Origin of the sequence: Salmonella sp. SAL04213 (assembly GCF_046550535.1) — a bacterium.
In the GTDB taxonomy this organism is placed as follows: domain Bacteria; phylum Pseudomonadota; class Gammaproteobacteria; order Enterobacterales; family Enterobacteriaceae; genus Salmonella; species Salmonella enterica.
Genome location: NZ_JBGDXS010000001.1, coordinates 383614 through 614299 on the forward strand (window position 1 = coordinate 383614; position 230686 = coordinate 614299).

A 230686-nucleotide genomic window follows, 5' to 3' on the forward strand; every position below is an offset into this window, starting at 1 on the left:
GAGCAAAGCGAGTCAATCCCCCCCTCACCGCCATATTTAAGAAAGAGCTCGTACGAATGTACGGGCTTTTTTTTCGCATTAAACCCCCGTCGATTACCGGATGATGGCGCAACTTACAAGCGCCTTATCCGCCTACCGCGAGCACAACACCATCAGGCTAACTATTAGCCGGCATAAAAAAACCGGGCGCTAAGGCCCGGTTTGTACGGCAGTGAAACGAAGATTAATGCGCGGCTTCCGGCTTGTGCTTTTGCGCACTCTGGAAGCCATACGTCAACGCATTTTTCTCTTTATCCAGCGCGACGGTGACCTGTCCGCCGTCAACCAGCGATCCAAACAGCAACTCATTGGCCAGCGGTTTTTTCAGGTTATCCTGAATCACACGTGCCATTGGTCGTGCGCCCATCGCCCGGTCATAGCCCTTTTCCGCCAGCCAGTCGCGCGCTTCCTGACTGACTTCCAGGGAGACGCCTTTCTGATCCAACTGAGCCTGCAACTCGACGATAAACTTATCGACAACCTGATGAATCACCTCGCCAGACAGATGATCGAACCAAATAATGTTGTCGAGACGGTTACGGAACTCCGGCGTAAACACTTTCTTGATCTCGCCCATCGCATCGGTACTGTTGTCCTGATGAATAAGACCAATAGATTTACGTTCGGTTTCTCGCACGCCGGCGTTAGTGGTCATCACCAGCACCACGTTGCGGAAATCCGCCTTACGGCCATTGTTATCGGTCAGCGTACCGTTATCCATCACCTGCAGCAGCAGGTTAAAGACATCCGGGTGCGCTTTTTCGATCTCATCCAGCAACAGCACCGCATGAGGATGCTTAATCACCGCATCCGTCAGCAGCCCGCCCTGGTCGAAACCGACGTATCCCGGAGGCGCGCCGATCAAACGGCTCACCGTATGGCGCTCCATATATTCGGACATATCGAAGCGCAACAGCTCAATACCCAGCGCTTTTGAAAGCTGTACCGTAACTTCAGTTTTCCCTACGCCAGTTGGCCCGGCGAACAAGAATGAGCCGACAGGTTTATGCTCATGGCCCAACCCCGCACGACTCATCTTAATAGCTTCGGTCAGCGCCTCAATCGCGTTATCCTGGCCGAAGACCAGCATTTTCAGACGATCGCCCAGGTTCTTCAGCGTATCGCGATCGCTCTGCGAGACGCTCTTTTCAGGAATTCGCGCAATTCGCGCCACTACGGACTCAATATCCGCCACATTGACCGTTTTCTTACGTTTGCTCACCGGCATCAGACGCGCCCGAGCGCCCGCTTCGTCAATCACGTCAATGGCTTTATCCGGCAGATGGCGGTCATTGATATATTTTACCGCCAGCTCGACCGCCGCACGCACCGCTTTCGCGGTATAACGCACGTCGTGGTGCGCTTCGTACTTAGGTTTCAAGCCGTTGATAATTTGCACCGTCTCTTCCACCGAAGGCTCGGTAATATCAATTTTCTGGAAACGGCGCGCTAATGCGCGGTCTTTCTCAAAAATATTGCTGAATTCCTGATAGGTCGTTGAGCCGATCACCCGGATCTTACCGCTGGAAAGCAGCGGTTTAATCAGATTTGCCGCATCCACCTGTCCGCCCGACGCCGCGCCAGCGCCGATAATGGTATGGATTTCATCGATAAACAGGATGCTGTTGGTATCCTGCTCAAGCTGTTTCAGCAACGCCTTAAACCGTTTTTCAAAATCGCCGCGGTATTTGGTGCCCGCCAGCAGCGAACCGATATCCAGCGAGTAAATGGTGCAATCGGCCATCACTTCCGGCACATCGCCCTGCACGATACGCCAGGCCAGCCCTTCGGCAATCGCCGTTTTGCCGACGCCGGATTCTCCTACCAGCAACGGGTTATTTTTACGGCGACGACACAAGACCTGGATCGCGCGTTCCAGTTCTTTTTCACGACCAATCAGCGGATCGATGCCGCCCACGCGAGCAAGTTGGTTAAGATTCGTCGTGAAGTTTTCCATACGTTCCTCCCCGCCAGCTTGTTCGTCGCCAGTTGGCTGATTGCCGAGATCGGAAGATTGGCTCGGTTCGTCTTTTCGCGTCCCGTGAGAAATAAAGTTCACGATATCCAGACGGCTCACTTCATGCTTGCGCAGCAGATAAGCCGCCTGTGATTCCTGTTCGCTAAAGATAGCCACCAGCACATTCGCGCCAGTCACTTCACTACGCCCGGAAGACTGAACATGGAAGACGGCACGTTGCAGGACACGCTGGAAACTTAACGTCGGCTGCGTATCACGCTCTTCTTCACTGGCAGGCAGTACGGGTGTGGTTTGTTCAATGAAGGCTTCGAGTTCCTGACGGAGCGCCACCAGATCCACGGAGCATGCTTCCAGCGCTTCGCGAGCCGATGGGTTGCTGAGCAGCGCCAGCAACAGATGCTCGACGGTCATAAACTCATGACGGTGCTCGCGCGCTCTGGCGAAAGCCATGTTTAAACTGAGTTCCAGTTCTTGATTGAGCATAGGCACCTCCCCCAATTTTTATACCTGCATTCAGGCTTTTTCCAGCGTACACAGCAACGGATGCTCGTTCTCCCTTGCATACTTGTTCACCATCGCCACTTTGGTTTCCGCCACCTCGGCGGTGAACACGCCGCAGATAGCTTTGCCTTGATAGTGAACTGCAAGCATCAATTGCGTTGCACGTTCTACATCATAAGAAAAGAATTTTTGTAACACGTCAATAACAAACTCCATCGGAGTGTAGTCATCATTGACTAATATCACTTTATACATAGATGGCGGTTTTAGCGCGTCGCGCACGCTATCTTCCACCAACTGGTCAAAATCCAGCCAATCGTTCGTCTTACCCATTGTCAGTCGTCATTATCGGTTACGGTTGTCGGCAGGAAAATCTGCCGCTGACCAGAGTCTATGCACACAATCAATCTACCTCAATTGATAGATAACTAACATCTATCAGTACCATCCGCGACATCTGTCACATTCCCGGCAATAGCGTTAACTGCTTCAAATTTTTGATTCATTTTTACCCGATCCCCCCTGCCTGATGCTTGACGCCTCGCCTGATTTCTCTAAATTGTAATGTCGAGAGTTGGTGAGGTTTTGAACAGCCCCCACTCCGTCACCGGTTCATTCCATCTTACTTATATAAGATTTACGAAGGATGTCGAAGCATGGAAACGGGTACTGTAAAGTGGTTCAACAATGCCAAAGGGTTTGGTTTCATCTGCCCTGAAGGCGGCGGCGAGGATATTTTCGCCCATTATTCCACCATTCAAATGGATGGTTACAGAACGCTTAAAGCCGGACAGTCTGTCCGGTTTGATGTCCACCAGGGGCCAAAAGGCAATCACGCCAGCGTCATCGTGCCCATCGAAGCAGAGGCCGTTGCATAGCTCCTCTGTCTCATTGTGTACATCCAGGAGGCAAAATGCCAGCCCGATCGGCTGGCATTTTTATTTAACGCCAGTTCCTGATAGCAACACCGTTGCATCTTATCAGGCCGACAAATGACGTCAGCAAGATTACTCCCTTGCCAGCGCCTCCACCGGGTCCAGTCGCGCCGCGTTTCTCGCCGGTAGCCAGCCAAACAGTATCCCGGTAAACGTCGAACATAAAAACGCGCTCGCCAGCGCAGTCAGTGAAAAACCGATCTCCCAGCCGGGCAGGAAAAGCTGTAGCATAAATGCGATGAACATCGACAAGCTAATCCCCAGCGCTCCACCAACCAGGCAAACCAGCACCGCTTCAATAAGAAACTGCTGTAGCACATCGCTGGCGCGCGCGCCTACCGCCATACGGATGCCGATTTCACGCGTTCGCTCGGTGACGGAAACCAGCATAATATTCATAACGCCGATGCCGCCGACAACCAGCGAAATGACAGCCACCAGCGTCAGAAATAACTGAAGAGTATAGGTGGTTTTTTCAGCCGTTTTCAGGACGCTGTCCATATTCCAGGTGAAGAAGTCTTTTTTACCGTGGCGTAAGGTGAGCAGGCGAGTAAGCTGCTGTTCAGCCTGATCGCTATCAACGCCATCTTTCACACGAACGGTGATCGAGTTAAGCCATGACTGACCCATTATGCGATCTGACATCGTGCTATAGGGCAACCAAACTTGCAACAGATTGCTATTGCCGTACATGGACGGTTTCTCTTCCGCCACGCCAATAACAATAACCGGCATATTACCCACCAGCACCACTTCCCCTACGACATTCGCTTTATTTGGAAATAGCTGGCGTCGCGTGTTGGCATCCAGCACCACCACCTGCGCGCGATCCTGTTGCTGTACAGCATTGAAGGTGTTCCCCTCCCTAAAGGACATGCCGTAAACGTTAAAATAATCGCCACTGACGCCATTAGCATTTACGGCAATATCAATATTGCCATAGCGAAGACGTAAGCTCTTTGAAACGCTGGGCGTCGCAGAGTTAACCCACGGCTGTTTCTGAATAGAAACCAGATCGTCATATTTCAGCGCCTGTCGATACTGCGGGTTGTCGTCGCCGAAATCTTTGCCTGGATGAATATCAATCGTATTAGTGCCCATAGCGCGGATATCCGCCAGTACCATCTGTTTTGCGGCGTCGCCGACCACCACAATCGACACCACCGACGCAATACCGATAATAATTCCCAGCATGGTCAGTAAAGTACGCATTTTGTTAGCGGCCATCGCTAACCACGCCATCGACAGCGCTTCGCGAAAGCTGCTGGCAAATTGCCGCCAGCCGGGAGCCGTATTAACTACGGCAGCGTCAACGCCCTGTTCGCGTTTCTTTTCCTGCGCGGGCGGATTATGGACAATCTTGCCATCGTGAATTTCAATAATCCGCTCCGCCTGGGCGGCAATCAGCGGATCGTGCGTCACAATGATCACCGTATGTCCGCGATCGCGCAGTTGGCGCAAAATCGCCATCACCTCTTCGCCGGAATGGCTATCCAGCGCGCCGGTTGGCTCATCCGCCAGAATCACCTGTCCGCCGTTCATCAGCGCGCGGGCAATACTGACACGCTGCTGCTGTCCGCCAGAAAGCTGTGAAGGTGGGTAATCGACGCGATCGCTTAATCCCAGCCGCAAAAGCAACTCTCTGGCGCGCGCCTGGCGTTTTTTGCGTTCAATGCCGGCGTAGACGGCGGGGATTTCAACATTTTGCGCTGCCGTTAAATGCGACAATAGATGGTAGCGCTGAAAGATAAAGCCAAAATGCTCACGCCGCAGCTGTGCCAGCGCGTCCGGGTCCAGCGTCGAGACGTCCCGCCCCGCCACCCGATAAGTGCCGCTGGTCGGTTTATCCAGGCACCCGAGGATATTCATCAGCGTTGATTTTCCAGAACCGGAAACGCCGACGATCGCCACCATCTCCCCGGCGTGGATTTGCAGGGAGATATCTTTCAACACCGCCACCTGCTCTTCTCCGGAGGGGTAGCTGCGACTCACATTGCGCAGTTCAAGCAATGCCGTCATGGCGTCGCTCCTGGCCTGCTCTCGCCGATGATCACCTCATCGCCCGCTTCCAGACCTTTAACCACTTCCACGTCTGTATCGTTACGCTCGCCAATGATCACTTCGCGCTCACGTTTTTCGCCGTTACGCAACAGCGCCACTTTATAACGATTGCCGCCCACCGGTTCGCCAAGCGCGGCGAGAGGAATAATCAGCACATTTTTGACATCCATGAGTTGAATATAAACCTGTGCGGTCATATCAAGACGCAAGATTCTTTTGGGATTCGGCACTTCAAACCGGGCGTAATAAAAAATAGCGTCGTTGATCTTTTCCGGCGTCGGCAGAATATCTTTTAAAACGCCTTCATAGCGCGTTTGCGGATCGCCTGCAATGGTGAACCATGCTTTCTGCCCCGCCCGAAGATGGATCACGTCCGCTTCCGAGACCTGCGCTTTTACCAGCATGGTGCTCATATCCGCCAGCGTCAGAATATTGGGCGCCTGCTGAGCTGCAATCACCGTTTGTCCTTGCAGGGTAGTGATTTGCGTCACTTCCCCCGCCATGGGGGCGACAATACGGGTATATTCCAGGTTGGTTTTCGCGGTGTCCAACGAGGCCCGATTACGTTTGATCTGGGCATCTATGGTGCCAATACGCGCCTGTTTAACCGCCATCTCCGTCGCCGCGGTATCCAGATCCTGTTGCGATACCGCCTGAGTCTTAGCTAACTGCTGCTGGCGCGCCAGCGTAACCCGCGCCAGCTTTAACTCAGCGGCTGCCTGCTGACGCTCCGCGTTCAGCTCCATCAGGGTGGCCTCGACCTCTTTTATCTGGTTCTCCGCCTGATCTGGGTCAATCACGCCGAGTAGCTGATCTTTTTTAACGTTATCGCCAATGGAGACCAGCAGCGTTTTCAACTGGCCGCTCACCTGCGCGCCGACATCCACTTTACGCAACGCGTCCAGTTTTCCAGTCGCCAGTACACTCTGTTCAAGATCGCCTGGCCGCACGATTAATGTCTGATAAGTTGGCAGCGGGGCATTTATCATTCGCCAGCCAGCCATCCCCCCCACTAAAAGAATTAAAATAATGACCAGATAACGCTTTTTAAATTTCTTTCCCTTAGCACGCATAGAAACCCTGACGGCAAAATTTTAACCAGAAAGTAAACCGTATCTAAACAAACCTGACGCAATAAAGATAGCGCCGGCTGTATTGACGATTGGTTAATGTTTCCTGTGGTTCAATCTCGACAATCTTATGTCGCGGATTACGATCATGACACAGCTTACAGATAATACCTGGTACACTTCAGATTACATCTCTCCTTTACAATTATTTATTCGTCTGACACGCGGGCAATTACAGCCAGGAAAATTCTGGCGTAAAGCCAGCTTTCGTCGCAAGTTTTTAATCCGCTCATTAGTCATGCCGCGTGCGACCAGCCAATTACTGACCAATCTCACCCAATGGCCGGAGTTAAATACGTTACTTGCTCGTCAGCCGCGTTTGCCTATTCGGCTACATCGTCCTTATATGGCTGTAAATATTAAACGCGATTTCGCCTTAGATGCGCTGTGTTTTCATTATCAACAGATGCGCCAACTTTTATCGCGAGAACAACAAGTTAGCTATTTAAGTCAGTATGGCCTGAATCTTGCTAAATTTGAAACTAAAACCGGCGAGTTGTTTCAACTTGATTTAGTCAGTCTGGTCTCACTGGATAAAGAAGGTGAAAGCACTATTGTTGTTCGCGACGCACAGTTACGTATTCTGGCAGAGATCACATTTACTCTGTGTCGCTTTAACCAACAACGCACACTATTTATCGGCGGATTACAGGGCGCGGCAAACGACGTCCCTCACGAAATTATCCAGCAGGCGACCAAAGCCTGCCATGGTCTTTTTCCCAAACGCATCGTGATGGAGGCTCTCTGTCAGTTTGCGCAAGTCTTTCAGGCAGAAAAGATTATAGCTGTGAGTAACGATGCGCACGTTTACCGTAGCTGGCGATACATGGATAAAAAGACGCAAATGCATGCCGACTATGACGCGTTTTGGGAATCGTTAGGCGGTGAAAGAATTAAAGGGAATTACTATACGCTACCGCTGGCGATCGCCCGAAAAAGCGAAGCGGAGATCGCCAGTAAAAAACGGGCCGAGTATCGCCGCCGCTATGCGTTACTCGATAGCGTCGTCGAACAGGTTCCGGCCACATTCAAACGTTAATCCGCCCGGCCCCGCGCCAGCCAAACCACGCGCGAGAACATCTTTCTGAACAGCGGCGGCACGGCGTCAATTCCCCGCCGCCCGGCTTCCATCGCGACTTCAATCGCCAAATCCGGCTTTGACGAGCGGTGGATAGCTTTAGTGATAATTTTCCGGGTATTCATCGGCACATTAGGCGGAAGCTGCGCAACCCGGTGAAAAACATCGGCAAAGCCCTGACGATACATAAAATGTTCCATATCCAGCGCAGGCAGCGTCGTGAGATGTTCGCGTTCTTCTTCCCGATCGTTATTAAGCAGACTGCGGACCGTCGCGGCATATTTTTTCCCCGCTTCGTCGCCATCCACCAGGACATGCCACTCGATTCCCATACGGCGGGCGAACTTCACCAGCGGTTTCAGGCCAGACTGAGCAAACTCAATGACTTTAATGCCCTCCGCATCAAAATGATGTCCACACTGACGCGCCAGCTCATTAATAACCCAGGTTTCCGTCTCGCCTTCCACCAGTAGCCAGCAACGCGCAAACAGCGACGACGCGCGATTAAAGCGGATATGAAAGGCGATGCGCCGTCCATCTTCCGCGCTTAACCCGCCCGGGCCCAGACGCCAGGCGGCGACGCGGGAAGATTCGCGCACCAGCCGTACGACATGCTCCACCGGCGTTAGCGAGAGCAATTCGCCTGAGTTGGTTGTCGCTATCCGCTGTAGCGGTAACAGATTGAGCAATTGCCAGGCGACTGAAAGCATAATGGGATGTAAACGGGTTTCCGGATCTTCCACCAGCAGTAATGGTCGCGCGTCTTTATGTAACCGCAGCGTCCCTTTCGCCTGTAACAGCGTGGAGAAAAGCCCCAGCAGGATCACCCGATGCGACCGGCTGCCCGGTTTGTCGATCATCCGATTAATAATATCCAGATAGCGCCAGCTACGCTGCTCATTTTGCGAACGCCGTCGCATGAGTCGGTGACGCGCCTGTCCTGCGCCCTGCTCTGAGAAATAGTGTTCAAGCAGTTGCACCATCGCGGACAGTCCCTGGCGAATCTGCCCGTCGGTTAAATTTTGCGGCCTAGTCGCCAGCTCACGCGCCAGAAAATCCAGCTGTCGGGCCGTGACTTCAACATCCGGCACATTGGGCACCGTACCGTTGCGAATACGTCGCATAAAGCGCGCATCGCGCAAACGTAGCACTGGCATCAGACGAACCAGGTGGCGCACCTGATCGTTAATATTTTCCACCGGTAATGGCTGCCCATCGCTATTGAGAAAACTGCGCAGCGTCATCACGCTGCCATCGGCGCCGCATTCGCCCTCTAGCCGATAAAAAATACGGTGAAAATCATCCTCGCAAGGCGACCAGCATGCTTCCAGCGCTCGATAACGACGTACCCGATGCCGCCCTGGCTGCGTTTCGCGAAAAGTCAGAATAATATGCAGGTGATGCTCGCGTCCTTTTATGTCGCCAGGCGGAAACCAGAAATCCTCACGGACAAAATGGTAGAGATCGAGTTCCGGCGACAATAACAGAGTCAGCGCATCCAGCAGGCTGGATTTGCCCCAGGCGTTTTCCCCAATCAGCACGTTGTTTTGCTCCAGCATCAACGACAGTCGGTTGATACCGCGAAATCCTACTATTTCAACGCGTTCGAGAATCATGCTTCCTCCAGAAAAACGTCATCACTCCATAAAATTCACCGCAGTATAACGGCAAATGCGTCCGCCTGGCGTGATATTCCCCCCCTTTGCCTGGGGCAAATGTCTGATAAATGTACGGCTGACGGTGTCACTTTACTGATAGTCTGGAATTCGGTAGTGTCATGTACGCTATTCAAACAATAAAAAAGGGCCCGGCTGTTCATGTTTTCAGGACTTTTAATCATTCTGGTTCCACTGATTGTGGGCTATCTCATTCCACTGCGACATAAAGCCGCATTACAACTTATTAACCGGCTACTGAGCTGGATCGTGTACCTTATTCTCTTTTTTATGGGAATAAGCCTGGCGTTTTTGGATAACCTCGCCAGTAATCTGGTGGCGATTTTTCATTATTCCGCCGTCAGTATTACGATTATTTTATTGTGTAATATCGCTGCCTTATTGTGGCTGGAACGTATCCTCCCGTGGCGTCACCATCATCAGCAGGAAAAACTGCCTTCGCGTATTGCCATGGCGCTGGAGTCGCTGCAACTGTGCGGCGTAGTGGTATTGGGGTTTGTTATCGGCCTGAGCGGACTCTCTGTTTTACAGCACGCCACCGAAGCCAGTGAATATACGCTGATCTTTTTATTGTTCCTGGTGGGGATTCAGCTACGAAATAGCGGCATGACCTTAAAGCAAATTGTGCTTAACCGCCGGGGAATGATGGTCGCGGTCGTTGTCGTGGCAAGCTCATTACTGGGCGGCGTGATTAATGCGTTTATCCTGGACTTACCGCTAAAAACCGCCCTGGCGATGGCGTCAGGTTTCGGCTGGTACTCTCTTTCCGGTATTTTGCTGACGGAGTCGTTTGGACCGGTTATCGGCAGCGCGGCATTTTTTAACGATCTGGCCCGCGAGCTCTTAGCCATTATGCTTATTCCCGGCCTGGTTCGCCGCAGCCGTTCAACAGCGTTGGGCCTGTGCGGAGCGACCTCAATGGACTTTACGTTGCCGGTATTACAGCGCTCCGGCGGCGTAGAGATTGTTCCGGCGGCTATCGTACATGGCTTTATCCTCAGCCTGCTGGTCCCCCTCTTAATGGCGTTCTTCTCGGCCTGATACCTCTTTGGCGGTAGGCATCTGCCGCCAAAATTGCGCTAAATCAATCTCCTTGCACATTATGGCAGAAATCCCTTTTATCCCTTTGTTCACAGGCATAACCTTAAACATGTATATTAAATATAACTTTAAAAGGTGTGACCATGTTTTGTGTGCAATGTGAACAAACCATCCGTACACCAGCCGGAAACGGCTGCTCCTACGCGCAGGGAATGTGCGGTAAAACGGCTGAAACGTCCGATCTGCAGGATCTGCTGATTGCGGCTTTGCAAGGTTTGTCTGCCTGGGCGGTGAAGGCCCGTGAATATGGCATCATTAATCACGACGTTGATAACTTTGCGCCGCGCGCGTTTTTCTCCACGCTGACCAATGTTAACTTCGACTCTCCGCGTATCGTCGGCTACGCCCGTGAAGCGATTGCCTTGCGTGAAGCGTTGAAAGCCCAGTGCCTGAGCGTGGATGCTAATGCGCATTGCGACAATCCGATGGCCGATCTGCAACTGGTCAGCGACGATCTGGGCGAACTGCAACGTCAGGCGGCGGAATTTACCCCGAACAAAGACAAAGCCGCCATTGGCGAGAACATCCTCGGCCTGCGTCTGCTGTGCCTGTACGGTCTGAAAGGCGCGGCGGCGTACATGGAACACGCGCACGTTCTCGGTCAATACGACAACGACATTTATGCGCAGTACCACAAAATCATGGCCTGGCTCGGCACCTGGCCTGCTGATATGAACGCGCTGCTGGAGTGCGCAATGGAAATCGGCCAGATGAACTTTAAAGTGATGAGCATTCTGGATGCCGGTGAAACCACCAAATACGGTCACCCAACGCCGACTCAGGTCAACGTCAAAGCGACTGAAGGCAAGTGCATTCTGATCTCCGGTCACGATCTGAAAGATCTCTACAACCTGCTGGAGCAGACCGAAGGCACCGGCGTTAACGTCTACACTCACGGTGAAATGCTGCCCGCACATGGCTATCCGGAACTGCGTAAATTCAAGCATCTGGTCGGTAACTACGGCAGCGGCTGGCAGAATCAGCAGGTCGAATTCGCCCGCTTCCCTGGCCCAATCGTGATGACCTCTAACTGCATTATCGACCCGACCGTGGGCAGCTATGACGACCGTATCTGGACCCGTAGCATCGTCGGCTGGCCGGGCGTTAGCCATCTTGAAGGCGATGACTTCGGGCCGGTCATTGCCCAGGCGCAGCAAATGGCGGGCTTCCCGTATAGCGAAATTCCGCATCTCATCACCGTCGGTTTTGGCCGTCAGACCCTGCTCGGCGCTGCCGATACGCTCATCGATCTGGTCAGCCGTGAAAAACTGCGCCACATCTTCCTGGTCGGCGGCTGTGACGGCGCGCGCGGCGAGCGTAACTACTTTACCGATTTCGCCACCAGCGTACCGGATGACTGCCTGATCCTGACTCTGGCGTGCGGTAAATACCGTTTCAACAAACTGGAGTTCGGCGACATCGAAGGGCTGCCGCGTCTGGTCGATGCCGGTCAGTGTAACGATGCTTACTCCGCAATTATCCTGGCGGTGACGCTGGCGGAAAAACTGGGCTGCGGCGTCAACGATCTGCCGCTATCGCTGGTGCTCTCCTGGTTTGAGCAGAAAGCGATCGTGATTCTGCTGACGCTGCTGTCATTAGGCGTGAAAAATATTGTCACCGGGCCGACCGCGCCGGGCTTCTTCACGCCGGATCTGCTGGCTATCCTCAACGAGAAGTTCGGTCTGCGCTCCGTGACCACCGTTGAAGAAGACATGAAGCAATTGCTGAGCGCGTAAGGAGGTCAATGATGACGATGCCAACCTCACAATGTCCCTGGCGAATGCAGGTGCATCACATCCGTCAGGAGACGCCGGATGTATGGACAATTGCGCTATTATGCCATGATTACTACCCTTACCGCGCCGGGCAGTATGCGCTGGTGAGCGTGCGTAATTCAGCGGAAACGCTGCGCGCCTACACCCTTTCGTCTACGCCGGGCGTCAGTGAATATATTACGCTGACCGTTCGTCGGATTGATGATGGCACGGGTTCACAGTGGTTGACCCATGACATCAAGCGCGGCGATTACATCTGGCTGTCTGATGCAATGGGCGATTTTACCTGTGACGATAAAACAGAAGATAAGTTTCTGCTGCTCGCCGCCGGTTGTGGCGTAACGCCAATCATGTCGATGCGTCGCTGGCTGGCGAAATACCGCCCGCAGGCCGATGTGCAGGTCATCTTTAACGTCCGTTCGCCGGATGATGTGATTTTTGCCGACGAGTGGCGACAGTATCCGGTCACGCTAGTGGCGGAAAATCATGCCACGGAAGGTTTTGTCGCGGGCCGTCTGACCACGGAATTATTACAGCGCGTACCGGATTTGGCATCGCGCACCATCATGACCTGCGGCCCGGCGCCCTATATGGATTTCGTCGAACAGGGAGTGAAAGCGCTTGGCGTAACGCGCTTCTTTAAAGAGAAGTTCTTCACGCCGGTGGCGGAAACGGCAACCAGCGGCCTGAAATTCACCAAGCTACAGCCAGCGCAGGAATTTTATGCCCCGATCGGTACGACGCTGTTGGAGGCGCTGGAGAGTAATAAAGTACCGGTTGCCGCTGCCTGTCGGGCAGGTGTTTGCGGCTGCTGTAAAACCAAAGTCGTTTCCGGCGACTATACGGTGAGTAGCACCATGACGCTGAGCGAGGCGGAGATTGCCGAAGGTTACGTACTGGCCTGCTCCTGCCATCCGCAGGGCGATCTTGTTCTCGCATAATCGGTAAACGTTCCATCATAGGCCCGGTAAGCGTCAGCGCTACCGGGCGATTTGCCGCTCGCTTCATCCTTTCGCCCCTCTCTTCGCCAAAGAAAAACGTCATCGTCATCTTCAACTAAACTTGTAACCGTTATCACATTTAAGGAGATGGAGAACCATGAAACAAACCGTTGCTGCTTTTATCGCCAAAACGCTGGAACAGGCTGGCGTAAAACAAATCTGGGGCGTCACTGGCGATTCCCTGAACGGCCTGAGCGATAGTCTTAATCGTATGGGAACCATTGAATGGATGCCAACCCGCCACGAAGAGGTCGCCGCTTTCGCCGCCGGCGCACAAGCGCAGCTTACCGGCGAGCTGGCAGTGTGCGCCGGTTCATGCGGACCGGGCAACCTGCACCTAATCAATGGCCTGTTTGATTGCCACCGTAACCACGTCCCTGTTCTGGCGATCGCCGCCCATATTCCGTCCAGTGAAATCGGCAGCGGTTATTTCCAGGAGACCCACCCGCAGGAGTTGTTCCGTGAATGCAGCCACTATTGCGAGTTGGTTTCCAGCCCGGAGCAGATCCCGCAGGTACTCGCCATCGCCATGCGCAAAGCGGTGCTAAACCGCGGCGTCTCCGTGGTCGTACTTCCGGGTGACGTGGCGCTGAAACCTGCGCCTGAAAACGCCGTCACTCATTGGTACCATGCCCCGCACCCCGTCGTCACGCCGGCGGAGGAAGAGCTGAAAAAACTGGCGCAACTGCTGCGCTACTCCAGCAATATCGCATTGATGTGCGGTAGCGGCTGCGCGGGCGCGCATGAGGAGTTGGTCGCGTTGGCGGCAAAACTAAAAGCGCCAATCGTTCATGCCCTGCGCGGCAAAGAGCACGTTGAGTACGATAACCCTTATGATGTGGGAATGACCGGCCTGATTGGCTTCTCTTCTGGCTTCCACACCATGATGAACGCCGATACGCTGATCCTGCTCGGCACCCAGTTCCCCTACCGCGCCTTTTATCCGAGCGATGCCAAAATCATTCAGATTGACATCAACCCGGGCAGTATTGGCGCGCACAGCAAAGTCGACATGGCGCTGGTGGGCGATATTAAAGCCACGCTTCGCGCCCTGCTGCCGCTGGTGGAAGAAAAAAGCAATCGTAAATTCCTCGATAAAGCTCTGGAGCACTATCGGGACGCCCGTAAGGGACTTGATGACTTAGCCAAACTCAGCGACAAAGCCATCCATCCACAATATCTGGCGCAACAAATTAGCCATTTCGCCGCTGACGACGCTATTTTTACCTGCGATGTCGGCACGCCGACCGTCTGGGCGGCCCGCTATCTAAAAATGAACGGCAAGCGCCGCCTGCTGGGTTCGTTTAACCACGGGTCAATGGCCAATGCCATGCCGCAGGCGCTCGGCGCTCAGGCCACCGCGCCGGGTCGGCAGGTTATCGCGATGTGCGGTGATGGCGGCTTCAGTATGCTGATGGGCGATTTTCTCTCGGTGGTACAGATGAAGCTGCCGATAAAAATCGTCGTCTTTAATAACAGCGTGCTGGGCTTTGTGGCGATGGAAATGAAAGCCGGCGGCTACCTTACCGACGGTACCGAACTGCACGACACCAATTTCGCGCGTATCGCCGAAGCCTGCGGCATTACCGGTATTCGCGTGGAAAAAGCCGCAGACGTGGACGGAGCGCTACAGCGCGCGTTTTCCATCGATGGCCCGGTACTGGTTGACGTGGTCGTGGCAAAAGAAGAGCTGGCGATCCCGCCGCAGATCAAACTGGAACAAGCGAAAGGCTTTAGCCTGTACATGCTGCGCGCCATTATTAGCGGCCGCGGCGATGAAGTGATCGAACTGGCGAAAACGAACTGGCTAAGGTAAAACAGTGCACATCACCTTTTAAAATCCAGGGATGTGCCATGATTGATTTACGCAGTGATACCGTTACCCGACCGGGCCGCGCCATGCTCGAGGCGATGATGACCGCCCCGGTCGGGGACGACGTATACGGCGATGACCCTACCGTTAACGCCCTTCAGCGCTACGCCGCCGACCTTTCCGGTAAAGAAGCGGCGCTTTTTTTACCCACCGGCACCCAGGCCAATCTGGTCGCGCTGCTTAGCCATTGTGAACGCGGCGAAGAGTATATCGTCGGTCAGGGCGCGCATAATTATCTCTATGAAGCTGGCGGCGCGGCGGTGCTCGGCAGCATTCAGCCGCAGCCCATCGACGCCGCCGCGGACGGTACGCTGCCGCTGGAGAACGTGGCGGCGAAGATTAAAGCGGATGACATCCACTTCGCGCGCACGCGCTTGCTCAGTCTGGAAAATACGCATAACGGGAAAGTGCTGCCGCGCGCGTATCTGAAAGACGCCTGGACATTTACCCGCGAACGTGGACTGGCGCTGCACGTTGACGGCGCCCGAATTTTTAACGCGGTGGTTGCCTACGGCTGTGAGTTAAAAGAGATTACGCAGTATTGCGACTCTTTTACCATCTGCCTGTCAAAAGGTCTCGGAACGCCGGTCGGTTCGCTGCTGGTCGGCAACCGCGACTACATTAAACGCGCGACGCGCTGGCGTAAAATGGTCGGCGGCGGAATGCGTCAGGCCGGGATTCTGGCAGCGGCCGGACTGTATGCGCTGAAGCATAACGTGGCGCGTCTGCAAGAGGACCATGATAACGCCGCCTGGCTGGCGCAGCAGCTTCGCGAAGCGGGCGCGGAGGTCATGCGCCACGAAACGAATATGCTGTTTGTTCGCGTTGGCGAAGCACAGGCCGCCGCGCTTGGCGACTATTTACGGGAACGGAATATCCTGATTAACGCCGCGCCGATTGTGCGTCTGGTGACGCATCTGGATGTCTCTCGCGAACAGCTTGCCGACGTCGTCGCCCACTGGCGCGCCTTTTTAGCCCGCTAAGGAGAGCAACGTGGCGCAACGCATTCTGGTTCTCGGCGCCAGCGGCTATATCGGCCAGCACCTGGTCTTTGCGCTAAGTCAGCAAGGGCATCAGGTGCGGGCGGCGGCGCGGCGCGTGGAACGTCTGGAAAAACAGCGCCTCGCCAACGTCAGTTGTCATAAGGTCGATCTGCACTGGCCGGAAAATTTACCTGCGCTGCTTCGCGACGTTGATACCGTTTACTATCTGGTACACGGCATGGGCGAAGGCGGCGATTTTATCGCCCATGAGCGTCAGGCGGCGCTCAACGTGCGCGACGCGCTGCGCCAGACGCCGGTTAAGCAACTTATTTTCCTCAGTTCATTGCAGGCGCCGGCGCATGAGCAATCCGATCACCTGCGCGCCCGCCAGCTTACGGCTGACACGCTGCGCGACGCAGGCGTGCCGGTGACGGAATTACGCGCCGGGATCATCGTCGGCGCAGGCTCCGCCGCCTTCGAAGTCATGCGTGACATGGTTTACAACCTGCCAATACTCACGCCGCCGCGCTGGGTGCGTTCGCGCACCACGCCCATCGCTCTGGAAAATTTACTCTACTACCTGGTCGGCTTGCTGGACCACCCTGCGCACGAACATCGTATTCTGGAAGCCGCCGGGCCGCAGGTATTAAGCTATCAGCAGCAGTTTGAACGTTTTATGGCCGTCAGCGGTAAACGGCGTCCGCTGATCCCGGTGCCTTTTCCGACCCGCTGGATTTCGGTCTGGTTTTTAAACGTCATTACCTCCGTGCCGCCGACTACCGCAAAAGCCTTAATCCAGGGGTTGAGGCACGATTTGCTGGCCGATGACGCCGCGTTAAAAAAGTTGATCCCCCAAACGCTTATCACCTTTGATGACGCCGTTCGCCGCACGCTGAAAGAAGAAGAAAAACTGGTGAACTCCAGCGACTGGGGCTACGACGCGCTGGCCTTCGCCCGCTGGCGTCCCGAATACGGCTATTTTCCAAAGCAGGCGGGCTTTACCGCGCAGACCCAGGCCAGCCTATCGGCGCTCTGGCAGGTCGTAAATCGGCTGGGTGGCAAAGAGGGCTATTTTTTCGGCAATATTTTGTGGCAGACGCGCGCCGCGATGGACCGTCTGGTGGGGCATAAACTGGCGAAAGGCCGCCCGTCGCATACTTTGCTCAAGCCTGGCGATACGGTAGATAGCTGGAAAGTGATCATTGTCGAACCAGAAAAACAGCTCACGCTCTTGTTTGGCATGAAAGCTCCGGGTCTGGGGCGGCTTAGCTTCACGCTGCACGATAAAGGTCGCTACCGCGAAATTGACGTGCGCGCCTGGTGGCATCCACACGGAATGCCGGGCCTGATTTACTGGCTACTGATGATCCCGGCGCACCTGTTTATTTTCCGGGGAATGGCAAGGCGTATTGCCCGACTTGCAGAACAAATCACAGAAAAATGAGAAAAAGTTGCTGTATTCTTTCGTGTTTCCCATTGCATACCGACGTAATTCACGGAAGAATGCGCACGACGGTTTATTAAACAATGCAATGGGTACAGACCTGATTTTAAACAATTAAATCAAAGTTGATTTTACATTTTAGGTACGAAAAAAGCAAATTTAGGTACTGGAATTATTTTACACTCCAGCTATTCATTGCTTTATTTGTGCCGCCTTGCCTGTTTGATTGAACGTTTTGCTGTTTAATCCAGTTTTGAGCGGCGCGTTGAAGGGCTTTACCTAAATCCTGACCCTGTTTTGTACTTGATTGTACATTACCATTTGTATTCCCTCCCTGATTATACACGTAAACCTGAATGCCAGAAGCAGAAGAAGAACCGACACCTGATGTTTTCGTGGCGCTTAGATTTGGAACGCTTGGTACTGGGAGTGAATTATAATCCATTGCTGATTCAGCAGCGGAAGCGTTTCCAGAACTACCAACACCAAGCAAGTCCCCCATCCAATTACTAAATGGTGCAACAATAACATCTCTTACCATTACTTTTTCGATCATGGTTAAAATATCCTTTAAATAATTTTTCCATCCAGCTTCCCCAGTTGTGAAAAAATCAGTTAATGAATCGGTCATATAATCTAAGGATTTATCCCATACTTGCGCAACTTGCAAAGCAACTTTATCAGATGTTTCCTGGTAACTTTTCATTCCTTTTTTAGCGCCAGCTAATACGGAATGAAGGTTATCCTCATAATCATTATATCCTTTTAGGTCATCCTCTAAAGCATCGCCGCGCATTTTATTAATATCAGAAATTTGTTTTACAAATTCAGGGGACGAAACTGATTTATGTTGATGTTCTGCCAGTATCTTGACATTATCAATCATTTTATCAAATTGCTCGTTGATTTGTTCTTGGGTCTGCTCAAAATCATAAGCATCAGAAGATAAATCGCTAAAAGGTTGATTTTTATTCGCCCACCTTTTATTTATTGATAAATCCATTGATTTAAATTGCTCATTAACTCTAGTGCTATAATCACTTAATTGTTGAGCATATCTTGCGGCATCTGCGGCGGCTTTATTTGCGGCCCTTTGAGCAGCAGTTAAACCGTGATGACTAAAGGATGCATGATAGAAAGCGTTAAAATCATGGTATTCTTTTGTATCGCTTAAATCTTTTGATTTCGATGAATTTATTGAATTAGCAATATCCTTATGGTATTCATCAGTTTTTTTAATAATAAAATCTTTTCGTTGCCTCATCCCATTTAATATATTCTGTTGAACCTGAACCCCAGCAGATGAATAGCCCATAGCACCCATACCCATATAAGATAAAGCATCATCCCACCATGTTGATTGTTTTAGCTCACCCTGTTTCCCCTGTGATTCGGTTACTTCATTTTGCATCCCCTGCAATAACCCAGCCATAATATCAGAACCAGCGGTTTTATAATTTCCAGATTCAATATCTTTATTTACCTTATCAAGAAGACCGTCACCCATTTTATATAGTGCGGCATATCCTTTGGTTGCATCAGTTTGTGTTTCTGCAAGTATTTTCTCCATCGCTTCAGTTTGCTTATCACCGAATTCCTGTTGATATTGAAGAAGAAGAGAACCATTCTTTTTCAAAAAATCAGGTGTTAGCCCAGCATTAAGCGCATTGGAAATAAACTCTTCTTTAGCTTCCCTTGAAGCATATTTAATAGTTTGTAGACCGTTAACAATATCATCAACTTTCCCTGAAAATAATGCATTAGCATTACCGGATAATATTGATGATTGTTGTAAATCCCTTTGTGCTTGCGCGGCTTCCTGCATTGATTCTGTTAATTCTTCAATCCCTTCAATTAATCCGGTTACACCCATAATGATTCCAGTGCCAGCAAGACCGCCCAATCCGGCAGCGCCCATAAATATACTCGCAGAACCACGCAAATTAGCCCATCGTCCCGACATAGCCTCATGAGACATTACGCCAAGCTCTCTTAATGCGCCGTGGTTTTCTTTAATTCCACTAATAAAATTAGTGAACCAGTTACCTCCAGTCTTTTTAGCACTTTCTGCAATTTCAGCCTCCGCTCTCTCTAATTGCTCTTTTGTTTTAGATATTAGACCAGAATAATAACCGCCAGCGTGCATATTAATAGGCTTGCTCATTTGGTCTGCTAGTTTACTTGCGGCGTCAGTAGCACCTTTAGCTGATTTAGCTAAATCATCTAAACTACTAGAAGCGGCGGTTATTTGTGATGTATCTACAGAAAAGCCTAATTCAGCATCTGTTCCAGACATTTTATTTTACCTCTTTAATGTATATTGGTTCGCTTCGCTCACGCCCCTGCGGGGCTGGTGGGTAAAGAAAAGGGAGTTTTTAAACCTTGTGTTAGAGTGATTTAATATGATGGGTTAAATTCTATTAACCCATACACTATTTGATTCTAAAGATAATTATGTATTTATACGTCCTGATATTTAATGCCCCTGCCTAATTAACATTTCCCGTCTTTTCCTTTGCTGACTCTTTTTTAATTCTTCCAAGTCCGCCTTTTCAGCATCATAGTCATAAAATTTTTGCGTGGAATATTTTGAATCTCCTTTTAGTTTACTGTTTCTTTCCGCACAAACATAAGCGGCCTCCCTTCGGGTTGAGTATTTAAAAACAGGCTTGTTCTTCTTGTTGTAAAAAGAATTAGGGTCTAAAGGTTCGGACTTCTTATGGTACACGACTGTCCAAAAAACATAATCTGGGTTCATCTTAATTAACCTTTTTACTTGGAGTTATTCTTAATCATCAATTTCTTAAGAATTTCATAACGGTTATCCTTTTCCGCTTCCACTTCATCGTTTTTACTGGCGATTTGCTCTTGTTTATAAATTTCAACATCAACCAAATCAAGCATTGTTCTAACTACGACTTTTCGTTTGTCATTTGATTTATTTAAAATGTTAATAAGCGAGCGGCGCTTGTCATTTGCCAGTGCCGTTGATGGAAATATCGATAAAGGCTTTAAATACGCATTACAGTACATAGTATCAGGGTCATCGCTATCCGTTTCAGGGTTGATAACAAATACTCCATAGCGCCTTTTATCAGTGCTCATTTTTAAACTCCGCTCTTAATACATGGCAGGCAACTGCCATGATAACAATAAGTGCAATAATCATTTAGCATATCCCCTATAACGCACAGCCTAAACTAGCGAGATAGTTACTTTCCTTTTTAATCATTCCTAAATAAATTGCGATAGCATAATCCTTGCTGTACATTCCGGCCTCATTTAGTTCGGCCTCGATTAATTTTAAATTTTCAACTTCGTCCTTTATTGGAAAGTTGTATGACATAGTGCTAAAAATTCTCTCACAATTATTATTCATTTAATCACCTCGTTAATTTCTTTATCTAAACGACAAACCAACATTCTGATAATCGCATTTCTACTAAGATTTACCCCGTATTTATTCTTATAATAAAGCTTATATTTTTCAATAATATTAAGCTCCTGCTCATCAATCGAGCATATAACACGCCGCATGGACATACATTCTTCCTCTTGTTCATTGAATGAAGCTATCATAATATAATCACCACACCATCAACAAGCGTTTGATGATATATTTTTGATGAAACTAACCTAAAGGATCAAATAATGATCAATACTGACGATACGTTACCTATAAGTAAAGAAGAAGCACTCTCACTAGTTAACAAAGCCGAAGCTAACCTATTGAAAGCAAAGGAAAGACTAGATTACCTCACCAGGAAAACATATTTAATTCAATTAACCATAAATAATAAAATCTACTTTTTATGTAATGATGATTCTTTAACTGAAAAATTCGGGGGCGCAATTAAATTTAAAAGAAAATGCGATGCACAACAAGAATTGATGTTTTATCTTGAAAGAATTGAAGCTGTAGGTAACCCAAAGATAAAAAGTGAAATCGTAATTGAAAAAGATCTGCTTAGAAATTTTATCTCACACACTGAGAAAAAAATTAACAATTAATCCCATTCTAATTATCGGTTCCAGTAATTACTATGCTATCAGGGTGGTTTAATCTAAATCACCCTATTTTTATGGATACACACAATGATTAGTCTGAAAAATATCTTAGTTGGTTTGATAGCGTTTTTGTCTTTACTTTTATCTGGGTGCGCCCAGTTTAACAGGCCAAGTGACATTAAAATTCAAAATGGTGATTATGGATTGGCACCTACAGATGAAGATAAAGCTGAAATTAAAGATTTTATACGTAGCAACTTAATTGACCCAAATTCAGCCATATTTAAAATTGACACCCCCAAAAAATACTGGCTAACTGATTATAAAGGAATCACACATTTTGGTTATTTTATTGGTGTACTGGTTAACGCTAAAAATAGTTTTGGAGGATATACGGGATGGCAACCTGAAGGTATTTTCTATAAAAATGGTTCAATGACTGATGTGACAGGAATTGAAATGTGCGACAACTGGGCATGTCAAGCTCACGGTTACGTGCAATAACAATCCAGCCATCAGTAAGGGGCGCTCCGTGCGCCTCTATACGGCCTCATCCTGACAGGTCACCCAATCATACCTTCTCACCTCTTGCGCTTGTTGGCGGTATAGTTCCGGCGCAAATCTGAGGCATCCAGCATCATGCCTATATCCACCCAATGACGAACACCAGTCACGCCATATATGTACAATTATCAACCAATGAATTCACAGGAAGCATCAGGAGGCGATGGCGCACTAAGCCGTACAATCACCTTGCCTGACAGACGTTGGGCCCGCTGTGATGGGCTGACACCGAGCGATAGGAGCTATCGACCTGAAGCAACATTTTCGTCCGCTTCCATTTAAAAATTACTCTTTCGACAATTTACATGTTGACGAAACAATATACCCACCAATAAATAATAAAGCGCCGACAACGATAAATTCAAACTGATTAAATAAAAGCCCAATATTCAGCGTTTCAGAAAACCCACTAGTGGTTTTCATTGTTGCCCCGTACATTACAAGAATTCCACCAGCAATAATAAACATATATGCGAAAAACACTTTCATTAAAATATCTCAAATAATTTTAAAACTAAATTGTGTAGAATGTCACTAAAAATGCAATATGCCAAATGGCATAAACTATCAAGCCTTTTGGCTGTGATAAATTATGAATTAAAAAGCTGAAACACAATGATAATTTTAGAAATTAATTTATAGCCGTTAATGGTGATAACATCCATTCCCTTTTACTGGAGTAACGAAAATGACCAAAGCAGAAACCAAGCGCCATTTACATGGGGTTTACCTTGAATGGATTCAGGGAAATATGGATACCAGAGAAAAAGAATTATCTTTTCATGGATATATTTGCCATCTCCCAGATTTTTCAACTTTTAGATTTGGTGCTGCCCGCGACTATCAACAAACAGCTATGTGGGTTAGAGAATGGAATGAGCAATTAGGAATTAACAGCTAATCATATTGAGCTCATTGTTCGCTTCGCTCACGCCCCTGCGGGGCTGGTGGGGTAAAAAGAAAGTTGGTTTTGAACCCGCCTTTTCTCTACCTCACCACGCCGTAGGCGGTGGAGCGAAGCGGAACAATGCTAATTAAGTTGGCCTGTGAAATTCGTATTTGCTAACTAGTACATAAATACAAATTAATTAATATCCATTACGCACACGCGCGCGGCATACCCCACTACACAAGAAGTCAGTAAAACAAAATGCGCCCCTTAAATTAGAGACGCATTGATTTATTTAAATAGGCTTTCGAATTACACGATTTTTCGGAGAGCCATCTTTTTCATAATATCTAGAAGGCCAAATTTCTTGAGGTGAAACGCCGATTGCATTTGCAATAATTAATTCACCTCTAGGCCAGTCTCGATTTAATGCATTTAATAATGTCCCATCAGATAAACCATGTTCGCGAGATAATCCAGCCATACTTATTTTCTTTTTCTTTAATGCGGCAAGAATATCCGCCTTGTGCCAGTCTGTTTCCTGCATACTTGCATCCCCGTGGTGACGATCACGACGAGGTTTGCAGTACCAGCAAACAAACAAAACTGGCGAGCCTTTCGACTCCCTCGCCGTGACCGCCATAACTGACGTGCGCACGCGCATCGGCAATTGCTTGCCAATGGTTTTGTTTGTTTGGGGCTGCAAATCCCCACCAGCGCCTTTTTCACGCTGGCACACTGAATTTACCACAATCCACATGTAGCGGGAAGCACACCACCACACCACCAAAATCGGCAATTTCCATCTTCCCTTATCATTCTCTCCACCAAGGAGAAGAATGAATAAGGGGGAATAGTGGTGGAAATCCACGGCTTCCACTGGTGTAAGATTACTGGTGTAAAAACTGGTGGAGGCCAACGCCGCTGGGGATTGTTACTGGTGGAGGTGGTGTGAATATCCCTTCAACACTGGTGGAACATTTTTTGCTCACTGGTGGAGCTGGTGGCGGAGTAACCAGTTTTTTCCACCAGCCTTTTCCACTGGTGTAGGTGTCATATAGTTGACGAAAAATCAAAATTTAACCAATTCAAATTCATTATTTTTAATTGAAAAAATAAAACAGTAGTAATTAATTATCGCTCTTTTAATTTATATTTATCGAAATTGAATTTACATACAGTAGTTTGCTGTATGCTTTATGATCGACATGAACCATTAATGCTATTCATCATGATACAACAAAAACAAAAAAACACTTATTAATCAATCTGATAGCTTATCTTAACAAAGGTCTCACTATCACCGTAATCCACGCGCGACAAGGCTTACAGGCTTATTGTTGACATATTTTAAGGCGTTAAGTGCCATCAAAATATGCATTGCATTCATACCCTGTTCTTATATCATTACGGCATTCGAACCAAACTACAAAATAAATATCATGGATAACTTAATCACTTCCCGTGAAGCACAAAAATTAGCAAAAATTGGGTCAACTGCTTTTTACATGGCAAAACGTTTTAACCCTAAAGAATTTCCAAGGGAGCATATTGTTTTTTGCGGGAAAAATCACAATCCAAAGCATTTATATAATAAAGAGGATGTGATTGAATTTTTCTTAGTTAAGTACCCGAATTTTGGGGGGTAGTATGAATACTCCTATACGTATGGCTGTAGACTGGAATGCGAAGCCAGGAAACGGCTATCATTTTTATGATGAAAATGGTAATGAAGTTGGGCCGCTTTACCAATTTATTAAAGATGACCGCATTAGAATGGTTATAGACTGGGATGCGAAGCCTTCCAATACAGAAGCAACTCTTGATGAAAATGGAGATGTAATAGAATGGACAGATGAAAATGGCATTAGGTATGATGCATTCGGTAATGCTATCCCCACCAAGATTTTATGCGCAATTGAAAAAGAAGAAATAAAACTTCAATCCGAAAAGCGGTTACGCCCTATAATTGAGCATTTATTTAATCGAAAACAAGTGGGATTCCTTTATGGTGAATCAAATACAGGTAAATCATTTGCGGCACTATCCTTATTAAACCGTGTTGCACAAGGTAGGCCGTGGTCAGGCTTGCGCGTTGCTAAAGAATGCCACGCCTTTTATTTTGACGGTGAAACAGGCGTGGAAGTTAAAGACAGGAATACCGCATGGAGTAAAAAATTTAACGGCGGAATTAAAAATGAAAGGATGCATATTCTATCACCGCAAATAAATCTTTTTGATGTGGGTGTTCAAAACATAATTATTAGCGACATAAATAGCATCACCAATAACAAAGGGGGCATCATTTGCTTTGATACACTTTCTTCTTTTCTGGCGTATTACAGCAAACAATGTATTGATGGAAAAACCACTTTAGACATGGATAATCCAGATGAAAATGATGCTATTGCAATGCGCAAACTGGTTTCAATATTAAAAAGGATTGCGGTTGAAACCAATTCCTTTGTGCTTATGGTTCACCACGGCGGCAAAGATGCAGCTAAAGGCATGAAAGGCGCAATTACATTAAAAAATGACTGTGATACGGTAATTAAATTGGCGGCTAGTGATAGACAAGCTGGAGATGATGATATTGCGTTTTCAGTGTCATTAACCGTGGAAAAAAACCGCAGCGCCGCAAAGCTTCCGGTAATGGAATTCAATTTATGCTTAGAGGATAACGGTATTACACAACAAGAGTTACATGAAATCGACAATGAATTATGTGACTATCCCGATGAAGGCGAAACAGGCTATGAGGTAAAAAACAGCACTAAAACATTAGTGTTTATTGATAAGCCTAATAAGATTAATAATGATGAAAAAACTAATAAAGAGGGTGCATTACCAGGTCGAAAACAAGCTGATGATGAATCACTTGACGCGAAACTTTCACGGAGAAATAAATATGCTCAGGCACATACGCATCATCATCCCCCAATGACACAACAACAGCAACAAGAAACAATAGAAACTAATCGAAGTAATGGAGAAACGCGGGTGGTTGCTAGTGGCTTCACAGGAGAAGCGAGAGTTAAAAATAATGATAGTTATATTATGTACATGAATACGCTTAAAAAATTAAAGGATGCACCATTACAAAAAGAGTTATACGAAAAGATTTATGGTGAAATTAGTGATAACAAGTATATCAGTGCTATCAATTTAGATATCTTTATTAACAAGGAAGAAAAAACAATAGGCAAAAGGAAAGATGTGATAAAAAAAGCATTAATCGAAATGGTGAAAAAAAACGCAATCGTGATTGATAACAAAACAATATCACTACCAAAACCGCCAACACCAATAATGACAGATATTTAATTTTAGGAAAAATAAAATGACCGACACAAATTACTTTGAAGAAAAATTGCGTTCAATGGCAATTGAAAAATACACCAATGAAAATAAGAAATTAATCGCCGCACAAATCAATGAGCAATCTCAGAAAGTACAACTTACAGGGCTTGTATGTGGTAAGGATGCTATTGCCCTTTCAGGCGTAACTTCCCCTATGTTCTATGCTGCAAAGCGTTTTAACCCGAAGGAATTTCCACAAGAAATTTACCATGAGACAGAGGGCTATATCTGGTATCGAAAGCAAGACATTGTAGACTTTTTTGCAAAACATCCAGCAAGACGATATGGGAGTAAATATAATGGCTAATTTCTTTGCTGATTTAAATAACTATATTAAACAAAATCCTATTGAATACATGCGTGATTTTGGTATTGAAATTCTGGAGAATAAGAGTCAACCATGCCCTATTTGTGGTGGGATAGATAGATTTAACTGGCGTAAAGCTGGTGACTATCCGCAGACAGGATATTGCCGAAAGGGATGTGGAATAAATGGCAGTAAGATATTACAGCCCCTTTATATAATAACTCAAAAGACCAGCTTACCATATAAGGACATAGGCGCACGTATTGGATTTAATAAATCAGAAAAATGGACTAACCCGAATCATTTTTATATGCGCCCTACGCCAAAACAGAAGAAGCAGGAATTTAAACTTGCCGATTTAGATGATAAGAAACTTGAATTATTTACGCAAAGCATAAGCGAACACACGAAAAACTCCACATGGAAAGAATCACCTTACCTGCTAGCCAAAGGGATTAGAAAAATGATGTGGATTGGCGGTCACGGTCAAACATTATTAGATTACTATCGCGCCGACAATACATTTTGCGCATTGCAACGACTGCCAGTAAGTGCCGATAAAGCATTTATTAAAGATAGTCAATTGTCAGGAGCTTTTCACTGTGAGCGTAATCAGGATGGGAATATTGAAACAATATTTATTGGTGAAGGTTTTGGAACGGTTACGGCTTTTCAATACTCAATAAGTGAATTATATCCGGCATCATTATTTTTAACTGCCGGAAATAACAATAACTTACTGAACGTTGCCAAAGAAGCAAGAAGATATTACTCCAATGCTGATATATGCATTTTGACTGATAATGATAGTCATAAAGATAATACAGGCTTAAAAGCCACCATAAAAACAATGTCGCAAGTAAATAAATGTTGGTGGGCTATGCCCGTAACTACTGGTGAGGATTGGTGTGATGTTTTTCAGCGCGGAAAAATTGCAGTGCGTGATGAGTTTCGAAGGGTTCTTACAGACCGCAAACCAACAATACAGTAATAAATACAGATATTATAATTTTACTGATTTATTTTCTAAATTACACATTTATTGCTCGTTGCATGGGACTTATAAACGAATTGGTATATATCATATTTATGGTGATGAATGTCCGATTTGCCAGAACAACAGGAAAAAAACTTATTTTAATTACATTATTCTTTGCGGAGGGATTATAAAGATCGGAAGGACAGCTAATGTTAATGCAAGATTAAGTGAACTGTCTTTCAGGCTAGGAATAGGATGTACGCTGTATTCACTATTTTCCTACCCTTCCAGACAAATAGCCTGCATTGCCGAAAAGAAAGCACATGAAATTTTAAAGCCTTATCAAACATTACCTTTTAATTTAAAATTTGGCGGTTCATCAGAATTTTTTAATGTAGAACCATCAATAGCATTAAGCGCATTAGCATTTACAGGAGGGGATATTATATATCAATATTATTAGATTAATGCCCCTTACGGGGCTGCGCTTCGCGCTGGTGAGGTAGAGAAAAGGCGGGTTCAAAACCAATTTTCTTTTTACCCCACCAGCCCCGCAGGGGCGTGAGCGAAGCGAACAATACTAACTCAACAATGCCAAGTTAATTTTATTAATAACTGAAAATAGATGTTCTATATCGCCTAAGTTTTTATTTTTAGCCAGATAAATTTTACGCCCCGTATCTTTAAAGGCGTGACCTGTTATCTGGTCAATATGTGTTGTATTTATATTTTCATATTTGCTTGCGCGTGTTTCGAATGAATGGCGGAAAGAGTGAAACGTTAAATTATCTTCTAACGCTTCTGGGATAATCTTTTTTATTGTTTTATTTACTTCTTTACCAAGTGTATCCTTAGTGAAATACTTGTAATCTTCATTCCTGCAAGTACGAAACAACGATAAATCTAACTTAAACCACTTAGGGAAATCACCAAGCGGAATAAGGCGTTCACTTGCTGAATTTTTTACCGCGCCATGAATATAAATACCTTTGGGTGCGCCATTTGCATCACATAAAAAATCTTCCTTAGCTAAATCTTGTAATTCAGCTATACGCGCTCCTGTAAACATACCTAATACAATTAGTTGTTGAACCAGACTTTCACCATCATCACCATAAGTCCTTCTCTTACTGTTGTTGCAACTAAATCCAGCATGAATTAAATCAAGAATTCTATGACACTGCTCATTCGTGAAAGTCCCTCTCTTGTCATTATCTGAACGTTTATCTTTAAATTTAATATCTATTGCTCTATTCTCATTTATTATCCCTTTTACTTGCAGCCATTTAAAAAACGCAATTATTTTACTAAGTCTAAGATTTACCGTTGCTTTTAATGTATCTTCACTTTTACTTTTCCCTGCTTTTAATTTATCCTTGAAATATGTTTCTCGCATTTCAATAAAATCACCATGCGTCATTGAAGCTAAGTTTTTATCTATTAAATAAAATGATAATTCATTATAAGTTGTTTGATTTGTTTCTTCCGTACCTTTTGTCCATTCACCAGAGCTAATTTTTTCTTTTTGATATTTAGGAAACCAGTCCTTAAAAAATATCGCGTTATCTGTTTTCGCTTGATTAATAACGATAGTTTGCAATAAATCCCGCATGGTTATTTCTTCAGATTTTTCACAATCAATAAGACTGAATATTAATTGTTTAATCTTGAATCGATATTCAGATATACTTTCTGCTTTTAGTTGTCGTTGCAAATTAAAACCAATTTTTACCATTTTTAACATTTTTTGAGCGGTCATTAAATCTGTACATCTTTTCAACGAAACTATCACATCACTGTATTTTTTAGAGTGAATTTTCAGAATTTGCGAAGGAAGTTGTACCCTGACGCTGTAAGTGTTGCCACGGCGTTTAAGTGATGGATTTGGAAGGGGAAATTTAGGTACAATTTTAGGTACATCGTTTTTCCGCATCTTTTCGCAGCCCTTTGATTTTTAATCTTTTTGACTGCACCCATTGCATACCGACGTAATTCACGGAAGAATGCGCACGACGGTTTATTAAACACAGTGGATTGATATGAAGGTACTGGTTACCGGCGCCACCAGCGGCTTAGGTCGAAACGCGGTTGAATTTTTGCGCAATAAAGGCATCAGCGTCAGAGCGACGGGTCGCAATGAAGCGATGGGCAAGCTGCTTGAAAAAATGGGCGCGGAATTCGTCCATGCGGATTTAACCGAACTGGTCTCCTCGCAGGCTAAAGTGATGCTTGCCGGGATCGACACGTTGTGGCACTGCTCCAGCTTTACCTCGCCCTGGGGAACCCAACAGGCTTTCGATCTGGCGAATGTTCGCGCCACCCGCCGTCTGGGAGAATGGGCGGTCGCCTGGGGCGTGCGCAATTTTATTCATATCTCCTCTCCCTCGCTCTATTTTGATTACCACCATCACCGTGATATCAAAGAAGATTTCCGCCCGCATCGGTTTGCCAATGAGTTCGCCCGCAGTAAAGCCGCCGGCGAAGAGGTGATTAATCTGTTGGCGCAGGCCAATCCGCAAACACGTTTTACGGTATTGCGTCCACAAAGCCTGTTTGGCCCGCACGATAAAGTATTTATCCCACGTCTGGCGCATATGATGCACCATTACGGTAGCGTCTTATTACCGCACGGGGGCAGCGCGCTGGTCGATATGACCTACTATGAAAATGCGATCCACGCCATGTGGCTGGCCAGCCAGCCGGGCTGCGATCATCTGCCTTCTGGCCGCGCTTATAACATCACTAACGGCGAAAACCGCACCTTACGCAGCATCGTACAAAAGTTAATTGATGAACTGACTATCGACTGCCGCATTCGCTCTGTGCCTTACCCGATGCTGGATATGATCGCCCGCAGTATGGAGCGCTTCGGCAAAAAATCCGCCAAAGAGCCCCCCCTAACGCATTACGGCGTGTCAAAACTGAATTTTGATTTTACGCTCGATACGACTCGCGCGCAGGACGAGTTGGGCTACCAGCCCATCGTCACGCTGGACGAAGGCATTGAGCGCACCGCCGCCTGGCTGCGCGATCACGGAAATTTACCGCGTTAATCCTGGCCGTACTTCTCCAGTAATGCTTCGGCAATCGCCTGCGTTTCGGCATCTGCGATACCGTTCCATTGCGCCGGACGGAAGTGCATCTGGAACGCCATAATCACCCGCTGCTGCTCGCGCGCCGTCATATCGGCTTTGACTTCATAGCCATAGCGCGAGAGTAACGCAAGCACCGTTGCGGTATCGACTGGCGTATACGGCGCGCGTCCAGCCAGATAAAACGCCACACGCTGGGCGTCAGGCCAGGCGCCAATCCCCTGCGCCGCCAGCTCGCGCCACGGGAAGCGCGGGCCGGGATCGTCTTTACGCTGCGGCGCGATATCCGCATGGGCCACCACATTCTGCGGTTTGATGTTATAGCGCGCGATAATGTCCTTCGCTAACGGAATCAATGCCTGAATTTGCGCGGATTCAAACGGCGCGAAAGATTTCACCCCGCCGGACATTCGCCAGCCGCGATTTTCCAGCTCAATGCCAATAGACGTATCATTGAGACGCGTGGCGCCTCGCCAGAAACTGACGCCCGCATGCCAGGCCTGATCCTGTTCCGGCACCAGTTGCCAGATGCGCGGTTTACCGCCATATAATGGCGGGGTTGCGGGAATCAGGTAATGCGAACTGACGTTGCGACCCGTTAACGTCGCCAGCGAAACGTCAAAGTTTTCCGCCGTATAGTGAATCACCAGGACTTTAATGCGCGGATAGGCCGCCTGCGCCCGATGTCGGGTATCAAGCTGATATCCCTCTTTATCGATAATTCCTTTTTCGCTCGCGCAGCCTGTTAACAGCAACGCAAGACCAACCAGCCACAGTAGCGCTCTCATCGGCGCGTTTTCACCGCCGTTCCGCTGACGCTGACCATCAGCATACTGCCATCCTTGCCGACAGTTTCGTAATCAATATCGATGCCTACCACCGCATCGGCGCCCAACGCTTTAGCCTGCTCGCCAAGTTCCTGGAAAGCGATTTCACGCGCTTTACGCAGCTCTTTCTCATACGCGCCGGAACGTCCGCCGACGATATCCCGAATGCCGGCGAAAAAATCGCGGAAAATATTGGCGCCTAAAATGGCTTCGCCCGTCACCACACCGCAATACTCCACGATGCTTTGTCCTTCCAGCGTTGGGGTTGTTGAAAACTGCATAGTGAATCTCCCGGGTTAGCTAAGCACACGATCTCAAACGCATTATCAAGCTGATACGCTATCATTGAAAGGATATAATTGATTATCGTAGATCGGTTTTTGCTCGATCGCCTATAAGGAAATCATCATGCGCTATTCTAAACTCTCTTTGCTCATCCCGTGCGCGCTTCTGCTTAGCGCCTGTACGACCGTCACTCCCGCCTACAAAGATAATGGCCCGCGTATCGGCGCGTGTGTGGAAGGCGGCCCGGACAGCGTGGCTCAACAATTTTACGACTACCGTATTCAACACCACAGCAATGATATCGCCGCGCTTCGCCCCTACTTGAGTGATAACCTGGCGAAATTGTTGATCGACGCCAGCCGCGATACGGAGCACCGCCAGTTGATGAGCGGCGATCTGTTCTCCAGCCGCGCTACGCTGCCGGATAGCGCCAACGTCGCCAGCGCATCAACCATTCCGAACCGAGATGCGCGCAACATTCCTCTGCGGGTAGCGTTAAAACAGGGCGATCAAAGCTGGCAGGATGAAGTGCTTATGATTCACGAAGGCTCATGCTGGGTGATTGACGACGTTCGCTATCTGGGCGGAGATGTCCATGCCCCTGCCGGTACGCTGCGCCAGTCGATAGAAAACCGTTAACAGACAGTATTCCCCCGCTTTTGCACCCATAACCCCGTAAATTGTCTGGCATTCTGCCCGGGATGCCGACAATTCTTCTTACCTACTATTCCTCCTGCTATTTTGTGCTATGTTTAGGGAAGAATGTGGGATATATTTAACTTTTAACGCATAAATATTGCATAACTATTCTGCGAAAGGTACTATCTGCGGCTTCAATAGCTATCAGACTGCCTGTATACGAGTGTCAATGAGTATTCAATTAAACGGCATTAATTGCTTTTACGGCGCGCATCAGGCGCTGTTCGATATCACGCTGGATTGCCCCGAAGGCGAAACGCTGGTGTTGCTTGGCCCAAGCGGGGCGGGTAAAAGTTCGCTGCTGCGTGTACTCAATCTGCTTGAGATGCCGCGCTCCGGCACTCTGACTATCGCCGGGAACCATTTTGACTTTACGAAAACGCCGTCCGATAAGGCGATTCGTGAGCTACGTCAAAATGTCGGAATGGTCTTTCAGCAATATAATCTTTGGCCGCATCTCACCGTTGTGCAGAATCTGATTGAAGCGCCCTGCCGCGTACTGGGTCTGACAAAAGATCAGGCGCTGGCGCGCGCAGAAAAGCTGCTGGAGCGTCTACGTCTGAAGCCCTATAGCGATCGTTATCCGTTGCACCTTTCCGGCGGTCAGCAGCAGCGCGTCGCGATTGCCCGCGCGCTGATGATGGAGCCGCAGGTGCTGCTGTTTGATGAACCGACCGCCGCGCTGGACCCGGAAATTACCGCCCAAATCGTCAGCATTATTCATGAGCTGGCGGAAACGAACATTACTCAGGTGATCGTTACGCATGAAGTCGAAGTGGCGCGTAAGACCGCCAGTCGTGTGATTTATATGGAAAATGGTCACATCGTCGAGCACGGTGATGCGGGTTGCTTTGCCCACCCTCAGACCGAAGCGTTCAAAAACTATCTCTCTCACTAAGATTCGGGACAATGACAATGAAAAAAGTTCTGATTGCCGCGCTAATTGCAGGCTTTAGCCTTTCCGCTACAGCAGCCCAGACCATTCGTTTTGCGACCGAAGCGTCCTATCCGCCGTTCGAATCGATGGATGCTAATAACAAGATTGTCGGCTTTGACGTCGACCTGGCCAACGCGCTATGTAAAGAGATCGACGCCTCCTGTACCTTTACCAATCAGGCGTTCGACAGCCTGATCCCCAGCCTGAAATTCCGCCGCTTCGACGCTGTAATGGCGGGAATGGATATCACGCCGGAACGTGAAAAGCAGGTGCTGTTTACCACGCCATATTACGACAACTCCGCGCTGTTTGTGGGTCAGCAGGGCAAATATACCAGCGTTGATCAACTGAAAGGTAAGAAAGTCGGCGTACAGAACGGTACGACGCACCAGAAATTCATCATGGATAAGCATCCGGAAATCACCACCGTACCGTATGACAGCTATCAGAACGCGAAGCTGGATCTACAAAATGGCCGTATCGACGCTGTTTTCGGCGACACGGCGGTCGTGACCGAATGGCTGAAAGCCAATCCTAAGCTGGCGCCGGTCGGCGATAAAGTCACCGATAAAGATTATTTCGGCACCGGCCTGGGTATCGCGGTACGCCAGGGCAACACCGAGCTGCAGCAGAAATTCAATACTGCGCTGGAAAAAGTGAAGAAAGATGGGACTTACGAGACCATCTATAACAAATGGTTCCAGAAGTAATCTTTGATGAACGAATTTTTTCCTTTAGCAGGCGCCGCCGGGATGACCGTCGGCCTTGCCGTCTGTGCGCTGATCATTGGCCTCGCGTTAGCCATGTTCTTTGCCGTCTGGGAGTCCGTAAAATGGCGCCCGATTGCCTGGATAGGCTCCGCGCTGGTCACTATTTTGCGCGGCCTGCCGGAAATTCTGGTGGTGCTGTTTATCTATTTCGGCTCCTCGCAACTCCTGCTTACGCTGTCTGACGGGTTTACCCTCCATCTCGGCTTTACGCAGATCCCGGTGCAAATGGAGATTGAGAACTTTGACGTCAGTCCGTTCCTGTGCGGCGTGATTGCGTTGTCCCTGCTGTATGCGGCCTATGCGTCGCAGACGCTACGCGGCGCGCTGAAAGCCGTTCCGTCTGGTCAGTGGGAGTCGGGTCAGGCACTGGGATTATCAAAGACGGCGATTTTTTTCCGTCTGGTGATGCCGCAGATGTGGCGTCACGCTCTGCCAGGGCTGGGTAATCAGTGGCTGGTGTTGCTAAAAGATACGGCTCTGGTCAGCCTTATCAGCGTTAACGATCTGATGTTGCAGACCAAAAGTATTGCCACACGCACCCAGGAACCGTTTAACTGGTACATTATTGCGGCGGCTATTTACCTGGTCATTACGCTGATCAGTCAGTACATTCTCAAACGCATAGACCTGCGCGCGACACGTTTTGAGCGGAGGCCGGACTAATGCTTGAGTACTTACCTGAACTGCTAAAAGGGCTACACACCAGCCTGACGCTGACCGTGGCTTCTATTGCCGTCGCTTTGGTGCTGGCGTTAGTTTTTACCATTATCCTGACACTAAAAACGCCGTTCGTGGTGTGGCTGGTGCGCGGCTATATCACGTTGTTTACCGGTACGCCGTTGTTGGTGCAAATTTTCCTGATCTACTACGGACCCGGTCAATTCCCGACGCTGCAAGAGTATCCGCTACTCTGGCATCTACTGTCTGAACCGTGGCTGTGCGCACTGATCGCGTTGTCGCTAAACAGCGCCGCTTACACCACGCAGCTATTTTATGGTGCGATTCGCGCGATTCCGGAAGGTCAGTGGCAGTCCTGTAGCGCGCTGGGGATGAGTAAGAAAGATACGCTGGCGATTTTGTTGCCCTATGCGTTTAAACGCGCCCTCTCCTCCTATTCTAATGAGGTGGTACTGGTCTTCAAAAGTACCTCGCTGGCCTATACCATCACCTTGATGGAAGTCATGGGGTACAGTCAGTTGCTCTATGGTCGTACCTACGATGTGGTGGTATTTGGCGCGGCAGGCGTAATTTACCTGGTCGTCAACGGTCTATTGACGCTGATGATGCGGTTGATTGAGCGTAAAGCCCTGGCGTTTGAGCGGCGCAATTAACCAGGCAGGATAAGGCATTCTCGCCGCCGTTCGACAATGGTCAGATGGCGCTGCGCTTATCAGGTCTACGATGCATAATATTGAATAAACCCGACGGACAAGTGGTTAACCTGTCCGTCTTTTTTTATCCATTTAAAAATATTTAATCATTTTTATTGCATACAAATTCAATTGATGGCATTGTAAATCTATGCCGCAGACACGGCGCATAATCATAAGATTACGGGAGTGACATCATGAAAAAGTTAGTTCTGGCTGCATTACTCGCCTCTTTCGCCACTGGCAGCATCGCCGCTGAAAAAATCAATTTCGGGGTTTCCGCCACCTATCCCCCGTTTGAATCCCTGGATGCGAGTAATAAAATTGTGGGCTTCGATATCGATCTGGCAACCGCATTATGCAAGCAAATGCAGGCAGAATGTACTTTTACCAATCATGCTTTCGATAGTCTTATCCCGGCGCTGAAATTCAGAAAATATGATGCCGTCATTTCCGGAATGGACATTACCCCGGAGCGCAGTAAGCAGGTCGCCTTTAGCAATCCCTATTATGCGAACTCCGCGCTGGTGATTGCTAAAAAAGACACCTATAAAACCTTTACCGATCTAAAAGGTAAGCGTATCGGTATGGAAAATGGCACCACGCATCAAAAATATCTCCAGGATAAACATCCGGAGGTCAAAACCGTGGCCTACGACAGCTACCAGAATGCGATTATCGACCTGAAAAATGGCCGTATTGACGGCGTCTTTGGCGATACCGCAGTGGTCAATGAGTGGCTGAAAACGAATCCGCAACTGGGTCCGGCAACAGAGAAAGTGACCGATCCGCAATACTTCGGTACCGGACTTGGCATCGCGGTGCGCCCGGACAATAAGGCGTTGCTGGAAAAACTGAATAATGCGCTGGCCGCCATTAAAGCGGACGGCACTTATCAGAAAATCAGCGATCAGTGGTTCCCGCAGTAAGACGTATGTGATTAGCCCACCGTGTTGCGAAATGGCAGTATAAATACCTTATTCAGCCCACGGGCCGCCATCGGAAACTATCCTGGCCTGATAAGCGCAGCGCCATTGAGCATTCTACAGTTTGTCATCAGTCTCAAACGCCTGCATCAACAGGCGATTCGGACTAATACTTGCCGGGTGACGCTAACGCGCACCCGGCTTACAACATTGTTACGTTTTTAGACAACATCCAGACCCAGACGGCGATACTGCTCCGCCGGAGCATCATTTTCTTTCATCAAACGGATAAGTAAGTTGATCATCCTTGCTTCGATGGCCTCATCATGAAGGGGATGTTGCTGCTGCGGATCGTCTCTGAGATCAAACAAGAGATGACCAAAGCTATTCACACCTTTATATTTTTCCCTGGCCGGAATACGTAATACCTGAAGCCCTTTAGTAAAGTTAAACGGAGGTGCCAGAGATAATTTTCCCAGTTCATTCACGTCATAACGCGCATTCATCTTGATCGGCATTAACGTGTAGTTCGCAATGTCATGCTCACGCCCCGGCTGCGCGGCCCGCATATAAACATAGCGTCCGTCGGTAACATTAACATGTCCGCTAAACACGCCAAACAGCGCGCCTTCCCTGACGGGTTCATCACTGGCAATGACTTTCGCCAGCGGTTGGCCCTGCATATCTGCGGGAATAGGTTGCTGAAAATAATCCAGTAGCGTTGGTGCCCAGTCAATCATCTGCACCAGCGACTGCCGTCGCGCTCCGCATACCGCGCTGCGCGGGTCCCAGATAAACAGCGGGTTATTCGCCACCTCGTTATAATAGGGCATTTGATTTTTAGCCCACCAACCGTGCTCCCCCAGCAAGAAGCCGTGATCGGTACCGACAATCAGCATCGTATCGCGCCAGAGATCGTGTTCATCCATCAGATCAAGGATACGTCCCAGATTGCGGTCGCACATGGAAACCAGGGCCCGATAACGACAGCGAATATGCGCTATCGCCTCCTCACTTTCACTGACTTTGCCGCGCGGCCAGTCATAATGCGGGCCTTGCCACTCATCGTCATAGAGCGATAAATATTCCTCGGTGGTATAAAACGGCTCATGCGGATCGAACGTCTCAACCTGCAATAACCAGTTATCTTCGGCATGATTTTTATGGATAAAATCGCACCCTGCGTCAAAAACTTTCGTCTGGGGAAAATCGGCTTCCTGCTGGATGTATTCGCGGTTCGCCCAGTCATGACGCCATAGCCCGGAAACGCCGCCTCCGGTTTGTTTTTGTGGAACGCGCAGTACTTCCGGAATGGGCGGCTCGCCAACACTTGCCTTCCAGTGATCGCCCTCCTGACCGCGTACTACGTCCCAGGAGCTATAGCGGTTATGGTAGTTACCGCCGCCGTCTTCCCAGTAATGCAGATGATCGCTGATAAGATGGGTGTAGATCCCCGCTTTTTTCAATAATTCCGGCATGGAATCATCAAAGGGTTCCAGCGGCCCCCACTCACGATGCAGGAAATTATAGCGCCCGGTGTGCAGTTCCCGACGGGCTGGCATACAGGGCATACTGCCGACATAACTATTGTCAAAGGTGGCGGCATGTGCCGCCAGGCGTTGAAAGTTAGGCGCTTTCGTTAGCAAATCACCATAGGGCGGCAAATAGTTTTTATTCAGACTGTCAAACAGCAGAATAATCGCTTTCATGACTCACCCTCATTTGTTGAGCAGGTGCGGAAAATTTTTCTCTACCACATCGTAAATCTGTTTACCTATTGATTCGCCATCCATGATATTTTCAATGGGAATGAGATATTGTCCGTGTTTAGGATCGAGGCTAACAACATCAAGCAATTTTTTCGAAATCGCATAAATATCTGCCCAGTCGGTAAATCCACCGACCTCTCCCGCTGCCGTATGCTCCATATCAAAAGAGAAGTCATATTTTGCTAACGCTTTTTTAACAACAGTCTGTAACATTACGCTACTGCCTACACCATAACCGCATACGAATAAAATATTTACAGAATCTTTCATAATAAAATCCTTTATATAAACCGAATCAATTAAATGGAATAAGGACCAAGATGGAACGTTGAAGCAATAAATTTCAGTAATTCACAAATTGCAGGCCACAAAGTCGCCCAGTCAAATATTCCCGTCCAGCCCACACCTTCTTTTGCCAGCCCGGTTAAAGGAATGGCCCATACCGTACCGAAAGTCTGAATAATCCCTAACAGGAAAGTACAAATAATAACGGAACGATATCCCCCCATTCGGTTGGCTAATACGCCGATGGGACCGCCGGAAAAGAAGAGCGGAACAAAACCAGGCAATACCATAATAGGGCTATGGATGAGCAGCAGGATGCCCATGGAAAAAATCGTGCCGAAAGTACAAAAGACGAATCCCAGCGTGGCCGCGTTAGGCGAAAAAGGTAATAAAGCAGCAACATCCACAGCCGGTATGGCGTTAGGAATAAAGCGATCCTGCCATCCTTTAAACGAACCGTTAATTTCACCAACCATCATCCGCACGCCCTGCAGCAAGATGACCATATACATAGAGAATTGCAGGCCCAGATTGATGATATAGATATACCAGGGTTTGCCTTTCGCCATTAACTGTACGTTATCGATCCCTGTCGCCAATAGAAAACCGCCAACGAAGAGCGTCATCACAATGGCGATTGCCGTCACGTTGTGGTTAAAAATGGCTAACCAACCGGGAAGTTTCAGGTTTTCGGCGTCATGCTTTTCCGGATCGCCGAATTTATGCGCGAATTTCGAGAAAAACCACAGTCCCAGCATCTGGTTATGCGCAATGGTAAAACCGGCGTTATTGGTCACTTTGGCGATGGGTTTAACAATAAGCGTAGTTGAAAACGCCCAAAAGACCCCGGTCAATACCCCGGCAATTACAATGGATTGTACCCAACCGAACCCCAGCCAGAAGACGATTAACCACAGTACTGCCTGTGAATGAGAGACCCCGGTATTACCGGTAAGAAATATACCTTTTGCGCCGGTATAACGGCCAAATAAAACTAATAACAGGTTAGTAAAAAACGCCAGTACAAAAACGTATCCTACATAGCCGAAATTATCGCCCAGCGCTATTTGCGTCGCGGCTTTCATGGCGTATGAATCCATTAAGTATCCATGCACGCCATAAGCCTTGCTGACTGCCTCTGCAACCGGTTTAAAAGTGGCTGAAAATTGAAAGCCGCCAAATAACACCATCATCAAACCGACCATCGCGCTGATCATACCGGTGATAATTTTTATAGGCGTCTTTTTATCCAGCGCATAGCCAACACCGACTAATATCCCAATTAATATTGCCGGTTCAGTTAAAAACGTTTGAATAACATCTATAAATTTGGCAAACATCGTCTGAACGCCCTCCATAAGCGTGCCTATTCGTTGTCATGATTGACCCCTTTACTGACGTTACGTATTGCTTCGCTGATGCTATTGAAAGTTACCCGATAAACCACCTTGTCTGATTTTGCCTTACACGCACTGTAATAATCAAAAGTAGTCATTAAAAGATTTAAAGTGATTATTTGTGATTTGATTTGCAAAAATAGGATAATATATAAATACAACCAATTGAATTAAATAATCAATTGATTGTATTTATTATTTTTATGAAATAGTTAAGGGATAAAAATAAATATTGTGAATAGATTATATTGACCTGCGCAGTAACGTTAAAACCTCATAATGCGCGGTATGCGGGAACATATCGAAAAGCTGAACACGTTGAATACGGTAGTTCGGCAGATGACGAATATCCTGCGCCATCGTCTGCGCGTTACAGCTCGAATAAATGATAAAACGCGGCGCCATTTGTGCAAGGTAATCGCACAACGGCTTGCCAATGCCGCGGCGGGGAGGATTCACCAACACCAGGTCGGGCGTTTCGCCTTGTGCGGTGGCGAATTGAGTGGAATCCAGCGCCTGGAAATGAAGGCGGGTCAATCCCAGCTCGGCAGCGGATTGCTTCGCGCAGGCAATCGCCTCCGGCGCGATCTCAATACCGGTTAATTGCATCTGCGGCGTCGCGCAGTGCAGGCCGAATCCGCCCACTCCGCAAAAAAGATCCCACATATGGCGTACCGGCAGTTGCCCTACCCAGTCGCGCGCCGTCGCATATAATCGGCTGGCGACCGTAGGGTTGGTCTGAAAGAAACTTTGCGGACGAATCCACAGCGGCACATCGTTAAAACGTTCCGCCAGCGCCTGCTGATCCGTCAGGTAGATTTCCGTCTCCCCTTCCATAATCGCCATATGTACCGGCTGAATATTTGCGGTGATCACCCTGAGCTGCGGCAGTTGCGCGCGCAGCCACGGTAACGCCGCGCGCAGTTGCGTAAGTTTGGTTTCTGAACGCAACACGAAGCGTAGCATCATGCCGCCATCGAACTGACTTTCCGTCAGCAACAGGTATTTCAGTTCGCCACGTTTTCGCGCCACGTTATAAGGCGTGAGTCCGGCACGGGCAATAAAAGGTTTTAGCGCGCTGAATACGGGGGCAAAGGAGGCGGGATACAGCGGGCAGCCGCAAAGATCGACCGGCGTACCGTCGCGATGCAGCATCCCGAAGAGCGGTTTTTCTACACTACCGCTCACAACCATTTTCGCTTTGTTGCGGAAATGCTGTTCCGGGCCGCCAATCGGCGCGCACCACTGTTCAACAGGCAGCCCGGCGAGCAAACGATGTAAATCGGCTGTTTTTGCGGAAAGTTGTTCGTTAACCGACTGCGTAATCCATTGACAGGAACGGCAGCGACCCGCGTCATAGAGTGCGCACTGCATACCAAAAAACCTTCATATTATCCGGGGCGACGATTATACACATTATTGCAGCCGGAAGAACCGACGGCTGGGAGCGGGAATAAACAGCAGAAACAGAATTAAAAGATCGGGGAGTTTTTGCATGACCAGGGAATGCAGGATATCACGCTTCGATTCTCCCGCGATGCTAAACAACTCCGGATACCCGTAGCCTAACGACGCCGCCCACAGATACCCACTCACAATAATTTGTGTCGCCAGGTACACCCAGCGCGCCCAGCTACGGCCTTTCACCAGCGAAAACGCACAATAAATTTCAACAAAGACCAGCACTAAGCTTGCCAGAAAGACAAGGGTTAAGCTCCACGTCTGCACGCTGCGATGAATAAACTCGCCCATCCCGCGTATGCCGAGGGTATTCATAATCATCAGCACATCGAGACCGCGAATCAAAATAATCGCCATAGCCGCAACCTGCACCAGCGTAGGCACATTTAAACGGGCATGTGATGAGGTTGATTGCTTTATAAATCCCAATGAATGTCTTCCCTGAAAATGATGCCGCGACCCGCGCGGCAACGCATTGCCATAGTGGAAGATTTTAGTGGCTTCAGCCGCGTCTTGCACGCTGGATATCGCGAATCCGCTGTTTTTCCGCTCGCGCCATCAGGTACCAGGCAATAAATCCGACGATTCCTACCACGCCGAGGATTAACGTCGCCAGCGCGTTGATTTCCGGGTTCACGCCCATGCGCACGCTGGAGAAAACCAGCATCGGTAGCGTGGTGGCGCCGGGACCGGAAACGAAGCTGGCAATCACCAGATCGTCAAGGGAAAGCGTAAAGGCCAACAGCCAGCCCGAGATCACCGCGGGCATGATCATCGGTAACGTAATGACAAAAAAGACCTTCAACGGCGCCGCGCCAAGATCCATCGCCGCCTCTTCAATCGAACGATCCAGTTCGCGTAATCGCGAAGCGATCACCACTGCCACGTAGGCGGTACAGAACGTGACGTGCGCCAACCAGATGGTCAGCATCCCGCGATCGGAGGGCCAGCCGATAGCATGACCGAGCGCGACAAACAGCAGCAGCAGCGACAGCCCGGTAATCACATCCGGCATCACCAGCGGCGCGGTGATCATAAACGCAAAGCCGTTTGCGCCGCGAAATCGTCCAAATCGCACCATCACCACCGCGGCGATAGTACCGAGCACCACCGCCATCGTCGCCGCGCAGGCGGCAATTGTCAGGCTTAGTCCCACTGCGCTCATCATGGCGGTATCCCGAAAGAGCTCGCCATACCAGCGCGTCGACCATCCCGCCCACACCGTCACCAGCTTCGAACTGTTAAACGAGTAAATCACCAACATTAACATCGGCGCATAGAGAAAAGTAAACCCCAGCACCAGAATCAGAATGCGCCAGGGCGAGCGAACGACCGGTAAGTTATTCATCCATGCTCCCCCACACTTTTTTGCTGATGTTTATGGAACCACATGATCGGGACTATCAGCAGCAGCAACATAATAATGGCGACCGCAGAAGCCACCGGCCAGTCGCGGTTATTGAAAAACTCCTGCCACAGGACGCGACCAATCATGATACTGTCCGGCCCGCCAAGCAGTTCCGGGATCACGAACTCGCCCACTGCCGGGATAAAAACCAGCATCGAGCCGGCGATGATTCCGCCTTTGGTGAGTGGAACAATGATGCTAAAAAATGTTTTCAGCGGTCGGGCGCCGAGATCCAGCGACGCTTCCACCAGCGAATAATCAATGCGCGTCAATGCGGTATAAATGGGCAGAACCATAAACGGCAGATAAGCATAAACAATGCCGATATAGACGGCCAGGTTAGTGTGCAGGATCGTCAGCGGCTGATCGATAACCCCTAGCCACAGCAACACATTGTTCAGCACGCCGTTGTTTTTCAAGATGCCCATCCAGGCATAGACGCGTATTAAAAAAGACGTCCACGAGGGCAGGATCACCAACAGCAGCAGGATATTGCGCGTGGAGGGCTTGCTGTGCGCCACCGCCCACGCCAGCGGGTAGCCCAGCAGCAGGCAGCAGATTGTGGAAATACCGGCAATTTGTAACGATTGCAGATAGGCTTCGAAATAAAGCGGATCGTCGGTCAGTTGCAAAAAATTACCGAGATTGAGCGTAATCGACAACTGACCGTCAGCCCATTCCAGCAGATCGGTATACGGCGGGATCGCCCGCGCCATTTCCGCCAGGCTTATCTTAAAGACGATAAGAAACGGCAATAAAAACAGCAGAATGAGCCAGATATAAGGCAAAGCAATAACCAGCTTACGCCCATGTTTCATTTGCATTCGCGCCAACCATAGCGCCGCGCCGCCAGGTTTACTGATGCGTGCCGGAGGTTCAAGTGTGCTCATGTTTCCCCCTTATACCGTCAGGACCACGCAGCTATCCGCTTCCCAGCACAAACGCACTTCATCGCCCCAGGTCGGTAACCCTTTCCGGTAACGGTGCGCATTCTGCAGTTGAGCGCTGATCATCTGCCCGCTTTTTAGCCGCACATGATAAATAGACAGATCGCCGAGATACGCAATATGCGCCACTTCGCCGACGGCGAAATTATAGCCATCGGCAGGCGGCGACTCACACAGCATGATTTTTTCCGGACGTAGCGCCACATATACCGGCACATTATCAACGACAGAGGCATCTGCATCGACTTTTAACGGATGAACCAAACCGGGCGCGTCAATGACCAGACCGTCCTCTTCACGCGCTTTCAGTAAGCCCTCAAAAACATTTACCGATCCGATAAATTCGGCGCTGTAGCGGGTTGTCGGATGCTCGTAAATCTCCTCCGGTTCGCCAATTTGCACAAATTTTCCACGGTTCATGATGGCAATGCGCCCCGCCATCGTCATCGCTTCTTCCTGATCGTGCGTCACCATGACGCAGGTCACGCCGACGCGCTCAAGGATATCCACCACTTCAAGCTGCATCCGGTCGCGTAATTTTTTATCCAGCGCGCCCATCGGTTCATCCAACAAGAGCAGCTTAGGACGTTTCGCCAGGCTGCGCGCCAGGGCCACGCGCTGACGCTGACCGCCGGAAAGCTGATGCGGCTTACGTTTCGCAAACTCCTGCATGTGCACCAGACCCAGCATCTCATTGACGCGGCTGGTAATCTCCGCCTTTGGCAGTTTGTCCTGCTTCAGACCAAAAGCGATGTTCTGCTCTACCGTCATATGCGGAAACAACGCATAGGACTGAAACATCATATTAATCGGACGCTGATACGGCGGAACATGCGCCAGATCGACGCCGTCGAGCATAATTTGCCCGCTGCTCGGCGGTTCAAAACCTGCCAGCATCCGTAGCAGAGTCGATTTTCCACAACCTGACGCGCCCAGCAGGGCAAAAATCTCGCCTTTATAGATAGTCAGACTGACATCATCGACAGCATGTTGCCCGTCGAATGACTTCGTCAGGTTGCGAATTTCCAGAAGCGGCGTCAGCGCTTTACGGGTTTTCACCTGCGGGCGGTGGGGGACATCATTCACAAGGCGCTCTCCGGCATAACACAATCAAACGATACAAACGGTGGAATGCCCGATAGCGCACGCTTATCAGGCCATACCGTTAATAAATTACTTACCGCTTTTCACCTTCGTCCATGCGCGGGTGCGGACGCGATCAATCTTCGGCTCCTGCACTTTCAGGGTAAACAACTTGGCCCGCACATCCGCCGGCGGATAAATTCCCGGGTTATCGCGCACCTGCTGGCTGACCAGCGCCGTCGCCTCTTTATTCGCATTGGCGTAGAAAACGTGATCGGAAATATGAGCAATCACATCAGGGCGCAGCAGATAATTAAGGAACTGGTAGGCCTCGTCTTTATTTTTGGCGTCAGCCGGCATGGCAAACACATCAAAAAACGCCATTGCCCCCTCTTTGGGGATCGAGAAAGAGATATTGACGCCATTTTTCGCCTCTTTCGCCCGGTTAGCGGCCTGCCAGACATCGCCCGCCCAGCCGATGGCCACACAGGTATCGCCATTAGCCAGATCGTTAATGTATTGCGAGGAGTGGAAATAGCGAATGTTTGGCCGTAGCTTCAACAACAGATCGGTTGCCGGGCCGGTGTAGTCATCCGCTTTGCTGCTATTCGGATCTTTACCCAGATAGTTCAGCACGGTGGCAAAAATTTCTTCAGGCGCATCAAGGAAAGAGACGCCGCAGCTTTTTAGCTTCTCCAGATTTTCCGGCTTGAGGACTAAATCCCAGCTATTCACTGGCGCATCATCCCCCAGCACCGCTTTCACTTTATCAACGTTATAGCCAATGCCCGTCGTGGCCCACATATAGGGCATGGCGTATTTGTTGTCAGGATCGTGCTTCGCTACCAGTTTCAGCAGTTCAGGATCGAGGTTTTTCCAGCCGGGAAGTTTGCTTTTATCCAGCGGCTGAAAAACGCCCGCGGTGAGCTGGCGCTCAAGAAAACTGGCCGATGGCACCACCAGATCGAACCCGGTGCTGCCTGCCATTAACTTGCCTTCCAGCACTTCGTTAGAGTCAAAGACATCATAGATAACGTTAATCCCGGTCTCTTTTTCAAAGTTCGCCACCGTGTCCGGCGCGATATAATCTGACCAGTTATAAATGTGCAGCGTTTTTTGTTCGGCAGCGAGCGTGCCGACAGAGACGACCATCAGAGCACCCGCAACCAGACCCGATAGCCATTTTTTCTTTAAGGCGGTCATCATCGCTTTCCTTCTGAAATCCGTTAACAAATGAACCCATTAGGCGTGGTTTAAAACATGCCTGAAATGTGCATACCTTTTCATTTGATACAAATGAAGAAGAGAGGTCACCCTCCCTGCCATCAAGCTCGCTATAGAAGCTTCGCAAGAATAACTTTAGCTAAGGTTTGAGGCTATAGCCCAGATTAAAAAACGCCTTTTATCAATTTTTTATGCAGGTTTTGTCTATGTGATAAAGCGAAATGGTCAGAAAGGAGGTGAATAATTCTTTAAATAAAGGTTAACGGCAGCATAAAAAAACGTAAACAGCAGCCGCGCTGGCAGCGACTGCCTGATTATCGGGAGGGATCAGTGAAGAAAATGGTCAACCGCGCTGTTTTTTTGCGCGTCTTCTTCCGCGTTAAACAGAAGCTGATGCGCCCCGGCCTCAAGGATCACCATAGAAATCTGCTCTTCACTTTGGCGAACAAACCATTCGAACTGTTCGTAGGTGACGCCTTGCATAACGGATAAAGACTGGCACACAACCAGTTTTGGCAGATTATCATCCTGCATATCGAGAAAGGCTTTTACCGTCAACGAACTGGCGTTGATAGCAGAGAGATCGGCCGCCAGCGGCAGCAACGCGGAAGGCCTGACCTCCGCCATCGCGGAAAAAAGAACGGTGTTGTCCACCAAATCGATTTTAGCATCGTAGACGCCGTCAAAATTCTGCATATGCGGCAAATGCAGCGCCTGGCAGGTATCACATTCGAAGAAATTCATGCCCAGGTCGTCGAGCCATTGACGCAACGTATCCAGAGTGGGAACGACCAGTGATATCATAATAATGTGCTACCTCTTACGATGACGATGAAAAAATTACCGGCACAGCTTACGCAAAAAGCGTGCTTCGTACTACGGCGGAATCCATGATTGCGATTAGCCGCCGATTTTAAGGCAAAATTCAGGCGTAGCGTGACGTTCTATCCACTGAATCATTCGCCCCGCGATATCCACGCCCGTAGTCTTTTCGATACCTTCCAGTCCCGGCGAGGCATTCACCTCCATCACCAGCGGCCCGCGCGCGGCGCGTAAAATATCGACGCCCGCCACATCCAGCCCCAGCGTTTGTGCGGCTTTGATGGCGATATCCCGTTCACGGGGCGTGATCGTCGCGATGCTAGCCACCCCGCCGCGATGAAGATTGGAGCGAAAATCACCGGCTTTCGCGCACCGCTCAATCGCCGCCACAACCTCATTGCCGACGACCAGACAACGAATATCGCATCCTTTAGCTTCGGCAATGTATTCCTGAACCAGGATATGGGCATTGAGCCCCCGAAACGCATCAATAACGCTTTCAGCAGCCTGACGCGTCTCCGCCAATACCACGCCGATCCCTTGCGTGCCTTCTACCAGCTTCACGACCAGCGGCGCCCCGCCAACCATCTTAATAAGATCGCTGGTATCATCCGGCGAATGGGCGATCCCGGTAATGGGAAGATCGATCCCCTGGCGCGCCAGAAGTTGTAGCGATCGCAGCTTATCGCGCGCGCGGGTAATAGCGACGGATTCATTCAGCGGATAGCTACCCAGTAGCTCAAACTGACGTAGCGCAGCGGTACCATAAAAGGTAATGGCCGAACCAATACGGGGAATAACGGCGTCAAAATGGGGCAGACGACGCCCCTTGTAATGGATCGACGACGCAGCCGGATTAATATTCATATAGCAGGAAAGAGGATCGAGTATCTCGACCAGATGGCCGCGCCGCATCGCCGCTTCGCGCAGACGTTTGCAAGAATAGAGCGTTCCATCCCTGGACAATATGGCAATTTTCACCCTGCACCTCGCTGAAAACCCTGAAAAGCCCGCGTATCATACACTGGCCCGCAGGTTTTAGCGCGTCGCCCAGCCCTGTTTATGCAAATATTCAAGGATAAATGGGCGATTTTCTTTAATCAGGGTGCGACGGATATGATCGCTCCAGGTATCGCGTCGCGTATTACTGCCGCGGGTCAGATAATACTCAGCCAACTGCTCGTCATAGCGCGCCAGCAGCTTTTCATCAAGCGGTTGATACTGGTTCTCATGAACCACAAGCTCGGCAGGCAGGCGCGGTTTCAGATCCGGATTATCCGCAGGCCATCCCAAACACAGGCCAAAGAGCGGCAATACATGCTTCGGCAATTTTAATAGTTCGGTAACAGACTCAATATTGTTACGGATGCCGCCGATATATACGCCGCCTAACCCCAGTGATTCCGCCGCCGTCAGCGCATTTTGCCCCATCATCGCCGTATCGACGACACCGAGCAGCAGTTGTTCGGCAAGCCCCAACTGCGCGTCAGGACAGATCTGCAAATGACGATTAAAATCGGCGCAAAATACCCAGAACTCAGCGGCCTGCGCCACATGCTTTTGCCCGCCCGTCAGGGGCACTAACGCCTCACGCAGCGCCCGATCGGTAATACGGATAATAGAGCTGCACTGTAAAAAACTGGAACTGGACGTACTGCGCGCGGCGGCAATAATGGCCTCTCGCTGCGCGTCAGTCACGGGTTCATCGGTGAAATGGCGAATAGAACGATGGCCACAAAGAAGTTCAATGGTCGGACTCATTATGCTTTTCTCTATCTGAACGGGAAGAAATGTCGGGTGGACGTTTCATCAACTGCGGCGCCAGTAACTGCGCAATACGCCACATCATCGCCACCGCGGCGGGGAGGATCAACACGACGCCGAGGAAAACCATCAATACGCCAGCCAGCGGCGTATTGAACGGCGCGGGCAGCGTAAGGTAATGATTAAGCGATAGCAGAGCAAGCGCCAGCAAAATCATACCGAGGCATTCCAGTATCAGTATGCTTTTGGGTAACACGCCAATCGTGCGCATATCAAGCCTCCCGGTTAACTGACGCACAGTGTAGAACGTTCTGGTCCGGCGTGCTTAACAGATATAGCCCTGGGTTATCAAAGGAACAGGCGTAACCTGCTTTTCATCTGCCGTAAATCGCGGCATGATAATACCTGTTCGCCGTCTGGCTTTATGTTCGAGGAGAGATATGTTTACTGTTATTTTTGGCCGCCCAGGGTGCCCTTATTGCGTGCGTGCAAAAGAGTTGGCGGAAAAACTGAGCAAAGAACGCGACGATTTTAACTACCGCTATATTGATATCCATGCTGAAGGCATTACTAAAGCGGATTTGGAAAAAACCGTAGGTAAACCTGTAGAAACCGTACCGCAGATTTTTGTCGATCAAAAACATATCGGCGGCTGTACGGATTTTGAAGCATGGGCAAAAGAAAATCTGAATCTTTTCGCCTGATTGCTCTGGCAACGCCCTCTACCGGAGGGCGCTATCGGCGTTTTTTTCGCCGGTGGCTAAACAGGCTGCTAATAAACAAATAGCAGAGCGCGCCTAACGCACACCAGAATACGGCGCTAAATAACCACGCCAGTTCTTGCCAAAACGATCGGGTAGGCATAAATACCACGCGCATTAACACCAGGCAAAACGGCGCCGCCAGCATCGCCCCGATCAGCGGTCGGATCACCTCGCGTCGGTGAGAACAAAAACTGGCCACCGCACCAGGCAACGTAAAAAATAACAGTCCAATCTCAGGATGCCCTGCCGCGCGAAAAGCGCCTTGTACATGCATAGTTAATGAAAGACACACCACAATAAAGAGTACAAAGCAGCAGACAACGCTTGCCCACCCGTGTTTATGTTTCAATCGTTCCTCCTGACACTCTCTATCGAACACGCTTTCCGCCGTGAGGCATCCAGTCAGATAAAGTCATGTGGCATTCCATGCCAAAAACACACCTGCACGATTCTTATAGCCGTTAGTACGCAATAAGATTAAACTAGCAGGATATATTGTTGTGTTGTTTTTATTTGGATGCTGTATGCAATACGATTGCACCCTTAATTCATGATAAAAACAGTAGCGTAAATTACCATTTCTTTCAACAGCTTACTCGTAAACAAGAAGTTAGTCTCCGTGAATATAAACGTCGCAGATTTGTTAAATGGGAATTACATCCTGTTATTATTTGTGGTCCTGGCTCTTGGCCTGTGTCTTGGCAAGTTACGTCTGGGTTCAGTCCAACTTGGTAATTCCATTGGCGTTTTAGTGGTCTCTCTATTATTAGGGCAGCAACACTTCAGTATTAACACCGACGCGCTAAATCTGGGATTTATGCTGTTTATTTTTTGTGTCGGCGTCGAGGCTGGCCCCAACTTTTTTTCGATTTTTTTTCGCGACGGTAAAAACTATCTGATGCTTGCCCTGGTCATGGTCGGTAGCGCTCTGCTAATCGCCTTAGGCCTTGGTAAGCTATTCGGCTGGGATATAGGCCTGACGGCCGGTATGCTGGCCGGCTCAATGACATCCACGCCCGTGCTGGTTGGCGCAGGCGATACCCTGCGACATTCCGGCATCGCCAGCACCCAACTCTCCTCCGCTCTTGATAATCTGAGCCTGGGCTATGCCCTGACCTATCTGATTGGGTTGGTCAGTCTGATCGTGGGCGCGCGCTACTTGCCTAAACTGCAGCATCAGGATTTGCAAACCAGCGCCCAGCAAATTGCTCGCGAGCGCGGTCTGGATACCGATGCTAATCGCAAAGTTTATTTGCCGGTTATCCGCGCCTATCGGGTTGGTCCGGAACTGGTGGCCTGGACTGACGGCAAAAACCTGCGCGAGCTGGGTATTTACCGCCAGACAGGTTGCTATATCGAACGTATTCGTCGTAACGGTATTCTGGCGAACCCGGATGGCGATGCGGTGCTGCAAATGGGCGATGAGATTGCGCTGGTCGGCTATCCGGACGCGCACGCCAGGCTCGATCCCAGCTTCCGTAATGGTAAGGAAGTGTTTGATCGCGATCTGCTTGATATGCGCATCGTAACGGAAGAAATTGTGGTGAAAAACCACAATGCGGTCGGTCGCCGCCTCGCTCAGCTCAAGCTGACCGATCATGGCTGCTTCCTTAACCGCGTCATCCGCAGCCAGATCGAAATGCCTATCGACGATAACGTCGTGCTGAATAAAGGCGACGTGTTACAGGTGAGCGGCGACGCCAGACGCGTAAAAACCATCGCCGATCGCATTGGTTTTATTTCGATCCATAGCCAGGTGACGGACCTGCTCGCCTTCTGCGCTTTTTTTATCATCGGGTTAATGATCGGGATGATTACCTTCCAGTTCAGCAATTTTAGTTTCGGCATCGGCAACGCGGCCGGATTGCTGTTCGCCGGGATCATGCTCGGTTTCCTGCGCGCTAACCATCCTACCTTTGGTTATATTCCGCAGGGCGCGCTTAACATGGTGAAAGAATTCGGCTTGATGGTATTTATGGCAGGCGTTGGTTTAAGCGCCGGCAGCGGTATCAACAACGGTCTGGGCGCGGTCGGCGGACAAATGCTGATCGCCGGGCTTGTCGTCAGCCTGGTACCGGTGGTGATCTGCTTCTTGTTTGGCGCTTATGTGCTGCGCATGAACCGGGCGCTGCTGTTCGGCGCCATGATGGGCGCGCGTACCTGCGCCCCGGCGATGGAAATCATTAGCGATACGGCGCGCAGCAATATTCCAGCGCTGGGTTATGCGGGGACTTACGCCATCGCCAACGTCCTGCTAACGCTGGCGGGGACGCTTATTGTCATCATCTGGCCGGGGTTAGGATAAAACTGAAGTTTGCCTTTAAGTGAAAAAATTTTGCCAATAGGTCGAACTTTTCGTTAAAGCATCAGTCATACCTATTGCCACTGCTTTTCTTTGATGTCCCCATTTTGTGGAGCCCATCAACCCCGCCATTTCGGTTCAAGGTTGGTGGGTTTTTTGTTGCCTGACGCAGAGTGACACGACATTGACTCTCCGGCGATTCGCTTTACCATCTGTAAAATCGCTTCACGCGCCAGCGGCGTTCGATCCGTTACAAAATGCAGCGTCATCCCCTCGATAAACGCATCCAGCGCGCGGGCGGTCTGCGCGTCAAACCACTGCGCCAGCGTATTCTGGCTACGCTGCATCCAGTTTTGCATGACTATTTTTAACGCTGGCTTATCGCTGGCATAGGCATATAACTGATACATTAACGCCATATTATCCGGCGTCGTAACCTGCGAGCCGTAAATCATTTCCGTTATCGCCTGGCACGCCCCCTCCGCATCCGTCACCTGCGCAAAAAAGTCCTGGTATTGACGCGACATGTTCTCGGTGAAAAGCGTAAAAGCTTCACTCAATAACGCATCCATACCGGCAAAATAGTAGGTCATCGAGCCAAGCGGCACCTGAGCGATAGCGGCGATTTTCCGGTGCGTCACGGCATGAACGCCATAGGTCTTTACCGCTTCCAGTGTGGCCTGAATTATTTTTTCCCGTCGCTTAGGATCATTGGCGCGTCTTACGGCATTTTCTTTCATGATGAGTTCCACATCTCATTCAGGATGCAGGCGATAGTAGCCTGCCGCTTACGCTGAAAAAACAGACAGTAAAAACTGTCTGCACAACGAAGTATGACGACGATATGTACAAATGTACACAAGCTTGCTAATGTTTACCTCTCGCTTCTATTTTCTGGCCTGACGCTATGACCGTCCTCTCCTCACGTAACACCTTAAAACGCCGTACCTGGGCGCTGTTTATGTTCTTCTTTTTACCCGGACTGCTGATGGCCTCCTGGGCAACCCGAACGCCTGCTATTCGGGATATTCTTTCCGTCTCTACCGCGGAAATGGGGGCGGTCTTATTCGGGCTTTCTATCGGTTCAATGAGCGGTATTCTTTGTTCCGCCTGGCTGGTGAAACGATTTGGCACCCGGAAGGTTATTCGCACGACGATGACCTGCGCAGTAACCGGGATGGTTATTCTTAGCGTCGCGCTGTGGTGCGCCTCGCCGCTGATTTTTGCCCTTGGATTAGCCGTTTTCGGCGCCAGTTTTGGCGCCGCCGAAGTGGCGATTAATGTCGAAGGCGCGGCGGTCGAACGCGAGCTGAATAAAACCGTTCTGCCGATGATGCATGGTTTCTACAGTTTCGGCACGCTGGCGGGCGCTGGTGTCGGCATGGCGTTAACCGCATTAAGCGTCCCGGCTAACATCCATATCATCCTCGCGGCTGCCGTGGCGATCGCGCCCATTTTTATCGCCATTCGGGCGATCCCTGACGGTACGGGTAAAAACGCATCGGAAGATGCTCACCTTCAGGAAAAAGGATTACCTTTTTATCGGGACATCCAGCTTTTGCTTATTGGCGTGGTGGTGCTGGCAATGGCATTCGCCGAAGGCTCTGCGAATGACTGGCTGCCGCTACTGATGGTAGACGGACACGGTTTTAGCCCAACCTCCGGCTCTCTGATCTACGCCGGTTTCACGCTTGGTATGACCGTTGGCCGCTTTACCGGCGGCTGGTTTATTGACCGCTATAGCCGGGTGACGGTTGTTCGCGCCAGCGCGTTGATGGGAGCGCTGGGCATTGGCCTGATTATTTTTGTCGATAGCGACTGGGTCGCCGGCGTCTCGGTCATTCTTTGGGGCTTAGGCGCTTCGCTCGGCTTCCCGCTGACCATTTCCGCCGCCAGCGATACCGGTCCCGACGCGCCGACGCGCGTGAGCGTTGTCGCCACGACCGGCTATCTGGCGTTTTTGGTCGGGCCGCCGCTGTTGGGCTATCTGGGAGAGCATTATGGATTACGCAGCGCCATGATGGTTGTGCTGGCGCTGGTTATTCTGGCGGCGCTGGTGGCGAAGGCCGTCGCCAAACCTGTATCGACTCCGCAACCGGTGATGGAGCATAACGCATGAGTATCAAATTAATCGCCGTCGACATGGACGGCACTTTTCTGAGCGATCAAAAAACCTATAACCGTGACCGGTTTATGGCGCAGTACCAACAAATGAAGCGGCAAGGCATTCGCTTTGTCGTGGCCAGCGGCAACCAGTATTACCAGTTAATCTCCTTCTTTCCGGAAATTGCGCACGAAATCGCTTTTGTCGCGGAAAACGGCGGTTGGGTGGTCAGCGAAGGAGAGGATATTTTTAACGGCGAGCTGACAAAAGCCGACTTCCAGACGGTTGTCGAACACCTGCTCACACGCGCCGATGTGGAGATTATCGCCTGTGGAAAAAACAGCGCCTACACGCTGAAACGGTACAACGATGCGTTAAAAGCCGTTGCGGCAATGTATTATCATCGTCTGGAGTTTGTGGATAATTTTAATAATATCAACGATGTCTTTTTCAAATTCGGCCTTAATATTACCGATGAACGGATACCGGAAGTACAGGCGGCGCTGCACGACGCCATTGGCGATATCATGGTCCCTGTTCATACCGGCTATGGCAGTATTGATTTAATTATTCCCGGCGTGCATAAAGCCAACGGCCTGTGTCTGTTACAGCAGCGCTGGGGCATTCATGATAGTGAAGTGGTGGTATTCGGCGACGGCGGCAACGATATTGAGATGCTGCGTCAGGCCGGGTTTAGTTTTGCCATGTCGCACGCCAGCGAAGCGGTCGCGGCGGCGGCGAAATACCGCGCCGGATCGAACAACCAGGAAGGCGTGCTGGATATTATCGACAGCGTATTAAACAACGAGCCGCCGTTCAACGTCTAGCGGATGCCTCTCTATGCCTGATAACAGAAAGCTTATCAGGCGTAGCCGCTCTCTCAGACTGTTTGCAAATTCCCCGTCCGCTTATCTTTTAAGAAGACCAGCATCAGCAGTAGCCAAAGAATACCGTTTGCCAGATTAAACAGGCTAAATAGCCCATTGCCGCCGCTTAACCAGGCGTGTTTACTGACTTCAATGCCAACGGTAAAAATCAGCATTTGTAGCATTCCCATCGCCGCCGAGACCGTTCCTTTACTCATATCGCTGGAAAAGAGCGTCAGACGCACCAGTCCGGCATTCGCCAGCCCAATGCCAAAAGCGTATACGCTTAATCCCGCCGTCATCCATAAATAAGCATGGGATGAAACCACCGTCGCCGCCGCGGCGATGATCAGCCCCGCGACGATAGGCCAGCCGCCCATCACGATCAGCGAGCGAACCGTACGTCGGGAGGTTAAACGCGCCAACACCAGATTACCGGCAATGAGCGCGCCAAAAACGGGCACCTGCAGCAGACCATATTCATAGCTGCTGAGCTGTTCGCCGCTAATGATGATAATCGGCGACTGCGCAATCCAGGCCAACAGCGGCAGGCTGACAAATCCCAGCGCTAACGCCCCTGCGACGAACCGCCGGTTTTTTATCACCAGTCGATAATCCCGGCCCAGCGCCTTAAATGACAGCGTTTCGCCCCGCCGCGTGGCGGTCTCCGGCATTGCGCGCTGTAGCCCGAAAAAGGCGATAGCGGCCAGTGCGGCAAATAAAATAAACATCCCCTCCCACGGCAGAACATGCACCCATGCCGCCCCAACCAGTGGTCCCAGTAGCGGCGCGATTAACGCCACGTTCGCCATCAGCGCGGTAATTTTTATACACACCGCTTCCTCAAAGGATTCCTGAATCGCGGCATACCCTACAGCGCCGATAAAACACAGGCTAATCCCTTGCAAAAAACGCAGGAATGTAAATTGTTCGATGTTTTTCGCCAGTAACGTCGCCAGGCAGGTGACAATAAACCACACGACGCCCGCCAGCATCACGGGACGACGGCCAATCCGGTCAGACAACGGGCCAAGCAGCCATTGTAAGAACATACCGCCCGCCAGATAAGCAGTCATGGATGTCGGAACCCAGTCCAGGCCCGCCTGATACTGCTCAACCACCGCCAGCATACCCGGCTGGATCATGTCGTTGCCAATATAAGTAGAAAATTCGTACAGCACCAGACAGAGAGGAAAAAGTAGCGCCTGACGTCCCAGCCTGCCGCCTGATTGTAAACGATTCTGCATACCATCTCTTCGCCAATAAAAACCGCGCAGAGTGTAATGAAAGTCGGGGAACTGAGATAGCGAATTATGAGGCTGCAAGGGAAATAGCGCACATTTTTACAGAAAGCCACTTAGCGCTTGCATACTTTAAGGTTAATTTAAGTTTGCGCCGTTATCATCAACTTTATTTTATGCCATTGTCTTAAATCTCTTCATGTTGCCGCCAAATAAGACAATACTGCTTTTCCTCTCTGTTACGCTGCATTTATGCTCAGTTTGCACGGGGATGAGCTGGCTATCCCTTTTGATTTCATTGCTCCGAGCCTGGATGTTATGCTGGAAAACCTTAACAACTCGCTGTTTTATTTTATTAACGCCACGCCTGATTCCGCGCAGTGGACGATTTCGCTCGCTATCTTTATCGCCAAAGATGTCATCAACATCGTCCCGCTCTTAGCCGTGGTACTCTGGCTGTGGGGTCCCCGCGATCGGGTCTGCGCCCAGCGCCAGCTGATCGTTAAAATCGGCATCGCGCTGATTATCAGTCTGGCGGTCTCCTGGACAATGGGACACCTTTTCCCGCACGACCGTCCGTTTGTCGATCATATCGGCTATAACTTCCTGCATCATGCCGCCGATGACTCGTTCCCCAGCGATCACGGTACGGTGATTTTTACCTTTGCGCTGGCGTTTTTGTTCTGGCACCGCCTCTGGTCAGGCATCGTGATGATGGCGATAGCCATGACCATCGCCTGGTCGCGCGTCTATCTCGGCGTACACTGGCCGTTAGATATGATTGGCGCGCTGCTGGTAGCGATGCTTGGCTGCCTGAGCGCACAGCTGATCTGGCAATGGTACGGCGCGCCGCTCTACCAGGCGCTGCAACGTTGTTACCGTTTCTGTTTCGCATTGCCCATTCGAAAAGGCTGGGTACGTGACTAAATAGCGAAAAAAAGAGTAATATTAAGCGCTCTGTATGGTGCGGAGCGCTTATTTAACTCTCCAGGGGAACTATGGAAACGCGACGCGACGAGCGTATTGGTCAATTGCTGCAGGCCTTAAAACGCAGCGATAAACTTCATCTAAAAGAAGCCGCGACCCTGTTGGGCGTCTCTGAAATGACCATTCGTCGCGACCTGAACCATAAAAGCGCGCCTGTCGTGTTGCTGGGCGGCTATATCGTACTGGAGCCCCGCAGCGCCAGTCATTATCTGTTAAGCGATCAAAAATCTCGTCTGGTGGAAGAAAAACGCCGAGCCGCTCAGTTGGCTGCGGGCCTGGTACAAGCGCATCAGACAGTATTTATTGACTGCGGCACCACCACGCCGTGGATCATTGAAGCCATTGATAATGACCTTCCCTTTACGGCGGTGTGCTATTCACTTAATACCTTTCTGGCGCTGCAGGACAAACCCCATTGCCGCGCCATCCTGAGCGGCGGGGAGTTTCACGCCAGCAACGCCATTTTCAAGCCGCTTGATTTCCATGAAACGTTAAACAATATTTGTCCGGATATCGCGTTTTATTCCGCCGCCGGCGTTCATACCAGTAAAGGCGCTACCTGCTTTAATCTGGAAGAGCTGCCGGTAAAACATTGGGCAATGACAATGGCACAGAGCCATGTACTGGTGGTGGATCACAGTAAATTCGGCAAGGTACGTCCGGCGCGGATGGGGGAATTATCACGCTTTGATACGATTATCAGCGACCGCCGTCCCGATGAGGCCTTTGTGGCCTACGCTAAAGCGCAACAAATTACTCTGATGTATTAACCGCCCGTTGCCGGATGCGACGCGCACCCGGCAATGGGGTTATTTTACGAGAACCAACTGCCAAACCACTGATGGAGTTTCATCAGCACAAAATCCCACATCCGGCTGAAAAATCCCCCCTCCTCGACGTTTTCCATCACCATTAACGGGCGTTGCTCAATGGATTTTCCGTTAAGCTGGAAATCGATGGTGCCGACAACCTGCCCTTTCTTCAACGGCGCCGTGAGCTGTGGTTCGTTCAACGTAAAGCTGGCCTTCAGGTTTTTAAGCTGCCCACGCGGAATCGTCACAGACCCCGCATCGCCCGCCCCCAAATTGACCTCACGCTTATCGCCAAACCAGACCCGTTGCGTCACGAATGTCGCGTCAGGTTTAATCGGCGTGACCGTTTCAAAGAAGCGGAAACCCCAGGTCAGCAGTTTTTCTGACTCATTAAAACGAATACGGTCCGTTTTCGCCCCCAGCACGACAGAGATCAGGCGCATATCGCCCTGGGTGGCGGAGGCGACAAGGTTATATCCAGCCCCTGCCGTTGTCCCCGTTTTCATGCCGTCGACATGCAGATTGGTGCTCCACAACAGGCGGTTGCGGTTCGGTTGACGAATATTATTAAAAGTAAATTCTTTCTCTTTATGAATGGCGTATTCGTCAGGCACATCGTGAATCAAGGCCTTGCCGAGCAGCGCCATATCGCGAGCGGTACTGAACTGCCCTGGCGCATCAAGACCGTGTACCGTCTGGAAGGTTGTATTCGTTAATCCCAGTCGTTTCGCATAAGCGTTCATCAGGCCGATAAAGGACTCCTGGCTTCCGGCGACGTAGTCGGCAAGCGCGATACAGGCATCATTACCTGACTGAATGATGATGCCTTTATTAAGATCCGCAACCGACACCTGATCGCCTGGCTTCAGAAACATCACCGACGACCCACGTAGCGCCGGGTTCCCCGTCGCCCAGGCATCTTTGCCCACCGTTACCATATCGGTTAGCTTGATTTTCCCTGCCTTCAGCGCCTGGCCCACCACGTAGCTGGTCATAATTTTTGTCAAACTGGCAGGGTCGAGTTTCTCATCGGCGTTGCCTTCCGCCAGTACTTTACCGCTGGCGTAATCCATTAAGATCCAGGCTCGCGCATCAACGCCCGGCGGCGCGATCGTTTGTTCCTCTGCCTTTACAGGCGAAGCGAAAAGGAATAAGAGAACCGAACCTGCCGCGAGGCTACGAAGGGAAGAAGCGTATTGCGTCATAGTACCACCCGAGTATCCATTCCAAAAACACACGTCACACCACCGTGTAATAAGTGCGGTGAGTAATAACGCACTCACGACGTTAAAGAAACCGTAACTTGGTAAAGTTTTTAAAGTTTATGCAATAACATCCCGTTACGCTTCCTTCATAACGATTTTTTTACAGACCATTGTGTAAATGTTAGGTTTATCTCACGGTAGGCCGATTACTGTCATCATCCTGATAAAACGGAAGGGGTTAATATGATTACGCTGTGGGGCCGGAACAACTCGACTAATGTTAAAAAAGTGTTGTGGACGCTTGAAGAGCTGGAACTGCCATACGATCAAATTCTGGCAGGCGGAAAATTCGGCGTTAACCAAGATGCCGACTATCTGGCGATGAATCCTAATGGGCTGGTGCCGCTGCTTAAAGATGATGAAACCGACCTGTTATTGTGGGAATCCAATGCCATTGTCCGCTATCTGGCGGCGCAATACGGCCAGAACCGGCTATGGGTTGATAATCCGGCGCGGCGTGCGGAGGGCGAAAAATGGATGGACTGGGCGAATCAGACGTTAAGCCCGGCGCACCGCGTGATCCTGATGGGACTGGTCAGAACCCCGCCGGAAAAACGCGACCAGGCGGCAATTGAAGCCGGTATCGAAAAGTGTGACAGCCTGTTTGCGCTTCTTGATGATGCTCTGGCCCACCAGCCGTGGTTCTCCGGGGATAACTTTGGCACCGGCGATATCGCTATTGCGCCTTTCGTCTATAACCTGCTGAACGTAGGTCTGAAATGGACGCCGCGCCCGAATCTGCAACGCTGGTATCAGCAGCTTACCGAGCGCCCTGCTTTTCGCAAAGTGGTGATGATCCCGGTGACCTAACGCGTGGCTGCAGGACTTACCTTGAGTAACTGCCCGTCGGACTCATCGGTTAACACATATAAGTAGCCGTCAGGTCCGACACGCACATCCCGAATACGCTGCTTTCTGTCACCCAGAATACGGCCTTCTTCCGTCACCGTATTGCCATCGACGCGCATCACAATGACCTCTTTATCTTTTAGCGCGCCGATAAACAGTTTGTGCCGCCACGGCGCAAAAACGTCGCTGGCATAAAAAGCCATCCCGCTGATCGCCGGAGAATCCTTCCAGTAGTAAACCGGTTGCTCCGTTCCCTCGACAATTTCACCTTTGGCTTCCGGCACTTTCAGACCACTATAGTTGACGCCCCATGTGGCCAGCGGCCAGCCATAATTTTTGCCTTTTTCCGGGATGTTAATTTCATCGCCGCCGCGCGGACCGTGTTCATGCAGCCATAGCGCGCCGCTCCAGGGATTGATGGCCAGCCCCTGCGGATTACGAATACCGTAAGACCAGATTTCCGAACGCGCGCCCGCCTGATGCACAAACGGATTATCCGGCGGAATTTCGCCCTGTCCGGTCAGGCGCACCAGCTTACCCTGTAATTTATCCAAATCCTGCGCGGTAGCGCGCTGGTTATTTTCACCCAGGGCAATAAAAAGAAACCCTTGCGCATCGAATACCATACGTCCGCCGAAATGGTTGCCGGTAGACAGCTTAGGCATCTGGCGAAACACGGTACGAAAATGCTCCAGACGCTGAAGATCGTCGCTCAGCCGTCCAAAACCGACTGCCGTACCGGCGTTTCCTTCGCGGTCAGCTTCAGCATAGCTCAGCCAGACGCGGCGCGACTGGGCAAAGTCAGGCGCCAGCACGACGTCCAGCAAACCTCCCTGCCCGTTTGCCCACACTTTCGGTACGCCAGCCAGCGGATCGGAAAGTCCCTTCCCCGTCTGCCAGTGGCGCAGTTGTCCCCCTTTCAGGGTAATGAGCATCCCACGGTTATCCGGCAAAAAAGCCAGCGACCACGGGTGATCGAGTCGGGTTTGCAGCACCTCAACGTTCACCGACGCAAGATTGGCGTTCGCCCATGAAGAGAAAAGAGAGAATGAAACTATCGCGAGAAGTATTCGACGCATACCGCCTCCTTCAGGGCTCTGCGTTAAAGCGTAGTCAGCATCGCAAGAGGTCGGGTTTATTTTTACAAAACATTAAGCGGCGCGGTCCGGTAAAAAGGGGGAGTCGCCTCCCCCTTATTCAGACCTGTGTAAGCGGTGAATGTGCTTTCAGACTCTGAATACTCAGCGTCAAAGTTGTCAGACAGTTTTCAAGTTTATCTGCGTTGACGGCAATAAAGGTCGGACAATCATGGTGTCCGCTCATTAAACAAACGGCGGCTGCTGCAAGCGCGCCTTCGGCACGGCGCAGCGCGTTCCACTCTTCCTGATCGAGATGCAGTCCCTGCCGTAAAGCGTGATCGTGGAGCTCGCGATTCAGTTCAAAAAAATTGTCACGCAGAGTGTTACTTTCGCTGACTGACATATACCCCTTCGCTTTTCGCAATTGCAGATAAGCGGCAAGATCGATACGCGCGTTTATCAGCTTGTTGAGAAGATCGGTTCTCAGTCTGTCAACGACCATACCTTTTTTCCTCCTCTTTTCTACCAGGGTTCAACTTAATAGTATGGTCGTTTTTTAGACAAAGGGGTGTCAGAGATCAAGAATTTTCTTAGAATTGCCCTTTTTCACCTTTTGCTGATAACCACAACGGTTGATGCCGCCGCTCCCGATGAGATTGCGATACAATTTTTGTTCGGATATCTGTAGAATCCCTGCCCTGACCATTCCAATAAATGAACACTTTTTAAGCTATGAGTAATGTAACCCACCAGCCAAAGATCGGCTTCGTTTCCCTGGGCTGTCCGAAAAACCTCGTTGATTCGGAACGAATCCTGACTGAGCTGCGTACCGAAGGCTATGACGTTGTGCCACGCTATGACGATGCGGATATGGTTATCGTTAATACCTGTGGCTTTATTGACAGCGCTGTACAAGAGTCACTGGAAGCCATTGGCGAAGCGCTGAACGAAAACGGTAAGGTAATCGTCACCGGCTGCCTGGGCGCAAAAGAAGATCAGATCCGCGAAGTGCATCCGAAAGTACTGGAAATCACCGGGCCGCATAGCTATGAGCAAGTTCTGCAGCACGTACATCATTACGTACCGAAGCCGAAACACAATCCATTTTTAAGCCTCGTACCGGAACAGGGTGTAAAACTGACGCCGCGCCATTATGCGTATCTGAAAATTTCTGAAGGCTGTAATCACCGCTGCACGTTCTGCATCATCCCGTCGATGCGCGGGGATCTGGTCAGCCGTCCGATTGGCGACGTATTAAGCGAAGCGAAACGTCTGGTTGATGCCGGGGTCAAAGAGATTCTGGTGATTTCGCAAGATACCTCCGCCTACGGCGTAGATGTGAAGCACCGCACCGGATTCCATAATGGCGAACCGGTGAAAACCAGTATGGTGAGCCTGTGCGAGCAGTTATCAAAACTGGGCGTCTGGACACGTCTGCACTACGTCTACCCCTACCCACACGTTGATGATGTGATTCCGCTAATGGCGGAAGGCAAAATCCTGCCTTATCTGGACATTCCGCTGCAACATGCCAGCCCGCGGATTCTTAAACTGATGAAACGTCCCGGTTCCGTTGACCGCCAGCTGGCGCGCATTAAGCAGTGGCGCGAAATCTGCCCGGAACTGACCCTACGCTCCACCTTTATTGTCGGCTTCCCCGGCGAAACGGAAGAAGACTTCCAGATGCTGCTCGACTTCCTGAAAGAGGCGCGCCTCGATCGTGTAGGCTGCTTCAAGTACAGCCCGGTGGAAGGCGCAGGCGCGAATGACCTGCCGGATCAGGTGCCGGAAGAGGTGAAAGAAGAGCGCTGGAACCGCTTTATGCAACTGCAACAGCAAATCTCCGCTGAGCGCTTGCAGGAAAAAGTGGGCCGCGAAATTCTGGTGATCGTTGATGAGGTTGACGAAGAAGGCGCTATCGGGCGTAGCATGGCGGATGCGCCGGAAATTGACGGCGCGGTCTATTTGAACGGCGAAACCAACGTCAAGCCGGGCGATATCGTGCGCGTGAAAGTGGAAAACGCCGACGAATATGATTTGTGGGGCAGTCGGGTTTAACGCCACCTCCCCCGGCGCGGGTGCCGGATGTGTTATCCCGCCTGACGAGCCCGTTCCAGGCCCGCCAGGCGTCAACGCCACCGGGCTGGCTTACCCCTTAATCTTCGGGTCCAGCGCATCGCGCAACCCGTCGCCTAACAGGTTAAACGCCAGCACAGTCAGGAAAATCGCCACCGCCGGGAAGAGCGCTACGTGCGGCGCGATGACCATATCCGCCCGCGCTTCATTGAGCATCGCTCCCCACTCCGGCGTTGGCGGCTGCGCGCCTAATCCGAGAAATGACAGGCTTGCCGCGGAAATAATTGACGTACCGATACGCATCGTAAAGAAAACCACAATTGACGAGACCGTTCCCGGCAATATATGGCTAAACAAAATCGTCGTATCGCTGGCGCCGATACTGCGGGCAGACTCAATAAACGTCTGCTGTTTTAAGACCAGGGTATTTCCGCGCACCAGACGTGCAAACGCCGGAATAGAGAAAATCGCCACCGCAACGATCACATTAGCAATACCGCTGCCTAACACCGCCACAACGGCAATCGCCAGCAAAATGCCGGGGAAGGCGAACAGCACATCGCAAATGCGCATAATGAAACGATCCCACCAGCCTTCATAATATCCCGCCAGCAATCCCAACACCGTGCCGATTATCGCGCCGATAAATACCGCGAACACGCCCGCCGCCAGTGAGATCTGCGCCCCAACGAGAACCCGGCTAAAGATGTCTCTTCCCAGCGAGTCAACGCCAAACCAGTGCTGCAAAGAGGGGCCATTGTTCAGGCTATCGTAGTCAAAATAGTTTTCCGCATCGTAGGGCGTCAGCCAACGGGCAAAAATCGCCACCAGAATTAACGCCAGTACGAATCCCCCGGCGACCAACGCGACATGCTGGCGGCGAAAACGACGCCAGAACTCCCGCCACGGCGTGCGTATCTGGTCGGGTTTTACCACCGGCATAGCATGTAAAATCGCCTGACGGCGCCAGTTAAATAATCGCATCCTTACTTATACCTGATAGCCGGATTAATGGCGGCATAGAGGACATCCACCACTAAGTTGATAAGAATAAATTCCAGAGAAAACAGCAGCACTTCCGCCTGAATCACGGGGTAGTCGCGCATGTCGACCGAGTCGACCAGTAATCGCCCAAGCCCCGGCCAGTTAAACACTTTTTCGACGACGATCGATCCGCCAAGCAGAAAGCCAAATTGCAGTCCCATCATGGTGACGACCGGGATCATCGCATTGCGCAGGCCATGTTTTAACACCACCCACGTTTCACTGACGCCTTTCGCCCGCGCGGTCCTCATGTAATCCTCGCTCAGGACATCGACAAACGAGGAGCGCGTAAAACGCGCCATGACGGATGCCACCGCCGCGCCAAGCGTCAGGGAGGGTAAAATATAATGTTGCCAGCTATCCGCCCCCACGGTCGGTAGCCAGCCCAGATCCACGGAAAAAATCTGCATTAACAACATTCCCAGCGCAAAAGCCGGGAAAGAAATGCCGGTCACGGCAAGCGTCATTCCTACCCGGTCAGGCCAGCGATTACGCCACACGGCGGCGGCGATGCCGATCGCCATGCCAAACAGCACCGCCCATATCATACTGGTTATCGTCAGCCACAGCGTCGGCAAAAAGCGGCTGGCGATCTCCTCAGAAACCGGGCGGCGGGAAACCATTGACGTCCCGAAATCGCCTTGTAAAACATGGGTGATGTAACGCCAAAACTGGACATGAAGCGGCTGATCAAGCCCCAGCTGCTGACGAACCAGTGCGATCACCTGCGCGTCGGCTTCCGGTCCGGCTATCAGCCGCGCCGGGTCGCCGGGCAACAAATGAACAAATAAAAACACCAGCACTGCCACAATCAACAGCGTAGGAATTAATCCCAGCAGGCGCTTGAGAACATAGTTAAGCATCACACGAACCTTTTACCGGATGGCGGACAACGCGCGCGCCATCCAGCCCCATCGCATTACTTACTTCAAATCCGCATCGTCAAAGCTGAAACCGGTATCCGGCATAATCCAGAAACCGGTCAAATTTTTACTGTGCGCAGAAACCAATTTCTCCACCACCAACGGTATCCAGGGCGACTCTTTCCAGATAATATCCTGCGCCTCTTTGTACAATCGTGTTTTCTCCTGCGGATCGTTGGTTTTTAAGGCCGCCGCCAAATCGCTGTCGACCTGCTTGTTGCTGTAAAAAGCGGTATTAAACTGCGTCGGCGGCCAGTTTTGTGATGCGAAGAGCGGCGATAACGCCCAGTCAGCTTCGCCCGTCGACGCCGACCAGCCGGTATAGAACATTCGCACGCCGCTCTCTTTTTGCCCTTTGCCCTCAACTTCCGCGGCGCGCTGGCCGGCGTCCATCGCGGTTATCCGGGCTTTAATGCCAATCTGCGCCAGTTGCTGTTGGGTAAACTGCAACACTTTTTGCGCGGTGCTATGGTTATGCGATGACCACAGCGTGGTACTGAAACCGTCTGGATACCCCGCCTCTTTCAACAGTTCGCGCGCTTTAGCCGGATCATAGGGCCACGGCTGATAGCTTTGCGCATAGGCTATCGACGGCGGCACCACGCCCGTCGCCGGCGTGGCGTATCCGGCAAACGCCACTTTAACCAGCGCCTGACGATTGATAGCGTAATTCAACGCCTCACGCACCTTAGGATTATCAAACGGCTTCTGCGTCACATTCATACTGATATAACGCTGCATAATGGACGGGCTGGCGACCAGTTCGAGGTTTTTATTTTTCGCCAGTAACGCGGCCTGCTCATAAGGGATAGGAAAAGCAAATTGCGCTTCGCCGGTTTGCAGCATCGCCGCGCGGGTATTGTTGTCAGTAACCGGACGCCAGGTAATAGAATCCAGCTTGGGTAAGCCCTGCTGCCAGTAACCGGCGAACTTTTTCACTTTGACAAAGTCGGTCTGATTCCAGGTTTCAAGCTGGTATGGACCGGTACCGACCGGATGAAAACCAATATCCTTGCCATATTTTTCCAGCGCTTGCGGCGAGATCATCGCCGTCGCCGGGTGCGCCAGAATATTAATGAAAGCGGAGAACGGCTGTTTCAGGGTAATTTTTACCGTTGCCGGATCGACAACCTCCGTTTTTGCGATATTTTTATACAGGTTATAACGCTTGAGGTGGTTATCCGGATTGCTGGCGCGATCGAGATTCGCTTTCACCGCCGCCGCATCAAAATCCGCGCCGTCCTGAAATTTCACCCCCTGTCGTAGGGTAATGGTGTAGGTCAGACCGTCATCAGAAACGGTGTAGCCCTCCGCCAGGACGTTTTTTACCTTCATGTCTTTATCCAGGCCAAACAGACCTTGATAAAATGACTTCGCCACCGCCTGCGAGAGCGTATCGTTGGCGTCATACGGATCGAGCGTGGTGAAATTAGACCCTACCGCCACCACCACATCTTTGGCCGCCAGGGCCGGAAAAGCCGCAATGGATGAGGCCAGTCCCAGCGCCGCCAGCCATTTATGCGTAATAAATTGCGTCATGTTATTCTCCTGAAACCCTGCCTGTCTGAATGTTATAAGCGCGAGAGCGCATTATCCTGCAGCGGCCGCGCAACATAATGTCCCGGCCCGACCAACTGTAATGAAACGGCGGGCGTCTCTTCGCCACGTTTATGAATATTGCTGGGTATATCATCTGATAGCAGAACGCGCCGCGGCCGGTGTCTGGAAGGATCGGCAACCGGCACCGCCGCCATCAATTTACGCGTATAAGGATGCTGCGGGTTTTCAAAAACGGCGCGCCGCGGCCCCATCTCAACAATTTGACCAAGATACATCACCGCCACGCGATGGCTAATTCGCTCCACGACCGCCATATCATGCGAAATAAACAGGTAGGCGATCCCCATTTCCCGTTGTAAATCGAGCAGTAAATTAATGATCTGTCCGCGAACGGAAACATCCAGCGCGGAGACCGCCTCATCGGCAATAATCACTTTAGGATTCAATGCCAGCACGCGAGCAATGCAGATGCGCTGACGTTGACCGCCGGAAAACTCATGCGGATAACGCCAGGCATGTTCAGGACGTAATCCGACACGCTCAAGCAACCAGGCCACGCGCTTTGCCGCAGCGTCCCCCTGCCCCAGGCCATGAATCCGTAAAGGTTCCATAATGGAATACCCCACGGTCTGGCGCGGGTCGAGCGAGGCGTAAGGGTCCTGGAAAATACACTGAATATCGCGGCGCAACGGCTGGAGTTTGCCCGCAGACAGCGAGTCAATGCGCTGGCCGTTAAAGATAATCTCCCCCTGCCGGGATTCAACCAACCGCAGCAACGCGCGTCCGGTCGTCGATTTTCCGCTACCGGACTCGCCCACCAGCGATAACGTTTCGCCGGGCCAGAGATCGAAACTGATATTCTCAACGGCATGAACTTCACGCGTAACGCGGTTAAAGAGACCGCTACGCAGCGGGAATCGCGTCACCAGCCCCCGAACCTGGAGAATAGGTTCGCCTTCCACCACCGTGTCTTGCTCAATCTGCGATTCATAAAGGGCCGGTTCGTCAGCGGAAATCAACGGGAAACGGCGTGGCAGCGAGTGGCCTCGCATCGCGCCAAGCTGAGGGACGGCGGCCAGTAACGTTTGGGTATAAGGATGCGTCGGCGCATGGAAAATCTGCTCTACGCTGCCGGTTTCCACGGCCTCGCCCTGATACATCACCAGCACGCGATCGGCAATATCCGCCACGACGCCCATGTCGTGGGTGATAAAAATCACACCCATCGACATCTCTTGCTGCAACACTTTGATAAGTTGCAGAATTTGCGCCTGGATAGTGACATCCAGCGCCGTGGTGGGTTCATCGGCAATCAATACCGCCGGACGGCAGGATAGCGCCATCGCGATCATGACTCGCTGGCGCATCCCGCCGGAAAGCTGATGCGGATAACGCGATAAAATCGCCTGCGACTCCGGGATCCGTACCTGATCGAGCATACGTTTCGCTTCCGCCAGCGCCTCTTCGTGGCTGGCCCCCTGATGCAAACGAATAGATTCGGCAATTTGCTCGCCAACGGTAAATACCGGGTTGAGCGAGGTCATTGGCTCCTGGAAAATCATGGCGATATCCGCGCCGCGCACACGCCGCATCTGCGCGTCACTCTGCTCAGACAGCTCAATCACCTGGCGATTACGCCGACGCAACAGCATTTCGCCGCAGCGCACGTTCGCGCCCGACTGCTCAATCAGCCGCATTAACGCCAGCGCCGTCACCGATTTTCCCGATCCCGACTCGCCGACAATCGCCAGAGTCTCTCCACGCTTCAGGCGTAATGACACATTACGCACGGCGTCTACCTGTTGCCCTTCGTGGTGAAACGCGATATTCAGGCCACTGACGGACAGAACATCGCGGCTATCCAGTTCATCGCTGTGCGGCACCTGCGGCTCCTTATTCCCGGTAAATTCCTGTGGTAGGCGTATCCCCGGCATATCCCCAGGCGCGATACATCCCTTCGCTGTTAAACGGCAACGCGACATTACCTTCGTGATCAACGGCGATTAATCCACCGCTGCCGCCCAGCGCCGGTAATTTTTCCATCACCACGCGCTCACAGGCGTCGGCAAGGCTGAGTCCGCCATATTCCATCAATGCGGCGATATCGTAAGCCGCGAGCGTGCGAATAAAGACCTCTCCCGTTCCGGTACAGGAAACGGCGACGCTGGCGTTGTTGGCATAACACCCGGCGCCGACCAGCGGGCTGTCGCCGACGCGCCCGGGCAATTTATTGGTCATCCCGCCGGTAGACGTTGCCGCCGCCAGATTGCCGAATTTATCCCGCGCCACCGCGCCGACTGTACCCATTTTTTTCGTTTCGTCCAGCGGCGCGCCGCTGTGATCGAGCGCCATTTCGCCCGCCGCACGCGCCGCCAGCAATTGCTCGTAACGCGCCGGGGTGGAAAAGATATCCGGCGAAACGCGCGCCATCCCCTGTGAAAAGGCAAAGTTTTCCGCCCCTTCCCCCACCATGAGTACATGCGGGCTGCGCTCCATCACCAGTCTGGCGGCGAGCACAGGATGGCGAACATGACTCACGCCCGCGACGGCTCCGGCTTTCAGGGTATTGCCGTCCATCACGCAGGCATCCAGTTCATGAGTCCCGTCTCGGGTATAGACCGCGCCGATACCCGCATTGAAGAGCGGACACGCTTCCAGCAGGCGCACCGCTTCCGTCACTACATCAAGCGCGCTGTCACCTGCTTCCAGCATCTTTTGCCCGCTTTCGACAATCTCTGACAGCGCCTGGATATAGCGTAGCTCCTGCTCATGGCTCATTTGCGCGCGAGCAATCGCGCCTGCGCCGCCGTGAATCGCAATCACTGCTTTATTCATTTTTAGGGTCCATTAACGGTGGCACACAACTTTTACTATAACTATCAGAATTGTTGTGAGTTATTCATTCGATTTTTGAATATAGAAAGATGCGTAAGGTATGTAAAGGCGCAAGGCCGTCTCTAAGACCGAGGTAGCATACTGCCCGCCACTGTTTTCTGACATAATAGCCGGATTCGATTTTGCCTCGCAGGAGTATGTTCATGGAATTTTCCGCCGGATTGATGCCGCTTGAAACGGCGCTGACCCAGATGCTTTCACGTATTACCCCGCTCACCGCCGTAGAAACGTTGCCGCTGGTGAACTGCTTTGGCCGCATCCTGGCGACCGATATCGTTTCTCCCCTCGATGTTCCCGGCTTTGATAATTCAGCTATGGATGGTTATGCGGTACGCGTGGCGGATTTGTCCGCCGATAAGCCGCTGCCCGTCGCCGGCAAAGCATTTGCCGGTCAGCCTTACCAGGGAGAGTGGCCTGCGGGAACCTGCATTCGCATTATGACCGGCGCCCCGGTACCGGCAGGTTGCGAGGCGGTAGTCATGCAAGAGCAGACGGAACAAACCGATGACGGCGTGCGTTTTACCGCCGATGTTCGTTGCGGACAAAACATCCGCCGCCGCGGCGAGGATATTCGCCAGGATGCGGTGGTCTTTCCGGCCGGTACGCGCCTGACTACTGCCGAACTGCCGGTGCTGGCGTCGCTGGGAATTGCCGATGCGCAGGTTGTACGTAAAGTGCGCGTAGCGCTGTTCTCAACCGGCGACGAGCTCCAGCTTCCGGGCCAGCCGCTGGAGGCGGGACAAATTTATGACACTAACCGTCTAACTATACATTTGATGCTGCAACAGCTTGGCTGCGAAGTGATCAATTTAGGCATTATTCCTGACGATCCCGGTAAGCTTCGCGCCGCATTTATCGACGCCGACAGCCAGGCCGATGTAGTGATAAGCTCCGGCGGCGTCTCGGTTGGTGAAGCGGACTATACCAAAACCATCCTTGAGGAGCTGGGCGAAATCGCCTTCTGGAAGCTGGCTATCAAACCAGGCAAACCGTTTGCCTTCGGCAAACTCAGTAATAGCTGGTTCTGTGGCCTGCCGGGGAATCCAGTCTCTGCGGCGCTCACGTTTTATCAACTGGTTCAGCCTTTACTGGCGAAGCTTGGCGGCAACACGGCAAGCGCTGTACCGCCGCGCCAGCGTGTACGCACAACATCTCGCCTGAAGAAAACGCCGGGGCGTCTCGATTTCCAGCGCGGCATCCTGCAACGTAGCGCCAACGGCGAACTGGAGGTCACGACTACCGGACACCAGGGCTCACATATTTTTAGCTCGTTTAGTCTGGGCAACTGCTTTATTGTGCTGGAGCGTGAACGCGGCAATGTTGAGCCGGGAGAATGGGTGGAAGTCGAGCCGTTTAATGCTCTGTTCGGAGGCCTGTAATGGCGGAACTTAGCGACCAGGAAATGCTGCGCTATAACCGACAAATTATTCTGCGCGGCTTCGATTTTGAAGGGCAGGAAGCGTTAAAAGAGGCGCGGGTATTAGTGGTCGGGCTGGGCGGACTCGGCTGCGCGGCAACGCAGTATCTGGCCGGCGCTGGCGTCGGGCAACTGACGCTACTCGATTTTGATACCGTTTCCGTTTCCAATCTCCAGCGTCAAACCTTGCACAGCGACGCCACGGTCGGGCAGCCAAAGGTAGAGTCCGCCCGCGACGCGCTGGCGCGAATCAACCCGCATATTACCATTACGCCCGTTAACGCGCGGCTGGACGACGACGCTATGACCAGCCTGATTGGCGGGCATTCGCTGGTACTGGACTGTACCGATAACGTTAGCGTACGTAATCAACTTAACGCCGGGTGCTATACCGCGAAAGTGCCGCTAATCTCCGGCGCGGCCATTCGTATGGAAGGACAAGTTACCGTCTTTACGTATCGGGAAAACGAACCCTGTTACCGCTGCCTGAGCCGTCTGTTTGGCGAAAACGCTCTGACCTGCGTAGAGGCAGGGGTGATGGCGCCGCTGATTGGCGTGATCGGTTCGCTACAGGCAATGGAGGCCATTAAGCTGCTGGCGCATTACGGTCAGCCCGCTAGCGGAAAAATCGTCATGTACGATGCGATGACCTGTCAGTTCCGCGAAATGAAGTTAATGCGCAACCCCGGCTGTGAAGTCTGCGGACAGTAGCCACTTTACGGATAAACATACCAAAGCACGGTTTATGGCCGTGCTGTATCAACAGATAATTACTGTCATCAGACGCAAAGCCAGCTTACCCAAGCTCCGACTGACGATCGGCTCAAGCAGCGCGGCATCATCTTAAACGCCATATCACAGCCTCAAACCGTAATGTTGTACCTCATTTAACGCCTCTTTGTCAGAACCTCTCCATTCGTTGACGCACATCAAGATAACTTTCATTCGAAAGTAATTTAATCTTTATATGAAATAAGAGAGGCCGTTTATGATCTTCAATATTCAGCGCTATTCTACCCACGATGGCCCCGGTATCCGTACCGTAGTATTTCTCAAAGGCTGTTCGTTGGGCTGTCGCTGGTGCCAGAACCCGGAAAGCCGCGCCCGCGCTCAGGATCTGTTATACGACGCGCGGCTGTGTCTCGAAGGATGCGACCTGTGCGCGCAAGCCGCGCCGGACGTCATTGAGCGCGCGCTAAACGGCCTGCTCATCCATCGCGAGAAACTGACCGACGCCCATTTTTCCATCCTGGCGCATTGCTGCCCCACACAAGCGTTAACCGTGTGCGGCGAAATAAAAAGCGTGGATGAGATCATGGCGACGGTACTGCGCGATAAACCTTTTTACGATCGCAGCGGCGGCGGTCTTACGCTTTCCGGCGGCGAACCGTTTATGCAGCCGGAACTGGCGGCAGAGCTGTTTAAAGCCAGCCATGACGCCGGTATTCATACAGCGGTTGAGACCTGTCTGCATGTCCCATGGAAATACATTGCGCCCTCACTGCCTTATATCGATCTGTTTCTGGCTGATTTGAAGCATGTCGCCGACGGGCCGTTTAAGCAGTGGACCGATGGCAGCGCCTCGCGGGTGCTGGAAAATCTCAGGAAACTCGCCGCCGCGGGCAAAAAAATGGTGATTCGCGTCCCGCTGATTCAGGGATTTAATGCCGATGAGGAGGCCATTAAAGCCATTACCGACTTTGCCGCCGACGAACTGCACGTCGGGGAAATTCATTTTCTGCCCTACCACACGCTGGGCATCAATAAATACCACTTACTCAGTCAACCCTATCATGCCCCGGATAAACCACTGGATGCGCCGGCGTTACTTGATTTTGCCCAGAAGTACGCCTGCCAAAAAGGTTTAACCGCGACCCTACGAGGATAATTATCATGACCCAACTGAAACTGGACACGCTCAGTGACCGCATTAAGGCGCACAAAACCGCGCTGGTACATATCGTGAAACCGCCGGTCTGTACCGAGCGCGCGCAGCATTATACCGAAATGTACCAGCAGCATCTGGATAAACCGATTCCGGTACGCCGTGCGCTGGCGCTGGCCCATCACCTGGCGGAACGCACTATCTGGATAAAACACGATGAACTGATCGTCGGCAACCAGGCAAGTGAAGTCCGCGCCGCGCCGATTTTCCCGGAATATACCGTCTCGTGGATTGAAAAAGAGATCGACGACCTGGCGGACCGGCCCGGCGCAGGTTTTTCCGTAAGTGAAGAAAACAAGCGTATTCTGCACGACGTCTGTCCGTGGTGGCGCGGTCAAACCGTCCAGGATCGCTGCTACGGCATGTTTACCGATGAACAAAAAGGGCTTCTGGCGACTGGCATTATCAAAGCCGAAGGCAATATGACCTCCGGTGACGCGCACCTGGCGGTGAACTTCCCGCTGCTGCTAGAAAAAGGGCTTGATGGCCTGCGCGATAAAGTCGCCGAGCGCCGCTCACGCATCAACCTGACCGTGCTGGAAGATCTGCATGGCGAGCAGTTCCTGAAGGCGATTGATATTGTGCTCGACGCGGTAAGCCAGCACATCACGCGCTTTGCCGCGCTGGCGCGCCAGATGGCGGGCGAAGAGTCCCGTGAAAGCCGTCGTAAAGAGCTACTTACCATCGCCGAAAACTGCGAGGTGATCGCCCACCAACCGCCGCAGACCTTCTGGCAAGCACTGCAATTGTGCTACTTCATCCAGCTGATTCTACAAATTGAGTCTAACGGTCACTCGGTGTCATTTGGTCGTATGGACCAGTATCTTTACCCCTATTATCGTCGCGATGTAGAACTAAACCAGACGCTGGATCGTGAGCACGCCATTGAACTGCTGCACAGCTGCTGGCTGAAACTGCTGGAAGTAAACAAGATCCGCTCCGGTTCGCACTCTAAAGCTTCCGCAGGCAGCCCGCTGTATCAAAACGTCACCATTGGCGGTCAGAATCTCATCAACGGTCAGCCAATGGACGCAGTGAATCCGCTGTCTTACGCCATTCTGGAGTCCTGTGGACGTCTGCGTTCTACCCAGCCCAACCTCAGTGTGCGTTATCACGCCGGAATGAGTAACGATTTCCTTGACGCCTGCGTCCAGGTCATCCGCTGCGGCTTTGGGATGCCGGCGTTTAACAATGATGAAATCGTCATCCCGGAATTTATCAAGTTGGGGATCGAACCACAGGACGCTTACGATTACGCGGCGATCGGCTGTATCGAAACCGCCGTCGGCGGGAAATGGGGTTATCGCTGCACCGGCATGAGCTTTATTAACTTCGCCCGCGTCATGCTGGCGGCGCTGGAAGGCGGTCGCGACGCCACCAGCGGCAAGGTATTTCTGCCGCAGGAAAAGGCGCTCTCCGCAGGCAACTTTAACAATTTTGACGAAGTGATGGCCGCCTGGGATACCCAAATTCGCTACTACACGCGCAAATCGATCGAAATTGAGTATGTGGTCGACACCATGCTGGAAGAGAACGTCCACGATATTCTCTGCTCAGCGCTGGTAGATGACTGTATTGAACGCGCGAAGAGTATCAAGCAAGGCGGCGCGAAATATGACTGGGTATCCGGTCTGCAGGTCGGTATTGCCAACCTGGGCAACAGCCTCGCCGCCGTGAAAAAACTGGTCTTCGAACAGGGCGTTATCGGTCAACAGCAGCTTGCCGCCGCGCTGGCCGATGACTTCGACGGTCTGACTCACGAGCAGCTGCGCCAGCGTCTGATTAACGGCGCGCCGAAGTACGGTAACGACGATGACAGTGTCGATACCCTGCTGGCGCGCGCTTATCAGACCTATATTGATGAGCTGAAGCAATATCATAACCCGCGCTATGGTCGTGGCCCTGTCGGCGGCAACTATTACGCCGGTACGTCCTCTATCTCAGCAAACGTGCCATTTGGCGCCGCGACCATGGCTACCCCGGACGGTCGCAAAGCGCATACACCGCTGGCGGAAGGCGCAAGCCCTGCATCAGGTACGGATCATCTCGGCCCGACGGCGGTGATTGGTTCCGTAGGCAAATTACCTACCGGTTCCATTCTCGGCGGCGTGCTGCTCAACCAGAAACTGAACCCAACGACGCTGGAAAACGAATCCGACAAACAGAAACTGATGGTTCTGCTACGGACGTTCTTTGAGGTGCATAAAGGCTGGCATATTCAGTACAACATCGTGTCACGCGAAACGCTGCTGGATGCGAAAAAACATCCGGACCAGTACCGCGATCTGGTCGTGCGTGTGGCAGGCTACTCCGCCTTCTTCACCGCGCTGTCGCCGGATGCGCAGGACGATATCATCGCCCGTACCGAACATATGCTGTAATTTACCCTGGCGCCATCGGCAATATGTCCGAACCGCCTGATGGCGCTACGTTTAACAGGCCTACGCAGGCCTGTTAATCAGAAGGGATCGGTGCCGTCAAGCACGGCCTGAATGACGTTGAGCGCGCCTTGATGGTTATTATCATCAGTGTGATAACGTGAAAGCGCTTTGATATTGTCTGCGGCATTGCCCATGGCAAAAGAGTAATGCGCCATTTTCAACATTTCCGCATCATTACCGCTGTCGCCAATGGCGACGACATTCTGTGGCGACCTGTTCCAGCGCTTTAACAGACGACTGATGCCATTCGCTTTATGCAGTCCCGGGATAATCAGGTCGATAAAACCGAAGCCGCTGGTGACGGGCTTCATGATGCCATCCAGAGATACATGCAGTTTGTCGATAACCAGCGGAATTTGTTCATCGGGCAAATTCAGGGAGAACTTAAACAGGATATCGTCAATGTCGTGATAATCGTTTACCGGCTGCAGGCGGTGATAATGTTTGGCCATCAGCGCCACGAAAGTCTCGGGAGCGTTTTTGCTGACATAAGCGCTTTTCAGACCGCAGGCGACGAAGTTAAGCTGCTTATCCTTCAGCAGTTCGCCAATCACAATCCGCGATTCATGCCGGGTTAGTTCCCCGTGAAACAACTGCTTGCCATGTTCATACACCAGCGCGCCATTTTCTGCGACAAAGGAAATTTCGTCTTTCAGCTCGGGGAAGAAGGAGATCAACTGGTAGTACTGATTACCGCTGGCGACCACAAATTCGATATTACGTTTTTTCAGTTCCTGGTATTGCGCCATGAAGCGTACACGATCGTACTGCTTGGCATCGTCGAGAAAAGTGCCGTCCATATCTGTAACGACAACGTTAACGGTCATACTTAAGCTCCTGGCTGTAACTGCGACCAGAAACATTTTAATAACAATGTGAGCAGAACCACAAATTTATTTCGAATGAAAAGTGGCTGAACGAAAGGAATAGCCGCATAAGACATTAAGGCGTCCTGGCCACCTTACGTTTTCCTCTCGCTTCTCTCCTTGTGCGCTCCTGCAATATTTTAAACTTGCATTAACCTTATTTTAACTTAAAGTATCAGATGTAACTAACTTTACTTTCGAACGAAAGATGATGAGGTTGATATGACGACTCCTTTTACCCACGAAACGCTGCCCGCCGACCCAAAAGCGGCCATTCGTCAGATGAAGCAGGCGCTACGCGCGCAAATCGGCGACGTACAGGCGGTGTTCGACCGTTTGAGCGCCACCATAGCAGCCCGGGTGGCGGAAATTAACGATCTGAAGGCGCAGGGGCAGCCGGTATGGCCAATTATCCCTTTTAGCGAACTGGCGATGGGCAACATTAGCGATGCCACCCGCGCCGAGGTTAAGCGCCGCGGGTGCGCGGTGATTAAAGGTCATTTTCCACGCGAACAGGCGCTGGCATGGGACCAGTCGATGCTCGACTATCTGGACAAGAACCATTTTGACGAGGTGTATAAAGGACCGGGGGATAATTTTTTCGGTACGCTGAGCGCCTCCCGGCCTGAAATCTATCCTGTCTACTGGTCGCAGGCGCAAATGCAGGCCCGCCAAAGTGAAGAGATGGCGCTGGCGCAGTCGTTCCTCAACCGTCTATGGCAGGTAGAGCACGACGGCAAGCGATGGTTTAATCCGGATATCAGCATCATTTACCCGGATCGCATCCGCCGCCGCCCGCCGGGCACCACATCCAAAGGACTGGGGGCGCATACCGACTCCGGTGCGCTGGAGCGCTGGCTGCTGCCAGCCTATCAGCGGGTATTCGTCAGCGTGTTTAACGGCAACGTCGAGCAGTACGATCCGTGGAATGCGGCACACCGTACCGAAGTTGAAGAGTATACGGTGGATAACACCACCAAATGCTCGGTATTTCGCACCTTCCAGGGCTGGACCGCGCTCTCCGATATGCTGCCCGGTCAGGGGTTGCTTCATGTCGTCCCTATCCCGGAGGCGATGGCGTATATTCTGCTGCGCCCGCTGCTGGATGATGTCCCGGAAGATGAATTATGCGGCGTCGCGCCGGGCCGGGTGCTGCCGATTTCTGAACAGTGGCATCCTTTACTGATGGCGGCGTTAACCAGCATTCCGCCGCTGGAAGCCGGGGATTCCGTGTGGTGGCATTGCGATGTCATCCACTCCGTCGCCTCCGTCGAAAATCAGCAGGGCTGGGGCAATGTGATGTACATTCCTGCCGCGCCAATGTGTGAGAAAAACCTGGCCTATGCGCGTAAGGTGAAAGCGGCGCTGGAGACAGGCGCATCACCGGGCGATTTCCCGCGCGAGGACTATGAAACCACCTGGGAAGGGCGTTTCACGCTGCGCGATCTGAATATTCACGGTAAACGGGCATTAGGTATGGACGTTTGACGGTCGTACCGCCCTGCCCGCTCACCTGCGGTGTGCCCTTTGCCTGGGCGCACCCGTCTTACCGAACCTACGCGCCAGGATACGTAGGCCCGGTAAGCACTGCGCCACCGGGCGTCAGTGTTTAGCTTTCAATCCCTTTACTACGCAAATAATCGTCGTAGTTGCCGCTGAAGTCCACCACGCGCTCCGGCGTAATTTCAGGAGCTGAAAAAGCGCGGCATTGAGTTCGTTGTCGCCAGCGGTAATCAGTATTACCAGCTTATTTCGTTCTTTCCTGAGCTAAAGGATGAAATCTCTTTTGTCGCGGAAAACGGCGCACTGGTTTACGAACATGGCAAGCAACTGTTCCACGGCGAACTGACCCGACATGAATCGCGGATTGTTATTGGCGAGTTGCTGAAATATAAGCAACTTAATTTTGTCGCCTGCGGTCTGCAAAGTGCATATGTCAGCGAAAATGCGCCAGAAGCACTCGTTACCCTGATGGCAAAACACTACCATCGCCTGAAACCCGTAAAAGATTATCAGGAGATTGATGACGTACTGTTCAAGTTTTCGCTCAACCTACCGGATGAACAAATCCCGTTAGTGATCGACAAACTACACGTTACGCTCGATGGCATTATGAAGCCCGTCACAAGTGGTTTTGACTTTATCGATCTGATTATTCCCGGCCTGCATAAAGCAAACGGTATTTCGCGGTTACTGAAACGCTGGGATCTGTCGCCACAAAATGTGGTAGCGATTGGCGACAGCGGCAATGGCGCAGAGATGCTTAAAATGGCGCGTTATTCCTTTGCGATGGACAATGCCGCAGAAAACATTAAACAAATCGCCCGTTACGCTACCGATGATAATAAGCATGAAGGCGCACTGAATGTGATTCAGGCGGTGCTGGAAAATAAGGTGCCGTTTACACTTTAACGAGAGTCGGGGCAATTGCCCCGATTTCTCAATGAGCATTACACTCATCTTCTTCAATCAGTTCAACCACTAATGTGGTTCCAGGCCCCTGTAAGTAATATTCATCGTCAAGGGGATCGCGCAGTTTCATAAATGTCGTTTTACCGACTTGCATGGTATGACCGGCAGCCATTTCTGCTCCACTTTCAAGCAGGTAACGCAGAACATTATTGAAAATATCAGAATATTTTTGCCCTTCGTGATGGCCTTGTGCGTGTGCTGCGAAATCTGGTAGCCCAAAGCAATCAGCACCATAGGTACGCATCCATACGCCTTCGATATCCTCAACTTCATATTTCACAAATCCACAAAATAGAGAGGTCAGCGGGAAACCTTCACGCAACATCTCCAGACTATGCTTACCCAACTCCTGAGATTTAAATACCCCCGCAGGTAATGAAGTGTGAGCCGATTCATTTAATACAGCGACAGCCCCCATGTTACTTAATGCACCTGCAACCACAGCCAACGCAACATATTGCTCTAAAGGTGAAGTATCATACCCCTTATAATATAAAATAATATTTGCACTGGTTGCCCGTACTTGCTCTTTTACTTCCTGGGGATAATGAGCTGGCGCGACGCATTGTTCGATTGATTCCTGAGGGTAAGGCGTTTTAAATCCAACCATCGATATTACATGCTTACCCCATCCTGCTAAACCAAAAAAATCCAGTTCAGGGACAAGTTCACACGTTGCCTGTTTCATACTGGAATGATAATTACGCAACAAGCGGGTGAGTTCTTTTGAATTATTTTCCGGGAGAGTATCAAATACAACAACTAAACTTAGTGGGTTATCAATTTCAGCATTCGCTACTAAAACACCTTGTATATTAGATGAGTTTTTTTCTTTACGGCCAAAAAAGCGTTCCAAAATGCTCATATTCATTCCTTTTGTTGAACAATAAAGGAATATAAAATAGCACTTGAATTCTTATAAAGAAAATAACATTACAATATGTTTACCACAAAATATATTCGCAATTTTTATGATAGATCCTCTTCTTTCATTTAATTTTAAAATCGAATATTAAGAGTATATATAATTTTTACATTGCATTCGGAAAAAATAAAAATTACCTTGTTAACATTCTGTAACCCCGACGCTATCGGGGTTACAGACAATAACTTACTCGATCCCTTTACTACGCAAATAATCGTCGTAGTTGCCGCTGAAGTCCACCACGCGCTCCGGCGTAATTTCAATGACGCGGGTTGCCAGCGAGCTGACGAACTCACGGTCGTGCGAAACAAAGATCAGCGTGCCCTGATACAGCTCCAGCGCCATATTCAGCGATTCGATCGACTCCATATCCAGGTGGTTAGTCGGTTCGTCCATGATCAGGATATTCGGCTTTTGCATCATCAGTTTGCCGAACAGCATACGGCCCTTCTCGCCACCGGAAAGGACTTTCGCAGGCTTTTTGATATCATCCTGGCTAAATAACAGGCGGCCCAGAATACTGCGCACTGCCTGCTCGTCGTCGCCTTCCTGCTTCCACTGACTCATCCATTCAAACACCGTCAGGTCATTTTCGAATTCATATTCGTGGTCCTGCGCGTAGTAACCAATACGCGCGTTTTCCGACCATTTAACGGTGCCGTGATCGGCGTCCAGATCGCCAACCAGCGTCTTCAGCAGCGTAGATTTACCCACGCCATTGGTGCCGAGTACCGCCAGCTTCTCGCCGACTTCGAGCAGCAAATTGACATTTTTAAACAGCGGACCGTTATCAAAACCTTTCGTCAGCGCCTCCACTTCCAGAGCGTTACGGAACAGTTTTTTATCCTGCTCAAAACGGATGAACGGGTTCTGACGGCTGGAGGCTTTCACCTCTTCCAGCTTGATTTTATCGATCTGCCGCGCGCGCGACGTTGCCTGACGCGATTTAGAGGCATTGGCGCTAAAACGGCTAACAAAAGATTGCAGCTCGGCAATTTGCGCTTTTTTCTTCGCATTATCGGCCAACAGACGTTCACGCGCCTGGGTCGCCGCCGTCATATACTCATCATAGTTACCCGGATAGACGCGCAAGTCGCCGTAATCCAGATCCGCCATATGCGTACAAACCATGTTCAGGAAGTGACGGTCGTGCGAAATGATGATCATCGTGCTATCGCGCTCGTTCAGCACCTGCTCCAGCCAACGGATAGTATCAATATCCAGGTTGTTGGTCGGTTCGTCGAGCAACAGGATGTCCGGATTAGAGAATAACGCCTGCGCCAGCAGCACACGCAATTTCCAGCCTGGCGCGACTTCACTCATCAGACCGTAATGCTGCTCCAGCGGGATGCCCACCCCCAACAGCAGTTCGCCCGCGCGCGCCTCAGCGGAATAACCGTCCATCTCGCCGTATTTTACTTCCAGATCGGCGACTTTATAGCCGTCTTCTTCGCTCATTTCCGGCAAAGCGTAGATACGGTCGCGCTCCTGCTTGACTTCCCACAGTTCTCCATGCCCCATAATGACAGTATCAAGTACGGTGAATGTTTCAAAAGCGAACTGGTCCTGACGCAGCTTACCGATGCGCTCATTCGGATCGAGGGAAACATTGCCCAGCGTCGGCTCCAGGTCGCCGCCGAGGATTTTCATAAAAGTGGACTTTCCGCTACCGTTGGCGCCGATCAGGCCGTAACGGTTGCCGCCGCCAAATTTGACGGAAATGTTTTCGAACAGCGGCTTACTGCCGAACTGCATGGTAACGTTGCTGGAAACTAACACAGGCTTATCCTGAAAAAAGATGTGACAAACCGCTTATTATGCCACAAGTCTGAAATAAGATCGCGCCCTGTACAAAGGGCTACACTGAACCGTAAGGGAAAAAAACGTGATTTCGTACACATCTGAATTCCCTGTTTACTGGAATGCACCTATAATGCGCTCCCAACATGACAGAATTCTCAACCTACTAGCCTGCTTGGCACAGAATCTCGCATAACATGAATATGAAATTAACAACGCTTTTCGCGGCGGCTTTCGCTGTAGTTGGTTTTTGTAAAACAGCCTCAGCAGTCACTTACCCGCTGCCTACCGATGGTAGCCGTTTAATTGGGCAAAATCAGGTCATCACCGTTCCGGAGGGCAATACCCAGCCGCTGGAGTATTTTGCCGCGGAGTATCAGATGGGGCTCTCCAACATGCTGGAAGCCAACCCGGGCGTGGATACCTTCCTGCCGAAGGGCGGTACCGTGCTGAATATTCCGCAGCAGCTGATCCTGCCGGATACCGTACACGAAGGCATTATCATCAATAGCGCGGAAATGCGCCTCTATTACTACCCGAAAGGCACAAACACCGTTATCGTCCTGCCGATTGGGATCGGTCAGTTAGGTAAAGACACGCCTATCAACTGGACGACCAAAGTTGAACGTAAAAAAGCCGGTCCGACCTGGACGCCTACGGCAAAAATGCACGCTGAATATCGCGCCGCCGGCGAGCCGTTGCCTGCGGTCGTACCTGCGGGCCCGGATAACCCGATGGGCCTGTACGCGCTGTACATTGGTCGCCTGTATGCTATTCACGGCACCAACGCCAACTTCGGCATCGGGCTTCGCGTGAGCCACGGCTGCGTACGTCTGCGCAACGACGATATCAAATTCCTGTTTGAAAATGTGCCGGTCGGTACCCGCGTGCAGTTTATCGATGAACCGGTAAAAGCCACCACCGAGCCGGACGGTAGCCGTTACATTGAGGTGCATAACCCGCTGTCAACGACGGAAGCGCAGTTTGAAGGTAAGGAAGCGGTGCCGATCACGCTTAATAAGAGTATCCTGGCCGTCACCAACGAGCCTGACGTTGATCAGACCGTCGTACAACAGGCGGTTCAGGATCGTTCCGGGATGCCGGTTCGTCTGAACTGACAGACTCTGCCTGCGAAGCCCGATAGACACTATCGGGCTTCTCTTACAGCATCAGTTGCAATAATCCATATCCCACCAGCGCCGCCCATGCCAGCATCGGCAGCGAATAGAAATGAAATCGCCACCAGATTCGGCGATCGTTCGCCATCCGTAAAGCAATAAGATTTGCCAGCGACCCCGGCAGCAGACCAAACCCGCCGATATTCACCGCCCACGCCAGCAGCGTCGAGGCCGGTACATAGTTCAGCAGGAGAATGGTACTGGGCACATTACTGATAACCTGCGACAGGCCGATAGCGGTTAGCCAAAGTCCCAGGTGAGACAGTGCGCCAACCTGGTTGAAAACGCCCTGCAACGCCGGCAATTGCGTTAGCAGATGGACATCAATAAACATCGCCATAAATACCAGCAGCAGCGTCCAGTCCACGCTGACTATCACCCTGCGCGCCAGCACAATAAACCCAGCCGCCACCAACACCAGTCCCCATAACTCTTGCCTGAGCTCCAGCGCGGTAAGAAAAACGACATATAATGCCAGGCAACTCCACACCAGACGGGGCTGCCACTGCGGCGAACGCGTACCGGTATGATACTGTAACGCCCTACCCGGAAAACAAAACCAGCACAGGAGCAGTAACGTCAGCATCATCATGACGGCAAGCGGCGCCATTTGCCCGCTAAATTCAGCAAAGGTTAAGCCGGAGCGTCCCCACAACAGAATATTTTGCGGATTACCGACAGGCGTCAGCAGCGAACCGGCGTTAACCGCCAACGCTTCAAAAATAATCAATCGGTTGACCGGAATCGCGCACAGTTTTTTTAATGTTATCGTCAGCGGCACAACGATAAACAGCGCGACATCGTTTGTCAGAAAGGTCGACAGCGCCGCCGCAGCCAGCACCAGGAACATCGCCAGTTGCCGCTCGGTATGAAATCGGCGCGTCATCTTGCGTCCCAGCACATCAAAATAGCCGCTCAGCTCAACGCCTTTAGTGAGCAACATTAACCCACTGAGGGTAATAATGGTGTGCCAGTCAATCGCGCCAGGCCAGGCGCGGGGCGCAAAAGGAACAAACAGGCTTAGCGCCATCCCCACAATGATCAACAACTGAAAAAAACGGTCACGCCGCAGCGCCCGTAAAAAGGCCAGATTCATTCTGCAGATGTTCCATGCTGTTGCGTGAAGGCCAAAAAGGCATCCAATGTCTCCTGGCTGACATGGTGTTCCATCCCTTCCGCATCACGACGCGCGATTTCCGGGCTTACGCCTAATACCAGTAAAAAATTTTCGACAATTTGATGCCGCTCGCGGCTTTCCTGCGCCAGCTTCTCCCCTTCCGGCGTCAGAAAAACGCCGCGCCAGGGGATCATTTGAATAAATCCTAACGATGCCAGGCGCTTAAGCATTTTGGCCACAGTCGGCTGGGAGACGCCGAGCCGCGCCGCCATATCCACCTGACGCGCTTCCCCTACCTCAATAATTAAATCGGAAATCAGCTCAACGTAGTCGTCTATCAACTCACGGCGATGCGCCTCTCTGACCTGACGAAATCCTTCAACGTGTTCTTCTACGTTCACCAATTGCGTCACTTTTTTTGTTGTTGGCGTACCTGCGCGACGACCCATTTTGCTTCCTCGTTTCTGTGACGCGTTAACGCGTCAGCTGACAGAGCGCTCATTGTAAACCAGAGTTGTCCGGGCACAAAAAATTAACGTTTTAGCAATAGCTATAAAACATAGCCTGTGCTATATCTGTATGTAATGCAGACATCCCTCACGGATCGATGGGATAGAAACATCAGGAGGTTTATATGAACGAATTTAAGAGGTGTATACGCGTGTTCAGTCACTCTCCCTTTAAAGTCCGGTTAATGCTGCTCTCTATGTTGTGCGATATGATCAACGGCAAACCGGAGCAGGATAACCCTTCCACGAAATAACGCGGCGGTGCGGTACGCCGCTTTATTTTGCATCCTCAACGGAAATGGCGCCCATTTCCCCTGTTTTTTTGTGGTTTTGCTATTCTCTTCGCAAAACATTTTCTTTCCGGCGGTTGACCTTCTTACCCGCACGCTCTATCTTCTGGCAGCCCTGAATATTTTGCGACTCGCCGTTGCGAACCCAATACCTTTTTTACGCATAATCAGGCAGGTAATGACCCTTCGCGCCAGGGTTAGCACATGGCGTTTTTGCAATAGTGGCATATGAATTCAACCCTTATCGATTCACTTCTGGCCCGTCGTCGGGCTGTAAGCCCGTGGGCGGGCCTCTACTTTTTACAGTCGCTGCTGATTAACCTCGCGCTCGGCTACCCCTTTAGCCTGCTTTATACCGCGGCGTTTACCTGCCTGTTGCTGCTGCTCTGGCGCTACCTGCCTCGCGGACAAAAAGCGCTGCTCGGCATCTGTTCGCTGGTAGCTGCTTGCTATTTTCCCTTTGGCCAGGCTTACGGCGCGCCGAACTTTAATACGCTGCTGGCGCTGCACTCCACCAATATGGAAGAGTCGAGTGAAATCCTGACCATCTTCCCGTGGTATAGCTACCTGACCGGACTTTTTATTTTTGCGCTGGGTATTATTGCGCTTCGCCGCCGAAAAGAAGAGGTCAGGCCGCGCTGGAATAGCCTCGACAGCCTGTGCCTGCTGATTAGCGTCGCGGCATTTTTCGTCGCGCCGGTACAAAATCTGGCGTGGGGCGGCGTTTTTAAGGTTATTGATACCGGCTATCCGGTTTTTCGCTTCGCTAAAGACGTTATCGTCAATAACAACGAAGTCATTGAAGAGCAGCACCGTATGGCGCAGCTATCCGGCATAAAAGATAGCTGGACGGTTACTGCGGTGAAACCCAGATATCACATCTATGTCGTGGTGATTGGTGAAAGCGCGCGACGGGATGCCATGGGCGCTTTCGGCGGCCACTGGGATAATACCCCCTTCGCCAGCCATGTGAATGGCGACTTCTTTATGGATTACATCGCCGCCAGCGGCTCAACGCAAAAATCGCTCGGTTTAACGCTCAATCGCGTGGTGGATAACAAACCGCAGTATCAGGATAACTTCGTCACGCTGGCTAACCGCGCCGGTTTTCAGACATGGTGGTTTTCCAATCAGGGGCAAATTGGCGAATACGACACGGCCATCGCCAGTATCGCCAAACGCGCCGATGAAGCGCATTTCCTGAAAAACGGCGATTTTGAAGCGGATAAAAATACTCGCGACGACGCGCTGTTAACCATGACGGCGCAGGTATTGGCGACAGAACGCACGCAACCACAGTTGATTGTGTTGCATTTAATGGGATCGCATCCCCAGGCCTGCGACCGTACTCAGGGAAAATACGCGACGTTTGTCCAGTCGAAAGAGACGTCTTGTTATTTATACACCATGACGCAAACCGACGATTTGCTCCGTCAGCTCTATACTCAGCTTCGTCATAGCGGCGACAGTTTTTCGCTCGTCTATTTCTCCGATCACGGACTGGCGTTTAAAGAGCGCGGCAAAGCGGTACAGTACCTGGCGCATGACGACAAATTCCAGCAAAACTTCCAGGTGCCGTTTATGGTGCTATCCAGCGACAGTAAAGCGCATCGGATCATTAAAGCTCGCCGTTCTGCGAACGATTTCCTGAGTTTTTTCTCGCAATGGACAGGAATTAGCGCTAAAGAGATCAAAAATCGCTATCGATTTATTTCGGAGCAGAAAGCCGGGCCCGTTTATATCACCAATTTCAAATTACAGAAAGTGGACTATAACCATCTGGGCAGCGATATTTTTTCACTAAAATAATGCATGTTTCAGGCAAAAAAAATCCGCCCCGAAAGGCGGATTTTTCATTTTCACCGACGTGATTAGAAGCGGTAACCCACACCAGCAATCCAGGTGCCAACGTCAACGCTACGAATACGGCTCTGCTCGTAAGAGAAGTCCAGAGCAACATTTTCCATCGGGTTGAATTGCAGACCAGCGCCATAGGAGAAGCCATAATCGCTGGTGTCATGCTTGTAGGTTGGGTAATCGGTCGTCTGGAATTTACCGTAACCCACACCGACTACACCGTAGATGCTCGCCCAATCGTTCAGACGGTAAGCCGGGCCGGCAGTGATGCCGTAGTACTGACCTTTGTTGTAATCGCCCGCACCGTTAGTACGATCTTTTTCGGTGTAGGTGAAGGAACCGATTACGCCCAGCGGGTTGTCGTCCTGCTCGTAACGATACTTCAGGTTGAAACCGCTCATTTTATTCGCTACGCCCTGCGCGTCGCTCTGAGCGTAACCACCAGTAACGGTAGAAGTAGCAGCTACTGCAGTACCTGCGGAAAAAGCCAGAACAGCGGCCAGTGCTGAAAGACATGCAATTTTTTTCATAACCACCTCAAATGTGCTTCAAGTAAGTCCTAAGTTTTAAATATATCAAAAATTAATGGGAAACTCTTTGCGATTCACGGTGTCTAAGGGCGCCTTTCATGTAACAGAACGTTTCCATATCGCGCTATCTTATTCAATTAACATCACTTTTCCGGCTGATTGCACCAATAATGCGCGTGCGACGCGATACATTCATCCAGATTATTCCTAAACTAACAGTCTATTTATCCATCAATTTAAGTTCATTTTATGGAATCCTGGAAATTTTTTTTCAACGAATCCTCAACCGCCACGGGGAATTTCCATTACACTGCCACCTTTACTCGTACTGACATTTTTTGACAGGAGAAAGGATGCCGGGGTCAACACGTAAACTACCAGTCTGGTTGCCCATTTTGGTTTTGCTCATTGCCATGTCCTCTATTCAGAGTGGCGCTTCACTGGCGAAATCGTTATTTCCTCTTGTCGGCGCGCCGGGCGTAACGGCGCTTCGTCTGGCGTTGGGAACGCTTATCCTTATCGCCTTTTTCAAACCCTGGCGTTTGCGTTTTGCCAAAGAGCAGCGGCTGCCTTTACTGTTTTATGGTCTGTCGCTGGGCGGGATGAACTATCTATTCTATCTGTCGATTCAGACGGTGCCGTTGGGTATTGCGGTCGCGCTGGAATTTACCGGTCCTCTGGCGGTCGCGCTGTTTTCATCCCGGCGGCCGGTAGATTTTATTTGGGTCGTACTGGCTGTGCTTGGGCTCTGGTTCCTGCTGCCATTAGGGCAAGATATGTCTCACGTCGATCTTACCGGGGCCGCGTTGGCGCTCGGCGCTGGCGCCTGTTGGGCTGTCTATATTCTTACCGGCCAGCGAGCAGGCGCGGAACATGGTCCGGCCACGGTGGCGGTAGGCTCGCTGATTGCCGCCATCATTTTCGTGCCGATTGGCGCAGTTCAGGCTGGCGACGCGCTATGGCACTGGTCGATTCTTCCCTTAGGGTTAGCGGTCGCTGTGCTTTCTACGGCGCTGCCTTATTCACTGGAAATGATTGCGCTGACGCGCCTGCCAACCCGCACCTTCGGTACGCTGATGAGCATGGAACCCGCGCTGGCCGCCGTTTCCGGGATGATTTTTCTGGGCGAAACGCTTACGGGCATACAAATCATGGCCCTGTGCGCCATCATTGCCGCTTCAATGGGATCTACCCTAACGATTCGCCGCGAACCGCAAATTAAACAAGTTGACGTAAAATAGTTTCTTATTCTGCATGATGTGCATAATCATGCAGAATATCACCTCGTTATTCACCTTTTATTATCGCGCTATTACTTCGTCATTTTTTGTCATATTTTTTCTCATTTTTTACATTAAAATGAGAATTATTACCCACCAAACAACAAACTCGTATAAGTAATTGATTTACAATCAAAATAAATATTAAATCTTGTCTATGCTATTAAAGTGATAGGTAAATTCAAAAAAGCAAAGTTAAAAACCGGTGCTATACTTATTTTCGTTAATTACCTGGGACACAAACATCAAGAGGATATGAGATTATGAGTACCGCTAAACTGGTAAAAACAAAAGCGTCTAATCTGCTTTATACCCGTAACGATGTATCAGAGAGCGATAAAAAAGCGACGGTTGAGTTGCTTAATCGTCAGGTGATCCAGTTCATTGACCTGTCGCTGATCACGAAACAGGCCCACTGGAACATGCGCGGTGCTAACTTTATTGCCGTTCATGAGATGCTGGATGGCTTCCGTACCGCACTGACCGATCATCTGGATACTATGGCCGAGCGCGCCGTACAGCTTGGCGGTGTGGCGTTAGGCACCACGCAAGTTATCAACAGCAAAACTCCACTGAAAAGCTATCCGCTGGATATCCATAACGTGCAGGATCACTTAAAAGAACTGGCCGATCGCTACGCTGTTGTCGCTAATGATGTTCGCAAAGCTATCGGTGAAGCCAAAGATGAAGACACTGCCGATATCTTTACCGCCGCATCACGCGACCTCGATAAATTCCTGTGGTTTATCGAATCCAACATCGAATAAATCTATCTCTACCCTGAATACTTCGAGTTGCAGGAGGGTACAAACGCAGCGAATCCGCAGAAGCCTGACTTCCGTCGGTAACTGAAGCGAACGCACCTGCAACTTGATGTACACAGGTATATAAGTCATCCCTATACCCCTGCCTGGCACAGGGGTTTTGCACTTAAATAGTGCACACGTCTTGTACTCCCCTCCGATAAAAGTGAATTATTTGTAATAATTACATCACACAATCGTTAATTAAAGATTGTTTTAACAACAATTTTTACGCTAAATAGACCCTGTATCTCTACGTTGTTATTCATGCACTAAATCAGTGCCCCAAAACGGTGCGGCATACTGGTTTTGCCCGACTTATTGTGCACAGGAATGGTTCACGCTTCTGTTAAAACAATGAGTTACATAATTGGCATGATTTTTTCATTACGCTACATGTTCTCGCAGGGGATCGCCCCGTGGATAGAAAAGGAAATGCTATGAAGTCTCTATTAAAAGTTTCACTGGCTGCACTTACCCTGGCTTTTGCGGTGTCTTCGCACGCTGCGGATAAGAAACTCGTGGTGGCAACCGATACGGCGTTCGTTCCGTTTGAATTTAAACAGGGCGACAAATACGTCGGTTTTGATGTTGATCTGTGGGACGCTATCGCGAAAGAACTGAAGCTGGACTACACCCTGAAACCGATGGATTTCAGCGGCATTATTCCGGCATTACAAACCAAAAATATCGATCTGGCGCTGGCGGGTATTACGATTACGGACGAGCGTAAAAAAGCGATCGACTTTTCCGATGGCTATTACAAAAGCGGTCTGCTCGTGATGGTGAAAGCCAACAATAACGATATTAAAAGCGTTAAAGACCTCGATGGCAAAGTCGTTGCCGTGAAGAGCGGAACCGGGTCGGTGGATTACGCGAAAGCGAATATCAAAACCAAAGACCTGCGTCAGTTCCCGAACATTGATAACGCGTACATGGAATTAGGCACCAACCGCGCAGACGCCGTTCTGCACGATACGCCGAACATCCTGTACTTTATCAAAACCGCAGGCAACGGCCAGTTCAAGGCGGTAGGCGAATCGCTGGAAGCACAGCAATACGGAGTTGCCTTCCCGAAAGGCAGCGATGAACTGCGCGAGAAAGTCAACGGCGCGCTAAAAACGCTGCGTGAGAATGGCACCTATAACGAAATCTACAAAAAATGGTTCGGTACAGAACCTAAATAAAACGACCTGATGTTGGCTTGTGGCCCGGTAGTGAGGACGCTCACCGGGCCTACAGCTCTTTTCCGTGACGGATAAGACACTTTCACGCCATTTCCGCGCCGGATAGAGCATTTGACTATTTACACCACGGTAACAGGAACGACATATGCAGTTTGACTGGAGCGCCATCTGGCCCGCCATTCCGCTTTTGCTTGAGGGCGCTAAAATGACCCTGTGGATCTCGGTCCTCGGTCTGGCTGGCGGCCTGGTTATTGGACTGGCGGCAGGTTTTGCCCGTACGTTTGGCGGCTGGTTCGCCAACCACATCGCCCTGGTTTTCATTGAAATTATTCGCGGCACGCCCATCGTTGTCCAGGTCATGTTTATCTACTTTGCCCTGCCGATGGCATTTAATGATTTGCGTATTGATCCGTTCAGCGCAGCGGTCGTGACAATTATGATTAACTCCGGCGCTTATATCGCGGAAATTACTCGCGGCGCAGTACTATCCATTCACAAAGGTTTTCGCGAAGCAGGTCTGGCACTGGGCCTTTCTCGCCGGGAAACCATCCGCCATGTTATTTTACCGCTTGCTCTGCGCCGTATGCTGCCGCCGCTGGGCAATCAGTGGATCATTAGCATCAAAGACACCTCGTTGTTTATTGTTATCGGCGTAGCCGAGCTGACCCGTCAGGGCCAGGAAATTATTGCCGGTAACTTTCGCGCCCTGGAAATCTGGAGCGCCGTGGCCGTCTTCTATTTGATCATTACGCTGGTGCTGAGCTTTATTTTGCGTCGTCTTGAAAGAAGGATGAAAATCCTGTGATTGAATTTAAAAACGTCTCCAAGCACTTTGGCCCCACCCAGGTGCTACATAACATTGATTTAAACATCCGTCAGGGCGAAGTGGTTGTGATTATCGGCCCTTCCGGTTCGGGTAAATCCACATTATTACGCTGTATCAATAAACTGGAAGAGATCACCTCCGGCGATCTGATTGTCGATGGTCTGAAAGTCAACGATCCTAAAGTAGACGAACGGCTGATTCGCCAGGAAGCCGGCATGGTGTTTCAACAGTTTTATCTGTTCCCGCATCTGACCGCGCTCGAAAACGTGATGTTCGGTCCTCTGCGCGTGCGCGGCGTAAAGAAAGAAGAAGCGGAAAAACAGGCGAAAGCTCTGTTAGCGAAAGTTGGACTGGCGGAACGAGCGCACCACTACCCCTCCGAGCTTTCCGGCGGTCAACAACAGCGCGTCGCCATTGCCCGAGCGCTGGCAGTGAAGCCGAAAATGATGCTCTTTGACGAGCCAACCTCCGCTCTGGACCCTGAACTGCGCCATGAAGTGCTGAAAGTCATGCAGGATCTGGCGGAAGAAGGCATGACCATGGTCATTGTCACTCACGAAATCGGCTTTGCCGAAAAAGTCGCCTCACGGCTGATTTTTATCGATAAAGGCCGTATTGCCGAAGATGGCAGTCCGCAGGCGTTGATCGAAAACCCGCCAAGCCCACGTTTACAGGAATTTTTACAGCACGTCTCCTGAGATATCGCCCTTCCTGCCCTGCGGCAGGAAGGGCATCATGGAATAGTCCCATTTCATTTTCCCTCCCCTGCGCCATCTATACTTAGTGTTTTGCGTCTCTTTTCTCACTGGAGGAGTCATGCGGTGGACCCTGTTCATCCTTTTTTGTCTACTGGGCGCGCCTGCCCATGCGGTCGCCATACCCGGCGTGACCACGGGGACATCAACCAGCCAGCAAGCAGCGCCAGAGCCCAGTCCTGAACAAAAAAAAGCGGCCTATGCGGCCCTGGCTGACGTACTGGAGAACGAGGCTTCACGTAACGAATTGATAGCGCAACTCCGCGAAGCCTCAACCACGCCGCCGACCGAGCCGGCGCCAGCGCTTGCGCCGCCTGCGGCCAAAGATGAGAAAACGGTACTGGAGAACGTCACCACCGTTACCCGTCAGTACGGCGATGCTTTCGCTACCCGTTTCGCCCAGCTTTATCGCAACATCACCGATGCGCCGCACAAGCCATTTAACTCGCAAACCTTCACCAACGCGTTAACCCACTTTTTATTTCTGGCCGCCGCGGTATTTGGTTTTTATAGCGTGATACGGCTTTGCGCCCTGCCGTTATATCGAAAAATGGGCCTGTGGGCGCGCAAGAAAAACCGTGAACGCAGCAACTGGTTACAGCTCCCGGCGATGATCGTCGGCGCGTTTATTATCGACCTGCTGCTACTGGCGCTCACCTTATTTATCGGTCAGATGCTCAGTGATAATTTCCATGCCGGAAGTCGAACTATCGCTTTTCAGCAAAGCCTGTTCCTGAATGCCTTCGCGCTGATAGAATTCTTTAAAGCGATTCTGCGGCTTATTTTTTGCCCTAATGTACCGGAATTACGCCCATTCGCGATTCAGGATGCGACAGCGCGTTACTGGAATCGCCGTATGAGTTCCCTTAGCAGTTTGATTGGCTACGGGCTGATTGTTGCCGTTCCGATTATTTCCAACCAGGTGAATGTTCAGGTTGGCGCGATGGCGAATGTGGCGATCATGCTCTGCATCACCATCTGGGCGCTGTACCTGATCTTTAAAAACAAAGCGGAGATTACGCAACATTTATTAAGTCTGGCGGAACGATCATTAGCCTTTTTTAGCCTGTTTATCCGCGCCTTTGCGCTGGTGTGGCACTGGCTGGCCAGCGCCTACTTTATCGTGCTGTTTTTCTTCTCGTTATTCGACCCAGGCAATAGTCTGAAGTTTATGATGGGCGCGACCGTGCGCAGTCTGGCGATTATTGGCATCGCGGCGTTTATCTCCGGTATGTTTACCCGCTGGATAGCGAAAACCATCACCCTGTCGCCCCATACGCAGCGCAACTACCCGGAATTACAAAAGCGGCTTAACGGCTGGCTCTCCTCAGCGCTAAAAGTCGCACGCTTTTTGACCGTCTGCGTCGCCGTTATGCTGTTGCTCAACGCCTGGGGATTATTCGATTTCTGGCACTGGCTACATTATGGCGCGGGGGAAAAGATGGTCGATATCCTCATCCGTATCGCGTTAATCTTATTCTTCTCCGCCGTGGGATGGACGATTCTCGCCAGTCTGATTGAGAATCGCCTGGCCTCCGATATTCATGGCCGCCCGCTACCCAGCGCCCGCACGCGCACGCTGCTGACGCTGTTCCGCAATGCGCTGGCAGTGATTATCAGTACCATAACCATCATGATCGTGTTATCGGAAATCGGCGTCAATATCGCGCCATTGCTGGCTGGCGCGGGGGCGTTAGGTCTGGCTATCTCTTTCGGTTCGCAAACCCTGGTGAAAGATATTATTACCGGCGTCTTTATTCAGTTTGAAAACGGGATGAATACCGGCGACTTAGTCACCATAGGCCCGCTGACGGGGACGGTCGAAAGAATGTCGATTCGTTCCGTCGGCGTGCGGCAGGATACCGGGGCATACCATATTATCCCGTGGTCCTCGATCACCACTTTCGCCAACTTTGTGCGCGGTATCGGCTCTGTTGTCGCCAACTATGACGTGGATCGCCATGAGGATGCGGATAAAGCGAATCAGGCGCTGAAAGACGCGGTAACGGCGCTGATGGAGACGGAGGATATTCGCGGGCTGATTATCGGCGAACCCACGTTCGCCGGTATTGTCGGTTTAACGAACACGGCGTTTACTTTACGCGTGTCGTTCACCACGCTACCGCTCAAGCAGTGGACGGTGCGTTTTGCCCTTGATAGCCAGGTGAAAAAGCATTTTGATCTGGCCAATGTGCGCGCGCCGGTGCAAACGTATCAGGTTCTACCCGCCCCCGCCGGCGGCCCGTCGCCTGATTCACTGCCGCCGCGCGAACCGACGATTTAGCGTTTACGGGTGATAAAACGGCGACGCTGGTCGTCATCCATAAAGGTCCAGGCAATAAAGCGGCTTTGCTTTTGCCCCTGGGCCATCTCTTTTTTCACCACTTTCACCGCGCCAGCCTCCGTCAACGCCCGGTAAAGCGGCGGTAAATTTTCGCCGCGCGACACCAACGTCGTAAACCACAACACCTGACGGCGGAAAGTTTGGCTTTCAGCAATCATTTTTTTAATAAAGGCGACTTCGCCGCCTTCGCACCATAGCTCCTGCTGTTGACCGCCAAAGTTCAGCGCATCATCTTTATTCTGCCCCAAATTGCGGCGCTTACGCTCGCTGCCCGCGCGGGCTGCGGCGGCGGAGTCGTGAAAAGGCGGGTTACAAAGCGTTGCGTCATAAAATTCATTTTTATGAATGATACCTGTAAAAATGGCCGCCGGATCTTTTTGCCGACGCAGACGAATGGCGCGGCTTAACCCCGTATTAGCCTGAATGATAGCCTGCGCGCTGGACATCGCTGCGTCGCTGACTTCACTACCGGTAAATCGCCAGCCATATTCATGGACGCCGATAAGCGGATAAATACAATTGGCGCCCACCCCCACGTCCAGAATAGTTGCCTGCGCCGGAATACTCCCTGTCGTTTCGCCAAGCAGATCCGCCAGATGATGGATATAATCCGCACGACCAGGCACCGGCGGACATAAAAACCCTGGCGGAATGTCCCAGTGTGTAACGGCATAAAAATGCGCCAGCAACGCCTTATTGAGCGCTTTTACCGCTTGCGGATTAGCAAAATCAACGCTCTGTTCACCGGCGGGCGTGCGGATAAGAAAGGACGTCAATTCCGGCGTGGTCTGACACAGTGCGGCGAGATCATAACGGTGTTGGTGGCGGTTGCGCGGGTGTAACCCCGGTTTCTGGGCGGACATGGCATTCTCCTTTTAGCAGCGGCGTAAGATACCCGTATAACGCCACGGGGTAAATATACCACCGCGAATTCCCTGCCTCGCTCGTTTTATCGGATATCTGAATGACATTGGCTCTGCTCATGGTCTGAAAAGATCGCGCGATGCGATTTTTTCACCTGACGGCGCTACACTTAACCTCAGGTACCCTAAAATCAGGAGAGCGTGATGGCATCCGGCTGGGCAAATGACGACGCAGTGAATGAACAAATCAACAATACCATTGAAGATGCCGTTGCCCGCGCTCGCGGCGAACTTCCCCACGGCGAAAGTCGCGATGAATGCGAATCGTGCGGCGACCCTATCCCTGAAGCGCGGCGTAAAGCCGTACCGGGCGTTCGGTTATGTATATCCTGCCAGCAGGAGAAAGATTTACATAACGCAACATTTTCAGGATATAATCGCAGAGGTTCAAAAGACAGCCAGTTACGCTGACTTTTCTTTACCGAAACCGCCAGTATCATCCATTCCTTTACGCTCATGCTTTTTAGCGTTCTGCGTCGCAGAATGTGCTGTTAACCTCGACTCTGTAAAGCCAGATGACAAGAACGGTAAATTCCACCGTTGAATTAATTAATAATCAATAGGTTATTTGTCATTCAAAAATTTTGAGCAAGGCCGTCAATTCTATTCGATTTTATCTTTCGCAAAAAACCGTGATACTCATCACATCGACGGAACATCGTCCCATAAACAGAATAACCTGCGAGAGATTAATCATGAAAACCATTAAATATGCTGTTGCAGCCATCGCGCTTTCCACCCTTTCTTTTGGCGCTTTTGCCGCAGAACCGGTTAGCGCGTCTCAGACGCAAAACCTGCATAAAATCGGCGTAGTGTCTGCCGATGGCGCCACCACGCTGGATGGCCTGGAAGCTAAACTGGCTGAAAAAGCCGCCGCTGCTGGCGCAAGCGCTTATAACATCACCTCCGCCGTAGGTAATGACAAAATGAGCGGCACTGCGGTGATTTATAAATAATTTACCTGCCCGCCAGATTTCAGGCTGTAACATCGCTGTTGTTTGAATTCTGACGGGTATTACCCTCGTCTGTTTGCCAACAGACCCACTGCTCCAACCCTCATTAACCCTGTTTGTTACCCTTATTTGCCCGTCCGTCACTGGACGGGCTTTTTTTATTCGCTAAAAGCCTGTTCGACGCACGCAATCCCGTCTTCTAACGTCGCCGCCTCTCCCGTCGCAACCAGACAACAGGCCATTTGCGTTTTTAATGATTGCGGCACCGGCTCGCGGCCGGCAAGGCAGCGCTCAATCCAGCGTGCGGTGATTTCAGGATCTTTAGTCGCAGGCAGTGAAAGCGGCTCGTCGTGCGTGTCGCTCTGACGCTCATGCAGTACCTGCACGCCGCGGCTATCAATCAGGCTAATTTGCGGACAGCGTTGCGGGTTGGCATAGACTTCGCCTTCGGTACCATGCATCAGCAAAGCCCGCCCGCCAATGCGGCTAAAAAAGGTCGCCACACGCGGAACATATTCAGGATGAGAAACGCTTGATAAACGCAGCGCGGCATCCTCAGCAAATGGCGTCGCCAGCTTGGCCAGTGAATGCGCGCTGTTGCGCACGCCCATCCGCCAGCGCATCGCCAGCTGTTTTTCCAGCGGCGGGCAGAGCGCGCTCACCGGGATAAACACCGGCTGGCGCCCGTCCAGTTTGGCCTGCGCTTGTCCGCCGTGTAGGGTGGGCACAATCCCCATCAGCTCAAATATTGTTTCCGTCAGTACGCGGGTCGGATCTTCACTGACGCCGTGTACTACAACTGGAAAGCCCAATTTATGCAGCAGGATAGCCAGCAACGGCGTTAAATTCGCCTGTTTACGCGCGCCGTTATAGCTGGGAATAACGACCGGCAACGGCCTATCTGCGGGCGGTGTCAGTTTGATGGTATGATTCTGCATGGCTTCATAAAAGCCCAGCATTTCGGCTTCGCCTTCGCCTTTAATACGCAGCGCCATCAATATACTGCCCATCTCCAGGTCGGGGACGTCGCCATTCAGCATTCGGGTATACAAACCGCGCGCGGTATCCAGATCCAGATCGCGGGCGTGATTTTTACCTCGCCCGATCTCTTTGATGATCTTGCGATAATCCATTGAAAGCTCCTTGAAGTGTGCTCACAGCATTAACGCCGTCGGCGGCGTGCAGGTTTTGCTTTTGGTTTTACTATAACGTCTGGCACGGCAGGCTGCTCTATCGGAAAAACAGGTAAGGCATTCAGTAAACGCTGTCCGTAGTTTTTGGTCAACAAACGCTTATCATAAATGACCACTTCTCCCCGACAGGCGTGGCTACGGATCAATCGCCCTACCTGCTGAATTAAATTAAAAGACGCGCTTGGTAAACTTTGTACCTCAAACGGATAACGATTCAGACTTTTTAGCCATTCGCCTTCGGTGATCACGACCGGGCTGTCGATCGGCGGGAAGGCAATTTTATGGATATGGACCTGCGTCAGCAGCTCGCCTTTAAGATCCAGCCCTTCGGCAAAAGACTGAAGCCCAACCAGCACGCTGCGTTCGCCGCTCTCCACCCGTTTACGGTGCAGCTCCACCAGCCGGTAACGCGGCTGGTCGCCCTGGACCAGGAGGAGTAAGCGCACATCAGCGACATGCTCCAGAAAACGCTGCATCGCCCGCCCGCTGGCGAACAGTACCAGCATACCATGATGTTTTTTGCTCTCCAGTTGCTCACGAAAATAGGCCGCCATTTCGGCAATATGCTGCTCTTCGTTATCAATGGTGGGTTCGTAGCGCATTTGAGGAATCACCAGTTTCCCCTGTTCCACATGATTAAACGGCGAATCCAGCGCCACAAAGCGGTCGCCGGCTTTTTCTTTTAAGCCGCTCATTTCCTGCAGACGCGAAAAGCTATTGAGCGAGCGCAGTGTCGCCGAGGTGACAATAATGTGCGGTACGCTGCGCCATAACAATCTTTCCAGCTGATCGCTGACGCGGATACCGACACAATGGAACCAGACGTGGAGTTGCCCTTCGCGTATTTCACGCGTCGCCCATTTGGATACCGGCGCGCCTGAAGACTGCGCCATCGAAGCCAGCCGCCATAATTTACTTTGCGCCTCGAACATTCCCAGCGCCCGGTTCATCTGTAAAATCACCCGATGCAAACGCACAATATCGTGCGACCCGGTTTTTTCGCTGAGATCGTTGAGAAAGGATTCCGCCAGCCCACGCAACGTCTCGGTCAGCTTCGCCAGTCGCTGGCAGATTTCCATGATCTCATCAGGCAACTCGCCCATTGCAAAACGGTGCTCCGCCTCCTGCGCTGCGGGCATATACAGATTAAGAATGGCATTGAGCGAGGCGATCAGTTCGTACACCTCCTCGCAATGGGCGTTAAGTCGCTCAGGATTCGCTAACGGCGGCGTGGTTTTAGGGCGAAATTGCTCCATGCAGGTCGCCACCAGTTTGCTGAACAGATCCAGTTGCAAGCGATACCAGGAGGCGGTAATTTCCGCGCTCATCTCCAGCGCATCGCGAGCGACATCGGGCAGATGATGACCTTCATCCAGTACCAACAGCAGATGCTTTGGTTCCGGCAGTACGGCTTCACTTTCCATCGCCGCCATTACCAGCGCGTGATTCGCCACCACGACTTCCGCTTCCTGTATTTCACGTCGGGCGACAAAGAATGGACATTCGCGGTAATAGTGACAGTTGCGGTTCAGACAACTGGCTTTATCGGTACTTAATCGCCGCCACAGATCGTCGTCAATAGCAATGTCGGTATGATCCCGCAGACCATCCCATTTGTAACCGTCAAGATCCCCTTTCAGCCTGGCGCAGCGCTTTTGCTCTTCCTGATTGTTAGGCGTCAGTTCGTCATCAAGAAAGGCGAGCAGATCCTGCTGCGTAGGCTCGCTACTGGCGAGCGCCGCCAGGTTTCGCGGACACACGTAACGCCCGCGGCCAAAGGCGGCGGTAAAGCGCAGATCGGGGATGATTTTTCGTAGCAGCGGCAAATCTTTGCTAAAGATCTGATCCTGTAACGCCACGTTAGCGGTACTGACCACCAGTGTTTTTTGCTCTTCCCGGGCAATGGCGATACCGGGAATAAGATAGGAGAGGGTTTTCCCGACGCCGGTCGGCGCTTCAATAGCCAGATGTCTCCCTTCTTCCCCGGCCAGCGTTCTGGCGACGTCAGCAATCATCTGCCGCTGCGGCGCACGGGGAATAAAGTCGGGGATCTGGTCCTGAAGCGCCTTATACCAGGCGGCGATTTGCGCTTTCAGCGCAGCGGTCAATGCCATGAGAAAACCTGAAGTACTGTATAAACAGCCACTATTGTGTCACATTTCAGGGGCGGGAAGTACCTTTTTTACCGGTTCTGGAAGGCGGCTCGCAACGCGATGTGTATTTTGCCGGATGGCGGTGCAAGCACCTTATCCGGCCTACGTATTTGCATAGTCCGTAGGCCCGGTAAGCGTCGCGCTACCGGGCATGTTGCCGGATAAAATTTACTGAGCAGGCGTGATTCTGCGCGGGCGACGCGGCGGACGTGCTTTGTCGCCAGCGGGTTTCCCCTCGCCTGTGCGCGGTTTTGGTTTCGCCTTCGCTGCCCCACTATCCTGACGTCGCGGCTGCTGACTGCGCCCCGCTCCCCCCTGATTTTTTCCGCGTCCACGACCGCCGCCGCCGCCGCGCTGCTGACGGCCATTCTGAATCGGCTCCGCTTTAATCGACGGATCCGGCTCATAGCCCGGCGTCGTAATGCGTGGGATCTCTTTTTTCAGCAACTTTTCGATATCACGCAACAATTTATGTTCGTCAACACAGACTAGCGACAGCGCCTCGCCAGTTGCCGCCGCGCGACCGGTACGGCCAATACGGTGTACATAATCTTCCGGCACGTTCGGCAGCTCATAGTTGACCACGTGCGGCAGCTCTTCAATATCCAGACCACGCGCCGCAATATCCGTCGCCACCAGCACGCGAATATCGCCGGATTTAAAATCGGCCAGCGCGCGGGTACGTGCGCCCTGCGATTTATTACCGTGGATCGCCGCGCTGCGAATACCGTCTTTATTAAGCTGTTCCGCCAGATGGTTCGCACCATGCTTGGTGCGGGTGAAGACCAACACCTGCTGCCAGTTGCCCTGGCCAATCATCTGCGACAGCAGTTCGCGCTTACGTTTTTTATCGACAAAGTGCACGTGCTGCGTTACCTGCTCTGAGGCCGTGTTGCGGCGCGCCACTTCGATTTCCAGCGGGTTGCGCAACAGCTTTTCGGCAAGCGCTTTGATGTCGTCGGAGAACGTGGCGGAGAACAGCAGATTCTGACGCTTCGCCGGCAGTTTCGCCAGCACGCGACGAATGTCGTGAATGAAGCCCATATCCAGCATACGGTCGGCTTCATCCAGTACCAGAATCTCAATCTGATCCAGCTTCACGGCATTTTGATGTTCCAGGTCGAGCAGACGTCCCGGCGTCGCCACCAGCACATCCACGCCGCCGCGCAGTTTCATCATCTGCGGATTGATGCTTACGCCGCCAAACACCACCAGCGAGCGAATGTTGAGGTATTTACTGTAATCTCTGACGTTTTCGCCAATTTGCGCCGCCAGCTCGCGGGTTGGCGTGAGGATCAACGCGCGCACCGGGCGACGACCTTTAGCGTGCGGCTGATGGGTAATCAGATGCTGCAACAATGGCAGGGTAAAACCCGCCGTTTTACCGGTTCCGGTCTGGGCGCTGGCCATCAGATCGCGGCCTTCCAGCACGGCGGGAATCGCCTGTTGCTGAATAGGGGTAGGTTCACGGTAACCCTGCTCGGCAATGGCGCGCAGGATATCAGGGTTTAATCCCAGGGAATCAAAAGACATAACTACTCCGGACCGCCCCGACCGTTGCCGGTGTAGTTTTCAGGGAGATGCTCAAATTTGGAATGACAAAAACCACAATGTCATGAAGGGGCGGAGTGTAGCAGTTTTTGTGATGCGGCGCATAAATTATCCTTACGGTGAGCCGCGGGGAAAATGACGCCCCGCGGCGGGGATCCATGCGTTATTGTTCAGCAAACGCCTCGCCGTAGAAACTTGCCAGCAGCAGTTGGCGCAGTTCCGATACCAGCGGATAACGCGGGTTAGCGCCGGTGCACTGGTCATCGAAGGCATCTTCAGACAGTTTGTCAACGTGTGCCAGGAAGTCAGCTTCCTGCACGCCTGCTTCACGGATAGACTTAGGAATGCCCAGCTCAGCTTTAATGCTTTCCAGCCATGCCAGCAGTTTTTCAATCTTAGCGGCGGTACGGTCGCCCGGCGCGCTCAGGCCCAGGTGGTCAGCAATTTCAGCGTAACGACGGCGTGCCTGCGGACGATCGTACTGGCTGAAAGCGGTCTGCTTGGTCGGGTTGTCATTCGCGTTGTAGCGGATAACGTTACAAATCAGCAGGGCGTTCGCCAGACCGTGCGGAATGTGGAACTGAGAGCCCAGTTTGTGCGCCATAGAGTGACATACACCGAGGAAGGCGTTGGCAAACGCGATACCGGCGATAGTCGCTGCACTGTGAACACGTTCACGCGCAACCGGGTTTTTAGACCCTTCGTGGTAAGACGCCGGCAGGTTTTCTTTCAGCAGTTTCAGAGCCTGCAGAGCCTGACCGTCAGAGAACTCAGAAGCCAGTACGGAAACGTAAGCTTCCAGGGCGTGAGTTACCGCATCCAGACCACCGAACGCACACAGGGACTTCGGCATATCCATCACCAGGTTGGCATCGACAATCGCCATATCCGGGGTCAGGGCATAGTCAGCCAGCGGATATTTCTGACCGGTTGCATCGTCGGTCACAACCGCAAACGGTGTGACTTCAGAACCGGTACCGGAAGTGGTGGTGACGGCGATCATTTTCGCTTTCACGCCCATTTTCGGGAACTTGTAGATACGTTTACGGATGTCCATAAAGCGCAGCGCCAGTTCTTCGAAGTGAGTTTCCGGATGTTCGTACATGACCCACATGATTTTCGCCGCGTCCATCGGGGAACCGCCGCCCAGCGCGATGATCACGTCCGGTTTGAAGGAGTTAGCCAGCTCAGCGCCTTTGCGAACAACGGAAAGCGTCGGGTCGGCTTCAACTTCGAAGAAGACTTCGGTTTCAACGCCAGCCGCTTTCAGCACAGAGGTGATCTGGTCTGCGTAGCCGTTGTTGAACAGGAAGCGGTCAGTCACGATGAGCGCACGTTTGTGGCCATCAGTAATCACTTCATCCAGCGCGATGGGCAAAGAGCCACGGCGGAAGTAGATAGATTTCGGAAGTTTGTGCCACAACATGTTTTCAGCTCGCTTAGCAACGGTTTTCTTGTTGATCAGGTGTTTCGGACCAACGTTTTCAGAGATGGAGTTACCACCCCAGGAACCACAACCCAACGTCAGGGAAGGTGCGAGTTTGAAGTTGTACAGGTCACCGATACCACCCTGAGAGGCCGGGGTGTTGATCAGGATACGCGCGGTTTTCATCATCTGACCGAAGTAAGCAACGCGTTCTGGCTGGTTATCCTGGTCAGTGTACAGGCAGGAGGTGTGACCGATACCGCCCATAGCGACCAGTTTTTCTGCTTTTTCTACCGCTTCTTCGAAATCTTTCGCACGATACATCGCCAGAGTCGGAGACAGTTTTTCGTGTGCGAACGGTTCGCTTTCATCAACGACCGTAACTTCACCGATCAGAATCTTGGTGGTTTCTGGTACGGAGAAGCCTGCCAGTTCAGCGATTTTGTAGGCTGGCTGGCCGACGATAGCGGCGTTCAGAGCGCCATTTTTGAGCAATACTCCGCCTACAGCTTTCCTCTCTTTTTTATTCAGAATCACCGCGCCGCATTTCGCAAAACGCTCGCGAACGGCATCATAGACGGAGTCAACAACGACAACAGACTGTTCAGAAGCACAGATTACGCCGTTATCGAAGGTTTTCGACATCAGGATTGACGCCACAGCGCGTTTAATGTCAGCAGTTTCATCAATCACTACCGGAGTGTTACCTGCGCCTACGCCGATAGCCGGTTTGCCGGAGCTGTATGCTGCTTTAACCATGCCTGGACCACCCGTCGCAAGGATCAGGTTAATATCCGGGTGGTGCATCAGCGCGTTAGACAGTTCTACGGAAGGTTGATCGATCCAGCCAATCAGATCTTTCGGCGCGCCGGCAGCGATAGCCGCTTGCAGAACGATATCTGCCGCTTTGTTGGTTGCCTCTTTAGCGCGCGGATGCGGAGAAAAGATGATGGCGTTACGCGTTTTCAGGCTAATTAGCGACTTGAAAATCGCGGTAGAGGTCGGGTTAGTGGTTGGAACGATACCGCAAATAATACCGACAGGCTCAGCAATCGTAATGGTCCCGAAAGTGTCGTCTTCTGACAGCACACCGCAGGTCTTTTCATCTTTATAGGCGTTATAGATATATTCGGAAGCGAAGTGGTTTTTAATCACTTTGTCTTCTACGATGCCCATACCAGATTCGGCGACCGCCATTTTGGCCAGCGGAATGCGGGCATCAGCGGCGGCCAGAGCGGCGGCGCGGAAGATTTTGTCTACCTGTTGTTGCGTGAAACTCGCGTACTGACGCTGGGCTTTTTTGACGCGCGCAACCAGCGCGTTTAATTCTTCAATGGAATTAATCGACATGGAAACCTCAAACGGAAACAGAGAAGCGCCGCCGCAGGACGCGGCGGCGAAAGTCATTAACGCAGACGATGCTTAATTTTTTCTACCATCATCGCGGTGGAGATGCCGTAGCGATCGTGCAGCGTCGGCAGCGCGCCGGCCAGCAGGAATTCGTCAGGCAAACCAACGGTATCCAGCTCACAGCGTACGCCTTTGCGCATCAGCAGCGCGGCAACCGCCTCCCCTAACCCGCCGACCGAGGTATGATTTTCCGCGGTCATCACCAGGCGACCGGGCTTCGACGCTTGCTCAATAATCGCTTTTTCATCAAGCGGCTTGATTGTCGGCACGTGCAATACGGCCACACTGATATTATCGGCGCGTAGCTTTTCAACCGCCTCCAGAGCACGCATGGTCATCAGCCCGGAAGAGATAATCAGCACATCATTGCCGTCCTCCAGCAGTTTCGCCTTGCCCAGCTCAAACTGATAGTCGTACTTATCCAGCACCAGCGGCACCTTACCGCGCAGCAGGCGCATATACACCGGGCCGTTATGGTCAGCAATTGCCGGTACCGCCTGCTCTATCTCCAGCGCATCGCAAGGATCGACGATAACCATGCCGGGAATGCCGCGCATAATCGCCAGATCTTCGGTTGCCTGGTGGCTTGGGCCATAACCCGTCGTCAGGCCCGGCAGCGCTGCACAGATCTTCACGTTCAGATGCTCTTCGGCGATCACCTGATGGATAAAATCATAGGCGCGACGGGTGGCAAACGCAGCGTAGGTGGTAGCGAAGGGAATAAATCCCTCTTTCGCCATGCCCCCCGCCGCTCCCATCAGCAGCTGTTCCGCCATTCCCATCTGGAAAAAGCGATCCGGGAAAGCCTGGGCGAAAATATGTAGATCGGTATATTTTGACAGGTCCGCGGTCATACCGACGATTTCAGGGCGCTGCGCCGCCAGTTTTGACAGCGCGACGCCAAACGGCGCAGGGATCGTCGCCTGGCCTTCATCGGCGATAGAAGCAATCATCGCGGACGTTTTTAAACGTGGTTTACTCTGGCTCATTACAGCACTCCTTCCGGTTTGTTAGCGTCCAGCACCGCAATCGCTTTTTGCCACTCGTCAGCATCGACGCGAATAAAATGGTTCTTATCGCGGGTTTCGAGGAACGGCACCCCTTTGCCCATCAGCGTGTCGCAGAGAATGACCCGCGGCTGGTTGCTGGCATGACTTTTCGCGTTGTCAAAGGCCGCAATCACCGCAGCCAGATCGTTACCGTCCACGCGCTGTACGTACCAGCCGAAAGCGGCCCATTTTTCATGCAGCGGCTCAAAGCCGAGGATTTTGCGCGAATCGCCGTCCGCCTGCTGTTTGTTAACATCAACGATGTTAATCAAGTTAGTCAGGCCATAGTGGGCTGCCGACATCGCCGCTTCCCAGGTTGAACCTTCGTCCAGTTCCCCATCCGACATAGAGTTATAAACCCAGGAGGTACTACTTTTTTGCTTCAGCCCGAGCGCCATTCCTACGGCAATGGACAGCCCCTGCCCCAGCGAACCACCGGACATCTCCATTCCTGGCGTGTAGGTCGCCATCCCCGACATCGGTAGTCGGCTGTCGTCGGAGCCGTAGGTTTCCAGCTCCTCTTCCGGGATAATTCCCGCTTCCAGCAGCGCCGCATAATAGGCGATGGCGTAATGGCCGTGAGAGAGCAGGAAGCGGTCGCGCCCTTCCCACTCAGGGTCTTCCGGACGGTAGGTCATCGCGTGGCTGAACGCGGTTGCCAGCACATCGGCATAGCCCAGAGCCTGGCCGATATAGCCCTGTCCCTGAACTTCCCCCATTTGCAGGGCGTAGCGGCGGATGCGCCACGCCGCCGCGGCGACTTTTTGTGATTCGGTCATCTTCATCTCATTGCCTCGCTTAGTGAATTAACATGCCGCCGTTAACATCCAGGGTGATACCGGTGGAGTAGGACGCGAGATCGCTTCCCAGGAACAGCGCGGCGCGCGCGATGTCTACCGCATCGCCCAGGCGGTTCATCGGGATCCCGGCAAGGATGTTGGCCGTCATTTCATCGGTCAGCTTACCGGCGGTGATGTCAGTCTGAATCAGCCCCGGAGTGATGCAGTTTACGCGGACGTTATCGGGGCCAAGCTCACGCGCCATCGCCCGCGCCAGACCGAGCACGCCGGCTTTTGCCGCGCTGTAGTGCGGGCCGCCGAAGATACCGCCGCCGCGCTGGGCGGAAACGGAGGAGATGCAGACAATGCTGCCGGATTTTTGCGCTCTCATGACCGGGATAACCGCCTGTGACATCAACAGCGTGCCGCGCAGGCTGACGTCAAGCACCGCGTCATAATTAGCGCGCTTAATGTCCATTAGCTTCAGCGGCTGAGTAATACCGGCGTTATTCACCAGTACATCGACCCGACCATATTTAGCCATGATCTGTTCAATTGCCGCCTGAACCTGAACTTCGTCAGCGACGTTTGCCGCCAGCCCGAGATGACCTTCGCCTAATGCCGCAGCCGCGGCTTCACTGGCTTCGCCAGTGAGGTCGATAATGACCACTTTAGCGCCGTTTTCAGCAAATAATTTCGCGGTAGCAAAACCCAAACCGCGTGCGGAGGCCGCGCCAGTAATAATGGCGACTTTATCTTTTAATAACATATTTTCACTCCATGACATTACGTCATATTAATTAACAGGATATATTTCCGTTATTGTGGCTCATCGAGGAAGAGAATAACCACCAGACCAATTGCTGCGCAGATACCGAAATAGGTAAATACAGAATTAAAGCTGCCGGTCTTATCAAGTAAAAAACCCGCAGCCATCGGAGCGACAAACCCGCCGAGGTTGCCGCCGCTATTGATAATAGAAGAGGCAATGGGATAAGTTTTCGTATCCGAAACCGCCATACCGTATGCTGTGAATGCGGGCCAGCCAATATTCAGGCATAAACCGACGAAGAATAACCCAACACATACCGCCCAGGTGCTTGCCGGAATATTCAGCATAATTAACATCATGACCACGGTGGAAATAGCGGTAAACATCATCGTTGGCTTACGACGACGGCCTAATACTTTATCCGAAATCCATCCGCCGCCAATCGCGCCAATAAACCCGCCGATGCACGGCATACTGGCTACAAACCCCATACTCATGACATCAAAACCGCGCTCTTTCACTAAATAGAGCGGAATCCAGGTTAATAAGCCGTACAGCACGCTAACCATCATAAAATAGGCCAGGCAGTCACCGAGGATATTTTTGGAGGTGAATAATCCTTTTGCCGTATCGATAGGCGCCATTTTTTTCACCCGAATAATTTTATCCAGCAAAGTGAAACGATCGGCAATTAATATATTTTCCCGCACGGTGTTTTTATGGATATCACGCCCGGCATTAATCTCTTCCAGTTCACTTTGCGAAACAAATCCGCTCTCTGAAGGTTTGGACTTAACCAGTAAATACCAGGCAATCGCCGCCACGATCCCCGGGATCGCAAAGGAGAAAAAGACCCACCGCCAGCCCCAGGTGACCGCAATCCACACCGCCAACGGCGGCACGATAATCGGCGCAAACATGGTGGCCGCGATATAAACGCCGGTTGCCGTGGCTTTCTCTTTCGGCGGAAACCAGTTATTAATCGTTGAAGCCAGACCCACCGGGCATGGTCCTTCGCTAAGCCCCAGTCCCAGTCGCACCATCTTCAGGCTAAACACCGAACTTACCGTGCCCATCAGCCAGGTGAAAGCGGAAAAGCCGAAAATTGATAGTGAAACTAACCCCCGCGTGCCGCGTTTGGCGATAAAAAAACCTGCCGGGATCTGGCTTACCGCGTAGCCAAGGAAAAACATACTGGCGATGGCCCCGGCTTCAAAGTTGTTGATATGAAACTCATCAATGATAAACGGCAGCACCGCGCCGATATTGGTTCTGTCGGCGTAATTTATTGCATACACCAGGAAAATCATCGTCAAAACCACCAAACGATATTTTGTCTTCCTGGCGTCAGTACAGACTACAGTATCTATACGTGACATAGGGTATCCTCATTATTGTTTATACCCTTCATACTTCAAGTTGCTTATGTGTTGGCTACGGATACTCGGCCCATCCATGGGCCTCGCCCTGACGGGCCGTCGCACGCGACGTTCAAATCTGCTCCCGGCAGATTTGTCGCTCACCCCAGTCACATAGTTATCTATGCTCCTGGGGACTCACTCCCTTGCCGCCTTTAAGCAACTCGAATTATTTTGGGTATATGTTTTTTTCGCGAACCTTACCGCATCGCGCCTTGTTATCAGGCCTGTGGTTGCAATATAACAATCCCCAAAAGAAACGGTATTCAAAAAACCTCAATTATGAATGAGGAAAATTTGCTTCGTGACTGAATTCAAATTATTGTCGAATCAGCTTGACCGACAGAAATGGCAGATAAAACTGTTAACTTCATCACGAATTACCCCATAACTTATTTTTCTCCTATGTTAAGCTGACCAGGTATTAGGGGAGTAACCGCTGAATTTACTTCCTGGGGTAATAAAATTGGGCGATCATCATTCCATTCACCGGAGATAATCATGAACCAGCCACTACAGAATAAAAGCTTGCCTGTGCCATCTTTACGCAATATCCAGGCATTCATTGAAGTGGCTGATACCAACAGCCTGAATCTGGCAGCTGAAAATCTCAATGTTACGGCCTCCGCGGTAAGCCATCAGATAGCCAGTCTGGAACAGTATCTGGGAAAGAAACTTTTTTCGCGCAGCAGTAAAGGCGTCGTATTGACCGCTATTGGTGAAAAATATTTAAAAGAGGTTTCGGGGGCGTTAAACATTATTGGACAGGCTACCAACCAGGTCATAAATGATATTCACCAGGATTATTTACGCATACATTCAGCACCGAGTTTTGGATTGCTATGGTTGATGCCCCGTCTGAATAAATTTCGCCAGGCCTGGCCTGAACTTAAAATTAGCCTGACCTGTTCTTACGAAAGTATTCAGTTCTCCCGTGATAATATCGATATCGATATCCGCCACGGCCTTTCACAATGGCCGACGCTGGTCGTCAAAACCATAAAAAATGAACGTATGCTCCCCTATACATCATCGACTTATTTAGCGAGTCATAGCATTCAAAACATTGAAGATTTACTGGGTTGCGATCTTATTCATTCAGATAGCACGCTGATCAACTGGAGCAACTGGCTGTCCTGGCATAAGGTTCGCGGCTGGAATAAAAACTTTATTTTTAATTTTGACCGTTCCTATATGAGCATTGAGGCTGCACGTATGGGCATGGGGATTATTCTTGAAAGCAATTTACTGGCCGGACAAAGCGTTAGCCAACGCCACCTGGCGCCCGTTTTTACGACTGACGTGAGTATGCCGGTTAACGCTCACCACTTCGTTTTGCCACATCACAACGAACAAAAAGAGAAAGTGAGGATATTCTTTAATTGGGTTTCCAAAGAGCTAAGCCGCGAAGGATTTCAGATCTAATAGCTGGCGGTAGACAAACCTGAAATGTGCGCCTAAAGTTAATCAATCGATTGATTAAGACTTAGGGCGTGTGATGAATATTCCCACTACGACCACCAAGGGCGAGCAGGCGAAAAGTCAGCTCATTGCCGCCGCGCTGGCGCAGTTTGGCGAGTATGGCCTCCATGCCACCACGCGCGATATCGCCGCGCTGGCGGGGCAAAATATTGCCGCCATTACTTACTATTTCGGCTCAAAAGAGGATTTATACCTCGCCTGCGCCCAGTGGATTGCCGATTTTCTTGGCGAAAAATTTCGCCCCCATGCTGAAAAAGCGGAACGTCTGTTTCGCCAGCCTGCCCCTGACCGGGACGCCATACGCGAGCTCATTCTGCTCGCCTGCAAGAACATGATTATGCTGCTGACGCAGGAAGACACCGTTAACCTGAGCAAATTTATTTCACGCGAGCAGCTCTCTCCCACGTCGGCCTATCAATTGGTCCATGAACAGGTTATCGATCCGTTGCATACCCATCTGACAAGATTGGTTGCCGCTTATACCGGCTGCGACGCCAATGATACGCGCATGATTTTGCATACCCATGCCTTACTGGGCGAAGTGCTGGCGTTTCGTCTCGGCAAAGAAACTATTCTGTTACGTACCGGCTGGCCGCAGTTTGATGAAGAAAAAGCGGAGCTGATTTACCAGACGGTAACCTGCCACATCGATCTTATTCTGCACGGTTTAACGCAAAGGAGTCTGGACTGATGAAAAAACCTGTCGTTATCGGACTGGCAATCGCAGCGATCGTCGCTGTGATTGCCGGTGGAACCTGGTGGTATCAAAGTCGGCAGGACGATGGGCTGACGCTATACGGTAATGTCGATATCCGTACCGTCAATATCAGCTTTCGCGTCGGCGGCAGGCTGGCGTCGCTGAATGTTGATGAAGGCGATGCCATCAAAGCCGGACAGGTGCTCGGCGAACTGGATCACGCGCCATACGAAAACGCGCTGATGCAGGCGAAAGCTGGCGTGTCGGTCGCGCAGGCGCAATATGATTTGATGCTGGCAGGCTATCGCGATGAAGAGATAGCCCAGGCCGCCGCCGCCGTCAGACAGGCGCAAGCCGCTTATGACTACGCGCAAAACTTTTATAACCGTCAGCAAGGATTGTGGAAAAGCCGCACCATTTCCGCTAACGATCTGGAAAACGCCCGCTCATCGCGCGATCAGGCGCAGGCGACGCTGAAGTCCGCGCAGGATAAACTGAGCCAGTACCGTACCGGTAATCGTGAACAGGATATCGCCCAGGCGAAAGCCAGCCTGGAACAGGCAAAGGCCCAACTGGCGCAGGCGCAGCTTGATTTACAGGACACCACGCTTATCGCGCCTGCCAATGGAACCTTGCTCACCCGCGCGGTCGAGCCTGGCAGTATGCTGAACGCCGGCAGCACGGTATTAACGCTCTCGCTGACCCGCCCCGTCTGGGTGCGCGCCTATGTCGATGAACGCAACCTCAGTCAGACGCAACCGGGGCGCGACATTCTGTTGTATACCGACGGTCGTCCTGACAAACCTTACCACGGCAAGATTGGTTTCGTTTCGCCCACCGCGGAATTTACGCCGAAAACCGTCGAAACGCCGGATCTGCGTACCGATCTCGTCTATCGCCTGCGCATTATCGTCACCGATGCGGACGATGCGTTACGCCAGGGGATGCCAGTCACGGTGAAATTTAATGACGAGGCACGGCATGAGTGAGGCCGTTATTACGCTGCACGGTCTGACGAAGCGCTTTGCGGGAATGGATAAACCCGCCGTCGCGCCGCTCGACTGTACCATTCATTCCGGTTATGTCACCGGGCTGGTAGGGCCGGACGGCGCAGGAAAAACCACGCTGATGCGTATGCTGGCGGGCCTGCTCAAAGCCGATGGCGGCAGCGCGTCCGTATTGGGCTTCGACCCGATACAAAACGACAGCGAGCTGCACGCGGTTCTGGGCTATATGCCGCAGAAATTCGGTCTGTATGAAGATCTTACCGTCATGGAGAACCTTAATCTCTATGCCGATTTACGCAGCGTTACCGGCGAGATACGGGAAAAGACCTTTGCCCGTTTGTTGGAGTTTACCGCCCTCGGCCCTTTCACTGGCCGTCTGGCGGGGAAATTGTCCGGCGGGATGAAGCAAAAACTGGGGCTGGCCTGTACGCTGGTCGGCGAACCGAAAGTGCTGCTGTTGGATGAACCGGGCGTTGGCGTTGACCCGATTTCACGGCGCGAGTTGTGGCAAATGGTCCACGAACTGGCGGGCGACGGGATGCTGATTTTATGGAGCACCTCCTATCTGGATGAAGCCGAACAGTGTCGCGATGTACTGCTGATGAATGAAGGCGAGCTGCTCTATCAGGGCGAACCTAAAGCGCTGACGCAAACGATGGCCGGTCGTAGCTTTCTGATGAGCAGTCCACAGGAAAACAACCGTAAGTTACTACAGAGAGCGCTCAGACTGCCGCAGGTGAGCGACGGCATGATTCAGGGGCGTTCGGTACGCCTGATCCTGAAAAAAGAGGCGACCGCAGCAGATATTCGTCAGGCCGAAGGAATGCCGGAAATCACCCTCAATGAGACCGCGCCGCGCTTCGAAGATGCGTTTATCGATCTGCTTGGCGGGGCGGGAACCTCGGAGTCTCCGCTGGGTTCAATCCTGCATACGGTTGAAGGCACTGCCGGCGAAACGGTGATTGAAGCGCAGGAACTGACGAAAAAATTTGGCGATTTCGCGGCCACGGACCATGTTAATTTCGTCGTACAGCGCGGCGAGATTTTTGGCCTGCTCGGCCCGAACGGCGCGGGTAAATCAACCACCTTTAAAATGATGTGCGGCCTGCTGGTGCCGACATCCGGCAAGGCGCTGGTGCTGGATATGGATCTGAAAGTCAGCTCCGGCAAAGCCCGTCAGCATCTGGGCTATATGGCGCAAAAATTTTCGCTTTACGGCAACCTGACGGTTGAGCAGAACCTGCGTTTTTTCTCCGGCGTCTACGGTTTGCGGGGCCGCGCGCAAAATGAAAAAATTCAGCGCATGAGTGAAGCGTTTGGTCTGAAAAGCATCGCGTCGCATCCCACCGATGCGCTGCCGCTGGGCTTTAAACAGCGACTGGCGCTGGCCTGCTCGCTGATGCACGAACCGGATATTTTATTCCTTGATGAACCAACGTCCGGGGTTGATCCCCTCACCCGCCGTGAATTTTGGCTGCACATTAATAGCATGGTGGAAAAAGGGGTCACGGTAATGGTGACGACCCACTTTATGGATGAGGCGGAATATTGCGATCGCATCGGACTGGTTTATCGCGGGAAGCTTATCGCCAGCGGTACGCCGGACGATCTCAAAGCGCAGGCCGCCGATGAGCAACAGGCCGATCCGACGATGGAGCAGGCCTTTATCACTCTCATCAATGACTGGGATAAGGAGCATACGCATGAGTAAGTCTCTCTCCTGGCGCCGCGTGCGTGCGTTGTGCGTCAAAGAGACGCGCCAGATCGTGCGCGATCCCAGTAGCTGGCTGATTGCGGTGGTGATCCCGCTGCTGTTGCTGTTTATTTTTGGTTACGGCATTAACCTCGACTCCAGCAAGCTGCGGGTGGGGATTCTGCTTGAACAACAAAGCCAGGAGGCGCTGGATTTCACTCATGCGATGACCGGTTCACCCTATATCGACGCGACCATTAGCGATAATCGCCATGAATTAATTGAAAAAATGCAGGCCGGACGCATTCGCGGACTGGTGGTGATTCCGGTGGATTTCGCGCAGCAAATGGCGCGCGCCGGTGACAGCGCGCCGATTCAGGTGATTACCGACGGCAGCGAGCCAAACACCGCCAACTTCGTTCAGGGTTATGTGGAAGGCATCTGGCAAATCTGGCAACAGCAGCGGGCGGAAGATCGCGGCGACACCTTTGAACCGCTCATCGACGTCCAGACGCGCTACTGGTTTAACCCGGCGGCGATCAGTCAGCATTTTATCATTCCCGGGGCGGTGACCATTATCATGACGGTAATTGGCGCAATCCTCACCTCGCTGGTCGTTGCCCGCGAATGGGAGCGCGGCACGATGGAGGCGCTGCTCTCAACCGAAGTGACGCGTGTTGAACTGCTGCTGTGTAAGCTTATTCCCTATTACTTTCTCGGTATGCTGGCGATGCTGCTCTGTATGCTGGTATCGGTGTTTATTCTCGGCGTGCCGTATCGCGGTTCGCTGGTGATTCTGTTTATCATCACCAGTCTGTTTTTACTGAGTACGCTGGGGATGGGGCTGTTGATTTCCACCATCACTCGCAACCAGTTTAACGCCGCGCAGGTGGCGCTGAACGCCGCCTTTTTGCCCTCGATTATGCTATCCGGATTTATCTTCCAGATAGACAGTATGCCTGCGGTGATCCGCGCGGTGACCTATATTATTCCGGCGCGCTATTTTGTTAGCACCCTGCAAAGTCTGTTTCTGGCCGGCAATATTCCGGTCGTGTTAGGCGTTAACGTACTGTTTTTAATCGCCTCGGCGGTGATGTTTATTGGCCTGACGTGGCTAAAAACCAAACGACGGCTGGATTAAATATGTGTATGGATAATTGTCGTCGTAGGCCGGATAAGGCGTTCACGCCGCCATCCGGCATTATGCCTGATGCGCTTTGCTTATCAGGCCTACAAACTGGACTGAGAGGACGGACATGTTTCATCGTTTATGGACGTTAATTCGCAAAGAACTGCAATCGCTTTTACGCGAACCGCAAACGCGCGCGATCCTGATTCTGCCGGTGCTGATTCAGGTCATCCTGTTTCCGTTCGCCGCGACGCTTGAAGTCACTAACGCGACTATCGCCATCTATAACGAAGATAACGGCAAACATTCGGTAGAACTTACCCAGCGCTTTGCTCGCGCGAAAGCGTTTACCCATGTGCTATTGCTGAACAGTCCGCAGGAGATCCAGCCGACTATCGATACGCAAAAAGCGCTGCTGCTGGTGCGCTTCCCGGCGGATTTCTCGCGGAATCTGGATACCTTCCAGCCTGCGCCGATGCAACTCATTCTTGATGGACGTAACTCCAACAGCGCGCAAATCGCCGCCAATTATCTGCAACAGATCGTCAAGGAGTATCAGCAGACATTGATGGACGGCAAGCCAAAGCCCAACAATAGCGAACTGGTGGTACGCAACTGGTATAACCCAAATCTGGACTACAAGTGGTTTGTGGTGCCCTCGCTGATCGCCATGATCACCACTATTGGCGTGATGATCGTCACTTCGCTGTCCGTCGCCCGCGAGCGTGAACAAGGCACTCTGGATCAGCTGCTGGTCTCTCCGCTCACCACCTGGCAGATTTTCGTTGGTAAAGCGGTGCCGGCGCTGATTGTCGCGACCTTCCAGGCCACGATCGTGCTGGCTATCGGCATTTGGGCATACCAAATTCCCTTCGCCGGTTCGTTAGCGCTGTTTTATTTCACGATGGTGATTTACGGGCTGTCGCTGGTAGGCTTTGGCTTGCTGATATCATCGCTTTGCGCCACGCAACAGCAGGCGTTTATCGGCGTCTTTGTCTTTATGATGCCGGCGATTCTGCTCTCGGGTTATGTCTCGCCGGTGGAAAACATGCCGGTCTGGCTGCAAAACCTGACGTGGATAAACCCTATCCGCCACTTTACTGATATTACCAAGCAAATTTATCTTAAGGACGCGAGTCTGGGGATTGTCTGGGGAAGTTTGTGGCCGCTATTGGTGATAGCGGCCACCACGGGTTCAGCGGCGTATGCGATGTTTAGACGCAAAGTGATGTAGCTTTTTATCTTTCGCCAGTAGCGAGACCACGGCGGGCCCGGCCAGGATAGCCAGCCCCGCCAGCGCCAGTAAGACATTGTTTTGCAATACGCGGGATAGCAGCCAGAGGACAATCAGCGCGGTGCCGAAGTACCAGGTGGTAGTCAGCTCTTCCAGCACATCCGCCACATCGCGCCAGCGTTGCTCATGATGGCGCTGCAACGCCAGCATCAGCAGTACCGTCACGCCATAAAGCACGCATAATCCCAGGCCGACGCGCACTAATGTGCCGCTCATCCAGCCTATTACCAGCATCGCCACTACCAGTAAATGCAACATAATCTGCCAACAACCGAGGCCGGTTGCGACACGAACGCGTTGTTGCCACTTCATGGCTTTTCTCCTGAAGCATTTTTCTCTCATTATTCAGAGTACCGAACTTTACGGAAAATTCCGTAAGACCGCATCTTTTTGTGACGACGACTACACTATTTCAATCAGGATAGTGACGCGGACAGGAAGAAAATGACTCAACACACGCGAAATTTTTCATTCAAAGTGCTCACAATTAATACGCACAAAGGTTTTACCGCCTTTAATAAACGCTTCATCCTGCCGGAGCTGCGCGACGCCGTCAGAACGGTCGGCGCCGATATCGTCTGTCTGCAAGAAGTGATGGGCGCGCATGAAGTACATCCGCTGCATATCGAAAACTGGCCGGACACTACCCACTATGAATTTTTGGCCGACACCATGTGGAGCGATTTCGCCTATGGCCGCAATGCGGTCTATCCGGAAGGCCATCACGGTAACGCGGTTCTTTCTCGCTATCCCATTGAACATTATGAAAATCGCGACGTCTCGGTCGGCGGTAGCGAAAAACGCGGCGTGCTCTATTGCCGCATTACGCCGCCCATGCTCAACCGCCCTATCCACGTCATGTGCGTACATCTCGGCCTGCGGGAGAGCCACCGCCAGGCACAGTTAACCATGCTGGCGGGATGGGTGAATGCCTTGCCGGAATCAGAACCGGTGCTGGTGGCCGGAGACTTTAATGACTGGCGGCAAAAGGCCGGCCCGCCGTTAAACGCGGCCGGGCTGGAGGAGATATTCACCCGTGCCCATGGCCGACCGGCGCGCACATTCCCGGTGAGTATGCCGCTGCTGCGACTCGATCGTATTTACGTCAAGAATGCGAACGCCAGTTCTCCTACGGCGCTGCCGCTGCGGAACTGGCGACATTTATCAGACCATGCCCCCCTTAGCGCGGAGATCCATCTATGAAATGCGGCTGGCGTGAAGGTAATCAAATTCAGCTACTGGAAAACGGCGACCAGTTCTATCCTGCCGTGTTTGAGGCTATCGCTCAGGCACAGCAAAAAATCATTCTGGAAACCTTTATCTTGTTTGAAGATGAGGTGGGTAAAAAACTCCATGCCGCTCTGCTAAAAGCCGCACAGCGCGGCGTAAAAGCCGAAGTATTACTCGACGGCTACGGCTCTCCCGATCTCAGCGACGCGTTTGTCGGCGAATTAACCTCGGCGGGCGTTATTTTTCGCTATTACGACCCCCGCCCGCGTCTACTGGGGTTGCGAACCAATATCTTCCGCCGAATGCACCGCAAAATTGTGGTGATTGATGATCGTATTGCCTTTGTCGGCGGCATTAACTACTCCGCCGAACATATGTCGGATTACGGCCCGCAGGCGAAACAAGACTACGCGGTACGGGTCGAAGGGCCTGTAGTGGCCGATATCCTGCAATTCGAAGTCGAGAATCTGCCGGGGCAAAGCCCCGCGCGCCGCTGGTGGAAGCGCCATCACCAGGCTGAAGAAAATCGCCACCCCGGCGAAGCGCAGGCGCTGTTTGTCTGGCGGGATAATGAAGAGCACCGCGACGATATCGAACGTCATTATCTGAAAATGCTGACCCAGGCAAAGCGTGAAGTGATTATCGCTAACGCCTATTTTTTCCCCGGCTATCGCTTGCTCCACGCAATGCGTAAAGCCGCCCGCCGTGGCGTGAGCGTAAAACTGATTGTCCAGGGGGAACCAGACATGCCGATAGTCAAAGTCGGCGCGCGGTTGCTCTATAACTATCTGGTGAAGGGCGGCGTGCAGGTTTATGAATACCGACGCCGTCCGCTGCATGGCAAAGTGGCGCTGATGGACGATCACTGGGCCACGGTAGGGTCGAGTAATCTCGATCCGCTCAGCCTGTCGCTTAACCTTGAAGCTAACCTGATCATTCACGATCGTACTTTTAACCAGACCCTGCGCGATAACTTACAAGGCATCATCGTGAACGATTGTAAGCAGGTCGATGAGTCTATGCTGCCGAAACGCACCTGGTGGAACCTGACCAAAAGCGTGCTGGCGTTCCACTTTTTACGTCATTTCCCGGCGCTGGTCGGCTGGCTACCTGCGCATACCCCGCATCTGGCGCAGGTTCCCCCGCCTGCCCAGCCGGAAATGGAAACCCAGGATCGCGTTGATCCAGAAAATACAGGAGTGAAGCCCTAATGGCTAAATCGCATCCGCGCTGGCGGCTGGCTAAAAAAGTGCTGACCTGGCTGTTTTTTATTGCGGTCGTCGTTCTGCTGGTGGTTTATGCTAAAAAGGTCGACTGGGGCGATGTCTGGACCGTCATCCGCGACTATAACCGCACGGCGCTTTTAAGCGCTGTGGGACTGGTGATCGTTAGCTATCTTCTGTACGGCTGCTACGACCTGCTTGGACGGCTTTATTGCGGCCATAAGCTGGCGAAGCGACAGGTGATGTTGGTATCGTTCGTCTGCTATGCCTTTAACCTGACGCTCAGCACCTGGGTCGGCGGGATCGGGATGCGTTACCGACTATACTCTCGCCTCGGGTTGCCCGGCAGTACTATCACGCGTATTTTCTCACTCAGCATTACCACTAACTGGCTGGGCTATATTCTGCTTGGCGGCATCATTTTTACCTTCGGCATTGTCCAGCTTCCCGACCACTGGTATATCGATGAAGGCACGCTACGTATTCTCGGTATCGTTTTATTGTTGGTTATCGCGGTCTATCTGTGGTTTTGCGCCTTTGCGAAGCGGCGGCATATGACGATTAAAGGGCAGAAACTGGTGCTGCCGTCATGGAAATTCGCGCTGGCGCAGATGGCGATCTCCAGCGCGAACTGGATGGCGATGGGCGCCATTATCTGGCTGCTGATGGGTCAGGATGTGAACTATTTCTTTGTGCTGGGCGTACTGCTGGTGAGCAGTATCGCGGGCGTCATCGTGCATATTCCGGCAGGCATCGGCGTGCTGGAGGCCGTATTCCTTGCGTTGCTGGCGGGCGAACATACGTCGCAAGGCACGATTATCGCCGCCCTGCTCGCGTACCGTGTGCTTTACTATTTTATTCCCCTGTTGCTGGCGCTGGTGTGCTACCTGATCCTGGAGAGCCGGGCGAAGAAGTTGCGGGCGAAAAACGAGCGGGCGATGGCGAAATAAATTTAAGCAGACGCGTTTTCGCTTTCCAGCACAACGCGTTTTATCCGGTAAAAATAAACATATGCTGAGAAAAAAGACGTATTCATCTGTAAGCGGGAAAAAAGCAGCAATGACCAGCTAAACAGCAGCAGGAGCACTTCGTGAAACTCGCCCATGAATACTGATGACAGGGTACAGAACGTTGCCAACGTAACGGAAATAATGGCCAACAATAGCGCATAGCGGTAAATAATGACCCCGCTCATTCTTCCTTTAAGCAGGAGCTGATTTGACGGGGTAAGAAAAGCGATATAGCCCACGGCCAGGAAGAAGACCAGCTCCAGATGCTTTTTATTGTGCAGCTCAAACTGCGCAATAACCATGTTTATACTGACGATCCATGTCATGGTCATCATGATCGCCGTAAGCCCAATAACGCCTCCGTGAGGAATACCTTGTTCATACCAGTTTTTTTTGTAGTGGCTGGCCGGATACACAGGTAACTTAATTTCTGGCGGGATCAACTGCCCTTTTTTCACCAGCTCCGCCAGTGTTTTTCCTGTTAGCCACGTCATCAGATTCATGGGCTTATCATTTCCTTGTCTGTGAGGTGAGATATTTTTGTAATGCGACTCGCACTAATCGACGCCCCAGGCAGAAACGAATCATCATCGTAAACGTTTCGCCATTCATCACCCAGCGGCAAAGCACAACCATAATAATCGCGATAACCAGATCACTCTTTAGTTCGCTATTTTGATTGCACAACACGTCAAATAATCCAGTACCGCAGAGCATAATATTTAATAAAAACAGTAAAACGCAGAGGCGCAACCCCAGGATATAACCCTTGGCAATAAGCCATACCTCAGCCATAACACATAGCATCATACCTATAGCACTGCCCAAATAAATGATTATATTTAGTGGCCAATATAGAATAAACTTATCAAAAACAAAATGCGCACTGCACACACCTCCCACAAGAAGCATAAAACTAAACGCGCAAACAGGCGCAGGATTGGGTAATGAATGTTCCCATGACAATCCGGTAATGAAATGAGAAATCAGCGCTGGCGGGCATTTCTGATTAAAATCCTCGCCGCCATTTTTAATGGCGCGAGTGACGTCTTTAGCTTCACAAAACGCTAACCAAAATTGTTTGCCACATAATTTACTCATTATACCCATCATCACCAACCTGAATAAAAAACCTGCAACGCCTACGGCCTGAAAGATAATAGTATTTCCAGAATCATCAAAATGATATAACGACACAGCGTAACCACAGCATTAATAATGCCAAGGTAAAGCGTCAGCGCGCCAAATAAAGCGCAACGAGGCAGGGATGAAAACTCGCTGTGGTATAACATGCGGGCATAACCATGAAGTGTCGATTTTTCTAGTGCTGTAATCAATGTCCATACTAATACCGTCAGCACACTGACTATCCAGACCAGAGTGCTACTGGCCACCAGGCTATTGACAACTATCGCAGCGATGATCCCGCTTACCTCCATAAAAATTAACGGCCTGAATAGACCAGAACTGATATTCAGGTAGAAAATAAATAAGGCATTAAGACTAAACATGATTCCAACAATCACGAAAATGGTCGCGCCACCTGAGAAAAGGTAAGCTAATGACACGCCGGTAAGCGTAATGATGGCAATATATATCAACGTTGCGACAACAGTGCCAAAGCGGGAAAGACAGGTAATGGCCCCATACCCCAGGCCAAGCAAAAGTGCTGATATCCACAAAACAACAACAGGTTGAACGTGAGTTATCAAAAAATGAGTATACAACGTTAACCATATAATGCCGGCGGTACACCATAGTCCCAACGCAGTATACCAATAGGTAAGGGATAACATTGTCGCGGGAATAAATGCTATTTGCCGTATACGTATTGCAGCCAGAGGTCCCACTTGTCATTTATCACTCTTCACATGATCACGGTGATAAGAATGGCAAGCGCAGGAAAACATTTCTAAGATATTTATGCTGTTTCGCCCTAAATATAGTCCTAAAAAAATCCTGGCGCAGGGCCAGGATTTTAAGAGATCGCTATAATTAGCGGCGATTGCCAAAAATACGCAGTAACATCAGGAACAGGTTGATAAAGTCCAGGTACAGCGTTAACGCGCCGAGAATCGAATATTTGCGCAGATTAGCGCTATCGCGGGTATCTATTTGCTCGCCGATATTTTTCAGTTTCTGCGTGTCATAGGCGGTCAGACCGACAAACACCACCACCCCGATATAGGTTACCGCCCACATCAGCGCTTCACTCTTCAGCCAGAAATTGACCAGCGACGCCAGAACGATACCAATAAGCGCCATAAACAGCATATTGCCGAAACCGCTAAGATCGCGTTTAGTGGTGTACCCGTACAGGCTCATGGCGCCAAACATTCCCCCCGTCACCACAAACGTGCTGGCGATAGAGGAGTAGGTGTAAACGATAAAAATACTGGATAACGTCAATCCGGTTAGCGCCGAATAGAGCATAAACAGCGTGGTCGCCATTCCGGCGCTAAGTTTATGCACCAGTCCCGACAGAACAAACACCAGCGCAAGCTGGGCAATAATTAAGCCAAAGAAAGTGATCTTACTGGAAAAGACAAACATCATGACGGCTGGCGTATTAGCCGCATACCACGCGATAAACGCGGTCAGTAACAGTCCGACCGTCATCCAGCCATACACTTGCGCCATATAGGTCTGCAGGCCGGACCGTGCCTGCACTATTGAATCAGATCGTGGAAATCTGTCCATGATGAACTCCTGTGTGGAAATGATACCCTAAAGCGTATCACATTCTGCTACCAACGTTTCGCCAACTGCTGGTCGCTGTCGCGCGCTTCGACCCAGCGATCGCCTTCCGGCGTGGCTTCACGCTTCCAGAACGGCGCACGGGTTTTCAGATAATCCATAATGAACTGGCCGGCGTCGAACGCTCTACTGCGGTGCGCGCTGGTGACGCCGACAAACACAATCTCATCGCCCGGCCATAATTCGCCAACGCGATGAATCACCGTGACCCGACCCAGCGGCCAGCGGGAACGTGCCTCAACGACGATCTCCGCCAGAGCTTTCTCAGTCATGCCGGGATAATGCTCCAGCGTCAGCGCCTTAACGCTATCGCCCAGGTTATGATTGCGCACTTTTCCGGTAAAGGTGACGACCGCGCCGTCTTCGTCACGCGCCGCCAGCCAGGAATATTCCTCCCCGACGCTAAACGGCGCGGGGCCGACTACAATTCGCGTTTCACGCATGTTAGCCCCCCGTGACTGGCGGGAAAAACGCCACTTCATCGCCCGCCGTCAGCGGATGGTCAAAACTTACCAGCGTCTGGTTGACCGCCGCCAACAGCTTGCCGTCTTCCAGCGCCAGCGCCCAACGATCGCTCTTTGTCGCCAGATGCTGTCGCAGCGACTCAACGGTGGAAAAATCTGCTGGAAGATCCAGCGCATCAGTTCCTGTAAGCTCGCGAACCTGGGCGAAGAAAAGCACCTTAATCATGCGCATCCACCTTAAAATCCCCCGATTTGCCGCCGCTTTTCGCCAGCAGGCGCACCGGACCAATTACCATATCTTTTTGTACCGCTTTGCACATGTCGTAGATGGTTAACGCTGCGACGGACGCCGCGGTTAACGCTTCCATTTCGACACCGGTTTTACCGGTCAGACGGCACAGAGACTCAATACGTACACGGTTATGCTCCGGCTCGGCCTGAAGCTGAATCTCCACTTTACTTAGCAGTAGCGGGTGGCACAGCGGGATCAGCTCCCAGGTGCGTTTGGCGGCCTGAATACCGGCAATTCGGGCGGTCGCGAAAACATCGCCCTTGTGGTGTTTGCCATCAACAATCATCGCCAGCGTTTCACTACGCATGGTAACGAATGCTTCCGCACGCGCTTCACGAACGGTTTCCGCTTTCGCGGAAACGTCCACCATGTGCGCTTCGCCTGCGGCGTTTATATGGGTTAATTGCGACATCGTTATTTCTTTAAATGAGGGTGAAAATTACATGGGCGTGTACGGGCATCCAGCTGCGGCGCAATGATATTCTCCCATGCGGTTCTGCACGCTTTTGTAGAGCCCGGCATGGCGAAAATCAAGGTGTTATTCGCCACGCCAGCTACCGCGCGCGACTGCAGAGTTGCGGTGCCGATCTCTTCAAACGAGAGCATGCGAAACACTTCGCCAAATCCTTCCACTTCACGATCGAACAGCGGCAACAGCGCTTCCGGCGCCTGATCGCCTTCGGTCAAACCGGTCCCACCAGTTATCAATACGACCTGCACCTCATCACTGGCGATCCAGGCGGAAACCTGGGCGCGAATCGCGTAACGGTTCTCTTTAACGATGGCTTTCGCCACCACTTCATGCCCGGCCTCCTGCGCCGAATCACGCAGATAATGACCGGAGGTGTCGTCTTCTTCGCCGCGTCGGCTGGAAACAGTAAGAATAGCGATGCGGGTCGGGATAAATTCAGCGCTGACCTGACTCATCTGAAATCTCCTTATTAAGGATTAACCGCCAATGTAAGATAAATTTTGCGTAATACCAGTATTGCTCTGGTGAAGGAAATGGGTCTGCTTTTTCTCCCGCAACGCGTCGGAAATACGTTCCTCAAGCGCGTATTGCTGCGCATCATCCTGTAACAGGTCGCGTAAACTCACGCCGCCGTCGCCAAACAGACATAAATGCAGCTTCCCGACGGACGAAACACGCAGGCGATTACAGGTGGCGCAGAAATCTTTTTCATACGGCATAATGAGACCGATCTCACCGGCGTAATCGGGATGACAAAAAACCTGCGCCGGGCCATCGCTGCGCTGGCGGAGCTGGTGGATCCAACCGCGCTTAATCAGCTCGTCGCGTAATACCTGACCCGAAATATGATGTTTGCGGAAGAGATCGCTCCCCTCGCCCGTCTCCATAAGTTCAATGAAGCGTAGCTGAATGGGGCGAGGCTGAATCCAGGCAAGGAAGGTATCCAACTGATGGTGATTCACGTCGCGCATCAGCACGGTGTTGACTTTCACCTTTTCGAAACCGGCGTCAAAGGCGGCATCGATGCCCGCCATCACCTGGCGGAATTTGTCCTGACCGGTAATCGCATGGAACTGACGCGCATCCAGACTATCCACGCTAACATTGACGCCCGTCAGCCCCGCTTCGCGCCAGTTCGCGGCATCGCGCGCCAGTCGATAACCGTTAGTGGTCACCGCGATCTGGCGAATAGCATCATTTTCACCCACGGCGGCAATGATGTCGGTAAAATCGCGGCGTAATGAAGGCTCGCCGCCGGTAAGACGCACCTTCTCCGTGCCAAGACTGGCAAAAGCGCGCGTAACGCGACGAATTTCATCAACGGTAAGGAAACCGTTGTTAGTGACGCCGCCAGGTTTGTAGCCATCCGGCAGGCAGTAGGTGCAACGAAAGTTACACACATCGGTAATCGACAAACGCAAGTAGTAAAACTTACGCGCGAAAGCATCGGTAAGTTGTGAAGCCATGTACACCTTTCCAAATACGGGAGGCGGAGTCATTTCTTCCTGCGCCCTGGTGGCAAACGTTAAACGTTGTCACGGCCAAAGCACCGTATCAAAAATGACCCAGGTGCAGAGGCTAGAGTGTTTACTGTGGTTACGCCGATACTAGCGTGTAAATGACAATTTCGCCATCACGCTTTCGCTATATAAACATATACATAGCGATATGATCGTGCTATTTAGCGACAGAATACGTGAAAATCACACTTTTACATTGATATATATCATTTAGCCGTGGTAACGCCCTCGCTATAAAGGGGTAGTCGGGAATAATTAATTGTCTTTTAGCCGGTCGGCTAATTGCTGAAAACCCGCGACTTGCGCTACTGTAGCGCTGCTTATTTGACTTCAGGAATTTTTATGCGCAATCGTACGCTGGCTGACCTTGATCGTGTCGTTGCCCTCGGCGGAGGGCATGGATTAGGACGCGTCCTCTCCTCGCTTTCTTCATTAGGTTCGCGCCTGACCGGCATTGTGACTACCACAGATAACGGGGGGTCAACTGGCCGTATTCGCCGCTCGGAAGGCGGGATCGCCTGGGGCGATATGCGCAACTGTCTGAATCAGTTAATTACCGAACCCAGCGTCGCATCCGCTATGTTTGAGTACCGTTTTGGCGGTAATGGCGAACTTTCTGGTCATAACCTCGGAAATTTGATGTTAAAGGCGTTAGATCACCTGAGCGTGCGGCCTCTGGAAGCGATTAATTTAATTCGTAATCTGCTTAAAGTGGACGCGCAGCTGATCCCGATGTCGGAGCTACCGGTAGATCTGATGGCGATTGACGATCAGGGGCATGAGATTTATGGCGAGGTGAATATCGATCAGTTAGCGACGCCGCCGCAGGAGATCATGTTAACGCCAAACGTTCCGGCGACGCGGGAAGCGGTACAGGCCATTAATGACGCGGATCTGATTCTGATTGGCCCTGGCAGTTTTTATACCAGCCTGATGCCTTGCCTGCTGCTGGATGAACTGGCGCAGGCGCTGCGGCGCACCCCAGCGCCAATGGTGTATATCGGCAATCTGGGTCGCGAACTGAGTCTGCCCGCCGCCAGTTTAACGCTGGTCGATAAGCTGGCGATGATGGAGCAATATATTGGCAAAAAAGTCATTGACGCAGTAGTGGTTGGGCCGCGAGTTGACGTCAGTGCGGTGAACGATCGGCTGGTGATTCAGGAAGTGCTGGAGGCCAGCGATATCCCCTATCGCCACGATCGTCAGTTATTACATAATGCGCTGGAAAAAGCGCTACAGGCGTTGGGTTAAGCCCGTTTACCGACGACGCTGCGCTTATCAGAAGCCTGTTTACACCGAAGGGTAAACAGGCTCTCTCCCCCTTCTGATAAACTGCGTTCAGCTACCGCCAGTAGGCGCTCATGAGCGAGCTCACCTCTTTTTTCAGCAATATATTCTCCATGAGCTCAGTACAGAGTGACTGATTAATTTCTTCCATTATTTTTTTCCCAATAGCACGCTCTGCGTCAGAGTCGTCTGCTATTCTTAACGCTTCCAGTTCAGCATTGACCCGGCTCTGATACTCATCCGTTTCAATACACTCAGCCCTTTTGGCCATCATTTCACGCCACTCTTCTGGCGCTATACGCTCCAGCACTTTATGCCACGGCCCCCACAGCGCAAACCATTTGTGAAAATCCCTATTTTCAGCAATTTTTATCCTTATTTCCGCCTCGTCCAGGTCAGACTCAGTGATACCCGAAACGTTATAAAATCGCATATCCTGGGTCATTGTTGTCAGCGACAACGACTCTCGTAACTGATTCTGAAAACCCAGATATACTTCGATTTCGTCAATAAAAAACAGCCGTTTTACCTTTTCTCTGGCGAGCGATTCTATTTGCTCCAGCCGAAAGATTTCACGCCCCGCCATAATCAGTTCCGCTAAGTGGCTATCAAAGGCGCCTCTTTCAGCATCATGAACCAACGTCGCTTCCTGCATTTGGTGGTATGTCAGTGTGACCCGATCTTCACAGCTTATCGTTGCATCCATCGCTATAATAAATGCGGTTTCTCTTAGTGCGCTATCATCAGCCAGGCGCATTAGCCAGGCGGAGACTTGTTCCTTAAAATCCGGGTGTCGGGTATTCTGCGTATCACCAAGATAGTCCAGGAATCCGCTGAAAGCCGCCGCGTTTGCCTCTGCCTCAAACGCCCGCCATTGGTTGACGTCTTCCTCCTCGAGATTGGTTAGCCACCCCTGGACAGCTTGATGCAGTGGTCGAGTTACCCGAACAATTGAAAAGTCGCCCATGGCAAAAAATACCTCGGGTCCCTGATAACCCGCAGAGGACATTAGCTGCTGCATATTCTGTATTGTTCGTTCTGAAAAAGGATTATGTTCTACGATTATTCTTGTAGGTTGAGGTCCTTCACCACGAAAACGGGGTAACGACTCCGGGAGACGGACCAGGCGATTGCGAGAGGCCTGCATTATTTGTAATGCCGCCGGGAGGTTTTCCGGTAGATTACTCAATGCGTTACGGGAAACGTCCAGCGTTGTTATCGTGGGAGGTAGTGTTTCAGGCAGAACAGTAATCTGATTTTTACTTACATCCAGGAACTGTAATTCTGGTGGTAACGATGCGGGCAGACTGGTTAAAGCATTTTCGCCGGCCTCCAGATTCTTCAGGCCCGGCGGCAATGTTTCAGGCAGAGCGGTTAACGAATTACTCTGCACATTCAAACGGATAATCCCTGACGGAAGATGTTCTGGCAGTGTCCTTATGCGGTTATCATAAACGCTCAGGTACCGAAGTTCCTCAGGTAGATTTTCAGGTAAGCAACTAATTTTATTATGGAAAAGATCCAGCGATTGAAGCGCTGAAGGCAAACGTTCCGGTAATTCAGTAATACGGTTAATGCTCAGCTCCATTTTCTGTATGGTATCTGGTAACGAGGCAGGGATACTGGTTAGCTGATTACTTCTGGCATACAGGATCTGTATATTTCCCTGTAAATTTTCCGGCAAACTTTTCAGTTCATTGTTATCGAGTATCAAAGTAGTTATCTGCTCAGGAATACAGGCGGGTATAGTGGTAAGTCCTAATATTTTCAGACGGAGTTCCGTCTTATTATTTTTCAGGCAGTCACGCATCCGTTGTACGGCTTTTTCACGATTTGCTGCCTCTTCCGCTGGCGCCGCTTTTACCCACTCAGACCAGTTTAACTCATAATTCACAGCATCTTTGGAGCCAGAAGCGCTACTCGCCTGCTCGCTTTCTGTCACACGGGTATAGGTGACTGACTTTCCCCCTCCCTCAACGGTATAGCCATCTGTATTAAAAATTATAGACAGAATTTCCTGACTATTTTCATTCAAAATACAGTATTGGTCTGCCCCCCCTCTACTATACTGAATATTATCCGCATACGCCGGGAAAGCTAAAATCCTTAAACATTCAAACTTACTTTTGATCTCTTCTGGTGAGGCGGTTTCAGGTGGATGACAAAGATAAGCGATGCAGTTTTGTGCTTCAACCTGATGTTCTGAAGAGAAAAAGGCACTTATTTTATTCCATATCTCTTCTTTTAAAGGCACCTCTGTTGAGGCCTCATTGCTAATACTTTGATGCCTTGCCGTAGATTGTATATTAGTAATATTAAACATATTTTCCCTACCTGATCTGAACGTAACCTAAAGTAACAGATAAGGATATTCTCAACTTTAAATAAGAGGTCACAGTCGTCATTATTTCGGACAAATCATTCAGTATTTGCAGCGCTTGACTTATAAATGCTCACGCTTCTATCACCTCTTTTTTTTACGTAGGATGATGTTATCTGTTGCCATGACACGATTTCAACGAACTCACATAAGATTAAAATGACGATCATGAGGATAGCTATACCGATAATACGGGGCGTTTTTTTCATAGCCGAGGAGAGAGGGAAAATTAGCGTTGGGTTCAGCCTCAACGCTAATTTTCTTCAGTTGTGATTAAACTAGCTACCCCATTGATGTTTTGACTTTTTCGACAATCTCGTTAGTCAAAGCCTGTCACTGTTTTTCATTCCTGACTTAGCCCTTACTATTGCACTGAAATTCTCAAAAGCGAGCCATGGTACGATGACTCGCTGGCGATCGACACATTGTCAGGACGCCGCGATAAACAACTCGCGTAACTGGTGCAACTGGTCGCGAATTTGCGCGGCTTCTTCAAACTCCAGATTTTGCGCGTGCTGCATCATTTGCCCTTCCAGTTCATGAATTTTCTGCTGCAACGCTTTCGGCGTCATATCCAGTTCGACAATTCCGGCTTTTGCCGTAGAACGGCCCTTGCCTTTCCCCTTCGCTTTGGTTTTCGCAATGTTCTGCCCCAGCGCCAGGATGTCGACCACTTTTTTGTTCAGCCCCTGCGGAGTGATACCGTGCTCTTCGTTGTACTTCTGCTGCTTCTCGCGACGTCGCTCGGTTTCGCCAATCGCCTTCGCCATCGACGGCGTGATTTTATCGCCATACAGAATCGCTTTACCGTTAACGTTACGCGCCGCGCGCCCTATGGTCTGAATCAGGGAGCGCTCGGAGCGCAGGAAGCCCTCTTTATCGGCGTCCAGAATCGCCACCAGCGAGACTTCCGGCATATCCAGCCCTTCGCGCAGCAGGTTAATCCCCACCAGAACGTCAAACTCGCCCAGACGCAAATCGCGGATGATTTCCATGCGCTCCACGGTATCAATATCTGAGTGCAGGTAACGCACGCGCTCGCCGTGCTCTTCCAGATATTCGGTCAAATCTTCCGCCATCCGTTTGGTGAGCGTAGTGACAAGGACACGCTCATTAATGGCCGCACGCTGACGAATTTCGGACAGCAGATCGTCCACCTGGGTCGCCACCGGACGCACTTCAATAATCGGGTCCAGCAGCCCGGTCGGTCGCACGACCTGATCCACCACCTCATCACCAGATTTTTCCAGCTCATAGTTGCCGGGCGTGGCGGAAACATAGATAGTTTGCGGCGCTAAGGCTTCAAACTCCTCAAACTTCAGCGGACGGTTATCCAGCGCCGAAGGCAGACGGAAGCCATACTCGACCAGCGTCTCTTTGCGCGCCCGGTCGCCGCGATACATGCCGCCTATCTGCGGGATGGTGACATGAGACTCATCCACCACCAGCAGTCCGTCGGCGGGCAGATAATCGAACAAGGTTGGCGGCGGTTCGCCCGGCCCGCGGCCCGACAGAAAGCGGGAATAGTTTTCAATGCCTGAGCAGTAGCCCAGCTCGTTCATCATCTCTAAATCGAACTGCGTGCGCTGGCTTAATCGCTGCTCTTCAAGCAGCTTATTATTCGCCAGCAAGACCTTACGCCTGTCCGCCAGCTCATCTTTTATCTCTTCCATCGCCTGCAGAATACGCTCGCGCGGCGTCACGTAGTGCGTTTTGGGATAGATAGTATAACGTGGCACCGTTGACTCTACCTGCCCGGTTAACGGGTCGAACAGCGACAGGCGTTCCACTTCTTCATCAAACAGCTCAACGCGTAGCGCGATGTCGTCAGATTCAGCCGGGAAGATGTCGATCACTTCGCCGCGCACGCGAAAGGTACCACGCTGAAAAGCTTGATCGTTACGGGTGTATTGCAATTCCGCCAGCCGACGCAAAATCGCGCGCTGGTCAATCAGCATTCCCACCGTCAGATGCAGCATCATTTTCAGGTAGAGATCCGGATCGCCCAGACCGTAAATCGCGGACACGGAAGCCACCACCACGACATCGCGTCGCTCAAGCAACGCTTTCGTTGCCGACAACCGCATTTGCTCAATATGTTCGTTTACCGAAGCGTCTTTTTCGATAAACGTATCCGAACTTGGCACATACGCTTCCGGCTGATAGTAGTCATAGTAGGAGACGAAATACTCCACCGCGTTTTCCGGGAAAAACTCTTTCATTTCGCCGTAGAGCTGCGCCGCCAGGGTTTTATTGGGCGCAAGCACCATCGTTGGCCGCTGCAAGTCCGCAATGACGTTGGCGATGGTGAATGTCTTCCCGGAGCCGGTCACGCCCAATAACGTCTGATGCGCCAGCCCGTCCTCCAGCCCCTCTTCCAGACGACGTATAGCGTCCGGCTGATCGCCAGAAGGTTTAAAAGCGGAATTCAGTTTGAACGGTTTACTCATGAGCGGCTACCTGAAGGAGTGAGCGGGCAGGGGTGTAATTTTACTCTCGACGGTGAATATTGCCAATAAAAAATACTGGATGAAAAAACAGTAACACTTCAGTGTATAATGGCTATCGGCAGATACCCCACGCTATTTAGAGGTAAAACATAGACAGTCGCGGGGTAAAATTCCAGCAGTGTGCTGGTTATCCCCAGACCAGAGTCTTTTTTAACATTTGTCAAGTCGGATGATGAAAGTTTTATGTCAACGTATCCCCCTTCCTTTACAACCATTGATTTTATATAACTTGCTGTCTGAAAAGGGATATTTTCTCAAGCCGTCTTTCGCGCCAATTTAGTCGCAGGCCGCGTCGCCTCTCGCTTACGTTGTGTTTTCTAACTCTAATACACAAGGTTATCCACAGGAATAGTGGATAACTGCTTCCAGCCCGTATCCCCTGCCGCCTGGCAAAATCAGCCCTTGACGTTTTCGCCGGGCGATAAAAAAAATTATCGCTATTTTTGGCAGATTATTGGCTAACGAGAAGGGAAAAATTGAGGCGTAGACGCTCACATTTTGCACATTTTTAGCATGGAGACGTCAGGAGGGTCTGGCGAAAGAACAGCAGGATCGTCAGATCCTGCAAGAAGGCGGTTTTTAAGCGCGGTCAGGCGCGTTCCAGGGGGCTGAGGTCCAGATACTGTCCTGTCGCCGCCTGCGATGGAGAAATGCCCAGCCACGGGATTTCCCCTAACAGCGGGGCCGGTATGACGCGGCGAAGCGTCGCGAGATATTCACCATGACGCGCGCCCGGCGGCTGTATGTCGTTGGCTATCCATCCGACAAGTGGTAATCCGGCCTGTTCTACCGCCAGCGCCGTCAGCATGGCGTGATTAATACAGCCCAGCTTGACGCCAACAACCAGAATCACCGGCAGCTGCTCCGTCTGTACCCAGTCGGCAAACGTCAGCGTGGCAGAGAGCGGTGTAAACCAGCCGCCCGCCCCTTCTGTCAACACCCAGTCTGCCTGCGCCTCCAGCGTTCGCAATCCGCGTGATAACACCGCCGCGTCTATCGCCCGGCCTTCGTCGGCGCTAACGATGTGGGGAGAGGTAGGCTCGGCAAAAGTATAAGGATTGATAGCGGAATAAGGTTGCGGCAGGCTGCTGTGACGCTGCAAGGCCAGGGCATCGCTATTGCGTAGCCCGTCGGTTGTCATTTCGCTGCCGGAAGCGACGGGCTTATAGCCTACGGTTTGATAACCTAACTGCGTTGCGGCCTGCAATAAGGCGCAACTGGCGACCGTTTTACCGACTTCAGTATCAGTACCGGTCACAAAATAGCGTTTAGTCACGTTCAATCACTCCCATAAAAAGATGGTACGTCAGCGGATATTTCCCCTGCCGCTGCGGCCATGCCAACTGAATCTGTCTAAGCCGGGCGCGGGTTAATACATCCGACTTCCGCCCTTCATGAAGATGGGTGGCGCCAATGCCTTTAAGCGAGCGCATTGCGCTCAGGGCATCCTCAAACCACAATGTCATCGCCTGAGTATGACGAGACGCCCGCCAGCCGCGCAGCGCGTGGTCAATGGCCTCTTCCGGCAAAAAGCTATTCGCGTGAGCGCGATTATCGACGGCCTGCCATGCCTGACGCAGCTCCGGCAACGACCTCTGGCACAAGGTGGTAAACGCCACCACGCCGCCGGGCCGTACAACCCGATACAACTCGCTCAACGCATCACGTAAATCGCCACACCACTGGACCGCCAGGTTGCTCCAGGCCAGGTCAAAAACTTCGGCGTCATGGGGAATCGCTTCGATATCCGCCAGCAAATAGTGATGCGCCGCCTGACGATCGCGCGCCTGTTGCAGCATCGGCAGCGAAAGATCCAGGGCGGTCACTTCGCTCCCCCGCTCTCGCCAGTAACGACTCATACGTCCGGGGCCGCAGCCTGCGTCCAACACACTGGCAAACTGGCGGCCTGTCAACAGCGTCAGCAGCGCATCCGCGCTGTGTTGCTGCAAAGAGGCGTGCTGTTCATATTGCGATGCGGCCCGGCCAAACGCCGCCGCAATAGCCTGCTTATTCACCTGCGCCATGCAGCACCTCCAGCAGACGGTCGATATCACACGCTTCATGCGCCTGCGTTAACGTTAAGCGCAGGCGCGCCGTGCCGACAGGCACCGTCGGCGGGCGAATCGCCGTCGCCCAGCATCCTTGTTGACGCAGCGCCTCCGCCAGGCGCAATGCACGGCTGTTATCGCCCACGATTAACGGCTGGATGGCGCTATGGGCATTCAGTAGCGTAAATCGGGACGCGTTAACGCCGGCCCGAAAGCGCTGAACCAGAGCGGCGAGTTTTTCGCGCCGTTCACGACCTTCATCGCTACGGATCACCGCCAGCGAGGCGCTTAACGCCTGCGCCTGGGCGGGCGGCATACTGGTGCTGTAAACCAGATGACGGGCAAATTGCAGCAGATAATCCGCGACGCTTTCCGAGCAGAGCACCGCTGCGCCGCTGACGCCAAACCCCTTACCGAAAGTCACCACCAGCAACTCAGGCTTCACCCCCCGTTGCCAGCAGGTGCCCCGCCCCTCATCGCCAGTCACGCCGATGCCGTGCGCATCATCAACCAACAGCCAGGCATGATGCCTGCGGGCAATGTGCTGGATTTCCGCCAGCGGCGCGCTGTCGCCGTCCATGCTGTATACACCTTCTGTCACCACCAGTTGCTGGCCCACGCAGGGCGATTGCAGTAAACGCGACAGATGCAGCGTATCGTTATGGATAAAGCGGCGAAGCTGCGCCGGACTCAGATTGGCGGCTTCCAGCAGGGAAGCATGACTCAACCTGTCGGCCACAATCCGGTCATTTTTTTTCATTAAGGCGGTAATGACCGCCTGATTCGCCGCAAAGCCAGAGATAAACAGCAGCGCGCGTGGATATCCTAACCATTGCGCCAGTTCCTCCTCTAACGCCTGGTGCGCCACGGAATAACCGCTGATATGACCCGACCCGCCGCTGCCGACGCCAAAACGCGTCGCTGCCTGTTGCCAGGCGCGAATAATCTGCGGGTGTTGACTTAAGCCGAGGTAATCATTGCTGGAGAAGTTAAGATACTGTCGACCGTTCGCTACCAGCCAGCGTCCGGCGCCCTGCGACACCACATAGCGGCGGCGCAACGTATCCGTCGCCCGACGCGCCGTCAGCGCATCGTCGACGCGTTGTTGCCAACTCATAAGGCTGCCGCGTTGTAATAATCATCGGTGTCAGGCGTCATCAGCGTCTGCTCCAGACGTTGCTGCTGCTCGTTATCGCCCGCCAGCACCCTGGTCTGCTGCGGATTCAGCCCCAGCTTACGGAATAACTGCAGATCCTTGTCCTCTGCCGGATTTGGCGTAGTTAACAATTTGCAGCCATAGAAAATCGAGTTCGCCCCGGCCATAAAGCACATCGCCTGGGTCTGCTCGTTCATCTGTTCACGTCCTGCGGAAAGACGCACGTATGAGGTCGGCATCATGATGCGCGCTACGGCGATAGTACGAATAAAATCAAATGCATCCACGTCATCGTTATCCGCAAGCGGCGTGCCTTTTACCTTCACCAGCATGTTAATTGGCACGCTTTCCGGCGGCGTCGGCAGGTTCGCCAACTGCAACAACAGTCCGGCGCGATCGGTAACCGTTTCGCCCAGACCCACAATGCCGCCGGAGCACACTTTAATCCCTGCTTCACGGACTTTTTCCAGCGTGTCGAGGCGCTCCTGATAGGTACGGGTAGTGATGATATTGCCGTAAAACTCCGGCGAGGTATCGAGGTTGTGGTTGTAGTAATCCAGCCCGGCGTTAGCCAGACGCTGCGCCTGGCTCTCGTTCAACATGCCTAGCGTCATACAGGTTTCCAGCCCCATCGCTTTGACGCCCTGTACAATCTGCTCCAGATAAGGCATATCGCGTTCATGCGGATTCTTCCAGGCCGCCCCCATACAGAAGCGGGTCGAACCGGCGTTTTTCGCTTTACGGGCGGAGTCCAGTACCTGCTCTACTTCCATTAAACGCTCGGCTTCCAGCCCGGTTTTATAGCGCGAGCTCTGCGGGCAGTATTTACAATCCTCCGGGCAGGCGCCGGTTTTGATCGACAGCAGCGTACTAACCTGTACCTGCTGCGGATCGAAATGCTGGCGATGAATTTGCTGCGCTTCAAACAGCAATTCCAGCAGTGGTTTTTCAAATAATTCGGTTACTTGCGACAGTGTCCAGCGTGGGTGGCGAGCCATCGGGCTTCTCCAAAATATGTTGTTTGTTTTTGATATGGTGTAGACTCGTAAACCTAAATCTTTTTAATTTGGTTTACAAGTCGATTATGACAACGGACGATCTGGCCTTCGATAAACGCCATATTTGGCATCCTTACACTTCCATGACCTCGCCGCTGCCGGTATATCCCGTTGAGCGGGCCGAAGGCTGCGAGCTGGTTCTCGCCTCGGGCGAACGCCTGATTGAGGGGATGTCCTCCTGGTGGGCGGCCATTCATGGTTATAACCACCCGCAATTGAATGCGGCGATGAAAGCGCAAATTGACGCCATGTCGCATGTCATGTTCGGCGGCATAACCCATCAACCAGCGGTGAATCTGTGCCGTAAGCTGGTCGCGATAACGCCTGAGCCGCTGGAGTGTGTCTTTCTGGCCGACTCTGGTTCGGTGTCGGTAGAAGTGGCCATGAAGATGGCGCTGCAATACTGGCAGGCGCGCGGCGAATCGCGTCAGCGTTTTCTGACGTTTCGCCACGGTTATCATGGCGACACGTTCGGCGCGATGTCGGTGTGCGATCCGGATAACTCCATGCACAGCTTGTGGAAAGGCTATCTGCCGGAAAATCTGTTCGCGCCGGCGCCGCAAAGCCGGATGGATGGCGAATGGGATGAAAGCGACATCGCGCCATTTGCCCGCCTGATGGCCGCGCATCGCCATGAAATAGCCGCCGTGATTCTGGAACCTATCGTTCAGGGCGCGGGCGGGATGCGCATATATCATCCACAATGGCTCAGGCGTATTCGTAACATGTGCGATCGCGAAGGCATTCTGCTGATTGCCGATGAAATAGCCACCGGGTTTGGCCGTACCGGCAAACTGTTCGCCTGCGAGCACGCCGGGATCGCGCCGGATATTCTGTGTCTCGGCAAAGCCTTAACCGGCGGCACCATGACCCTCTCGGCAACGCTCACGACACGCCAGGTTGCAGAGACTATTAGCAACGGCGAGGCGGGGTGTTTTATGCATGGCCCGACGTTTATGGGGAATCCGCTGGCCTGCGCCGTCGCCTGCGCCAGCCTGACGCTGCTGGAAAGCGGCGAATGGCGTCAGCAGGTGGCGTCTATCGAGTCTCAGTTACGCGCTGAGTTAGCCCCCGCGCAAAGTTCGCCCTGGGTGGCGGATGTGCGGGTGTTGGGCGCGATTGGGGTGGTTGAAACCACGCATCCGGTCAATATGGCGGCGCTTCAACGCTTCTTCGTCGGGCAAGGCGTCTGGATCAGGCCGTTCGGCAAGCTAATCTACCTGATGCCGCCCTACATTATTCGTCCGGATCAACTGCGCCGTTTGACCCAGGCGGTCAATGACGCGGTACACAATGAAACATTTTTTAGCCATTAATCAGCGGTAAGCGATGCTGCTTCTGGCTACACTTCTGGTGAGTCAAAAGGAGAGCGCATGAAACTTATCAGCAACGATTTGCGCGATGGAGATAAACTTCCTCATCGCCACGTTTTTAACGGTATGGGCTATGATGGCGATAATATTTCGCCGCATCTGGCCTGGGACGACGTGCCGATGGGCACCAAAAGTTTTGTCGTGACCTGTTACGATCCCGACGCGCCGACCGGCTCCGGCTGGTGGCACTGGGTGGTGGTGAACCTCCCGGCGGATACGCGCGTACTGACCCAGGGGTTCGGCTCAGGCCTGGTGGCCGTACCAGACGGCGTCATTCAGACGCGTACCGATTTCGGTAAAGCGGGCTACGGCGGCGCGGCGCCGCCTAAAGGGGAAACGCACCGCTATATCTTTACGGTTCACGCGCTGGACGTCGAGCGTCTTGACGTTGATGAAGACGCCAGCGGCGCGATGGTCGGCTTTAACGTGCATTTCCATTCGCTCGCCAGCGCCTCGATCACGGCGATGTTCAGTTAAACGCTGTGCCGGATGGCGGCGTAAACGTCTTACCCTACCAACGGGTTGGGTAAGCCGAATAAGCGCCGCGCCATCCGGCAGCATTCACATAAAGTCCGGCACCAGACGCTGTAACGCGCCTTGCGCCAGCAGCGCCGTCGCACACTCAATATCGGGTGCGAAAAAACGATCCTGCGTATAGTGCGCCACCCGCTCGCGCAGTGTCTGCCGCGCCTGTTCCAGTAACGGGCTGGAGGTTAACCCTTCCCGTAAATCTATCCCCTGACAGGCCGCCAGCCACTCCACGGCAATGATGCCGCGGGTATTCGCCGCCATTTCCCAGAGTCGCCGCCCTGCCGCCGGGGCCATTGAGACATGATCTTCCTGATTCGCCGAGGTCGGCAGGCTATCCACGCTGTGCGGGTGCGCCAGCGCTTTATTCTCGCTGGCGAGCGCCGCGGCGGTGACCTGGGCAATCATAAAACCGGAATTAACGCCGCCATTTTTTACCAGGAACGGCGGTAACTGCGACATATGTTTATCCATCATCAGCGCGATGCGCCGCTCCGATAGCGCGCCGATTTCCGCTATCGCCAGCGCCAGATTATCCGCCGCCATGGCAACCGGTTCAGCATGGAAGTTACCGCCGGAGATCACCTCCCCCGCCTCGGCAAAGACCAGCGGATTATCGGATACCGCGTTGGCCTCAGCCAGCAGTACCTCTTTCGTCTGACGTAACTGGGTCAGACAAGCGCCCATTACCTGCGGCTGGCAGCGAAGGGAATACGGGTCCTGAACTTTATGACAGTGGTGATGTGATTCAGCAATAGCACTGGTATCGGTCAACAGATGCCGGAACAACCGCGCGGCGTCAATTTGCCCCTGTTGTCCGCGCGCGGCATGAATGCGCGCATCAAAAGGACGGCGCGATCCCAGTACGGCTTCGGTAGTCAGCGCGCCGCAGACAACGGCGGAGGCAAATAACTCCTGTGCCTCAAACAAACCGCGCAGCGCGAAGGCCGTTGATGCCTGGGTGCCGTTAAGCAGCGCCAGCCCCTCTTTGGCCGCCAGCGCGACAGGCTCCAGTCCGGCCTTTTTTAGCGCCGTCTGCGCCGGAAGCCATTCGCCCTGCCAGCGCGCTTTTCCTTCGCCAAGCAGCGTCAGCGACAGATGCGCCAGCGGCGCTAAGTCGCCCGACGCGCCAACCGAGCCTTTTGCCGGAATCAGCGGATACACGCCGGCATTCACCAGAGCGATGAGCGCCTCTATCACGCTCAACCGAATCCCGGAAAACCCGCGCGCCAGGCTATTGATTTTCAATACCATAATCAGACGCACCATCGCGTCATCCAGTGGGTCGCCTACGCCCGCGGCGTGAGACAACACCAACGATCGCTGTAGATTTTGCAAGTCTTCATCAGCGATGCGCGTCTGCGCCAGCAGGCCGAAACCGGTGTTGATGCCGTAGGCGGTACGCCCTTCGGCAACGATATCATTGACGCACGCGACGCTGGCGTTAATGCCGTCAATGGCGCTGGCGTCCAGCCGAAGCTGTACCGGATGACGCCAGACATCGTACAGTTGAGAGAGGCTTAACTGCCCCGGAGTGAGTGTCATGGTGTTCATATCAGCCTTTCCCCTGCGTCGCCGCAACCATCGGTAAATTCAGACCTTGCTCAACAGCGCATTCCACCGCGAGATCATATCCGGCATCGGCATGGCGCATGACGCCCGTCGCCGGATCGTTGTGTAACACGCGGCGAATACGCGCGGCGGCCTCGTCAGTGCCATCACAGACAATCACCATACCGGCGTGTTGCGAAAACCCCATTCCCACCCCGCCGCCATGATGGAGCGATACCCATGTCGCCCCGCTGGCGGTATTCAGCAACGCATTTAACAGCGGCCAGTCGGAAACCGCGTCGGAACCGTCGCGCATCGCTTCGGTTTCACGGTTAGGGCTGGCGACAGAACCGGAATCCAGGTGATCGCGGCCAATCACAATGGGCGCGGATACCTCGCCGCAACGCACCATTTCGTTGAACGCCAGCCCCAGTTTTTGCCGCCACTCCAGGCCTACCCAGCAGATACGCGCCGGTAACCCCTGAAAATGAATGCGCTCGCGCGCCATATCCAGCCAGTGATGCAGATGTTTATCCTCAGCCACTATCTCTTTGACTTTGGCATCGGTTTTATAGATATCCTGCGGATCGCCGGACAGCGCCACCCAGCGAAACGGCCCGATGCCACGACAGAACAGCGGACGAATATAGGCTGGCACAAATCCCGGAAAATCAAAGGCGTTTTCCACCCCCATCTCTTTCGCCATCTGACGAATATTGTTGCCATAGTCAAAGGTCGGCACGCCCATTTTACTGAACGCCAGCATCGCCCGAACATGCGCCGCCATGGAACGTTTCGCTGCCTGCATCGTCCCGTGGGGATCGGATTGCGCGTTTTTCTGATACTCCTCCCAGCGCCAGCCGGAGGGTAAATAGCCATGTAGCGGATCGTGGGCGCTGGTCTGATCGGTCACCAGGTCCGGGCGCACGCCGCGATTAACCAGTTCCGGCAGGATATCCGCCGCGTTCGCGCACAGGGCGACGGACACGGCTTTCCCCTCGCGGGTGTAGCGCGTAATGCGGGCCAGCGCGTCATCCAGCGTGGCGGCCTGCTCATCCACGTAACGAGTACGCAGACGAAAATCGATACGGCTTTGCTGGCATTCAATCGTCAGCGAACACGCTCCGGCCAGCGTCGCGGCTAGCGGTTGCGCGCCGCCCATGCCGCCCAGTCCGGCGGTCAGCACCCAGCGTCCCGCCAGCGTGCCGTTATAGTGCTGACGCCCCGCCTCGACAAAGGTTTCGTATGTTCCCTGCACGATTCCCTGGCTGCCGATATAGATCCAGCTTCCGGCCGTCATCTGACCGTACATCGCCAGCCCTTTCGCATCCAGTTCGTTAAAGTGTTCCCATGTCGCCCAGTGGGGAACCAGGTTGGAGTTGGCGATTAATACCCGCGGCGCGTTGTCGTGCGTTTTAAATACGCCGACCGGTTTGCCAGACTGAATAAGCAACGTTTCGTCCGCCTCCAGCCGGGTGAGCGCATCAACAATAGCGTCATAGCATTCCCAGTTGCGAGCGGCGCGACCAATCCCGCCGTAGACCACCAGCTCATGCGGATTTTCCGCCACGTCAGGATCGAGATTATTCATTAACATCCGCAGCGGGGCTTCTGTCAGCCAGCTTTTCGCCGTTAATACCGTGCCTCGGGGCGCGCGGATAGTCTGCTGACGATACTTGCTTTCAGGCATAGCAATGACTCCTCATTATTATCGGTCTGCTATCGCCAAATAACGCTAAAACGCCACTATCAGGCACCGCCGCAGACCCACAGATAAGAATCAGACATATACTTGTCTATACAAGTAAGCACAAGAATAGAATTAACAAAAATGATACAATTTTGTTATATTGTGTCAGCAATCACGTTTTCCGGCAGCAGTCCGCTCAGGAGATAAATCGTCCCTGTAGCCGGTAGCGCGACCCGGGGAAAAGTAAACGGGCGTGAGAAACAATCCGCGACGCGGACCAGGTTGTACGACGAATGAGCAGACAAGGCTCATGCTCTTTGATAGTTAACCACGCGCACTCTTGCGCCGTGGCGCGCACCGCCTCCACAATATGTTCCCCTTCCGTTAGCGGCGCGATCCGCGACAAATAAGCGTGCGGCGTGGTCTGACGGTAATCCTGCGTCAGGTAATCCACGGCTATATCCGCATTCACGCAGCGATCTTCAATTTGTACCGGCAGATCGTTTTCATAATGCACCATGATGGAATGGAAAATGACATCGCTCTCATTGACGTTGAGAGCGCTGGCCTGGATGGCGTTTGCCCGCACACGCTCCAGCGTGAGCACCTCACAACGATGCTGATGACGGCGGGCGGCAATCTCCTCGGCGATACTGCGGACTTCAAACAGCGCGGACTGGCCTTTTGGTTCGGCAACAAACGTCCCCACGCCCTGTAAACGCACCAGCCACCCTTCATCCGTCAGCTCACGCAGCGCCCGGTTGATGGTCATTCGGCTAAAGCCATACTGAGCGACCAGTTCAGCTTCCGACGGAATGCGATCGTGCGGCTGCCAGACGCCGCCGGCTATTTTTTTACAGATGTCCTGTTTCACCGTTTCGTAAAAAGGCGCAGGCGCAGAACGGGAGCGGGATGAATACATGCGTGAAGCCTTCCTTATGCGGAGAGTGTTTTCCGGATGACAGATTAACGCCACCAGTGCGCGATTTGCCAGCCAAGCCGCGCCGCCACGCGCGCCGCTGCGCCATCTTCATCAAAGCGTGGATTAAATTCAACCAGATCCGCCGCCTGTAATTTTCCGCTACGGCAAACCGGCTCAATTAAACGCAGAACCTGTATCAGCGGCACGCCCAGCGCTGCGGGAGCGGAGACGGCCGGCATTTCCCAGACAGGCAATACGTCGAGATCGATAGTCAGATAAATTTTATCCACCTTGTCGATAAACTGCGTCATCTGCGCCAGCGCGTCATGGCAGTCAAGATCCTCCACCACGGTAACATTCCGCCACTGCGCTTCCCGCCACAACGCCTGCGTATTCGCCGCACGGCTCACGCCGAAACAGGCATAATGAAACGCGCGGCTCTGCGCGTCGCATAGCTGCGCCAGTTGACGAAACGGCGTCCCGGATGTTGCCCGGTCGGTCTGACGGAGATCCAGATGCGCATCAAGATTAATGATCCCTACGCTTTCCTGCGCAAACGCGTCCAGCACCCCCGCGCCGTGTCCAAACGCGGTTTCATGCCCGCCGCCCAGTACCAGCGTGCGCATCCCGGCCCGCAGACAGCGGCTTACCGCATCGCGCAAGGCCTGCTGCGCGCCTTCCAGATCGGGCGTCGGCGCAACCCAATTGCCTAAATCCACCAGCCGTTCATGTCCCTGGTGGCTGGCCATATTCGCCAGCGCTTTACGCAACGCGTCCGGGCCGCCTGCCGCGCCGGGACGACCTGCATTGCGTTTTACCCCCTCGTCGCAGGCAAATCCCATTAACGCGATCTTTTGCTGCCAGTTTTCGGGGGAAAAGGTCTCGCTGCGCGTGACGGTCTGAAACAGACGCCGCGCATCCGGCGCTTCTATACTGTCATCGCGCCCCTGCCAGAGCGCCGGAGAAGCCGGATACCATTGCGTCATGAGATTTTTCCTCTGTATACCCGCTGATATAAAGGGTTACGCCCCGGCTCATACACAATCTCTACCGGCTGTTCAGCATCCCACACCACAAAATCCGCCCGGTAGCCGGCCCTGAGCTGCCCATGCGTCGCCTGTCTTCCCAGCGCGCGAGCGGCATGGCGCGTAACGCCCGCCCATGCCTCTTCCGGCGTCAGACCAAACTGTACGCAGGCCATATTCATCGCCAGATGCAAACTGCAAAACGGGCTGGTGCCGGGATTGAAATCGCTGGCGACGGCGACAGGCACCTGATAGCGGCGCAGCAGTTCTACCGGCGGGCGCTGCGTCTCGCGCAGAAAATAAAACGCGCCGGGCAATAATACGCCGACAGTACCGCCGTCACGCATCGCCGCGACGCCCGCTTCATCAAGATATTCGATATGATCCGCCGATAAACCCTGATAACGGCTCACCAACTGCGCGCCGCCCAACAGCGAAAGCTGCTCAACATGGCCTTTAACGGGAATACCTAACGCCTTCGCCGTCTGCAACACGCGCTCACTCTGGGCCACATTAAAACCGACGCTCTCGCAAAAGAGGTCTACCGCATCAAATAACCCTTTTTGCCAGAGCTGCGGAATCATCGTCTCGCAGACCAAAGTGATGTAGCCGTCCGGGTCGTCACGATACTCCGCTGGCGTAGCATGAGCGGCCAATAGCGTGGGGCTAATGTCGATAGCGTTTTCGGCGGCAAGTTTTGCAGCAACGCGCAACAGCTTTTCTTCTGTCGCCAGCTCCAGACCATAGCCGGATTTAATCTCCAGCAGCGTAACGCCTTCGCTGGCAAGGCGCATCATGCGTTCGCGCGCCAGCAGGTAGAGCGTCTCCTCCGCACAGGCGCGGGTTGCTGATACCGTCGCGTTAATGCCGCCGCCCTGAGCGCTAATATGCTGGTATGACGCGCCGTTAAGCCGCTGCTCCCACTCTGCGGCGCGGTTACCGGCAAACACCAGATGCGTGTGGCAATCGATAAGTCCCGGGGTTACCAGTCGTCCCTGCATATCATGGATATTGCCCCCGCTGACAGGAAGCTGCGTCTCTGGCACGATATCGCAAATATGCCCTTCGCGTACAATCAGCGCCTGGTTATCTACCAGCCCGTACGGGGCTTGCCGCTGCGGGTCCATTGTCGCCAGCCTGATGTTTCGCCAGACAGTATCGCCCGGTAAAAGTTGCCGCATTCCTGTCGCTCTCTTGCCTGTCATGAGTTGTATAGACATTTATTTTCTTTCTGCTCCGGATTGTCAACTCAAAGCGCGAAAGTTGTTGCTTAATTGTGATAAAACTATCTGATGCTACAGGTGTTTCCAGCCTGAAAAGGAACTTTTTACCTTTTCGCCTTCCCGTTTCGTTCAACTTAGTATAAAAAAGCAGGCTTCAATGGATGTCATTTAACTTTTTCAAGCCCGGAGCAACCTGTGAATACATTATCGGTTTCCCGTCTGGCGCTGGCACTGGCTTTTGGCGTGACGCTGAGCGCCTGTAGCTCTACGCCACCCGATCAGATCCCTTCCGATCAAACCGCGCCTGGCACCGCCTCGCGCCCAATTCTGTCGGCAAATGAAGCGAAAAACTTCGTTGCGGCGCGCTATTTTGCCTCCCTGACGCCGAATACCGCCCCGTGGTCGCCGTCGCCGATTACCCTGCCCGCACAGCCTGACTTTGTGGTGGGGCCGGCAGGTACGCCAGGCGTTACGCACACCTCGATTCAGGCCGCGGTCGATGCGGCAATGGTTAAACGCACGAACAAACGCCAGTACATTGCTATTATGCCGGGCGACTATCAGGGGACCGTGTATGTTCCCGCCGCGCCGGGAAGTCTGACCCTGTACGGGACCGGTGAAAAACCGATCGATGTGAAAATTGGGATGGCGATTGATGGTGAAATGAGCGTCGCTGACTGGCGCCGCGCGGTGAATCCCGGCGGGAAATATATGCCTGGTAAACCCGCCTGGTATATGTTCGATAACTGCCAAAGCAAACACGCCGCGACGATCGGTGTAATGTGTTCTGCCGCGTTCTGGTCGCAGAATAACGGTCTGCAGCTACAAAATCTGACCATCGAGAACACGCTAGGCGACAGCGTCGATGCCGGAAACCATCCGGCGGTGGCGTTGCGTACCGATGGCGACAAAGTCCAGATTAACAAGGTCAATATCCTTGGCCGCCAGAACACCTTCTTTGTGACCAACAGCGGCGTGCAGAACCGTCTGCAGACCGATCGTCAGCCGCGTACGCTGGTGACGAACAGCTATATTGAAGGCGATGTGGATATGGTTTCCGGACGCGGCGCCGTGGTGTTCGATAACACCAACTTCCAGGTCGTCAACTCCCGCACACAGCAGGAAGCCTACGTCTTCGCCCCGGCGACGCTGTCCAATATTTACTATGGCTTTTTGGCGATCAACAGCCGCTTTAACGCCTCCGGCGATGGCGTTGCGCAGCTTGGCCGCTCGCTGGATGTCGACGCCAACACCAACGGTCAGGTCGTGATCCGCGACAGCGTGATTAACGAGGGCTTCAACGTTGCCAAACCGTGGGCCGACGCGGTCATCTCGAAACGTCCGTTTGCCGGAAATACGGGAACCGTGGATGACAAAGACGAGGTGCAGCGTAATCTGAACGACACTAACTACAACCGCATGTGGGAATACAACAACCGCGGTGTAGGCAGTAAAGTAGTGGCGGAACCTAAGCAGTAATCGCCGTTCCGGTTCAGGCTTATAAACGGGCCGCCGCAGCAGATGTGGCGGCCCGTGGTTTTACTGCAAGCGATGTTTATCGAAATTAATCAGGCATCCTGCTCTGGTGAGCTCCAGCCCGCCGCCCTCCGGCACACAGCGCTTTAGTACGCGTTCACCACAACCCACATTGGCCCCTGGCCGACGGCATAACGACCTTTTTCCGTCAGCAACCCCTGAGTGCCCGTAATTTCATAGACCGCGATATGATGTGATTTTTGACCCGCAGCAATCAGGTATTTTCCGCTATTGTCGATATTAAAGCCGCGCGGTTGAGCTTCCGTCGGCTGGAAGCCTTCAACGCTAAGTACGCTGCCGTCTTCGGAGACACTAAAGACGGTAATCAGACTGGCGGTGCGGTCACAGGCATACAGATGCCGTCCATCCGGCGTAATATGAATATCCGCCGCCCAACGGGTATCGGAAAAATCGGCGGGCATCATATCCAGGGTTTGTACGCACTCTATCTCGCCATGCGGATTTTTAAGCTGCCAGACATCCACCGAACTGTTCAGTTCATTGACGCAATACGCATATTGTCGATTCGGGTGGAAGACCATATGACGCGGGCCTGCCCCTTCGACTGTATTTACTTCCGCCGGCTCCTGGGCCACCAGATGGCCGTCATCGCTTAGCGTAAACAGACAAATGCGATCCTGTTTTAGCGCAGGCACCCACAGGGTACGGTTATCAGGCGTAATATTTGCCGAGTGGCAGCCGTCCAGCCCTTCCACCACATCCACCAGCTCAACCGGCAGACCATCCTGTAAGCGCGTCACGCTGACATTACCGGCGTTATACGATCCGACAAAGACAAAACGACCATGATGATCGGTAGAAATATGGGTCGGGCTACCCGGCAGGGCGGATTCGGCAGCAAACGTCAGCGCGCCATCATCCGGCGCAATACGATACGCCAGGACACGAAACTCCGGGCGCACGCCGACATAGAGGTAGCGTTTATCCGGACTGACCACCATCGGCTGAACCTGACCGGGCACATCCACGACCTGCACCAGCGTCAGCGTCCCTTCGTGGTTCAGGCTCCAGACGTGAATTTGCTGACTCTCAGGGCTGGCGGTATAGACTGTTTGTTTCATGAATACTCCTTTGCATATGGCATGTAGCTGCAATAACAGGACACAGCTTAACGTAGTCGCTTTTGACGGCGAATGCTGAATTCAGACGCAGAATTTTGTCTGCTTACCGTCCCGGTGTACCATGCCGACAGACGGAATTATTACTCTTAATCTGGAAAAAATTATGACTGCACGCGTGATTGCCCTCGATTTAGACGGAACGTTATTAACCCCGCATAAAACCTTACTCACCTCCTCGCTTGACGCGCTATCACGTGCCAAAGAGGCGGGCTTTCAACTTATCATTGTCACTGGTCGCCATCACGTTGCTATTCATCCTTTTTATCAGGCGCTGGCGCTGGAAACACCTGCTATTTGCTGCAACGGCACCTATTTGTATGATTATCAAGCTAAAACTGTCCTGGATGCCGATCCTATGCCCGTGGATAAGGCGTTGCAGTTGATTGATTTACTGGATGAGCATCAGATTCACGGCCTGATGTATGTTGATGACGCTATGCTTTACGAACACCCAACCGGCCACGTCGTGCGTACCTCCCGGTGGGCGCAGACCTTGCCGCCGGAACAACGTCCGACCTTTACACAGGTCTCTTCGTTAGCGCAGGCGGCGCGCGACGTGAATGCCGTGTGGAAGTTTGCGCTTACCGATGAAGATATTCCCAGGCTACAGCGGTTCGGTCAGCATGTTGAACAGGCGCTTGGCCTGGAGTGCGAATGGTCATGGCACGATCAGGTGGATATCGCGCGCAAAGGCAACAGTAAAGGCAAGCGCCTTACCCAGTGGATAGAAGCGCAGGGAGGGTCAATGAAAAATGTGATCGCTTTCGGCGATAACTACAACGACATCAGTATGCTGGAGGCGGCAGGCACCGGCGTTGCGATGGGCAACGCCGATGAGGCGGTGAAAGCGCGCGCTGACGTTGTGATCGGCGATAACACTACCGATAGCATCGCCAAATTTATTTACACCCACCTGCTATAGTCAGGCGGTGATAGAAACACTTTTCACCTGCGCGTAAAGCCACAGGCCAGGCTTGATACTCAGCTCATCCCTGGCCCACGGGCTTATTCGCGCCCACAGCGTTCTGCCGCCTATTTCAAGCTGGACTTCCACCTGCCCGTTATCGTCATAACAATTCGCCACTTTTGCCCGTAATACGTTGCGGATACTGGTCTGCTGCGGCGGCTGTAGTACCAGCGAGACATCCGACGCCTGTATACGAATACGCAGTGTGGATTGCAGCGGCTGATTGAGTTTATTTACCCACAGGTGCTGGTCGCCAAGCGCCAAAGCGGTCATGGCATAATGCGGGTGATGCTCCAGCACGCTGACTTTCAGAATACTGCTCTGTTGCTCTTTCGGCAGCCACGGGTGCATAACACTGCTTCCCCAGACCTCCTCCAGCGGGCCAAACGCTTTAACCTGTCCATCCTCCAGCACCATGACTTTATCCGCCAGGTGGAGAATTTCATCGAGAGAATGGCTGACATACAGCATGGGAATATTGATTTCTCGCGCCAGCCGTTGCAGGTACGGCAGTAATTCGCGTTTACGCGGGATATCCAGCGAGGCCAACGGTTCGTCCAACAGCAGCAACTCCGGGGCGGTGAGCAATGCCCGGCCTATCGCTACGCGCTGTTTTTCTCCGCCGGACAAGCTCCCCGGCAGGCGATCAAGCAACGCTTCAATTCCCAGCAGCGACACCAGCTTATCAAACTGACCGGTCATGCTTTTCGCCATGCCGTAGCGCAAATTGCCGCGTACTTTGTAATGGGGGAACAGGCGCGCATCCTGGAAAACATAACCGATGCGGCGCTTTTCCGGCGTTAAACAGATACCGTTTTCCGCGTCATGCAACACCCGGCCATTCAGCGCGATGCGTCCTTTTTGCGGGCGAGTCAAACCGCTGATGGCATTAATCAGCGAGGTTTTTCCCGCGCCGGAGACGCCAAAGATAACCGTGATCCCACTGGCTGGCAGCGTTTCGTTGAGGGTTAAACAGTGCATTCCCAGCGTCTGGGAAAAATTAAGCTCCAGCATGGTTAGCGCCCCGTCCGTTCACGGCTAATCCGCGCCAGCCATTCAGAAATCAACAGCGAAATCAGCGCTAATACAATCGAAATCACGCACAGCCTCGCCGCCGCGCTCTCCCCGCCCGGCGTCTGGATCAAGGTATACATGGCGGAAGGTATGGTGCGGGTTTCGCCCGGAATATTAGAAACAAAGGTAATGGTCGCGCCAAATTCGCCAAGCGAACGGGCAAACGCCAGCACCGTACCGACAATAATGCCCGGCAGGGTAAGCGGTAAGGTGATAGTCAGAAAAACGCGCCAGCGCCCGGCGCCCAGCGTTCTGGCGGCCTGTTCAAGCTTGATATCCACCCCCTCCAGCGCCAGCCGAATGGCCCGCACCATCAGCGGGAAGGACATCACCGCCGCCGCCAGCACGGCGCCGCGCCAGCTAAAGGCAAACGTGAGACCGAACCAGTCATACAGCCACTGGCCAATAAACCCGCGTCGCCCCATCGACACCAGCAGCAGATAGCCGACCACCACCGGCGGCAGCACCAGCGGCAGATGCAGGACGCTATCAAGTAAGGCTTTGCCCGGAAACCGGCATCGCACCAGTAACCAGGCAAAAAAGATCCCAAACGGCAGGCTAAACAGCACGGCCAGGGAAGACACTTTCAGGCTAAGAAGGACAGCCTGCCATTCTGGATCGGTCAGTATCATTACTTCGTCGTAAATCCATAACGTTTAAAGATTGCCGAGGCCTGCGGTCCTTTCAGGTAATCATAGAACGCGCTGACGGCCGCATTTTTATGCCCCTCCACGATAGCGATGGGGTATTCCACTTTTTTATGTGAATCTTCCGGGAACGTCGCCACCACGTTGACCCCTTTGCTGGCGACCGCATCAGAACCGTATACAATGCCCAAAGGCGCTTCGTTACGTTCGACCAGCGCCAACGCGCCGCGCACATCCTCGCCCGGCGCCAGTTTCGGTTCAAGCGTTTGCCATGCGCCCAACTTTTGCAGCGCTTCTTTGGCATAAATTCCCGCCGGTACGTGTTGCGGATCGCCCACCGCCAGACGCCCGCCGTTCAGCAGACGAATCCAGTCCGTTTTGTTGTCGATGGTAAACGGTTTCTGCTCGCTGGCTTTCGGCGCCACCACCACCAGGCTATTGCCAAGCAATGTTTCGCGCGTCGTGGTATCCACCGCTTTTTTATCGGCTGCGTAATCCATCCATTTCTGGTCAGCAGAGATGAACAGATCCGCCGGCGCGCCCGCTTCTATCTGGCGCGCCAGCGTTGAAGAGGAGGCGAATGAGGAAACCACATCCACATTTTTCTCTTTTTTATATTCTGCCGCAATGTCTTGCATCGCGTTCGTTAGCGACGCGGCGGCAAATACGGTGATCTTGCCTTCATCCGCCAGCGCATGACCAGCGATGACGAAAGATAATGTCGCCCCTGCGACCAGGCGTAACCAGGAATGCGCCATCTGTAACTCCTTGTGCGTTTCGTTATGTAAACGATAATATAACGATAATCTCAGGGGTTTCCCAGCGGTTATTCATACCCATTAACGATTAAACACAGAAAATATCGGCAGGAAAAGCAGGATCTTGAGTAACAAAAACGCCCGACTGAGCGGGCGTTTGGGGAAATCAGCGGTTCTGTCTGGACTGGTCTTTCTGACCGATACCGGAAAAAATGTTGAACACCTCACCCAGACCGTAAATCAGACCGAGGATGATGGCCATCACTACCGGTACCATGATGACGGCGAATACCAGACTTTTTAATAACTCTAACATGGGCAACTCCAGATATAGTCCTTTTTGTATTTTAACCGCATCACACAGAAAAGCACTCCCCTTTTGTGCGGTCGGCTTTGCGCTGACGCGCTTTTCAGTCACAATAGTCTTTTTACCAGGAGCTGGTTATGCAGGCCGAAATCCTTCTTACCCTGAAACTTCAGCAAAAGCTTTTTGCCGATCCCCGACGTATCTCTCTGCTGAAACACATTGCGCTTTCCGGCTCGATTAGTCAGGGCGCGAAAGACGCGGGAATCAGCTATAAGAGCGCCTGGGATGCGATAAACGACATGAACCAGCTTAGCGAACATATGCTGGTTGAACGCGCAACGGGCGGCAAAGGCGGCGGCGGCGCGGTATTAACCCGCTATGGCCAGCGTCTGATCCAGCTTTACGATTTGCTGGGCCAAATTCAGCAAAAAGCGTTCGATGTGTTAAGCGACGATGACGCCCTGCCGCTTGACAGTCTGCTGGCCGCTATCTCCCGCTTTTCACTGCAAACCAGCGCCCGAAATCAGTGGTTCGGCACCATTACCGCCCGCGATCGCGATCAGGTGCAACAGCATGTCGATGTGCTGCTGGCCGACGGCAAAACGCGGCTCAAAGTCGCGCTGACGGCGCAAAGCGGCGAGCGTCTCGGCCTGGAGGAAGGTAAAGAAGTGCTGATCCTGCTAAAAGCGCCGTGGGTTGGCATTACCCGGGATGCAGCCGTTGCGCGCGCCGCTGACAATCAGTTGTCGGGAACGATCAGCCATATCGAGCGCGGCGCGGAACAGTGTGAAGTGTTGATGGCGCTGCCGGACGGCCAGACGCTGTGCGCCACGATACCGACTGCGGATGCCGCCACGTTAAAGGAAGGCGATGACGTGATTGCCTGGTTTAATGCGGACAGAGTGATTATTGCAACGTTGTGCTAAGCACATTGACATCCGTTGCCGAAAGACGTATCCCTGTCATTCATCGCTGCAAAAAATGGGATGCAAAATGTCATCGTTGCAAATTTCGCAAGGCACGTTTCGTCTGAGCGATACAAAAACACTTCATCTGGATTCGCTGACGCTCAATGCGGGCGATAGCTGGGCATTCGTTGGGGCTAACGGGAGCGGGAAGTCGGCGCTCGCCCGCGCGCTGGCGGGCGAACTGCCGTTATTAACAGGCGAGCGCCAGTGTCGGTTTACCCGCATTACTCGTCTGTCCTTTGAACAATTGCAAAAGCTGGTCAGTGATGAGTGGCAACGTAATAACACCGATATGCTCAGTCCTGGCGAAGACGATACCGGGCGCACTACCGCGGAAATTATTCAGGATGATGTTCACCATCCTGCCCGCTGTGCGATGCTGGCGCAGCAGTTCGGCATTTCCGCTTTACTCAACAGGCGTTTTAAATACCTTTCTACCGGCGAGACGCGAAAAGCGCTGCTGTGTCAGGCGCTGATGTCTGAGCCGGAGTTATTAATCCTTGATGAACCGTTCGACGGGCTTGACGTGACCGCCCGTCAACAACTGGCGCAACGCCTGACGGCGTTGAACCAGGCGGGCATTACCCTGGCGCTGGTACTCAACCGTTTTGATGAAATCCCGGACTTCGTGCAGTTTGCCGGCGTGCTTGCCGACTGTACGCTGGCGGAGACCGGAACGACGGCAGAGTTGCTGCAACGGGCGTTGGTTGCTCAACTCGCGCACAGCGAGCGTCTGACCGACGTACAATTACCCGAACCGGACGAACCTTCCGCCCGCCATGCGTTACCCGATGGCGAACCACGGATCGTACTTAACGATGGCGTAGTCTCGTATAACGATCGCCCTATCCTCCACCACCTAAGCTGGCGAGTCAATCCGGGCGAACACTGGCAGATCGTCGGTCCTAACGGAGCGGGTAAGTCTACGCTGCTTAGCCTTATTACTGGCGATCATCCGCAAGGCTACAGCAACGATCTTACGCTGTTCGGGCGGCGGCGAGGAAGCGGTGAAACAATCTGGGATATCAAAAAACATATCGGCTACGTCAGCAGCAGTTTACATCTGGATTACCGCGTCAGTACCACGGTGCGCAATGTCATTCTCTCCGGCTATTTCGATTCTATCGGCATTTACCAGGCCGTTTCAGACAGGCAACGAAAACTGGCGCAACAGTGGCTGGATATTCTGGGAATCGATAAGCGTACGGCGGATGCCCCCTTCCACAGTCTCTCCTGGGGACAGCAGCGGCTGGCGCTGATCGTGCGCGCGCTGGTTAAACATCCGACAGTGTTGATTCTGGATGAGCCGCTGCAAGGGTTGGACCCGCTGAACCGCCAACTGGTACGCCGTTTTGTAGATGTATTAATTCGCCAGGGAGAGACCCAACTGCTGTTCGTTTCCCATCATGCAGAGGATGCGCCTGCCTGTATTACCCACCGGCTGGAATTTGTACCAGAGGGCGAACGTTATAAGTACGTTTCCGGACGATGCAATAATTAAATGTATTATCAGAATGGCGCCGCGCGCCATTCTGGAACCACTCTCCTTTTATTAAGAATAATAATAACGGTCGATAAGCTTACTATCTCTTGAATCGCTGACCGCCTCATTGTCATAATAATCCTGAAATTTTCGACAATGATGTCGTATGTGAATATAAGGGATTCATTATGGCTTTTCGTTTTCCACAAATAATACTATTTTTACTGGCAGCCATGTTATTTTGCCCCGGCAGTTATGCTGAGCAAAAGCCGACCGCTGCGCAGGAAGCGCGTAAAACCGCCGTTGAGGTCGCTGTTGAAGGCATGAGTCGCGCCGCCGTTGCGGGTCCGACAAAGATTAGTTTAGGTGATAAAGCCACGCTTAATCTGCCGGAAGGATTTACCTGGATACCCGCAAAAGAAGCGGCGGTATTTATGCGTGAAATTGGTAACTATGTTGACGATGAATATTTTTACGGTCTCGTATTTAAAAAGGAAATGAATGGATTTATTTCTATCGAATATGATGATTCTGGTTATGTAAAAGATGATGATGCAAAAAATTGGGATGCCGATGAATTAATGGATAACCTGCGCAAAGGCACAAAAGAAGCGAATAAAGATCGTATTGCAAAAGGCATTGAGCCGATAGAAATTATTGGCTGGATCGAGAAGCCTACCTACGATGCAACCAATCATCGTCTGATCTGGTCCGCCGCCATCCAGGATATCGGCACCAACGAACCACTGAATGAACAAGGCGTGAACTACAACACCTATCTGCTGGGACGTGAAGGCTATTTTTCTTTAAATCTGGTGACCGACAGAGGTTCTGTTGACCATGAAATCCCTCTGGCGAAAAGAATTCTCAGTTCCGTCAAGTTCAACGCTGGACAACGCTACGCTGACTTCAACGAATCAACGGACAAAATAGCGGAGTATGGGCTCGCCGCGCTGATTGGCGGTATCGCGGCCAAAAAAGTAGGTCTGCTTGCTATGCTCGGTATCGCGCTGCTTAAGTTCTGGAAAGTGACCGCCATCGGCGTCGTCGCTGTCGGGGCGCTCGCCAGGAAGCTACTCTCGCGTAAAAAAGACTGACAGCTCCTGCCCCGTCCGTTTCATTCCCAGGCGCGTAACGCGCCTTTTTTCGGATAAAAAGCAGAAGCATTCTCAAGCCAGATGATTTGTAATCATTTAATTGATACAAATGCGTAAAATCACCATTGTGTAAACGATTCCACTAATTTATTACATGTCACACTTTTCGCATCTTTGTTATGCTATGGTTATTCCATACCATAGGCTTAACGGAGCGAATTATGAGAGTATTGGTTACAGGTGGTAGCGGTTACATTGGAAGTCATACCTGCGTACAATTGCTGCAAAATGGTCATGACGTCGTCATCCTCGATAACCTCTGCAACAGCAAGCGCAGCGTGCTGCCCGTTATTGAACGTCTGGGCGGTAAGCACCCGACCTTTGTCGAAGGCGATATTCGCAACGAAGCGCTTATAACCGAAATTCTGCACGATCACGCGATTGATACCGTGATTCACTTTGCCGGCCTGAAAGCCGTCGGCGAATCGGTCGCCAGGCCGCTGGAGTACTATGACAACAACGTCAACGGTACGCTGCGGTTGGTCAGCGCCATGCGTGCGGCCAACGTTAAAAACCTTATTTTTAGCTCCTCCGCCACCGTTTATGGCGATCAGCCCAAAATTCCTTACGTCGAAAGTTTTCCTACCGGCACGCCGCAAAGCCCCTACGGCAAAAGTAAATTGATGGTAGAACAGATCCTCACCGATCTGCAAAAAGCCCAGCCGGAGTGGAGTATTGCGCTGCTGCGTTATTTCAACCCGGTCGGCGCTCACCCGTCGGGCGACATGGGAGAAGATCCGCAAGGTATTCCGAATAACCTGATGCCCTATATCGCCCAGGTCGCCGTGGGTCGTCGCGAATCGCTCGCCGTTTTCGGCAACGATTACCCGACCGAGGATGGCACCGGCGTACGCGATTACATTCACGTTATGGACTTAGCCGACGGGCACGTCGTGGCGATGGAAAAACTGGCAGACAAATCCGGCGTACATATTTATAACCTCGGCGCGGGTGTCGGCAGTAGCGTCCTGGATGTGGTCAACGCCTTTAGTAAAGCCTGCGGTAAACCCATTAATTACCACTTCGCGCCGCGTCGCGACGGCGATCTCCCGGCGTATTGGGCGGATGCCAGCAAAGCCGATCGCGAGCTGAACTGGCGCGTCACCCGCACGCTTGACGAAATGGCGCAGGACACCTGGCACTGGCAGTCACGCCATCCGCAGGGATACCCAGATTAAGGACGTTGTTATGACCCCATTTAATCCCATCGATCATCCGCATCGCCGTTATAACCCGCTTACCGGCCAGTGGGTTCTGGTTTCGCCGCATCGCGCAAAACGCCCCTGGCAGGGGGCGCAGGAAACGCCGTCTCAGCAAATGCTGCCGGCCCACGATCCGGACTGCTTCTTGTGTGCGGGCAATACGCGTGTCACCGGCGATAAAAATCCCGATTACAAAGGGACTTACGTCTTTACTAACGATTTCGCGGCGCTGATGGCCGATACGCCGGATGCGCCGGACAGCCACGATCCGCTGATGCGCTGTCAGAGCGCGCGCGGCACCAGCCGCGTGATCTGCTTTTCTCCCGATCACAGTAAAACGCTGCCGGAGTTGAGCCTGCCCGCGCTGACGGAAATCGTCAGAACCTGGCAGACGCAGACCGCCGAGTTAGGCAAAACCTATTCGTGGGTGCAGGTCTTTGAAAATAAAGGCGCGGCGATGGGCTGTTCGAACCCGCATCCGCATGGACAGGTCTGGGCCAACAGCTTCCTGCCGAATGAGGCCGAACGCGAAGATCGTTTACAAAAAGCCTACTTCGCCGAGCAGCGCTCGCCAATGCTGGTGGATTATGTCCAGCGAGAACTGGCGGACGGCAGCCGCACCGTGGTCGAAACCGAACACTGGCTGGCGGTGGTGCCTTACTGGGCGGCGTGGCCGTTCGAAACGCTACTGTTACCCAAAACGCATGTCCTGCGCATTACCGATTTAAGCGACGAGCAGCGCGACTCTCTGGCGCTGGCGTTGAAAAAGCTGACCAGTCGTTATGACAACCTGTTCCAGTGTTCCTTCCCTTACTCAATGGGCTGGCACGGCGCGCCGTTTAACGGTGAAGAAAACGCACACTGGCAGTTGCACGCGCACTTTTATCCGCCGCTGCTGCGCTCTGCGACCGTCCGCAAATTTATGGTCGGCTATGAAATGCTGGCGGAAACCCAGCGTGATTTAACCGCAGAACAAGCGGCTGAACGCCTGCGCGCGGTCAGCGACATCCATTTTCGCGAATCCGGAGTATAAAAATGAATCTGAAAGAGAAAACGCGCGCGCTGTTTGCTGAAATTTTCGGCTACCCTGCTACCCACACGATTCAGGCGCCAGGCCGCGTCAATCTGATCGGCGAGCACACTGATTACAATGATGGTTTTGTTCTGCCCTGCGCTATCGATTACCAGACCGTAATTAGCTGTGCGCCGCGCGACGATCGTACCGTACGGGTGATTGCCGCCGATTACGACAATCAGGTGGACGAATTTTCACTGGATGCGCCGATCGTGACCCACGATAGCCAGCAGTGGTCTAACTATGTGCGCGGCGTAGTGAAACACCTGCAACAGCGTAACAACGCGTTTGGCGGCGTGGATATGGTCATCAGCGGCAATGTGCCGCAGGGCGCCGGGTTAAGCTCCTCCGCCTCGCTGGAAGTGGCGGTGGGCACCGTCTTCCAGCAGCTTTATCACCTACCGCTGGACGGCGCGCAAATTGCGCTCAACGGACAAGAGGCCGAGAACCAGTTTGTCGGCTGTAACTGCGGCATTATGGATCAGCTCATCTCTGCGCTCGGCAAAAAAGATCATGCGTTGCTGATTGATTGCCGTACGCTCGGCGCCAAAGCGGTTTCCATGCCGAAAGGTGTCGCCGTGGTGATCATCAATAGTAACTTTAAGCGCACGCTGGTGGGCAGCGAGTATAATACCCGCCGTGAACAGTGCGAAACCGGCGCCCGTTTCTTCCAGCAGCCGGCCCTGCGCGATGTCAGCCTTGAGGCGTTCAATGCCGTTGCCAGCGAACTGGACCCGGTAGTCGCAAAACGCGTTCGCCATGTATTGAGCGAAAATGCGCGCACCGTTGAAGCGGCAAGCGCGCTGGAGAAAGGTGATTTGCAACGTATGGGCCAACTGATGGCGGAGTCCCATGCCTCAATGCGCGATGATTTCGAAATTACCGTCCCGCAGATAGACACGCTGGTAGACATCGTCAAAGCGACCATCGGCGATCAAGGCGGCGTGCGCATGACCGGCGGCGGCTTCGGCGGCTGTGTTGTCGCACTGATCCCGGAAGATCTGGTTCCCGCTGTTCAGCAGGCCGTTGCGCAACAGTACGAAGCGAAAACCGGAATCAAAGAAACCTTTTATGTATGCAAACCGTCACAAGGAGCAGGACAGTGCTAAATGAAACGCCCGCACTGGCCCCCGATGGTCAACCGTACCGCCTGCTAACCCTGCGCAATAGCGCAGGGATGGTGGTAACGCTGATGGACTGGGGAGCCACTCTTCTTTCCGCCCGTATTCCGCTGTCTGACGGCAGCGTTCGGGAAGCATTGCTGGGCTGCGCCAGCCCGGAACACTACCCTGAACAGACGTCATTCCTCGGCGCCTCTATTGGCCGTTACGCGAACCGTATCGCCAATAGCCGTTATACGTTTGCCGGCGAAACCGTACAGTTAAGCCCAAGCCAGGGCGAGAACCAGCTACACGGCGGACCGGAAGGCTTTGACAAGCGCCGCTGGCAAATTGTGAACCAGAACGATCGCCAGGTATTATTCGCGCTCACCTCTGATGACGGCGACCAGGGCTTTCCTGGCCATCTTTGCGCCACGGCGCAATATCGTCTGACCGATGACAATAGAATCTCCATCACCTACCGGGCGACGGTCGATAAACCCTGTCCGGTGAATTTGACCAACCACGTCTATTTTAATCTGGACGGCGATCGGACCGACGTGCGCCAGCATAAGCTGCAAATTCTGGCGGATGAGTATCTGCCGGTAGATGAATCCGGTATTCCACGCCAGGGACTAAAATCGGTAGCCAATACCTCGTTTGACTTCCGGATGCCAAAAGTCATTGCCAGTGAATTTCTCGCCGATGACGATCAGCGCAAGGTTAAAGGCTACGATCATGCTTTCCTGCTACAGACGCAGGGTGATGGCAAAAAGCCGGCGGCCCGTCTGTGGTCACAGGATGGAAAGCTACAAATGATGGTTTACACCACCGCCCCGGCGTTACAGTTTTATTCCGGCAATTATCTGGCGGGTACACCTTCCCGCGGGCCGGAACCTTATGCCGACTGGCAAGGGCTGGCGCTGGAAAGCGAACTGCTGCCGGACAGTCCGAATCATCCTGAATGGCCGCAGCCTGACTGTATCCTTCGCCCTGGCGAGGAGTACGCCAGCCTGACCGAGTATCAGTTTATTCCGTTCTAACGATATGCCGCTACATGCCCGATGACGCAAGCTTATCGGGCCTACGCGCCATTGCCCTGCTCAAACCTCCACCACTTAAAGACAAAATCGCAACTCTGAGTTCACAAGAACCTTACACTGCGCCACTATTTTCGCTATGGTTATGCGTAAGCATTGCCGCCAACACCTCGCGGCAATATAATGAGAATTATTATCATTACATATGATTTATAGGAGTGAGAGTATGGCTGTAACTAAGCTGGTTCTGGTACGTCACGGTGAAAGTCAATGGAACAAAGAGAACCGTTTCACCGGCTGGTATGATGTTGACCTGTCTGAAAAAGGCGTAAGCGAAGCAAAAGCAGCGGGTAAACTGCTAAAAGAAGAAGGTTTCAGCTTTGATTTTGCCTACACTTCCGTACTGAAACGCGCTATCCATACGCTGTGGAACGTACTGGATGAACTGGATCAGGCGTGGCTGCCGGTGGAAAAATCCTGGAAACTCAATGAACGTCACTATGGCGCGTTGCAGGGGCTGAATAAAGCGGAAACAGCAGAAAAATATGGTGACGAGCAGGTTAAGCAGTGGCGCCGCGGTTTTGCCGTGACGCCGCCGGAACTGACCAAAGATGATGAGCGTTATCCGGGTCACGATCCACGTTATGCCAAACTGAGCGAGAAAGAGCTGCCGTTGACCGAAAGTCTGGCGCTGACCATCGACCGCGTTATTCCTTACTGGAACGACACCATCCTGCCGCGTATGAAGAGCGGTGAGCGCGTGATCATCGCCGCTCACGGTAACTCATTGCGTGCGCTGGTGAAATACCTAGATAACATGAGTGAAGATGAGATCCTTGAGTTAAACATCCCGACCGGCGTGCCGCTGGTGTATGAGTTCGACGAAAACTTCAAGCCGCTCAAACATTACTATCTGGGCAACGCTGACGAAATCGCCGCGAAAGCGGCTGCCGTGGCGAATCAGGGTAAAGCGAAGTAATCACCTATGCCGGATGGCGGTATAACTGCCTTATCCGGCCTACGAGCAATGGGTAGGCCGGATAAGCGCAGCGCCATCAGGCAATATGTCTTAAACAGCGATCACACCGTCCAGCACCACCTGCAATTTCCCCTGCGAACAGCGCTCCACGCGTCCTCGTACCCGGTACACTTCAGCCAGACGCTCCGCAGTAATCACCGTCTCCGGCGCGCCGCTGGCGACCAGCCTGCCGTCTTTTAGCATCAGGACATGGTCACCATGACGCAGTGCAATATTAATGTCATGCGCCACGACTATCGTCACCCTATTTTGCGCCTGGGTATCCCGACGCACGAGATCCATTACGTGAAACTGATAGTTTAAATCCAGCGCGCTGAGCGGCTCATCCAGCAACAGAAGTTCAGGGCGACGAATCAGCGATTGCGCCAGACCCACTAACTGCCGCTGACCGCCGGAAAGCTGGTCGAGATACTGCAACGCCAGATGCGTTATGCCCAATTGCTCAAGGATAGCCAGTATCTGCGCTCTGCCCTGCGCATTGTCTCTGCCGCCTGATGCCCGCAGTACCACGATAATCGACTCCAGTACATGCAGATGTACGCCCTGCGGTAATGACTGCGGCAAAAATACAACTTTCTGCGCCCGCTCGGCAAACGATAACGACATGAGATCTTCGCCATCAAGCAGCGCCTCGCCGTCGGCGTTATTCAGCCCGGCCAGCGAACGTAGTAACGTCGATTTACCACAGCCGTTCGGCCCCAGCAAAATGGTAATTTTCCCGCGCGGCAGTAAGGGAACGTTGAGATCTGCAATAACCGGCTGAGTGGAATAGCCGGCGCTAAATGAGCGGAGCATTAACCCGCGCATCAGAGACTCCCCCGATGTCGCAATACAATGCTTAAAAAGAACGGAACCCCGACCAGCGAGGTGACAATCCCCACCGGCACCATGACGCCCGGAATACTATTTTTCGCCGCAATAGAGGCCAGCGATAACACCAGCCCGCCTATCAGCACGCTGCCCGGAAGGTAGAAACGGTGATCTTCCCCCAACAGTATTCGCGCAATGTGCGGCGCAACGAGACCAATAAAACCAATCGGCCCGACGAAAGCTACCGCCAGCGCTGATAACAAGCTGATACGCAACAATGACAGCAGGCGTAAACGGCGGACATGAATCCCAAAGCTCATCGCCCTCTCTTCGCCCAGACGTAATGCCGTGAGTTGCCAGGCGCTTCGTAACGCGCAAAAAAGCACAGCAATAAACACCACGGCCAGTACGCCCAATTTTTCCCACGACGCGCGGACCAGGCTCCCCATCGTCCAGAATACCAGCCCCTGCAGCGTATCTTCATCAGCCACAAACTGCATAATGGCGACCAACGCGTTAAAGGTGAATACCAGCGCAATACCGAACAACACCACTCCGGATGCGGCGACGCCTGTCCAACGGGTAATACCGTCCAGGAGTAACGCGGATAAAAGCGCAAAGATGAACGCATTGGCCGGGATAAACCAGGCGGCAGGAATACCGGGAATACCGATCCCCAACACAATCGCCAGCGCAGCGCCAAAAGCCGCCGCGGACGACACGCCGAGGGTAAACGGCGTCGCCAGCGGATTATTTAAAATGGTTTGCATTTCGGCGCCCGCTAACCCTAACGCCATGCCCACCAGTAGGGCCATCAGGGCATAGGGTAAACGAATATCCCAGACAATAACGTGTATGCCCGCATTCACCTTTTCCGGCTGGAAAAGCGCCTGCCACAGCGCACTGAGCGGTAAACCAGAAGACCCACAGGTTACATCCACCATCAGTGAAGCCATCATCGCCAACGCAATAGCTAACATGAGCACAGCCCGTTTTCGTATGATCTGGCGATAGCGCGGAATGACGGGCGTGGAAGCGAAACCGGGGGCTAAAAGTGATTTGTCCTGACAGGTCATGGTTCGGGCTACGTTATTAATCAGAGGAGAATTATAGCGCCGAATTATTTCGTTATATATTTATTTATATTTCGATTAATGACACGGTGGCCTATCTCACCGGTTTCCAATAAATATCCTCCGGCATAGCCCTGTCTCTTGATCAGATCTCCTGATCAAGAGACAGGGCCTGGCTGGGGGTTTTCCATAGACAAAAAAAGCGTGGAGCCATCCACGCTTGAGGCTGCTGACAACGTGTAACCAGGTGGCAATGTTCCAACCACGGACCTACAAAAAGTACGTAATCTGTTGATATTCTCATTTCGTAAGTCAGGCAAAGCGCTAGCTGCCTCTCGCAGAAATGCCAACACAATAGATAATTGTCAGCAGTCCTCATTTTTCAGTCAGCAAATATCGGTCCGGCAGGGAATTTCGCCAGAAACCCGGTGACGGCCAGCAGCGACCATAGCCCGGGCCACTCAATCTGGCGCTCCCGCAGTTCATCATCCAGCGTCATAAGCGCAAACTCACCTTTATCGCCCAGCACGCCGCCCTGCCAGAGCAGCCGCTGCGCCTGCTGCCGCGCCCAGGGAGAATCGCTCTTCCAGGCCAGCAGGTGCAGCAGAGCCTGCTGCAGGCAGACACCGTGAGAATGTTGATCCCGCAACAGCCGCCGGTAAACCGGCAGCGATATGCTGCGCACGGTATAAAAACCGCTGCGGGTTTCGCTGTCAACATCTGCCATGCCAGCACAGAACTGACTGGCCAGGTCACATAAACGATTGTGCGTCAGCGGCTGGCGCAGGGCATCCAGACGACCTGCTGCGGCACACAGCAGCCCGCTCCTTTGCCGTTCTTGTGGCAGCGAATCAGGCAAAACCGCTACCGTTTCAGCCGCCCCGGCCTGCGCATGCTGTACGCCCGCGTCATAACAACGGACAAAGAAATCATGGCTGCCACGGACAATTGACGGGCACGCCAGCAGATTCAGCGCCGGGTGCAGTTGTTCAAGCTCGTCCAGTGATGCCAGCGTATAATTGACAACCACATCTTTTGTCGACGCCCGGCCTTCCGGACGAAATGCTATGGTTTCATTCATCAAAGTCTCCTTATGGGACATTCCCGGCTTGCAGACGGCTGTGAACCCGTAGCCCGGCTCAGCGCAGCGCAAGCCGGGAGAACGTATTTCCCGGAGGCGATGCTGCGCATCTGTCCGGGCTACAGAGCCATGCAATCCGGTAGCCCGGACAGACGCAACGCGCCGCCTCCGGGAAAGGAACAGATTTACATCGCCAGCACGTACTTGAGCATCACGCCGGCGGCTATCGCCGAGCCAATCACCCCCGCCACGTTCGGCCCCATCGCGTGCATCAGCAGGAAGTTCTGCGGGTCTGATTCCAGCCCCACTTTGTTCGATACGCGGGCTGCCATCGGCACCGCCGACACCCCCGCCGAACCGATAAGCGGGTTGATTTTGTTCTTACTGCACAGGTTCATCAGCTTCGCCATCAGCACCCCGGCCGCCGTCCCGATACCAAAGGCAATCACACCCAGCAGCAGAATGCCCAGCGTCTGCGGCTGCAGGAACTTATCCGCCACCAGCTTCGCGCCCACCGACAGCCCGAGGAAGATGGTCACGATATTAATCAGCCCGTTCTGTACCGTGTCGCTCAGACGCTCCACCACGCCGCTTTCACGCATCAGATTGCCAAAGCAGAACATCCCCAGCAGCGGCGCGGCGTCCGGCAGCAGCAGCGCCACCAGTAGTAACAGCACCACCGGGAAGAGGATTTTTTCCCGCTTGCTGACGGTGCGCAGCTGCACCATGCGGATTTTCCGCTCTTTCTCGCTGGTCAGCGCGCGCATAATCGGCGGCTGGATTAACGGCACCAGCGCCATATACGAGTACGCCGCCACCGCGATGGCCCCCAGCAGCTCCGGCGCCAGCTTGCCCGACAGGTAAATGGCCGTCGGACCGTCCGCGCCGCCGATAATGCCGATGGCCGCCGCCTGCGGCAGGGTGAAGGAAATCAGGCCGAAGTAATTCAGCGTCAGCGCCCCCAGCACGGTGGCGAAGATGCCGAACTGCGCCGCCGCGCCGAGCAGCAGGGTGCGCGGGTTGGCCAGCAGCGGGCCGAAGTCGGTCATCGCGCCCACGCCCATGAAGATGACCAGCGGCGCGACACCGGAGCCAATCGCCACTTTGTAGAACAGCGCCAGCACCCCCGGCGTGTAGCCCATGTCCACCGCCAGGTTCTCCATCTGGCTCTGCACCGACGGCAGCGCCAGCGCTAATGCCTCTTTAATGGCGTGCACATCCGGCGCGCAGTTAAGCTTCGCGGCAATCACCGCCAGCTGCCCGGCGTCGTGATGCGCCAGCAGGCTCTCCAGCGCGGTCAGCGCCATGCCCGCTTCCGGGATGTTCGACAGCAGACCGCCGAAGCCAATCGGCAGCAGCAACAACGGCTCGAACTTCTTCGCAATCGCCAGCCACAGCAGCAGCAGGCTGACCAGCAGCATGATGGCCTGGCCTGCGCCGAGGTGCATCAGCCCCATGCCCTGAAGCAGGGCGTTCAGACTTTCCATTTCCGCTCCTCGTCCTTACGCCAGCGTCATCAGGGTGTCGCCCACGGAGACCGCGTCCCCGGACTTCACCGCGATACCGCGTACCGTCCCGGCCTGCGCGGCGCGGATTTCGGTTTCCATCTTCATGGCTTCCAGAATCAGCAGCACATCGCCTTCGGCCACGCTCTGGCCCTCGGTGGCAATCACCTTCCAGATATTGCCCGCCAGCGGGGCGGTGACCGGGGTGCCGGCGCCTGCCGGGGCGGCTGCGGCTGGCGCGGAGGCAGGAACGGCCGCCGTCAGCTGGCTGATATCGCCGCCGTCGCTGACTTTGACCACAAAGGCTTTGCCTTCCACTTCCACGGTGTAGACGCCGGAGGCGGCAGGCTTCTCTGCTTTTGCCACCGGCTGCGCGGTTTCCGCCTGCGGCGGTGGCTCAAACGCCGCCGGGTTGTGGCGGTTCTCAAGGAATTTGAGGCCGATTTGCGGGAACAGCGCCACGGTGAGCACGTCGTCAATGGCGTTTCCCGCAAGCTGAATGCCCTTCTCCTGAGCCTGGTGCTTCACGTCCGCTTCCAGTTCAGCCAGCTCCGGCTTCAGCAGGTCCGCCGGACGGCAGGTCACCGGAGCGCCCCCTTCCAGCACCCGCGCCTGCAGTGCCGCGTTCACCGGCACCGGGGTGTGCCCGTATTCGCCTTTCAGAATGCCGGCGGTCTCTTTGGCAATGGTTTTGTAGCGTTCCCCGGTCAGCACGTTGAGCACCGCCTGGGTGCCGACAATCTGCGAGGTGGGGGTCACCAGCGGGATAAAGCCGAGGTCCTCGCGCACGCGGGGGATTTCCGCCAGCACCTGGTCGAGTTTGTCCGCCGCGTTCTGCTGCTTCAGCTGGCCTTCCAGGTTGGTGAGCATCCCGCCCGGTACCTGGGCCACGAGGATACGGCTGTCGTAGCCCTTCAGCTGGCCTTCAAAGGCGTGATATTTCTTGCGCACCTCGCGGAAGTACGCCGCGATGCTCTCCAGCTTCAGGATATCCAGCCCGGTGTCGTGTTCCGTGCCGGCAAGCGTCGCCACCAGCGCTTCGGTGGCCGGGTGGCCGTAGGTGGCGCTCATGGAGGAAATCGCCGTGTCCACGCCGTCGACGCCCGCCTCGATAGCCTTCAGCAGGGCCATTTCCGCCATCCCGGTGGTGGCGTGACAGTGCAGGTGCAGGCGCACCTCAAAACGTTTTTTGATTTCGCTCACCAGCTCATACGCCGCCATCGGTGTAAGAATGCCGGACATATCCTTGATGGCAATCGAGTCAACGCCGGTTTCCAGCAGTTGCTCTGTTAAATCCAGCCAGGTCTGCAACGTGTGCGCCGGACTGGTGGTGTAGGAGAGTGTGCCCTGGGCGTGCGCGCCGTGGCTGCGCACCGCCTGCAGGGCGGCTTTCATATTGCGCGGGTCGTTCATGGCATCGAAGACGCGGAAGACGTCCATGCCGTTTTTCACCGCCCGCTCAACGAAGCGTTCCACCACGTCATCGGCGTAGTGGCGATAACCGAGCAGGTTCTGGCCGCGCAGCAACATCTGCAGGGGGGTTTTGGGCATGGCTTTTTTGAGCTCGCGCAGGCGGACCCACGGGTCTTCGCCGAGGAAACGGATGCAGGCGTCAAAGGTGGCGCCGCCCCAGCACTCCAGCGAGCCGTAGCCGACATCGTCAAGCTGAGCGGCAATCGGCAGCATATCGTCAAGGCGCAGGCGGGTGGCGAAAAGGGACTGGTGGGCGTCGCGCAGGACGACATCGGTAATGGCAATGGTCATGGATTCCTCCGTAAATTAAGGGTTAAGGCGGCGATGGTGGTGGATAGCGGCGGCAATCACCGGCTTGAGGCGGGCAAAGTCGTCCGCGGGCGCGGCGGCGGCAGGTGCCAGTTTTGGCACCGGAGCCGGCTCAGGGAAGAAACGGTTGACGGCGGCGGACATGCCGCGGATGGCGAAAATCAGCAGGAACAGAAACGCCAGCACGAACCCCATGCCGAGGAACATCAGAGTGAAGCCTTCACCTAATAGCACCGAACTATTCATAATAAAGTCTCAAATTTAATAATCTAAAATAGAAAAGTAATATCAGGCATTAATAGAAGGGATAAAATATCGGTAGTAAAATCATACTAACGATAAAACAAACCAAACTAATCGCCAGTCCGGGTTTTAAAAAATCTTTAAATTTAACATTCCCCGGGCCAATAATCATTGAGTTTGCTGGAATAGCCATTGGGGTACAAACAGCAACACTACTCGCAATAAAAACAGCAATAACAACTGCACGAGGGTCTGCGCCAATAGACTGTGCGATAGTCCACCCTACCGGGCATAACAACGTACATGCTGCAGTGTTACTCATAACTTGAGTCAAAGCCCATGTAAGTATCCACAATGATGCCATAATAATCATAACGCCAGAATCTCCGGTTACTGAAATAACGGCATTGGCAATCATTTCTCCAGCACCAGTAGAATTAAGCGCGGCTCCTAAAGGCATCATAAACGCAAGCATGAAAACAGTTAGCGTTTCAAAAGAATTAAAAGTTTCCTTTTGTGTCAAAACGCCAGCAAATACAAGAACAATAGCCGCACAACATGCAATAATATGCATTGGAGGCAGAAACTTAATATAATCAGTTGCCACCATTCCAGCGATAGACAGAATAAAAACGGCTAAAGTTAAATTTCTATGCCAGGCCGGAATTTGGCTATAATCCATTTGAGAATCAGATTGTGTATTTCCATCACGATCTGCGATGAGTTTTGAACCGAAGAAATAGAGAAATATAGAGCATGCAATCAGCAAAGGAATACCAATTTTAGCGTATTCGAAAAATGGCACCGACAGACTTCCCTTACTAAAAGTTTCAATAGTATTTTTAGCAATCAGATTTCCTGGCGAACCGATAATAGAAATGTCAGCACCGATTGTTGCCCCAAAAACCAGAGGCATAAGAAGTTTAATAGGCTTAATCTGACTACTGGCGGCAATACCTAAAACAATAGGAATTAGCACAGCAACTGTTCCGCTATTAGAAACAAAGGCAGACATAACTCCACCAATAAGAAAAATCAATACACTAAGGCTTCTTTCTGTTTTAGCATATTTTAGTAAAATTTTACTTGATTGCCATGCCAAACCTGTTTTAAAAAATGCCGCACCGAGTACACACATGGCGACGATAAGAATAACATTCGCATTTACGATTGAAGCAAAAATATCCTTAGCATCGATAACACCGGTAAAATAAAGTGCCATTGGGACCATAAATGCAACTAATCCCATAGGAAGACGATCGCTAACAAAGATAATTATTGCAACCACTAAAACCAACAAAGTAATAATCGCTGGTGACATGTATACGTCCTTATATTATTAGGGTACAAAAACAACTCATTACAGTCATGAATACAACTGCAACAAGCATAAATCACATGTTATACTAAAATTACATCTAATTAATTTCTATTGAGAAAGAATACACTCACATAAATAACAACACTTACCCGACAAAGGCATAACATATTCTTACTGCTTTTGTTTCTGTTTAATCAAATAATTTCCTCTTAAAATCTGTCTGTGTATAATGCTACTTATATAAATGAAACTCATCCAATGCTAATAAGGTTGCAGCTTATGCAATATCGGCATCACCTCGAACTAACATGGCTCGAAGACTGTCTGGCTCTAAAAGAAACGTTGAATTTCTCAAAAGCGTCTGCCTCAAGATATGTGACTCAACCCGCATTTAGTCGTCGGATACAATCTCTCGAAGAATGGGTGGGTACGCCCCTTTTTGAAAGAAGTAAACGGGGAGTCACCCTTACCAAGGCCGGAGAAGTATTTACAGACCAGCTTCCCGAACTGATCCACTCCTTGTACACATTGAAAAGTGATACCCTTGAGGTCGCAGGTAATAAACAACCTAGTCTTGTTTTTTCAGCAACGCATGCTTTGTCTTTCTCTTTTGTACCGCATTTGTTAAAACAGAGTGATAAAATTGCAAAATTTGGTTCATTTCGTCTTTTATCTGACTCATTGAATGCGTGCGAAAAAATGATGCGGCAGGGAGATTCACAATTTTTGCTGTGTCACCATCACCCACATATGCATCTAAATTTAAATAAAAATAACTTTATGAGCATTCGTCTTGGGTTTGATACATTAATTCCATTCAGTAAACCAGACTCAGAAACGTTAAAACCGTTGTGGAATATAAATAATAAGATTCAATTCCCTTACCTTTCTTTTTCATCACAATCAGGTCTGGGAAGAATAATAGCAAATACAGCGTCTATTAACAGAATTACCCATAATATAAATGTTGCCTTTGTGGCCGATCTGGCAGCAACACTATTGGCAATGGTCAGATCTGGCGATGGTGTTGCCTGGATACCTCAAAGCCTTGCCAGGCAAGATATAGAGGCTAAAACTATTGTTACTGCAGCGGAAAAAGAAAGCAATTTATGGGTACCCATAGAAATAAGACTTTATAGACCAGCCAAGAGAATGCCTCCAGATGCCGAAGAGCTATGGGAAATTTTTGTTGAAGAACAAATATAATTATTTAATTGTAAAATGTTCTTTAATATAATCCTCAATGAATTTAATTAACGCTCTGGTTGCATATGATAAATATTTATCTTTCTTCCAGGCCAAACCAATCGTAACATAAGTCGGCTCAGTCATGGCCTTGGTTATTACTTTTTCGGCTTTAAGATCGACAGCGTCCAAAATGAAAGAAATTCCTTCATTTTTAGCAACCAGATCTATGTTGGTTTGAACCCTGTTTGATGATAGAAAAATATGTGTATGAATTCCTCGCTTTGTACATTCTTCAATAATCGTTTTTCTATGCCAGGAATCTTTTTTCATTAGTATCAATGGCTCATATTGTAGATCTTCCCAATCGATACTATCCTTTTTTGCCAGGGGATGTTTATCTGACATACATACCACGTGCTGCTGAGTCATTAATGGGACCGTAACTAATTCTTTTGGACAGTCATTAATAATAACAATAGCAAGATCCAGCTCTCCAGCAGAAAGTTTATCATGTAAACCAAAAGTCCCCTCTTCAACAAGAGAGAGTTCCATCTCTGGATAAATCTCTCGGAAATGCTTGAAGAGCGGTGAAAAAAGAAACAAACTTATCATCGGTGGGATCCCCAAAGTTACTATGCCACCATTTTCATTACGATAATCTTTCATTTCCGCTACGCTATTTTTTAACGCAATAAGGATAGGTTCAATTTTTTGTAAGAAAAACATGCCCTCCTCAGTAAGGACAAGTTTATTTTTCTTTCTGTCAAATAATGTCACCCCTAATTCAGTCTCTAACTTCTTAATAGCAATGGTGATATTAGGTTGAGAAACAAAATGCCGCTCAGCAACTCTGGTTAAGTTACCTAACAAAGAAGCGCTTACAAAATATTCTAATTGTCTAATTTCCATCTATTTTCCACTACTATAAATAAAATTTATCATTTAATAAAAATAACATATTTCCTTCCTACAATGAATACGAATATCATGAAAATGTGATCAATGGATAAAACAATGCAACATAGCACTGGAGGGAGTATGAGTCGTATATTAAATACAGAAATTATCATTCCGGTTATCGAAAAACTTGTAAAAAAAGCTTGTTATGAACTGGATGATAATCTCATGTGTTCTTTTCGTAAAGCATATGATAAAGAAGAGTCAAAGATCGGCAAGGAAACCATTAAGATATTAATTGATAATGGAGAGTATGCAAAAAAAGAACAACTTGCATGCTGCCATGATACCGGCACTTGTATCGTTATAATGGAAATTGGACAACATGTATGCTGGGAAGGTAAGCCGCTTAAAGATCAGGTGAACCAGGGTGTTCGCCAGGGCTATGAAAATGGATACTTAAGAAAATCCATGGTTGCAGATCCATTAGAACGTATTAATACTAATGATAATACTCCTGCAATTTTACATACTGAAATTGTTGATGGTGACCGAGTGACAATTACCGTTATGCCAAAGGGCGGCGGTAGCGAAAATATGGGAACTTTTAAAACATTGCTTCCCGGCGATGGTATTGATGGTATAAAAGATTTTGTTCTGGAAACTGTCCGTCGTGTAGGAGGCAATCCATGCCCTCCTTATATTATTGGTATCGGCGTTGGCGGTACAATGGATCACTGTTCGTGGATGGCGAAGAAAGCATTATTACGCCCTCTTGGTGAGTTCAATGCTAAACCACTTTATGCCCAGCTCGAAGCTGAATTATTAGAGGCCGTGAATAATACAGGGATCGGCCCTTTAGGTATGGGCGGGCGTATTACGGCGTTAGGCGTGCATGTCGATTACTATCCTTGCCATATTACTGCACTGCCAGTCGCAATCAATTTCCAATGTAATGCAAGCCGCCACGCTAGTGAAATCATTTAATACCTGGAGAAGCTATGATGGAATTAACATTACCATTGACTAAAGAGAAAGCGAAAACTCTTAAGGTCGGCGATATATTATTTCTCACTGGATTTGCTTACACCTGCCGTGACGCCGCGCATAAAAAAATCGAAGTAGCGCTTAGTAACGGAGAAAAATCACCAGTCGATTTTCAAAACCAAACGATTTACTATGCTGGCCCCTGCCCTGCCAGACCTGGTTTACCTATTGGCTCCAACGGTCCTACAACGGCCGCACGTATGGACCCATTTGTAGAAATGATGTTTCAACAAGGGGCAACTGCGTTTCTTGGCAAAGGCGATCGTGCTGATTATGTCGCTGAGCTTTGTAAAAAATACGGTGGGGTTTCGCTACTCGGGATTGGAGGAGCGTCTGCAATTAATACAAAACATGTTAAATCAGTAGAAATTGTTGCCTACGAAGAATTAGGAACAGAATCCATTAAGAAGTTATATTTTGACCGCTATAGAGTCATTGTAGGAATTGATTCGGAAGGAAATACTCTCCAGAAGCAGGAAGTACCCAAGTACGCCAAATAATAATACATTAATATTGGCAATATCGGTCCGGTAGGCTGTTACCGGACCGATATGTTTTCTATCCTGCACTTCACCACAGGATAGAAACTAAACTTAGCCGCGACGGGCTTTTACCGCTGCCGACAACTGACGAAGCAGCGCATCGGTATCTTCCCAGCCAATACAGGCGTCAGTAATGCTTTTACCGTAGGTCAGCGGCTGACCGCTTTCCAGACTCTGGTTTCCTTCTACCAGATGACTCTCGACCATCACGCCAATAATCGCTTTTTCACCGCCCGCTATCTGCTGACAGACATCGGCGCAAACCTCCATCTGCTTTTGAAATTGCTTACAGGAGTTGGCATGGCTGAAATCGATCATGACCTGCGGCGTCAGTCCCGCTTTGGTGAGGCCTTCTTTCACCTCAGCAACATGCTGCGCGCTATAGTTTGGCGCTTTACCGCCGCGCAGAATGATATGGCAGTCGCCGTTGCCGCTGGTATTCACAATCGCCGAATGACCCCATTTAGTGACGGAGAGGAAGCAATGCGGCGCGCCGGCGGCGTTGATGGCGTCAATGGCGACTTTAATCGTGCCATCAGTACCATTTTTAAAACCGACCGGACAAGAGAGGCCAGACGCCAGTTCGCGATGAACCTGGGATTCAGTAGTCCGCGCGCCAATGGCGCCCCAGCTCATCAGATCGGCCAGATATTGCGGCGTGATCATATCGAGGAATTCGCCGGCGGCAGGCAGGCCGCTGTCGTTAATATCCAGCAGCAGTTTGCGCGCAATACGCAGACCGTCGTTAATCTGGAAGCTGTTATCCATGTGCGGATCGTTAATCAGCCCTTTCCAGCCGACGGTGGTACGCGGTTTCTCAAAATAGACGCGCATGACAATTTCAAGCTCGCCTTGAAGCTCATCGCGTAGCGCCAGCAAACGGGCGGCATACTCTTTCGCCGCTGCCGGATCATGAATTGAACAAGGACCGATCACCACCAGCAGACGATCGTCATTGCCTTTGAGAATTTTATGGATGGCTTTGCGCGCGTGAGCAACGGTATTTGCTGCATTTTCCGTGGCGGGAAACTTTTCCAGCAGCGCGACCGGAGGTAATAACTCGTTGATTTCTTTAATGCGTAAATCGTCGTTCTGATAATTCATGTTTATTCCAGTGTTGCCGTACTTATCCCAATGAATGCAATCCCTCCAATCTATCTCTTCAATTAAATAGTGTAAACGGGCTTTTACACTTTGAACGGAATAATCCTGGAATTCAGGAAAAAAACGCACAAATGTAGCGAAAAATGGGATCTAACCTACACTTTTTAACTGTAACCACTCTGTTTATGAATTATTGCAAGATTCTCTGCTGCGTTAACCCGCGGCGGCGAACGTTTTTTATCCCTTATTTGAGGATTTGACTGACACGTGCACTGTTGGAAGAGGTTATCCGACATATCCACCATAACAGGAGCATCTTATGAAAATGACAAAACTGACTACGCTTTTACTCACCGCTACCCTCGGCCTTGCCAGCGGCGCAGCGTTAGCTGCTGAATCTAACGCGCAATCCAGTAATGGCCAGGCGAACTCGGCGGCAAATGCCGGTCAGGTTGCCCCGGACGCCCGCCAGAATGTAGCGCCGAATGATGTGAATAACAATGACATCAATACCAACGGCAATACTAACAGCACGATGCAGCATCCAGACGGTTCAACCATGAATCATGACGGAATGACCAAGGATGAAGAGCATAAAAATACCATGTGTAAAGACGGTCGCTGCCCGGATATTAATAAAAAAGTGGAAACCGGTAATGGCGTCAATAATGACGTGAATACCAAAACCGACGGTACCACACAGTAATGCAGAAAAAAGTCTGATAACGGGAGAGCTTTCGCTCTCCTTTTTATTTTGTCAGCGAAAAATCAGTATGATGTCTACAGTATTGATGAGAATAACAAAGGAATGACGTTATGGCGCACTCACACTCTCATGCCGATTCACACCTGCCGAAAGATAATAATGCTCGTCGCCTGCTTTTCGCCTTTATCGTCACTGCCGGATTTATGCTCCTTGAGGTGGTGGGCGGGATACTCTCCGGCTCTCTGGCGTTGTTGGCGGATGCGGGACATATGCTCACCGACGCGGCGGCCCTTCTCTTTGCGCTGCTGGCGGTTCAATTTTCCCGTCGCCCCCCGACTGTTCGCCACACTTTTGGCTGGCTAAGGCTCACCACACTGGCGGCCTTTGTGAATGCCATTGCGTTGGTGGTCATTACCCTTCTCATTGTCTGGGAGGCGATAGAGCGCTTTTACACGCCACGTCCGGTGGCGGGCAATCTGATGATGGTGATTGCGGTCGCGGGTCTGCTGGCGAACCTGTTTGCGTTCTGGATTCTCCATCGGGGAAGCGATGAAAAAAACCTGAACGTGCGCGCTGCCGCGCTACATGTGATGGGCGATTTGCTGGGTTCCGTCGGCGCAATAGTCGCCGCGTTGATCATTATCTGGACGGGCTGGACGCCAGCGGACCCGATTCTCTCTATTCTGGTTTCGGTACTGGTGTTACGCAGCGCCTGGCGTTTGTTAAAAGATAGCGTCAACGAATTGCTGGAAGGCGCGCCGGTTTCGCTGGATATTAATGCCTTACAGCGCCATTTAAGCCGGGAAATCCCCGAAGTCCGCAACGTACACCATGTGCATGTCTGGATGGTCGGCGAAAAACCGGTCATGACATTGCACGCTCAGGTCATTCCGCCACACGACCATGATGCGCTGCTGGAACGTATCCAGGATTTCCTGATGCACGAATACCATATTGCGCACGCTACGATTCAGATGGAATATCAAGTGTGTCACGGCCCGGACTGTCATCTGAATCAGACGTCATCCGGGCATGTTCATCACCATTAACGGGAAAGCGCGCGCGATCCTCGCTCCCGCGCGCTGTTTATCCACAGGCGGCTACCGTTCACGGCGACAAATGTCAGGATCAGATATTCCAGCGACATCGCATAGACGCCCTGCAAAGCAAAAATCACCACACTGATCACGTTGATTACCACCCACAGGAGCCAGTTTTCGACATATTTGCGTGTCATCAGAATCATCGCCGCGATAGACAGCACCATCATGCAAGAGTCCCAGAACGGGAAAGCGTCCGGTTGCAGTACAGGCATTGTCACCTGTAACCCCAGCATCTGCATAATGGCGACGGCCACGCGCGTCAGGACGGCGAATACGGGATCGATATATCGCGTCATCAAACCGATAGCTATCACACATATCGCCAGCCATGCCATTGCTTTTGGTAACGGCAGCCAGCGGATTTTAAGCTCGGCTTCATTATCCTTTGTTTGCCGCGACCACGCATACCAGCCATAAATATTGGCGGCAAAGAAAAAGAGTTGCAGCAACAGGCTGGCATAAAGCTGGATCTGAAAGAAAATAATCGCAAACAGGGTGACGTTAACCAGTCCAAAAAAGTAGTTGCTGATCTTCTCCAGACTGGCAAGCCAAATACAGAGCAGGCCGGCGATGGTTCCTACCGCTTCGATCCACGAGAGATCGTACCCGCCAGCGCCAATCGGAATATGAATCAGTATGTTGTGCGTACTAAAAAAATCCATTCTCTCCCCCAAAGATTTCCGTCTTTACGCCCGAAGTGTAGCCGCAAAATCCAGCATCCGGTTGAGCGGCAGTAATGCGCCCTCGCGTAGCGCCGCATCAACCTGTATTTCATGCGCCGCGCCTCCCTGCTCCAGCCCTTCAGCAATGGCTTTCAGGCCATTCATCGCCATCCACGGACAGTGCGCACAGCTACGGCAGGTCGCCCCCTCGCCAGCCGTGGGCGCTTCAAGCAGTTCTTTTTCAGGCACCGCCTGCTGCATTTTGTAGAAGATGCCGCGATCGGTCGCCACGATAAGCTGTCTGTGCAGCAGCGTTTCTGCCGCCTTAATAAGCTGACTGGTGGAGCCCACCGCATCGGCCATTTCGACAATGGACTGCGGCGATTCAGGGTGAACCAGAAGAGCGGCATCGGGATAGATTTTTTTTAAACGGGTCAACGCCTGGGTTTTAAACTCGTCATGCACGATACACGCCCCTTGCCAACACAGTACATCGGCCCCGGTCTGTTTTTGCACGTAATTCCCCAGGTGTCTGTCCGGCGCCCAGATAATTTTTTCCCCCAAACTATCCAGATGCTCAATCAGTTCTACGGCGATACTGGAGGTCACAACCCAGTCCGCACGCGCTTTAACAGCAGCAGAGGTGTTAGCATAGACCACTACGGTTCTGTCAGGGTGTGCATCACAAAAAGCGCTAAATTCGTCTATTGGGCAGCCTAAATCCAGCGAACATTCCGCCGCCAGGGTAGGCATAAGAATGGTCTTTTCCGGGCTGAGGATTTTGGCGGTTTCCCCCATAAACCGTACGCCCGCTACTAGCAGCGTGGATGCGGCGTGCTTCGCGCCGAAACGGGCCATTTCCAGTGAGTCGGAAATACAGCCGCCGGTTTCTTCTGCTAACTGTTGAATTTCCGGATCGGTGTAGTAGTGCGCCACCATGACGGCATTGCGCTCTTTGAGCAAGCGCTTGATTTTCTCACGATAAAATTGCTTTTCATCGTCGTTCAACGGCGTTGGTTTCGGCGGGAACGGGTAGATTGCGGCTTGTGTGTCAAACATTACGCTCATCGTGGCTTCTCGTTTTACTGACTTAACGAAACAACCGAATGAAAGCGTAATAAACGCCACAATCGGTTAATTTGTTTTATATGCTAAACAAGATAGCTGATTCAATAAGGAAAGTCACAATAATTACGTAGCCCCGTATCTGATGGCGGCGTAACGTCTTATCTGGCCTACGTGAGCGGTACCGTCTGTAGGCCTGATAAGCGCAGCGCATCAGGCAAGACCCAAACCTGCGGCAGGTTCGAATCTTCCATATTGCAGATAGCAAAAAGGCGCCGCCAGCGCCCTCTTTTACATTGGTGGGTCGTGCAGGATGACTCGCTTCGCTCGCCCTTCGGGCCGTCGCCGCAAGCGGCTCCGTTGTCTCACTACGTTCGACCCGAACCTGCGGCAGGTTCGAATCTTCATATTGCAGATAGCAAAAAAGCGCCTTTAGGGCGCTTTTTTACATTGGTGGGTCGTGCAGGATGACTCGCTTCGCTCGCCCTTCGGGCCGTTGCTGACGCAACGTTATCCTTCACGCTCAACATCTGAGTTTGATGTTAAATTGGTGGGTCGTGCAGGATTCGAACCTGCGACCAATTGATTAAAAGTCAACTGCTCTACCAACTGAGCTAACGACCCCTTGGATAAGGGTTACTGCTTCAATCATTCAGGATGGTGGGTCGTGCAGGATGACTCGGCTTCGCCTCGCCCTTCGGGCCGTTGCTAAAGCAACGTTATCCTTCACGTTCTCTACCAGTTACCACCTTGTATATTGGTGGGTCGTGCAGGATTCGAACCTGCGACCAATTGATTAAAAGTCAACTGCTCTACCAACTGAGCTAACGACCCATACGGGTGCTGCCTGAAAGATTTTACTCGGACCATCTAAAGATGGTGGGTCGTGCAGGATGACTCGGCTTCGCCTCGCCCTACGGGCCGTTGCTGACGCAACGTTATCCTTCACGTTCAACATCTGAGTTTGATGTTAAATTGGTGGGTCGTGCAGGATTCGAACCTGCGACCAATTGATTAAAAGTCAACTGCTCTACCAACTGAGCTAACGACCCGAGTGGTGGGTGATGACGGGATCGAACCGCCGACCCCCTCCTTGTAAGGGAGGTGCTCTCCCAGCTGAGCTAATCACCCGATACTACGCTGGATATTACTGACTAACCGAAGTTAGTGGTGGGTCGTGCAGGATGACTCGGCTTCGCCTCGCCCTACGGGCCGTTGCTGACGCAACGTTATCCTTCACGTTTTATTCTCGTTTCCACCGAACGATTGGTGGGTCGTGCAGGATTCGAACCTGCGACCAATTGATTAAAAGTCAACTGCTCTACCAACTGAGCTAACGACCCACTTTTGCGTTGCTTTCGAGTTGTTTAATATCCCGTGGCAACGGCGGCATATATTACTGATTTCAGATTTGAGCGCAACAAAAATTTCGACGCAGGGGGCTCAACTGCTTAGGAATCGCACGACGCGACCAGAAAAAAGGCGTTTTCTGGTCGCATGGTACGCATTACATCGCGTTAAGACGCTTCTGCGCCTGTTTCGCGCCATCAGTGCCAGGATATTTGTTAATCACCTGCTGATAAACCGCTTTCGCTTTTGCCGTATCACCTTTGTCCTGCATGATAACGCCAACTTTGTACATCGCGTCCGCAGCCTTCGGCGACTTAGGATAGTTTTTTACTACCGAGGCGAAATAATAGGCGGCGTCATCTTTTTTACCCTTGTTGTAATTCAACTGGCCCAGCCAATAATTGGCGTTCGGCTGATAAGTAGAATCAGGGTATTTCTTGATGAAGTTCTGAAACGCCACAATCGCATCATCCTGGCGAGACTTATCCTGCACCAGCGCAATTGCCGCATTGTAATCGGTATTCGCATCGCCACTTTGTACCGGCGCCCCTGAGGTTGCCGTACCGGCATCCGGAGCGGAGGTCGCAGCGGTTGCCGCCCCGCTCTGGTCACCAGCTGCTGGCTGCGCTGCGCCGCCATTATTTAAGCTCCCCAGCTGCAGCATAATTTGCTTCTGGCGCTCCATCACCTGATTCAGTTGATACTGATTTTCCTGGATTTGGCCGCGCAAAGAATCGATATCGGACTGATTATCGGAGAGCTGCTGCTGAAGTTGGGTTAAAAGCTGGCTGTGAGCGTTAGAGATACGCTCAAGTTGAGTGACGCGGTCTTCGACCGAGCCTGAGCCGACACTACTGATTGGCGCCTGAGCAAAAGCGGCCCAGGGGGCCGCTATGCCAACCAGTAACGACAGACTCAACAGGTGATGTCTGAAGTTACTGCTCATGCAATTCTCTTAGTAAACCAGTACAGCGCGACGGTTCTTAGCGTAAGCCGCTTCGTCGTGGCCCAGTACGGCAGGTTTTTCTTTACCGTAAGAAACGATGGAGATCTGGTCAGCGGAAACGCCTTTACCCTGCAGGTACATTTTAACAGCGTTAGCACGACGTTCGCCCAGGGAGATGTTGTACTCCGGAGTACCGCGTTCGTCCGCGTGACCTTCTACGGTGACTTTGTAAGACGGGTTGCTACGCAGGAAGTTAGCGTGCGCATCCAGCATTGCCGCGAAGTCAGAACGGATATCGTACTTGTCGAGATCGAAGTAAACGATGTTGTTCTGCTGCAGCTGCTGCATCTGCAGACGCGCTTGCTCTTCAGACGACATATTACCGCTACCGTTCGAATCCATACCCGTGCCGGCGCCGTTCAGCATACCGCCTTCGCTACCGTCATTGCTGGCGTTCTTGTTGGAAGAACATGCCGCGATTGCCATAACAGGCAGGGCAATCATCAGGCCCTTCAGCACTTTGTTCAGTTGCATTTCTTTAATTCCTTTAGTAATCAATTAATTATTATCACAGATACGGCGACCAGGCAGGCGATTTCACCTGACCATCAGTTGCCGGAAGACGCGCTTTGAAACGCCCATCTGTAGAAACCAAATTCAGCACAGATCCCATCCCCTGAGAAGAGCTGTAGATTACCATCGTGCCGTTAGGTGCCAGACTTGGCGTTTCATCCAGGAACGTTGACGACAGAACCTGTACGCCCCCCGTCACCAGATCTTGTTTGGCAATGTGCTGCTGCCCGTTATTTGAGCTTACCATTACCATAAATTTACCGTCGCTGCTGACATCCGCATCCTGGTTTTGCGAACCTTCCCAGGTAATACGCTGCGCCGCACCGCCGTTAATGTTCATTTTATACACTTGCGGACGTCCAGCCTGGTCAGAAGTAAAGGCCAGAGTCTGGCTGTCCGGGAACCAGGTCGGCTCCGTATTGTTGCTACGCCCGTCCGTTATCTGACGAATCTGGCCGGAGGCGAGATCCATAACGTACAGGTTCAGACTTCCGGTTTTCGATAACGCGAACGCCAGTTTCGTCCCATCCGGCGAGAAGGCCGGCGCGCCGTTGTGACGCGGGAAGGACGCAACCTGACGCACTGCGCCGTTTGCCAGCGTCTGGATAACCAGCGCGGAGCGACCGCTTTCAAATGTCACGTAAGCCAGTTTTGAGCCGTCCGGAGACCACGCCGGAGACATCAGCGGCTGCGGAGAACGGTGCACTACGAACTGATTGTAGCCATCGTAATCCGACACACGCAGTTCATACGGGAACTGACCGCCGTTAGTCTGTACCACATAGGCGATACGAGTACGGAACGCGCCCTTAATGCCCGTCAGTTTTTCAAAGACTTCGTCACTGGCGGTGTGGCCTGCATAACGCAGCCACTGCTTGTTCACTTTATAAGAGTTTTGCGCCAGTACAGTCCCCGGCGCGCCGCCAGTGTCAACCAGCTGATAAGCAACATTGTAGGAACCGTCCGGATTCGGCGTGACCTGTCCAACGACGACGGCATCAATACCCAGCGCAGACCATGCGGTAGGCTGAACTTCCTGAGCGGTGGCTGGCTGCTGCGGCAGTCGTGACCGGTCTAACGGATTAAATTTACCGCTGTTGCGTAAATCTGCCGCCACGATGCCGCCGATATCTTCAGGCGCAGCGCCCGGCCCGGCCCATTTAAAAGGCACAACGCCAATCGGTCGCGCCGAGTCCACCCCCTGGGTGATCTCGATACGGACTTCTGCGTGCAGCACCGCCGCCCACAGCATCAGAAAACCAAATGCTACTCGTAATGCCTGCTTCATCATATCTCCCATACCTGGGCCTGCGACCCACGATAATTTAGCAGAATGTTAACAAACTCAAATACACAAAACCACCGGGACCAGTAACAACTCAACCGCTCCAACTTCCATAAAGAAAAGTATCTACAGTTTAAAGTCTAGTTTGGCATCCTTTATTTTCTCATAAACAGCCTGGCTTGGCGGTTTAGGAATTTTCGCGGTTTTTGCCGCCATTAACGCCGCCTGACAAAGCGCCGGATCGCCGCCCTCAGACGTAATGCTTTTTAATGAGCCATCCGGCGCCAGGCTAATATGCAAGACACATTGTTTGCCCTGATACAGGCTCGCATCATACAGACGGCTCTGAATCGCGACCTGAATCTGTTTCGCGTAGGCGCTGATATCAGCGCCTGTCGCCCCACCGTTAGCGCCCGATGTACCGCTATCTTTCGATGGCTGACCATTCCCTTTCGCGCCGCCGCCGGTTTTCGGCGCATTCTTACCCGAGCTGAGATCGCCAAGCAGATCGTCGACGCCTTCTGCGGCGGCCGCTTTTTCGGCAGCCGCTTTCTTCTTAGCGTCCGCCGCTGCTTTCGCCGCCTCGGCATCCGCTTTCTTCTTCGCCGCCGCTTTCGCCGCCTCGGCATCCGCTTTCTTCTTCGCCTCCGCCGCCGCTTTCGCCGCTTCGGCTTCCGCTTTCTTCTTCGCCTCCGCCGCTGCTTTCGCCGCTTCGGCTTCCGCTTTCTTCTTCGCGTCCGCCGCCGCTTTCGCCGCTTCGGCTTCCGCTTTCTTCTTCGCGTCCGCTGCCGCTTTTACCGCCTCGGCTTCCGCTTTCTTCTTCGCGTCCGCCGCCGCTTTCGCCGCTTCGGCCTCCGCTTTTTTCTTCGCGTCCGCCGCCGCTTTCGCCGCTTCTTCGGCCTGTTGCTGCTGCTGTTGCGCCAGTTTTGCCGCTTCTTCAGCCTGCTTTTGCTGCTCCTGAGCCGCTAAACGTTCTTTCTCAAGTTGTTTCAACCGCTCCTGTTCGGCAGCCTGCTTCTGCTGCAGCTCCTCTGCTTGCTGCTGTTGCAGCTTTTTACGCTCTTCTTCCGCGCGTCTGGCGCTGGCCTGTTGATCCTGCTGACGGTTGTACTGCTGCACAACGGCGCCAGGATCGACCATCACCGCGTCGATAGCGGAACCACCGCCGCCGCCGGCAGAAGCCTCTATATGCTCATCAAACGAACTCCAGATCAGCACTGCAAATAAGATGATATGCAGCACGGCTGAAATAATTATCGCCCGTTTGAGCTTGTCGTTTTGTTCGGTTGCCTTTGACACTCTCGGTTCCCAAAAAACTGTTCGCCTGTTACTCGCCGTCTTTCAAGCCAACGGGACGCAGACTTCAGATTGGCTGCGTCATTAAGCCAACCGATTTTACGCCCGCGCTGTGTAACAAGTTCAGCGCTTTAATTATTTCATCGTACGGCACCTCTTTCGCGCCGCCGATTAAAAAGACTGTTTTCGGATTAGCCTGCAGATGACGCTTTACTTCTGCGATCACCTGTTCAGACGGCAGTTGATCCATTCGATCTTTATCAACCACTACGCTGTATTGCCCTACTCCGGAAACCTCAATAATGACCGGTGGATCGTCGTTACTACTGACCGCCTGCGACTGATTCGCCTCCGGCAAGTCGACCTCCACGCTCTGGGTAATGATCGGCGCGGTTGCCATAAAGATCAGCAGCAACACCAACAGTACGTCGAGTAGCGGTACAATATTGATTTCGGACTTAAGTTCGCGACGACCTCGTCCACGCGTTCTGGCCATGGCTTACCCCTTGTTGCTTTCGCTTACGGTAAACGCCTGGCGGTGCAGAATCGCGGTGAACTCTTCCATAAAGTTGTCGTAATTCAGTTCCAGCTTGTTCACGCGCTGATTCAGTCGGTTGTAAGCCATAACCGCAGGGATGGCGGCAAACAGACCAATCGCCGTGGCAATCAATGCTTCGGCAATACCCGGCGCAACCATTTGCAGAGTCGCCTGTTTCACCGCGCCCAGGGCGATAAACGCATGCATAATCCCCCATACGGTGCCAAACAGACCGATATAAGGACTGATAGAGCCTACCGTGCCAAGAAACGGGATATGCGTTTCCAGCGTTTCCAGCTCTCGGTTCATGGAGATGCGCATCGCACGCGACGCCCCCTCTACCACCGCCTCCGGCGCATGGCTGTTGGCGCGATGGAGCCGGACAAACTCTTTGAACCCGCTATAAAAGATTTGTTCCGAGCCCGACAGACTATCGCGTCTCCCCTGGCTTTCCTGGTACAGACGCGATAGTTCGATTCCGGACCAGAATTTATCTTCAAACGCTTCCGCCTCACGCGCAGCGGCGTTCAGGATACGCGTTCGCTGGATAATGATGGCCCAGGATGCTATTGAAAAACCAATCAAAATCAACATGATAAGTTTAACCAGAAGGCTTGCCTTCAGGAACAAATCAAGGATATTCATGTCAGTCACTGCTTAAACTCCGCGACAATAGACTTAGGAAGCGCACGAGGCTTCATTTTGAGTGGATCAACGCAAACAATCAGAACCTCTGCTTCATTTAGCAGCGTGTTCTCTGCGTTGACAATGCGTTGCGTGAAAACCAAAGCGGTGCCACGCATTGACGTAATTTCTGTTTGAACTTCAAGCATATCGTCGAGCCGCGCAGGCGCATAGTATTCCAGCGTCATCTTGCGCACCACAAAGGCGACCCGCTCCGCCAGCAGCACCTGTTGGCTGAAGTGATGGTGACGCAGCATCTCCGTGCGCGCTCTTTCATAAAAAGCGACATAGCTGGCGTGATAAACCACACCGCCGGCGTCCGTGTCTTCGTAATAAACTCGAATTGGCCATCGAAACATATACTTATTCATCCCTGCAGCCTCTTTGTTGGCGTCATCCGCTTGCCGCCGTAATGCCTCAAGAATGCCGTTGTATATCGCCTTGTATTCACTTTACATCCCGGTAATGCAACAAAAGTAGAGCTTTTAAACGTTGCTACTATACGCGTGGGAATGAGGCTTGGGAATGGGGGGAAGTTAAGGGAGAGTAAAAATATATGGGCTTATGCAAGCCCCTATATTTTTAAGGAGGTTTCTTATTCACAAGAAGAAGAAAATCAGGCCGACGATAAGGACGATATCCGCAAGGAGCGGACAAAAAATCCCTTGCCAGTGTACGGATTCAGGGCGAAAACCCACGCCGTGGATTATGCCTGCGCAAACCGCCCACATCAGCAATAATCCGTGCCAGATTTCAAGCGTGCTGGTCCTGGCGGCAAACCGTGACGGGTCCCAGAACATACATCCTGCCAGCACTATCGCCATCACGAAGGAAAGCGCCCTTAACGGGCGCTTGTCCATTACCGCATACAGTTTTGCGATAATATGGGTCATTAGCTTTCTTCTTGACCGGTTTTACCCGCTTCAACGTGCTCAAGCGCCAGGGCGGTAATGATCCCGAATGCACAGGCAAGAAGCGTTCCCAGAATCCATGCGAAATACCACATTTTAAGCTCCTTACTTAGTACAGAGAGTGGGTGTTGCTTTCAATATGTTCTTTAGTGATACGACCGAACATTTTCCAGTAACACCAGCTGGTGTAGATCAGAATGATCGGTACGAACACCGCCGCAACCCAGGTCATCAGGTTCAGCGTCATCTGGCTGGATGTCGCATCCCACATGGTCAGGCTGGCATTCATCATCGTGCTGGACGGCATCACAAATGGGAACATAGCGATACCCGCCGTCAGAATAATGCAGGCCAGGGTCAGCGAAGAGAACAGGAATGCCCACGCGCCTTTCTCCATACGGGAAGTCAGGATAGTCAGCAGCGGCAGAACCACGCCCAGAGCCGGAACCAACCACAGGATCGGAGCATTATTAAAGTTCACCAGCCAGGCGCCAGCTTCACGCGCCACTTCTTTAGTCAGCGGGTTAGAGGCGGCATGATGATCAATCGCGGATGTCACGACATAACCATCAATACCATACATTACCCAAACGCCCGCCAGCGCAAAGCACACTAATGTCACCAGCGCCGCAATCTGCGAGGTGGCGCGCGCGCGCAGGTGCAGTTCGCCAACGGTGCGCATTTGCAGGTAAGTCGCCCCCTGCGTGATGATCATCCCTACGCTTACGATACCCGCCAGCAGACCAAACGGGTTCAGCAACTGGAAGAAGTTACCGGTGTAGTACAGACGCAGATACTCATCTACATGGAACGGTACGCCCTGCAACAGGTTGCCAAAGGCCACGCCAATCACCAGCGGCGGCACAAAGCTACCGATGAACACGCCCCAGTCCCACATGTTGCGCCAGCGCGGGTCTTCAATCTTGGAACGGTAATCAAAACCGACCGGACGGAAGAACAAAGACGCCAGCACCAGGATCATCGCCACATAGAAACCAGAGAACGCCGCAGCGTAAACCATCGGCCAGGCAGCAAACAACGCGCCGCCCGCGGTGATCAACCACACCTGGTTACCGTCCCAGTGCGGGGCGATAGAGTTAATCATAATTCGACGTTCGGTGTCGTTACGACCGAGGAAACGGGTGAGCATCCCCACCCCCATGTCGAACCCATCGGTGACAGCGAAACCAATTAGCAAAATGCCAACCAGCAGCCACCAGATAAAACGTAGTACTTCATAATCGATCATTTGACGACTCCTGTCTTAGCGTGCCGGCTGAGAAGTCACGGTGGACTGCTCAAAGTGATAGCGACCGGTTTTCAGGCTGCTTGGGCCAAGGCGTGCAAATTTGAACATCAGGAACAATTCTGCCACCAGGAACAGGGTATACAGGCCGCAAATCAGGAACATGGAGAACAGCAGATCGCCCACGGTCAGCGATGAGTTCGCCACGGCTGTCGGCAACACTTCGCCGATCGCCCACGGCTGACGACCATACTCGGCGACGAACCAACCTGCTTCAACCGCAATCCACGGCAGTGGAATACCGTACAGCGCCGCGCGCAACAGCCATTTTTTCTCACCGATGCGGTTACGAATCACGCTCCAGAAAGAAAGTGCGATGATCGCCAGCAGCAGGAAGCCGCACGCCACCATGATACGGAAAGCGAAGTACAGCGGCGCAACGCGAGGAATGGAATCTTTCGTCGCTTGCTGGATCTGCGCTTCGGTCGCGTCAGTCACATTAGGCGTATAACGTTTCAGCAGCAGGCCGTAACCGAGATCTTTCTTCATGCTGTTAAACTGGTCGCGAACGGCCTGGTCGGTAGAACCGGCGCGCAGCTGCTCCAGCAGTTCATAGGCTTTCATCCCGTTACGGATACGCTCTTCATGCTGAACCATGAGATCTTTCAGGCCAATAACCGGCGTGTCCACGGAACGCGTAGCGATAATGCCGAGCGCATAAGGGATCTGAATCGCCAGATGGTTTTCCTGTTTGTCCTGGTCAGGAATACCGAACAGGGTAAAGGAGGCCGGAGCAGGTTGCGTTTCCCATTCTGCTTCAATCGCAGCGAGCTTGGTTTTCTGCACATCGCCCATTTCGTAACCGGATTCGTCACCGAGTACGATAACGGACAGTACGGCAGCCATACCGAAGCTGGCGGCAATAGCAAAGGAGCGTTTAGCAAAGGCGAAGTCACGACCTTTCAGCATGTAGTAAGCGCTGATACCGAGGATGAACATCGCGCCGGTGACATAGCCGGACGCCACAGTGTGAACAAATTTCACCTGTGCTACCGGGTTCAGCACCAGTTCAGAGAAGCTCACCATTTCCATACGCATGGTTTCGAAATTGAAATCCGCAGCGATTGGGTTTTGCATCCAGCCGTTCGCTACCAGAATCCACAACGCGGAGAGGTTGGACCCCAGAGCCACCAGCCAGGTGACGCACATATGCTGAACTTTACTCAGACGATCCCAGCCGAAGAAGAACAGACCTACAAAGGTGGATTCGAGGAAGAAGGCCATCAAACCTTCGATGGCCAGCGGCGCACCGAAGATGTCCCCAACATAGTGGGAGTAGTACGACCAGTTTGTCCCGAACTGGAACTCCATGGTCAAACCGGTAGCCACACCCAGAGCAAAGTTGATACCAAACAACTTGCCCCAGAACTTGGTCATATCTTTATAAATCTGTTTGCCGGAAAGGACGTATACCGTTTCCATAATGGCCAGCAGGAACGCCATACCGAGCGTTAGCGGCACAAACAGGAAGTGGTACATCGCGGTCAAGGCAAACTGTAAGCGCGACAGTTCGACTATATCTAACATCATGACTCCTTGCTCATCGCATGAAGACTCCGAGAGTGAACCCCGTTAGAAAGGGTCACACGCATGCCCCAATACAAATTTATTTGCGGCCTTCCATCGTACTATCCCCTCGGGAAGGAAACAGTAATGATGAAAAGTTACAAACATGTTAATAAAAAACCCAAATTGATCCCGCAAATATATTACGCCGTAAAACCCTTACAATAAACAGGTTTTTAGTGGGTCAGATTTGCTTTTTTCGACAGCGATCAATTTATGGCTAATCTATCGCTTTTCAGGGAATTTGATCACGGACAATTTAACCAGTTTTGATGCTCTTTTCCAACATTTAAATATTGATTAAAATCAATTTTTGAAGTTAATGTTAATAATGTTTATTCATTGAATGCATGGTGAATTTTTTGTTAACTTTTTGTTTTTGCAAAGAGTAATTTCAAACCCCCTGTAAAAAGAGGCTTATTCGATAAGGCTAAACATTTTGTGCGTTTTTTACTGCCCCGCATCCAGTAAAAAACATTCCACATTGATGTTCAATTATTGCTAAATAGCTCACAGATTTTTTCTGCAGGTTATCAATACTTATTATTTTATACATTTAGTCTATTTTTATTTTACTTATAATTAACACCGCAAAGAAACTATCTCATTGCACACGCGCCATCATCCCACCGGGATTACCCTGCCCCAACTTCCCTTTCCCGACGACTAACGGCCAGGATCATCTTGCCAGGTTATCGCCTTAATTATCGCTAATAAGCTTTCCAGATAGCCAGAAACAAACATTTTATTCGCTAATTTTTCTTTATTTCAATAACACCGTATTTGCCTCTCTATAATTATTATAGTGAAGATTCTGTTATCACCTTCACAGATTTACCCTCAATATCTACGTCACTCATAGTGATAATTCTGTTTATTCGCAGCTATAAATACCCTTTAAACATGATTAATCACGAACGAATAGTGTCAATAAGTTCTTAATAATTTTTAAACTTAACCTCTTTTAACCAGCAAAAGTTCACATAATTTATTAAACGATATCTTTAATACTTCAGGAAAATAATGCCGGTACCCTTATGATTAAAATAGCTGTTTTATTCTGCCATTAAACAAGCAGTCTGTGTAAGCGCGATACATCTGAGGAGACGTGTAGTTCGCGCTCAGGCAAACATGCGCGGCCACAGAGTCAAGCATCAATTTACTATAGAGGTTAGCGTCAACATAGTGTAATGCTGCAATGCGTTTTTTTCATGGCGGAAAGCGCATAATCCGTCTCCAGTGAGGTCGGCAGGTCTTTCACTAAGACAGCATCTGTATTTGCTGAAAAAGAGTTAACCAGCAATCTGAGTAAATTTACTGCCGCTGCCAGACGGTTATTATCAATTATTTTTAGACTCCACCATGTTTTTTTAATGAGGCATTATTTTCCTATAGTTCAATATTTACAAAGCCAATAATTTTATATCCCGGATGCTTCACCCGTACTTTGCCACAAACAATAAAGCCATAAAAAAGGCCACCGTAAAGGTGGCCAACCATGTCGAAAACGGACATTTATCTGTTCCCGCAGGAACAGCGAGTTTTATTTTATAATTGCTTTCAGCGCTTCGCCGATATCGGCCAGGCTGCGAACGGTTTTCACGCCCGCGGCTTCCAGCGCGGCGAATTTTTCATCCGCAGTGCCTTTACCACCGGCAATGATGGCGCCCGCGTGGCCCATACGCTTGCCTTTCGGCGCGGTAACACCCGCGATATAGCCAACAACCGGCTTGGTCACGTGGTCTTTAATATAAGCCGCCGCTTCTTCTTCTGCGCTACCGCCGATCTCGCCGATCATCACGATCGCTTCAGTCTGCGGATCTTCCTGGAACAATTTCAGAATGTCGATGAAGTTAGAGCCCGGAATCGGGTCGCCGCCGATACCCACGCAGGTGGACTGGCCGAAACCGTAGTCGGTGGTCTGCTTAACCGCTTCATAGGTCAGCGTGCCGGAACGGGAAACGATACCCACTTTACCCGGCTTATGAATGTGACCCGGCATGATGCCGATTTTGCATTCGCCCGGGGTGATCACACCTGGGCAGTTCGGGCCGATCATGCGTACGCCCGCTTCGTCCAGCTTCACTTTCACGGTCAGCATATCCAGCGTCGGAATACCTTCGGTGATGGTGATAATCAGTTTGATGCCTGCGTCGATCGCTTCCAGAATGGAGTCTTTGCAGAACGGCGCCGGGACGTAGATAACGGATGCGGTCGCACCGGTAGCTTCTACCGCTTCGCGCACGGTGTTGAACACCGGCAGACCCAGATGCGTGGTGCCGCCTTTGCCCGGCGTTACGCCGCCGACCATTTGCGTACCGTAAGCAATCGCCTGTTCGGAGTGGAAAGTCCCCTGGCTACCGGTGAAGCCCTGGCAGATAACCTTGGTATCTTTATTAATTAAAACGGACATTATTTCCCCTCCACTGCGGCAACAACCTGCTGAGCTGCATCCGTCAGACTTTTCGCTGCAATAATATTCAGGCCACTGTCAGCCAGTTTCTTCGCGCCGAGTTCGGCGTTGTTGCCTTCCAGACGCACCACCACCGGAACGTTCACGCCCACTTCTTCCACCGCGCCGATGATACCGTCGGCAATCAGGTCACAACGGACGATACCGCCGAAGATGTTAACCAGAACCGCTTTCACGTTGTCATCTGAGAGGATGATTTTAAACGCTTCGGTGACGCGCTCTTTGGTTGCGCCGCCGCCCACGTCAAGGAAGTTAGCCGGTTCGCCGCCATGCAGCTTAACGATGTCCATGGTGCCCATCGCCAGGCCCGCGCCGTTCACCATGCAACCAATGTTGCCGTCCAGCGCGACGTAGTTCAGTTCCCACTGCGCCGCCTGCGCTTCACGCGGGTCTTCCTGAGACTGGTCACGCATTTCACGCAGATCCGGCTGGCGGAACAGCGCGTTGCCGTCAGCGCCCAGCTTGCCGTCGAGGCAAATCAGATCGCCCTGCTTAGTGATCACCAGCGGATTAATTTCGATTAGCGCCAGGTCGCGCTCAAGGAAAATGGTTGCCAGGCCCATAAAGATTTTGGTGAACTGCTGCACCAGTTTACCTTCCAGACCCAATTTGAACGCCAGTTCCCGTCCCTGATACGGCATCGGGCCGGTCAGCGGATCGAGCGCGACTTTATGGATCAGATGCGGGGTTTCTTCCGCCACTTTTTCGATCTCTACGCCGCCTTCGGTAGACGCCATAAAGACCACGCGACGAGAACTACGGTCAACCACCGCGCCGAGGTACAGTTCTTTGCCGATGTCGGTCGCCGCTTCAACCAGAATCTGGTTTACCGGTTGGCCATTAGCGTCTGTTTGATAGGTCACCAGACGTTTGCCCAGCCAGTTTTCCGCGAAGGCGCGAATCTCTTCTTTGCTTTTTACTACCTTCACACCGCCCGCTTTGCCGCGGCCGCCAGCGTGAACCTGACATTTCACTACCCACGGGCCGGCACCGATTTTAGACGCGGCTTCTTCGGCTTCACGCGGAGTAGTACAGGCATAACCCACCGGCGCCGGTAAGCCATAGCGGGCAAAAAGTTGTTTTGCCTGATATTCATGTAAGTTCATGTGTTCTGTCCATCCTTCAGGTAATCGTTATCTTTAGACCTGTAGGCCTGAAAGCTGCGCGCCATCAGGCATTACACCATCGCCGGATGGCGGCGTGAACGCCTTATCCAGCCTACAGGTAGCAGGTGATGCTCTTGCTGACTACACGTCCAACAGCAGACGGGTCGGATCTTCCAGCAACTCTTTGATGGTGACCAGGAAGCCCACGGATTCGCGACCATCGATCAGGCGATGATCGTAAGAGAGCGCCAGGTACATCATCGGCAGGATTTCCACCTTGCCATCCACCGCCATCGGCCTGTCTTTAATAGCATGCATTCCCAGAATCGCGCTCTGCGGCGGGTTGATGATCGGGGTAGACATCAGCGAACCGAATACGCCGCCGTTGGTAATGGTAAAGTTACCGCCGGTCAGGTCTTCTACGGTCAGCTTGCCGTCGCGGCCTTTGACAGCCAGTTCTTTAATTTTTTTCTCGATGTCAGCCATGCCCAGCGTATCCACGTCACGCAGAACCGGCGTGACCAGGCCGCGCGGCGTAGACACCGCCATGCTCACATCAAAGTAGTTGTGGTACACCACGTCATCGCCGTCGATAGAGGCGTTCACTTCCGGATAACGCTTCAGCGCTTCCACTACCGCTTTCACGTAGAAGGACATAAAGCCCAGGCGGATACCATGACGTTTTTCAAACACTTCGCCATACTGCTTACGCAAATCCATAATCGGCTTCATGTTGACTTCATTGAAGGTCGTCAGCATGGCGGTGGAATTTTTCGCTTCCAGCAGACGCTCGGCCACGCGCTTGCGCAGGCGGGTCATTGGCACGCGTTTTTCGCCGCGCGCGCCCAGAGCGGGTTGTGCTGCAGGTTCAACAGCGGGTGCTTTAGACTCGCCTTTCGCCAGATGTTTTTCCACATCTTCACGGGTCAGACGCCCACCCACACCAGTGCCTTTAATGGCGCTGGCTTCCAGATTGTGTTCAGCCAGCAGGCGACGGATCGCCGGGCTGAGCGCATCGTTGTTTTGTTCTTCCAGCGAAGCCTGCTGGCGCTGTGCCGGCGTAGACGCTTTCTCTTCAGATTTCGCGCTGGTCTCTTTACCCGCGCTGTTGCCTTCACGCAGGCGACCCAGGATCTGGCGAGAGGTGACAGTCGTCCCCTCTTCTTCCAGAACCGCATCCAGAATGCCGTCCGCTGATGCCGGTACTTCCAGTACCACTTTGTCAGTTTCGATTTCTACCAGCACTTCGTCACGAACAACCGCATCGCCCGGTTTTTTATGCCAGGTGGCGACGGTCGCGTCCGCTACGGACTCAGGCAGGTCGGGAACAAGAATATCTACGCTACTCATTATTTATCCTTTATTTAATCGACGTTCAGCGCGTCATTAACCAGATCTTGTTGCTGTTTCTGGTGAACGGACATATACCCTACCGCCGGAGAGGCGGAGGCCGGGCGACCTGCATAACGCAGAGCGGCCCCAAACGGAATCACTTCACGGAAATGATGCTGACTGCAGTACCATGCGCCCTGGTTGAGCGGCTCTTCCTGGCACCAGACAAAATCATGGACGTGAGCGTATGGTTGCAGCGCTTCCTGCACCGCTTTATGCGGGAACGGATAGAGCTGTTCGATGCGCACGATAGCGACATCTTTCTGGTCGTTTTTGCGACGTTGTTCCAGCAGGTCGTAATAAACCTTACCAGAACACATTACCACGCGTTTTACGGCTTTAGGGTCCAGCTCGTCAATTTCGCCAATGGCCGGCTGGAAGGAACCGTTCGCCAGTTCATCAAGCGTGGAAACCGCCAGCGGGTGACGCAGCAGCGATTTCGGCGACATCACCACCAGCGGACGACGCATCCCGCGCAGCGCCTGACGGCGCAGCATATGGTAGACCTGCGCCGGGGTGGACGGCACGCAAACCTGCATATTCTGCTCGGCGCAAAGTTGCAGATAACGTTCCAGACGCGCGGAGGAGTGCTCCGGCCCCTGCCCTTCATAGCCGTGCGGCAACAGCATCACCAGACCGCACATCCGGCCCCATTTCTGCTCGCCGGAGGAGATGAACTGGTCAATCACTACCTGCGCGCCGTTGGCAAAATCGCCAAACTGCGCTTCCCAGATAGTCAGGGTACGTGGTTCCGCCGTGGCATAACCGTATTCAAAAGCCAGTACCGCTTCTTCAGACAGCACGGAGTCCCAGACTTTAAACTGTCCCTGACCGCTGTGAATATGCTGCAACGGCGTATACGTTGAGCCGTTCGTCTGGTTGTGGATCACCGCATGACGATGGAAGAAGGTGCCGCGACCGGAGTCTTCCCCGGACAGGCGCACCGGAATGCCTTCATCGACCAGCGTGGCGTAAGCCAGATTTTCCGCACCGCCCCAGTCAAACAATTTCTCGCCTGCCGCCATTGCCTGACGGTCGCCATAAATTTTCGCCACGCGAGACTGCATTTCAATGGCTTCCGGCACGGTGCTGATACGTTTTGCCAGCTCCTGCAGACGCTTCATTTCTACCTTGTTCGGGTATGCTTCATCCCATTCGTGGTTTAGATACGGCGACCAGGTGAACGAGTGCATATTCATTGGACGCCACTCTTTCACCACGCATTCGCCTGCATCCAGCGCATCGCGATAGAGGTTAACCATTTCGGTGGCATCTTCCAGCGTCGCGACTTTGTCCGCTTCCAGCTTGTCGGCGTAGATTTTACGCGGCGTCGGATGCTTTTTAATTTTCTGGTACATCAGCGGCTGGGTTGCGCTTGGCTCGTCGGCTTCGTTGTGGCCGTGACGGCGGTAGCACACCAGATCGATGAACACATCGCGTTTAAAGGTATTACGGAAGTCCAGCGCCAGACGGGTCACAAAAGCGACGGCTTCCGGATCGTCCGCATTGACGTGGAAAATCGGCGCCTGGACCATTTTACCGATATCGGTGCAGTAAGGCGTTGAACGCGCATCCAGTGGGTTAGAGGTGGTGAAACCCACCTGGTTGTTGATAACGATACGTACCGTACCGCCCACTTCGTAACCGCGCGCTTTCGACATGTTCAGGGTTTCCTGAACCACGCCCTGGCCGGTCACCGCGGCGTCGCCGTGAATAGTAATCGGCAACACTTTGTTGCTGCTCGGTTCGTCCAGTCTGTCCAGACGGGCGCGCACGGAGCCCATCACCACCGGGCTCACAATTTCCAGATGCGATGGGTTAAACGCCAGCGCCAGGTGAACCAGACCGCCTTCGGTTTCGATATCTGACGAGAAGCCCATGTGATACTTCACGTCGCCGGTACCCAGATGTTCTTTATGCTTACCGGCAAATTCGTCGAACAGATCCTGCGGTTTTTTACCCAGTACGTTGATCAGCACGTTCAGGCGACCGCGGTGCGCCATCCCCAGCACCACTTCGCGAGTGCCACTGTTACCCGCATGGCGAACCATCTCTTTCAGCATGGGTATCAGCGCATCTCCCCCCTCGAGCGAGAAACGTTTCGCACCGGGGAATTTGGCACCCAGATAACGTTCCAACCCTTCAGCGGCGGTCAGTTCGTTCAGGAAGCGTTTTTTCTCGTCAGCGCTAAAGGCCGCACGACCGGATTCGATGCGCTGTTGGATCCAGCGTTTCTCTTCGGTGCTGGTGATGTGCATATACTCAGCGCCAATCGGGCCGCAGTAGGTCTGTTTGAGCGCGTCGAGCAGCTCGCCCAGCTTCATCGTCTCTTTGCCGCTGGCAAAGGAGCCGACATTGAAGGTTTCCTGGAAATCGGCCTCGGTCAAATCATGGAAAGAAGGGTCCAGATCCGCCACGCGTTCTTGTTTCCACAGTCCCAGCGGATCGAGGTTTGCATGCTGATGGCCACGGAAACGATAAGCGTTGATAAGCTGCAGGACTTTAACCTGCTTCACATTGGTGTCAGGGTCGGAAATCGTAGAAGAGTGACGTGAGCCAGCCAACGCCTGCCGCCGGAAATATTCACGTGTTTTTGAATGGAGTTGATCCGGTTTGACTCCGGTACCAGGTAACTGCTGGAACGTCAAACGCCAGTTAGCGTCTACCGAGTCAGGATCGGTTAAGAAGTCTTCATAGAGCTGTTCTATCCAGCTCTGATTCGAACCAGAGAGGTAAGAAGAGTCCAACCAGGCTTTCAAAGCGCTGTTCTGCATCGTGATCCCTTAAGCATCTTTTCTGCTTATTTAATACTCTAAATAGGTCACGTTTCAGGAAGGCGGCAAGCTTGCGAATCCCTGGGAGCTTACATCCAGTAAGTGACCGGGGTGAGCAAGTGCAGCCAACGCACATGCAACGTGAACTATGACGAGTATTTCGCCGTGGATACTAACCACGCATACGCTGTATGCGTGCCGGGGTTCACTTGTTGCGGACTGTCGTGTCATCTGCGTCCGCTAAGGAACCTTTAAAAACTGTCTAATAATCTTCGCTGTTCAGGCTACGACTGCGTTGCGGCCTTCGCTCACTCCGGTCACATAGTTAACTATGCTCCCGAAGATTCGTTCAGACCGCGCCTTGTCTCGCTCTGAACATCCCGATTATTACTAATCATATGGCAGTTTTTAGAGGTTTCCTGCACTTCTATTGCCCGATGGCGCCTGGCTTATCAGGCCTACAGAATACGTAACCCGTAGGCCGGATAAGACGGTACGTCGCCATCCGGCAACCACTACAACTACTTATGCGCTACGCTGCAACAGCATCGACTTAATATGGCCGATAGCGCGCGTCGGGTTTAGTCCCTTAGGACATACACTGACGCAGTTCATAATGCTGTGACAGCGGAATACGCTGAATGCATCGCTCATCCCTTCCAGACGACTATCGGTCTCGGTATCACGGCTATCGATCAGGAATCGATACGCCGCGAGCAGCCCCGCCGGACCGATAAACTTATCCGGGTTCCACCAGAATGACGGACAGGATGTTGAGCAACAGGCGCAAAGAATACATTCATACAGCCCATCGAGTTTTTCACGCTGCTCTGGCATCTGCAGATGCTCACGAGCCGGTGGATTTTGCCCATTATTCAATAAGTAAGGCTTAATCTTCTCATATTGTGCGTAGAATTGCCCCATGTCTACCACCAAATCGCGGATCACCGGCAAACCGGGCAGCGGGCGAATCACAATCTTCTTACCCGGCTGAGTCAGCGCCGAAATAGGGGTAATACAGGCCAGACCATTCTTACCGTTCATATTCAAACCATCAGAACCACACACACCTTCGCGGCAGGAACGGCGGAAAGAAAGGCTGGGATCTTTTTCTTTAAGCTGGATTAACGCATCCAGCAGCATCATGTCGCGCCCTTCTTCGCCTTCCAGGGTGTAATCCTGCATACGCGGAGCGTTATCGACATCCGGGTTATAACGATAAATCGAAAATTCGAGTTTCATCATCCTGTCTCCGCAATTAATAAGTACGAATCTTCGGCGGGAACGCCGGACGCAGTTTCGGTTCCATATTGACGCTTCGGCGCGTCATGGATTCCGTTTGCGGCTGATACAGGGTATGACACAACCAGTTGGCATCATCACGCTCCGGGAAATCGAAGCGGCTATGCGCGCCGCGGCTTTCCGTCCGGAAGTTGGCTGATACGGCAGTGGCGTAGGCAGTTTCCATCAGGTTATCCAGCTCCAGACACTCAACACGCTGGGTATTAAACTCGCTGGACGTGTCATCCAGACGGGCGTTTTTCAGACGCTCGCGGATCACTTTCAACTGCTCAAGCCCTTTCGCCATCGCGTCGCCTTCACGGAATACGGAGAAGTTATGCTGCATACACTCCTGCAACGCTTTGCGGATAGCCACCGGATCTTCGCCATTGCGGTTATTGTTCCAGCGATTCAGGCGCTCCAGAGAACCTTCAACGTCAGACTCGCTGGCGTCGCGCAGCACGCCCTGCTCGGCGATGGATTCCTGTAAATGCAGCCCCGCCGCACGGCCAAAGACCACCAGATCCAGCAGTGAGTTACCGCCCAGACGGTTGGCGCCGTGAACCGATACACAGGCGATTTCGCCTACCGCAAACAGCCCCGGAATCACCACATCTTCGCCCTGCTCGTTCACGGTCAGCGCCTGACCGGTCACTTTAGTCGGAATACCGCCCATCATGTAGTGGCAGGTCGGGATAACCGGAATCGGCTCTTTCACCGGATCGACGTGAGCGAAAGTGCGGGACAGCTCCAGGATACCCGGCAGGCGAGATTCCAGCACCTCTTTACCCAGATGATCCAGTTTCAGTTTAGCGTGCGGCCCCCACGGACCATCGCAGCCGCGGCCTTCACGGATTTCGATCATGATGGAACGCGCCACCACGTCACGACCCGCCAGGTCTTTGGCGTTCGGCGCATAACGCTCCATAAAGCGCTCGCCGTGTTTGTTCAGCAGGTAACCGCCTTCGCCGCGGCAGCCTTCTGTCACCAGCACGCCCGCCCCGGCGATGCCGGTCGGGTGGAACTGCCACATTTCCATGTCCTGCACCGGGACACCGGCACGCAGCGCCATACCGACACCATCACCGGTGTTGATGTGAGCGTTGGTGGTGGACTGGTAGATACGGCCTGCGCCGCCGGTCGCCAGCACCGTCGCGCGGGCTTTGAAGTACACCACTTCACCGGTTTCGATGCACAGTGCGGTACACCCCACCACCGCGCCATCCTGGTTTTTCACCAGATCCAGCGCATACCATTCGGAGAAAATCGTGGTGTGGTTTTTCAAATTCTGTTGATACAGCGTGTGCAGCAAGGCGTGACCGGTACGGTCAGCCGCCGCCGCGGTACGTGCCGCCTGCTCGCCGCCAAAGTTTTTCGACTGGCCGCCGAACGGGCGCTGATAGATACGTCCATCATCAAGACGGGAGAACGGTAGCCCCATGTGCTCCAGTTCCAGAATCGCTTCCGGTCCGGTCTTACACATATATTCGATGGCATCCTGGTCACCAATGTAGTCCGACCCTTTTACGGTATCGTACATGTGCCATTCCCAGTTATCTTCATGGGTATTGCCGAGCGCCACGGTGATACCGCCCTGCGCGGAAACGGTATGGGAACGGGTCGGGAAGACTTTCGAGAGCAGCGCACAGGTTTGGCCGCTCTGGGAAATTTGCAGCGCCGCGCGCATACCTGCGCCACCGGCACCAATCACAACAGCATCAAATTCTCTGACTGGCAGTTTCATTACACACCCCACACCACAACAAATCCATAGATGACGTAAACCACCAGCGCAACAACGATAACGAGTTGCAGTATCAGACGCACTGCCAGTGGTTTAACGTAGTCGGTTAACACCTGCCACATGCCGATCCAGGCATGAATCAAGATGGAAAAAAGCGCCAGCAGGGTGAAGACTTTGGTGAAGGCCGATGAGAAGAAACCGGTCCAGGCTTCAAAGGTCAGTTCGCCGCTCGTGGCGAAAAAACCCACCATGTAGATGATGTATAACGTCAGAACGATAGCGGTAGCACGGACCAGGATGAAGTCATGTACGCCATTGCGTCCTAATGCGGAGGCGTTGCTTACCATACGAGGACTCCTGCGAGAAGTGAAAGCACGACAGTGATAACAAAAGAGATTTTGGCAGAGCGTTGACCCGCTTCGAATGTTTCTTCCAGATAGCCAAAATCCATTAACATGTGACGAATTCCCACGATGACGTGATACGCCAGCGCGGTAAGGATGCCCCACATGATAAATTTAACGATGAAGCCGTCCATGATATCGGCGGCCTGCTGGAATCCTTCCGGAGAAGAGAGGCTGGTGCCCAGTAGCCACAGTAGTATGCCGACGGCGATGAAAGTAATCACACCGGATACGCGATGGAGAATGGACGCTATCGCTGTGATGGGGAACCGAATCGTTTGTAGATCCAGATTGACAGGTCTTTGTTTTTTCACATTTCTTATCATGAATAACGCCCACATGCTGTTCTTATTATTCCCTTAAGACTTCGGTTACAGAGGTGAATCTACCTGTAGCCAGAAAGACGACGGGATTTCCTTCCTCCGGTCTGCGTGCGGGTCAGACAGCGTCCTTTCTATAACTGCGCGTCATGTAAAACACTGCTTCCAGTAGCTAAAACGACACGTTACAACGCTGGGTGGCTCGGGATTGCAGGGTATTCCGGAGACCTGGCGGCAGTATAGGACGTTCACAAAATCATTACAATTAACCTACATATAGTTTGTCGGGTTTTATCCTGAACAGTGACACAGGTCACGATAACAACATTTTTTTAATTTTCAATCATCTGATTTGACAAACATTAAACAAAATTGTTACAAACGACACCAGAAAAAGCATATAATGCGTAAAAGTTATGGGGTCACTCTTTCACCTGTTAATAAGTTATGCAACAGTACAATGATATTGACCCATTCTTTCAGGACAGTTATTAGTGATAGACAGGTTACATTACTCGGATTGCTACGTTCCTGATTTGCTGCTAATTCGAAATTAATCAAGCCGTTACCTGCAAGCGCCCATTGCTCTGTACCCAGGTCATCCCCTCTTTCACAGAGCGGCGAGCCAAATAACAAACTGGTAACGGTTGATTGATGCATACACAGAATCTTCCCTGCACTAACGACGAGGAAGATGACGTGGAGAAGGCAAGTCTGAGTTCCGGCAGTCTTAAGCAATAAGGCGCTAAGGAGACCGTAAATGGCTGATACAAAGGCAAAAATCACCCTTACTGGTGACACTGCTATTGAACTGGATGTGCTAAAAGGTACACTCGGTCAAGATGTTATTGATATTCGTAGTCTCGGTTCAAAAGGAGTTTTTACTTTTGACCCTGGTTTCACCTCTACCGCATCCTGCGAATCTAAAATCACCTTCATCGACGGCGACGAAGGCATTTTGTTGCATCGCGGTTTCCCGATTGACCAGCTTGCTACCGATTCCAACTATCTGGAAGTCTGTTACATCCTGCTGTACGGCGAAAAACCGACGCAGGAAGAGTATGACGAGTTCAGAACGACAGTCACCCGCCATACGATGATCCATGAGCAAATCACTCGCCTGTTCCATGCTTTCCGTCGCGACTCACATCCGATGGCGGTAATGTGCGGGATTACTGGCGCGCTGGCGGCGTTCTACCACGACTCGCTGGATGTGAACAATCCGCGCCACCGTGAAATCGCGGCGTTCCGCCTGCTGTCCAAAATGCCGACCATGGCGGCGATGTGTTACAAATATTCCATCGGTCAGCCGTTTGTTTATCCGCGCAACGACCTTTCCTACGCCGGTAACTTCCTGAACATGATGTTCTCCACGCCGTGTGAAACCTATGAAGTAAATCCGGTACTGGAGCGCGCGATGGACCGTATTCTGATCCTGCACGCTGACCATGAGCAGAACGCCTCTACGTCAACGGTACGTACCGCAGGTTCAAGCGGCGCCAACCCGTTCGCCTGCATTGCCGCCGGGATCGCCTCCCTGTGGGGACCCGCGCACGGCGGCGCCAACGAAGCCGCGCTGAAAATGCTGGAAGAAATCAGCTCTGTTAAACACATTCCGGAATTTGTTCGCCGTGCGAAAGACAAGAATGATTCTTTCCGCCTGATGGGCTTCGGTCACCGTGTTTACAAAAACTACGATCCGCGCGCCACCGTGATGCGTGAAACCTGCCATGAAGTGCTGAAAGAGCTGGGCACCAAAGATGATCTGCTGGAAGTGGCGATGGAGCTTGAGCACATTGCGCTCAACGACCCGTACTTCATCGAGAAGAAACTGTACCCGAACGTAGACTTCTACTCCGGCATCATTCTGAAAGCGATGGGCATTCCGTCCTCCATGTTCACCGTGATCTTCGCCATGGCGCGTACCGTTGGCTGGATTGCACACTGGAATGAAATGCACACTGACGGCATGAAAATCGCCCGTCCTCGTCAGCTGTATACCGGCTACGATAAACGCGATTTTAAATCGGCGCTGAAGCGTTAATTGACAACCGGATGGCGACGCAACCCTCGCCATCCGATACATTTTCCCTTTTTTCTTATCCTCATTATTTTATTCTTACCCCGTTACTCTCTATGATTAATTAAGGTTTCGCTAAATATCATTCAGGGAGCATGGAATGCCGATTCTGCAGTGGTTTTTGTTGTTCCTGTTATCGCTGCTCATTTCCCTTATTTTTCTCTATCTGCACCTTCCGGCGGCAATGCTGCTCGGTCCAATGATTGCGGGTATCGTGTTGAGTTTGCGAGGTAGTACGCTACAACTTCCGCGCGGTATTTTTCTCGCCGCGCAGGCGATTCTCGGCTGTATGATCGCCCAAAATCTAACCGGTTCGATATTGACCACCCTCGCCCTCTACTGGCCGGTCGTGCTTTTAGTATTGCTGGTGACGCTGCTTTCCAGCGCGGTAGTCGGCTGGCTGCTGGTACGCTACAGCTCGCTGCCCGGCAACACCGGCGCATGGGGATCTTCGCCGGGCGGCGCGGCGGCAATGGTAGCGATGGCGCAAGATTACGGGGCGGATATCCGCCTGGTGGCGTTTATGCAGTATCTACGGGTACTGTTTGTGGCTGGCGCGGCGGTGCTGGTGACACGCCTGATACTCGGCGACAGCGCGGCAACGGTCAGCCAACAGGTGGTCTGGTTTCCGCCGCTTAGCGGTAATTTATTGACGACGCTGTTATTAGCGATCGTGGCGGGCATTGCCGGTCGCCTGATGCGTATCCCTTCCGGCACGATGCTGCTCCCCATGTTGGCAGGCGCGCTTCTCCATTCGCAAGGCATCATTGAGATTGAATTACCCGAATGGCTGCTGGCCGTGGCGTATATGGCGATAGGCTGGCGTATTGGGCTGGGTTTTGACAGACGGGTGTTTTTTATGGCGCTGCGGCCATTGCCGCAAATCTTATTGTCAATTTTCGCGCTGATGGCGATTTGCGCCGCGATGGCGTGGGGAATGGCTTATTACATGCAGATTGATTTTATGACGGCTTATCTCGCCACCAGTCCCGGTGGTCTGGATACGGTTGCCGCGATCGCGGCAGGAAGCAGTGCCGATATGGCGCTCATCATGGCAATGCAAACCCTACGGCTGTTCAGCATTCTGTTAACTGGGCCAGCTGTGGCCCGTTTTATATCAACCTATGCGCCCAGACAACCTTTGTAGGACTGATAAGCGTCGCGCCATCAGGCAATAGCCGCTCGCCGATGGCGGTTCCGGCTATTTCTGGCAATGCGGGCACCAGTAAAACGGGCGTGAGGACAGTGTTGTCTTTTCAATAATGCCGCCGCACCGCTCGCACGCTTCGCCGTCACGGTGGAAAACCTTAAAGCGAAACAGTGCGCCATGATGCTTGTTTTCATCCGCCTGACCGCGAGTCGTGTAGGACAGGCGCGGAATATCCAACAGCGCGTGAGAAAGCGCATTCAGTTGCGCCTCGTTGAGATCTTTCGCTTTATGCTGCCCGGTTAACCCTACCTGCCAGAGGATTTCAACGCGCAGATAATTCCCCAATCCCGCCAGAAAGGCCTGATCCAGCAACAGTCCGGAAAATTGTCGGTTGCGAAAACGCGGCGACAGCAATCGAGCTTTAACCTCTTCCGGAGTAAGACGCGCGTCCAGCACATCCGGACCGACCCGCTGTAAAAAAGGGTGCGTCGTGAGCTGCGCTGCTGTCAGCATTTCGATATCAGACGCGCTATAAAGCAGAATAGTTTTATCCGCCGTTTGTAGCCTGACGCGCAATATACGCGTGGTCTGCGGTATTTCACCAGTATCGATCACCCGCCATACGCCATAGAGTTGGTTGTGGCTGTAGAGCGTCAGGCCATTTGAAAAGTGGGTCAATAACGCTTTTCCCCGCGTCTCTATCCGGGTAACAAGTTGACCGGTAAGCTGCGATTCATACGGTTTTAACTGTGCAAAGGCAAACCAGACATCGGTTAAGGGTTTGCCTTTGATTGCCGCCTCCAGATTATCCGCCGCACGACGAATTTCCGGGCCTTCAGGCATGATAATATCCTTTGTTAACAGTTGATTAATGGACTACACCGCCTCTGACTATCTGGAATGCACATCGAACGCCATAATGAACATCCACAGCCGTAATATAATAGCTTCAATCGTCCGGCTCTCAGGCAATAACGTGTATATTACGCGCATTGAACGCGGCGCGTAGCCTGCGTGCGAATGCAAGCGCATACTCGCCGTCGCCATGAATGCACACCGTTTGCGCCGTGACAGTCGTCCACACGCCAGTAACGCTTTTCACTCTCCCGGCTTGTACCATATCCAGCGTTTGCGCCAGCGCCTGCTCTTCGTCGTGAATCAGCGCGCCAGGTTGCATGCGCGGCACCAGGCTACCGTCGGCCTGATAGCCGCGATCGGCAAACACCTCCTGCCGCGTCACCAGGCGATGGCGCTCACCGGCCCGGATCAGCTCACTTCCCGCCAGTCCAACCAGTATCAGTGACGGATCATAGTCGTGTACCGCTTTCGCAATCGCCTGTGCCAGATGAGGATCTTTCGCCGCCTGGTTATAGAGCATACCGTGCGGTTTGACATGGCGCATCACGCCGCCTTGCGCCTGGACAATCGCCCCCAGCGCGCCGATTTGGTACAGCGTCTGGGCGTATACCGTTTCCGGCGGCAAAACCATCGCCGTCCGCCCAAAATTATCCCGATCCGGAAAGCTGGGATGCGCGCCGATCGCCACGCCGTTTTTCAGCGCCTCGCGCACACAGGTCAGCATGGTTTGCGCATCACCGGCGTGAAAACCACAGGCGATATTGGCGGAGGAGACCAGCGTTAATAATTCGCTGTCGCTGGCGCAACCTTCGCCCACATCCGCATTTAAATCAATGTTCATGCTGAAGCCGCCAGGTAAGCTGTTCCAGATAGCGCTGACGCTCATGGCGCGCGTTGAGCGCCTCTTCCAGCGAACATTGCACAAAATGGATCGGTTGTCCTAGCGGGATCTGCGCCAGATGGTACATATCTGCCTCGATGATGCAGGCAATGCGCGGATAGCCGCCAGTTGTCTGGGCATCATTCATTAGCACAATAGGTTGGCCGTTGTAAGGCACCTGCACGACACCGGGCAGCAAACCGTGCGACAGCAGTTCGCGATCCGTTGTCCGCGTTAACGATTGTCCCTGCAAACGATAGCCCATGCGATTACTTTGCGGACTGAGCTGCCATGGCGAACGCCAGAACGCTTCTTGCGAGGCGCGATCGAATTCACGGTATTCCGGCCCCGGCAGCGCACGGATGCGATTCCCCCACAGTAACTGCTTCACGCCCTGCGGCCCGCTAAACTGTCGCGATGGTTTACCCGTCGCCAACCGATCGCCATCTTTTAGCAGCCGTCCTTCCAGCCCACCGATACCGGACTTCAGATCGGTACTACACGATCCCATCACCTCCGGCACAGCAATACCGCCAGCCACCGCCAGATAGCTACGCATCCCGTGAAGCGGTCGATGCAGCGTAAGACGTTGACCCGCTTTTACCGGCAATCGCCAGCCTGTCCAGACCGGTTGATCATCCAACTGCGCTTCGCAGCCTGCGCCGGTAAGAGCGAACCAGGTCTCATTTTCAAATTCGACAACCAGTTGACCGAGAGTGATTTCCAGCGCTGGGGCATTCGCATCGTTCCCGACCAGGAGATTAGCGGTCTGAAAGGCGGGTTTATCCAGCGCACCGCAGTGACTCAGCCCCGACTGACGAAAGCCGTGACGCCCGCTATCCTGCACGGAGGTATAAATCCCCGCGCGAATAATATTCAGCATATTCCCTCCTTTTGCGGCACAAAGCGTACGCTATCGCCAGGGCGTAGCAGAACCGGAGGCTCCCGCATCGGATCGAATAACTTCAACGGCGTGAGGCCGATCAGCTGCCAGCCGCCCGGCGTGGATAATGGATAAATACCCGTCTGCGCGCCGCCGATGCCGACAGAACCGGCCGGAACCTGCAGGCGCGGCTCCGCACGTCTGGGCATATGGAGCGGTTCTGGTAAATTCCCAAGATAGGGAAAGCCAGGCTGAAAGCCTAAAAACCAGACGACATACTCAACGGAGGCATGTAGCTCCACGACCTGCTTTTCACTCAAACCGCTGTGCCGTGCCACCGCCGCCAGATCCGGCCCGCCTGCGCCGCCATAGATCACCGGGATCTCAACCGAACGCGAGTCCGGCTCCAGCGCCTCGCTCTCTTCCCACCAGCGCTGCAGACGCTCAATCGCATCCAGCGCCAGGGTTTGCGGTTCCCGCAAGATCACGGTGATATTGTTCATCCCGGGAATGGCTTCCACCACGTTCGGCATATCGACCAGACGCTGCGTCAGACGCCAGATGCGTTTCTGGCTCGCCAGCGTAATCGGCGGTTCAAGTTCCAGGACGACCGCCGTTTCGCCTAACAGATAACAACGCGCTCGCTGCACTTTATTACCTCTCAGTTATGCCGGGTTAGGGATATCAATAAACGTCACATCCAACGCCGTGTTTTCGTTCAACCATTCGCTCAGGGCGCGAATACCGCCGCGTTCAGTGGCATGGTGCCCGGCGGCATAAAAATGCAGCCCCTGTTCGCGCGCGGAATGAATGGTCTGTTCAGACACCTCGCCGGTAATAAAAGCATCCACGCCGAAGCGGGCGGCGCTATCAATGAAACTTTGTCCGCCGCCGGTACACCAGGCGACACGCTGCACATTCTCTGGCCCGGTATCGCCGCACCATAGCGGTTTACGCCCCAGACGCGCTTCAATCCATGAGGCCAGTTCCAGCCCCGGCACCGGCATTGAGAGCTCTCCCCACGGCACCAGCGGCTCAATTTCTCCTTTCACGGTAATGCCCAATAGCGCCGCCAACTGCGCATTGTTGCCCAGCTCAGGGTGCGCATCCAGCGGCAGATGCCAACCGTAAAGGTTAATATCATTTGCCAGTAACGTTTTTAAGCGACGGCGTTTCATGCCGCGAATAACCGGAGACTCGCCTTTCCAGAAGTAACCATGATGAACAATAACCGCATCGGCCTGCAAACGCACCGCCTCATCGAGCAGCGCCTGACTTGCGGTCACGCCGGTAACGATTTTCTGTACCGTCTCTTTTCCTTCGACCTGTAAACCATTCGGCGCATAATCGCTTATTGCCGCACTGTTCAGCTTGTCGTTAATCAGTTGTTCCAGCTCGGTGTTTTTCATCATCGCTCCCTTTAACCCACGTTCTACTTTCCCGTTACGGGTTCAGCCTCCGTTAACATAGCCTCCCGTTAGCCGTTCGTCGATAAACATTTGTTTGACACATCAAGAAACAATCACCCCCGGGTTTGGCGCAAATTACTTAGCAAAACACGATCGGTTTCATGTATATTTATGCAATCAGAACGCATATTGCAGAAAAAATCAGTTCTGTATCATGTTGGTAACTTTAAGGAAACACGGCGATACGGCAGGCTTAATAAGCCCACAAAGAAAGGCATTATCTGAGAATGCCGCGTTCTTGCCGCAGCGTCTCTATCCCGGAAATACGATGAATAAACAAGCATCTCAACCCCGCGCTATTTACTACGTTGTCGCCCTGCAAATTTGGGAGTACTTCAGCTTTTATGGTATGCGCGCCCTACTGATTCTTTATCTCACCAATCAGCTAAAATACGACGATAACCACGCCTATGAGTTATTCAGCGCTTATTGTTCGCTGGTCTACGTAACGCCGATTCTTGGCGGCTATCTGGCGGATAAGGTGCTTGGCAACCGAATGGCAGTCATGCTGGGCGCATTTTTAATGGCTATAGGTCATTTAGTGCTGGGCGCCAGTGAGATCGCGCCGACATTCCTTTATCTGTCGCTGGCGATCATTGTCTGCGGCTACGGCCTGTTTAAATCGAATATTAGCTGCCTGCTGGGCGAACTGTACCAGCCGGAAGATCCGCGCCGCGACGGCGGGTTCTCGCTGCTTTACGCAGCGGGCAATATTGGTTCGATCGTGGCGCCTATCGCCTGCGGCTATGTGCAAGAGGAGTACAGTTGGGCGATGGGCTTTGCGCTCGCCGCCATTGGTATGCTGGCGGGGTTAGTGATCTTCCTGTGTGGAAATCGTCATTTCACCCACACCACCGGCGTGAATAAAGCCGTGTTGTGCGCCAGAAACTACCTGCTACCGAACTGGGGCTGGCTGTTAATTCTGCTGGTAGCGGCGCCGTTGCTGATTACCGTTCTGTTCTGGAAAGAATGGTCTGTCTATGCCTTAATCGTGGCGACCGCGATCGGCCTGGTCGTGCTGGCAAAAATTTATCGTCAGGCGCAAACGGCCAAACAGCGCAAAGAACTGGGGCTGATTGTCACCCTGACCCTGTTCAGTATGCTGTTCTGGGCGTTTGCCCAGCAGGGCGGCAGTTCTATCAGCCTGTATATCGACCGCTTTGTGAACCGCGATATTCTGGGCTATTCCGTTCCTACCGCCATGTTCCAGTCGGTGAACGCCTTTGCCGTGATGCTGTGTGGGGTCGTCCTGGCCTGGCTGGTTAAAGAGAGCGTAAGCGGTAATCGCACCGTGCGTATCTGGGGCAAATTCGCGCTGGGTCTCGGTCTGATGAGCGCCGGATTCTGTATTCTGACCCTGAGCGCACGCTGGTCCGCCGCTTACGGACACTCTTCAATGCCGCTAATGGTGCTGGGACTGGCGGTGATGGGCTTTGCCGAGCTGTTTATCGACCCGGTCGCCATGTCGCAAATTACGCGCATTGATATCCCCGGCGTCACCGGCGTATTAACCGGAATTTATATGCTGCTGTCCGGCGCGATAGCTAACTATCTGGCAGGCGTCATCGCTGACCAGACCTCGCAAAGCGCCTTCGACGCCAGCGGCGCGGTTAATTACGCCATCAACGCCTATGTGGATGTTTTTGAACAGATCACCTGGGGCGCGTTAGCCTGCGTAGGGGTTGTCCTGCTGATTTGGCTGTATCAGTCCTTCAAATTCAAAAGCCGCGCGCTGGCCGTCGAATCCTGATAGCAGAAGGCCCGGTAGTTTGCGCTACCGGGCCTGTATCACGCCCCTTTTCTCGCCGCCTCATAGGCGGAAAGCGTTGCGATTCTCGCCTGTTTGTGCTCCACAATAGGCCGAGGATAATCAAGCACGACTCCCGCTTTTTCCGCCCACCGCCACGGCTCGTGAATCGCTTTTCCAGGGATATCGCGTAATGCCGGTAGCCACTGGCGGATAAATTCGCCGTCGCGATCGAACCTCTCTCCCTGAGTCGTGGGATTAAAAATACGAAAATAAGGCGCGGCATCAGTACCGGTTGAAGCGGCCCACTGCCAGCCGCCATTGTTGGCGGCAAGATCGCCGTCAATAAGCTGCGACATGAAATAGCGCTCCCCCAACCGCCAGTCAATCAGCAGATCTTTTACCAGAAAGCTGGCGGTAATCATGCGTAAACGGTTATGCATCCAGCCCGTCGCGTTAAGCTGGCGCATCGCCGCATCGACAATGGGATAACCGGTTTCGCCTTTCTGCCATGCCTGAAAATAGTGCGGGTTCTCCTGCCACGCGACGCGTTTTGTCCAGCGGATAAACGGCTGGTGTTTGCATAATGCCGGATACCAGGTCATTAAATGGCGGTAAAATTCCCGCCAGATGAGTTCATTCAACCAGACGCTTCCCGGCCCGCCGTCCAGCGCCTGCGGCTGCTCCGCCAGTAATCGGTGCAGGCACTGTCGCGGCGACAGGCCACCCGTCGCCAGGCTGGCGGAAAGCCGACTGGTGCCGTCGACCGCAGGGAAATCCCGCCGTGACTCATACTCGTCTGCGCCCTGCGCGCAAAACTGACGTAGCTGCGCGATGACCGCGTTTTCTTCCACCGGGAAAAGCGCGGCGTCAAACGCCTGTTGCGGGTAGTTAAGCGAGACTGGCGTTAAGGGTGTAGAAAGCGCGCCGCTCACCCGGATCTTCGGGGCCGGAACGCATGGCGGAATATCCTCTTTTAGCCGTTTCAACCAGGCGTTTTTAAACGGTGTAAAAACTTTATACATTTCATGATTGCCGGTCATCACCGCGCCGGGCGCCAGAATCACGCTATCGTCAAAGCCTTCGCAGATGACAGATGGCAGCGTTTTTTCCACCGCCGCATCACGCTGACGCTCGTTAAACTCATACTGATAGTTATAAAACAGATGGCTGACGTCATGCTGTCGGCAAACGTTTTTAACCGTCTCAATACTGGCGTTAAAATCCGCCACTTCATGAAACAGCAGCGGAATGCCTTTCTCTGCAAGGGCCGTCTGTAGCGCATTGAGCTGCGCGCTGATGAATGCCGCCTGCCGCGGCGCCATATCATGAGCCTGCCACTGCGCGGGGGTGGAAATATAAAGCGCCAACACCCGCGCGGATGCATCGCGGCAGGCGGCGGCCAGCGCAAGGTTATCCTGTAAACGCAGATCGCGCCTGAACCAGACTAAATGGGTGGGCATACAACTCCTGAAAGATGAAACGTCACGGCGAATAGCGTTAAACAGTGTAGACCCTGGCGCATAAAAAAACCGCCAGCGTGGCGGCTGACGGTTTTTTCAGGCTGGTCGCGATTAATAAAAGTCGCAGGTGGCTTTTTCAGCCTGCGCCATCCATACCGGTTTATCACTGGTTTTCGACCAGACACGGTGCAGATAACTATAAAAACGCGCGCGGTCTTTCCAGAAGAGCATTACCGGCAGCGCCAGCACGCCTGCGATCACCGCGAAAGCACGACGGGCAAAAATGACATGCGCCGGATAGTCTTTATAGTGTTCCATACGTTTCCCCCCTTTATACCGACGCTACCCGCCCCGGTATAGATTGAATCGGTGAATAGCACCGAAAAATTGAACCTCGTTACCTGATTAAAATAGTACCGCTTTCGGTGTAATTTTACTACTCATCCGACCACTTATTTTCACGCTTTTCCAGCAGATTTACATTCAAAGCGTAAATTAGTTACAAAAAGGTTAAATTAATACTAATCATTAGTTAAATAATGGTCTTTGCCATTTTTATACTTTTTTTACACTCCGCCCGCCAATTTTTGCGAAATCTTTGCAGCCAAAAAATTACCTTTCTCAGGAGTAAAACAATGCCACTGGAGGTGCTCTGTGAGTGCAGGCGTGATAACCGGCATCGTGCTGGTTTTCTTACTTTTAGGTTATCTGGTCTATGCCCTGATTAATGCGGAGGCGTTCTGATGGCCGCGCAAGGATTTTTACTGATCGCCAGTTTTTTACTGATTTTATTGGTACTGGCGAAACCGTTGGGTTCGGGCCTGGCAAGGCTCATCGCCGCCGTTCCGTTGCCGGGCGTGGCTGGCGTTGAGCGTATCCTCTGGCGGACTCTTGGCATTACCGACCACGAAATGAACTGGCGTCAGTATTTACTGGCGCTACTGACGCTCAATCTGCTGGGACTGGGCATCCTGTTTTGCCTGCTATTCTGGCAGGAGTGGTTGCCCTTAAATCCGCAGCGGCTACCGGGGCTGTCCTGGGATCTGGCGCTGAATACCGCCGTCAGCTTTGTCACCAATACCAACTGGCAAGCCTACAGCGGCGAAAGCACGCTGAGCTACTTTAGCCAGATGGCCGGGCTGACGGTGCAAAATTTCCTGTCGGCGGCGACCGGGATTGCGGTGGTTTTTGCACTTATCCGCGCCTTTACGCGCCAGAATGTGCACACGCTGGGTAATGCCTGGCAAGATCTGGTACGCATTACGCTATGGATATTATTTCCTGTCGCGTTAATTATCGCGCTGTTTTTTATCCAACAGGGCGTACCGCAAAACCTGTCGGCTTATCAGCCCATCACCACTCTTGAAGGCGCTAAACAACTCTTGCCGATGGGGCCGGTTGCTTCGCAGGAGGCGATCAAAATGCTTGGCACTAACGGCGGCGGTTTCTTTAACGCCAACTCTTCGCATCCGTTCGAAAACCCCACCGCGCTCACTAATCTGGCGCAGATGCTGGCGATATTTTTGATTCCAGCCGCGCTCTGTTTCGCCTTTGGCGAAGCGGCGGGCGATCGCCGTCAGGGACGCGCGCTACTGTGGGCAATGTCATTCATTTTTGTGGTCTGCGTAGCGGTAGTGATGTGGGCGGAAGTTCAGGGAAATCCACATCTGTTGGCGGCAGGCGCGGACAGTAGCGTCAACATGGAGGGTAAAGAGACACGCTTTGGCGTGCTGGCCAGCAGCCTGTTTGCCGTCGTCACGACCGCGGCGTCCTGCGGGGCGGTAAATGCCATGCACGACTCGTTTACCGCTCTGGGCGGTATGGTGCCGATGTGGCTGATGCAAATTGGCGAAGTGGTCTTTGGCGGCGTCGGTTCAGGGCTGTACGGCATGTTGCTGTTTGTCCTGCTGGCGGTGTTTATCGCGGGGCTGATGATCGGTCGCACGCCGGAATATCTGGGGAAAAAAATCGACGTGCGCGAAATGAAAATGACCGCGCTGGCGATCCTGGTCACGCCGATGCTGGTCTTGTTGGGTTCGGCGCTGGCGATGATGACGGATGCCGGACGCAGCGCAATGCTGAACCCTGGCCCGCACGGTTTTAGCGAAGTGCTATATGCCGTCTCCTCTGCCGCCAACAACAACGGTAGCGCCTTTGCGGGTCTGAGCGCTAACTCGCCTTTCTGGAACTGTTTGCTGGCGTTCTGCATGTTCGTCGGCCGTTTCGGCGTGATTATTCCTGTCATGGCCATCGCCGGATCGCTGGTCAGTAAAAAAGTACAGCCGGCCAGTCAGGGAACGCTGGCGACACACGGCGCGCTATTTATTGGACTGCTCATCGGCACGGTACTGCTGGTCGGCGCGCTGACGTTTATTCCTGCCCTGGCGCTTGGCCCGGTAGCGGAACATTTCTCTTTACCTTGAGCGATGCGGAGTACATTGATATGAGTCGCAAGCAACTGGCGCTGTTTGAACCTGTTTTACTCGTACAGGCGCTAACGGATGCTGTAAAAAAATTAAGCCCACGCGCCCAGTGGCGTAACCCGGTGATGTTTGTGGTCTGGGCCGGCAGCGTGCTAACCACTCTGTTAACGCTCGCTATGGTAACAGGACAAATAGCGGGAAGCGCCTTGTTTACAGGGGTGATCAGCCTGTGGTTATGGTTCACCGTACTGTTCGCCAATTTTGCCGAAGCGCTGGCGGAAGGCCGCAGCAAGGCCCAGGCAAACAGTCTGAAAGGAGTGAAAAAGACCGCGTTCGCTCGCCGCCTGCGCGCCCCGCGCCATGATGCGCAGGCCGATAACGTGCCCGCCGCTGAACTGCGGAAAGGCGACATTGTCCTGGTCAAAGCGGGCGATATTATTCCCTGCGACGGCGAGGTCATCGAAGGCGGCGCCTCGGTGGATGAAAGTGCGATTACCGGCGAATCCGCGCCCGTGATCCGCGAGTCCGGCGGCGATTTCGCTTCTGTCACCGGCGGCACGCGAATTCTTTCCGACTGGCTGGTGATTGCCTGTAGCGTCAATCCTGGCGAAACCTTTCTTGATCGGATGATCGCGATGGTGGAAGGCGCACAGCGGCGGAAAACGCCTAACGAGATTGCCCTGACGATTTTGCTCATCGCCCTGACCATTGTCTTTTTGCTGGCGACCGCCACCCTGTGGCCCTTCTCCGCCTGGGGCGGTAACGCGGTCAGCGTCACCGTGTTGGTGGCGTTGCTGGTGTGCCTGATCCCCACCACCATCGGCGGGCTACTCTCCGCCATTGGCGTAGCCGGAATGAGCCGAATGTTGGGCGCGAACGTCATCGCCACCAGCGGCCGCGCCGTAGAAGCCGCGGGCGATGTCGACGTGTTACTGCTGGATAAAACCGGCACTATCACGCTCGGCAACCGCCAGGCGTCCGATTTTATACCCGCCCGAGGGGTGGACGAACGCACGCTGGCTGACGCCGCGCAGCTCGCTTCGCTGGCCGACGAAACGCCGGAAGGCCGCAGCATTGTGATCCTCGCCAAACAGCGCTTTAACCTGCGTGAACGCGATGTGCAGTCGCTTCATGCCACCTTTGTTCCGTTTACCGCGCAAAGCCGCATGAGCGGGATTAATATCGATAACCGGATGATCCGTAAAGGCTCGGTGGACGCGATTCGGCGTCATGTCGAGAGCAATGGCGGCCATTTTCCCGCCGATGTCGAGCAAAACGTCGAGAACGTGGCGCGTCTGGGCGCGACGCCGCTGGTGGTCGTGGAAGGCGCGCGCGTACTGGGTGTTATCGCCCTCAAGGATATCGTTAAAGGCGGCATTAAAGAACGTTTCGCCCAGCTACGAAAGATGGGCATTAAAACGGTGATGATCACTGGCGATAACCGCCTGACGGCGGCAGCGATTGCCGCCGAAGCCGGTGTGGACGATTTTCTTGCCGAAGCCACGCCGGAAGCCAAGCTGGCGTTGATCCGTCAATATCAGGCGGAAGGACGGCTGGTCGCCATGACCGGCGACGGCACTAACGATGCCCCGGCGCTGGCGCAGGCTGACGTCGCGGTGGCGATGAACTCCGGCACCCAGGCGGCAAAAGAAGCCGGTAATATGGTGGATCTGGACTCTAACCCGACCAAGTTGATTGAAGTGGTGCATATCGGTAAGCAGATGCTGATGACGCGCGGCTCGCTCACCACCTTCAGTATCGCGAATGATGTAGCGAAATATTTCGCCATTATTCCCGCCGCGTTTGCCGCTACCTATCCGCAGCTAAACGCGCTCAACGTGATGGGGCTGCATTCGCCGAACTCCGCCATTCTGAGCGCGGTGATCTTTAACGCCCTGATTATCATTTTTCTGATCCCGCTGGCATTAAAAGGCGTGAGTTATAAGCCGCTTTCCGCATCGGCCATGCTGCGCCGTAATTTATGGATCTATGGTCTGGGTGGTCTGGTGGTGCCGTTTATTGGCATCAAAGTGATTGATGTGCTGCTGACCCTGCTGGGTCTGGCGTGAGGTGTATGATGATCGGTTTACGTCCTGCTTTTTCGACAATGTTATTTCTGCTGTTATTGACCGGCGGCGTGTATCCGCTTCTGACCACGGCGCTGGGGCAGTGGTGGTTTCCCTGGCAGGCTAATGGCTCGCTGATTCATAAAGACAATGTGATACGCGGCTCAGCGCTTATCGGACAATCGTTTACCGCCGCGGGTTATTTTCATGGCCGGCCCTCCGCCACCGCCGATACGCCTTATAATCCATTGGCGTCGGGCGGAAGCAACCTGGCCGCCAGCAATCCCGAACTGGATGCGCAAATACAGGCCCGCGTCGCCGCGCTACGCGCCGCTAACCCCCAGGCGAGTTCCGCGGTTCCGGTTGAGCTGGCGACGGCGTCGGCAAGCGGGCTGGATAATAATCTGACGCCCGGCGCCGCGGCATGGCAAATCCCCCGCGTGGCGGCGGCTCGCCAGCTTCCCGTTGAACAGGTCGCGCAACTGGTTGCAGAATATACGCACAGGCCGCTGGCGCGCTTTCTTGGGCAACCGGTGGTGAATATTGTTGAGCTTAATCTGGCGCTGGATGCGCTACAGGGACACAGAGCGAAATGAACGACGAACCCTTGCGTCCTGATCCGGATCGCTTGTTGGAACAAACGCCCCCGCCCCACCGGGGGAAGTTGAAAATTTTCTTCGGCGCCTGCGCAGGCGTCGGAAAAACCTGGGCGATGCTGGCGCAAGCGCAGCGGCTGCGAGCGCAGGGGCTGGATGTGGTGATCGGCGTGGTAGAGACGCATGGCCGTAAAGAGACCGCCGCGCTACTTGACGGGCTGACCATTCTGCCGCCAAAACGTCACTCGCACCGGGGGCGGCAAATCCGCGAATTTGACCTGGATGCCGCCCTCGCCCGACGTCCGGCACTGATTTTAATGGATGAGCTGGCGCACAGTAACGCGCCTGGCTCACGCCATCCTAAGCGCTGGCAGGATATTGAAGAGCTGCTGGAAGCGGGAATCGACGTTTTCACCACCGTGAACGTACAACATCTGGAAAGTCTGAACGATGTGGTGAGCGGCGTCACGGGGATTCAGGTGCGCGAAACCGTCCCCGATCCCTTTTTTGATGCCGCCGATGAAGTCGTACTGGTCGATCTGCCGCCCGACGATCTGCGCCAACGGCTCAACGAAGGTAAAGTGTATATCGCCGGTCAGGCGGAACGCGCTATTGAACATTTTTTCCGCAAGGGCAATCTGATCGCCCTCCGCGAGCTGGCGCTACGCCGGACAGCCGATCGCGTGGACGATCAGATGCGCGCCTGGCGCGCGCATCCGGGCGAAGAAAAAGTATGGCACACCCGCGATGCGATTTTACTGTGTATCGGGCATAACACCGGCAGCGAAAAACTGGTGCGTACCGCGGCGCGTCTGGCCTCCCGGCTCGGCAGCGTCTGGCACGCCGTCTATGTCGAAACGCCAACGTTACACCGCTTACCGGAAAAACAACGGCGGGCCATTTTAAGCGCGCTGCGCCTGGCGCAGGAGCTTGGCGCGGAAACCGCCACCCTGTCCGATCCCGCCGAAGAGAAAGCGGTCGTGCGCTATGCCCGCGAACATAATCTGGGGAAAATCGTCATGGGCCGCCCGGCGTCGCGACGCTGGTGGCGACGTGACGCTTTCGCCGACCGTCTTGCCAGGCGCGCGCCGGATCTCGATCAGGTGATCGTCGCGCTGGAAGAGCCGCCAGCGCGCGCGTTGGCGCAAACGCCTGATAACCGACCTTTTAAAGAGAAATGGCGTGGGCAGATTCAGGGCTGTCTGGTCGCCGTGGCGCTTTGCGCCATCACCACGCTTATCGCTATGCAGTGGCTTGTCACCTTCGACGCCGCCAATCTGGTGATGCTCTATTTGTTGGGTGTAGTGGTGATTGCGCTGCTTTACGGACGCTGGCCGTCGGTGGTGGCGACGGTGATTAACGTGGCGAGTTTCGATCTCTTTTTTATCGCGCCACGCGGTACGCTCGCCGTTTCGGACGTGCAATATTTGCTGACCTTTGCCGTGATGCTGACGGTAGGTCTGGTGATTGGCAATCTTACTGCCGGGGTGCGCTATCAGGCGCGCGTCGCCCGTTATCGGGAACAGCGTACCCGCCATTTATATGAAATGTCTAAAGCGCTGGCCGTCGGGCGTAGCGAACATGATATCGCCGCGACCAGCGAGCGGTTTATCGCCTCGACGTTCCAGGCGCGCAGCCAAATTTTATTACCTGATGCTAACGGTAAGTTGCTGCCTCTCACCCACCAGCAAGGCATGACGCCGTGGGACGACGCAATTGCGCGCTGGAGTTTTGATAAAGGCCAGCCTGCCGGCGCAGGCACCGATACCCTCCCTGGCGTGCCTTATCAAATCCTGCCGCTGAAAAGCGCCGATAAAACGTACGGTCTGGCTATCGTCGAACCGGGTAATTTGCGTCAGTTAATGGTGCCGGAGCAGCAACGCCTGCTGGAAACATTCACTCTGCTTGTCGCCAACGCGCTGGAACGACTGACGCTGACCGCCAGCGAAGAACAGGCGCGTCTCGCCAGCGAGCGAGAAAGTATTCGCAACGCTCTGCTGGCGGCGCTGTCGCATGATTTACGCACGCCGCTGACGGTATTGTTCGGCCAGGCGGAAATTTTGACGCTGGATTTAGCCAGCGCAGGATCGCCCCACGCGCGTCAGGCCAGTGAAATCCGCCAGCATATTCTCAACACCACCCGGCTGGTGAATAATTTGCTGGATATGGCGCGTATTCAGTCCGGCGGGTTTAATCTTAAAAAAGAGTGGCTGACACTGGAAGAGGTCGTCGGGAGCGCGTTACAGATGTTAGAGCCGGGTTTATTGCATCCGATTACATTGTCGCTGCCGCAACAGTTAACGCTTATCCATGTCGATGGCCCCTTATTTGAGCGTGTCCTGATCAACTTGCTGGAAAACGCCGTTAAGTACGCCGGGCCGCAGGCCAGTATCGGCATTGATGCTGCGGTTAAGGACGATCGTTTACAACTGGATGTCTGGGATAACGGGCCGGGTATTCCTGCGGGGCAAGAACAGAAGATTTTCGATAAGTTCGCCCGCGGCAACAAAGAGTCCGCCGTCCCCGGCGTGGGGCTGGGGCTGGCGATTTGCCATGCTATCGTAGAGGTACACGGCGGCACGCTTACCGCCTATAATCGACCGCAGGGCGGCGCCTGTTTCCGTGTGACGCTGCCGCAAGGAAAGCCACCTGAACTTGATGATTTTCATGAGGATATGTGACAAACGTTCTGATTGTTGAAGATGAACAGGCCATCCGCCGCTTTCTGCGCGCCGCGCTGGAAGGCGACGGCCTGCGCGTGTATGAAGCTGAAACATTACAACGTGGTTTACTGGAAGCCGCCACGCGAAAGCCCGATCTGATTATTCTCGATCTCGGCCTGCCGGACGGCGACGGAATCGATTTTATTCGCGACCTGCGTCAGTGGAGCGCAATACCGGTGATTGTCCTTTCCGCCCGCAGCGAAGAAAGCGATAAGATTGCCGCGCTTGACGCCGGAGCTGATGATTACCTGAGCAAGCCATTCGGCATTGGCGAGTTGCAGGCGCGTTTGCGTGTCGCGCTGCGACGGCACGCCGCCAGCCCTTGCGCCGATCCGATCGTCCGCTTTTCCGGCGTGACGGTCGATCTCGCCGCACGGTTGATCCACCGTGGCGACGAAGAAATCCATCTGACGCCGATTGAGTTCCGCCTGCTGGCGGTATTACTCAATAATGCCGGCAAGGTATTAACCCAACGGCAGTTATTAAACCAGGTCTGGGGCCCTAACGCCGTGGAGCATAGCCACTATTTGCGCATCTATATGGGACATTTACGCCAGAAACTGGAACAAGATCCCACCCGCCCACGCCATTTTATTACCGAAACCGGAATTGGCTATCGCTTTATGCCATGAATAGCTATTCATTATTTTTAAATAACTTCTAATTTTTATGTCATTTATTTTCGGCGTCGCGAATAATTATTTTCGCGGCGATATTATATTTTATGGAGAATATAAAAAACATATAATTAACATTTAAGAAACAATCCGTTATTTCACAGCGCGATATGCATAATCGCCGACTAATTATTTTTCAAATGATCGTTTTTTGTTGATCTGGTTCACAGATTGCTGGCGCTTCCTGGATAAAATATCCATGCTTTCAATAAATCAATGAAAGGACCTCAAAATGGAAAATAATAATCGTTTTATGCCCCATATAAGGCGGACAACGCATATTATGATGTTTGCCCACCGTAATAGTTTCGACTTTCATTTCTTTAATGCCCGGTAGTTTTTCTGCTACGGGTACTTCAGCATACAGGTCTTTCCGACCCTTATGTCATTCAGGTCTATTGCCTAAATAACTCGAATTGTTAAAAGCGACAGTACGGTAATTCCTTTACGCCCAGCCAGCTAACTATGTGGTTTGACAGAAGAAATTCCGACTCAGCGCAATTTTAGTTATCGCGGTTTCTGCCTGTATATCGTAGTACTCAACTCCTTAAATCCTGAATTTCCTGCAACCGGACGGGTTGGGATTTATTACATCTAAAATAAAGCTAATTTACTGATTTTTTTATCAGCGGGATAGCTTTGATTTTTTCCGGAAGAATCAGTTTCTCATGCGAGAAATTGAGGGCCTGCTATTACCTGAAATAAAGAGATGAAAAATGTCAGAATTAAAAATTGCCGTTAGCCGTCATTGCCCGGATTGTTTTTCTACACACCGTAATATTGTAAATGTTGATGAGAGTCGTTTCATCGACGTGGCTGCCATCGTGTTATCCATCGACGACATTGAACACGGAAAACTCGATGAAATCGACGCAACGGGTTACGGTATTCCCGTGTTTGTCGCGACTCATGACGAAGGGCGCGTACCGCCTGAGTATTTGCCGCGTATCTCTGGTGTATTCGAATATAATGAATCCCGTACTGCCTTCTATGGTCGCCAGTTGGAAACCGCGGCAAGCCACTACGAAACGCAGTTACGTCCGCCGTTTTTCCGCGCGCTGGTGGATTATGTCAACCAGGGCAACAGCGCATTTGACTGCCCGGGGCATCAGGGCGGCGAATTCTTCCGCCGTCATCCTGCCGGTAATCAGTTCGTGGAATACTTTGGCGAAACGCTCTTCCGCTCCGACCTATGCAACGCGGACGTGGCGATGGGCGATCTGCTGATTCACGAAGGCGCGCCTTGCATTGCGCAGCAACATGCGGCGAAAGTCTTTAACGCCGATAAGACCTACTTTGTGCTGAACGGGACCTCCTCCTCTAACAAAGTCGTACTCAACGCGCTGTTAACGCCGGGCGATCTGGTACTGTTTGACCGTAACAACCACAAATCTAACCACCACGGCGCATTATTGCAGGCGGGCGCAACGCCAGTTTATCTGGAAACCGCGCGTAACCCGTATGGTTTTATCGGCGGGATCGACGCTCACTGCTTCGAAGAAGATTACCTGCGCGAGCTGATTAGCGAAGTCGCGCCGCAGCGCGCCCGCGAAGCACGTCCATTCCGTCTGGCCGTCATCCAGTTAGGCACCTACGACGGTACCATTTATAACGCCCGTCAGGTCGTCGATAAAATTGGTCATCTGTGCGACTACATCCTGTTTGACTCCGCCTGGGTCGGCTATGAACAATTTATTCCGATGATGGCCGATTGTTCGCCGCTGCTGCTGGAACTGAACGAAAACGATCCGGGTATTCTGGTGACGCAGTCCGTTCATAAACAACAAGCCGGTTTCTCCCAGACCTCGCAGATCCATAAAAAAGATAGCCATATCAAAGGGCAATCGCGCTACGTTCCGCATAAGCGCATGAACAACGCCTTTATGATGCACGCCTCCACCAGCCCGTTCTATCCGCTGTTCGCCGCGCTGGACGTTAACGCCAAAATGCACGAAGGCGTCAGCGGTCGCAATATGTGGATGGATTGCGTGGTTAACGGCATCGATGCCCGTAAATTGATCCTCGAAAACTGTCATCACATCCGTCCGTTCGTACCGGAACTGATTGATGGTAAGCCGTGGCAGTCATACCCGACGTCAGAGATCGCCAGCGATCTGCGCTTCTTCCACTTCGTTCCGGGAGAACACTGGCATGCGTTTGAAGGCTATGCCGAACATCAGTACTTTGTCGACCCTTGCAAACTGCTGCTCACCACACCGGGCATTAATGCAGCGAGCGGCGAATATGAAGACTTTGGCGTTCCTGCCACGATCCTCGCCAACTTCCTGCGCGAGAACGGCGTTGTGCCGGAAAAATGTGACCTCAACTCCATTCTGTTCCTGCTGACGCCGGCAGAAGATATGGCGAAGTTACAACAGCTTGTCGCCCTGCTGGCTCGTTTCGAAAAACTGCTGGAAGCTGATGCGCCGTTAGCGGAAGTATTACCGTCCATCTACAAACAGCATGAAGCGCGTTATGCCGGCTACACCCTGCGTCAGCTTTGCCAGGAGATGCACGATCTCTATGCGCGGCACAACGTGAAACAGCTGCAAAAAGAGATGTTCCGTAAATCGCATTTCCCGAAAGTCAGTATGAATCCGCAAGAGGCCAACTATGCCTATCTGCGCGGCGAGGTCGAACTGGTTCGCCTGCCGGAAGCGGAAGGTCGTATCGCGGCTGAAGGCGCTCTGCCTTACCCGCCGGGAGTGCTGTGTGTAGTTCCGGGTGAAATCTGGGGCGGTTCTGTCCTGCGTTACTTCAGCGCCCTGGAAGAAGGGATCAACCTGCTGCCGGGCTTTGCGCCTGAACTGCAGGGCGTTTATATCGAAGAACACGACGGCCGTAAGCAGGTCTGGTGCTACGTCATTAAACCTCGTGACGCACAGCGCTCCCTGCTGAAGGAGGAAAAATTATGAGTAAACCTAAATCCAATAAAATGGGTGTCGTGCAGCTCACAATTCTGACTATGGTCAACATGATGGGCTCCGGGATCATCATGCTACCGACCAAACTGTCTGAAGTCGGCACGATATCCATTATCTCCTGGCTGGTGACCGCCGTCGGCTCGATGGCGCTGGCCTGGGCGTTTGCGAAATGCGGTATGTTTAGCCGTAAATCCGGCGGCATGGGCGGTTACGCCGAATATGCCTTCGGTAAATCCGGCAACTTTATGGCGAACTATACCTACGGCGTCTCGCTGCTGATCGCCAACGTGGCTATCGCCATCTCCGCTGTCGGCTATGGCACAGAGCTGTTCGGCGCCGCGCTGACGCCGCTCCAGATCGGCCTGGCGACTATCGCCGTATTGTGGGTTTGTACCATCGCAAACTTTGGCGGCGCGCGTATTACCGGACAGATCAGTAGCGTTACCGTTTGGGGCGTCATCATTCCGGTTGTCGGCCTGTGCATCATTGGCTGGTTCTGGTTTAGCCCCAGCATGTACGTAGCGTCATGGAACCCGCACCATGTTCCGTTCTTTAGCGCGGTCGGTTCTTCCATCGCCATGACGTTGTGGGCATTTCTTGGACTGGAATCCGCCTGCGCCAACGCAGACGTGGTCGAGAATCCGGAAAAGAACGTCCCCATCGCGGTACTGGGCGGTACGCTGGGCGCGGCGGTCATCTATATCGTTTCGACTAACGTGATTGCCGGGATTGTGCCGAACATGGATCTGGCGAACTCCACGGCGCCGTTTGGTCTGGCGTTTGCACAGATGTTCACGCCTGCGGTAGGTAAAGTGATCATGGCGCTGATGGTAATGTCCTGCTGCGGCTCGCTGCTGGGCTGGCAGTTCACTATCGCTCAGGTCTTTAAATCCTCCGCTGACGAAGGCTATTTCCCGAAAGTCTTCTCTCGTGTAACGAAAGTCGACGCGCCGGTTCAGGGGATGTTGATTATTGTGATTATTCAGACTGGCCTGTCGCTGATGACCATTAGCCCGTCGCTGAATAGTCAGTTTAACGTCCTGGTTAACCTGGCGGTGGTGACGAACATTATTCCGTATATTCTGTCGATGGCCGCGCTGGTTATCATTCAGAAAATGGCGAATGTGCCGTCATCAAAAGCGAAAGTCGCTAACTTCGTGGCCTTCGTTGGCGCCATGTATAGCTTCTACGCGCTATATTCCTCCGGTGAAGAAGCCATGCTGTACGGCTCAATTGTGACCTTCCTCGGCTGGACGTTATACGGCCTGGTCTCACCGCGTTTTGAATTGAAAAATAAACACGGCTGATGGCGCGCCCGGGCTGCGGTAACGGTAGTCCGGGCATTTTCACTCTTTGAATAAGATAATAGAAATGAGTAATCCAGAACGGGAAGTCACTGATATAGCAGAAATACTGGCTATTCTCAGTAAACACGAAGTGTGTCGGATAGGGTTTAACGACAATCTCTGTCCGTATGTTGTCCCCGTAAATTTTGGCTACGAGTATCAGAACGGACGCTGGATATTTTATTTTCACGGCGCACGCACCGGGAAAAAGATGCGTCTGTTACGTAAGAACCCGGCAGTATGCATTGAAATGGACGGCGACCATGCATTACTACGTGCCGATGACCCCTGTGATTATAGCTACGCCTACACCAGCGTTTTCGCCACCGGACTGGCATCGATATTGCAAACGCGCGAGGAGATGCGCCACGGCCTGGACGTCATTATGCGCCAGACCGATCCGGGAAAAACCTTCAGTTATCGGGAAGATATGATGAAAGCGGTTTGCGTGGTGCGTATTGAATGCGACGCCCTCACCTGCCGCCGACATCTGGCGACTCAGAGCGAATAAGTCAGATATCACAAGCGCCTTATCCGGCCTGGAGGCGGTTTACAGGCCTGATAAGCGCAGCGCCGTTAATACAAAAAAGGAGCCGTAAGGCTCCTTTTTCTTCCATATCGCCCATCAGGCGTTTTTCAATACTTCGCTAACGATTTCAACGGCTTCTTTCTCAATCTGCTTGCGATGCTCTTCCCCCAGGAAGCTTTCGCAATAGATCTTGTAAGCGTCTTCCGTACCGGATGGACGCGCGGCGAACCAGCCGTTGTCGGTCATTACCTTCAGGCCGCCAATCGATGCGCCATTACCCGGCGCTGCGGTAAGACGCGCGGTGATCGGGTCGCCTGCCAGCGTGCTGGCGCTGACCATTTCCGGAGACAGTTTAGACAATGCCGCTTTCTGGGCCGATGTCGCTGCCGCTTGCAGACGGTTATAGCTCGGCGCGCCAAAACGCGCTGCCAGTTCATTGTAATGCTCTTGCGGGTTTTTCCCGGTAACGGCGGTGATTTCCGCCGCCAGCAGGCACATGATGATACCGTCTTTATCGGTAGACCACGGCGTACCGTCGAAACGCAGGAACGAAGCGCCCGCGCTCTCTTCCCCGCCGAAACCAAAGCTGCCGTCGAACAAACCGTCAACAAACCATTTGAAGCCTACCGGCACTTCCACCAGCTTGCGTCCCAAGTCATTCACCACGCGGTCAATCATCGCGGAAGAGACCAGCGTTTTACCGACAGCCACGTCTTTGCCCCACAGCGGACGATGCTGGAACAGATAGTTAATGGCGACCGCCAGATAATGGTTCGGGTTCATCAGCCCTGCAGGCGTCACGATGCCATGACGGTCGTAGTCCGGGTCGTTGGCGAAGGCCAGGTCAAACTTGTCACGCAGCGCCAGCAAACCCGCCATCGCGCATTCGGAGGAGCAATCCATACGGATCGCGCCATCTTTATCAAGGTGCATAAAGCGGAAGGTTTGATCAACCTGATCGTTAACTAACGTCAGGTTAAGTTTGTAATGCTCAGCGATACGTTTCCAGTATTCAATACCGGAGCCGCCCAGCGGATCGACACCCAGCGTCAGACCGGCTTTCTGAATCGCCGCCATATCAACGATATCCGCCAGCCCTTCGACAAACGGCTGTACCAGATCTACCGCTTTAACGTGGCCCGAGGCCATAGCCGCATCCAGAGAGATGCGCTTAACGCCTTGCAGGCCATCCGCCAGCAGCGCATTGGCGCGATCTTCTACCACTTTAGTGACGTTGGTGTCCGCCGGGCCGCCATTGGGCGGATTATATTTAATACCGCCATCTTCCGGCGGGTTGTGCGACGGCGTAATGACAATACCATCAGCCAGCGGGCCGCCTTTTTTGTTATGGACCAGGATAGCATTTGACACGGCAGGCGTTGGCGTAAAGCCATTATTTTCCTGCACGATAACGTCTACGCCGTTTGCCGCCAGCACTTCCAGCACGGAAATGAAGGCCGGTTCCGAGAGCGCATGGGTGTCTTTCCCCACATAGCAGGGGCCGGTAATGCCATTTTTCGCCCGCTCTTCAGCAATCGCCTGGGCGATCGCCAGAATATGCGGTTCGTTGAAACTGTGACGACCTGCGCTACCGCGATGGCCGGAAGTGCCAAATTTCACGGCATGTTCTGCATTCCCTGCCTCCGGTTTCAGTACATAATACTGCGCCGTCAGTTGGGCGACGTTAATCAAATCACTCTGTTGCGCGGGTTGTCCTGCGCGGTTGTGGATTGCCATTGCCTGGTCCTTCTAATGCAAGGATTAAATTGTTCCGCAAACCTTTTCAATCAATTCCGCCGGGAATTGCATTGACTGCATGATGTGTTCGATCATGCTGCATTTACGGCCGGTGTTGGTGTTGGTGATCACCCAGTACGGCGTGCCGGGAACGTGCTTAGGTTTAGTTTGATTCCCATTTTTCAGCAGCGTTTGTTCATCCGCCGCAAAATAGACGCGCGTGCGGCCATGCAACGACTCCGTCGCCTCCGCAAACGCGTGGTGATCCAGTGAATAGAGTGTAGTCAGAATCAGCATAAAGCGGTTGACCGCTTTTTTCTGCTCGGCATATTCGTCAGACAACAACAGCTCACGCATCGCGCGAACTTTGTCTTTTACCGGGTTAACCGGTTTCGCTTCGGCAACGGGTTGCGCCGCAGGCGTCCCCTTCACCGCTGAAGCCGTTGGCTGTGTCGTGGCGGAAAACTTCAACATACGCCGTAAAATGTCGGATGCGCTCTCGCCGATATGCTTGGTGTGGCTGGCAATATAGCTATAGAGTTCATCATCAACTTCAATCGTTTTCATCTTAATCCAGTGCGATGTCTTTGCTGAATACAAGTCATTGGGATTATAGGAACAAATCCCAACAGCGGATAGCGTTAAGCCCGGCTGACAAAAAAACTCGGAGTAAACCTTAGAGGTTGCAGCCCAGTGGCAGAATGGTCAACATAATACCCTAACCCGACAGAGCGAAAAAAAGAACTTTGCCATGAAATTAAACATCCGAGCGCAATCTGCACAAAACCTGCACAATAATTCCCCCATCGTTCTCGTTCATGGCCTGTTTGGCAGCCTGGACAACCTCGGCGTACTGGCGCGGGATCTGGTGACCGATCACGACATTATTCAGGTCGATATGCGCAATCATGGTTTATCGCCGCGCGATCCGGTCATGGATTATCCGGCAATGGCCCAGGATCTTCTGGATACGCTTGACGCGCAGCAGATTGAAAAAGCGACGTTTATTGGTCATTCCATGGGCGGAAAAGCGGTAATGGCGCTGACGGCGCTGGCGCCCGATCGCATCGATCGTCTGGTCGCGATTGATATCGCACCCGTGGATTATCACGTTCGCCGCCACGATCGTATTTTCGCGGCCATTAACGCCGTCAGCGAATCCGACGCGACATCCCGCCAACAGGCGGCAGGGATTATGCGCCAACACCTCAACGAAGAAGGCGTGATCCAGTTTCTGTTAAAATCCTGGGCTGAAGGCGAATGGCGTTTTAATGTTCCGGTATTATGGGAGCAGTATCCGCATATCGTCGGCTGGGAAACCATTCCGCCCTGGGAACATCCGGCGCTGTTTATTCCAGGCGGTAACTCGCCGTACGTGACCGAAGCGTACCGCGACGCGCTGCTGGCGCAATTCCCTCTGGCGCGCGCGCATGTGATCGCCGGCGCGGGCCACTGGGTACATGCTGAAAAACCAGAGGCGGTTCTGCGCGCCATCCGCCGTTATCTGCACGATAAACGCTAACTGATTAAAAACTCATCGCCTGTGCGCGATTACGCGCGCGGGCGTTGGCGTCGCTTCCTCGCTGATGTATGATGGCGCGCTATCCATCCGGGCATAAGCCTGGCTGATTGTTTCCCCCGAAGTCACCAAAATCATGGCCAAAGAACAAACGGACCGTACGACATTAGATCTGTTCGCGCACGAGCGTCGCCCGGGACGACCTAAAACGAATCCGCTTTCGCGCGATGAACAGTTACGCATCAACAAGCGCAACCAGTTAAAACGCGACAAAGTTCGTGGCCTCAAGCGTGTCGAATTAAAACTCAACGCACAAGCGGTTGACGCGCTGAATGAGCTGGCCGAAGCGCGCAACATTAGCCGCAGCGAGCTCATTGAAGAAATATTAATGAAGCAGCTTATGGCGCTGCGCGGCCAGGGTTTAGTCTGAAAATAAGTTTTGTTTCATATTTCGTGTAGCAGAGCGTGCAGTCCCGCGTGATTGCTGTTTCCGCATATCTGCCTGTTCTGCTATGATTGCCCTTATCCGTGGGCAATTCGCCACCACCATTTCAATAAGTTTCAAGAGGTTATTTTACTCATGGCAATCACTGGCATCTTTTTCGGCAGCGACACCGGTAATACCGAAAATATCGCAAAAATGATTCAAAAACAGCTTGGTAAAGACGTTGCCGATGTGCATGACATTGCAAAAAGCAGTAAAGAAGACCTGGAAGGGTATGACATTCTGCTGCTGGGCATCCCAACCTGGTACTATGGCGAAGCGCAATGTGACTGGGATGACTTCTTCCCGACTCTCGAAGAGATTGACTTTAACGGTAAGCTGGTGGCGCTGTTTGGCTGTGGCGATCAGGAAGACTACGCGGAATACTTCTGTGATGCGCTGGGCACGATTCGCGACATTATTGAGCCGCGCGGCGCCACGATTGTGGGTCACTGGCCAACCGCAGGCTATCATTTTGAAGCCTCTAAAGGTCTGGCTGACGACGATCATTTTGTCGGCCTGGCGATTGACGAAGACCGTCAGCCTGAACTGACCGCCGAGCGTGTTGAAAAATGGGTTAAGCAAATTTCGGCTGAATTGCACCTCGACGACATCCTCAACGCCTAATCTTATGCGGCGCAGCGTTATATCTGCGCCGCATCAATAGACAAGACCAATCAAAATAATTGCTACAAATTTGTAACTTTCGCACCCATCCCTGTACAATGTCCGGGTGTAATCAGGTGGCGCCAGAATTTGCAGGCAAAACCACAGTTTTATTAACATCTGCGAGAGACTTGCGGTTTTCATTTCGGCATGGCAGTCCTATAATGATACGCATTATCTTGAGTGCAATTTCTGTCACTTCTCTAATGAAGTGAATCGTTTAGCAACAGGACAGATTCCGCATGACTGACAACAATACCGCATTAAAGAAGGCTGGCCTGAAAGTAACGCTTCCTCGTTTAAAAATTCTGGAAGTTCTTCAGGAACCAGATAACCATCACGTCAGTGCGGAAGATTTATACAAACGCCTGATCGACATGGGTGAAGAAATCGGTCTGGCAACCGTATACCGTGTGCTGAACCAGTTTGACGATGCCGGTATCGTGACCCGCCATAATTTTGAAGGCGGTAAATCCGTTTTTGAACTGACGCAACAGCATCATCACGACCATCTTATCTGCCTTGACTGCGGAAAAGTGATTGAATTTAGTGATGACTCTATTGAAGCGCGCCAGCGTGAAATTGCGGCAAAACACGGTATTCGTTTAACTAATCACAGCCTCTATCTTTACGGCCACTGCGCTGAAGGCGACTGCCGCGAAGACGAGCACGCGCACGATGACGCGACTAAATAAGTATAAATCTTTCGAAGAGCCAACCGCCCGGTTGGCTTTTTTATATCCTCCCCTTTCCTGCCGCTTGATGTTGATTTAATGTAAAAAACGCTATCGCATCTCAGGAGAGCAGGAATGGAGCTTCGCCAGTTACGCTATTTCGTGCGTATTATTGAAACCGGCAGTATGGGCAGCGCCGCACAGGATCTTGATATTGGCGTTTCAGCATTAAGTCAACAGATGTCCCGTCTGGAAAACGAGCTTGCCATCCGTCTGCTGCAGCGCACTTCGCGCGGCGTAACGCCAACCAACGCCGGGCTGGCCTTTTATTCGCAGGCGCAACTCGCCCTGCGTCATGCCGACGACGCAATTCTCGCCGCCAGAGAAGCGCGCCTTTCCGGTCATGTGAGCGTAGGAATGGCCCCCAGTACCGCCTCCATACTGGGTATACCGTTTATCCATGCCATGCAGGAAAACTATGCCGATGTCCGACTGCATGTGGTGGAAAGCTTGTCCGGTAATCTGGAAAGAATGATCAATACCCGCCAGATTGATTTAGCCGTTGTCTTTCAAAAAGATAAAATCCTGCGCTGGAGCGCCAGACCGATCCTTGAAGAACAGCTTTTTCTGATTGGCTCCCATGCCCTGCTGGCGGCGCTTCCTGATAACCCGATCACACCTGAACAACTGGCAGGCATTCCGCTCATTATGCCAAGCCAGGGACACGGGCTGCGCGGCAGGCTGGACGCTGTCTGCCAGGAACATGCGCTTAACGTTGAAATCGTCGCGGAAATTGACGGCCTGGCGTTGTTGATGCGCGCCGTGCGCGACGGTCTTGGCGCCACGTTGCAGCCCGGCGCGGCGATTTCTCACCTGGATAACGACGCGCTACGCGTGATCGGCGTCCATAATCCGGTACTCAGCCGCCCCAATTTTTTAGTCAGCCTGTCGGATGATGAACTGACGCCCGCCGGCCTTGCCGCCAGAGTAGTCCTTACCAAAGTTATGCGTCAGTTAGTCGACGCCAGTGAATGGCCAGGCGCAACCCTTTACGCTTACTAAACCCCTGTTTAGCGCTACCTGATAGCGCGCCGCTTATTTATCCGTATACATTTCAATTACAAATTTAACAAATAGTTAAATGGTACGGGAGTATAAGATGGTTGATGTACTGGTGATAGGCGGAGGCAATGCCGCATTATGCGCCGCCCTGACCGCACGGGAAGCGGGCGCATCGGTTCTGCTGCTGGAGGCTGCCCCGCGAGAATGGCGCGGCGGAAATTCTCAGCACACACGAAACCTGCGCTGTATGCATGATGCGCCGCAGGATGTGCTGGTAGAAAGCTATCCTGAAGAGGAATTCTGGCAGGATCTGTGGCGAGTCACCGACGGCAACACCAACGAGGCGCTGGCGCGGCTGGTCATTCGCACCTCTTCGCAATGCCGCGACTGGATGCGCAAACATGGCGTTAACTTTCAACCGCCGCTATCAGGTGCGCTCCACGTTGCGCGCACCAATGCGTTTTTTATGGGCGGCGGGAAAGCGCTCGTCAATGCCTATTACCGTAGCGCCGAACGGCTGGGCGTACAGGTTCGCTATAACACGCCGGTTCACGCGCTTGAACTTCATGACGGCGAATTCGTAGCAGCGCTGGCGGGTAGCGAACGGATTACCGCCAAAGCCTGCGTATTAGCGGCTGGCGGTTTCGAATCAAACCGTGAATGGCTGCGGGAGGCCTGGGGAGAAAACGCCCGCGGCGAATGGCCCGCGGATAATTTCCTGATTCGCGGCACGCGTTTTAACCAGGGCGTATTACTCAAATTTATGATGGATGCCGGCGCGGATATCATTGGCGATCCGTCCCAGTCGCACTGCGTAGCGATTGATGCCAGATCGCCGCTGTACGACGGCGGTATTTGTACTCGCGTGGATTGCGTATCGCTGGGTATTGTCGTGAATCGCGACGCCGAACGTTTTTATGATGAAGGCGAAGATTTCTGGCCGAAGCGTTACGCCATTTGGGGGCGGCTGGTGGCTCAACAGCCAGGACAAATTGGCTATTCGATTATTGACAGCAAAGCCATCGGCCACTTTATGCCGCCGGTTTTTCCTGGCGCGCAGGCCAATACGCTGGCTGAACTGGCCTGCCAGTTGGGGCTGGACGCGGAAAAATTTACCCATACCGTCACGCAGTATAACCAGGCCTGCCAACCCGGTCATTTTGATCATACCTTGCTTGATGACTGCGCTACTAAAAACCTGACGCCGGCGAAAACCCACTGGGCGCGCCCGCTTGATGCGCCGCCCTACTACGGTTATGCGCTGCGACCCGGCATCACGTTTACCTACCTGGGTCTGAAAGTCAATGAACGTGCCGCGGTGCATTTTGCCGGTCATCCAAGCCGCAACCTGTTTGTTGCCGGCGAGATGATGGCAGGAAATGTTCTGGGCAAGGGGTATACCGCAGGCGTAGGCATGTCTATCGGCACAACCTTTGGCCGCATTGCGGGGATAGAAGCCGCCCGCGCGGCGCACAAGGAGGCGCAGCATGAAACAGCTTGAAAAATTAATCATTGAGGCCACCGTGCTTACCGAACCGGAAGCCGAGGTCGAACGCGTCATGCAAGTGTGTAACGCGTGTCGCTACTGCGAAGGTTTTTGCGCAGTATTTCCGGCGATGACCCAGCGGCTCGAATTCGGTAAAGCCGATATTCATTATCTGGCGAATTTATGTCATAACTGCGGCGCCTGCCTGCACGCGTGCCAGTACGCGCCGCCCCATGAATTTGCCATTAACGTGCCGAAAGCGATGGCGCAAGCCCGCCTGGAGACGTATCAACAGTATGCCCAGCCCGCCGCTTTTGGCGCGTTATACCGTCGGGCGGGGATCACCGTCGCGCTGGCGCTGATAGTCGGTCTGACGCTCTTTTTATTACTGGCGATGGCGCTGAAAGGGTCGCTGATTCATCCGCCGCTGGCCGGTGACTTCTATCAAATTTTTCCGCATAGCCTGCTGGCATGGATGTTTGGCTCAGTTTTTGTGCTGGCAATCGGTTTGCTTATGGCGGGCGTAATCCGCTTCTGGCGTGAGATCTCGCCGGGGGTACCGCGTTCGGCGGAGATTGCGGAAGCGTCGCACAATGCGTTAACGCTGAAATATCTCGACGGCGGTCACGGCAAAGGCTGTAACGAAGCGGACGATGCGTTCACGCTGCTGCGCCGTCGCTTTCATCACTTTACCTTCTACGGTTTTATGCTCTGTTTTGCCGCCACGGTCGTGGCGACGGGCTATCACTACGTCGCCGGTTGGGAAGCGCCCTACCCGTTCTTTAGCCTGCCGGTCATGCTCGGCACGCTGGGCGGTATCGGCCTGCTTATCGGCCCGGCCGGGCTACTGTGGCTCAATCTGCGGCGGTCGCCGTTACATGGCGATGCGCGCCAGAAACCCATGGATCGCGGCTTTATTCTGCTGCTGTTCTTAACCAGCCTTACCGGGCTGGCGCTGCTGGCAGGCAGAGACACCAGCGGAATGGGCATACTGCTGGCGCTCCATTTAGGCGTGGTGATGGCGCTCTTTCTTACCCTTCCCTACGGAAAATTCGCCCACGGATTTTTCCGCTGCGCGGCCTTACTCAAATGGGCAGTTGAGAAGCGACGCGGAAAACATGCGGGGGATACAGGCAACTGACCCGCAACATCTTACCCATAAAACAATAAAGACAGTGGAGAGCAAACCCTATGGCACAACACACACCTGCAACATCGCGCGCCGGCACGTTCGGCGCAATACTGCGCGTGACAAGCGGCAATTTTCTTGAACAGTTTGATTTTTTCTTGTTCGGATTTTACGCCACCTATATCGCCAGAACGTTTTTTCCGGCGGAAAGCGAATTTGCCTCATTAATGTTGACCTTTGCCGTCTTTGGCTCCGGTTTTTTAATGCGCCCCGTCGGCGCGATTGTGCTTGGCGCCTATATTGACAGAATCGGACGTCGTAAAGGGCTGATGGTGACGCTGGCGATTATGGGCTGCGGTACGTTGCTCATCGCCCTCGTCCCCGGCTACCAAACGATCGGCCTGGCAGCGCCTGCGTTGGTGCTGCTGGGCCGGTTATTACAAGGATTTTCTGCGGGCGTTGAGTTAGGCGGCGTCTCGGTCTATCTGTCCGAAATCGCAACGCCAGGCAATAAAGGGTTTTATACCAGCTGGCAATCCGCCAGTCAGCAGGTCGCGATCGTTGTCGCCGCGTTGATTGGTTATAGCCTGAATATCACGCTGGGACACGACGCGATATCGGAGTGGGGCTGGCGAATTCCGTTCTTTATCGGCTGTATGATCATTCCGCTGATTTTTGTTTTACGTCGTTCATTACAAGAAACAGAAGCGTTTTTACAACGCAAGCATCGCCCCGACACCAGGGAAATTTTTGCAACTATCGCCAAAAACTGGCGCATTATTACAGCCGGAACGCTGCTGGTGGCGATGACCACCACAACGTTTTATTTTATCACCGTTTATACGCCGACCTATGGCAGAACCGTGCTTAATCTCAGCGCGCGGGACAGTTTGATCGTCACCATGTTAGTGGGGGTGTCCAATTTTATCTGGTTACCCATTGGCGGCGCGATTTCCGACCGGATTGGCCGTCGCGCCGTGTTAATGGGCATTACGTTGCTGGCGCTGATCACCACCTGGCCCGTCATGCAGTGGCTGACCGCCGCGCCCGACTTTACCCGCATGACGCTGGTACTGCTGTGGTTCTCTTTCTTTTTTGGCATGTATAACGGCGCAATGGTCGCGGCGTTAACCGAAGTGATGCCAGTCTATGTGCGTACCGTTGGTTTCTCGCTGGCCTTTAGCCTGGCGACGGCGATTTTTGGCGGCCTGACGCCGGCCATCTCTACCGCGCTGGTAAAGTTAACCGGCGATAAAAGCTCGCCCGGCTGGTGGCTGATGTGCGCAGCGTTATGTGGACTTGCCGCGACGGCGATGCTGTTTGTACGTCTGAGTCGCGGCTATATCGCGGCAGAAAATAAAGCCTGAAAAAACCACGGGCGGAAAACATTCGCCCGTGGGTGGCAAGGCAGGGTTTTATTGCACGTTATTATGACTGCGAATTTCCTGCCAGACCTTATCGCAGTCAGCCTTGACCGCCTGATCGTTACCCGTGCGCGTCGCCTGAATGCACTGCTGATAGTCCAGTACCCGCACGCTTTCTTCGTTAGCAAATTGCTGATGTTTGCGCTCTTTTTTAAGGACATTCAGTACGCTTTGGCAGGCCTCTATCTTCTCAGGCGAGCCCTGTGCGGTATTGATACAGGCGCTGTACGCCTCTTTCAGCCGGCTATCTTCTTCCGGCGCGGGTGATGACGCGCAGGCCGTCAAACCGGCGGTCATGCTGGCGATGAGTAAAATTTTTTTCATAGGTCGTTCCTCAACAGCGCGGCAGACCGGCAGCCTGCCGCATCTGACATCAGAAAATAGTGAATGGCGCAATAACGATAAATTTCACG

At 52.5% G+C, this 230686-nt stretch carries 215 protein-coding genes, 5 tRNA genes, 1 other RNA gene, 4 pseudogenes and 1 riboswitch (1 of these 226 cut by a window edge); of the genes and pseudogenes, 97 read left to right on the forward strand and 128 right to left on the reverse strand.

Annotated features, from left to right (window positions below; all coding sequences use genetic code 11):
* Positions 1-223 precede the first annotated feature (223 nt).
* The 3 genes from clpA to ACLJPQ_RS01915 all read right to left on the reverse strand — a co-directional run bounded on the left by clpA (position 224) and on the right by ACLJPQ_RS01915 (position 3024).
* Complete coding sequence (gene clpA / locus ACLJPQ_RS01905; protein ID WP_000934064.1) at positions 224-2500, reverse strand: ATP-dependent Clp protease ATP-binding subunit ClpA; 2277 nt, start codon at positions 2498-2500, stop codon at positions 224-226.
* Positions 2501-2530: 30 nt separating this feature from the next.
* The gene (clpS, locus tag ACLJPQ_RS01910; RefSeq protein WP_000520789.1) at positions 2531-2851 is read right to left on the reverse strand and encodes an ATP-dependent Clp protease adapter ClpS; all 321 of its coding nucleotides are present in this window, start codon (positions 2849-2851) and stop codon (positions 2531-2533) included.
* A gap of 95 nt (positions 2852-2946) precedes the next feature.
* Complete coding sequence (locus ACLJPQ_RS01915) at positions 2947-3024, reverse strand: hypothetical protein (protein ID WP_212742690.1); 78 nt, start codon at positions 3022-3024, stop codon at positions 2947-2949.
* A 150-nt stretch (positions 3025-3174) separates the two neighbouring features.
* On the opposite strand from ACLJPQ_RS01915, the gene cspD reads away from it, so the two are divergent.
* On the forward strand, positions 3175-3396 hold the full coding sequence (gene cspD, locus ACLJPQ_RS01920) for a cold shock-like protein CspD (RefSeq protein WP_000447499.1): 222 nt from the start codon (positions 3175-3177) through the stop codon (positions 3394-3396).
* A 129-nt stretch (positions 3397-3525) separates the two neighbouring features.
* Here cspD and macB read toward each other — a convergent pair whose 3' ends face one another.
* Together macB and macA are read right to left on the reverse strand one after the other, a co-directional pair.
* On the reverse strand, positions 3526-5472 hold the full coding sequence (gene macB / locus ACLJPQ_RS01925; RefSeq protein ID WP_080185120.1) for a macrolide ABC transporter ATP-binding protein/permease MacB: 1947 nt from the start codon (positions 5470-5472) through the stop codon (positions 3526-3528).
* Positions 5469-6587, reverse strand: coding sequence for a macrolide transporter subunit MacA (gene macA / locus ACLJPQ_RS01930; RefSeq protein WP_001201750.1), 1119 nt, complete (start codon positions 6585-6587; stop codon positions 5469-5471). Before macA ends, macB begins: the two co-directional genes overlap by 4 nt.
* Positions 6588-6732: 145 nt before the next feature.
* On the opposite strand from macA, the gene ACLJPQ_RS01935 reads away from it, so the two are divergent.
* On the forward strand, positions 6733-7683 hold the full coding sequence (locus tag ACLJPQ_RS01935; protein ID WP_001519667.1) for a VirK/YbjX family protein: 951 nt from the start codon (positions 6733-6735) through the stop codon (positions 7681-7683).
* On the opposite strand, the gene ACLJPQ_RS01940 is transcribed toward ACLJPQ_RS01935, so the two are convergent.
* A complete protein-coding gene (locus ACLJPQ_RS01940; RefSeq protein ID WP_080185119.1) occupies positions 7680-9338 on the reverse strand; it encodes an ATP-dependent endonuclease in 1659 nt (552 codons plus the stop codon). The two genes, ACLJPQ_RS01935 and ACLJPQ_RS01940, sit on opposite strands and share 4 nt — an antisense overlap.
* Before the next feature lie 201 nt (positions 9339-9539).
* On the opposite strand from ACLJPQ_RS01940, the gene ACLJPQ_RS01945 reads away from it, so the two are divergent.
* The 6 genes from ACLJPQ_RS01945 (at position 9540) to ACLJPQ_RS01970 (ending at position 17575) form a co-directional block, all read left to right on the forward strand.
* Positions 9540-10439, forward strand: coding sequence for a lysine exporter LysO family protein (locus ACLJPQ_RS01945; RefSeq protein WP_000491118.1), 900 nt, complete (start codon positions 9540-9542; stop codon positions 10437-10439).
* 143 nt (positions 10440-10582) lie between these two features.
* On the forward strand, positions 10583-12235 hold the full coding sequence (gene hcp, locus ACLJPQ_RS01950; protein WP_000458785.1) for a hydroxylamine reductase: 1653 nt from the start codon (positions 10583-10585) through the stop codon (positions 12233-12235).
* Positions 12236-12246: 11 nt separating this feature from the next.
* A complete protein-coding gene (gene hcr / locus ACLJPQ_RS01955) occupies positions 12247-13215 on the forward strand; it encodes an NADH oxidoreductase (protein ID WP_023216393.1) in 969 nt (322 codons plus the stop codon).
* A gap of 157 nt (positions 13216-13372) precedes the next feature.
* Complete coding sequence (poxB, locus tag ACLJPQ_RS01960; RefSeq protein WP_000815309.1) at positions 13373-15091, forward strand: ubiquinone-dependent pyruvate dehydrogenase; 1719 nt, start codon at positions 13373-13375, stop codon at positions 15089-15091.
* 38 nt (positions 15092-15129) lie between these two features.
* Complete coding sequence (ltaE, locus tag ACLJPQ_RS01965) at positions 15130-16131, forward strand: low-specificity L-threonine aldolase (protein WP_000566346.1); 1002 nt, start codon at positions 15130-15132, stop codon at positions 16129-16131.
* A 10-nt stretch (positions 16132-16141) separates the two neighbouring features.
* Positions 16142-17575 (forward strand): SDR family oxidoreductase, encoded by a 1434-nt coding sequence (locus tag ACLJPQ_RS01970; RefSeq protein ID WP_080185118.1) that lies wholly within the window; start codon positions 16142-16144, stop codon positions 17573-17575.
* Positions 17576-17747: 172 nt separating this feature from the next.
* On the opposite strand, the gene ACLJPQ_RS01975 is transcribed toward ACLJPQ_RS01970, so the two are convergent.
* From ACLJPQ_RS01975 to ACLJPQ_RS01985, 3 genes are all read right to left on the reverse strand, one after another.
* On the reverse strand, positions 17748-19871 hold the full coding sequence (locus ACLJPQ_RS01975; protein ID WP_138010005.1) for a phage tail tape measure C-terminal domain-containing protein: 2124 nt from the start codon (positions 19869-19871) through the stop codon (positions 17748-17750).
* A 180-nt stretch (positions 19872-20051) separates the two neighbouring features.
* Positions 20052-20333: a hypothetical protein gene (locus ACLJPQ_RS01980; protein WP_023215072.1), complete on the reverse strand. Its 282-nt coding sequence runs from the start codon at positions 20331-20333 to the stop codon at positions 20052-20054.
* A gap of 14 nt (positions 20334-20347) precedes the next feature.
* Positions 20348-20680: a hypothetical protein gene (locus ACLJPQ_RS01985; RefSeq protein ID WP_024158150.1), complete on the reverse strand. Its 333-nt coding sequence runs from the start codon at positions 20678-20680 to the stop codon at positions 20348-20350.
* Between the two features lie 546 nt (positions 20681-21226).
* Between ACLJPQ_RS01985 and ACLJPQ_RS01990 the strand changes: the two genes are divergently transcribed.
* The 3 genes from ACLJPQ_RS01990 to ACLJPQ_RS02000 all read left to right on the forward strand — a co-directional run bounded on the left by ACLJPQ_RS01990 (position 21227) and on the right by ACLJPQ_RS02000 (position 23048).
* The gene (locus tag ACLJPQ_RS01990) at positions 21227-21586 is read left to right on the forward strand and encodes a hypothetical protein (RefSeq protein WP_023215076.1); all 360 of its coding nucleotides are present in this window, start codon (positions 21227-21229) and stop codon (positions 21584-21586) included.
* 84 nt (positions 21587-21670) lie between these two features.
* On the forward strand, positions 21671-22087 hold the full coding sequence (locus ACLJPQ_RS01995; RefSeq protein ID WP_079773795.1) for a hypothetical protein: 417 nt from the start codon (positions 21671-21673) through the stop codon (positions 22085-22087).
* 748 nt (positions 22088-22835) lie between these two features.
* On the forward strand, positions 22836-23048 hold the full coding sequence (locus ACLJPQ_RS02000) for a hypothetical protein (protein WP_127702294.1): 213 nt from the start codon (positions 22836-22838) through the stop codon (positions 23046-23048).
* Positions 23049-23331: 283 nt separating this feature from the next.
* Here the strand turns inward: ACLJPQ_RS02000 and ACLJPQ_RS02005 are convergent, their stop codons facing one another.
* Positions 23332-23583 (reverse strand): helix-turn-helix domain-containing protein, encoded by a 252-nt coding sequence (locus ACLJPQ_RS02005; RefSeq protein WP_024147083.1) that lies wholly within the window; start codon positions 23581-23583, stop codon positions 23332-23334.
* A gap of 895 nt (positions 23584-24478) precedes the next feature.
* Between ACLJPQ_RS02005 and ACLJPQ_RS02010 the strand changes: the two genes are divergently transcribed.
* Genes ACLJPQ_RS02010 through ACLJPQ_RS02030 form a run of 5 tightly spaced genes read left to right on the forward strand, consistent with a single transcriptional unit; the run spans position 24479 to position 28145 of the window.
* Positions 24479-24685: a hypothetical protein gene (locus tag ACLJPQ_RS02010; RefSeq protein ID WP_024158145.1), complete on the forward strand. Its 207-nt coding sequence runs from the start codon at positions 24479-24481 to the stop codon at positions 24683-24685.
* A 1-nt stretch (position 24686) separates the two neighbouring features.
* The gene (locus ACLJPQ_RS02015) at positions 24687-26360 is read left to right on the forward strand and encodes an AAA family ATPase (protein WP_227490231.1); all 1674 of its coding nucleotides are present in this window, start codon (positions 24687-24689) and stop codon (positions 26358-26360) included.
* Positions 26361-26376: 16 nt separating this feature from the next.
* Entirely contained in the window at positions 26377-26703 is a 327-nt protein-coding gene (locus ACLJPQ_RS02020; RefSeq protein ID WP_058331316.1) for a hypothetical protein, read from the forward strand.
* On the forward strand, positions 26696-27694 hold the full coding sequence (locus tag ACLJPQ_RS02025) for a toprim domain-containing protein (RefSeq protein ID WP_080185115.1): 999 nt from the start codon (positions 26696-26698) through the stop codon (positions 27692-27694). The genes ACLJPQ_RS02020 and ACLJPQ_RS02025 overlap by 8 nt, the downstream gene beginning before the upstream one ends.
* Positions 27648-28145, forward strand: a complete 498-nt coding sequence (locus ACLJPQ_RS02030) for a GIY-YIG nuclease family protein (protein WP_227000488.1) — start codon at positions 27648-27650, stop codon at positions 28143-28145. Before ACLJPQ_RS02025 ends, ACLJPQ_RS02030 begins: the two co-directional genes overlap by 47 nt.
* Before the next feature lie 117 nt (positions 28146-28262).
* Here ACLJPQ_RS02030 and ACLJPQ_RS02035 read toward each other — a convergent pair whose 3' ends face one another.
* Positions 28263-29615 carry a tyrosine-type recombinase/integrase gene (locus ACLJPQ_RS02035; RefSeq protein ID WP_080185113.1) on the reverse strand — a complete coding sequence of 451 codons (1353 nt, stop codon included), beginning with the start codon at positions 29613-29615 and terminating at the stop codon, positions 28263-28265.
* A 106-nt stretch (positions 29616-29721) separates the two neighbouring features.
* Between ACLJPQ_RS02035 and ACLJPQ_RS02040 the strand changes: the two genes are divergently transcribed.
* The gene (locus ACLJPQ_RS02040) at positions 29722-30735 is read left to right on the forward strand and encodes an NAD-dependent epimerase/dehydratase family protein (protein ID WP_000866904.1); all 1014 of its coding nucleotides are present in this window, start codon (positions 29722-29724) and stop codon (positions 30733-30735) included.
* Here ACLJPQ_RS02040 and ACLJPQ_RS02045 read toward each other — a convergent pair.
* Both ACLJPQ_RS02045 and ACLJPQ_RS02050 read right to left on the reverse strand, forming a co-directional pair.
* Positions 30732-31562 (reverse strand): N-acetylmuramoyl-L-alanine amidase, encoded by an 831-nt coding sequence (locus ACLJPQ_RS02045; protein WP_023203679.1) that lies wholly within the window; start codon positions 31560-31562, stop codon positions 30732-30734. The genes ACLJPQ_RS02040 and ACLJPQ_RS02045 overlap by 4 nt on opposite strands.
* Positions 31559-31882, reverse strand: coding sequence for a heavy metal-binding domain-containing protein (locus ACLJPQ_RS02050; protein WP_001160725.1), 324 nt, complete (start codon positions 31880-31882; stop codon positions 31559-31561). Before ACLJPQ_RS02050 ends, ACLJPQ_RS02045 begins: the two co-directional genes overlap by 4 nt.
* Positions 31883-32009: 127 nt before the next feature.
* Here ACLJPQ_RS02050 and ACLJPQ_RS02055 point away from each other — a divergent pair, with 127 nt between their 5' ends.
* The 6 genes from ACLJPQ_RS02055 to artJ all read left to right on the forward strand — a co-directional run bounded on the left by ACLJPQ_RS02055 (position 32010) and on the right by artJ (position 36591).
* Positions 32010-32525, forward strand: a complete 516-nt coding sequence (locus ACLJPQ_RS02055; protein WP_080185112.1) for a lipoprotein — start codon at positions 32010-32012, stop codon at positions 32523-32525.
* A 229-nt stretch (positions 32526-32754) separates the two neighbouring features.
* Positions 32755-33483, forward strand: coding sequence for an arginine ABC transporter ATP-binding protein ArtP (artP, locus tag ACLJPQ_RS02060; protein WP_000027186.1), 729 nt, complete (start codon positions 32755-32757; stop codon positions 33481-33483).
* 17 nt (positions 33484-33500) lie between these two features.
* The gene (artI, locus tag ACLJPQ_RS02065) at positions 33501-34232 is read left to right on the forward strand and encodes an arginine ABC transporter substrate-binding protein ArtI (RefSeq protein WP_000756586.1); all 732 of its coding nucleotides are present in this window, start codon (positions 33501-33503) and stop codon (positions 34230-34232) included.
* 6 nt (positions 34233-34238) lie between these two features.
* Complete coding sequence (artQ, locus tag ACLJPQ_RS02070; protein ID WP_080185111.1) at positions 34239-34955, forward strand: arginine ABC transporter permease ArtQ; 717 nt, start codon at positions 34239-34241, stop codon at positions 34953-34955.
* Positions 34955-35623 carry an arginine ABC transporter permease ArtM gene (gene artM, locus ACLJPQ_RS02075; protein WP_000895397.1) on the forward strand — a complete coding sequence of 223 codons (669 nt, stop codon included), beginning with the start codon at positions 34955-34957 and terminating at the stop codon, positions 35621-35623. Before artQ ends, artM begins: the two co-directional genes overlap by 1 nt.
* Before the next feature lie 236 nt (positions 35624-35859).
* Positions 35860-36591 (forward strand): arginine ABC transporter substrate-binding protein ArtJ, encoded by a 732-nt coding sequence (gene artJ, locus ACLJPQ_RS02080; protein WP_000737538.1) that lies wholly within the window; start codon positions 35860-35862, stop codon positions 36589-36591.
* 218 nt (positions 36592-36809) lie between these two features.
* Here the strand turns inward: artJ and ACLJPQ_RS02085 are convergent, their stop codons facing one another.
* From ACLJPQ_RS02085 to ACLJPQ_RS02145, 13 genes are all read right to left on the reverse strand, one after another.
* A complete protein-coding gene (locus ACLJPQ_RS02085; protein ID WP_080185110.1) occupies positions 36810-38297 on the reverse strand; it encodes a sulfatase in 1488 nt (495 codons plus the stop codon).
* 9 nt (positions 38298-38306) lie between these two features.
* A complete protein-coding gene (locus ACLJPQ_RS02090; protein ID WP_000655399.1) occupies positions 38307-38627 on the reverse strand; it encodes a PTS sugar transporter subunit IIB in 321 nt (106 codons plus the stop codon).
* A gap of 29 nt (positions 38628-38656) precedes the next feature.
* Positions 38657-40000: a PTS sugar transporter subunit IIC gene (locus ACLJPQ_RS02095; protein WP_000399323.1), complete on the reverse strand. Its 1344-nt coding sequence runs from the start codon at positions 39998-40000 to the stop codon at positions 38657-38659.
* Positions 40001-40282: 282 nt separating this feature from the next.
* Positions 40283-41413, reverse strand: coding sequence for a 23S rRNA (uracil(747)-C(5))-methyltransferase RlmC (rlmC, locus tag ACLJPQ_RS02100; protein ID WP_001617090.1), 1131 nt, complete (start codon positions 41411-41413; stop codon positions 40283-40285).
* 42 nt (positions 41414-41455) lie between these two features.
* Positions 41456-41929, reverse strand: a complete 474-nt coding sequence (locus ACLJPQ_RS02105) for a YbjO family protein (protein WP_000505788.1) — start codon at positions 41927-41929, stop codon at positions 41456-41458.
* Between the two features lie 73 nt (positions 41930-42002).
* Positions 42003-42848, reverse strand: a complete 846-nt coding sequence (potI, locus tag ACLJPQ_RS02110; RefSeq protein WP_001061629.1) for a putrescine ABC transporter permease PotI — start codon at positions 42846-42848, stop codon at positions 42003-42005.
* Positions 42845-43798 carry a putrescine ABC transporter permease PotH gene (gene potH, locus ACLJPQ_RS02115; protein WP_000105453.1) on the reverse strand — a complete coding sequence of 318 codons (954 nt, stop codon included), beginning with the start codon at positions 43796-43798 and terminating at the stop codon, positions 42845-42847. The genes potI and potH overlap by 4 nt, the downstream gene beginning before the upstream one ends.
* Before the next feature lie 9 nt (positions 43799-43807).
* Positions 43808-44941, reverse strand: a complete 1134-nt coding sequence (gene potG / locus ACLJPQ_RS02120) for a putrescine ABC transporter ATP-binding subunit PotG (protein ID WP_001000698.1) — start codon at positions 44939-44941, stop codon at positions 43808-43810.
* 87 nt (positions 44942-45028) lie between these two features.
* Positions 45029-46141: a spermidine/putrescine ABC transporter substrate-binding protein PotF gene (gene potF, locus ACLJPQ_RS02125; protein WP_000125769.1), complete on the reverse strand. Its 1113-nt coding sequence runs from the start codon at positions 46139-46141 to the stop codon at positions 45029-45031.
* Positions 46142-46489: 348 nt separating this feature from the next.
* The gene (locus ACLJPQ_RS02130) at positions 46490-46966 is read right to left on the reverse strand and encodes a YbjN domain-containing protein (protein WP_000624813.1); all 477 of its coding nucleotides are present in this window, start codon (positions 46964-46966) and stop codon (positions 46490-46492) included.
* 96 nt (positions 46967-47062) lie between these two features.
* On the reverse strand, positions 47063-47965 hold the full coding sequence (rimK, locus tag ACLJPQ_RS02135) for a 30S ribosomal protein S6--L-glutamate ligase (protein WP_000684361.1): 903 nt from the start codon (positions 47963-47965) through the stop codon (positions 47063-47065).
* 57 nt (positions 47966-48022) lie between these two features.
* Positions 48023-48745 carry a nitroreductase NfsA gene (gene nfsA, locus ACLJPQ_RS02140; RefSeq protein WP_000075300.1) on the reverse strand — a complete coding sequence of 241 codons (723 nt, stop codon included), beginning with the start codon at positions 48743-48745 and terminating at the stop codon, positions 48023-48025.
* The gene (locus tag ACLJPQ_RS02145; RefSeq protein ID WP_001259128.1) at positions 48729-49019 is read right to left on the reverse strand and encodes a YbjC family protein; all 291 of its coding nucleotides are present in this window, start codon (positions 49017-49019) and stop codon (positions 48729-48731) included. The genes nfsA and ACLJPQ_RS02145 overlap by 17 nt, the downstream gene beginning before the upstream one ends.
* A gap of 169 nt (positions 49020-49188) precedes the next feature.
* On the opposite strand from ACLJPQ_RS02145, the gene ACLJPQ_RS02150 reads away from it, so the two are divergent.
* Positions 49189-49452 (forward strand): GrxA family glutaredoxin, encoded by a 264-nt coding sequence (locus ACLJPQ_RS02150; RefSeq protein WP_000495513.1) that lies wholly within the window; start codon positions 49189-49191, stop codon positions 49450-49452.
* Between the two features lie 31 nt (positions 49453-49483).
* Here ACLJPQ_RS02150 and ACLJPQ_RS02155 read toward each other — a convergent pair whose 3' ends face one another.
* Complete coding sequence (locus ACLJPQ_RS02155) at positions 49484-49861, reverse strand: inner membrane protein YbjM (protein ID WP_000680850.1); 378 nt, start codon at positions 49859-49861, stop codon at positions 49484-49486.
* Between the two features lie 270 nt (positions 49862-50131).
* On the opposite strand from ACLJPQ_RS02155, the gene ACLJPQ_RS02160 reads away from it, so the two are divergent.
* A complete protein-coding gene (locus ACLJPQ_RS02160) occupies positions 50132-51817 on the forward strand; it encodes an aspartate:alanine antiporter (protein WP_001024852.1) in 1686 nt (561 codons plus the stop codon).
* A 116-nt stretch (positions 51818-51933) separates the two neighbouring features.
* Here ACLJPQ_RS02160 and ACLJPQ_RS02165 read toward each other — a convergent pair whose 3' ends face one another.
* Positions 51934-52554, reverse strand: a complete 621-nt coding sequence (locus ACLJPQ_RS02165; RefSeq protein WP_000661873.1) for a TetR/AcrR family transcriptional regulator — start codon at positions 52552-52554, stop codon at positions 51934-51936.
* A gap of 167 nt (positions 52555-52721) precedes the next feature.
* Here ACLJPQ_RS02165 and ACLJPQ_RS02170 point away from each other — a divergent pair, with 167 nt between their 5' ends.
* Positions 52722-53933: an MFS transporter gene (locus ACLJPQ_RS02170; RefSeq protein ID WP_023138444.1), complete on the forward strand. Its 1212-nt coding sequence runs from the start codon at positions 52722-52724 to the stop codon at positions 53931-53933.
* Positions 53930-54745, forward strand: coding sequence for a Cof-type HAD-IIB family hydrolase (locus tag ACLJPQ_RS02175; protein ID WP_080185109.1), 816 nt, complete (start codon positions 53930-53932; stop codon positions 54743-54745). Before ACLJPQ_RS02170 ends, ACLJPQ_RS02175 begins: the two co-directional genes overlap by 4 nt.
* Positions 54746-54798: 53 nt before the next feature.
* Here the strand turns inward: ACLJPQ_RS02175 and ACLJPQ_RS02180 are convergent, their stop codons facing one another.
* Positions 54799-56031, reverse strand: a complete 1233-nt coding sequence (locus ACLJPQ_RS02180) for an MFS transporter (RefSeq protein ID WP_001181284.1) — start codon at positions 56029-56031, stop codon at positions 54799-54801.
* Positions 56032-56343: 312 nt separating this feature from the next.
* Between ACLJPQ_RS02180 and ybjG the strand changes: the two genes are divergently transcribed.
* Both ybjG and deoR read left to right on the forward strand, forming a co-directional pair.
* Positions 56344-56952 (forward strand): undecaprenyl-diphosphate phosphatase, encoded by a 609-nt coding sequence (gene ybjG / locus ACLJPQ_RS02185; protein WP_023181381.1) that lies wholly within the window; start codon positions 56344-56346, stop codon positions 56950-56952.
* Positions 56953-57023: 71 nt separating this feature from the next.
* Positions 57024-57782, forward strand: coding sequence for a DNA-binding transcriptional repressor DeoR (deoR, locus tag ACLJPQ_RS02190; RefSeq protein WP_000450106.1), 759 nt, complete (start codon positions 57024-57026; stop codon positions 57780-57782).
* Between the two features lie 44 nt (positions 57783-57826).
* On the opposite strand, the gene dacC is transcribed toward deoR, so the two are convergent.
* Positions 57827-59029: a serine-type D-Ala-D-Ala carboxypeptidase gene (gene dacC / locus ACLJPQ_RS02195; RefSeq protein ID WP_000195712.1), complete on the reverse strand. Its 1203-nt coding sequence runs from the start codon at positions 59027-59029 to the stop codon at positions 57827-57829.
* A gap of 243 nt (positions 59030-59272) precedes the next feature.
* Here dacC and ACLJPQ_RS02200 point away from each other — a divergent pair, with 243 nt between their 5' ends.
* The gene (locus ACLJPQ_RS02200; RefSeq protein ID WP_000631908.1) at positions 59273-59899 is read left to right on the forward strand and encodes a glutathione S-transferase family protein; all 627 of its coding nucleotides are present in this window, start codon (positions 59273-59275) and stop codon (positions 59897-59899) included.
* On the opposite strand, the gene ACLJPQ_RS02205 is transcribed toward ACLJPQ_RS02200, so the two are convergent.
* Both ACLJPQ_RS02205 and bssR read right to left on the reverse strand, forming a co-directional pair.
* Positions 59896-61017 (reverse strand): PQQ-dependent sugar dehydrogenase, encoded by a 1122-nt coding sequence (locus ACLJPQ_RS02205; RefSeq protein WP_080185108.1) that lies wholly within the window; start codon positions 61015-61017, stop codon positions 59896-59898. The two genes, ACLJPQ_RS02200 and ACLJPQ_RS02205, sit on opposite strands and share 4 nt — an antisense overlap.
* 118 nt (positions 61018-61135) lie before the next feature.
* Positions 61136-61519: a biofilm formation regulator BssR gene (gene bssR / locus ACLJPQ_RS02210; RefSeq protein WP_080185107.1), complete on the reverse strand. Its 384-nt coding sequence runs from the start codon at positions 61517-61519 to the stop codon at positions 61136-61138.
* 230 nt (positions 61520-61749) lie between these two features.
* On the opposite strand from bssR, the gene rimO reads away from it, so the two are divergent.
* Complete coding sequence (gene rimO, locus ACLJPQ_RS02215; protein WP_000073314.1) at positions 61750-63075, forward strand: 30S ribosomal protein S12 methylthiotransferase RimO; 1326 nt, start codon at positions 61750-61752, stop codon at positions 63073-63075.
* Between the two features lie 90 nt (positions 63076-63165).
* On the opposite strand, the gene gsiD is transcribed toward rimO, so the two are convergent.
* The 5 genes from gsiD to iaaA are packed head-to-tail and all read right to left on the reverse strand — an operon-like array spanning position 63166 to position 69455.
* On the reverse strand, positions 63166-64077 hold the full coding sequence (gene gsiD / locus ACLJPQ_RS02220; protein ID WP_001236024.1) for a glutathione ABC transporter permease GsiD: 912 nt from the start codon (positions 64075-64077) through the stop codon (positions 63166-63168).
* 2 nt (positions 64078-64079) lie between these two features.
* Entirely contained in the window at positions 64080-65000 is a 921-nt protein-coding gene (gene gsiC, locus ACLJPQ_RS02225) for a glutathione ABC transporter permease GsiC (protein ID WP_000936069.1), read from the reverse strand.
* Between the two features lie 60 nt (positions 65001-65060).
* Positions 65061-66599: a glutathione ABC transporter substrate-binding protein GsiB gene (gsiB, locus tag ACLJPQ_RS02230; protein ID WP_000191427.1), complete on the reverse strand. Its 1539-nt coding sequence runs from the start codon at positions 66597-66599 to the stop codon at positions 65061-65063.
* A 32-nt stretch (positions 66600-66631) separates the two neighbouring features.
* Positions 66632-68503, reverse strand: a complete 1872-nt coding sequence (gene gsiA, locus ACLJPQ_RS02235) for a glutathione ABC transporter ATP-binding protein GsiA (protein WP_080185106.1) — start codon at positions 68501-68503, stop codon at positions 66632-66634.
* 10 nt (positions 68504-68513) lie between these two features.
* Positions 68514-69455 carry a beta-aspartyl-peptidase gene (iaaA, locus tag ACLJPQ_RS02240; RefSeq protein WP_001030503.1) on the reverse strand — a complete coding sequence of 314 codons (942 nt, stop codon included), beginning with the start codon at positions 69453-69455 and terminating at the stop codon, positions 68514-68516.
* 203 nt (positions 69456-69658) lie between these two features.
* On the opposite strand from iaaA, the gene moeA reads away from it, so the two are divergent.
* The 4 genes from moeA (at position 69659) to ACLJPQ_RS02260 (ending at position 75258) form a co-directional block, all read left to right on the forward strand.
* Entirely contained in the window at positions 69659-70894 is a 1236-nt protein-coding gene (gene moeA, locus ACLJPQ_RS02245; protein ID WP_000395792.1) for a molybdopterin molybdotransferase MoeA, read from the forward strand.
* Positions 70894-71643 (forward strand): molybdopterin-synthase adenylyltransferase MoeB, encoded by a 750-nt coding sequence (gene moeB, locus ACLJPQ_RS02250; protein WP_080185105.1) that lies wholly within the window; start codon positions 70894-70896, stop codon positions 71641-71643. Before moeA ends, moeB begins: the two co-directional genes overlap by 1 nt.
* Before the next feature lie 277 nt (positions 71644-71920).
* On the forward strand, positions 71921-72820 hold the full coding sequence (locus ACLJPQ_RS02255; protein ID WP_000576947.1) for a glycyl-radical enzyme activating protein: 900 nt from the start codon (positions 71921-71923) through the stop codon (positions 72818-72820).
* A 5-nt stretch (positions 72821-72825) separates the two neighbouring features.
* Entirely contained in the window at positions 72826-75258 is a 2433-nt protein-coding gene (locus ACLJPQ_RS02260; RefSeq protein WP_000192661.1) for a glycyl radical protein, read from the forward strand.
* A 77-nt stretch (positions 75259-75335) separates the two neighbouring features.
* Here ACLJPQ_RS02260 and ACLJPQ_RS02265 read toward each other — a convergent pair whose 3' ends face one another.
* Complete coding sequence (locus tag ACLJPQ_RS02265; RefSeq protein ID WP_000217910.1) at positions 75336-76145, reverse strand: Cof-type HAD-IIB family hydrolase; 810 nt, start codon at positions 76143-76145, stop codon at positions 75336-75338.
* Positions 76146-76406: 261 nt separating this feature from the next.
* Here ACLJPQ_RS02265 and ACLJPQ_RS02270 point away from each other — a divergent pair, with 261 nt between their 5' ends.
* Positions 76407-77672, forward strand: a complete 1266-nt coding sequence (locus ACLJPQ_RS02270; RefSeq protein WP_000210959.1) for a DUF1479 domain-containing protein — start codon at positions 76407-76409, stop codon at positions 77670-77672.
* Between the two features lie 121 nt (positions 77673-77793).
* On the opposite strand, the pseudogene ACLJPQ_RS02275 reads toward ACLJPQ_RS02270, so the two are convergent.
* A pseudogene (locus tag ACLJPQ_RS02275) lies at positions 77794-77871 on the reverse strand (hypothetical protein); the annotation flags it as partial.
* Between ACLJPQ_RS02275 and ACLJPQ_RS02280 the strand changes: the two are divergent.
* A pseudogene (locus ACLJPQ_RS02280) lies at positions 77868-78596 on the forward strand (Cof-type HAD-IIB family hydrolase); the annotation flags it as partial. The pseudogenes ACLJPQ_RS02275 and ACLJPQ_RS02280 sit on opposite strands and share 4 nt — an antisense overlap.
* 28 nt (positions 78597-78624) lie before the next feature.
* On the opposite strand, the gene ACLJPQ_RS02285 reads toward ACLJPQ_RS02280, so the two are convergent.
* A complete protein-coding gene (locus ACLJPQ_RS02285) occupies positions 78625-79368 on the reverse strand; it encodes a DUF4261 domain-containing protein (RefSeq protein WP_010988985.1) in 744 nt (247 codons plus the stop codon).
* Between the two features lie 399 nt (positions 79369-79767).
* Positions 79768-81360 (reverse strand): ABC-F family ATPase, encoded by a 1593-nt coding sequence (locus ACLJPQ_RS02290; protein ID WP_000961479.1) that lies wholly within the window; start codon positions 81358-81360, stop codon positions 79768-79770.
* A gap of 218 nt (positions 81361-81578) precedes the next feature.
* Here ACLJPQ_RS02290 and ldtB point away from each other — a divergent pair, with 218 nt between their 5' ends.
* Positions 81579-82499 (forward strand): L,D-transpeptidase, encoded by a 921-nt coding sequence (ldtB, locus tag ACLJPQ_RS02295; RefSeq protein WP_001056404.1) that lies wholly within the window; start codon positions 81579-81581, stop codon positions 82497-82499.
* A 43-nt stretch (positions 82500-82542) separates the two neighbouring features.
* On the opposite strand, the gene ACLJPQ_RS02300 is transcribed toward ldtB, so the two are convergent.
* Positions 82543-83655, reverse strand: a complete 1113-nt coding sequence (locus tag ACLJPQ_RS02300) for an anion transporter (protein ID WP_080185103.1) — start codon at positions 83653-83655, stop codon at positions 82543-82545.
* On the reverse strand, positions 83652-84125 hold the full coding sequence (gene mntR / locus ACLJPQ_RS02305; protein ID WP_000533542.1) for a manganese-binding transcriptional regulator MntR: 474 nt from the start codon (positions 84123-84125) through the stop codon (positions 83652-83654). The genes ACLJPQ_RS02300 and mntR overlap by 4 nt, the downstream gene beginning before the upstream one ends.
* Before the next feature lie 185 nt (positions 84126-84310).
* Here mntR and mntS point away from each other — a divergent pair, with 185 nt between their 5' ends.
* Both mntS and ACLJPQ_RS02315 read left to right on the forward strand, forming a co-directional pair.
* Positions 84311-84439, forward strand: a complete 129-nt coding sequence (mntS, locus tag ACLJPQ_RS02310) for a manganase accumulation protein MntS (RefSeq protein WP_001001755.1) — start codon at positions 84311-84313, stop codon at positions 84437-84439.
* Positions 84440-84703: 264 nt separating this feature from the next.
* On the forward strand, positions 84704-86284 hold the full coding sequence (locus tag ACLJPQ_RS02315) for a phosphoethanolamine transferase (RefSeq protein WP_001089327.1): 1581 nt from the start codon (positions 84704-84706) through the stop codon (positions 86282-86284).
* A gap of 62 nt (positions 86285-86346) precedes the next feature.
* On the opposite strand, the gene ompX is transcribed toward ACLJPQ_RS02315, so the two are convergent.
* Positions 86347-86862: an outer membrane protein OmpX gene (gene ompX / locus ACLJPQ_RS02320; protein ID WP_000716763.1), complete on the reverse strand. Its 516-nt coding sequence runs from the start codon at positions 86860-86862 to the stop codon at positions 86347-86349.
* Positions 86863-87215: 353 nt separating this feature from the next.
* On the opposite strand from ompX, the gene rhtA reads away from it, so the two are divergent.
* The 6 genes from rhtA (at position 87216) to ybiO (ending at position 93997) form a co-directional block, all read left to right on the forward strand.
* The gene (gene rhtA / locus ACLJPQ_RS02325) at positions 87216-88103 is read left to right on the forward strand and encodes a threonine/homoserine exporter RhtA (protein WP_001119555.1); all 888 of its coding nucleotides are present in this window, start codon (positions 87216-87218) and stop codon (positions 88101-88103) included.
* Positions 88104-88405: 302 nt separating this feature from the next.
* Positions 88406-88909, forward strand: coding sequence for a DNA starvation/stationary phase protection protein Dps (dps, locus tag ACLJPQ_RS02330; RefSeq protein ID WP_000100805.1), 504 nt, complete (start codon positions 88406-88408; stop codon positions 88907-88909).
* 476 nt (positions 88910-89385) lie between these two features.
* Entirely contained in the window at positions 89386-90132 is a 747-nt protein-coding gene (glnH, locus tag ACLJPQ_RS02335) for a glutamine ABC transporter substrate-binding protein GlnH (protein ID WP_000838671.1), read from the forward strand.
* Positions 90133-90277: 145 nt separating this feature from the next.
* A complete protein-coding gene (gene glnP / locus ACLJPQ_RS02340) occupies positions 90278-90937 on the forward strand; it encodes a glutamine ABC transporter permease GlnP (RefSeq protein WP_001159076.1) in 660 nt (219 codons plus the stop codon).
* Positions 90934-91656 carry a glutamine ABC transporter ATP-binding protein GlnQ gene (glnQ, locus tag ACLJPQ_RS02345; RefSeq protein WP_000569093.1) on the forward strand — a complete coding sequence of 241 codons (723 nt, stop codon included), beginning with the start codon at positions 90934-90936 and terminating at the stop codon, positions 91654-91656. The genes glnP and glnQ overlap by 4 nt, the downstream gene beginning before the upstream one ends.
* A gap of 118 nt (positions 91657-91774) precedes the next feature.
* Entirely contained in the window at positions 91775-93997 is a 2223-nt protein-coding gene (gene ybiO / locus ACLJPQ_RS02350) for a mechanosensitive channel protein (RefSeq protein WP_023138451.1), read from the forward strand.
* Here the strand turns inward: ybiO and rlmF are convergent.
* The gene (gene rlmF, locus ACLJPQ_RS02355) at positions 93994-94920 is read right to left on the reverse strand and encodes a 23S rRNA (adenine(1618)-N(6))-methyltransferase RlmF (protein ID WP_001275964.1); all 927 of its coding nucleotides are present in this window, start codon (positions 94918-94920) and stop codon (positions 93994-93996) included. The genes ybiO and rlmF overlap by 4 nt on opposite strands.
* Before the next feature lie 204 nt (positions 94921-95124).
* On the opposite strand from rlmF, the gene ACLJPQ_RS02360 reads away from it, so the two are divergent.
* Positions 95125-95391, forward strand: a complete 267-nt coding sequence (locus ACLJPQ_RS02360; RefSeq protein ID WP_000146332.1) for a DksA/TraR family C4-type zinc finger protein — start codon at positions 95125-95127, stop codon at positions 95389-95391.
* Between the two features lie 284 nt (positions 95392-95675).
* The gene (gene ybiJ / locus ACLJPQ_RS02365) at positions 95676-95936 is read left to right on the forward strand and encodes a DUF1471 family protein YbiJ (RefSeq protein WP_000849089.1); all 261 of its coding nucleotides are present in this window, start codon (positions 95676-95678) and stop codon (positions 95934-95936) included.
* A 155-nt stretch (positions 95937-96091) separates the two neighbouring features.
* On the opposite strand, the gene ybiB is transcribed toward ybiJ, so the two are convergent.
* From ybiB to ACLJPQ_RS02405, 8 genes are all read right to left on the reverse strand, one after another.
* On the reverse strand, positions 96092-97066 hold the full coding sequence (gene ybiB, locus ACLJPQ_RS02370) for a DNA-binding protein YbiB (protein ID WP_020898578.1): 975 nt from the start codon (positions 97064-97066) through the stop codon (positions 96092-96094).
* A 29-nt stretch (positions 97067-97095) separates the two neighbouring features.
* Positions 97096-99240, reverse strand: a complete 2145-nt coding sequence (dinG, locus tag ACLJPQ_RS02375) for an ATP-dependent DNA helicase DinG (RefSeq protein ID WP_080185102.1) — start codon at positions 99238-99240, stop codon at positions 97096-97098.
* A 207-nt stretch (positions 99241-99447) separates the two neighbouring features.
* The gene (rhlE, locus tag ACLJPQ_RS02380; RefSeq protein WP_080185101.1) at positions 99448-100812 is read right to left on the reverse strand and encodes an ATP-dependent RNA helicase RhlE; all 1365 of its coding nucleotides are present in this window, start codon (positions 100810-100812) and stop codon (positions 99448-99450) included.
* Positions 100813-100993: 181 nt separating this feature from the next.
* Positions 100994-103606 carry a bifunctional acetaldehyde-CoA/alcohol dehydrogenase gene (gene adhE, locus ACLJPQ_RS02385; RefSeq protein ID WP_080185121.1) on the reverse strand — a complete coding sequence of 871 codons (2613 nt, stop codon included), beginning with the start codon at positions 103604-103606 and terminating at the stop codon, positions 100994-100996.
* A 56-nt stretch (positions 103607-103662) separates the two neighbouring features.
* On the reverse strand, positions 103663-104655 hold the full coding sequence (locus tag ACLJPQ_RS02390; RefSeq protein WP_000083414.1) for a transketolase family protein: 993 nt from the start codon (positions 104653-104655) through the stop codon (positions 103663-103665).
* Positions 104655-105500 (reverse strand): transketolase, encoded by an 846-nt coding sequence (locus ACLJPQ_RS02395; protein WP_080185100.1) that lies wholly within the window; start codon positions 105498-105500, stop codon positions 104655-104657. The genes ACLJPQ_RS02390 and ACLJPQ_RS02395 overlap by 1 nt, the downstream gene beginning before the upstream one ends.
* 13 nt (positions 105501-105513) lie before the next feature.
* Positions 105514-106263: an SDR family NAD(P)-dependent oxidoreductase gene (locus ACLJPQ_RS02400; RefSeq protein WP_080185099.1), complete on the reverse strand. Its 750-nt coding sequence runs from the start codon at positions 106261-106263 to the stop codon at positions 105514-105516.
* 50 nt (positions 106264-106313) lie between these two features.
* A complete protein-coding gene (locus ACLJPQ_RS02405) occupies positions 106314-107645 on the reverse strand; it encodes an MFS transporter (RefSeq protein ID WP_001518324.1) in 1332 nt (443 codons plus the stop codon).
* A gap of 540 nt (positions 107646-108185) precedes the next feature.
* Between ACLJPQ_RS02405 and ACLJPQ_RS02410 the strand changes: the two genes are divergently transcribed.
* The 6 genes from ACLJPQ_RS02410 to ACLJPQ_RS02435 all read left to right on the forward strand — a co-directional run bounded on the left by ACLJPQ_RS02410 (position 108186) and on the right by ACLJPQ_RS02435 (position 114926).
* Positions 108186-109109, forward strand: coding sequence for a LysR substrate-binding domain-containing protein (locus ACLJPQ_RS02410; RefSeq protein WP_001075547.1), 924 nt, complete (start codon positions 108186-108188; stop codon positions 109107-109109).
* Between the two features lie 73 nt (positions 109110-109182).
* Positions 109183-109857: a transcriptional regulator CecR gene (gene cecR, locus ACLJPQ_RS02415; protein WP_020898574.1), complete on the forward strand. Its 675-nt coding sequence runs from the start codon at positions 109183-109185 to the stop codon at positions 109855-109857.
* Entirely contained in the window at positions 109857-110852 is a 996-nt protein-coding gene (gene hlyD, locus ACLJPQ_RS02420; protein ID WP_000743431.1) for a secretion protein HlyD, read from the forward strand. The genes cecR and hlyD overlap by 1 nt, the downstream gene beginning before the upstream one ends.
* A complete protein-coding gene (locus ACLJPQ_RS02425; RefSeq protein WP_001287616.1) occupies positions 110845-112581 on the forward strand; it encodes an ATP-binding cassette domain-containing protein in 1737 nt (578 codons plus the stop codon). The genes hlyD and ACLJPQ_RS02425 overlap by 8 nt, the downstream gene beginning before the upstream one ends.
* Positions 112574-113704 (forward strand): ABC transporter permease, encoded by a 1131-nt coding sequence (locus ACLJPQ_RS02430; protein WP_000045762.1) that lies wholly within the window; start codon positions 112574-112576, stop codon positions 113702-113704. The genes ACLJPQ_RS02425 and ACLJPQ_RS02430 overlap by 8 nt, the downstream gene beginning before the upstream one ends.
* 115 nt (positions 113705-113819) lie before the next feature.
* On the forward strand, positions 113820-114926 hold the full coding sequence (locus tag ACLJPQ_RS02435) for an ABC transporter permease (protein WP_000469050.1): 1107 nt from the start codon (positions 113820-113822) through the stop codon (positions 114924-114926).
* Here ACLJPQ_RS02435 and ACLJPQ_RS02440 read toward each other — a convergent pair.
* Positions 114888-115298, reverse strand: coding sequence for a YbhQ family protein (locus tag ACLJPQ_RS02440; RefSeq protein ID WP_000871970.1), 411 nt, complete (start codon positions 115296-115298; stop codon positions 114888-114890). The genes ACLJPQ_RS02435 and ACLJPQ_RS02440 overlap by 39 nt on opposite strands.
* 132 nt (positions 115299-115430) lie before the next feature.
* Here ACLJPQ_RS02440 and ACLJPQ_RS02445 point away from each other — a divergent pair, with 132 nt between their 5' ends.
* From ACLJPQ_RS02445 to ACLJPQ_RS02455, 3 genes are read left to right on the forward strand one after another with little or no spacing between them, the layout of a single operon-like run.
* A complete protein-coding gene (locus ACLJPQ_RS02445; protein WP_000192039.1) occupies positions 115431-116189 on the forward strand; it encodes an endonuclease/exonuclease/phosphatase family protein in 759 nt (252 codons plus the stop codon).
* The gene (gene clsB, locus ACLJPQ_RS02450; RefSeq protein ID WP_000649639.1) at positions 116186-117427 is read left to right on the forward strand and encodes a cardiolipin synthase ClsB; all 1242 of its coding nucleotides are present in this window, start codon (positions 116186-116188) and stop codon (positions 117425-117427) included. The genes ACLJPQ_RS02445 and clsB overlap by 4 nt, the downstream gene beginning before the upstream one ends.
* Positions 117427-118389, forward strand: a complete 963-nt coding sequence (locus ACLJPQ_RS02455) for a YbhN family protein (protein ID WP_001129819.1) — start codon at positions 117427-117429, stop codon at positions 118387-118389. Before clsB ends, ACLJPQ_RS02455 begins: the two co-directional genes overlap by 1 nt.
* Before the next feature lie 2 nt (positions 118390-118391).
* On the opposite strand, the gene ACLJPQ_RS02460 is transcribed toward ACLJPQ_RS02455, so the two are convergent.
* The 9 genes from ACLJPQ_RS02460 to moaA form a co-directional block, all read right to left on the reverse strand.
* Positions 118392-118952, reverse strand: coding sequence for a hypothetical protein (locus ACLJPQ_RS02460; protein ID WP_001052196.1), 561 nt, complete (start codon positions 118950-118952; stop codon positions 118392-118394).
* A gap of 7 nt (positions 118953-118959) precedes the next feature.
* Positions 118960-119568 carry a hypothetical protein gene (locus ACLJPQ_RS02465; RefSeq protein ID WP_077957245.1) on the reverse strand — a complete coding sequence of 203 codons (609 nt, stop codon included), beginning with the start codon at positions 119566-119568 and terminating at the stop codon, positions 118960-118962.
* Positions 119569-119591: 23 nt separating this feature from the next.
* The gene (locus ACLJPQ_RS02470) at positions 119592-120299 is read right to left on the reverse strand and encodes a Bax inhibitor-1 family protein (RefSeq protein ID WP_080185161.1); all 708 of its coding nucleotides are present in this window, start codon (positions 120297-120299) and stop codon (positions 119592-119594) included.
* A 145-nt stretch (positions 120300-120444) separates the two neighbouring features.
* A complete protein-coding gene (locus tag ACLJPQ_RS02475; protein WP_000373611.1) occupies positions 120445-121149 on the reverse strand; it encodes a Bax inhibitor-1 family protein in 705 nt (234 codons plus the stop codon).
* Positions 121150-121196: 47 nt separating this feature from the next.
* The gene (gene moaE / locus ACLJPQ_RS02480; protein ID WP_080185160.1) at positions 121197-121649 is read right to left on the reverse strand and encodes a molybdopterin synthase catalytic subunit MoaE; all 453 of its coding nucleotides are present in this window, start codon (positions 121647-121649) and stop codon (positions 121197-121199) included.
* A 1-nt stretch (position 121650) separates the two neighbouring features.
* Positions 121651-121896: a molybdopterin synthase sulfur carrier subunit gene (gene moaD, locus ACLJPQ_RS02485; RefSeq protein WP_000598596.1), complete on the reverse strand. Its 246-nt coding sequence runs from the start codon at positions 121894-121896 to the stop codon at positions 121651-121653.
* Complete coding sequence (moaC, locus tag ACLJPQ_RS02490; RefSeq protein WP_000080894.1) at positions 121889-122374, reverse strand: cyclic pyranopterin monophosphate synthase MoaC; 486 nt, start codon at positions 122372-122374, stop codon at positions 121889-121891. The genes moaD and moaC overlap by 8 nt, the downstream gene beginning before the upstream one ends.
* A 2-nt stretch (positions 122375-122376) precedes the next feature.
* On the reverse strand, positions 122377-122889 hold the full coding sequence (moaB, locus tag ACLJPQ_RS02495) for a molybdenum cofactor biosynthesis protein B (RefSeq protein ID WP_000084604.1): 513 nt from the start codon (positions 122887-122889) through the stop codon (positions 122377-122379).
* Positions 122890-122910: 21 nt separating this feature from the next.
* A complete protein-coding gene (gene moaA, locus ACLJPQ_RS02500) occupies positions 122911-123900 on the reverse strand; it encodes a GTP 3',8-cyclase MoaA (protein ID WP_000168180.1) in 990 nt (329 codons plus the stop codon).
* Positions 123888-124032: riboswitch (molybdenum cofactor riboswitch) on the reverse strand. It overlaps the preceding gene by 13 nt.
* 264 nt (positions 124033-124296) lie before the next feature.
* On the opposite strand from moaA, the gene yvcK reads away from it, so the two are divergent.
* Complete coding sequence (gene yvcK, locus ACLJPQ_RS02505) at positions 124297-125205, forward strand: uridine diphosphate-N-acetylglucosamine-binding protein YvcK (RefSeq protein WP_001246033.1); 909 nt, start codon at positions 124297-124299, stop codon at positions 125203-125205.
* 91 nt (positions 125206-125296) lie between these two features.
* Here yvcK and slrP read toward each other — a convergent pair whose 3' ends face one another.
* The 7 genes and pseudogenes from slrP to bioB all read right to left on the reverse strand — a co-directional run bounded on the left by slrP (position 125297) and on the right by bioB (position 134333).
* Positions 125297-127564, reverse strand: a complete 2268-nt coding sequence (gene slrP / locus ACLJPQ_RS02510) for an SPI-1 type III secretion system effector E3 ubiquitin transferase SlrP (protein WP_193627503.1) — start codon at positions 127562-127564, stop codon at positions 125297-125299.
* A gap of 7 nt (positions 127565-127571) precedes the next feature.
* Positions 127572-127747: pseudogene (locus ACLJPQ_RS02515) on the reverse strand (hypothetical protein).
* A 302-nt stretch (positions 127748-128049) separates the two neighbouring features.
* Positions 128050-130071 carry an excinuclease ABC subunit UvrB gene (gene uvrB, locus ACLJPQ_RS02520; protein ID WP_000042502.1) on the reverse strand — a complete coding sequence of 674 codons (2022 nt, stop codon included), beginning with the start codon at positions 130069-130071 and terminating at the stop codon, positions 128050-128052.
* Positions 130072-130720: 649 nt separating this feature from the next.
* Entirely contained in the window at positions 130721-131407 is a 687-nt protein-coding gene (gene bioD, locus ACLJPQ_RS02525) for a dethiobiotin synthase (protein WP_039589470.1), read from the reverse strand.
* Positions 131400-132155: a malonyl-ACP O-methyltransferase BioC gene (gene bioC, locus ACLJPQ_RS02530; protein WP_080185158.1), complete on the reverse strand. Its 756-nt coding sequence runs from the start codon at positions 132153-132155 to the stop codon at positions 131400-131402. Before bioC ends, bioD begins: the two co-directional genes overlap by 8 nt.
* Complete coding sequence (gene bioF, locus ACLJPQ_RS02535; RefSeq protein WP_138010034.1) at positions 132139-133296, reverse strand: 8-amino-7-oxononanoate synthase; 1158 nt, start codon at positions 133294-133296, stop codon at positions 132139-132141. Before bioF ends, bioC begins: the two co-directional genes overlap by 17 nt.
* Positions 133293-134333: a biotin synthase BioB gene (gene bioB / locus ACLJPQ_RS02540; RefSeq protein ID WP_000090727.1), complete on the reverse strand. Its 1041-nt coding sequence runs from the start codon at positions 134331-134333 to the stop codon at positions 133293-133295. Before bioB ends, bioF begins: the two co-directional genes overlap by 4 nt.
* Positions 134334-134419: 86 nt before the next feature.
* Between bioB and bioA the strand changes: the two genes are divergently transcribed.
* Positions 134420-135709, forward strand: a complete 1290-nt coding sequence (gene bioA, locus ACLJPQ_RS02545; RefSeq protein ID WP_000205503.1) for an adenosylmethionine--8-amino-7-oxononanoate transaminase — start codon at positions 134420-134422, stop codon at positions 135707-135709.
* Between the two features lie 57 nt (positions 135710-135766).
* Positions 135767-136243, forward strand: a complete 477-nt coding sequence (locus ACLJPQ_RS02550) for a kinase inhibitor (protein ID WP_000767403.1) — start codon at positions 135767-135769, stop codon at positions 136241-136243.
* 84 nt (positions 136244-136327) lie between these two features.
* Here the strand turns inward: ACLJPQ_RS02550 and hutH are convergent, their stop codons facing one another.
* From hutH to hutI, 5 genes are all read right to left on the reverse strand, one after another.
* The gene (gene hutH / locus ACLJPQ_RS02555) at positions 136328-137848 is read right to left on the reverse strand and encodes a histidine ammonia-lyase (RefSeq protein WP_023231412.1); all 1521 of its coding nucleotides are present in this window, start codon (positions 137846-137848) and stop codon (positions 136328-136330) included.
* A 1-nt stretch (position 137849) separates the two neighbouring features.
* Positions 137850-139535 carry a urocanate hydratase gene (hutU, locus tag ACLJPQ_RS02560; RefSeq protein WP_001115209.1) on the reverse strand — a complete coding sequence of 562 codons (1686 nt, stop codon included), beginning with the start codon at positions 139533-139535 and terminating at the stop codon, positions 137850-137852.
* Positions 139536-139731: 196 nt separating this feature from the next.
* The gene (locus ACLJPQ_RS02565) at positions 139732-140457 is read right to left on the reverse strand and encodes a histidine utilization repressor (protein WP_000287413.1); all 726 of its coding nucleotides are present in this window, start codon (positions 140455-140457) and stop codon (positions 139732-139734) included.
* Positions 140458-140501: 44 nt separating this feature from the next.
* Positions 140502-141443, reverse strand: coding sequence for a formimidoylglutamase (gene hutG / locus ACLJPQ_RS02570; RefSeq protein ID WP_001616913.1), 942 nt, complete (start codon positions 141441-141443; stop codon positions 140502-140504).
* Positions 141440-142663, reverse strand: a complete 1224-nt coding sequence (gene hutI / locus ACLJPQ_RS02575; protein ID WP_080185156.1) for an imidazolonepropionase — start codon at positions 142661-142663, stop codon at positions 141440-141442. Before hutI ends, hutG begins: the two co-directional genes overlap by 4 nt.
* Positions 142664-142900: 237 nt before the next feature.
* Between hutI and ACLJPQ_RS02580 the strand changes: the two genes are divergently transcribed.
* Positions 142901-144184 (forward strand): putative acyl-CoA thioester hydrolase, encoded by a 1284-nt coding sequence (locus ACLJPQ_RS02580; RefSeq protein WP_001094776.1) that lies wholly within the window; start codon positions 142901-142903, stop codon positions 144182-144184.
* A gap of 143 nt (positions 144185-144327) precedes the next feature.
* Here ACLJPQ_RS02580 and pgl read toward each other — a convergent pair whose 3' ends face one another.
* On the reverse strand, positions 144328-145323 hold the full coding sequence (gene pgl, locus ACLJPQ_RS02585; protein ID WP_000815468.1) for a 6-phosphogluconolactonase: 996 nt from the start codon (positions 145321-145323) through the stop codon (positions 144328-144330).
* A 163-nt stretch (positions 145324-145486) separates the two neighbouring features.
* Between pgl and ACLJPQ_RS02590 the strand changes: the two genes are divergently transcribed.
* The gene (locus tag ACLJPQ_RS02590) at positions 145487-146305 is read left to right on the forward strand and encodes a pyridoxal phosphatase (protein WP_080185162.1); all 819 of its coding nucleotides are present in this window, start codon (positions 145487-145489) and stop codon (positions 146303-146305) included.
* Here ACLJPQ_RS02590 and modC read toward each other — a convergent pair whose 3' ends face one another.
* The 4 genes from modC to ACLJPQ_RS02610 all read right to left on the reverse strand — a co-directional run bounded on the left by modC (position 146306) and on the right by ACLJPQ_RS02610 (position 149145).
* Positions 146306-147364, reverse strand: a complete 1059-nt coding sequence (gene modC, locus ACLJPQ_RS02595; protein WP_080185155.1) for a molybdenum ABC transporter ATP-binding protein ModC — start codon at positions 147362-147364, stop codon at positions 146306-146308.
* A 2-nt stretch (positions 147365-147366) separates the two neighbouring features.
* Complete coding sequence (modB, locus tag ACLJPQ_RS02600; RefSeq protein ID WP_000604026.1) at positions 147367-148056, reverse strand: molybdate ABC transporter permease subunit; 690 nt, start codon at positions 148054-148056, stop codon at positions 147367-147369.
* Complete coding sequence (gene modA / locus ACLJPQ_RS02605) at positions 148056-148829, reverse strand: molybdate ABC transporter substrate-binding protein (protein ID WP_001522982.1); 774 nt, start codon at positions 148827-148829, stop codon at positions 148056-148058. The genes modB and modA overlap by 1 nt, the downstream gene beginning before the upstream one ends.
* A 166-nt stretch (positions 148830-148995) precedes the next feature.
* Positions 148996-149145, reverse strand: coding sequence for an AcrZ family multidrug efflux pump-associated protein (locus tag ACLJPQ_RS02610; protein ID WP_000891513.1), 150 nt, complete (start codon positions 149143-149145; stop codon positions 148996-148998).
* 128 nt (positions 149146-149273) lie between these two features.
* On the opposite strand from ACLJPQ_RS02610, the gene modE reads away from it, so the two are divergent.
* The 8 genes from modE to gpmA all read left to right on the forward strand — a co-directional run bounded on the left by modE (position 149274) and on the right by gpmA (position 158140).
* Complete coding sequence (modE, locus tag ACLJPQ_RS02615) at positions 149274-150062, forward strand: molybdenum-dependent transcriptional regulator (RefSeq protein ID WP_001147416.1); 789 nt, start codon at positions 149274-149276, stop codon at positions 150060-150062.
* 67 nt (positions 150063-150129) lie between these two features.
* A complete protein-coding gene (gene modF / locus ACLJPQ_RS02620) occupies positions 150130-151605 on the forward strand; it encodes a molybdate ABC transporter ATP-binding protein ModF (protein ID WP_079954576.1) in 1476 nt (491 codons plus the stop codon).
* A 170-nt stretch (positions 151606-151775) separates the two neighbouring features.
* Positions 151776-152684 (forward strand): DUF2167 domain-containing protein, encoded by a 909-nt coding sequence (locus ACLJPQ_RS02625; RefSeq protein WP_000885519.1) that lies wholly within the window; start codon positions 151776-151778, stop codon positions 152682-152684.
* Between the two features lie 221 nt (positions 152685-152905).
* On the forward strand, positions 152906-153922 hold the full coding sequence (galE, locus tag ACLJPQ_RS02630; RefSeq protein WP_001265465.1) for a UDP-glucose 4-epimerase GalE: 1017 nt from the start codon (positions 152906-152908) through the stop codon (positions 153920-153922).
* Positions 153923-153932: 10 nt separating this feature from the next.
* The gene (galT, locus tag ACLJPQ_RS02635) at positions 153933-154979 is read left to right on the forward strand and encodes a galactose-1-phosphate uridylyltransferase (RefSeq protein WP_080185154.1); all 1047 of its coding nucleotides are present in this window, start codon (positions 153933-153935) and stop codon (positions 154977-154979) included.
* Positions 154980-154981: 2 nt separating this feature from the next.
* Entirely contained in the window at positions 154982-156130 is a 1149-nt protein-coding gene (gene galK, locus ACLJPQ_RS02640) for a galactokinase (RefSeq protein ID WP_001049364.1), read from the forward strand.
* Entirely contained in the window at positions 156124-157164 is a 1041-nt protein-coding gene (gene galM, locus ACLJPQ_RS02645; protein WP_000931428.1) for a galactose-1-epimerase, read from the forward strand. Before galK ends, galM begins: the two co-directional genes overlap by 7 nt.
* A 223-nt stretch (positions 157165-157387) precedes the next feature.
* Positions 157388-158140 carry a 2,3-diphosphoglycerate-dependent phosphoglycerate mutase gene (gene gpmA / locus ACLJPQ_RS02650; protein ID WP_000301556.1) on the forward strand — a complete coding sequence of 251 codons (753 nt, stop codon included), beginning with the start codon at positions 157388-157390 and terminating at the stop codon, positions 158138-158140.
* A 90-nt stretch (positions 158141-158230) separates the two neighbouring features.
* On the opposite strand, the gene ACLJPQ_RS02655 is transcribed toward gpmA, so the two are convergent.
* The 7 genes from ACLJPQ_RS02655 to ACLJPQ_RS02685 all read right to left on the reverse strand — a co-directional run bounded on the left by ACLJPQ_RS02655 (position 158231) and on the right by ACLJPQ_RS02685 (position 166015).
* Positions 158231-159007: an ABC transporter ATP-binding protein gene (locus tag ACLJPQ_RS02655; RefSeq protein ID WP_001214710.1), complete on the reverse strand. Its 777-nt coding sequence runs from the start codon at positions 159005-159007 to the stop codon at positions 158231-158233.
* Positions 159007-160086, reverse strand: a complete 1080-nt coding sequence (locus ACLJPQ_RS02660; RefSeq protein ID WP_000128336.1) for a FecCD family ABC transporter permease — start codon at positions 160084-160086, stop codon at positions 159007-159009. The genes ACLJPQ_RS02655 and ACLJPQ_RS02660 overlap by 1 nt, the downstream gene beginning before the upstream one ends.
* 379 nt (positions 160087-160465) lie before the next feature.
* Complete coding sequence (locus ACLJPQ_RS02665) at positions 160466-161164, reverse strand: triphosphoribosyl-dephospho-CoA synthase (RefSeq protein ID WP_080185153.1); 699 nt, start codon at positions 161162-161164, stop codon at positions 160466-160468.
* Positions 161165-161349: 185 nt separating this feature from the next.
* Positions 161350-162651: an oxalacetate decarboxylase subunit beta gene (locus ACLJPQ_RS02670; RefSeq protein WP_000444887.1), complete on the reverse strand. Its 1302-nt coding sequence runs from the start codon at positions 162649-162651 to the stop codon at positions 161350-161352.
* 15 nt (positions 162652-162666) lie between these two features.
* Complete coding sequence (oadA, locus tag ACLJPQ_RS02675) at positions 162667-164433, reverse strand: sodium-extruding oxaloacetate decarboxylase subunit alpha (protein WP_138010033.1); 1767 nt, start codon at positions 164431-164433, stop codon at positions 162667-162669.
* Between the two features lie 15 nt (positions 164434-164448).
* Positions 164449-164697, reverse strand: coding sequence for an oxaloacetate decarboxylase subunit gamma (locus ACLJPQ_RS02680; protein WP_001529440.1), 249 nt, complete (start codon positions 164695-164697; stop codon positions 164449-164451).
* Positions 164698-164746: 49 nt separating this feature from the next.
* Positions 164747-166015 carry an SLC13 family permease gene (locus ACLJPQ_RS02685; RefSeq protein WP_000074128.1) on the reverse strand — a complete coding sequence of 423 codons (1269 nt, stop codon included), beginning with the start codon at positions 166013-166015 and terminating at the stop codon, positions 164747-164749.
* A 222-nt stretch (positions 166016-166237) separates the two neighbouring features.
* Between ACLJPQ_RS02685 and ACLJPQ_RS02690 the strand changes: the two genes are divergently transcribed.
* On the forward strand, positions 166238-167221 hold the full coding sequence (locus ACLJPQ_RS02690; protein WP_080185007.1) for a LysR family transcriptional regulator: 984 nt from the start codon (positions 166238-166240) through the stop codon (positions 167219-167221).
* Here the strand turns inward: ACLJPQ_RS02690 and ACLJPQ_RS02695 are convergent, their stop codons facing one another.
* Complete coding sequence (locus tag ACLJPQ_RS02695; RefSeq protein WP_000405927.1) at positions 167222-168112, reverse strand: LysR family transcriptional regulator; 891 nt, start codon at positions 168110-168112, stop codon at positions 167222-167224.
* A gap of 129 nt (positions 168113-168241) precedes the next feature.
* Between ACLJPQ_RS02695 and ACLJPQ_RS02700 the strand changes: the two genes are divergently transcribed.
* Together ACLJPQ_RS02700 and ACLJPQ_RS02705 are read left to right on the forward strand one after the other, a co-directional pair.
* On the forward strand, positions 168242-169087 hold the full coding sequence (locus ACLJPQ_RS02700; RefSeq protein WP_000086831.1) for a fumarate hydratase: 846 nt from the start codon (positions 168242-168244) through the stop codon (positions 169085-169087).
* Positions 169088-169101: 14 nt separating this feature from the next.
* The gene (locus ACLJPQ_RS02705) at positions 169102-169647 is read left to right on the forward strand and encodes a FumA C-terminus/TtdB family hydratase beta subunit (protein WP_000970374.1); all 546 of its coding nucleotides are present in this window, start codon (positions 169102-169104) and stop codon (positions 169645-169647) included.
* Between the two features lie 93 nt (positions 169648-169740).
* Here the strand turns inward: ACLJPQ_RS02705 and aroG are convergent, their stop codons facing one another.
* Positions 169741-170793 carry a 3-deoxy-7-phosphoheptulonate synthase AroG gene (gene aroG, locus ACLJPQ_RS02710; protein ID WP_001109234.1) on the reverse strand — a complete coding sequence of 351 codons (1053 nt, stop codon included), beginning with the start codon at positions 170791-170793 and terminating at the stop codon, positions 169741-169743.
* Positions 170794-171112: 319 nt separating this feature from the next.
* Here aroG and ACLJPQ_RS02715 point away from each other — a divergent pair, with 319 nt between their 5' ends.
* A complete protein-coding gene (locus ACLJPQ_RS02715; RefSeq protein WP_000784380.1) occupies positions 171113-171499 on the forward strand; it encodes a YbgS-like family protein in 387 nt (128 codons plus the stop codon).
* A gap of 110 nt (positions 171500-171609) precedes the next feature.
* On the forward strand, positions 171610-172548 hold the full coding sequence (zitB, locus tag ACLJPQ_RS02720) for a CDF family zinc transporter ZitB (RefSeq protein WP_000951251.1): 939 nt from the start codon (positions 171610-171612) through the stop codon (positions 172546-172548).
* On the opposite strand, the gene pnuC is transcribed toward zitB, so the two are convergent.
* The 28 genes from pnuC to ACLJPQ_RS02860 all read right to left on the reverse strand — a co-directional run bounded on the left by pnuC (position 172545) and on the right by ACLJPQ_RS02860 (position 196938).
* Positions 172545-173264, reverse strand: a complete 720-nt coding sequence (gene pnuC, locus ACLJPQ_RS02725; protein ID WP_080178502.1) for a nicotinamide riboside transporter PnuC — start codon at positions 173262-173264, stop codon at positions 172545-172547. The two genes, zitB and pnuC, sit on opposite strands and share 4 nt — an antisense overlap.
* Positions 173265-173288: 24 nt before the next feature.
* The gene (gene nadA / locus ACLJPQ_RS02730) at positions 173289-174332 is read right to left on the reverse strand and encodes a quinolinate synthase NadA (protein WP_193627504.1); all 1044 of its coding nucleotides are present in this window, start codon (positions 174330-174332) and stop codon (positions 173289-173291) included.
* Between the two features lie 294 nt (positions 174333-174626).
* Positions 174627-174751, reverse strand: a non-coding RNA gene (locus tag ACLJPQ_RS02735) — RtT sRNA.
* 126 nt (positions 174752-174877) lie between these two features.
* Positions 174878-174953 (reverse strand) — tRNA-Lys (locus tag ACLJPQ_RS02740).
* Positions 174954-175087: 134 nt separating this feature from the next.
* Positions 175088-175163, reverse strand: a tRNA-Lys gene (locus tag ACLJPQ_RS02745).
* A gap of 142 nt (positions 175164-175305) precedes the next feature.
* A tRNA-Lys gene (locus ACLJPQ_RS02750) sits at positions 175306-175381 on the reverse strand.
* Between the two features lie 3 nt (positions 175382-175384).
* Positions 175385-175460: transfer RNA gene (locus tag ACLJPQ_RS02755), tRNA-Val, on the reverse strand.
* 136 nt (positions 175461-175596) lie between these two features.
* Positions 175597-175672: transfer RNA gene (locus ACLJPQ_RS02760), tRNA-Lys, on the reverse strand.
* Between the two features lie 164 nt (positions 175673-175836).
* Positions 175837-176625: a cell division protein CpoB gene (gene cpoB, locus ACLJPQ_RS02765; protein WP_000097551.1), complete on the reverse strand. Its 789-nt coding sequence runs from the start codon at positions 176623-176625 to the stop codon at positions 175837-175839.
* A 9-nt stretch (positions 176626-176634) separates the two neighbouring features.
* Positions 176635-177159 carry a peptidoglycan-associated lipoprotein Pal gene (gene pal / locus ACLJPQ_RS02770; protein WP_001176623.1) on the reverse strand — a complete coding sequence of 175 codons (525 nt, stop codon included), beginning with the start codon at positions 177157-177159 and terminating at the stop codon, positions 176635-176637.
* A gap of 34 nt (positions 177160-177193) precedes the next feature.
* Complete coding sequence (gene tolB / locus ACLJPQ_RS02775; RefSeq protein WP_001562341.1) at positions 177194-178486, reverse strand: Tol-Pal system beta propeller repeat protein TolB; 1293 nt, start codon at positions 178484-178486, stop codon at positions 177194-177196.
* A gap of 123 nt (positions 178487-178609) precedes the next feature.
* Positions 178610-179782, reverse strand: a complete 1173-nt coding sequence (gene tolA, locus ACLJPQ_RS02780; protein WP_131045061.1) for a cell envelope integrity protein TolA — start codon at positions 179780-179782, stop codon at positions 178610-178612.
* Positions 179783-179846: 64 nt separating this feature from the next.
* Positions 179847-180275: a colicin uptake protein TolR gene (gene tolR / locus ACLJPQ_RS02785; protein WP_000124676.1), complete on the reverse strand. Its 429-nt coding sequence runs from the start codon at positions 180273-180275 to the stop codon at positions 179847-179849.
* Between the two features lie 3 nt (positions 180276-180278).
* Positions 180279-180971, reverse strand: coding sequence for a Tol-Pal system protein TolQ (gene tolQ / locus ACLJPQ_RS02790; protein ID WP_000131318.1), 693 nt, complete (start codon positions 180969-180971; stop codon positions 180279-180281).
* Positions 180968-181372 carry a tol-pal system-associated acyl-CoA thioesterase gene (ybgC, locus tag ACLJPQ_RS02795; protein ID WP_001046240.1) on the reverse strand — a complete coding sequence of 135 codons (405 nt, stop codon included), beginning with the start codon at positions 181370-181372 and terminating at the stop codon, positions 180968-180970. Before ybgC ends, tolQ begins: the two co-directional genes overlap by 4 nt.
* Positions 181373-181600: 228 nt before the next feature.
* Entirely contained in the window at positions 181601-181894 is a 294-nt protein-coding gene (gene ybgE, locus ACLJPQ_RS02800; RefSeq protein ID WP_000148790.1) for a cyd operon protein YbgE, read from the reverse strand.
* The gene (cydX, locus tag ACLJPQ_RS02805; protein WP_000270278.1) at positions 181894-182007 is read right to left on the reverse strand and encodes a cytochrome bd-I oxidase subunit CydX; all 114 of its coding nucleotides are present in this window, start codon (positions 182005-182007) and stop codon (positions 181894-181896) included. Before cydX ends, ybgE begins: the two co-directional genes overlap by 1 nt.
* A gap of 14 nt (positions 182008-182021) precedes the next feature.
* Entirely contained in the window at positions 182022-183161 is a 1140-nt protein-coding gene (gene cydB / locus ACLJPQ_RS02810) for a cytochrome d ubiquinol oxidase subunit II (RefSeq protein WP_000568258.1), read from the reverse strand.
* A 15-nt stretch (positions 183162-183176) separates the two neighbouring features.
* Complete coding sequence (cydA, locus tag ACLJPQ_RS02815) at positions 183177-184745, reverse strand: cytochrome ubiquinol oxidase subunit I (RefSeq protein ID WP_000884369.1); 1569 nt, start codon at positions 184743-184745, stop codon at positions 183177-183179.
* Positions 184746-186327: 1582 nt separating this feature from the next.
* A complete protein-coding gene (sucD, locus tag ACLJPQ_RS02820; RefSeq protein ID WP_000114631.1) occupies positions 186328-187197 on the reverse strand; it encodes a succinate--CoA ligase subunit alpha in 870 nt (289 codons plus the stop codon).
* Positions 187197-188363 (reverse strand): ADP-forming succinate--CoA ligase subunit beta, encoded by a 1167-nt coding sequence (gene sucC / locus ACLJPQ_RS02825; RefSeq protein WP_001048590.1) that lies wholly within the window; start codon positions 188361-188363, stop codon positions 187197-187199. Before sucC ends, sucD begins: the two co-directional genes overlap by 1 nt.
* Before the next feature lie 141 nt (positions 188364-188504).
* A complete protein-coding gene (gene odhB / locus ACLJPQ_RS02830) occupies positions 188505-189713 on the reverse strand; it encodes a 2-oxoglutarate dehydrogenase complex dihydrolipoyllysine-residue succinyltransferase (protein WP_000099858.1) in 1209 nt (402 codons plus the stop codon).
* A 14-nt stretch (positions 189714-189727) separates the two neighbouring features.
* Positions 189728-192529, reverse strand: a complete 2802-nt coding sequence (sucA, locus tag ACLJPQ_RS02835; RefSeq protein WP_001181500.1) for a 2-oxoglutarate dehydrogenase E1 component — start codon at positions 192527-192529, stop codon at positions 189728-189730.
* 525 nt (positions 192530-193054) lie between these two features.
* Entirely contained in the window at positions 193055-193771 is a 717-nt protein-coding gene (sdhB, locus tag ACLJPQ_RS02840; RefSeq protein WP_001537859.1) for a succinate dehydrogenase iron-sulfur subunit SdhB, read from the reverse strand.
* Positions 193772-193787: 16 nt separating this feature from the next.
* On the reverse strand, positions 193788-195554 hold the full coding sequence (sdhA, locus tag ACLJPQ_RS02845) for a succinate dehydrogenase flavoprotein subunit (protein WP_000775561.1): 1767 nt from the start codon (positions 195552-195554) through the stop codon (positions 193788-193790).
* On the reverse strand, positions 195554-195901 hold the full coding sequence (gene sdhD / locus ACLJPQ_RS02850) for a succinate dehydrogenase membrane anchor subunit (RefSeq protein ID WP_000254356.1): 348 nt from the start codon (positions 195899-195901) through the stop codon (positions 195554-195556). The genes sdhA and sdhD overlap by 1 nt, the downstream gene beginning before the upstream one ends.
* Positions 195895-196299, reverse strand: a complete 405-nt coding sequence (gene sdhC, locus ACLJPQ_RS02855) for a succinate dehydrogenase cytochrome b556 subunit (RefSeq protein WP_000263340.1) — start codon at positions 196297-196299, stop codon at positions 195895-195897. Before sdhC ends, sdhD begins: the two co-directional genes overlap by 7 nt.
* A 393-nt stretch (positions 196300-196692) precedes the next feature.
* Positions 196693-196938, reverse strand: coding sequence for a hypothetical protein (locus ACLJPQ_RS02860; RefSeq protein WP_001539488.1), 246 nt, complete (start codon positions 196936-196938; stop codon positions 196693-196695).
* Positions 196939-197038: 100 nt separating this feature from the next.
* On the opposite strand from ACLJPQ_RS02860, the gene ACLJPQ_RS02865 reads away from it, so the two are divergent.
* Both ACLJPQ_RS02865 and ACLJPQ_RS02870 read left to right on the forward strand, forming a co-directional pair.
* Positions 197039-198322, forward strand: coding sequence for a citrate synthase (locus ACLJPQ_RS02865; protein WP_000785811.1), 1284 nt, complete (start codon positions 197039-197041; stop codon positions 198320-198322).
* A gap of 136 nt (positions 198323-198458) precedes the next feature.
* Positions 198459-199505, forward strand: coding sequence for an AbrB family transcriptional regulator (locus ACLJPQ_RS02870; RefSeq protein ID WP_080185009.1), 1047 nt, complete (start codon positions 198459-198461; stop codon positions 199503-199505).
* 54 nt (positions 199506-199559) lie between these two features.
* Here ACLJPQ_RS02870 and nei read toward each other — a convergent pair whose 3' ends face one another.
* The 5 genes from nei to ybgI form a co-directional block, all read right to left on the reverse strand.
* Entirely contained in the window at positions 199560-200351 is a 792-nt protein-coding gene (gene nei / locus ACLJPQ_RS02875) for an endonuclease VIII (protein ID WP_064034441.1), read from the reverse strand.
* Between the two features lie 121 nt (positions 200352-200472).
* Positions 200473-201207 carry a 5-oxoprolinase subunit PxpA gene (pxpA, locus tag ACLJPQ_RS02880; RefSeq protein WP_001017922.1) on the reverse strand — a complete coding sequence of 245 codons (735 nt, stop codon included), beginning with the start codon at positions 201205-201207 and terminating at the stop codon, positions 200473-200475.
* Positions 201197-202129, reverse strand: coding sequence for a 5-oxoprolinase subunit PxpC (gene pxpC, locus ACLJPQ_RS02885; protein WP_000932043.1), 933 nt, complete (start codon positions 202127-202129; stop codon positions 201197-201199). Before pxpC ends, pxpA begins: the two co-directional genes overlap by 11 nt.
* Positions 202123-202779 carry a 5-oxoprolinase subunit PxpB gene (pxpB, locus tag ACLJPQ_RS02890; protein WP_001188371.1) on the reverse strand — a complete coding sequence of 219 codons (657 nt, stop codon included), beginning with the start codon at positions 202777-202779 and terminating at the stop codon, positions 202123-202125. The genes pxpC and pxpB overlap by 7 nt, the downstream gene beginning before the upstream one ends.
* A 15-nt stretch (positions 202780-202794) precedes the next feature.
* Positions 202795-203538: a radiation resistance protein YbgI gene (gene ybgI / locus ACLJPQ_RS02895; protein ID WP_000798844.1), complete on the reverse strand. Its 744-nt coding sequence runs from the start codon at positions 203536-203538 to the stop codon at positions 202795-202797.
* Between the two features lie 328 nt (positions 203539-203866).
* On the opposite strand from ybgI, the gene ACLJPQ_RS02900 reads away from it, so the two are divergent.
* Positions 203867-205348: an MFS transporter gene (locus ACLJPQ_RS02900; protein ID WP_001041123.1), complete on the forward strand. Its 1482-nt coding sequence runs from the start codon at positions 203867-203869 to the stop codon at positions 205346-205348.
* 38 nt (positions 205349-205386) lie between these two features.
* Here ACLJPQ_RS02900 and phrB read toward each other — a convergent pair whose 3' ends face one another.
* Complete coding sequence (gene phrB / locus ACLJPQ_RS02905; RefSeq protein WP_023208421.1) at positions 205387-206808, reverse strand: deoxyribodipyrimidine photo-lyase; 1422 nt, start codon at positions 206806-206808, stop codon at positions 205387-205389.
* 111 nt (positions 206809-206919) lie between these two features.
* Complete coding sequence (locus tag ACLJPQ_RS02910; RefSeq protein WP_000401433.1) at positions 206920-207126, reverse strand: YbfA family protein; 207 nt, start codon at positions 207124-207126, stop codon at positions 206920-206922.
* A gap of 336 nt (positions 207127-207462) precedes the next feature.
* Here ACLJPQ_RS02910 and kdpF point away from each other — a divergent pair, with 336 nt between their 5' ends.
* The 10 genes from kdpF (at position 207463) to ACLJPQ_RS02960 (ending at position 220074) form a co-directional block, all read left to right on the forward strand.
* Positions 207463-207552 carry a K(+)-transporting ATPase subunit F gene (kdpF, locus tag ACLJPQ_RS02915; RefSeq protein WP_001670793.1) on the forward strand — a complete coding sequence of 30 codons (90 nt, stop codon included), beginning with the start codon at positions 207463-207465 and terminating at the stop codon, positions 207550-207552.
* Positions 207552-209231 (forward strand): potassium-transporting ATPase subunit KdpA, encoded by a 1680-nt coding sequence (kdpA, locus tag ACLJPQ_RS02920; protein WP_000730078.1) that lies wholly within the window; start codon positions 207552-207554, stop codon positions 209229-209231. Before kdpF ends, kdpA begins: the two co-directional genes overlap by 1 nt.
* A 20-nt stretch (positions 209232-209251) precedes the next feature.
* Entirely contained in the window at positions 209252-211300 is a 2049-nt protein-coding gene (gene kdpB, locus ACLJPQ_RS02925) for a potassium-transporting ATPase subunit KdpB (protein ID WP_000088034.1), read from the forward strand.
* A gap of 8 nt (positions 211301-211308) precedes the next feature.
* Positions 211309-211893: a potassium-transporting ATPase subunit KdpC gene (gene kdpC, locus ACLJPQ_RS02930; RefSeq protein WP_000579804.1), complete on the forward strand. Its 585-nt coding sequence runs from the start codon at positions 211309-211311 to the stop codon at positions 211891-211893.
* The gene (gene kdpD, locus ACLJPQ_RS02935) at positions 211890-214574 is read left to right on the forward strand and encodes a two-component system sensor histidine kinase KdpD (RefSeq protein ID WP_000997487.1); all 2685 of its coding nucleotides are present in this window, start codon (positions 211890-211892) and stop codon (positions 214572-214574) included. Before kdpC ends, kdpD begins: the two co-directional genes overlap by 4 nt.
* Positions 214571-215248: a two-component system response regulator KdpE gene (kdpE, locus tag ACLJPQ_RS02940; protein WP_000186053.1), complete on the forward strand. Its 678-nt coding sequence runs from the start codon at positions 214571-214573 to the stop codon at positions 215246-215248. The genes kdpD and kdpE overlap by 4 nt, the downstream gene beginning before the upstream one ends.
* Positions 215249-215525: 277 nt before the next feature.
* Positions 215526-215630: a leader peptide SpeFL gene (gene speFL, locus ACLJPQ_RS02945; RefSeq protein ID WP_015632840.1), complete on the forward strand. Its 105-nt coding sequence runs from the start codon at positions 215526-215528 to the stop codon at positions 215628-215630.
* 379 nt (positions 215631-216009) lie between these two features.
* Complete coding sequence (speF, locus tag ACLJPQ_RS02950) at positions 216010-218208, forward strand: ornithine decarboxylase SpeF (RefSeq protein ID WP_001292402.1); 2199 nt, start codon at positions 216010-216012, stop codon at positions 218206-218208.
* Positions 218205-219524: a putrescine-ornithine antiporter gene (potE, locus tag ACLJPQ_RS02955; protein ID WP_000042658.1), complete on the forward strand. Its 1320-nt coding sequence runs from the start codon at positions 218205-218207 to the stop codon at positions 219522-219524. The genes speF and potE overlap by 4 nt, the downstream gene beginning before the upstream one ends.
* Positions 219525-219588: 64 nt before the next feature.
* Complete coding sequence (locus ACLJPQ_RS02960) at positions 219589-220074, forward strand: pyridoxamine 5'-phosphate oxidase family protein (RefSeq protein ID WP_000070053.1); 486 nt, start codon at positions 219589-219591, stop codon at positions 220072-220074.
* Between the two features lie 114 nt (positions 220075-220188).
* Here the strand turns inward: ACLJPQ_RS02960 and pgm are convergent, their stop codons facing one another.
* Together pgm and seqA are read right to left on the reverse strand one after the other, a co-directional pair.
* Positions 220189-221829, reverse strand: a complete 1641-nt coding sequence (gene pgm, locus ACLJPQ_RS02965) for a phosphoglucomutase (alpha-D-glucose-1,6-bisphosphate-dependent) (protein ID WP_000974372.1) — start codon at positions 221827-221829, stop codon at positions 220189-220191.
* A gap of 24 nt (positions 221830-221853) precedes the next feature.
* Positions 221854-222396, reverse strand: coding sequence for a replication initiation negative regulator SeqA (gene seqA, locus ACLJPQ_RS02970; RefSeq protein ID WP_000848395.1), 543 nt, complete (start codon positions 222394-222396; stop codon positions 221854-221856).
* A 184-nt stretch (positions 222397-222580) separates the two neighbouring features.
* On the opposite strand from seqA, the gene ybfF reads away from it, so the two are divergent.
* The 9 genes and pseudogenes from ybfF (at position 222581) to tcuC (ending at position 230216) form a co-directional block, all read left to right on the forward strand.
* Positions 222581-223351 carry an esterase gene (ybfF, locus tag ACLJPQ_RS02975; protein WP_000773245.1) on the forward strand — a complete coding sequence of 257 codons (771 nt, stop codon included), beginning with the start codon at positions 222581-222583 and terminating at the stop codon, positions 223349-223351.
* 133 nt (positions 223352-223484) lie between these two features.
* A complete protein-coding gene (gene ybfE, locus ACLJPQ_RS02980) occupies positions 223485-223778 on the forward strand; it encodes a LexA regulated protein (protein WP_001040939.1) in 294 nt (97 codons plus the stop codon).
* A gap of 150 nt (positions 223779-223928) precedes the next feature.
* The gene (fldA, locus tag ACLJPQ_RS02985) at positions 223929-224459 is read left to right on the forward strand and encodes a flavodoxin FldA (protein WP_001018620.1); all 531 of its coding nucleotides are present in this window, start codon (positions 223929-223931) and stop codon (positions 224457-224459) included.
* Positions 224460-224662: 203 nt separating this feature from the next.
* A pseudogene (locus tag ACLJPQ_RS02990) lies at positions 224663-224748 on the forward strand (ryhB-regulated fur leader peptide).
* Positions 224741-225193, forward strand: coding sequence for a ferric iron uptake transcriptional regulator (gene fur / locus ACLJPQ_RS02995; RefSeq protein WP_000131699.1), 453 nt, complete (start codon positions 224741-224743; stop codon positions 225191-225193). The pseudogene ACLJPQ_RS02990 and the gene fur overlap by 8 nt, the downstream one beginning before the upstream one ends.
* Before the next feature lie 114 nt (positions 225194-225307).
* Positions 225308-226234, forward strand: a complete 927-nt coding sequence (tcuR, locus tag ACLJPQ_RS03000) for a tricarballylate utilization LysR family transcriptional regulator TcuR (protein WP_080185010.1) — start codon at positions 225308-225310, stop codon at positions 226232-226234.
* 97 nt (positions 226235-226331) lie between these two features.
* Complete coding sequence (tcuA, locus tag ACLJPQ_RS03005; protein WP_080185011.1) at positions 226332-227735, forward strand: FAD-dependent tricarballylate dehydrogenase TcuA; 1404 nt, start codon at positions 226332-226334, stop codon at positions 227733-227735.
* Entirely contained in the window at positions 227722-228861 is a 1140-nt protein-coding gene (tcuB, locus tag ACLJPQ_RS03010) for a tricarballylate utilization protein TcuB (protein ID WP_000811134.1), read from the forward strand. Before tcuA ends, tcuB begins: the two co-directional genes overlap by 14 nt.
* A gap of 50 nt (positions 228862-228911) precedes the next feature.
* The gene (gene tcuC / locus ACLJPQ_RS03015) at positions 228912-230216 is read left to right on the forward strand and encodes a tricarballylate/proton symporter TcuC (RefSeq protein ID WP_000057014.1); all 1305 of its coding nucleotides are present in this window, start codon (positions 228912-228914) and stop codon (positions 230214-230216) included.
* A 48-nt stretch (positions 230217-230264) separates the two neighbouring features.
* On the opposite strand, the gene chiQ is transcribed toward tcuC, so the two are convergent.
* Both chiQ and chiP read right to left on the reverse strand, forming a co-directional pair.
* On the reverse strand, positions 230265-230597 hold the full coding sequence (gene chiQ / locus ACLJPQ_RS03020; RefSeq protein WP_000722260.1) for a ChiQ/YbfN family lipoprotein: 333 nt from the start codon (positions 230595-230597) through the stop codon (positions 230265-230267).
* Between the two features lie 49 nt (positions 230598-230646).
* A protein-coding gene (gene chiP / locus ACLJPQ_RS03025; protein ID WP_001258803.1) for a chitoporin ChiP crosses the window boundary here: on the reverse strand, positions 230647-230686 show its end. 1367 nt of this gene lie beyond the right edge of the window; only the last 40 of its 1407 coding nucleotides appear in the window; its start codon lies beyond the right edge, outside the window; it ends in the stop codon at positions 230647-230649.

Coding starts and splice junctions, on each gene's coding strand:
- ACLJPQ_RS02870 (WP_080185009.1), top strand. CDS start 198,459: ATGCCGATTCTGCAGTGGTTTTTGTTGTTCCTGTTATCGCTGCTCATT.
- galK (WP_001049364.1), top strand. CDS start 154,982: ATGAATCTGAAAGAGAAAACGCGCGCGCTGTTTGCTGAAATTTTCGGC.
- ACLJPQ_RS02010 (WP_024158145.1), top strand. CDS start 24,479: ATGGATAACTTAATCACTTCCCGTGAAGCACAAAAATTAGCAAAAATT.
- ACLJPQ_RS02390 (WP_000083414.1), bottom strand. CDS start 104,655: ATGAGCCAGAGTAAACCACGTTTAAAAACGTCCGCGATGATTGCTTCT.
- ACLJPQ_RS02360 (WP_000146332.1), top strand. CDS start 95,125: ATGGCATCCGGCTGGGCAAATGACGACGCAGTGAATGAACAAATCAAC.
- ACLJPQ_RS02035 (WP_080185113.1), bottom strand. CDS start 29,615: ATGCGGAAAAACGATGTACCTAAAATTGTACCTAAATTTCCCCTTCCA.
- odhB (WP_000099858.1), bottom strand. CDS start 189,713: ATGAGTAGCGTAGATATTCTTGTTCCCGACCTGCCTGAGTCCGTAGCG.
- tcuC (WP_000057014.1), top strand. CDS start 228,912: ATGGCACAACACACACCTGCAACATCGCGCGCCGGCACGTTCGGCGCA.
- pal (WP_001176623.1), bottom strand. CDS start 177,159: ATGCAACTGAACAAAGTGCTGAAGGGCCTGATGATTGCCCTGCCTGTT.
- ompX (WP_000716763.1), bottom strand. CDS start 86,862: ATGAAAAAAATTGCATGTCTTTCAGCACTGGCCGCTGTTCTGGCTTTT.
- ACLJPQ_RS02700 (WP_000086831.1), top strand. CDS start 168,242: ATGAGTCGTATATTAAATACAGAAATTATCATTCCGGTTATCGAAAAA.
- kdpC (WP_000579804.1), top strand. CDS start 211,309: ATGATCGGTTTACGTCCTGCTTTTTCGACAATGTTATTTCTGCTGTTA.
- ACLJPQ_RS01945 (WP_000491118.1), top strand. CDS start 9,540: ATGTTTTCAGGACTTTTAATCATTCTGGTTCCACTGATTGTGGGCTAT.
- ACLJPQ_RS02680 (WP_001529440.1), bottom strand. CDS start 164,697: ATGAATAGTTCGGTGCTATTAGGTGAAGGCTTCACTCTGATGTTCCTC.
- bioC (WP_080185158.1), bottom strand. CDS start 132,155: ATGGCGCAGGTGAATAAGCAGGCTATTGCGGCGGCGTTTGGCCGGGCC.
- galT (WP_080185154.1), top strand. CDS start 153,933: ATGACCCCATTTAATCCCATCGATCATCCGCATCGCCGTTATAACCCG.
- potH (WP_000105453.1), bottom strand. CDS start 43,798: ATGAGCACACTTGAACCTCCGGCACGCATCAGTAAACCTGGCGGCGCG.
- ACLJPQ_RS01995 (WP_079773795.1), top strand. CDS start 21,671: ATGATTAGTCTGAAAAATATCTTAGTTGGTTTGATAGCGTTTTTGTCT.
- ACLJPQ_RS02130 (WP_000624813.1), bottom strand. CDS start 46,966: ATGATATCACTGGTCGTTCCCACTCTGGATACGTTGCGTCAATGGCTC.
- moaE (WP_080185160.1), bottom strand. CDS start 121,649: ATGCGTGAAACGCGAATTGTAGTCGGCCCCGCGCCGTTTAGCGTCGGG.
- moaD (WP_000598596.1), bottom strand. CDS start 121,896: ATGATTAAGGTGCTTTTCTTCGCCCAGGTTCGCGAGCTTACAGGAACT.
- pxpC (WP_000932043.1), bottom strand. CDS start 202,129: ATGCTGAATATTATTCGCGCGGGGATTTATACCTCCGTGCAGGATAGC.
- ldtB (WP_001056404.1), top strand. CDS start 81,579: ATGAATATGAAATTAACAACGCTTTTCGCGGCGGCTTTCGCTGTAGTT.
- ACLJPQ_RS02315 (WP_001089327.1), top strand. CDS start 84,704: ATGAATTCAACCCTTATCGATTCACTTCTGGCCCGTCGTCGGGCTGTA.
- ACLJPQ_RS02180 (WP_001181284.1), bottom strand. CDS start 56,031: ATGCAGAATCGTTTACAATCAGGCGGCAGGCTGGGACGTCAGGCGCTA.
- adhE (WP_080185121.1), bottom strand. CDS start 103,606: ATGTCGATTAATTCCATTGAAGAATTAAACGCGCTGGTTGCGCGCGTC.
- ACLJPQ_RS02395 (WP_080185100.1), bottom strand. CDS start 105,500: ATGAAGATGACCGAATCACAAAAAGTCGCCGCGGCGGCGTGGCGCATC.
- ybiJ (WP_000849089.1), top strand. CDS start 95,676: ATGAAAACCATTAAATATGCTGTTGCAGCCATCGCGCTTTCCACCCTT.
- ybgI (WP_000798844.1), bottom strand. CDS start 203,538: ATGAAAAACACCGAGCTGGAACAACTGATTAACGACAAGCTGAACAGT.
- ACLJPQ_RS02455 (WP_001129819.1), top strand. CDS start 117,427: ATGGCTAAATCGCATCCGCGCTGGCGGCTGGCTAAAAAAGTGCTGACC.
- iaaA (WP_001030503.1), bottom strand. CDS start 69,455: ATGAATAAAGCAGTGATTGCGATTCACGGCGGCGCAGGCGCGATTGCT.
- ACLJPQ_RS02015 (WP_227490231.1), top strand. CDS start 24,687: ATGAATACTCCTATACGTATGGCTGTAGACTGGAATGCGAAGCCAGGA.
- hutU (WP_001115209.1), bottom strand. CDS start 139,535: ATGCCTGAAAGCAAGTATCGTCAGCAGACTATCCGCGCGCCCCGAGGC.
- ACLJPQ_RS01985 (WP_024158150.1), bottom strand. CDS start 20,680: ATGAGCACTGATAAAAGGCGCTATGGAGTATTTGTTATCAACCCTGAA.
- ACLJPQ_RS02900 (WP_001041123.1), top strand. CDS start 203,867: ATGAATAAACAAGCATCTCAACCCCGCGCTATTTACTACGTTGTCGCC.
- ACLJPQ_RS02660 (WP_000128336.1), bottom strand. CDS start 160,086: ATGACCTGTCAGGACAAATCACTTTTAGCCCCCGGTTTCGCTTCCACG.
- nei (WP_064034441.1), bottom strand. CDS start 200,351: ATGCCTGAAGGCCCGGAAATTCGTCGTGCGGCGGATAATCTGGAGGCG.
- ACLJPQ_RS02020 (WP_058331316.1), top strand. CDS start 26,377: ATGACCGACACAAATTACTTTGAAGAAAAATTGCGTTCAATGGCAATT.
- rimO (WP_000073314.1), top strand. CDS start 61,750: ATGAGTAATGTAACCCACCAGCCAAAGATCGGCTTCGTTTCCCTGGGC.
- bssR (WP_080185107.1), bottom strand. CDS start 61,519: ATGGTCGTTGACAGACTGAGAACCGATCTTCTCAACAAGCTGATAAAC.
- gpmA (WP_000301556.1), top strand. CDS start 157,388: ATGGCTGTAACTAAGCTGGTTCTGGTACGTCACGGTGAAAGTCAATGG.
- clpS (WP_000520789.1), bottom strand. CDS start 2,851: ATGGGTAAGACGAACGATTGGCTGGATTTTGACCAGTTGGTGGAAGAT.
- pxpA (WP_001017922.1), bottom strand. CDS start 201,207: ATGAACATTGATTTAAATGCGGATGTGGGCGAAGGTTGCGCCAGCGAC.
- tcuB (WP_000811134.1), top strand. CDS start 227,722: ATGAAACAGCTTGAAAAATTAATCATTGAGGCCACCGTGCTTACCGAA.
- hcp (WP_000458785.1), top strand. CDS start 10,583: ATGTTTTGTGTGCAATGTGAACAAACCATCCGTACACCAGCCGGAAAC.
- pgm (WP_000974372.1), bottom strand. CDS start 221,829: ATGGCAATCCACAACCGCGCAGGACAACCCGCGCAACAGAGTGATTTG.
- ACLJPQ_RS02910 (WP_000401433.1), bottom strand. CDS start 207,126: ATGGAACACTATAAAGACTATCCGGCGCATGTCATTTTTGCCCGTCGT.
- ACLJPQ_RS02445 (WP_000192039.1), top strand. CDS start 115,431: ATGACTCAACACACGCGAAATTTTTCATTCAAAGTGCTCACAATTAAT.
- ACLJPQ_RS02145 (WP_001259128.1), bottom strand. CDS start 49,019: ATGCGCACGATTGGCGTGTTACCCAAAAGCATACTGATACTGGAATGC.
- ACLJPQ_RS02865 (WP_000785811.1), top strand. CDS start 197,039: ATGGCTGATACAAAGGCAAAAATCACCCTTACTGGTGACACTGCTATT.
- ACLJPQ_RS01915 (WP_212742690.1), bottom strand. CDS start 3,024: ATGAATCAAAAATTTGAAGCAGTTAACGCTATTGCCGGGAATGTGACA.
- ACLJPQ_RS02030 (WP_227000488.1), top strand. CDS start 27,648: ATGAGTTTCGAAGGGTTCTTACAGACCGCAAACCAACAATACAGTAAT.
- ybfE (WP_001040939.1), top strand. CDS start 223,485: ATGGCCAAAGAACAAACGGACCGTACGACATTAGATCTGTTCGCGCAC.
- uvrB (WP_000042502.1), bottom strand. CDS start 130,071: ATGAGTAAACCGTTCAAACTGAATTCCGCTTTTAAACCTTCTGGCGAT.
- cydX (WP_000270278.1), bottom strand. CDS start 182,007: ATGTGGTATTTCGCATGGATTCTGGGAACGCTTCTTGCCTGTGCATTC.
- nfsA (WP_000075300.1), bottom strand. CDS start 48,745: ATGAGTCCGACCATTGAACTTCTTTGTGGCCATCGTTCTATTCGCCAT.
- artQ (WP_080185111.1), top strand. CDS start 34,239: ATGAACGAATTTTTTCCTTTAGCAGGCGCCGCCGGGATGACCGTCGGC.
- mntR (WP_000533542.1), bottom strand. CDS start 84,125: ATGGGTCGTCGCGCAGGTACGCCAACAACAAAAAAAGTGACGCAATTG.
- sdhD (WP_000254356.1), bottom strand. CDS start 195,901: ATGGTAAGCAACGCCTCCGCATTAGGACGCAATGGCGTACATGACTTC.
- ACLJPQ_RS02025 (WP_080185115.1), top strand. CDS start 26,696: ATGGCTAATTTCTTTGCTGATTTAAATAACTATATTAAACAAAATCCT.
- aroG (WP_001109234.1), bottom strand. CDS start 170,793: ATGAATTATCAGAACGACGATTTACGCATTAAAGAAATCAACGAGTTA.
- ACLJPQ_RS02695 (WP_000405927.1), bottom strand. CDS start 168,112: ATGGAAATTAGACAATTAGAATATTTTGTAAGCGCTTCTTTGTTAGGT.
- glnP (WP_001159076.1), top strand. CDS start 90,278: ATGCAGTTTGACTGGAGCGCCATCTGGCCCGCCATTCCGCTTTTGCTT.
- seqA (WP_000848395.1), bottom strand. CDS start 222,396: ATGAAAACGATTGAAGTTGATGATGAACTCTATAGCTATATTGCCAGC.
- artM (WP_000895397.1), top strand. CDS start 34,955: ATGCTTGAGTACTTACCTGAACTGCTAAAAGGGCTACACACCAGCCTG.
- oadA (WP_138010033.1), bottom strand. CDS start 164,433: ATGACCATTGCCATTACCGATGTCGTCCTGCGCGACGCCCACCAGTCC.
- ACLJPQ_RS02860 (WP_001539488.1), bottom strand. CDS start 196,938: ATGCATCAATCAACCGTTACCAGTTTGTTATTTGGCTCGCCGCTCTGT.
- macA (WP_001201750.1), bottom strand. CDS start 6,587: ATGCGTGCTAAGGGAAAGAAATTTAAAAAGCGTTATCTGGTCATTATT.
- potF (WP_000125769.1), bottom strand. CDS start 46,141: ATGACCGCCTTAAAGAAAAAATGGCTATCGGGTCTGGTTGCGGGTGCT.
- modB (WP_000604026.1), bottom strand. CDS start 148,056: ATGATACTGACCGATCCAGAATGGCAGGCTGTCCTTCTTAGCCTGAAA.
- ACLJPQ_RS02440 (WP_000871970.1), bottom strand. CDS start 115,298: ATGAAGTGGCAACAACGCGTTCGTGTCGCAACCGGCCTCGGTTGTTGG.
- ACLJPQ_RS02550 (WP_000767403.1), top strand. CDS start 135,767: ATGAAACTTATCAGCAACGATTTGCGCGATGGAGATAAACTTCCTCAT.
- sdhA (WP_000775561.1), bottom strand. CDS start 195,554: ATGAAACTGCCAGTCAGAGAATTTGATGCTGTTGTGATTGGTGCCGGT.
- ACLJPQ_RS02430 (WP_000045762.1), top strand. CDS start 112,574: ATGAGTAAGTCTCTCTCCTGGCGCCGCGTGCGTGCGTTGTGCGTCAAA.
- ACLJPQ_RS02170 (WP_023138444.1), top strand. CDS start 52,722: ATGACCGTCCTCTCCTCACGTAACACCTTAAAACGCCGTACCTGGGCG.
- gsiD (WP_001236024.1), bottom strand. CDS start 64,077: ATGCGATTATTTAACTGGCGCCGTCAGGCGATTTTACATGCTATGCCG.
- deoR (WP_000450106.1), top strand. CDS start 57,024: ATGGAAACGCGACGCGACGAGCGTATTGGTCAATTGCTGCAGGCCTTA.
- ACLJPQ_RS02300 (WP_080185103.1), bottom strand. CDS start 83,655: ATGAATCTGGCCTTTTTACGGGCGCTGCGGCGTGACCGTTTTTTTCAG.
- rlmF (WP_001275964.1), bottom strand. CDS start 94,920: ATGTCCGCCCAGAAACCGGGGTTACACCCGCGCAACCGCCACCAACAC.
- moaC (WP_000080894.1), bottom strand. CDS start 122,374: ATGTCGCAATTAACCCATATAAACGCCGCAGGCGAAGCGCACATGGTG.
- ACLJPQ_RS02175 (WP_080185109.1), top strand. CDS start 53,930: ATGAGTATCAAATTAATCGCCGTCGACATGGACGGCACTTTTCTGAGC.
- hlyD (WP_000743431.1), top strand. CDS start 109,857: ATGAAAAAACCTGTCGTTATCGGACTGGCAATCGCAGCGATCGTCGCT.
- dacC (WP_000195712.1), bottom strand. CDS start 59,029: ATGACGCAATACGCTTCTTCCCTTCGTAGCCTCGCGGCAGGTTCGGTT.
- zitB (WP_000951251.1), top strand. CDS start 171,610: ATGGCGCACTCACACTCTCATGCCGATTCACACCTGCCGAAAGATAAT.
- galE (WP_001265465.1), top strand. CDS start 152,906: ATGAGAGTATTGGTTACAGGTGGTAGCGGTTACATTGGAAGTCATACC.
- ACLJPQ_RS02665 (WP_080185153.1), bottom strand. CDS start 161,164: ATGAATGAAACCATAGCATTTCGTCCGGAAGGCCGGGCGTCGACAAAA.
- potI (WP_001061629.1), bottom strand. CDS start 42,848: ATGAATAACTTACCGGTCGTTCGCTCGCCCTGGCGCATTCTGATTCTG.
- ACLJPQ_RS02255 (WP_000576947.1), top strand. CDS start 71,921: ATGATCTTCAATATTCAGCGCTATTCTACCCACGATGGCCCCGGTATC.
- mntS (WP_001001755.1), top strand. CDS start 84,311: ATGAACGAATTTAAGAGGTGTATACGCGTGTTCAGTCACTCTCCCTTT.
- chiQ (WP_000722260.1), bottom strand. CDS start 230,597: ATGAAAAAAATTTTACTCATCGCCAGCATGACCGCCGGTTTGACGGCC.
- fldA (WP_001018620.1), top strand. CDS start 223,929: ATGGCAATCACTGGCATCTTTTTCGGCAGCGACACCGGTAATACCGAA.
- tolR (WP_000124676.1), bottom strand. CDS start 180,275: ATGGCCAGAACGCGTGGACGAGGTCGTCGCGAACTTAAGTCCGAAATC.
- ACLJPQ_RS02000 (WP_127702294.1), top strand. CDS start 22,836: ATGACCAAAGCAGAAACCAAGCGCCATTTACATGGGGTTTACCTTGAA.
- pnuC (WP_080178502.1), bottom strand. CDS start 173,264: ATGGATTTTTTTAGTACGCACAACATACTGATTCATATTCCGATTGGC.
- dps (WP_000100805.1), top strand. CDS start 88,406: ATGAGTACCGCTAAACTGGTAAAAACAAAAGCGTCTAATCTGCTTTAT.
- ACLJPQ_RS02410 (WP_001075547.1), top strand. CDS start 108,186: ATGAACCAGCCACTACAGAATAAAAGCTTGCCTGTGCCATCTTTACGC.
- dinG (WP_080185102.1), bottom strand. CDS start 99,240: ATGGCATTGACCGCTGCGCTGAAAGCGCAAATCGCCGCCTGGTATAAG.
- gsiB (WP_000191427.1), bottom strand. CDS start 66,599: ATGACGCAATTTATTACGCATAAATGGCTGGCGGCGCTGGGACTGGCC.
- ACLJPQ_RS02610 (WP_000891513.1), bottom strand. CDS start 149,145: ATGTTAGAGTTATTAAAAAGTCTGGTATTCGCCGTCATCATGGTACCG.
- ACLJPQ_RS02165 (WP_000661873.1), bottom strand. CDS start 52,554: ATGAAAGAAAATGCCGTAAGACGCGCCAATGATCCTAAGCGACGGGAA.
- rhlE (WP_080185101.1), bottom strand. CDS start 100,812: ATGTCTTTTGATTCCCTGGGATTAAACCCTGATATCCTGCGCGCCATT.
- artI (WP_000756586.1), top strand. CDS start 33,501: ATGAAAAAAGTTCTGATTGCCGCGCTAATTGCAGGCTTTAGCCTTTCC.
- nadA (WP_193627504.1), bottom strand. CDS start 174,332: ATGAGCGTAATGTTTGACACACAAGCCGCAATCTACCCGTTCCCGCCG.
- ACLJPQ_RS02960 (WP_000070053.1), top strand. CDS start 219,589: ATGAGTAATCCAGAACGGGAAGTCACTGATATAGCAGAAATACTGGCT.
- modA (WP_001522982.1), bottom strand. CDS start 148,829: ATGGCGCATTCCTGGTTACGCCTGGTCGCAGGGGCGACATTATCTTTC.
- cpoB (WP_000097551.1), bottom strand. CDS start 176,625: ATGAGCAGTAACTTCAGACATCACCTGTTGAGTCTGTCGTTACTGGTT.
- kdpA (WP_000730078.1), top strand. CDS start 207,552: ATGGCCGCGCAAGGATTTTTACTGATCGCCAGTTTTTTACTGATTTTA.
- cspD (WP_000447499.1), top strand. CDS start 3,175: ATGGAAACGGGTACTGTAAAGTGGTTCAACAATGCCAAAGGGTTTGGT.
- ybjG (WP_023181381.1), top strand. CDS start 56,344: ATGCTGGAAAACCTTAACAACTCGCTGTTTTATTTTATTAACGCCACG.
- rhtA (WP_001119555.1), top strand. CDS start 87,216: ATGCCGGGGTCAACACGTAAACTACCAGTCTGGTTGCCCATTTTGGTT.
- ybiB (WP_020898578.1), bottom strand. CDS start 97,066: ATGGATTATCGCAAGATCATCAAAGAGATCGGGCGAGGTAAAAATCAC.
- speF (WP_001292402.1), top strand. CDS start 216,010: ATGTCAGAATTAAAAATTGCCGTTAGCCGTCATTGCCCGGATTGTTTT.
- ACLJPQ_RS02090 (WP_000655399.1), bottom strand. CDS start 38,627: ATGAAAGATTCTGTAAATATTTTATTCGTATGCGGTTATGGTGTAGGC.
- sdhB (WP_001537859.1), bottom strand. CDS start 193,771: ATGAAACTCGAATTTTCGATTTATCGTTATAACCCGGATGTCGATAAC.
- hutG (WP_001616913.1), bottom strand. CDS start 141,443: ATGACGCAATGGTATCCGGCTTCTCCGGCGCTCTGGCAGGGGCGCGAT.
- hutI (WP_080185156.1), bottom strand. CDS start 142,663: ATGCGGCAACTTTTACCGGGCGATACTGTCTGGCGAAACATCAGGCTG.
- ACLJPQ_RS02670 (WP_000444887.1), bottom strand. CDS start 162,651: ATGGAAAGTCTGAACGCCCTGCTTCAGGGCATGGGGCTGATGCACCTC.
- tcuA (WP_080185011.1), top strand. CDS start 226,332: ATGGTTGATGTACTGGTGATAGGCGGAGGCAATGCCGCATTATGCGCC.
- ltaE (WP_000566346.1), top strand. CDS start 15,130: ATGATTGATTTACGCAGTGATACCGTTACCCGACCGGGCCGCGCCATG.
- ACLJPQ_RS02565 (WP_000287413.1), bottom strand. CDS start 140,457: ATGTATTCATCCCGCTCCCGTTCTGCGCCTGCGCCTTTTTACGAAACG.
- sdhC (WP_000263340.1), bottom strand. CDS start 196,299: ATGTGGGCGTTATTCATGATAAGAAATGTGAAAAAACAAAGACCTGTC.
- ACLJPQ_RS02260 (WP_000192661.1), top strand. CDS start 72,826: ATGACCCAACTGAAACTGGACACGCTCAGTGACCGCATTAAGGCGCAC.
- ACLJPQ_RS02590 (WP_080185162.1), top strand. CDS start 145,487: ATGACTGCACGCGTGATTGCCCTCGATTTAGACGGAACGTTATTAACC.
- pgl (WP_000815468.1), bottom strand. CDS start 145,323: ATGAAACAAACAGTCTATACCGCCAGCCCTGAGAGTCAGCAAATTCAC.
- ACLJPQ_RS02425 (WP_001287616.1), top strand. CDS start 110,845: ATGAGTGAGGCCGTTATTACGCTGCACGGTCTGACGAAGCGCTTTGCG.
- ACLJPQ_RS02475 (WP_000373611.1), bottom strand. CDS start 121,149: ATGGACAGATTTCCACGATCTGATTCAATAGTGCAGGCACGGTCCGGC.
- cecR (WP_020898574.1), top strand. CDS start 109,183: ATGAATATTCCCACTACGACCACCAAGGGCGAGCAGGCGAAAAGTCAG.
- tolB (WP_001562341.1), bottom strand. CDS start 178,486: ATGAAGCAGGCATTACGAGTAGCATTTGGTTTTCTGATGCTGTGGGCG.
- kdpB (WP_000088034.1), top strand. CDS start 209,252: ATGAGTCGCAAGCAACTGGCGCTGTTTGAACCTGTTTTACTCGTACAG.
- speFL (WP_015632840.1), top strand. CDS start 215,526: ATGGAAAATAATAATCGTTTTATGCCCCATATAAGGCGGACAACGCAT.
- ACLJPQ_RS01980 (WP_023215072.1), bottom strand. CDS start 20,333: ATGAACCCAGATTATGTTTTTTGGACAGTCGTGTACCATAAGAAGTCC.
- moeB (WP_080185105.1), top strand. CDS start 70,894: ATGGCGGAACTTAGCGACCAGGAAATGCTGCGCTATAACCGACAAATT.
- artP (WP_000027186.1), top strand. CDS start 32,755: ATGAGTATTCAATTAAACGGCATTAATTGCTTTTACGGCGCGCATCAG.
- phrB (WP_023208421.1), bottom strand. CDS start 206,808: ATGCCCACCCATTTAGTCTGGTTCAGGCGCGATCTGCGTTTACAGGAT.
- ACLJPQ_RS02460 (WP_001052196.1), bottom strand. CDS start 118,952: ATGAATCTGATGACGTGGCTAACAGGAAAAACACTGGCGGAGCTGGTG.
- sucD (WP_000114631.1), bottom strand. CDS start 187,197: ATGTCCGTTTTAATTAATAAAGATACCAAGGTTATCTGCCAGGGCTTC.
- ACLJPQ_RS01990 (WP_023215076.1), top strand. CDS start 21,227: ATGATCAATACTGACGATACGTTACCTATAAGTAAAGAAGAAGCACTC.
- ybfF (WP_000773245.1), top strand. CDS start 222,581: ATGAAATTAAACATCCGAGCGCAATCTGCACAAAACCTGCACAATAAT.
- ACLJPQ_RS02085 (WP_080185110.1), bottom strand. CDS start 38,297: ATGAAAGCGATTATTCTGCTGTTTGACAGTCTGAATAAAAACTATTTG.
- ACLJPQ_RS02685 (WP_000074128.1), bottom strand. CDS start 166,015: ATGTCACCAGCGATTATTACTTTGTTGGTTTTAGTGGTTGCAATAATT.
- artJ (WP_000737538.1), top strand. CDS start 35,860: ATGAAAAAGTTAGTTCTGGCTGCATTACTCGCCTCTTTCGCCACTGGC.
- hutH (WP_023231412.1), bottom strand. CDS start 137,848: ATGAACACCATGACACTCACTCCGGGGCAGTTAAGCCTCTCTCAACTG.
- clpA (WP_000934064.1), bottom strand. CDS start 2,500: ATGCTCAATCAAGAACTGGAACTCAGTTTAAACATGGCTTTCGCCAGA.
- ACLJPQ_RS02150 (WP_000495513.1), top strand. CDS start 49,189: ATGTTTACTGTTATTTTTGGCCGCCCAGGGTGCCCTTATTGCGTGCGT.
- ACLJPQ_RS02705 (WP_000970374.1), top strand. CDS start 169,102: ATGATGGAATTAACATTACCATTGACTAAAGAGAAAGCGAAAACTCTT.
- clsB (WP_000649639.1), top strand. CDS start 116,186: ATGAAATGCGGCTGGCGTGAAGGTAATCAAATTCAGCTACTGGAAAAC.
- moaB (WP_000084604.1), bottom strand. CDS start 122,889: ATGAGTCAGGTCAGCGCTGAATTTATCCCGACCCGCATCGCTATTCTT.
- ybgE (WP_000148790.1), bottom strand. CDS start 181,894: ATGACCCATATTATCGCAAAACTGTATGCGGTAATGGACAAGCGCCCG.
- hcr (WP_023216393.1), top strand. CDS start 12,247: ATGACGATGCCAACCTCACAATGTCCCTGGCGAATGCAGGTGCATCAC.
- tcuR (WP_080185010.1), top strand. CDS start 225,308: ATGGAGCTTCGCCAGTTACGCTATTTCGTGCGTATTATTGAAACCGGC.
- slrP (WP_193627503.1), bottom strand. CDS start 127,564: ATGTTTAATATTACTAATATACAATCTACGGCAAGGCATCAAAGTATT.
- ACLJPQ_RS02270 (WP_000210959.1), top strand. CDS start 76,407: ATGACGACTCCTTTTACCCACGAAACGCTGCCCGCCGACCCAAAAGCG.
- ACLJPQ_RS02715 (WP_000784380.1), top strand. CDS start 171,113: ATGAAAATGACAAAACTGACTACGCTTTTACTCACCGCTACCCTCGGC.
- cydB (WP_000568258.1), bottom strand. CDS start 183,161: ATGATCGATTATGAAGTACTACGTTTTATCTGGTGGCTGCTGGTTGGC.
- poxB (WP_000815309.1), top strand. CDS start 13,373: ATGAAACAAACCGTTGCTGCTTTTATCGCCAAAACGCTGGAACAGGCT.
- yvcK (WP_001246033.1), top strand. CDS start 124,297: ATGCGCAATCGTACGCTGGCTGACCTTGATCGTGTCGTTGCCCTCGGC.
- modF (WP_079954576.1), top strand. CDS start 150,130: ATGTCATCGTTGCAAATTTCGCAAGGCACGTTTCGTCTGAGCGATACA.
- ACLJPQ_RS02200 (WP_000631908.1), top strand. CDS start 59,273: ATGATTACGCTGTGGGGCCGGAACAACTCGACTAATGTTAAAAAAGTG.
- fur (WP_000131699.1), top strand. CDS start 224,741: ATGACTGACAACAATACCGCATTAAAGAAGGCTGGCCTGAAAGTAACG.
- ACLJPQ_RS02005 (WP_024147083.1), bottom strand. CDS start 23,583: ATGCAGGAAACAGACTGGCACAAGGCGGATATTCTTGCCGCATTAAAG.
- ACLJPQ_RS02405 (WP_001518324.1), bottom strand. CDS start 107,645: ATGTCACGTATAGATACTGTAGTCTGTACTGACGCCAGGAAGACAAAA.
- sucA (WP_001181500.1), bottom strand. CDS start 192,529: ATGCAGAACAGCGCTTTGAAAGCCTGGTTGGACTCTTCTTACCTCTCT.
- macB (WP_080185120.1), bottom strand. CDS start 5,472: ATGACGGCATTGCTTGAACTGCGCAATGTGAGTCGCAGCTACCCCTCC.
- ACLJPQ_RS01935 (WP_001519667.1), top strand. CDS start 6,733: ATGACACAGCTTACAGATAATACCTGGTACACTTCAGATTACATCTCT.
- bioF (WP_138010034.1), bottom strand. CDS start 133,296: ATGAGTTGGCAACAACGCGTCGACGATGCGCTGACGGCGCGTCGGGCG.
- ACLJPQ_RS01975 (WP_138010005.1), bottom strand. CDS start 19,871: ATGTCTGGAACAGATGCTGAATTAGGCTTTTCTGTAGATACATCACAA.
- bioA (WP_000205503.1), top strand. CDS start 134,420: ATGACAACGGACGATCTGGCCTTCGATAAACGCCATATTTGGCATCCT.
- cydA (WP_000884369.1), bottom strand. CDS start 184,745: ATGTTAGATATAGTCGAACTGTCGCGCTTACAGTTTGCCTTGACCGCG.
- ybgC (WP_001046240.1), bottom strand. CDS start 181,372: ATGAATAAGTATATGTTTCGATGGCCAATTCGAGTTTATTACGAAGAC.
- ACLJPQ_RS02400 (WP_080185099.1), bottom strand. CDS start 106,263: ATGTTATTAAAAGATAAAGTCGCCATTATTACTGGCGCGGCCTCCGCA.
- modC (WP_080185155.1), bottom strand. CDS start 147,364: ATGCTGGAGCTTAATTTTTCCCAGACGCTGGGAATGCACTGTTTAACC.
- ACLJPQ_RS02625 (WP_000885519.1), top strand. CDS start 151,776: ATGGCTTTTCGTTTTCCACAAATAATACTATTTTTACTGGCAGCCATG.
- sucC (WP_001048590.1), bottom strand. CDS start 188,363: ATGAACTTACATGAATATCAGGCAAAACAACTTTTTGCCCGCTATGGC.
- ACLJPQ_RS01940 (WP_080185119.1), bottom strand. CDS start 9,338: ATGATTCTCGAACGCGTTGAAATAGTAGGATTTCGCGGTATCAACCGA.
- kdpD (WP_000997487.1), top strand. CDS start 211,890: ATGAACGACGAACCCTTGCGTCCTGATCCGGATCGCTTGTTGGAACAA.
- ACLJPQ_RS02045 (WP_023203679.1), bottom strand. CDS start 31,562: ATGAGAGCGCTACTGTGGCTGGTTGGTCTTGCGTTGCTGTTAACAGGC.
- ACLJPQ_RS02040 (WP_000866904.1), top strand. CDS start 29,722: ATGAAGGTACTGGTTACCGGCGCCACCAGCGGCTTAGGTCGAAACGCG.
- modE (WP_001147416.1), top strand. CDS start 149,274: ATGCAGGCCGAAATCCTTCTTACCCTGAAACTTCAGCAAAAGCTTTTT.
- potE (WP_000042658.1), top strand. CDS start 218,205: ATGAGTAAACCTAAATCCAATAAAATGGGTGTCGTGCAGCTCACAATT.
- ACLJPQ_RS02055 (WP_080185112.1), top strand. CDS start 32,010: ATGCGCTATTCTAAACTCTCTTTGCTCATCCCGTGCGCGCTTCTGCTT.
- ybiO (WP_023138451.1), top strand. CDS start 91,775: ATGCGGTGGACCCTGTTCATCCTTTTTTGTCTACTGGGCGCGCCTGCC.
- ACLJPQ_RS02205 (WP_080185108.1), bottom strand. CDS start 61,017: ATGCGTCGAATACTTCTCGCGATAGTTTCATTCTCTCTTTTCTCTTCA.
- moaA (WP_000168180.1), bottom strand. CDS start 123,900: ATGGCTTCACAACTTACCGATGCTTTCGCGCGTAAGTTTTACTACTTG.
- ACLJPQ_RS02435 (WP_000469050.1), top strand. CDS start 113,820: ATGTTTCATCGTTTATGGACGTTAATTCGCAAAGAACTGCAATCGCTT.
- ACLJPQ_RS02095 (WP_000399323.1), bottom strand. CDS start 40,000: ATGGAGGGCGTTCAGACGATGTTTGCCAAATTTATAGATGTTATTCAA.
- glnH (WP_000838671.1), top strand. CDS start 89,386: ATGAAGTCTCTATTAAAAGTTTCACTGGCTGCACTTACCCTGGCTTTT.
- ACLJPQ_RS02265 (WP_000217910.1), bottom strand. CDS start 76,145: ATGACCGTTAACGTTGTCGTTACAGATATGGACGGCACTTTTCTCGAC.
- bioB (WP_000090727.1), bottom strand. CDS start 134,333: ATGGCTCGCCACCCACGCTGGACACTGTCGCAAGTAACCGAATTATTT.
- moeA (WP_000395792.1), top strand. CDS start 69,659: ATGGAATTTTCCGCCGGATTGATGCCGCTTGAAACGGCGCTGACCCAG.
- ACLJPQ_RS02050 (WP_001160725.1), bottom strand. CDS start 31,882: ATGCAGTTTTCAACAACCCCAACGCTGGAAGGACAAAGCATCGTGGAG.
- gsiC (WP_000936069.1), bottom strand. CDS start 65,000: ATGCTTAACTATGTTCTCAAGCGCCTGCTGGGATTAATTCCTACGCTG.
- rlmC (WP_001617090.1), bottom strand. CDS start 41,413: ATGCAGTGCGCACTCTATGACGCGGGTCGCTGCCGTTCCTGTCAATGG.
- ACLJPQ_RS02655 (WP_001214710.1), bottom strand. CDS start 159,007: ATGCGCGGGTTAATGCTCCGCTCATTTAGCGCCGGCTATTCCACTCAG.